The sequence below is a fragment of the Paraburkholderia phytofirmans genome (assembly GCF_046028095.1).
In the GTDB taxonomy this organism is placed as follows: domain Bacteria; phylum Pseudomonadota; class Gammaproteobacteria; order Burkholderiales; family Burkholderiaceae; genus Paraburkholderia; species Paraburkholderia phytofirmans_A.
Genome location: NZ_JAQQDJ010000003.1, coordinates 284,463 through 514,517, shown reverse-complemented (window position 1 = coordinate 514,517; position 230,055 = coordinate 284,463). Strand labels below are relative to the sequence as shown.

The 230,055-nt window shown below is 63.1% G+C and carries 204 protein-coding genes and 3 pseudogenes (2 of these 207 running past the window's edge); 94 read left to right on the top strand and 113 right to left on the bottom strand.

The features are described from left to right. From PQR54_RS11225 to PQR54_RS11215, 3 genes are all read left to right on the top strand, one after another. Positions 1-1,866, top strand: the 3' portion of a protein-coding gene (locus tag PQR54_RS11225; RefSeq protein ID WP_408245512.1) for a bifunctional sugar phosphate isomerase/epimerase/4-hydroxyphenylpyruvate dioxygenase family protein. 18 nt of this gene lie to the left of the window's left edge; 1,866 of the gene's 1,884 nt are visible here — the last part of the coding sequence; the start codon falls outside the window, past its left edge; it ends in the stop codon at positions 1,864-1,866. A 285-nt stretch (positions 1,867-2,151) separates the two neighbouring features. Further along, positions 2,152-2,484, top strand: a complete 333-nt coding sequence (locus PQR54_RS11220) for a YdgH/BhsA/McbA family protein (RefSeq protein ID WP_012426453.1) — start codon at positions 2,152-2,154, stop codon at positions 2,482-2,484. Between the two features lie 156 nt (positions 2,485-2,640). Beyond that, entirely contained in the window at positions 2,641-2,901 is a 261-nt protein-coding gene (locus tag PQR54_RS11215; RefSeq protein WP_408245510.1) for a hypothetical protein, read from the top strand. Positions 2,902-3,025: 124 nt separating this feature from the next. On the opposite strand, the gene PQR54_RS11210 is transcribed toward PQR54_RS11215, so the two are convergent. The 6 genes from PQR54_RS11210 to PQR54_RS11185 all read right to left on the bottom strand — a co-directional run bounded on the left by PQR54_RS11210 (position 3,026) and on the right by PQR54_RS11185 (position 8,148). Next, positions 3,026-3,355, bottom strand: a complete 330-nt coding sequence (locus tag PQR54_RS11210; protein ID WP_408245508.1) for a hypothetical protein — start codon at positions 3,353-3,355, stop codon at positions 3,026-3,028. A 10-nt stretch (positions 3,356-3,365) separates the two neighbouring features. Then, complete coding sequence (locus PQR54_RS11205; RefSeq protein WP_408245506.1) at positions 3,366-4,133, bottom strand: AraC family transcriptional regulator; 768 nt, start codon at positions 4,131-4,133, stop codon at positions 3,366-3,368. Between the two features lie 380 nt (positions 4,134-4,513). After that, on the bottom strand, positions 4,514-5,800 hold the full coding sequence (locus PQR54_RS11200; RefSeq protein WP_408245504.1) for an FAD-dependent oxidoreductase: 1,287 nt from the start codon (positions 5,798-5,800) through the stop codon (positions 4,514-4,516). Next, the gene (locus PQR54_RS11195; protein ID WP_408245502.1) at positions 5,797-6,075 is read right to left on the bottom strand and encodes a (2Fe-2S)-binding protein; all 279 of its coding nucleotides are present in this window, start codon (positions 6,073-6,075) and stop codon (positions 5,797-5,799) included. Before PQR54_RS11195 ends, PQR54_RS11200 begins: the two co-directional genes overlap by 4 nt. Next, positions 6,068-7,195 carry an NAD(P)/FAD-dependent oxidoreductase gene (locus tag PQR54_RS11190; protein ID WP_408246056.1) on the bottom strand — a complete coding sequence of 376 codons (1,128 nt, stop codon included), beginning with the start codon at positions 7,193-7,195 and terminating at the stop codon, positions 6,068-6,070. Before PQR54_RS11190 ends, PQR54_RS11195 begins: the two co-directional genes overlap by 8 nt. Continuing rightward, positions 7,192-8,148: a 4-hydroxyproline epimerase gene (locus tag PQR54_RS11185; protein ID WP_408245501.1), complete on the bottom strand. Its 957-nt coding sequence runs from the start codon at positions 8,146-8,148 to the stop codon at positions 7,192-7,194. Before PQR54_RS11185 ends, PQR54_RS11190 begins: the two co-directional genes overlap by 4 nt. 349 nt (positions 8,149-8,497) lie before the next feature. On the opposite strand from PQR54_RS11185, the gene PQR54_RS11180 reads away from it, so the two are divergent. Further along, positions 8,498-9,403, top strand: coding sequence for a dihydrodipicolinate synthase family protein (locus PQR54_RS11180; protein ID WP_132377684.1), 906 nt, complete (start codon positions 8,498-8,500; stop codon positions 9,401-9,403). A 22-nt stretch (positions 9,404-9,425) separates the two neighbouring features. Here PQR54_RS11180 and PQR54_RS11175 read toward each other — a convergent pair whose 3' ends face one another. After that, the gene (locus tag PQR54_RS11175) at positions 9,426-10,166 is read right to left on the bottom strand and encodes a response regulator transcription factor (RefSeq protein ID WP_408245499.1); all 741 of its coding nucleotides are present in this window, start codon (positions 10,164-10,166) and stop codon (positions 9,426-9,428) included. Positions 10,167-10,563: 397 nt separating this feature from the next. Between PQR54_RS11175 and PQR54_RS11170 the strand changes: the two genes are divergently transcribed. Together PQR54_RS11170 and PQR54_RS11165 are read left to right on the top strand one after the other, a co-directional pair. Next, the gene (locus PQR54_RS11170; RefSeq protein ID WP_408245497.1) at positions 10,564-11,865 is read left to right on the top strand and encodes an MFS transporter; all 1,302 of its coding nucleotides are present in this window, start codon (positions 10,564-10,566) and stop codon (positions 11,863-11,865) included. A gap of 144 nt (positions 11,866-12,009) precedes the next feature. Then, complete coding sequence (locus PQR54_RS11165; protein ID WP_408245495.1) at positions 12,010-13,497, top strand: MFS transporter; 1,488 nt, start codon at positions 12,010-12,012, stop codon at positions 13,495-13,497. 118 nt (positions 13,498-13,615) lie between these two features. Here the strand turns inward: PQR54_RS11165 and PQR54_RS11160 are convergent, their stop codons facing one another. From PQR54_RS11160 to PQR54_RS11135, 6 genes are all read right to left on the bottom strand, one after another. Beyond that, on the bottom strand, positions 13,616-13,888 hold the full coding sequence (locus PQR54_RS11160) for a hypothetical protein (protein WP_012426442.1): 273 nt from the start codon (positions 13,886-13,888) through the stop codon (positions 13,616-13,618). Between the two features lie 64 nt (positions 13,889-13,952). Next, positions 13,953-14,384, bottom strand: coding sequence for a DoxX family protein (locus tag PQR54_RS11155; RefSeq protein ID WP_012426441.1), 432 nt, complete (start codon positions 14,382-14,384; stop codon positions 13,953-13,955). Between the two features lie 213 nt (positions 14,385-14,597). Continuing rightward, positions 14,598-15,005 (bottom strand): VOC family protein, encoded by a 408-nt coding sequence (locus tag PQR54_RS11150; protein ID WP_408245492.1) that lies wholly within the window; start codon positions 15,003-15,005, stop codon positions 14,598-14,600. A gap of 155 nt (positions 15,006-15,160) precedes the next feature. Then, positions 15,161-15,625 carry an RbsD/FucU family protein gene (locus PQR54_RS11145; RefSeq protein ID WP_408174925.1) on the bottom strand — a complete coding sequence of 155 codons (465 nt, stop codon included), beginning with the start codon at positions 15,623-15,625 and terminating at the stop codon, positions 15,161-15,163. A gap of 78 nt (positions 15,626-15,703) precedes the next feature. Then, the gene (locus PQR54_RS11140) at positions 15,704-16,129 is read right to left on the bottom strand and encodes a hypothetical protein (RefSeq protein WP_408245489.1); all 426 of its coding nucleotides are present in this window, start codon (positions 16,127-16,129) and stop codon (positions 15,704-15,706) included. A 25-nt stretch (positions 16,130-16,154) separates the two neighbouring features. Continuing rightward, positions 16,155-16,523: a nuclear transport factor 2 family protein gene (locus PQR54_RS11135; protein ID WP_012426437.1), complete on the bottom strand. Its 369-nt coding sequence runs from the start codon at positions 16,521-16,523 to the stop codon at positions 16,155-16,157. A 275-nt stretch (positions 16,524-16,798) separates the two neighbouring features. On the opposite strand from PQR54_RS11135, the gene PQR54_RS11130 reads away from it, so the two are divergent. The 7 genes from PQR54_RS11130 (at position 16,799) to flhC (ending at position 21,944) form a co-directional block, all read left to right on the top strand. Further along, positions 16,799-17,170, top strand: a complete 372-nt coding sequence (locus PQR54_RS11130) for a type II toxin-antitoxin system RelE/ParE family toxin (protein ID WP_408245487.1) — start codon at positions 16,799-16,801, stop codon at positions 17,168-17,170. Next, the gene (locus PQR54_RS11125; RefSeq protein ID WP_012426435.1) at positions 17,167-17,469 is read left to right on the top strand and encodes an addiction module antidote protein; all 303 of its coding nucleotides are present in this window, start codon (positions 17,167-17,169) and stop codon (positions 17,467-17,469) included. Before PQR54_RS11130 ends, PQR54_RS11125 begins: the two co-directional genes overlap by 4 nt. Positions 17,470-17,635: 166 nt before the next feature. Beyond that, positions 17,636-18,502, top strand: a complete 867-nt coding sequence (locus PQR54_RS11120) for a helix-turn-helix domain-containing protein (protein WP_408245485.1) — start codon at positions 17,636-17,638, stop codon at positions 18,500-18,502. Between the two features lie 73 nt (positions 18,503-18,575). After that, positions 18,576-19,115 carry a GNAT family N-acetyltransferase gene (locus PQR54_RS11115; RefSeq protein WP_408245483.1) on the top strand — a complete coding sequence of 180 codons (540 nt, stop codon included), beginning with the start codon at positions 18,576-18,578 and terminating at the stop codon, positions 19,113-19,115. A 167-nt stretch (positions 19,116-19,282) separates the two neighbouring features. Next, positions 19,283-20,506: a YeeE/YedE family protein gene (locus tag PQR54_RS11110; protein ID WP_408245481.1), complete on the top strand. Its 1,224-nt coding sequence runs from the start codon at positions 19,283-19,285 to the stop codon at positions 20,504-20,506. Between the two features lie 533 nt (positions 20,507-21,039). Next, positions 21,040-21,360 (top strand): flagellar transcriptional regulator FlhD, encoded by a 321-nt coding sequence (gene flhD / locus PQR54_RS11105; RefSeq protein WP_007177882.1) that lies wholly within the window; start codon positions 21,040-21,042, stop codon positions 21,358-21,360. Between the two features lie 14 nt (positions 21,361-21,374). Beyond that, positions 21,375-21,944, top strand: a complete 570-nt coding sequence (flhC, locus tag PQR54_RS11100) for a flagellar transcriptional regulator FlhC (protein ID WP_007177883.1) — start codon at positions 21,375-21,377, stop codon at positions 21,942-21,944. A 152-nt stretch (positions 21,945-22,096) separates the two neighbouring features. On the opposite strand, the gene PQR54_RS11095 is transcribed toward flhC, so the two are convergent. The 10 genes from PQR54_RS11095 to PQR54_RS11050 all read right to left on the bottom strand — a co-directional run bounded on the left by PQR54_RS11095 (position 22,097) and on the right by PQR54_RS11050 (position 36,372). Beyond that, a complete protein-coding gene (locus tag PQR54_RS11095) occupies positions 22,097-23,425 on the bottom strand; it encodes an Nramp family divalent metal transporter (RefSeq protein WP_408245478.1) in 1,329 nt (442 codons plus the stop codon). A gap of 60 nt (positions 23,426-23,485) precedes the next feature. Then, positions 23,486-24,688 (bottom strand): acyl-CoA dehydrogenase family protein, encoded by a 1,203-nt coding sequence (locus tag PQR54_RS11090; RefSeq protein WP_408245476.1) that lies wholly within the window; start codon positions 24,686-24,688, stop codon positions 23,486-23,488. 155 nt (positions 24,689-24,843) lie between these two features. Continuing rightward, positions 24,844-25,500 (bottom strand): methionine ABC transporter permease, encoded by a 657-nt coding sequence (locus PQR54_RS11085; protein WP_116123354.1) that lies wholly within the window; start codon positions 25,498-25,500, stop codon positions 24,844-24,846. Beyond that, positions 25,493-26,653 carry a methionine ABC transporter ATP-binding protein gene (locus tag PQR54_RS11080; protein ID WP_408245473.1) on the bottom strand — a complete coding sequence of 387 codons (1,161 nt, stop codon included), beginning with the start codon at positions 26,651-26,653 and terminating at the stop codon, positions 25,493-25,495. Before PQR54_RS11080 ends, PQR54_RS11085 begins: the two co-directional genes overlap by 8 nt. A 15-nt stretch (positions 26,654-26,668) precedes the next feature. After that, positions 26,669-28,075: an LLM class flavin-dependent oxidoreductase gene (locus tag PQR54_RS11075; RefSeq protein ID WP_408245471.1), complete on the bottom strand. Its 1,407-nt coding sequence runs from the start codon at positions 28,073-28,075 to the stop codon at positions 26,669-26,671. 43 nt (positions 28,076-28,118) lie between these two features. Beyond that, complete coding sequence (locus PQR54_RS11070) at positions 28,119-28,958, bottom strand: MetQ/NlpA family ABC transporter substrate-binding protein (protein WP_408245469.1); 840 nt, start codon at positions 28,956-28,958, stop codon at positions 28,119-28,121. A gap of 376 nt (positions 28,959-29,334) precedes the next feature. After that, on the bottom strand, positions 29,335-30,942 hold the full coding sequence (locus tag PQR54_RS11065; RefSeq protein WP_408245467.1) for an efflux transporter outer membrane subunit: 1,608 nt from the start codon (positions 30,940-30,942) through the stop codon (positions 29,335-29,337). A 13-nt stretch (positions 30,943-30,955) separates the two neighbouring features. Further along, on the bottom strand, positions 30,956-34,141 hold the full coding sequence (locus tag PQR54_RS11060; RefSeq protein WP_408245465.1) for an efflux RND transporter permease subunit: 3,186 nt from the start codon (positions 34,139-34,141) through the stop codon (positions 30,956-30,958). A 56-nt stretch (positions 34,142-34,197) separates the two neighbouring features. Beyond that, positions 34,198-35,460 (bottom strand): efflux RND transporter periplasmic adaptor subunit, encoded by a 1,263-nt coding sequence (locus tag PQR54_RS11055; protein WP_408245463.1) that lies wholly within the window; start codon positions 35,458-35,460, stop codon positions 34,198-34,200. A 57-nt stretch (positions 35,461-35,517) separates the two neighbouring features. After that, positions 35,518-36,372: an alpha/beta hydrolase gene (locus PQR54_RS11050; RefSeq protein ID WP_408245461.1), complete on the bottom strand. Its 855-nt coding sequence runs from the start codon at positions 36,370-36,372 to the stop codon at positions 35,518-35,520. Positions 36,373-36,555: 183 nt separating this feature from the next. On the opposite strand from PQR54_RS11050, the gene PQR54_RS11045 reads away from it, so the two are divergent. After that, entirely contained in the window at positions 36,556-37,560 is a 1,005-nt protein-coding gene (locus PQR54_RS11045; protein WP_012426421.1) for a LysR family transcriptional regulator, read from the top strand. Between the two features lie 234 nt (positions 37,561-37,794). Further along, positions 37,795-38,103: a DUF4148 domain-containing protein gene (locus PQR54_RS11040; RefSeq protein ID WP_168789866.1), complete on the top strand. Its 309-nt coding sequence runs from the start codon at positions 37,795-37,797 to the stop codon at positions 38,101-38,103. Between the two features lie 222 nt (positions 38,104-38,325). Here the strand turns inward: PQR54_RS11040 and PQR54_RS11035 are convergent, their stop codons facing one another. Beyond that, on the bottom strand, positions 38,326-39,399 hold the full coding sequence (locus tag PQR54_RS11035; RefSeq protein WP_408245458.1) for a purine-nucleoside phosphorylase: 1,074 nt from the start codon (positions 39,397-39,399) through the stop codon (positions 38,326-38,328). A 232-nt stretch (positions 39,400-39,631) separates the two neighbouring features. On the opposite strand from PQR54_RS11035, the gene PQR54_RS11030 reads away from it, so the two are divergent. Then, a complete protein-coding gene (locus PQR54_RS11030; protein WP_408245456.1) occupies positions 39,632-40,612 on the top strand; it encodes an aldo/keto reductase in 981 nt (326 codons plus the stop codon). A gap of 16 nt (positions 40,613-40,628) precedes the next feature. Here the strand turns inward: PQR54_RS11030 and PQR54_RS11025 are convergent, their stop codons facing one another. The 4 genes from PQR54_RS11025 to PQR54_RS11010 all read right to left on the bottom strand — a co-directional run bounded on the left by PQR54_RS11025 (position 40,629) and on the right by PQR54_RS11010 (position 48,532). Further along, positions 40,629-41,534, bottom strand: a complete 906-nt coding sequence (locus PQR54_RS11025) for a cation diffusion facilitator family transporter (RefSeq protein WP_408245454.1) — start codon at positions 41,532-41,534, stop codon at positions 40,629-40,631. Positions 41,535-41,689: 155 nt separating this feature from the next. Then, entirely contained in the window at positions 41,690-46,531 is a 4,842-nt protein-coding gene (locus tag PQR54_RS11020; RefSeq protein WP_408245452.1) for an NAD-glutamate dehydrogenase, read from the bottom strand. A gap of 169 nt (positions 46,532-46,700) precedes the next feature. Then, a complete protein-coding gene (locus tag PQR54_RS11015; protein ID WP_408245450.1) occupies positions 46,701-47,501 on the bottom strand; it encodes an alpha/beta fold hydrolase in 801 nt (266 codons plus the stop codon). Next, the gene (locus PQR54_RS11010; protein WP_408245448.1) at positions 47,498-48,532 is read right to left on the bottom strand and encodes a M14 family zinc carboxypeptidase; all 1,035 of its coding nucleotides are present in this window, start codon (positions 48,530-48,532) and stop codon (positions 47,498-47,500) included. Before PQR54_RS11010 ends, PQR54_RS11015 begins: the two co-directional genes overlap by 4 nt. Positions 48,533-48,823: 291 nt before the next feature. Here PQR54_RS11010 and phnC point away from each other — a divergent pair, with 291 nt between their 5' ends. From phnC to PQR54_RS10990, 4 genes are all read left to right on the top strand, one after another. Continuing rightward, positions 48,824-49,729 carry a phosphonate ABC transporter ATP-binding protein gene (gene phnC, locus PQR54_RS11005; protein WP_408245446.1) on the top strand — a complete coding sequence of 302 codons (906 nt, stop codon included), beginning with the start codon at positions 48,824-48,826 and terminating at the stop codon, positions 49,727-49,729. A 41-nt stretch (positions 49,730-49,770) separates the two neighbouring features. Beyond that, the gene (gene phnD / locus PQR54_RS11000; RefSeq protein WP_408245444.1) at positions 49,771-50,748 is read left to right on the top strand and encodes a phosphonate ABC transporter substrate-binding protein; all 978 of its coding nucleotides are present in this window, start codon (positions 49,771-49,773) and stop codon (positions 50,746-50,748) included. Continuing rightward, the gene (phnE, locus tag PQR54_RS10995) at positions 50,745-51,587 is read left to right on the top strand and encodes a phosphonate ABC transporter, permease protein PhnE (RefSeq protein WP_408245442.1); all 843 of its coding nucleotides are present in this window, start codon (positions 50,745-50,747) and stop codon (positions 51,585-51,587) included. The genes phnD and phnE overlap by 4 nt, the downstream gene beginning before the upstream one ends. Positions 51,588-51,866: 279 nt before the next feature. Next, complete coding sequence (locus tag PQR54_RS10990) at positions 51,867-52,703, top strand: EamA family transporter (RefSeq protein ID WP_408245440.1); 837 nt, start codon at positions 51,867-51,869, stop codon at positions 52,701-52,703. 6 nt (positions 52,704-52,709) lie between these two features. Here the strand turns inward: PQR54_RS10990 and pdxR (PQR54_RS10985) are convergent, their stop codons facing one another. After that, positions 52,710-54,215: a MocR-like pyridoxine biosynthesis transcription factor PdxR gene (pdxR, locus tag PQR54_RS10985; protein WP_408245438.1), complete on the bottom strand. Its 1,506-nt coding sequence runs from the start codon at positions 54,213-54,215 to the stop codon at positions 52,710-52,712. A 123-nt stretch (positions 54,216-54,338) separates the two neighbouring features. Here pdxR (PQR54_RS10985) and PQR54_RS10980 point away from each other — a divergent pair, with 123 nt between their 5' ends. The 3 genes from PQR54_RS10980 to PQR54_RS10970 all read left to right on the top strand — a co-directional run bounded on the left by PQR54_RS10980 (position 54,339) and on the right by PQR54_RS10970 (position 58,729). After that, complete coding sequence (locus PQR54_RS10980; protein ID WP_116145712.1) at positions 54,339-55,622, top strand: 4-aminobutyrate--2-oxoglutarate transaminase; 1,284 nt, start codon at positions 54,339-54,341, stop codon at positions 55,620-55,622. Positions 55,623-55,632: 10 nt separating this feature from the next. Then, positions 55,633-57,093 (top strand): NADP-dependent succinate-semialdehyde dehydrogenase, encoded by a 1,461-nt coding sequence (gene gabD, locus PQR54_RS10975; protein WP_408245436.1) that lies wholly within the window; start codon positions 55,633-55,635, stop codon positions 57,091-57,093. A gap of 220 nt (positions 57,094-57,313) precedes the next feature. Further along, positions 57,314-58,729 carry an aminotransferase-like domain-containing protein gene (locus tag PQR54_RS10970; protein ID WP_408245434.1) on the top strand — a complete coding sequence of 472 codons (1,416 nt, stop codon included), beginning with the start codon at positions 57,314-57,316 and terminating at the stop codon, positions 58,727-58,729. 33 nt (positions 58,730-58,762) lie between these two features. Here PQR54_RS10970 and PQR54_RS10965 read toward each other — a convergent pair whose 3' ends face one another. Then, the gene (locus PQR54_RS10965; protein WP_408245432.1) at positions 58,763-58,951 is read right to left on the bottom strand and encodes a DUF2970 domain-containing protein; all 189 of its coding nucleotides are present in this window, start codon (positions 58,949-58,951) and stop codon (positions 58,763-58,765) included. 329 nt (positions 58,952-59,280) lie between these two features. Here PQR54_RS10965 and PQR54_RS10960 point away from each other — a divergent pair, with 329 nt between their 5' ends. Genes PQR54_RS10960 through PQR54_RS10950 form a run of 3 tightly spaced genes read left to right on the top strand, consistent with a single transcriptional unit; the run spans position 59,281 to position 61,956 of the window. Then, positions 59,281-61,071, top strand: coding sequence for a nitrite/sulfite reductase (locus PQR54_RS10960; protein WP_408245430.1), 1,791 nt, complete (start codon positions 59,281-59,283; stop codon positions 61,069-61,071). After that, positions 61,068-61,484: a DUF934 domain-containing protein gene (locus PQR54_RS10955; protein ID WP_408245428.1), complete on the top strand. Its 417-nt coding sequence runs from the start codon at positions 61,068-61,070 to the stop codon at positions 61,482-61,484. Before PQR54_RS10960 ends, PQR54_RS10955 begins: the two co-directional genes overlap by 4 nt. Beyond that, entirely contained in the window at positions 61,477-61,956 is a 480-nt protein-coding gene (locus tag PQR54_RS10950; RefSeq protein WP_408245426.1) for a winged helix-turn-helix transcriptional regulator, read from the top strand. Before PQR54_RS10955 ends, PQR54_RS10950 begins: the two co-directional genes overlap by 8 nt. A gap of 57 nt (positions 61,957-62,013) precedes the next feature. On the opposite strand, the gene PQR54_RS10945 is transcribed toward PQR54_RS10950, so the two are convergent. Both PQR54_RS10945 and PQR54_RS10940 read right to left on the bottom strand, forming a co-directional pair. Further along, positions 62,014-62,340, bottom strand: coding sequence for a DUF4148 domain-containing protein (locus PQR54_RS10945; protein ID WP_408245424.1), 327 nt, complete (start codon positions 62,338-62,340; stop codon positions 62,014-62,016). 109 nt (positions 62,341-62,449) lie between these two features. Then, positions 62,450-63,475, bottom strand: coding sequence for a GlxA family transcriptional regulator (locus PQR54_RS10940; RefSeq protein WP_408245422.1), 1,026 nt, complete (start codon positions 63,473-63,475; stop codon positions 62,450-62,452). A 349-nt stretch (positions 63,476-63,824) separates the two neighbouring features. On the opposite strand from PQR54_RS10940, the gene PQR54_RS10935 reads away from it, so the two are divergent. The 5 genes from PQR54_RS10935 to PQR54_RS10915 all read left to right on the top strand — a co-directional run bounded on the left by PQR54_RS10935 (position 63,825) and on the right by PQR54_RS10915 (position 68,472). Beyond that, positions 63,825-64,790, top strand: coding sequence for a choline ABC transporter substrate-binding protein (locus PQR54_RS10935; protein ID WP_408245420.1), 966 nt, complete (start codon positions 63,825-63,827; stop codon positions 64,788-64,790). A gap of 41 nt (positions 64,791-64,831) precedes the next feature. Further along, the gene (gene cdhC, locus PQR54_RS10930) at positions 64,832-65,761 is read left to right on the top strand and encodes a 3-dehydrocarnitine:acetyl-CoA trimethylamine transferase CdhC (RefSeq protein ID WP_408245418.1); all 930 of its coding nucleotides are present in this window, start codon (positions 64,832-64,834) and stop codon (positions 65,759-65,761) included. A 64-nt stretch (positions 65,762-65,825) separates the two neighbouring features. Beyond that, complete coding sequence (locus tag PQR54_RS10925) at positions 65,826-66,791, top strand: L-carnitine dehydrogenase (RefSeq protein ID WP_408245416.1); 966 nt, start codon at positions 65,826-65,828, stop codon at positions 66,789-66,791. Positions 66,792-67,004: 213 nt separating this feature from the next. Then, a complete protein-coding gene (locus PQR54_RS10920) occupies positions 67,005-67,514 on the top strand; it encodes a thioesterase family protein (protein ID WP_408245414.1) in 510 nt (169 codons plus the stop codon). Next, entirely contained in the window at positions 67,507-68,472 is a 966-nt protein-coding gene (locus tag PQR54_RS10915) for an alpha/beta hydrolase (protein ID WP_408245412.1), read from the top strand. The genes PQR54_RS10920 and PQR54_RS10915 overlap by 8 nt, the downstream gene beginning before the upstream one ends. A 61-nt stretch (positions 68,473-68,533) precedes the next feature. Here PQR54_RS10915 and PQR54_RS10910 read toward each other — a convergent pair whose 3' ends face one another. The 3 genes from PQR54_RS10910 to PQR54_RS10900 form a co-directional block, all read right to left on the bottom strand. After that, on the bottom strand, positions 68,534-69,973 hold the full coding sequence (locus PQR54_RS10910) for a sensor histidine kinase (RefSeq protein ID WP_408245410.1): 1,440 nt from the start codon (positions 69,971-69,973) through the stop codon (positions 68,534-68,536). Positions 69,974-69,996: 23 nt separating this feature from the next. Then, positions 69,997-70,959, bottom strand: a complete 963-nt coding sequence (locus PQR54_RS10905; protein ID WP_408246054.1) for a response regulator — start codon at positions 70,957-70,959, stop codon at positions 69,997-69,999. 368 nt (positions 70,960-71,327) lie between these two features. Further along, positions 71,328-72,002 (bottom strand): HAD family hydrolase, encoded by a 675-nt coding sequence (locus PQR54_RS10900; RefSeq protein WP_408245408.1) that lies wholly within the window; start codon positions 72,000-72,002, stop codon positions 71,328-71,330. Positions 72,003-72,252: 250 nt separating this feature from the next. Between PQR54_RS10900 and PQR54_RS10895 the strand changes: the two genes are divergently transcribed. Then, positions 72,253-73,044: a hypothetical protein gene (locus tag PQR54_RS10895; RefSeq protein ID WP_408245407.1), complete on the top strand. Its 792-nt coding sequence runs from the start codon at positions 72,253-72,255 to the stop codon at positions 73,042-73,044. A 217-nt stretch (positions 73,045-73,261) separates the two neighbouring features. On the opposite strand, the gene PQR54_RS10890 is transcribed toward PQR54_RS10895, so the two are convergent. Then, positions 73,262-75,031 carry a glycoside hydrolase family protein gene (locus PQR54_RS10890; protein WP_408245405.1) on the bottom strand — a complete coding sequence of 590 codons (1,770 nt, stop codon included), beginning with the start codon at positions 75,029-75,031 and terminating at the stop codon, positions 73,262-73,264. Between the two features lie 268 nt (positions 75,032-75,299). On the opposite strand from PQR54_RS10890, the gene PQR54_RS10885 reads away from it, so the two are divergent. After that, the gene (locus tag PQR54_RS10885; RefSeq protein ID WP_244322873.1) at positions 75,300-75,551 is read left to right on the top strand and encodes a hypothetical protein; all 252 of its coding nucleotides are present in this window, start codon (positions 75,300-75,302) and stop codon (positions 75,549-75,551) included. Positions 75,552-76,793: 1,242 nt separating this feature from the next. Here PQR54_RS10885 and PQR54_RS10880 read toward each other — a convergent pair. Beyond that, a complete protein-coding gene (locus PQR54_RS10880) occupies positions 76,794-77,228 on the bottom strand; it encodes an AraC family transcriptional regulator (RefSeq protein WP_408245403.1) in 435 nt (144 codons plus the stop codon). Between the two features lie 70 nt (positions 77,229-77,298). On the opposite strand from PQR54_RS10880, the pseudogene PQR54_RS10875 reads away from it, so the two are divergent. Beyond that, a pseudogene (locus PQR54_RS10875) lies at positions 77,299-77,670 on the top strand (cyclic peptide transporter); the annotation flags it as partial. A 64-nt stretch (positions 77,671-77,734) separates the two neighbouring features. On the opposite strand, the gene msrA reads toward PQR54_RS10875, so the two are convergent. Continuing rightward, positions 77,735-78,475: a peptide-methionine (S)-S-oxide reductase MsrA gene (msrA, locus tag PQR54_RS10870; RefSeq protein WP_408245401.1), complete on the bottom strand. Its 741-nt coding sequence runs from the start codon at positions 78,473-78,475 to the stop codon at positions 77,735-77,737. A gap of 49 nt (positions 78,476-78,524) precedes the next feature. Next, positions 78,525-80,414: a cytochrome c biogenesis protein DipZ gene (locus tag PQR54_RS10865; protein WP_408245399.1), complete on the bottom strand. Its 1,890-nt coding sequence runs from the start codon at positions 80,412-80,414 to the stop codon at positions 78,525-78,527. 262 nt (positions 80,415-80,676) lie between these two features. On the opposite strand from PQR54_RS10865, the gene PQR54_RS10860 reads away from it, so the two are divergent. Beyond that, on the top strand, positions 80,677-81,414 hold the full coding sequence (locus tag PQR54_RS10860; protein WP_408245397.1) for a response regulator transcription factor: 738 nt from the start codon (positions 80,677-80,679) through the stop codon (positions 81,412-81,414). Then, positions 81,411-82,907 (top strand): HAMP domain-containing sensor histidine kinase, encoded by a 1,497-nt coding sequence (locus PQR54_RS10855; RefSeq protein WP_408245395.1) that lies wholly within the window; start codon positions 81,411-81,413, stop codon positions 82,905-82,907. Before PQR54_RS10860 ends, PQR54_RS10855 begins: the two co-directional genes overlap by 4 nt. A 161-nt stretch (positions 82,908-83,068) precedes the next feature. Here the strand turns inward: PQR54_RS10855 and PQR54_RS10850 are convergent, their stop codons facing one another. Continuing rightward, complete coding sequence (locus tag PQR54_RS10850; RefSeq protein ID WP_408245393.1) at positions 83,069-83,848, bottom strand: hypothetical protein; 780 nt, start codon at positions 83,846-83,848, stop codon at positions 83,069-83,071. Between the two features lie 98 nt (positions 83,849-83,946). After that, on the bottom strand, positions 83,947-84,144 hold the full coding sequence (locus PQR54_RS10845) for a hypothetical protein (RefSeq protein ID WP_408245392.1): 198 nt from the start codon (positions 84,142-84,144) through the stop codon (positions 83,947-83,949). Positions 84,145-84,330: 186 nt separating this feature from the next. Here PQR54_RS10845 and PQR54_RS10840 point away from each other — a divergent pair, with 186 nt between their 5' ends. Then, positions 84,331-84,651 carry a DUF4148 domain-containing protein gene (locus PQR54_RS10840; RefSeq protein ID WP_408245390.1) on the top strand — a complete coding sequence of 107 codons (321 nt, stop codon included), beginning with the start codon at positions 84,331-84,333 and terminating at the stop codon, positions 84,649-84,651. 379 nt (positions 84,652-85,030) lie between these two features. After that, complete coding sequence (locus tag PQR54_RS10835) at positions 85,031-85,225, top strand: hypothetical protein (protein WP_408245388.1); 195 nt, start codon at positions 85,031-85,033, stop codon at positions 85,223-85,225. A gap of 82 nt (positions 85,226-85,307) precedes the next feature. Here PQR54_RS10835 and PQR54_RS10830 read toward each other — a convergent pair whose 3' ends face one another. Beyond that, positions 85,308-86,276: a hypothetical protein gene (locus PQR54_RS10830; protein WP_408245386.1), complete on the bottom strand. Its 969-nt coding sequence runs from the start codon at positions 86,274-86,276 to the stop codon at positions 85,308-85,310. Between the two features lie 193 nt (positions 86,277-86,469). Beyond that, positions 86,470-87,555 (bottom strand): alpha/beta fold hydrolase, encoded by a 1,086-nt coding sequence (locus PQR54_RS10825; protein WP_408245384.1) that lies wholly within the window; start codon positions 87,553-87,555, stop codon positions 86,470-86,472. Positions 87,556-87,885: 330 nt separating this feature from the next. On the opposite strand from PQR54_RS10825, the gene PQR54_RS10820 reads away from it, so the two are divergent. Next, a complete protein-coding gene (locus PQR54_RS10820) occupies positions 87,886-88,347 on the top strand; it encodes a TerB family tellurite resistance protein (RefSeq protein ID WP_408245382.1) in 462 nt (153 codons plus the stop codon). Here the strand turns inward: PQR54_RS10820 and PQR54_RS10815 are convergent. Continuing rightward, entirely contained in the window at positions 88,323-89,201 is an 879-nt protein-coding gene (locus PQR54_RS10815) for a LysR family transcriptional regulator (protein ID WP_408245381.1), read from the bottom strand. The genes PQR54_RS10820 and PQR54_RS10815 overlap by 25 nt on opposite strands. Positions 89,202-89,322: 121 nt before the next feature. On the opposite strand from PQR54_RS10815, the gene PQR54_RS10810 reads away from it, so the two are divergent. Next, the gene (locus PQR54_RS10810) at positions 89,323-90,075 is read left to right on the top strand and encodes a TerC family protein (protein ID WP_408245379.1); all 753 of its coding nucleotides are present in this window, start codon (positions 89,323-89,325) and stop codon (positions 90,073-90,075) included. Between the two features lie 92 nt (positions 90,076-90,167). After that, positions 90,168-90,470, top strand: a complete 303-nt coding sequence (locus PQR54_RS10805) for a TFIIB-type zinc ribbon-containing protein (protein WP_408245377.1) — start codon at positions 90,168-90,170, stop codon at positions 90,468-90,470. 53 nt (positions 90,471-90,523) lie between these two features. On the opposite strand, the gene PQR54_RS10800 is transcribed toward PQR54_RS10805, so the two are convergent. The 5 genes from PQR54_RS10800 to PQR54_RS10780 all read right to left on the bottom strand — a co-directional run bounded on the left by PQR54_RS10800 (position 90,524) and on the right by PQR54_RS10780 (position 96,285). Continuing rightward, positions 90,524-91,177, bottom strand: a complete 654-nt coding sequence (locus tag PQR54_RS10800; RefSeq protein WP_408245375.1) for a DUF2894 domain-containing protein — start codon at positions 91,175-91,177, stop codon at positions 90,524-90,526. Beyond that, on the bottom strand, positions 91,170-91,817 hold the full coding sequence (locus PQR54_RS10795; protein WP_408245373.1) for an OmpA family protein: 648 nt from the start codon (positions 91,815-91,817) through the stop codon (positions 91,170-91,172). Before PQR54_RS10795 ends, PQR54_RS10800 begins: the two co-directional genes overlap by 8 nt. Beyond that, positions 91,814-94,432, bottom strand: coding sequence for a DUF802 domain-containing protein (locus PQR54_RS10790; RefSeq protein WP_408245371.1), 2,619 nt, complete (start codon positions 94,430-94,432; stop codon positions 91,814-91,816). The genes PQR54_RS10795 and PQR54_RS10790 overlap by 4 nt, the downstream gene beginning before the upstream one ends. Positions 94,433-94,442: 10 nt before the next feature. Then, positions 94,443-95,234 carry a DUF3348 domain-containing protein gene (locus tag PQR54_RS10785; protein WP_408245369.1) on the bottom strand — a complete coding sequence of 264 codons (792 nt, stop codon included), beginning with the start codon at positions 95,232-95,234 and terminating at the stop codon, positions 94,443-94,445. A 106-nt stretch (positions 95,235-95,340) separates the two neighbouring features. Beyond that, on the bottom strand, positions 95,341-96,285 hold the full coding sequence (locus PQR54_RS10780) for an aromatic alcohol reductase (RefSeq protein ID WP_408245367.1): 945 nt from the start codon (positions 96,283-96,285) through the stop codon (positions 95,341-95,343). Positions 96,286-96,564: 279 nt separating this feature from the next. Between PQR54_RS10780 and PQR54_RS10775 the strand changes: the two genes are divergently transcribed. Together PQR54_RS10775 and PQR54_RS10770 are read left to right on the top strand one after the other, a co-directional pair. After that, complete coding sequence (locus tag PQR54_RS10775; protein ID WP_408245365.1) at positions 96,565-97,476, top strand: LysR family transcriptional regulator; 912 nt, start codon at positions 96,565-96,567, stop codon at positions 97,474-97,476. Positions 97,477-97,481: 5 nt separating this feature from the next. Then, entirely contained in the window at positions 97,482-98,726 is a 1,245-nt protein-coding gene (locus PQR54_RS10770; RefSeq protein ID WP_408245363.1) for an NAD(P)/FAD-dependent oxidoreductase, read from the top strand. A gap of 73 nt (positions 98,727-98,799) precedes the next feature. Here the strand turns inward: PQR54_RS10770 and mctP are convergent, their stop codons facing one another. Together mctP and PQR54_RS10760 are read right to left on the bottom strand one after the other, a co-directional pair. Next, the gene (gene mctP / locus PQR54_RS10765) at positions 98,800-100,281 is read right to left on the bottom strand and encodes a monocarboxylate uptake permease MctP (RefSeq protein ID WP_408245361.1); all 1,482 of its coding nucleotides are present in this window, start codon (positions 100,279-100,281) and stop codon (positions 98,800-98,802) included. Beyond that, positions 100,278-100,475, bottom strand: a complete 198-nt coding sequence (locus tag PQR54_RS10760) for a DUF3311 domain-containing protein (RefSeq protein ID WP_012426370.1) — start codon at positions 100,473-100,475, stop codon at positions 100,278-100,280. Before PQR54_RS10760 ends, mctP begins: the two co-directional genes overlap by 4 nt. 255 nt (positions 100,476-100,730) lie before the next feature. Between PQR54_RS10760 and PQR54_RS10755 the strand changes: the two genes are divergently transcribed. The 7 genes from PQR54_RS10755 (at position 100,731) to PQR54_RS10725 (ending at position 108,316) form a co-directional block, all read left to right on the top strand. Further along, a complete protein-coding gene (locus tag PQR54_RS10755) occupies positions 100,731-102,146 on the top strand; it encodes a cache domain-containing protein (RefSeq protein WP_408245359.1) in 1,416 nt (471 codons plus the stop codon). Further along, positions 102,143-102,790, top strand: coding sequence for a response regulator (locus tag PQR54_RS10750; RefSeq protein WP_408245357.1), 648 nt, complete (start codon positions 102,143-102,145; stop codon positions 102,788-102,790). The genes PQR54_RS10755 and PQR54_RS10750 overlap by 4 nt, the downstream gene beginning before the upstream one ends. Before the next feature lie 37 nt (positions 102,791-102,827). Beyond that, positions 102,828-103,376, top strand: coding sequence for a hypothetical protein (locus PQR54_RS10745; protein WP_408245355.1), 549 nt, complete (start codon positions 102,828-102,830; stop codon positions 103,374-103,376). Between the two features lie 159 nt (positions 103,377-103,535). Beyond that, the gene (locus PQR54_RS10740; protein ID WP_408245353.1) at positions 103,536-105,482 is read left to right on the top strand and encodes an arylsulfatase; all 1,947 of its coding nucleotides are present in this window, start codon (positions 103,536-103,538) and stop codon (positions 105,480-105,482) included. Between the two features lie 7 nt (positions 105,483-105,489). Then, positions 105,490-106,575 (top strand): formylglycine-generating enzyme family protein, encoded by a 1,086-nt coding sequence (locus PQR54_RS10735; RefSeq protein ID WP_408245351.1) that lies wholly within the window; start codon positions 105,490-105,492, stop codon positions 106,573-106,575. A 44-nt stretch (positions 106,576-106,619) separates the two neighbouring features. Further along, a complete protein-coding gene (locus tag PQR54_RS10730) occupies positions 106,620-107,366 on the top strand; it encodes a MetQ/NlpA family lipoprotein (protein ID WP_408246052.1) in 747 nt (248 codons plus the stop codon). Next, positions 107,360-108,316: a hypothetical protein gene (locus PQR54_RS10725; RefSeq protein WP_408245350.1), complete on the top strand. Its 957-nt coding sequence runs from the start codon at positions 107,360-107,362 to the stop codon at positions 108,314-108,316. The genes PQR54_RS10730 and PQR54_RS10725 overlap by 7 nt, the downstream gene beginning before the upstream one ends. Before the next feature lie 12 nt (positions 108,317-108,328). On the opposite strand, the gene cls is transcribed toward PQR54_RS10725, so the two are convergent. The 3 genes from cls to PQR54_RS10710 all read right to left on the bottom strand — a co-directional run bounded on the left by cls (position 108,329) and on the right by PQR54_RS10710 (position 111,097). After that, complete coding sequence (gene cls / locus PQR54_RS10720) at positions 108,329-109,591, bottom strand: cardiolipin synthase (protein ID WP_408245349.1); 1,263 nt, start codon at positions 109,589-109,591, stop codon at positions 108,329-108,331. Positions 109,592-109,737: 146 nt separating this feature from the next. Further along, positions 109,738-110,223, bottom strand: coding sequence for a hypothetical protein (locus tag PQR54_RS10715; protein ID WP_408245348.1), 486 nt, complete (start codon positions 110,221-110,223; stop codon positions 109,738-109,740). Positions 110,224-110,245: 22 nt separating this feature from the next. Further along, positions 110,246-111,097, bottom strand: a complete 852-nt coding sequence (locus PQR54_RS10710; protein ID WP_408246050.1) for an H-NS family nucleoid-associated regulatory protein — start codon at positions 111,095-111,097, stop codon at positions 110,246-110,248. A 97-nt stretch (positions 111,098-111,194) separates the two neighbouring features. On the opposite strand from PQR54_RS10710, the gene PQR54_RS10705 reads away from it, so the two are divergent. The 3 genes from PQR54_RS10705 to PQR54_RS10695 all read left to right on the top strand — a co-directional run bounded on the left by PQR54_RS10705 (position 111,195) and on the right by PQR54_RS10695 (position 112,286). Continuing rightward, positions 111,195-111,449, top strand: a complete 255-nt coding sequence (locus tag PQR54_RS10705) for a hypothetical protein (protein ID WP_408245347.1) — start codon at positions 111,195-111,197, stop codon at positions 111,447-111,449. Positions 111,450-111,701: 252 nt separating this feature from the next. Continuing rightward, the gene (locus PQR54_RS10700; protein WP_408245346.1) at positions 111,702-111,992 is read left to right on the top strand and encodes a hypothetical protein; all 291 of its coding nucleotides are present in this window, start codon (positions 111,702-111,704) and stop codon (positions 111,990-111,992) included. Positions 111,993-112,049: 57 nt separating this feature from the next. Beyond that, complete coding sequence (locus PQR54_RS10695) at positions 112,050-112,286, top strand: hypothetical protein (RefSeq protein WP_106300841.1); 237 nt, start codon at positions 112,050-112,052, stop codon at positions 112,284-112,286. 28 nt (positions 112,287-112,314) lie between these two features. On the opposite strand, the gene PQR54_RS10690 is transcribed toward PQR54_RS10695, so the two are convergent. Continuing rightward, entirely contained in the window at positions 112,315-113,388 is a 1,074-nt protein-coding gene (locus PQR54_RS10690; protein WP_408245345.1) for a DUF6765 family protein, read from the bottom strand. Between the two features lie 348 nt (positions 113,389-113,736). Here PQR54_RS10690 and PQR54_RS10685 point away from each other — a divergent pair, with 348 nt between their 5' ends. Then, positions 113,737-113,967, top strand: a complete 231-nt coding sequence (locus tag PQR54_RS10685) for a hypothetical protein (RefSeq protein ID WP_408245344.1) — start codon at positions 113,737-113,739, stop codon at positions 113,965-113,967. Between the two features lie 50 nt (positions 113,968-114,017). Here the strand turns inward: PQR54_RS10685 and PQR54_RS10680 are convergent, their stop codons facing one another. The 3 genes from PQR54_RS10680 to PQR54_RS10670 form a co-directional block, all read right to left on the bottom strand. Next, the gene (locus tag PQR54_RS10680; protein WP_408245343.1) at positions 114,018-114,479 is read right to left on the bottom strand and encodes a DUF488 domain-containing protein; all 462 of its coding nucleotides are present in this window, start codon (positions 114,477-114,479) and stop codon (positions 114,018-114,020) included. 100 nt (positions 114,480-114,579) lie between these two features. Continuing rightward, positions 114,580-114,981 carry an FKBP-type peptidyl-prolyl cis-trans isomerase gene (locus PQR54_RS10675; protein WP_041759096.1) on the bottom strand — a complete coding sequence of 134 codons (402 nt, stop codon included), beginning with the start codon at positions 114,979-114,981 and terminating at the stop codon, positions 114,580-114,582. Next, complete coding sequence (locus PQR54_RS10670) at positions 114,978-115,856, bottom strand: carbon-nitrogen hydrolase family protein (protein ID WP_408245342.1); 879 nt, start codon at positions 115,854-115,856, stop codon at positions 114,978-114,980. The genes PQR54_RS10675 and PQR54_RS10670 overlap by 4 nt, the downstream gene beginning before the upstream one ends. 218 nt (positions 115,857-116,074) lie before the next feature. Here PQR54_RS10670 and PQR54_RS10665 point away from each other — a divergent pair, with 218 nt between their 5' ends. The 8 genes from PQR54_RS10665 (at position 116,075) to PQR54_RS10630 (ending at position 128,171) form a co-directional block, all read left to right on the top strand. After that, a complete protein-coding gene (locus PQR54_RS10665) occupies positions 116,075-118,720 on the top strand; it encodes a ligase-associated DNA damage response DEXH box helicase (RefSeq protein WP_408245341.1) in 2,646 nt (881 codons plus the stop codon). Then, on the top strand, positions 118,717-119,376 hold the full coding sequence (gene pdeM, locus PQR54_RS10660; protein ID WP_408245340.1) for a ligase-associated DNA damage response endonuclease PdeM: 660 nt from the start codon (positions 118,717-118,719) through the stop codon (positions 119,374-119,376). Before PQR54_RS10665 ends, pdeM begins: the two co-directional genes overlap by 4 nt. A 317-nt stretch (positions 119,377-119,693) precedes the next feature. Continuing rightward, positions 119,694-121,784: a hypothetical protein gene (locus tag PQR54_RS10655; RefSeq protein ID WP_408245339.1), complete on the top strand. Its 2,091-nt coding sequence runs from the start codon at positions 119,694-119,696 to the stop codon at positions 121,782-121,784. Positions 121,785-122,504: 720 nt separating this feature from the next. Further along, positions 122,505-123,266, top strand: a complete 762-nt coding sequence (locus PQR54_RS10650; protein WP_408245338.1) for a 3-oxoacyl-ACP reductase — start codon at positions 122,505-122,507, stop codon at positions 123,264-123,266. A 350-nt stretch (positions 123,267-123,616) separates the two neighbouring features. Further along, the gene (locus PQR54_RS10645) at positions 123,617-125,005 is read left to right on the top strand and encodes an FAD-binding oxidoreductase (protein ID WP_408245337.1); all 1,389 of its coding nucleotides are present in this window, start codon (positions 123,617-123,619) and stop codon (positions 125,003-125,005) included. A gap of 213 nt (positions 125,006-125,218) precedes the next feature. Continuing rightward, positions 125,219-125,809, top strand: a complete 591-nt coding sequence (locus PQR54_RS10640; protein ID WP_408245336.1) for a BPSL1445 family SYLF domain-containing lipoprotein — start codon at positions 125,219-125,221, stop codon at positions 125,807-125,809. Positions 125,810-126,075: 266 nt separating this feature from the next. Next, positions 126,076-127,563: a SulP family inorganic anion transporter gene (locus PQR54_RS10635; RefSeq protein WP_408245335.1), complete on the top strand. Its 1,488-nt coding sequence runs from the start codon at positions 126,076-126,078 to the stop codon at positions 127,561-127,563. Between the two features lie 161 nt (positions 127,564-127,724). Next, entirely contained in the window at positions 127,725-128,171 is a 447-nt protein-coding gene (locus tag PQR54_RS10630; protein ID WP_408245334.1) for a histidine kinase, read from the top strand. 30 nt (positions 128,172-128,201) lie between these two features. Here PQR54_RS10630 and PQR54_RS10625 read toward each other — a convergent pair whose 3' ends face one another. Then, the gene (locus tag PQR54_RS10625) at positions 128,202-129,761 is read right to left on the bottom strand and encodes a methyl-accepting chemotaxis protein (RefSeq protein WP_408245333.1); all 1,560 of its coding nucleotides are present in this window, start codon (positions 129,759-129,761) and stop codon (positions 128,202-128,204) included. 322 nt (positions 129,762-130,083) lie between these two features. Next, the gene (locus PQR54_RS10620) at positions 130,084-130,623 is read right to left on the bottom strand and encodes a YbaK/EbsC family protein (protein WP_408246049.1); all 540 of its coding nucleotides are present in this window, start codon (positions 130,621-130,623) and stop codon (positions 130,084-130,086) included. A 244-nt stretch (positions 130,624-130,867) separates the two neighbouring features. On the opposite strand from PQR54_RS10620, the gene PQR54_RS10615 reads away from it, so the two are divergent. Both PQR54_RS10615 and PQR54_RS10610 read left to right on the top strand, forming a co-directional pair. Next, positions 130,868-132,199 (top strand): YihY/virulence factor BrkB family protein, encoded by a 1,332-nt coding sequence (locus PQR54_RS10615; protein ID WP_408245332.1) that lies wholly within the window; start codon positions 130,868-130,870, stop codon positions 132,197-132,199. Positions 132,200-132,618: 419 nt separating this feature from the next. Then, the gene (locus tag PQR54_RS10610; protein ID WP_408245331.1) at positions 132,619-133,800 is read left to right on the top strand and encodes a porin; all 1,182 of its coding nucleotides are present in this window, start codon (positions 132,619-132,621) and stop codon (positions 133,798-133,800) included. A 222-nt stretch (positions 133,801-134,022) separates the two neighbouring features. On the opposite strand, the gene PQR54_RS10605 is transcribed toward PQR54_RS10610, so the two are convergent. The 8 genes from PQR54_RS10605 to PQR54_RS10570 all read right to left on the bottom strand — a co-directional run bounded on the left by PQR54_RS10605 (position 134,023) and on the right by PQR54_RS10570 (position 143,008). Beyond that, positions 134,023-134,895: a proteasome-type protease gene (locus tag PQR54_RS10605; RefSeq protein WP_408245330.1), complete on the bottom strand. Its 873-nt coding sequence runs from the start codon at positions 134,893-134,895 to the stop codon at positions 134,023-134,025. Between the two features lie 178 nt (positions 134,896-135,073). Beyond that, positions 135,074-135,874 carry a transglutaminase family protein gene (locus tag PQR54_RS10600; protein WP_408245329.1) on the bottom strand — a complete coding sequence of 267 codons (801 nt, stop codon included), beginning with the start codon at positions 135,872-135,874 and terminating at the stop codon, positions 135,074-135,076. Between the two features lie 12 nt (positions 135,875-135,886). Then, entirely contained in the window at positions 135,887-136,837 is a 951-nt protein-coding gene (locus PQR54_RS10595) for an alpha-E domain-containing protein (RefSeq protein ID WP_408245328.1), read from the bottom strand. A 164-nt stretch (positions 136,838-137,001) separates the two neighbouring features. Continuing rightward, positions 137,002-138,411, bottom strand: coding sequence for a circularly permuted type 2 ATP-grasp protein (locus tag PQR54_RS10590; RefSeq protein WP_012426335.1), 1,410 nt, complete (start codon positions 138,409-138,411; stop codon positions 137,002-137,004). 405 nt (positions 138,412-138,816) lie between these two features. Then, on the bottom strand, positions 138,817-139,269 hold the full coding sequence (locus PQR54_RS10585; protein ID WP_007177969.1) for an HU family DNA-binding protein: 453 nt from the start codon (positions 139,267-139,269) through the stop codon (positions 138,817-138,819). Between the two features lie 81 nt (positions 139,270-139,350). Continuing rightward, the gene (locus PQR54_RS10580; RefSeq protein ID WP_408245327.1) at positions 139,351-139,743 is read right to left on the bottom strand and encodes a hypothetical protein; all 393 of its coding nucleotides are present in this window, start codon (positions 139,741-139,743) and stop codon (positions 139,351-139,353) included. A gap of 30 nt (positions 139,744-139,773) precedes the next feature. Continuing rightward, positions 139,774-141,246 carry a MocR-like pyridoxine biosynthesis transcription factor PdxR gene (pdxR, locus tag PQR54_RS10575; RefSeq protein ID WP_408245326.1) on the bottom strand — a complete coding sequence of 491 codons (1,473 nt, stop codon included), beginning with the start codon at positions 141,244-141,246 and terminating at the stop codon, positions 139,774-139,776. 220 nt (positions 141,247-141,466) lie between these two features. After that, complete coding sequence (locus PQR54_RS10570) at positions 141,467-143,008, bottom strand: peptide MFS transporter (protein WP_408246047.1); 1,542 nt, start codon at positions 143,006-143,008, stop codon at positions 141,467-141,469. Between the two features lie 924 nt (positions 143,009-143,932). On the opposite strand from PQR54_RS10570, the gene PQR54_RS10565 reads away from it, so the two are divergent. From PQR54_RS10565 to PQR54_RS10535, 7 genes are all read left to right on the top strand, one after another. Continuing rightward, entirely contained in the window at positions 143,933-144,505 is a 573-nt protein-coding gene (locus PQR54_RS10565; RefSeq protein ID WP_012426331.1) for a cupin domain-containing protein, read from the top strand. A 181-nt stretch (positions 144,506-144,686) separates the two neighbouring features. Then, positions 144,687-146,303 (top strand): peptide ABC transporter substrate-binding protein, encoded by a 1,617-nt coding sequence (locus tag PQR54_RS10560; protein ID WP_408245325.1) that lies wholly within the window; start codon positions 144,687-144,689, stop codon positions 146,301-146,303. 17 nt (positions 146,304-146,320) lie between these two features. Further along, positions 146,321-147,259: an ABC transporter permease subunit gene (locus PQR54_RS10555; protein WP_012426329.1), complete on the top strand. Its 939-nt coding sequence runs from the start codon at positions 146,321-146,323 to the stop codon at positions 147,257-147,259. 3 nt (positions 147,260-147,262) lie between these two features. Further along, the gene (locus tag PQR54_RS10550) at positions 147,263-148,177 is read left to right on the top strand and encodes an ABC transporter permease (protein ID WP_408245324.1); all 915 of its coding nucleotides are present in this window, start codon (positions 147,263-147,265) and stop codon (positions 148,175-148,177) included. Position 148,178: 1 nt separating this feature from the next. Continuing rightward, positions 148,179-149,177, top strand: coding sequence for an ABC transporter ATP-binding protein (locus PQR54_RS10545; protein WP_408245323.1), 999 nt, complete (start codon positions 148,179-148,181; stop codon positions 149,175-149,177). Continuing rightward, a complete protein-coding gene (locus PQR54_RS10540; RefSeq protein WP_408245322.1) occupies positions 149,174-150,199 on the top strand; it encodes an ABC transporter ATP-binding protein in 1,026 nt (341 codons plus the stop codon). Before PQR54_RS10545 ends, PQR54_RS10540 begins: the two co-directional genes overlap by 4 nt. A 177-nt stretch (positions 150,200-150,376) precedes the next feature. Next, positions 150,377-151,957 (top strand): OprD family outer membrane porin, encoded by a 1,581-nt coding sequence (locus PQR54_RS10535; protein WP_408245321.1) that lies wholly within the window; start codon positions 150,377-150,379, stop codon positions 151,955-151,957. Between the two features lie 62 nt (positions 151,958-152,019). Here PQR54_RS10535 and PQR54_RS10530 read toward each other — a convergent pair whose 3' ends face one another. Next, positions 152,020-152,898, bottom strand: a complete 879-nt coding sequence (locus tag PQR54_RS10530; RefSeq protein WP_408245320.1) for an IclR family transcriptional regulator — start codon at positions 152,896-152,898, stop codon at positions 152,020-152,022. A 303-nt stretch (positions 152,899-153,201) separates the two neighbouring features. On the opposite strand from PQR54_RS10530, the gene PQR54_RS10525 reads away from it, so the two are divergent. From PQR54_RS10525 to PQR54_RS10495, 7 genes are read left to right on the top strand one after another with little or no spacing between them, the layout of a single operon-like run. Then, the gene (locus PQR54_RS10525) at positions 153,202-154,293 is read left to right on the top strand and encodes an ABC transporter ATP-binding protein (RefSeq protein ID WP_408245319.1); all 1,092 of its coding nucleotides are present in this window, start codon (positions 153,202-153,204) and stop codon (positions 154,291-154,293) included. Continuing rightward, positions 154,286-155,200 (top strand): ABC transporter permease, encoded by a 915-nt coding sequence (locus PQR54_RS10520; protein WP_408245318.1) that lies wholly within the window; start codon positions 154,286-154,288, stop codon positions 155,198-155,200. Before PQR54_RS10525 ends, PQR54_RS10520 begins: the two co-directional genes overlap by 8 nt. Positions 155,201-155,239: 39 nt before the next feature. Beyond that, positions 155,240-156,034: an ABC transporter permease gene (locus PQR54_RS10515; protein ID WP_408245317.1), complete on the top strand. Its 795-nt coding sequence runs from the start codon at positions 155,240-155,242 to the stop codon at positions 156,032-156,034. Then, entirely contained in the window at positions 156,034-156,420 is a 387-nt protein-coding gene (locus PQR54_RS10510) for a (2Fe-2S)-binding protein (protein WP_408245316.1), read from the top strand. The genes PQR54_RS10515 and PQR54_RS10510 overlap by 1 nt, the downstream gene beginning before the upstream one ends. Beyond that, on the top strand, positions 156,417-157,850 hold the full coding sequence (locus PQR54_RS10505) for an FAD/NAD(P)-dependent oxidoreductase (protein WP_408245315.1): 1,434 nt from the start codon (positions 156,417-156,419) through the stop codon (positions 157,848-157,850). The genes PQR54_RS10510 and PQR54_RS10505 overlap by 4 nt, the downstream gene beginning before the upstream one ends. Then, a complete protein-coding gene (locus PQR54_RS10500; protein WP_408245314.1) occupies positions 157,843-158,970 on the top strand; it encodes an NAD(P)/FAD-dependent oxidoreductase in 1,128 nt (375 codons plus the stop codon). The genes PQR54_RS10505 and PQR54_RS10500 overlap by 8 nt, the downstream gene beginning before the upstream one ends. 32 nt (positions 158,971-159,002) lie before the next feature. After that, positions 159,003-160,049: an ABC transporter substrate-binding protein gene (locus tag PQR54_RS10495; RefSeq protein WP_408245313.1), complete on the top strand. Its 1,047-nt coding sequence runs from the start codon at positions 159,003-159,005 to the stop codon at positions 160,047-160,049. An 86-nt stretch (positions 160,050-160,135) separates the two neighbouring features. Here the strand turns inward: PQR54_RS10495 and PQR54_RS10490 are convergent, their stop codons facing one another. From PQR54_RS10490 to PQR54_RS10400, 19 genes are all read right to left on the bottom strand, one after another. Continuing rightward, positions 160,136-160,435 carry a hypothetical protein gene (locus tag PQR54_RS10490; protein WP_408245312.1) on the bottom strand — a complete coding sequence of 100 codons (300 nt, stop codon included), beginning with the start codon at positions 160,433-160,435 and terminating at the stop codon, positions 160,136-160,138. A 67-nt stretch (positions 160,436-160,502) separates the two neighbouring features. Beyond that, a complete protein-coding gene (gene panE / locus PQR54_RS10485) occupies positions 160,503-161,438 on the bottom strand; it encodes a 2-dehydropantoate 2-reductase (RefSeq protein ID WP_408245311.1) in 936 nt (311 codons plus the stop codon). A 209-nt stretch (positions 161,439-161,647) separates the two neighbouring features. Further along, a complete protein-coding gene (locus tag PQR54_RS10480) occupies positions 161,648-162,613 on the bottom strand; it encodes a nucleoside hydrolase (protein ID WP_408245310.1) in 966 nt (321 codons plus the stop codon). Next, positions 162,610-162,999, bottom strand: a complete 390-nt coding sequence (locus tag PQR54_RS10475) for a cytidine deaminase (protein ID WP_408245309.1) — start codon at positions 162,997-162,999, stop codon at positions 162,610-162,612. Before PQR54_RS10475 ends, PQR54_RS10480 begins: the two co-directional genes overlap by 4 nt. A gap of 15 nt (positions 163,000-163,014) precedes the next feature. Next, entirely contained in the window at positions 163,015-164,292 is a 1,278-nt protein-coding gene (locus tag PQR54_RS10470; protein ID WP_408245308.1) for a NupC/NupG family nucleoside CNT transporter, read from the bottom strand. A 195-nt stretch (positions 164,293-164,487) separates the two neighbouring features. After that, positions 164,488-165,675 carry a thiolase family protein gene (locus PQR54_RS10465; RefSeq protein ID WP_408246045.1) on the bottom strand — a complete coding sequence of 396 codons (1,188 nt, stop codon included), beginning with the start codon at positions 165,673-165,675 and terminating at the stop codon, positions 164,488-164,490. 71 nt (positions 165,676-165,746) lie between these two features. Then, on the bottom strand, positions 165,747-167,180 hold the full coding sequence (locus PQR54_RS10460) for an efflux transporter outer membrane subunit (RefSeq protein ID WP_408245307.1): 1,434 nt from the start codon (positions 167,178-167,180) through the stop codon (positions 165,747-165,749). Positions 167,181-167,190: 10 nt separating this feature from the next. Further along, positions 167,191-168,762, bottom strand: a complete 1,572-nt coding sequence (locus PQR54_RS10455) for a DHA2 family efflux MFS transporter permease subunit (protein WP_408245306.1) — start codon at positions 168,760-168,762, stop codon at positions 167,191-167,193. Between the two features lie 7 nt (positions 168,763-168,769). Next, entirely contained in the window at positions 168,770-169,870 is a 1,101-nt protein-coding gene (locus tag PQR54_RS10450; protein ID WP_408245305.1) for an HlyD family secretion protein, read from the bottom strand. 84 nt (positions 169,871-169,954) lie between these two features. Further along, positions 169,955-170,377: a MarR family winged helix-turn-helix transcriptional regulator gene (locus tag PQR54_RS10445; protein WP_408245304.1), complete on the bottom strand. Its 423-nt coding sequence runs from the start codon at positions 170,375-170,377 to the stop codon at positions 169,955-169,957. Positions 170,378-170,458: 81 nt separating this feature from the next. Further along, positions 170,459-170,881, bottom strand: coding sequence for a MarR family winged helix-turn-helix transcriptional regulator (locus PQR54_RS10440; protein WP_408245303.1), 423 nt, complete (start codon positions 170,879-170,881; stop codon positions 170,459-170,461). 172 nt (positions 170,882-171,053) lie between these two features. After that, entirely contained in the window at positions 171,054-172,358 is a 1,305-nt protein-coding gene (locus PQR54_RS10435) for a TolC family outer membrane protein (RefSeq protein ID WP_408245302.1), read from the bottom strand. After that, positions 172,351-174,459, bottom strand: a complete 2,109-nt coding sequence (locus tag PQR54_RS10430) for a peptidase domain-containing ABC transporter (RefSeq protein ID WP_408245301.1) — start codon at positions 174,457-174,459, stop codon at positions 172,351-172,353. The genes PQR54_RS10435 and PQR54_RS10430 overlap by 8 nt, the downstream gene beginning before the upstream one ends. Before the next feature lie 11 nt (positions 174,460-174,470). Next, positions 174,471-175,676 carry an HlyD family secretion protein gene (locus PQR54_RS10425; protein ID WP_408245300.1) on the bottom strand — a complete coding sequence of 402 codons (1,206 nt, stop codon included), beginning with the start codon at positions 175,674-175,676 and terminating at the stop codon, positions 174,471-174,473. A gap of 61 nt (positions 175,677-175,737) precedes the next feature. Then, on the bottom strand, positions 175,738-176,691 hold the full coding sequence (locus PQR54_RS10420) for a lysophospholipid acyltransferase family protein (protein WP_408245299.1): 954 nt from the start codon (positions 176,689-176,691) through the stop codon (positions 175,738-175,740). A gap of 447 nt (positions 176,692-177,138) precedes the next feature. Beyond that, positions 177,139-179,277: a fimbria/pilus outer membrane usher protein gene (locus tag PQR54_RS10415; protein WP_408245298.1), complete on the bottom strand. Its 2,139-nt coding sequence runs from the start codon at positions 179,275-179,277 to the stop codon at positions 177,139-177,141. 334 nt (positions 179,278-179,611) lie between these two features. Beyond that, positions 179,612-180,502 carry a transglutaminase family protein gene (locus PQR54_RS10410; RefSeq protein ID WP_408245297.1) on the bottom strand — a complete coding sequence of 297 codons (891 nt, stop codon included), beginning with the start codon at positions 180,500-180,502 and terminating at the stop codon, positions 179,612-179,614. Beyond that, complete coding sequence (locus PQR54_RS10405) at positions 180,499-183,141, bottom strand: circularly permuted type 2 ATP-grasp protein (protein ID WP_408245296.1); 2,643 nt, start codon at positions 183,139-183,141, stop codon at positions 180,499-180,501. Before PQR54_RS10405 ends, PQR54_RS10410 begins: the two co-directional genes overlap by 4 nt. 29 nt (positions 183,142-183,170) lie before the next feature. Next, entirely contained in the window at positions 183,171-186,644 is a 3,474-nt protein-coding gene (locus PQR54_RS10400; RefSeq protein ID WP_408245295.1) for a transglutaminase family protein, read from the bottom strand. A gap of 335 nt (positions 186,645-186,979) precedes the next feature. Here PQR54_RS10400 and PQR54_RS10395 point away from each other — a divergent pair. Then, positions 186,980-188,044 (top strand): annotated as a pseudogene (locus PQR54_RS10395) (zinc-binding metallopeptidase family protein); the annotation flags it as partial. 636 nt (positions 188,045-188,680) lie between these two features. Here PQR54_RS10395 and PQR54_RS10390 read toward each other — a convergent pair. From PQR54_RS10390 to phaP, 3 genes are all read right to left on the bottom strand, one after another. Beyond that, positions 188,681-189,958, bottom strand: a complete 1,278-nt coding sequence (locus PQR54_RS10390; RefSeq protein ID WP_408245294.1) for a DUF3443 domain-containing protein — start codon at positions 189,956-189,958, stop codon at positions 188,681-188,683. Between the two features lie 11 nt (positions 189,959-189,969). Beyond that, positions 189,970-190,419, bottom strand: coding sequence for a DUF2844 domain-containing protein (locus PQR54_RS10385; protein ID WP_408246043.1), 450 nt, complete (start codon positions 190,417-190,419; stop codon positions 189,970-189,972). A gap of 576 nt (positions 190,420-190,995) precedes the next feature. Then, the gene (gene phaP, locus PQR54_RS10380; protein WP_408205019.1) at positions 190,996-191,421 is read right to left on the bottom strand and encodes a TIGR01841 family phasin; all 426 of its coding nucleotides are present in this window, start codon (positions 191,419-191,421) and stop codon (positions 190,996-190,998) included. Between the two features lie 349 nt (positions 191,422-191,770). On the opposite strand from phaP, the gene PQR54_RS10375 reads away from it, so the two are divergent. Both PQR54_RS10375 and PQR54_RS10370 read left to right on the top strand, forming a co-directional pair. Next, positions 191,771-192,220, top strand: a complete 450-nt coding sequence (locus PQR54_RS10375; RefSeq protein ID WP_408245293.1) for a hypothetical protein — start codon at positions 191,771-191,773, stop codon at positions 192,218-192,220. Between the two features lie 799 nt (positions 192,221-193,019). Continuing rightward, the gene (locus tag PQR54_RS10370; protein ID WP_408245292.1) at positions 193,020-193,775 is read left to right on the top strand and encodes a DUF4410 domain-containing protein; all 756 of its coding nucleotides are present in this window, start codon (positions 193,020-193,022) and stop codon (positions 193,773-193,775) included. 100 nt (positions 193,776-193,875) lie between these two features. On the opposite strand, the gene PQR54_RS10365 is transcribed toward PQR54_RS10370, so the two are convergent. The 3 genes from PQR54_RS10365 to PQR54_RS10355 all read right to left on the bottom strand — a co-directional run bounded on the left by PQR54_RS10365 (position 193,876) and on the right by PQR54_RS10355 (position 196,353). Then, complete coding sequence (locus PQR54_RS10365; protein ID WP_408245291.1) at positions 193,876-194,553, bottom strand: dihydrofolate reductase family protein; 678 nt, start codon at positions 194,551-194,553, stop codon at positions 193,876-193,878. Between the two features lie 117 nt (positions 194,554-194,670). Next, the gene (locus tag PQR54_RS10360) at positions 194,671-195,294 is read right to left on the bottom strand and encodes an RNA polymerase sigma factor (RefSeq protein WP_408245290.1); all 624 of its coding nucleotides are present in this window, start codon (positions 195,292-195,294) and stop codon (positions 194,671-194,673) included. Positions 195,295-195,321: 27 nt separating this feature from the next. Beyond that, a complete protein-coding gene (locus PQR54_RS10355; protein ID WP_408245289.1) occupies positions 195,322-196,353 on the bottom strand; it encodes a MerR family transcriptional regulator in 1,032 nt (343 codons plus the stop codon). A gap of 238 nt (positions 196,354-196,591) precedes the next feature. On the opposite strand from PQR54_RS10355, the gene PQR54_RS10350 reads away from it, so the two are divergent. Beyond that, positions 196,592-197,599, top strand: coding sequence for an NAD(P)/FAD-dependent oxidoreductase (locus PQR54_RS10350; RefSeq protein ID WP_408245288.1), 1,008 nt, complete (start codon positions 196,592-196,594; stop codon positions 197,597-197,599). A gap of 273 nt (positions 197,600-197,872) precedes the next feature. Here PQR54_RS10350 and PQR54_RS10345 read toward each other — a convergent pair whose 3' ends face one another. Then, positions 197,873-198,970 (bottom strand): NADH:flavin oxidoreductase/NADH oxidase, encoded by a 1,098-nt coding sequence (locus PQR54_RS10345; protein ID WP_408245287.1) that lies wholly within the window; start codon positions 198,968-198,970, stop codon positions 197,873-197,875. A gap of 87 nt (positions 198,971-199,057) precedes the next feature. Between PQR54_RS10345 and PQR54_RS10340 the strand changes: the two genes are divergently transcribed. Beyond that, entirely contained in the window at positions 199,058-199,387 is a 330-nt protein-coding gene (locus PQR54_RS10340) for an ArsR/SmtB family transcription factor (protein WP_408245286.1), read from the top strand. 40 nt (positions 199,388-199,427) lie between these two features. Here PQR54_RS10340 and PQR54_RS10335 read toward each other — a convergent pair whose 3' ends face one another. Together PQR54_RS10335 and PQR54_RS10330 are read right to left on the bottom strand one after the other, a co-directional pair. Then, the gene (locus PQR54_RS10335) at positions 199,428-199,859 is read right to left on the bottom strand and encodes a response regulator (protein WP_012426285.1); all 432 of its coding nucleotides are present in this window, start codon (positions 199,857-199,859) and stop codon (positions 199,428-199,430) included. Positions 199,860-200,062: 203 nt separating this feature from the next. Continuing rightward, positions 200,063-200,371 (bottom strand): DUF4148 domain-containing protein, encoded by a 309-nt coding sequence (locus tag PQR54_RS10330; protein WP_408245285.1) that lies wholly within the window; start codon positions 200,369-200,371, stop codon positions 200,063-200,065. A 644-nt stretch (positions 200,372-201,015) separates the two neighbouring features. Between PQR54_RS10330 and PQR54_RS10325 the strand changes: the two genes are divergently transcribed. Further along, entirely contained in the window at positions 201,016-201,288 is a 273-nt protein-coding gene (locus tag PQR54_RS10325) for a DUF4148 domain-containing protein (protein ID WP_408246041.1), read from the top strand. 69 nt (positions 201,289-201,357) lie between these two features. On the opposite strand, the gene PQR54_RS10320 is transcribed toward PQR54_RS10325, so the two are convergent. The 5 genes from PQR54_RS10320 to PQR54_RS10300 form a co-directional block, all read right to left on the bottom strand. Further along, on the bottom strand, positions 201,358-202,803 hold the full coding sequence (locus PQR54_RS10320) for a heavy metal sensor histidine kinase (protein WP_408245284.1): 1,446 nt from the start codon (positions 202,801-202,803) through the stop codon (positions 201,358-201,360). Further along, on the bottom strand, positions 202,800-203,480 hold the full coding sequence (irlR, locus tag PQR54_RS10315; protein WP_408245283.1) for a heavy metal response regulator transcription factor IrlR: 681 nt from the start codon (positions 203,478-203,480) through the stop codon (positions 202,800-202,802). The genes PQR54_RS10320 and irlR overlap by 4 nt, the downstream gene beginning before the upstream one ends. A 5-nt stretch (positions 203,481-203,485) precedes the next feature. After that, positions 203,486-206,707, bottom strand: coding sequence for an efflux RND transporter permease subunit (locus PQR54_RS10310; protein ID WP_408245282.1), 3,222 nt, complete (start codon positions 206,705-206,707; stop codon positions 203,486-203,488). A 79-nt stretch (positions 206,708-206,786) separates the two neighbouring features. Further along, the gene (locus PQR54_RS10305) at positions 206,787-208,262 is read right to left on the bottom strand and encodes an efflux RND transporter periplasmic adaptor subunit (RefSeq protein ID WP_408245281.1); all 1,476 of its coding nucleotides are present in this window, start codon (positions 208,260-208,262) and stop codon (positions 206,787-206,789) included. A gap of 10 nt (positions 208,263-208,272) precedes the next feature. Beyond that, positions 208,273-209,580 carry a TolC family protein gene (locus PQR54_RS10300; RefSeq protein ID WP_408245280.1) on the bottom strand — a complete coding sequence of 436 codons (1,308 nt, stop codon included), beginning with the start codon at positions 209,578-209,580 and terminating at the stop codon, positions 208,273-208,275. 142 nt (positions 209,581-209,722) lie between these two features. On the opposite strand from PQR54_RS10300, the gene PQR54_RS10295 reads away from it, so the two are divergent. After that, positions 209,723-209,956: a hypothetical protein gene (locus PQR54_RS10295; RefSeq protein ID WP_408246083.1), complete on the top strand. Its 234-nt coding sequence runs from the start codon at positions 209,723-209,725 to the stop codon at positions 209,954-209,956. Positions 209,957-209,981: 25 nt separating this feature from the next. Here PQR54_RS10295 and PQR54_RS10290 read toward each other — a convergent pair. The 5 genes and pseudogenes from PQR54_RS10290 to gstA all read right to left on the bottom strand — a co-directional run. Next, positions 209,982-210,248, bottom strand: a pseudogene (locus PQR54_RS10290) (ESPR-type extended signal peptide-containing protein); the annotation flags it as partial. After that, a complete protein-coding gene (locus PQR54_RS10285) occupies positions 210,166-211,716 on the bottom strand; it encodes a SulP family inorganic anion transporter (protein WP_408245279.1) in 1,551 nt (516 codons plus the stop codon). The gene PQR54_RS10285 and the pseudogene PQR54_RS10290, both read right to left, overlap by 83 nt. Before the next feature lie 474 nt (positions 211,717-212,190). Further along, positions 212,191-212,529 (bottom strand): DUF4148 domain-containing protein, encoded by a 339-nt coding sequence (locus PQR54_RS10280; RefSeq protein ID WP_408245278.1) that lies wholly within the window; start codon positions 212,527-212,529, stop codon positions 212,191-212,193. Positions 212,530-212,617: 88 nt separating this feature from the next. Continuing rightward, entirely contained in the window at positions 212,618-212,950 is a 333-nt protein-coding gene (locus PQR54_RS10275; protein ID WP_408245277.1) for a DUF4148 domain-containing protein, read from the bottom strand. A gap of 413 nt (positions 212,951-213,363) precedes the next feature. After that, the gene (gstA, locus tag PQR54_RS10270; protein ID WP_408245276.1) at positions 213,364-213,969 is read right to left on the bottom strand and encodes a glutathione transferase GstA; all 606 of its coding nucleotides are present in this window, start codon (positions 213,967-213,969) and stop codon (positions 213,364-213,366) included. Between the two features lie 128 nt (positions 213,970-214,097). Between gstA and PQR54_RS10265 the strand changes: the two genes are divergently transcribed. After that, positions 214,098-214,445: a winged helix-turn-helix transcriptional regulator gene (locus tag PQR54_RS10265; protein ID WP_408245275.1), complete on the top strand. Its 348-nt coding sequence runs from the start codon at positions 214,098-214,100 to the stop codon at positions 214,443-214,445. Positions 214,446-214,573: 128 nt separating this feature from the next. On the opposite strand, the gene PQR54_RS10260 is transcribed toward PQR54_RS10265, so the two are convergent. The 3 genes from PQR54_RS10260 to sauS all read right to left on the bottom strand — a co-directional run bounded on the left by PQR54_RS10260 (position 214,574) and on the right by sauS (position 219,187). Further along, positions 214,574-215,956 carry an MFS transporter gene (locus PQR54_RS10260; protein WP_408245274.1) on the bottom strand — a complete coding sequence of 461 codons (1,383 nt, stop codon included), beginning with the start codon at positions 215,954-215,956 and terminating at the stop codon, positions 214,574-214,576. 133 nt (positions 215,957-216,089) lie between these two features. Further along, on the bottom strand, positions 216,090-217,745 hold the full coding sequence (locus tag PQR54_RS10255) for an AMP-binding protein (RefSeq protein ID WP_408245273.1): 1,656 nt from the start codon (positions 217,743-217,745) through the stop codon (positions 216,090-216,092). Next, positions 217,742-219,187, bottom strand: a complete 1,446-nt coding sequence (gene sauS / locus PQR54_RS10250) for an acylating sulfoacetaldehyde dehydrogenase (protein ID WP_408245272.1) — start codon at positions 219,185-219,187, stop codon at positions 217,742-217,744. The genes PQR54_RS10255 and sauS overlap by 4 nt, the downstream gene beginning before the upstream one ends. A 204-nt stretch (positions 219,188-219,391) precedes the next feature. Here sauS and PQR54_RS10245 point away from each other — a divergent pair, with 204 nt between their 5' ends. The 3 genes from PQR54_RS10245 to PQR54_RS10235 all read left to right on the top strand — a co-directional run bounded on the left by PQR54_RS10245 (position 219,392) and on the right by PQR54_RS10235 (position 220,900). Then, positions 219,392-220,156 carry an IclR family transcriptional regulator gene (locus tag PQR54_RS10245; RefSeq protein ID WP_408245271.1) on the top strand — a complete coding sequence of 255 codons (765 nt, stop codon included), beginning with the start codon at positions 219,392-219,394 and terminating at the stop codon, positions 220,154-220,156. 136 nt (positions 220,157-220,292) lie between these two features. After that, complete coding sequence (locus tag PQR54_RS10240) at positions 220,293-220,523, top strand: type II toxin-antitoxin system Phd/YefM family antitoxin (RefSeq protein WP_408245270.1); 231 nt, start codon at positions 220,293-220,295, stop codon at positions 220,521-220,523. Then, positions 220,523-220,900, top strand: coding sequence for a type II toxin-antitoxin system VapC family toxin (locus tag PQR54_RS10235; RefSeq protein ID WP_408245269.1), 378 nt, complete (start codon positions 220,523-220,525; stop codon positions 220,898-220,900). The genes PQR54_RS10240 and PQR54_RS10235 overlap by 1 nt, the downstream gene beginning before the upstream one ends. 119 nt (positions 220,901-221,019) lie before the next feature. On the opposite strand, the gene PQR54_RS10230 is transcribed toward PQR54_RS10235, so the two are convergent. After that, entirely contained in the window at positions 221,020-222,330 is a 1,311-nt protein-coding gene (locus PQR54_RS10230; protein ID WP_408245268.1) for an MFS transporter, read from the bottom strand. 203 nt (positions 222,331-222,533) lie between these two features. After that, complete coding sequence (locus PQR54_RS10225) at positions 222,534-224,189, bottom strand: GMC family oxidoreductase (RefSeq protein WP_408245267.1); 1,656 nt, start codon at positions 224,187-224,189, stop codon at positions 222,534-222,536. 206 nt (positions 224,190-224,395) lie between these two features. Between PQR54_RS10225 and PQR54_RS10220 the strand changes: the two genes are divergently transcribed. Further along, entirely contained in the window at positions 224,396-225,232 is an 837-nt protein-coding gene (locus PQR54_RS10220) for an IclR family transcriptional regulator (protein WP_408245266.1), read from the top strand. A 118-nt stretch (positions 225,233-225,350) separates the two neighbouring features. Next, entirely contained in the window at positions 225,351-226,103 is a 753-nt protein-coding gene (locus PQR54_RS10215) for an IclR family transcriptional regulator (RefSeq protein WP_408245265.1), read from the top strand. Positions 226,104-226,145: 42 nt separating this feature from the next. Here the strand turns inward: PQR54_RS10215 and pdxR (PQR54_RS10210) are convergent, their stop codons facing one another. Next, positions 226,146-227,675 (bottom strand): MocR-like pyridoxine biosynthesis transcription factor PdxR, encoded by a 1,530-nt coding sequence (gene pdxR, locus PQR54_RS10210; protein WP_408245264.1) that lies wholly within the window; start codon positions 227,673-227,675, stop codon positions 226,146-226,148. Between the two features lie 301 nt (positions 227,676-227,976). Between pdxR (PQR54_RS10210) and tauA the strand changes: the two genes are divergently transcribed. The 3 genes in view from tauA to PQR54_RS10195 are tightly spaced (at most 32 nt apart) and all read left to right on the top strand, a layout consistent with a single transcriptional unit that may run on beyond the window. After that, positions 227,977-229,035 (top strand): taurine ABC transporter substrate-binding protein, encoded by a 1,059-nt coding sequence (tauA, locus tag PQR54_RS10205; protein WP_408245263.1) that lies wholly within the window; start codon positions 227,977-227,979, stop codon positions 229,033-229,035. Positions 229,036-229,067: 32 nt separating this feature from the next. Continuing rightward, positions 229,068-229,883 (top strand): taurine ABC transporter ATP-binding protein, encoded by an 816-nt coding sequence (locus tag PQR54_RS10200; RefSeq protein ID WP_408245262.1) that lies wholly within the window; start codon positions 229,068-229,070, stop codon positions 229,881-229,883. Next, positions 229,876-230,055 carry the 5' end (the start) of an ABC transporter permease subunit gene (locus PQR54_RS10195; protein WP_408245261.1) on the top strand. It continues 741 nt past the right edge of the window, so 180 of the gene's 921 nt are visible here — the first part of the coding sequence; it begins with the start codon at positions 229,876-229,878; its stop codon lies beyond the right edge, outside the window. Before PQR54_RS10200 ends, PQR54_RS10195 begins: the two co-directional genes overlap by 8 nt.

Sequence of the window (230,055 nt, the reverse complement as noted above, 5' to 3'; positions counted from 1 at the left end):
ACCGTGTCGATCAGCGGAACCCTCGTCGAGAAGCTGACCGCGATCCAGGCGGCGGGCTTCGAAGGCGTCGAGATCTTCGAGAACGACTTGCTGTATTTCGACGGCTCGCCCGCCGACGTGCGGCGCATCGCCGAAGATCTCGGGCTGAAAATCATGCTGTTTCAGCCGTTTCGCGATTTCGACGGGGTCAGCCCGGAGCGCCTCGAGCGCAATCTCGACCGTGCGAAGCGCAAGTTCGACGTCATGCATGAACTGGGCACCGACCGCATTCTGGTGTGCAGCAACGTTTCGCCCGACACCATCGGCGACGACGCATTGATGACCGACCAGCTCGGCGCGCTGGCCCGCGCGGCGGAGGCGGCCGGCGTGATCGCGGGCTATGAAGCGCTCGCGTGGGGCAAGCACGTCAAGACCTACCGGCACGCGTGGAAGCTTGTGAACGCCGTGAATCATCCGAATCTCGGGCTCGTGCTCGACAGCTTCCACACGCTGTCGCTGAACGACACGCCGGACGCGATCGCCGACATTCCGGGCGAGCGCATCGCTTTCGTGCAGATCGCCGACGCGCCCAAGCTCGCCATGGACGTGCTCGAATGGAGCCGCCACTATCGCTGCTTCCCCGGTCAGGGCGATTTCGATCTGGCCAATTTCACGGCGCAGGTCGTGAAAACAGGCTACAGCGGGCCGCTTTCGCTGGAAATTTTCAACGACGGCTTTCGCGCCGCGCCGACCACCATCACGGCCGCGGACGGGCATCGCTCGCTGCTATTCCTGGAGGAACAGACCCGCGCGCTGCTCGAAAGCACGCAGCAGCCGGTCGGCGACCTGTATCGCTCGCCCGCGGCGCCGGCGCACGTCGGCTACCAGTTTCTGGAGTTCGCGGTCGACCACAGCACGCGGGCGCAACTCGTCGACTGGCTCGGCAAACTGCGCTTTCGCGAGGCGGGCCGGCATCGCTCGAAGGAAGTCACGCTGTATCAGCACGGCGCGGCCTCGATCGTGCTGAACGCCGAGCCGGATTCGTTCGCCAACGCGTTTTTCCAGCAGCACGGTTTGTCGCTGTGCGCGTCGGCATTTCGCGTGGACGACGCCAATCAGGCGTTCGAACGCGCCGCCGGCTTCGGCTACGCGCCGTTTTCCGGGCAGATCGGCCCGAACGAGCGCGTGCTGCCCGCCGTGCAGGCGCCGGACAGCAGCCTGAATTATTTCGTCGACGAAACGCCGGATCAGCCCACCTTGTTCGAGGCCGATTTCGTCCTCACTGACATGAACGGCCCGAGCGAAGTGGGACCGCTCAGCCGGATCGACCATGTGTGCCTGTCGGTGCCGGCGAATTCGCTGGACACGTGGGTGCTGTTTCTGCGCACTGCTTTGGGCTTCCAGGCAGAGCCCGGCGTGCTGGTGCCCGATCCGTACGGCCTCGTGCGCAGCCGCGCGTTGCGCAGCCACGACGGCTCGGTGCGTATCGTGCTGAACGCCTCCGTGGACCATCACACGGCGGTGGCCGAGGCGTTGCATACCTATCACGGCTCGGGCCTGAACCACGTCGCCTTCAGCACCAGCGACATTTTTAGCGCGATCCCCGAGTTCGTCGCCGACGGCTTGCCCGTGCTGCGCATCCCGCGCAATTACTACGAGGATCTGGCCGCCCGCTACGCGTTGCCGGACGAGACGCTGGACGCGCTGCGCGCCAATAACATCCTGTATGACCGCGACGAGCGCGGCGGCGAGTTTTTCCATGCTTACACGGAGCAGCTCGACCAGCGCTTCTTCATGGAGATCGTCGAGCGGCGCGGTGGTTACGACGGGTACGGCGCGGCCAATGCCGCCGTGAGGCTCGCCGCGCAGGCGCAGCGGCGCAAGTAGGGTTTGGCGTTGTGGCGCGTTGGCGCGTTGGCGCGTTGGCGCGTTGGCGCGTTGGCGGGTTGGCGGGTTGGCGGGTTGGCGGGTTGGCGGGTTGGCGGGTTGGCGGGTTGGCGGGCAAATTTTAGTCGGCGAGTCCGGCCAGGCGGGCACGGCGTGTGCGGCATCCGCGGGGGTAGCCGCGCCGCACCGATATAATGGCGCCTGATTTCACGGCCAATGCCGCCCGGTAGAGCCACAAGCAGGCGCCGCGCGCCACCGTCGGCCGAATGTAACGTCAGGAGAGATATGAAGAAGTTTGCCGTAGTCCTGTCAATTCCCCTGCTCCTCAGCGCTTGCGCGTACTTCCAGAAGAATCCGGATGCCGGCGAGCCCGTTACGGACACCACCACGCAGCGCTCCGTCAACGACGTGGTCTCGTGCCTCACGCAATTGGCCACCAGCCATGACGCCGCGTTCAAGTCCACGGCGATCCCACAAGGCCAGATGCTCGACTTCGGCGATTCGAATATCGTCAAGGTCCGCAGCGACAACGGCGCGACGACTTACCGTTTCTATGCGGGCAAGCGCCACGTGAGCAATCTGTGGATCGAGTCGGCGGGCAAAACCTGCGCCCCGTAAGGCTTCGCGGGGGAAAGAAAGCGTAAGTGTGACAATCGGTAACATGGTTCGATGCAATGTTCGTGTCATGGTGTTACAGGACAATGCCGTCTTAAGAATCGTTTAAGACTTCGTCCGCATCATCCACCCGATACCAAACCGCACAAGGTGCGAACCATGAACCAGCCCGATCAACACACGAACGACTCCCCGGCGCCGGCCAAGCGACCGACCATGCTGCGTCGCCTGCTGAGCCACCACGAGCTGGCGACGCTGCTGCTGTTGCTGCACGCGCCGATCGACGCGCTTGCCAAACCCGAGATTCCGCAGCTTCACGAAGCCGGATTGATCGAAACCGTGTCCGGCGACGCAGGCGCTTCGCATATCCGTCTGACGCCCGAGGGCAACGCCGTGCTGCGCGGCCTTGGCATAAAGTAACGCGCGCGGTCGGATTCGAGCTCGAAAGCGCACGAAGCACGGACGTATAGGTCTCAGGTCGTTTGACCTGGCAGAACGCCGGCCAAGACCCACGCCGACAAACGCGCGACCGGCTCAAGCGCAATCACGCCTGCCACACGCCGTACCCCGCTTCACGCAGTCCAATCGCCAATTCCACTTCCATGTCCTGTGCGCCGCGGTAAGGCATGGGATTGAATACCTCGTACAGTTCGGGCAAAAGGCGCAAGCCGTAATCGCGTACATAGCGATTGGCCTGAATGCCGGCCTTGTGCCGGTCGAAGCGCAGATCCGGGTCCAGTCCCGTCATTCCCACGTACACGCAAGGCTTGTCGAACCGGTAGTCCGGATTCGCGCGGCGAAAACGCGCCTCGTTCCAGACCTTGTCGTCCAGCGCGACGACGTAGACGTAGTAATGGTGCTTGCGACGAGCCATGTGCTGCGGTTCAACTCCGCGAAGTGCCGTGCAGCAGCATGCGGTATTCGGTCGGCGTGATGCCGACGGTCGCCTTGAATTGGCGCGTGAACGCGCTGTGGTCGGTGTAGCCGCACAGCGCGGCGACGTCGGTGACCTTGTCGTGCGACACCAGCAGCGCCGTGGCGGCGTCCAGGCGGGTTTTCAGCAACACCTGGCGCGGCGTCAGATGAAACACCTTGTGAAAGTAGCGCTCCAGTTGCGCGACCGACATATTCGCCATGGCCGCGAGTTGCTTCAGATTCAAAGGCTGAACGTAATTTTCCTGGATGGACTGCACGACCGCGGCGAGGCGGCTGTAGGCCGGATGGCTGCTTTCGTCCGCCTTCAGATCGCGGGAAATGCCGGCGAGGCCGACCACCTTGCCGGCGGGATCGCGCAGCGGCTGTTTGCAGGTCAGACACCAGCCCGGCTGGCGGCCGGGATACAGATGCAGTTCCAGTTGGTCGATCATCTGATTGCCGACGTTGATGATCGCCTTGTCCTGCGCCGTGTAGATGCGCCCGAAGCGGCGCGGGAACACGTCCTCGGCGGTCCGGCCGAGCAGCGCGGACTTTTCCTTGAAGCCGCAGCGCGACGCGAGCGTGCGGTTGACCAGCGCGTAGCGCGCCTCGGCGTCCTTGACGAAGAACACGACGTCCGGCATCGCGTCGAAGACAGGCTCGAGCAGCCTGAAGTGCGACAGCATGCCGGATAGCGTTGCTTCGTCCGGTTCGAGCGGATGAGCCAGCGTGTTCATCGTGCGGGTTCCGTTGGTCGGGGCGTTGGTTGGGGCGGTTGGGGGAGCGGTTGGGTTTTTGGTTTGGGCGCTTGTGGTGGCTGGTTGCTGGTTGCTGGTTGCTGGTTGCTGGTTGCTGGTTGCTGGTTGCTGGTTGCTCGGTTGCTCGGTTGCTCGGTTGCTCGGTTGCTCGGTTGCTCGGTTGCTCGGTTGCTCGGTTGCACGGTTGCTCGGTTGCTCGGTTGCACGATTGCACGGTTGCCGACCGACGCTCAGGACTCGGCGCTCGGCGCCTCGCCCCATGCGCCCGGCACATGCGCCCGGCACATGCGGTCGATTATAGGGCGGCGCCGCCACCGACAATATCCGCTGGACGCCTAGACGCGTGGACGCACCGCGGCTCATTCAACCGGCGGCGGCTCCGCATCCACCGCCATCAACGTACCGATTTGCGCCGGACTGAACGGCGGACGCGGCGCGGCGGCCTGCCACCCAAAGTACACGTCGGCCGCCGTGCCGCAGATTCTTCCCTGGCAGGCGCCCATGCCGCAACGCGTATGCAGCTTGGCCTCGCGCCAGTCGGCGAAGGCGCGCACCTCGCCGATGCTCACGTCCTCGCAGCGGCACAGCAGCGTGCTATCCGCGGGCGGCGTGCGCGCCGCGTCCCGCAATGCGAACGCCGTGTCGACGCGGCGCCCGAACCGGCGCCAGCGCGCACGTTGCGCGTCGAGGGCGGCATGGTCCGCGCCGGCGCCGCTTGCGGCGAGACCCGCGATCTCGCCTTCCACACCGGCCAGCTCCGCGCCGCCGACACCGGTGCATTCGCCCGCCGCGAACACGCTTTCGACCGACGTACGCTGCGCGCCGTCGACGACGATCTCGCCCGCTTCGCCGATCGCGCAGCCGAGCGCCTGGGCCAGCGTGATGTTCGGCACGAGTCCATAGCCGCAGGCGACGCGATCGCAATCCAGCGTCACTCGCCTGCCGTCGCGGCCACGCCTGACGGTGACGCGCTCGACGCGGCCCTCGCCCTGCGCCTCTTCGACGATGCTGCCGGTCCAATAGTGCAAGCCCGCGAAACCGCGCGTCATGCCGACGGCTTGCCGCAACCTGGCAGGCGCCGCCAACAAGGAAACGCCGAAGCGCGCGACGTCGAAAACCGAAGCCTGCTCGACCACCGCTACCACGCATGCTCCGGCGGCGCGCGCCGTGGCGAGCGCCGCAATCAACAAAGGACCGCTGCCGGCAATCACGATCCGCTCGCCACGCACCGGCATGCCACCCTTGATGAGCGCCTGCAACGCGCCCGCGCCGGTCACACCGGGCAAGGTCCAGCCGGCGAATGGCAGAAGCCGCTCACGTGCGCCGGTCGCGAGAATCAGGCGCTCGTAAGTGACGCACGCGCCGCCGGATTCCGTCGATTCAAGCAGCAGGCCGCGAGACCTCAACGGTGCAACGACACGTGTGGACGGCCAGTGTGTGATGGCGCTTTGCCCGCCGATCGCTGTCAGAAGACTGCGCAGTTGCGCCTGCGGCGCGTGGCCCGGACCTTGACGCCAGATCTGGCCGCCCGCGCGTGGATTGTCGTCGACGAGCGCAACCGTAGCGCCCGCGCGCGCGGCGACGGAGGCGGCGTTCAAACCAGCAGGACCAGCGCCGACGATGACAATATCGAAGTGCTGTTTCATCGGATGCCCGCCGCGTCCTGAGCACGAACGATCTGCCCTTCCCGACACAAAGTCTGACAAGCCAGCGCATGCGCCCGGCCGTCGATCGTCACGCGACATTCCTGGCACACGCCCATGCCGCATAGCGCGGCGCGCGGTTGGCCGCTCACCGACATCCGCGTGCTGCGAACGCCCGCTAACACGAGCGCCGCGGCCACGGTCGTGCCCGCATCAACGTCGATACGGTGGCCATTGATCGTCACGCTTACGCGCGTCGCTGCGCCCACGCTATTCATGAATCACCTTCTGGGCAAAACGAACCGGCAAATATGGCTCGAGAGGAATCGCCGTGCCACTCCGCACGATTTGTGCTGCAAGCAGCTTCGCGGTCGCAAGCGAGGTCGTCACGCCCAGCCCCTCGTGTCCAACGGCGAGCCACACGCCCGGCGCGAAATCGCCGGCGGCACCGATCAGCGGCAGGCCGTCCGGCGATGCCGCGCGAAACCCGGTCCACGCGCGAATGCCATGGAGCGTCGGCAGCACCGGCAGATAGCATGCGGCGCGTTGCAGCATCTGCGCGAGCACGGGCATGTCGACGGCGGAATCGGTGGTGTCGAACTGGCGCGACGAGCCGATCAGCAATTGTCCCGTGGGCCGCGGCTGTGCATTGAACGCCACCGAGGTGCCGGCCGCATGATGCGCGCTTTTGATGTAGCCAAGTTCGAGCAACTGATGCCGGATCAGGCCAGGATAGCGGTCCGTGATCAGCAGATGGCCTTTCTTCGGCTGCAATGGCACCGACGCCACCAATTGCTGCGCACCCAGCCCATTCGCGACGATCACGTGCGCCGCGCCGATGTGTTCGCCGCTCGTCAGCGTGACCCCGCTCGCGCTGACCGACGCCACCGCGGCACCCAAACGCAACTGGATATTCGGCGCGCCCGGCGATCGTGTCAGCAGCCACTCGGCGACGGTCGGCGCATACACGATGCTGTCATGCTCGATTCGCAAACCGCCCGCCATCGATGCCGCCAGCGCCGGCTCGCAAGCCCGCAGCGCGGGCGCGTCGAGCAATTGCGCGGCGATTCCCTGAGCCTCGAACGCGGCATGCATCGCGCGGGCGGCCTGCCACTCTTTTTCGTCGGCGGCGACCCAGAGCGTGCCGCAGCGCGCGAACGCGTCGCGCGGACGCAGTTGCGGCGCGAGCTCCAACCACAAGTCTCGTGAATAGCGGCTCAGCGCGAATTCCGCCGGCGAGTCGTTCATCACGACGATGTGCCCCATGCCCGCCGCCGTCGCGCCGCCACCGATGCCCCGCGCGTCGAGCACCTCGACCCGCATGCCGAGCGCCGCCAGTTCCGCCGCGCATGCCGCGCCGACAATGCCTGCCCCGACGATCAGCGCGTCCGCCGTCATGCGGTGGGGATGCCCCACGCGAACGGATCGCGTTCGTCGAAGCAAAGGCGCGCTTCCGCCGTGATGTACGCGTGACCGGTGATGGTGGGAATCACGTGGACGCCATCGCCGGCATGGCGATAGCTCGCCTCGAACACGCTGCCGATAATGCTCTCCTGCCGCCAGACCGCGCCTTCGGCCAGTTTGCCGTCGGCCGCGAGGCAAGCTACTTTGGCGCTCGTGCCGGTGCCGCATGGCGAGCGGTCGTACGCACTGCCGGGACAGAGCACGAAGCTACGGCTGTCGAGGCCGTCGCGCGAACCCGGTCCGAAGAGTTCGATGTGGTCGATCAACGCACCGTCCGCGCCGGTGATGCGCTGCGCGATCAGCGCGTCGCGAATCGCGTCACTGAACGTGGTCAGTTCGCCGATCCGCGACGCTTCCAACGCGCGCCCGTGGTCCGCGACAAGAAAGAACCAGTTGCCGCCCCAGCCGATGTCGCCGGTCAGCACGCCGTGACCCGGCACCTCCACTTGCACCGACTGGCGATACCGGTACGCGGGCACGTTGCGCACCGCGACGCTGCCGTCGTCGTTGAGCGTCGCTTCGACAATGCCGACCGGCGTCTCGATCCGATGCCGTCCCGGCCCGATCCGTCCGAGGTGCGCCAGCGAAACGACGAGGCCGATCGTGCCGTGCCCGCACATGCCGAGATAGCCGACGTTGTTGAAAAAGATCACGCCGGCCGCGCACGTCGGGTCGTCCGGCTCGCAGAGCAGCGCGCCCACCACTACGTCAGAGCCGCGCGGTTCGGTGACGATGCCCGCGCGCCAGTCGTCGAACTGCGTGCGGAACACGTCGAGCCGTTGCGCCAGCGTGCCGCCGCCGAGATCCGGGCCGCCCGACACCACGAGGCGGGTCGGTTCACCGCCGGTGTGCGAGTCGATGATGTCCAAGGTTTTCATGTTGCCCATGGTAGAAACGGCGGGCGTGGGAGTCTTGGTGTGCTTACGCGTGGATTGTGACGATTTCGGCATAGCCTTGCGATCACGCGACGGCCTCGCACGCTCACGCCGACCGCGGCCCGAGCCGGCGTGCAAGACGCCCGACGGGCGCGACCCGAAGCGCATGCCGTCCTGCCGCTCGCGCGCACTCGGCGCACCTCGCCCTTTATCATGAAATACGCTATCCACCTTGAGCCGACGACTCAGCCGGCAAAGCGGCTATGCTGAAATCGTCATTCGCCACGCGCGATTCACGCAAGACGGCAGGATTTTCCCTGCTTACACTGCGCTGAACACATCAACACTCAGGAGAGCAGTCGTGGCGCATATCTGGGAAGGCGTATTGCCCGCAGTCACCACCAAATTCAACGCGGATTTCAGCATAGATCGCGCGTGGACCGGCAAGAATATCGAGGCGCAGATCGACGCCGGTGTGGACGGCATCATCGTGTGCGGATCGCTGGGCGAAGCGTCGACGCTCTCGCTGGATGAAAAGCTGCAAGTGCTCGACATCGCCGTCGAGGCTTCGCGCGGCCGCGTGCCGGTCCTGCTGACGATCGCCGAAAACAGCACGCTCGACGCCTGCCGTCAGGCCGAGGCCGGCAGCCGTCATGGCGCGGCCGGTTACATGGTGCTGCCGGGGCTGCGTTACCTGTCGGACCGCCGCGAGACGCTGCATCATTTCCGCAGCGTCGCCGACGCGAGCGCGCTGCCGCTGATGATCTACAACAATCCGCTCGCCTACGGCGTCGACATGACACCCGACATGTTCGCTGAGATCGCCGACGAGAAAAAGATCGTCGCGATCAAGGAATCATGTGGCGACGTGCGGCGCGTGACCGACCTGATCAACGCGGTCGGCGATCGTTTTGCGATTCTCTGCGGCGTCGACAATCTCGCGATGGAAGCGATACTGATGGGCGCGCATGGCTGGGTGGCCGGTCTCGTATGCGCGTTTCCGCGCGAGACGGTGGTGATCTACAAGTTGCTGAAAGCGGGACGGCTAGAGGAGGCGCGGGCGATCTACCGCTGGTTCGCGCCGCTGCTCGCGCTCGACGTGTCGGCGAAGCTGGTGCAGAACATCAAGCTTGCCGAGGCGATCGTCGGACTCGGTACGGAGCCGGTTCGGCCGCCGCGTCTGCCGCTGGCCGGCGACGAACGCAAGGCCGTCGAAGCGTTGATTCGCAAGGCGCTCGAAACGCGACCCGCGCTGCCGCAGATTTGATCCGACACGGCTGCGGTTGGCGTCAGGCTGCCTGCTTCTGGACGCCGATCTCCGCATCGATAACGGTGGCTTCACTCTGACGTAGATGCAGCAGCCGGTAGCCGCTTTTATAAACCGGTTGCAGCCGGAATTCGTTTTGCGGCTCGATCTCGAGCAGGAGGCGCAGCCGCGAAACGTGACTGTCGATGGTGCGGGTGAATTCGCGGAATTCGCGACCCCATACCATCGCGAAGATGTGGTCGCGCGACAGCACGCGGCCAACGTTGGAGAAAAACAGCGACGCCAGCCGGTACTGCGTGCCGGACAGCTGAACCGGCTGACCGCGCAGCATGACGAGTTGACGGTGGGTGTCGAAGTGGTATGGACCGACATCGAAACTGGCGGAGCTGAACCGGTCCGGATACGCCCGCCGCAGCAGTGCAGCGACCCGCTCGCGAAACTCGGCTGCGCGCAGCGGCAGCGCGACATAGTCGTCCGCGCCGCCGACGAACGCGCGCACGATGTTTTCCTCCGCCGTATCCGCCGATGCGAACATGACCGGCAGACGGTCGCCGCCCACCGCGCGCGCCGCGCGCAAAACCTCGGCGCCCGAGAGGCGCAGGCCCTGCCAGTCGAGCACCAGCAGATCGACCGTGGAACGCGCGAGCGCTCTCGACATGCTCAGGCCGTCGTCGAAGGTCGAGCAGGAATGGCCGGTGCTCGTCAGGACCTTTTCGATCGACTGACGCATGACCAGGTCACGCTGAAGAATGGCAATTCGCATGGGATGGACTCGTAAGATAGCTCGGACGCGATTCTCAGAGGCGGGCCCATTCCATCCCATAGGAGCAATCCTAATTACATATGAATCCATCCGCGCGGACAACGCCGCTCCGCATTCCTACATTCGCTAACGACAAGTCCTGAGAGCACGGTCGTCGCGATTGCCGATGAAAAAGCACATTCCCGGGAACTTTTTCCAATCTAATTAAGCACTTCCCGAAGCAATCGGCTTTCATCCTGTAAAATCCCGCCTGGCCTCAATCGTCACCGCGCTTGCCCTACCCGGGCCGGCGCGCCGGTGTCCCGTGCTCTACCCAGCGCTTGCCACACTTCTCGCCCGACGACCGCCGTATTTCCACGCGCTACGTGTGGCTCCCAATTCAAGACAAGATCAGGCAATGCAAGCGACAAATCTGGGTGGAGCGCAGGCTGTCACCCCACGCCCTCTTGGGCGCAGCGATTACAAGACGCTCGGACTCGCCGCCCTCGGCGGGGCGCTGGAGTTCTACGACTTCATCATCTTCGTGTTTTTCGCGCCGGCGATCGGCCAGCTATTCTTCCCCGCCGCGATGCCGGACTGGCTGCGTCAGGTGCAAACCTTCGGCATCTTCGCCGCGGGCTATCTGGCGCGGCCGCTGGGCGGCATCATCATGGCGCATTTCGGCGACCTGTTCGGCCGCAAGCGCATGTTCACGCTGAGCGTGCTGCTCATGTCCGTGCCCACGCTGATGATGGGCCTGCTGCCCACTTACACCAGCATCGGCGTGCTGGCGCCGGTCCTGCTGCTGCTGTTTCGCGTGATGCAAGGCGCGGCGGTCGGCGGCGAAGTGCCGGGCGCCTGGGTGTTCGTCTCGGAGCACGTGCCGCAGCGGCACATCGGCTATGCGTGCGGCACGCTGACGGCCGGCCTCACGGCGGGCATCCTGCTCGGCTCGCTGATCGCCTCGGCGGTGAATCGCAACTTCGCGCCGGCGGAAATCTCCGCCTACGCGTGGCGCATTCCGTTCCTGGTCGGTGGCGTGTTCGGCATGTTTTCGGTGTATCTGCGCCGCTGGCTGCATGAAACACCGGTGTTCGCCGAACTCAAGCAGCGCAAGGCGATTGCCGCCGAAGTGCCGCTCAAGGCCGTGCTGCGCGACCACGGCCGCGCCGTGATCGTCTCGATGCTGCTCACGTGGATGCTCTCCGCCGCGATCGTCGTGGTGATCCTCATGACGCCCACGCTGCTGCAAAAGCAATTCCACATCGCGCCGGCCACGGCGCTGCTGGCGAACTGCGTGGCGACGCTGTGCCTGACGATCGGTTGCGTCATGGCGGGCTCGATCGCCGGCCGCATCGGCGCGGGGCGCACGATTTTCATCGGCGGCCTGGCGCTGGCGGTGACGTATTACGTGATGTTCCAGCAGCTCGCCGTCGACACCTCCGCGCTGGTGCCGCTGTACGCGGTGGCGGGTCTGTTCGTCGGTGTGATCGGCGCGATTCCGTTCGTGATGGTCAAGGCGTTCCCGCCGGTGGTGCGTTTCTCGGGCATCTCGTTCTCGTACAACGTGGCGTACGCCGTGTTCGGCGGCCTCACGCCGATCGCCGTGTCGCTGATGATGAAGTCGAACCCGATGGCCGCGCCGATGTACGTCGGCGCGATCTGTATTCTGGGGGCATTGACCACGCTGTTCATCAAGGACGCGCCGCAGAAGCACTGATCGGCTGCTTGTGCTTTGCAACGACGGCGTGCCGCAAACGGTGCGCCGTTTTTTTTTGCATCATCGGGCTCGACGCCTTGCGATTGCTGGTGACATTCACACTTCACGCCGCGCCGAAACATGGTGCGCTGCATCGAGCCTACGATGTATCGCATGAACTCCTCAAATCCCCCCCACTCGTCCGCACTCGGCCGTGTTCTCGCGACGGTCAGCGTCGGCTTCGTCGTCACGCAACTCGACGTGACTATCGTCAACATCGCGCTGCCGAAAATCGGCGCGGATCTGCATGCGAATGTCTCGGGCCTGCAATGGGTCGTCGACGCCTACACGCTCGCGTTCGCCGTGCTGATGCTGTCCGCTGGCGCGCTCGGCGACCGCTTCGGCGCACGGCGGCTGTACGCGGCCGGCATCGTGCTGTTCGCGCTCGCGTCGCTCGCCTGCGGCCTCGCGCTCGACTCGGCCATGCTGGTAGCGGCGCGCGCGGTGCAAGGCGTCGGCGCCGCAGCCATGCTGCCGAACTCGCTGGCGCTGCTCAATCAATCGTACGGACACGATCCCAAATTGCGCGCGCGTGCGGTCGGACTGTGGACCGCGGCGGGCGCGATTGCGATCGCGGCGGGGCCGGTGGTCGGCGGCCTGCTGATCGCGGCGTTCGGCTGGCGCAGCATCTTTCTCGTCAATCTGCCGATTTGCGCTGCCGGCTTCCTGGCGACCTTGCTGTGGGTGCCACGGCCCGAAGCCGCGACGTTTAGCGGACTGAAGCAATCGGCGGCGGCCGCCGCATCCGACAAGAAGCCGCGCGGCATTGACCTGGGCGGCCAGTGTCTTGCCATCGTCGCGCTGACCGCGTTCGTCGCCGCTGTGATCGAATGGCGGCCATTAGGTCTCGGCCACCCGCTCGTGGCCGGCGCCTTCGTGCTCGCGCTGATCGCGGCGAGCGCCTTTGTCCTGGTGGAAGCGCGCGTCGCGGCGCCGATGCTGCCGCTCTCGCTCTTCAGCAAGCGCTCCTTCAGCGTGGCGGTGCTGTTCGGCATCTGCGTGAATCTTACGTACTACGGCATGGTGTTCGTGCTGAGCCTGTATTTGCAGCGGGTGCGCGGCTATACGCCGTTGCAGGCGGGCCTCGCGTTCCTGCCGTTGACGGGCGGCTTTTTGCTGTCGAATGTCGCAAGCGGCTGGGTGGTCGGCCGCTTCGGCGTGCGGGTGCCGATGATCGCCGGCGCGATCACTGCCGGGCTGGGCTATGGCCTGCTGCATTTCGTCGATGCCGGCACGCCGCTCATCGGCCTGCTGCTGCCGTTCCTGCTGATTCCGTCGGGCATGGGCCTGGCGGTTCCGGCGATGACCACCGCCGTGCTCGCCTCGACGGACGCGCCACGTGCCGGCACCGCGTCCGCCGTGTTGAATACGGCGCGGCAGGCAGGCGGCGCGGTCGGCGTGGCAGCTTTCGGCGCGTTGGCGAGCGGCGCGACTGCTGCGCAGATCGTGGCGGGCATGCGGGCGTCGAGCGCCGTTTCGGTCGGCTTGCTGGTGATGGGCGGCGTGCTGAGCTGTTTCGTGCATCCGCAGCCGCAGTCATCGGACGCCGCGCGTCGTCATGCAGCTCGCGAACGGGTCGGCGAATCGCGTTGAGGGTGTCGCCTGTCAGGATCGTGTGCACAAAAAACGACCCCCGCGATGCTTGCGCATGGCGGGGGTCATTACCGTTGGTTCGACGGCATCTGGCTAGTTCGCCACGCCGCCTCCCGGCTTACAGCGACGCTTCCTGAATCGTGCCGGTGTCGATGGCGCGCTCGATCAGCCCTTCGTTTTGCGCTTTGGCGATGGCGTCGGCGATCAGTTTCTCCGGTTCCTCGATCTCGGCTTTGATCGTGCTGATGAACCCGGACGCATCCAGCACCACCAGCGTCTTCGCCGAATCGGCCAGGCTGATGATCACCCGATGCGGCGTGGGTCCCTCACCAAGACTCGCGCACAACTGCGTGGCCTTGCCGCCGATGATTTGCTCAAAACTTTGAATCATTATTTGCCCCCTTGGTTACGGCCAGAATCGAAAGCGACTCGCACAGACTACCTCAACTGCCGCATCAAAGCCCGAGCCCGCCACGCGGCGCTCGCGCACCGTCGATGCTGATGCGGCCCGCGCCCGTCACGAACAGCAGCAGGAAACCGCCGGCAATGCCGATGTTCTTCCAGAAATGGATCACCATGTCGCGTTGCAAGGCGGCGTCGGTGACATTCCAGAAATCGTGGCCCAGCACCGCGGTCGCCACCGTGTACACCGCCATGATCAGCGCGAGCGGGCGCACCTTGAAGCCGACGATCAGCAACAGGCCGCCGAGCGCCTCGACCGCCGTTGCGATCGGTGCGGCGATCTGCACGAACGGCACGCCCTTCGAATGCAGGTAGCCGACAAAACCCGCGTAGCCCAGCAGTTTCATCACACCGCCCCACAGGAACAACACCGCAAGGGCGATACGAGCGATGAGGATAACGCTGGAATCGACGGGACGCGACATGAGGCACTCCAGTAAATGAATAAGCAGCAGACCCGGCCAGCAGCCCGCAGTTCCCCACTTTGCACCGGACAATAGGGAGTTTGCCCGCCTTTTCCTAGCACGAACAAGGATAAGCAGCGCGGGACGCGCCGCACGCCGGGAATGGAAAAAGTATCCGGGCGGCCCGCCCGGTAGCGGCCACGGCGCACGCCGATGGCGCAACCGCCGCCGTGCTTATGTTCGAGGATACGTCGCGACTTCGATCAGATTACCGTCCGGGTCGCGGCAATACACCGAGGTCATCTTGCCGCGCGCGCCGTCGCGCTCCACCGGACCGGCCTCGATTTCGACGCCTTGCGCGAGCCAATGCGCCTTGACCTCGGCCGGACTCGTGGTCGTGACGAAGCACAGATCGGCGCTGCCGGGCGCCGGCTCGCGGCTGGTGAACCACGCGACGGTGTCGGCGGTCACGGGACGCAGATTGATCTTCTGATTGCCGTAGAACATCGCCACCCGCGTGCCGGTGCGCGACTCGAACTCGGTGCGCCGCATGCCGAGCATACGTGCGTACCACGCCGCGCTGACTTCCACGTCGGCGACGTTCAGAACGAGATGATCGAGAGTATCTATCGAGAAGCTCATGGTTTTCGTCACCGTGATGGAGGGCGAAGCGCCGCGGCGGATCGGCTCGATCCGCCGCCAGCGGCCAGACGAAAAATTAGCACGTGCGCGAGATCCGCGTGCGGCGACCGGCGCGTTGCGCTCGTGGCTTCGCGCCGCAATGGAGGTGGCAAAGGTTACGACTGAGGCGCGTCCGGCGCGAGCAGAACGCCCTTGGTGAAGACGAAGCAACCATAGCCGCGCTCTTCACCGGTCGCGATCACGCAATACGCTTTACGTGCCCGTTCATAAAACGCAAACCGTTCGATCGACGCGAACGGCACGTCGCGCCCTTCCGCGGCGTTGATCTCGACCTGCGCCTCGCGCTGCACGGCCGGAATGGTGTGCGGCTCGCCCACCACTTCCATGCGCGACGCGGGATGCTCGATGAACGTGTCCAGCGGCATCACCGACAGCACCGCGCGAATCGCGCGCGGCGCGCTCACGCCGTCGAGGCGGAGCACTTTTCCCAGCACGCTTTCGCGCGCAACCGAATCGCCGGGGAAATTGGCGTCGCAGATGACGAGTTCGTCGCCATGGCCCATCGCGCGCAGCGCATGCAGTATGTCGGCATTCAGCAGCGGGTCCAGATTCTTCAGCACGGTGTCTCCTTGTGGTCCGGTTGGCGGCTGACCGCCGAGGTTTGGACGTGGGTTATCAGGTTGCGCGAAGCGACCCGCTCACGCCCGCGTTCGAGTCGGGCTGAAGCAGCGGGCGCCCGGTTCGGCGCAGGCGTGTTCGCGCGACGAATCGCATTCCAGCGGACGATTGTAGCAAGCAACCTCGCGGGCATTCGCCGAGGGTGGCGCGAGGCGGCTGCAAGTCGCGCTGCTGGAACGGGTGGTCCGGCGAACGCGCTGCATGGCCGGCACAGTCACGGCTTCACGGCAGTGCCAGCGCAGCCAGCCGACCACCGCCAGCAGCACGAGACCCGCGCCGCCCAACACCGGCTCGCGCCAGCCCAGCAGCGCGATGAACATGAACGCGCGCGCTCCGGCGAGCAGCGCGAAGCCGGCCACCACGCTGGACAGCGAGTCGAGTGCGCCCGACAGGTGCGCCAACGTGATGGCCGATTGGGCAGCCGTGGCGGCAGCGAGCTCGTGCATGATCGTCTCCGTAAAAAAGTGGTGGTCAGACGCCGTCGGGCACCTGGTCGAGGAAGCCGGTGACGGCCTGCAAGCGTCCATGCGGATCGATCACACCGAAGTCGGATCCCTTCACGATCGCGTCGCCCGCTGGCGTGGTCAGCTCCCACGAGAAGCGCAGCCGGTCGGCGAAGCCGTCGACCTGGCCCGTACGGCGAAACGTGTGATGCGGGAAGCGCTCGTGCACCGCGCGGATCATCGCGTCGATGCCGGCGTGGCCCGCGCCCGCCAGCAGCGGGTCGCGATAGTCGGCGTCGGCGCTCCATGTCGCGGCGATCAACTCGCGACGGCGCGCGCCATCGGTTTCGTTCCATGCGTCGAAATAACGGTCGATCAGATCGGTATGCGCGTTCATCTCCAGACTCCTTGATTGGCAGGACTGAGCACTACGCTCGGCAGACTCGTTGTATGCGGCGGGCTCGGAGTGAAGATTGACGGCTCGGGCGCGGTGCGTCGATTACGTGGGAGGTAAGCATCCTTGCGCTTCGTTGTTCGTCGGATTGGCCATCCGGCCGAGTCGTCAGCCGCGGCGGCAGCGGCTAACCTCGTGCGGCGAATGGGGGCCGCGCGGCACAGACGCGCGGCATGTGGCGTATTCGACTAACACAGACACGGGGGCCCTTTTTCAATATGGTTTTCACACTTGCAAGACCGTATCCACAAGGATACACTGCTCAGCAGACCGGTTCACCACCTGTGTACGAGGTCAACCGCACCGAGGAATTCGACGCATGGCTTGCACGGCTCGCGGATTTACGAGCGAGGGCAAAAATACTCGTGCGCATCCGGCGTGCGGAACGCGGGCATTTCGGCGACGTGAAATTGCTGGAAGACGGTGTATCCGAGATGCGCATCGACTGCGGCCCGGGCTATCGGGTCTATTTCGCGCGTGAAGGGCGCATGGTGTATCTGCTTCTGTGTGGCGGCGTCAAGGTCACCCAGCCGGCTGATATCAAGCATGCCAAAACAATGTGGGCAGCAATCAGAAAGGAACTGTCATGAGCAAAATCAAAACCGCGCGGTTCGACGCGTCGGACTACCTCGATAGCGAGGAAGCGATTGCTGAGTATCTCAACGCAGCGCTTGAAGACGGCGACGCCGACGTGCTGCTTGCCGCCATCGCCGACATCGCTAAAGCGCGCGGCATCACCAAGGTTGCGGCCGATGCCGGACTCGGGCGCGAAAGCCTGTACAAAACACTCGCGCCCGGATCCAAACCGCGTATGGACACAGTGCTCAAACTGCTGCGCGCGCTCGGCGTCAAACTCAACGTGGTGCCGGAAGGCGTGGCGGCAGCCTGAGTCGCATTGCCGCTTGTGGCGACTTCACAGGACGGTCAGCATGTTGGATGAGCTGTGCGGTCAGGAATGTCTCCGGGGTTTCGTAGGCTTGGCCGGGCGAATTCCGGGGTATTCCATTACCTCTCAGGTAATGGATGGCTAGCGCGGTTTGGCTATCATCGGTGGCATGAACACACACTCTCTTGCGCAAACCGTCCCGTCGCATGCGTCGGCGGCCAGCCGCACGGTCGGCGACCTGCTGCGTGAATGGCGCCAGCGGCGAAGAATGAGCCAGTTGCTGCTCGCAGCTGAAGCCGATATTTCGACCCGGCATTTGAGCTTCGTCGAATCGGGTCGCGCGGTGCCGAGCCGGGAAATGGTCATGCACCTTGCCGAACGGCTCGACGTACCGCTGCGCGCGCGCAATGCACTGCTGGTCGCGGCCGGTTATGCGCCGCTATTCCGCGAGCGTCCGCTATCGGATCCGCAGTTGGCCGCCGCGCGCGAGGCCGTCGAGTTGGTGCTGAAGGGACACGAGCCCTACCCGGCGCTCGCCGTCGACCGGCACTGGACCATCGTTGCCGCGAACAACGCGCTCGCGCCTCTGTTGACCGGCGCCAGTCCGGAATTGCTGAAGCCGCCGGTCAATGCGCTGCGCCTGAGCTTGCATCCGGAGGGCATCGCGGCGTCGATCGTCAATTGGCATGCCTGGCGCGAGCACATTCTGGCCCGGCTGCAGCGGCAAATCGAGGTGAGCGGCGACAGCACGCTGAGCGCGCTGCGCGACGAACTGGCCGCCTATCCGGCGCCGCCGGACGCGGAAGCGGCCGGGCACGACAACGCCGCCGTCAATCAAATCGCGGTGCCGCTGCGGCTGCGTACGCCGATCGGCGTGCTGTCGTTTTTCAGCACGACCACGGTCTTCGGCACACCGATCGACGTGACGCTCTCGGAGCTCGCCATCGAAGCGTTCTTTCCGGCCGATCAGCAAACTGCGGCCGCACTGCGCGAATTCGGCGAGAGCCAGCGCGCCGAGGCGGCCCGCCAACCGTAGCCTGATGGTGGAAGACGAGGCACACTGCTGCGTTGAGCCCATGTCCTTTCACTCGCCAGATTGACGCGGAGAGATGCACTTGAACGACAGCCCCGTACTCGTACGCCAACTCGGTCTCGACGACCGCAACGACTATTTCCAGCTTCGCCTGCGCGGACTGAGGGCGCATCCGGATTCGTTCGGCCAGAGTTACGAAGAAGCGCTCGCCAAAGGTCCGTCACAACACGACGCGATGCTGAAGGGCTCGCATGCGGCGGAAGGCGATTTTTTGCTCGGCGCTTACGCATCGGCTGGAACGCCGTTGATCGGCGTGGTCGGCCTGATTCGCAATCCAAGCGACAAGCAGCGGCATAAAGCCGCCCTGATCGGCATGTACGTCGCGCCGGAAGCGGCCGGCCGCGGCGTCGGGCGCGCGCTGCTCAATGAATTGCTGGCGCGGGCCGCGCGCGTGGAGGGTTTGCGGCAAATCCAGTTGCACGTCGGCAGCCGTAACGAAGCGGCGCGAAAACTGTATGAGTCGCTCGGCTTTCGCAAATTTGGCTGCGAGGTCGGCGCGCTGAACGTCGGTGGCGTGTTTCATGACGCGGATCTAATGGCGCTGTTCATCCAATAGCTACTGGCGCCCGAACGTCGCGCCCGGTCACCCTCATTCGACCGCCCTGCCGCAGCACGCGATCCGTGCTACTTTTTTGACTGCCTTGTCGCCACACCGGCCCCGAAAACGGTTAGCCAACCGCCCTCGGGCTGCTCTCTACCCATCGCTTGTCAGTCAACTCACACATGTCCGACCTCTCCACTTCGCTTCCGCGCGTGCCGCGCCGTTTCGATATCAATCCGAAACCTCTTGGCGCCGCGCTCGTTCTGATCACGCTGGGCGCGGTTTATCTGGCGCAGACCGTCAGCGGCCGCCAGGCGGCGCTCTATCTCGTCGGCGCCCTGCTCGGCATGTCGTTGTATCACGCGGCGTTCGGCTTCACTTCGGCATGGCGGGTTTTTATCGCCGACGGCCGCGGCGCGGGCCTGCGCGCTCAGATGCTGATGCTCGCGCTAGGCGTGTTGCTCTTCTTCCCGGCGCTACAAGCCGGCACGCTGTTCGGCCATCCGGTGGTCGGACTTGTGGCGCCGGCGGGCACGTCGGTACTGGTTGGGGCCTTCATGTTCGGCATCGGCATGCAATTGGGCGGCGGCTGCGCGTCCGGCACGTTGTACACCGTGGGTGGCGGCAGCACCCGCATGATCGTTACGCTGGCGGCGTTCGTTATCGGCTCGGTCGTGGCGACCGCGCACATGCCGTTCTGGACCGCATTGCCGTCGCTCAAACCGCTCTCGATGGTCACCGCGCTCGGCGCGGGCTGGGCCATCGCGCTAAACCTGGTCGTGTTCGCCGCCATCGCGGCACTCACCGTTCTGATCGAACGGCGCCGTCACGGCCAACTGTTCAACGAGCCGCCGCGCCAGTCGCATACGTCGCCGTGGCTGCATGGACCGTGGCCGCTGTTCGTCGGCGCGATCGCGCTGGCACTGCTCAACTTCGCGACACTGGCACTCTCCGGGCGTCCGTGGGGCGTGACGTCCGCGTTCGCGCTCTGGGGCGCCAAGCTCTTTGCCGTGCTCGGCATCGATGTGGCCGATTGGCCGTATTGGGCCGCTCACGCCAACGCGGGCTCCCTCGCCGCCCCTGTTACACATGACGTCACCTCGGTGATGGATATCGGCATCGTCCTCGGCGCAATGGCAGCCGCGGCGCTGGCCGGACGTTACGCGCCGGTGTGGAAAGTGCCCGCGCGCTCGCTGATCGCGGCCATGGTCGGCGGCCTGATGCTGGGCTACGGAGCCCGCCTGGCCTACGGTTGTAACATCGGCGCCTACTTCAGCGGCATCGTGTCAGGCAGCTTGCACGGCTGGCTTTGGCTGGCGGCGGCGTTCGCTGGAAACATGCTGGGCACCCGTCTGCGGCCGGCCTTCGGTCTCGAAGTCGAACGCGTTCGATCCACCGGTTGCTAGATGTTACGTAGGACGTTACAAATGCGGCCTAGTTTGTAACCGGGGCCGCACCAGCCTGTTACACCTCTGTTGTGTCCCCACTGCAGCGCTTTATGGCGGTATTTATTACTCTATATTGTGCTCGCTTTCTGTTTCCTTTCTGAGTCGAGCGGGAATTACCGATTCGCAACCGGCCCGCTCGCTTTCCTCAGATAAATTAGCGAAACGCCCGTAATACAAGGGTTTCCATGGATCAGACAAACGTCTTCGATAGCGGAAAATCCACTTGGCATCGTCTATTACAGGGCCGTGAAAGAGTTACCGAAATTTGATGCATCTTTTTGAGATATTTTTTTGAGAAGGGATTGATTTCTTGTTTTACCCTTCATACAATTCGTCCCAAGCTGTTACGAAATGTAACGCGATGTATCAAAAGGTCGCCATCTGTATCAGGTGGTGACCCGTAGCCGGAGGACAACGTTTCCGGCGAGGCACAAAAGACATAACGGCAAAAAATGCCGACATAGTAATTCGGGGCTTCGGAAAAAACAGAAATGGACCGTAGCAGCGAGACGCTGGATTCAATCCGCGAGATTAACTTGTCTTACATCATGCTTGCGCAACGTATGTTGCGTGAGGACAAACCGGTTGGCATGTTCCGGCTGGGACTGTCGTCGGAACTGGCTGATTTGCTTGCCGGGCTGTCGCTCGCGCAGATCGTCAAGCTGGCCGCTTCCGATCAGCTTTTGTGCTTCTTCCGCTTCAACGACCACTCGATGTTGTCGGCGTTGACGCAAACGACGAAGCACACCGCAGTGGCACCGACTCACGCGGCGATCCTGCTTGCAGGCCAGCCGGCTGAACAGTTCGCTTAATCGAGGTGACTGCGATGCTCAAGCGTAGCCTGACGGAAGACGCACAGGAAGTATTCCGCGCCATTGCACTGATCGAACTGGGCGCACGCATGCAAGTGCTCGAGAGTGAATTGACGCTCTCACGCGACCGCATGATCCGCCTGTATCGCGAGGTGAAGGGCGTGTCGCCACCCAAGGGCATGCTGCCGTTTTCGGCGGACTGGTACATGACGTGGCTCGCGAACATCCACGCGTCGCTGTTCTACAACACGTACCTGTTTCTGAAGAACGAAGCGCGCTGCTCGCATCTGGACGCGCTGACCAAAGGGTATCGGCTGTATCTGGAACATTGCCAGCACAGCGAAACCGAACCCGTGCTGGACTTGACGCGTGCGTGGACGCTGGTGCGTTTCTTCGACGCCGACATTCTTCAATTGACCAAATGCTGCCGTTGCACCGGCAAGTTCGTGGCGCACAAACACGATCTGCAGCACAACGTGGTGTGTGGCGCTTGCCAGCCGCCGTCGCGTGCCGGCAAGACGAAGAAAGCCGCGGCTGCCCGCCAGGAAGCGCTCGAAGCAGCACAGATCGCGCAAGCCGCCTGAGCGAAAAGTGAAGCGCCGCTGATTCGGTGAGGGCAGGTCCAGCCCGATTCGAACCGAAGCCTTGATTAGAAAGTCCGCCTCCGAGCGGACTTTTTTTGTCCCATGCGCGCCGGCGGTCGGCGGTCGGCACAACGCACACGGCGAAAACCGGATCAGCCGGCCAGTCCCACCGTCTGCACCACCAGCCACAGGTTCGCCGCGCTGATCACCACGAACAGCGTCCACGAAACGAACCGCGTCAGCAGCGTGTTGGCGAATTCGCCCATCAACGCACGGTCGCTGGTCATGCGGATCAGCGGATAAAGCGCGAACGGCAATTGCAGGCTCAGCACGACCTGGCTTGCGACCAGCAGCTTGCCGACCGCACCGTTGCCCATCATCTGCACGCCGATCAGCGCGGGGATCAACGCGAGCGCCCGAGTGATGAAGCGCCGCTGCCAGCATGGAATCTTCAGCTTCAGGAAGCCTTCCATGATGACCTGCCCCGCCACGGTGCCGGTGAAGGTCGAGCTTTGTCCCGAGGCGAGCAGGGTCACCGCGAACAACACCGCCGCGAAGCCGGTGCCGACGATCGGCGCGAGCAGCTTGTAAGCGTCTTCGATTTCGGTGACCTGATTGTGGCCGGTGGCGTGGAACGCCGCGGCGGCAAGAATCAGGATCGCCATGTTGATCAATAGCGCGAACACCAGCGAGCCGATCGTGTCGATGCGCGACATGCCGATCGCCGAGCGGATGCTGGCGGGGTCGCGCTTCACCGCGCGCGTCTGCACGATCGACGAATGCAGATAGAGGTTATGCGGCATGACCGTCGCGCCCAGAATGCCGATCGCCAGATACATGGGTTCGCGCGAGCTCAAAGCCTGCCACGACGGAATCAGCCCCTGCGCGACCGACGGCCAATGCGGCTGCACGAGTGCGAGTTCGATGATGTACCCCACGCCGATGGTCGCGATCAAGCCGAGCATGATCGCTTCGAGATCGCGGAAATTCTTGCCCTTCAGGCCGAGCACGATCAGCGTATCGAACGCAGTCAGCAGGACGCCCGTAGTCAGCGAACATTTGAATAGCAGATGGAAGGCCAGCGCGCCGCCCAGCACTTCGGCCAGATCGCAGGCAACGATCGACAGTTCCGCGAGCAGCCATTGAAAGCGCGCCACTGCCGGAGAATAACGATCTCTCGACAACGCCGCGAGATCGCGTCCGGTCGCAATGCCGAGGCGCATGCTCAGGCATTGCAGCGCCATCGCCGCAAGACTCGAGAGCATGACGACGAACAGCAGGCTGTAGCCATAGCGCGATCCGGCTTCGATGTCGGTGGCCCAGTTGCCTGGGTCCATATAGCCGATCGAGATCAGCAGGCCGGGGCCCGCGAATTGCAGGATCTTCTTCCAGAAAGGCGCGCCCGGCGAGACGGCCACCGAGCCTTGCACTTCGGATGGGCAAAACGGCGCCGTTGCGGTGGTCGGTAGTTTGAACTGCAATCCGGGAGTCTCTTGAAGGGGATAAAACGCGGCGCCTCGTATCGGCCGCCGCGAACCGCCTCAAGTGTACAAAGAAACTTCCGGCAACGCGCCGGTGAGCGCGTATCGGCCGACGTCGCGCACGCGATAGTCGAGCGGATCATGCAGCGTATGCACGCGGGCATTGCGCCAGAAACGGTCGAGCGCGAGCGGCGCGTGCGTCGCGCGGGCGCCACAGGCGTCGAACAGTTTTTCGCTGACGTCGAGCGCGGCGCGATGCGCGACGATCTTCGCCTCCGACGTGGCGAGCGCAACCTGCGCGCGGGTTTCCGCGGAAAGCGACGGACCTTGTTGCCACGCGTCTTCCAGCAGCCAGGCCGCACGCGTCGCCAGCGCTTCGGCGCTCACCGCCTGCAGGCGCATTTCGCCGAAACGCTGGATCAGGTAGGGATCGTCGGTGGCTTTGTCGACGCCGGAATAGATCCACGCTTTGCCGTTCTGCGTGACGTAGGCGCGCGCTTCGTCGAGCGCGCCTTGCGCAATGCCCACGAACAGATTGGTCAGCACCTGTTGCGAGATCAGCGTGCGCAAACTTGCATGCGGCGTGTCGGGCCGCACCATCACTTCATGCGGTTCGACCTTGACCCGCGTGAAAGACACGCTGCCGCTGTCGGTCTGACGCTGGCCGATCGGGTTCCAGTCGTCGTGAACGGTGATGCCTTCACGCGTCGTCGGCACGACGCCAAACACTGGTTTGCCGGTGAGCGGATCGTGCGCGGAGACCGTCATCATCTGCGAGCCGCGTGTGCCGGAGCAAAAGCCCTTCTGGCCGTCGAGCAGGTAGCCGCCGTCATCGGTTGCACTTGCAACGAACCGCGTGTCGAGTGGATTGACGGCGTTGCCCCACCACCATCGTCCTTCGACGGTGCCGCTCAGATAGCGGGCACGTTGTTCCGGATTGCCCCATACATTGACGCTGACCACCTGCAGGCAGGTGAAACCCAGCAAATGCGCGAGCGCGCTGTCCACTTGCGCGATCTTGCGGATCGTCTCGTAGATGTCGGGCCAGCGCGCGCCGAGGCCGCCGAATTCGCGCGGCACCGCGAGCGTGAGCAGCCCCGCGTCGGCGATCCATTGTTTTTCCCGCGCGGCGTGGCCGCCGTCGATATCGCGCCGCGCGGCGCTGGCGCGCAACGCGTCGAGCAAACCCGCGAGATCGCGCACCTCGGACGCAGCGAATGCCTGACGCGTTTGCAACGCATCGGCATGACGAGGATCGTTCATGCAATTTCCACTTGAAGAATTGTTCGGCGAGCGGCGCTAGACGGAGCGCCTACGGCTGAGCTCGATGCCGTAGCTAGCATGATAGGCGGTGATGCGCGCGCGGCAAATGTGAGCGGCTATTCCTCATGCAAATAGCAGCCGCACGGTCAATACGATCACACCCGTTGCGCAAGCCGCCGCACGAACCGGTCGCCGACGAACTGCACCGCCGTGACGATCGCGATCAGCAGCACGATCACCGTCACCATCACAGTCGTGTCGAAACGCTGGTAGCCGTAACGTATCGCCAGATCGCCAAGGCCGCCGGCGCCGACCGCGCCCGCCATCGCCGATGAACCGATCATCGCCACCACGGTAATCGTGAAGCCGCCGAGAATGCCCGGCAGCGCCTCAGGCAAGAGCACATGCCAGATGATGTGGCGGCGTTGCGCGCCCATGGCCTGCGCGGCTTCGATCAAACCGCGGTCGACTTCGCGCAGGCTCACTTCGGCCACACGCGCAAAAAACGGAATCGCCGCGATACTGAGCGGCACGATCGCGGCCCATACGCCTATCGTCGTGCCGATCAGCAAACGCGTGAGCGGCAGCAACGCAACCAGCAGAATGATGAAGGGCGTGGAACGGAACGCGTTGACGAGCGCGCCGAGCGTGCTATTCACCGCGCGCTTCTCGAAGATGCCGCCACGTGTCGTCGTGACCAGCACAAGCGCCAGAGGAATGCCGACGAGCGCCGCGACGAATGCGGACACGCCGACCATGACGATGGTGTCGCGAATCGCATCGGCGAGTTCGGAAAGCCACAACTCAGACATAGCCCAATACCTCGACATGATTGGCATAGCGGCGAGCGCTGTCGAGCAGCGCCGCGATCTGCTTCTGCACCGTACTGCCATCGTCCGCGCGCACTTGCGCCGACACCACGAGGCGCCCTTGCGCGTGCCCCTGAATCCGGTCGATGCCGCCATGCACGAAACTCACGCGGCCGCCATCGACACTCAACGCCGACGCAAGACCACCGAGATCGGGCTCACGCGCATCGACGCCGGTGAAACGCACGTCCAGCAGAATCTGTGCGTCCGCTTGCGCGATGTCGTGCAGCGGCTTGATCCGTTGCGCGAGATCAATCGGCAAGTCATGCACCAACGTGCGCAACAACGCGCGCGTCGCATCATGTTGCGGATCGCCGAACACGCGCCACACGGGACCGCTCTCGACCACCTCGCCACGCTCGATCACCGCAACCGTATCGCAGACCTCGCGGATCACCTGCATTTCGTGCGTGATCAATACGATCGTCAGATTCAGACGCTGATTGATATCGCGCAGCAACGCGAGAATGGCTTGCGTCGTTTCAGGGTCCAATGCGGAGGTGGCCTCGTCGCAAAGCAGAATGTCCGGGTCGGTGACCAACGCACGCGCAATGCCGACGCGCTGTTTCTGGCCACCGGACAGGCTCGCCGGATACGCGTCGCGTTTAGCGGACAGACCCACTAATTCCAGCAGCGCATCGACCTTTTTATCGATCACCGCTCTCGGCACACCGGCGATTTTTAGCGGCAACGCAATGTTCTCGCGCACCGTCTTCGCCGAAAGCAGATTGAAGTGCTGAAACACCATGCCGATGCGCCGGCGCAATGCCACGAGTCCGCGCTCGTCGAGTTCACCGACACTCACGCCGTTCACCCGCACCGCGCCCGAACTCGGCTTTTCCAGACCGTTGACGAGCCGCAACAGCGTCGACTTGCCGGCTCCGCTGCGGCCGATAATGCCGAACACTTCACCACGCGCCACATTCAACGTGACGTTGGCGAGCGCCGCGGTCGACACGCCGCGGGCGTCGGCAAACACTTTGCCGACGTTGTCGAATATCACGGCGGGTTGCGTCGCCGTTGCATGCGAATCAGGATTGACGGCGAGAGACGGCGCGTCTTCGATGAATTGCGGCACGTCGAAAAGATTGGCCATGGTTTCACTCCTCTCCTACGCTTCCGCGGCGGCCGGCGCGGCGGTTTGCACGCGCCGACGATGCTGCGCGCCCGCATGCACGTCCGGCAGCCGGGCACGCCCTTCGCCGAACAGTTTCTCGCGCAGCGTCGGTGCAGGATCGTAATCTTCCTTATAAACGCCGCGATTCTGCAATTCCGGCACTACCAGATTCACAAAGTCTTCGAACGATTCCGGCATCACCGTGCGCGTCAGATTGAAGCCGTCGACGCCCGCTTCCTCGATCCACGACACCAGTTCGTCCGCGATCTGCTGCGGCGAGCCGACCACCGGCTTCGCACGGCCGCCGAGCGTCATCTGTTCGAGCACTTTGCGTTTGGTCCACACACCGCTCACGCTCTTCTTCGAAATCGCCTCGACGGCGGACTGCATCGACTCGGTCTTCACGTAGGAGATCGGTTCGTCCAATTCGTATTGCGAGAAGTCGATGCCGGTCGAACTGGAAAAATGCGCGATGCCGCCTTCGGCGCTCGCATATCGGCGGTATTCCTCGAATTTCTCCTGCGCGGCCCGTTCTGTTTCAGCGACTACAACGGTGATGCCCGCGAAGATCTTGATGTCGTCCGGCGCGCGGCCAAAGCTCACCGCGCGCGCACGGATGTCGTCGACAATCGAGCGCGTCAATTGCTTGTTCTGGCCGCCGACAAACACGCATTCCGCGTGACGTGCCGCGAAATCAACGCCACGGCTGGACGATCCCGCCTGATACAACACCGGCGTGCGTTGCGGCGACGGCTCGCTGAGATGGATCGCGTCGATCGAATAGTACGGACCGTCGTGCTTGACGCGATGCACCTTGTCCGGGTGCGAGAAGATGCGCGCCGCGCGGTCGCGCACCACCGCGTCGTCTTCCCAGCTCTGTTCCCACAGCTTGTAGACCACGTCCATGTAATCGTCGGCGCGGTCGTAGCGGTCGTCGTGGCTGATCTGCTGCGCGAGGCCCATGCCGCGCGCCGCGCTGTCCAGATAGCCCGTCACGATGTTCCAGCCCACGCGGCCCTTGGTCAGATGATCGAGCGTCGACATGCGGCGCGCGAACAGATACGGTGGCTCATAAGTCAGATTCGACGTGACGCCGAAGCCGATATGCTTGGTCACGTGCGCCATCGCGGGCACGATCAGCGACGGATCGTTGATCGGAATCTGCACCGATTCGCGCAGCGGCGTTTCCGGGCCGCCCTGATAAACGTCGTACACGCCGACGATATCCGCGAGAAAGATCCCATCGAACTTGCCGCGCTCCAGCGTTTGCGCAAGGCTCGTCCAATAGTCGAGGTCGGTGTAATGCGCCGAACGGTCGCGCGGATGCGTCCACAATCCGTGATTGATGTGGCCGACCGCATTCATGTTGAACGCGTTCAGAAGGATCTTTTTCTTCGCCATCGTGCAGCTCCTTTGGCTTTCCAGTTTCGGCTAAGCGCGCGGATTACCACGCGACGGCGTAGAGATTGCCGAAGGCTTTGTCGAGCGCGGCGCGCACTGCCGGCGAATGCTGATAGATCGCAATGAACTTGCGGATACGCGGATCGTTCGCGCTTTCCGGACGCACGACCCATTGAATCGCGTAGTTCTTGTTTTCCAGGCCGTCGAACAGCAGCGCGCTATTCGGATCGGTGGTGCCGGCGAGCTTGATGAAACTCGGGTAACCCTGTGCGAGATCGACGTCGTCGAGCGAACGCGCCAGTTGCGATGCTTCCAGCTGCACGATCTTCAGATGCCTGGGGTTGTCGGTGATGTCGAGCGTCGTCGCGCGATAGTCGATGCCCGGCTTCAGCTTGATGAGACCGGCGCGCTGCAGCAACAGCAAGCCGCGTCCGCCGTTGACCGGGTCGTTGGCGATCGCGACCGTGGCGCCGTCTTTCAATTCGTCGAAGCGTTTGATCTTCTTTGAGTACAAGCCGATCTTCATGATCGTGCCCGGCGCGATTGCGACGAAGTTATAGCCGCCTTGCTTCTTCGCATTCTCGAGAAACGGAATGTGCTGGAAGTAGTTGACGTCGATGTCCTTGTTGGCGAGCGCCGCGTTCGGCGTGTTCCAGTCCGTGAACTCGATGATCTTCACGTCGAGGCCCTGCTCTTTCGCTTCGCGCGCGGCGATTTTGAGCGCTTCGATTTGCGGGCTGGTTGCGGTGCCGATTTTCAGCGTGGGCGAGTCGACTGCTGAAGCGGGCGCGGCTTGCAACGCGAGCGCGAGACCGAACGCGCTGATGAGCGAGACAGCCGGCGTGTGGAAAAAGCGCTGCACGGTGGATAGAAAAATGCGCATGGTGAACTCGTCAGTTTCGGGCGTGGTTTGATTCGAGGCGAGCCGATCCCGCGGCATGCTTTGAGGCGTCTACAAAGCGTGAACTTTGAGACGCAATCAGGCGTGCCGGATAGATCGGGCAACGGAAATCCGCAACGCGCGGCTTAAACCGCGCGTGGCAGCGACAGGACGCGCAAGAGGATCAGCGCGGACAGCGGAAGGTCGGACAGGTCATCGCCTCTCTCCAGATGAGGTGCAACTCATCATAGTGGGCGACAAAGCGGCGGTCTACGAAGGGATTTTTGTAAGGAAAGCGGGAAAAATGATTTGGGCAAAAAAACGCCGGGCCGCGCTTTCGCGCGACCCGGCGTCTACCGCTAGCCGGTGATCCAACGAACTACTGCTTCGCCACCTGCTGCACGGGAGCGGCAGCGGCGGCCGCCATCGGCGCGGATGTCGGCGCAACCGCACCGACAGCCGTATCCGCCGCTTTCACATCACCCCAGCCACCGCCCAACGCGCGAATCAGATTGACGGTCGCTACCGCCTGCGTGCCCGACAGATGGCTCGCCTGCAGTTGCGAAGTCAGCACCTGCCGCTCGCCGTCGATCACGTCCAGGTAGCTGACCGCACCCTCCGTGTACTGCGTGCGCGACAGATGCGCCGCACGCTGCGAAGCCTGAACCGCGTCGTTCTGCTCGCGCATCTGATCGTCGAGCAAACGCAAATCGGACAGGTTGTCCTCCACCTCACGGAACGCCACCAGCACCTGCTGACGATACTGCGCCACGTCCTCGTCATACTTCGAACGGGCTTGCGCGAGGTTCGCCTTGCGGTGGCCACCGTCGAACAGAGGCAGCGTCAGCGCCGTGCCGGCAAACGGCCCGAGAATGAACGCACGGCTCGACCACTTGAACAGATCGCCGAGCGTCGCCGATTCGAAGCCGGCCCCGCCGGTGATATCGAGTTTCGGGAAGAACGCCGACTTCGCGAGGCCGATACGCGCATTCGCCGCCTGCATCGCGCGCTCCGCCGCCGAAATATCCGGCCGGCGTTCCAGCAAATCCGAAGGCAAGCCCGGCGGCACACGCACCGTCACCGGAGCCAGCGGCGCTTCCGCGAACGAGAAATCCGCCGGCGGCTTGCCGAGCAGAATCGCGAGGCTATGTTCCGATGCCGCGCGCTGACGCGCCACGCCCACGGCGTCCGCACGCGCACTCGCCAGTTCGTTGCGGGCCCGCGATACATCCAGCTCGCCGATATCGCCTTCCTTGAAGCGCCGTTCGACCAGTTTCAGTGTGTCCTCACGCAATGCCACGGTGCGACGGTACAGGTCCTGATCCGTATCGAGCTCGCGCAACTGGAAGTAGTTCTGCGCGACGTCTGCCTGCAAGGACAATTGCACCGAACGGAACAGCGCTTCGCTTTGCTGTTCGTCCGAACGCGACGCGTTGACGTTCGAGCCGACCCGCCCGAACAGATCCGCTTCGTACGATGCGGTGGTTTGCGCGCGCCAGATGGTGCCGGTCGTGCCGCCCACGCTATCCGGCTGAAATTGCGACGCCGCCGAAGCACGCTCGCGCGTCGGGCCGAAGCCCGCATCGAGCTTCGGGAACCAGTCCGACTTCGCTGCCTGCGTGACCGCACGCGCCTGTTGCACGCGCGCCGCAGCCGCCTTCAGGTCCTGATTCGCGGCGGAAGCCTGCTCCTCGAGTGCATTGAGTTGCGGGTCGCCGAAAATCGTCCACCATTCGCCGCGATGCGCGTCGTCGGCGGGCTGGGCCTGTTTCCACGTGCCGTTGTCCTGCGCCGAAACACCCGACGCAACCGAGGGCGCGGAAGCAGCCGTCGTAGCCGACCCCGCAGGCGCTTCCTTGAACGCAGCCGGCGCATCCACCTCCGGCCGCTTATACGTGGGCTCCAACGAGCAGGCGGCGAGCAACGCGACCAGCAAACCGCTGGCAGCCGCCCGGCCCCACCCGTTCAAAGATTCAAAGCGTTTCATTATTGTTTTCTCCTCAAGCGTCCGTCACCGGCGCGCCATAGTGCGGCGAATCTTTCTGCGCGACGTGAATCGTTCCGCCCGCCAGCGTACGCAGCACCACATAGAACACAGGGGTCAGCATCAGACCGAACAGCGTGACGCCGAGCATGCCGAAGAACACCGCGATACCCATCGCATGGCGCATCTCCGAACCGGCTCCGCTCGACAACACCAGCGGCACCACGCCCATGATGAACGCGATCGACGTCATCAGAATCGGCCGCAGACGCAGGCGGCTCGCCTCGATCGCCGCCGACAGCGGCGTATGTCCGTCATGCTCCAGTTCGCGAGCGAACTCGACGATCAGAATCGCGTTCTTCGCCGACAAGCCCACCAGCACCATCAAACCGATCTGCGTGAAGATGTTGTTGTCGCCACCCGTGAGCCACACGCCGGTCAGCGCGGACAGCACGCTCATCGGCACGATCAGGATCACCGCGAGCGGCAGCGTCAAGCTTTCATACAACGCGGCGAGCACGAGGAACACGAGCAGCACGCTGATCGGGAACACCCACAAGCCTGCGTTGCCGGCCAGAATCTGCTGATACGTCAGGTCGGTCCATTCGAGCTTCACACCGCGCGGCAAGACTTCCGCCGCCACGCGTTCGGCCGCGGCTTGCGCCTGACCCGACGAGAAGCCCGGCGCGGGTCCGCCGTTGATGTCGGCAGCCGTGTAGCCGTTGTAACGCACCACCATTTCCGGACCGTAGGTCGGCGTCACCGTCACCAGCGACGACAACGGCACCATGTCGCCCGCGGCATTGCGCGTCTTCAGTTGCAGGATGTCGTCGGCGCGTTGACGGAACGGCGCGTCCGCCTGCACCCGCACCTGATACACACGGCCAAAGCGGTTGAAGTCGTTCACATACAGCGAGCCGAGATAGATCTGCATCGTGTTGAACACGTCCGTGACCGGCACGCCGAGTTGCTTGGCCTTCACACGGTCGAGATCCACATTCAGTTGCGGCACGTTGATCTGATAGCTCGAGAAGGTCGGGCCGAGTTCAGGCGTCTGCGCGGCCTTCTTCACGAATGCTTCCGCTGCCTTGTTCAATTCCGCGTAACCGACCGCGCCGTGATCTTCCAATTGCATCTTGAAGCCGCCAAGCGTGCCGAGACCGAGCACCGGTGGTGGCGGAAACACCGCGACGAACGAATCCTTGATCGCACCGTATTGCTGGTTCAGCGCGCCAGCAATCGCACCGGCCGAGAGTTTCTTGTTGCCACGATCCTTGAACGGTTTGAGCGTGACGAACACGATGCCCGCGCTTGAGCTATTGGTGAAGCCGTTCACCGAGAGACCCGGAAACGCCACCGCGCTCTCCACGCCTGGCTGCTTCAGCGCGATCGAGCTCATGTCTCGGATCACTTTTTCCGTACGATCAAGCGATGCACCGTTCGGCAATTGCGCGAACGCAATCAGGTACTCCTTGTCCTGCGCCGGCACGAAGCCACCGGGAACCACGCGCGAGATCAGCACGGTCGCGCCGAGCAGAATCGCGTAGACCGCGAGCATCGCGCCCTTACGGCGCAACACGCCGGTCACGCCGCGACCATACGCGGTCGAACCGCGATGAAAGACCTTGTTGAAGCGTTTGAAGAAACCACCCAGCAGGCGATTCATCACGCGCGTCAGGAAGTCTTCTTTCGCGCCGTGGCTGCGCAACAGCAGTGCGGACAACGCAGGCGACAACGTCAGCGAGTTGAACGCCGAAATTACCGTCGAAATCGCGATGGTCATCGCAAACTGCTTGTAGAACTGGCCCGTCAACCCGGTCATGAACGCGAGCGGCACGAACACGGCGACGAGCGTCAGCGCGATGGCGATAATCGGCCCGCTCACTTCCTGCATCGCCTTATACGTTGCATCGCGCGCACTCAGCCCGTTTTCGATGTTCCGCTCGACGTTCTCCACCACCACGATCGCATCGTCCACCACGATCCCGATGGCGAGCACCATGCCGAACAATGACAACGCGTTGATCGAGAAGCCAAACGCGAGCAGCAACGAGAACGTCCCCACGATCGACACCGGCACCGCGATCAACGGAATGATCGACGCGCGCCATGTCTGCAGGAACACGATCACGACGATCACCACCAGTGCGATCGCTTCGAGCAGCGTGTGCACGACCGCCTCGATACTCGAGCGCACGAACTGCGTCGGGTCGTAGACGATCTTGTATTCGACGCCCGCCGGCATGTCTTCCGCGAGCTCCTTCATCGCGGTACGCACCTGATCGGAAATCGCGAGCGAGTTCGCACCCGGCGCCTGGTTGATGGCGAGCGCCACAGCCGGCTTGTTGTCGAGCAGCGAACGCAGGCCGTACTCGGAGGCCGCGAGTTCGATCCGCGCAATATCTTTCAGGTAGGTCACGCCACCGTCCGGCGTGGTCTTGACGATGATGTCGCCGAATTCGCCCTCGGTCTTCAGACGGCCACGCGCATTCACCGACAACTGCAATTGCGTGCCCGGCACCGAAGGCGATGCGCCGATCACACCGGCCGCCACCTGAATGTTCTGCTCACGGATCGCGTTGACCACTTCGGTCGCCGTCAGGCCGCGTTGCGACACTTTCTGCGGGTCGAGCCAGACGCGCATCGCGTAGTCGCCCGAACCCCACAACTGCACTTCGCCGACGCCCTGAATCCGCGCGAGCCGGTCCTTGACGTTCAGCAGCGCGTAATTGCGCAGATACGTCATGTCGTAGCGATTGTTCGGCGAGATCAAATGCACCACCATGGTCAGCGTGGGCGAGCTTTTGATCGTCGTGATGCCGAGGCGCTGTACGTCTTCCGGCAAACGCGGCAGCGCCTGATTCACGCGGTTCTGCACGAGTTGCGTCGCGAGGTCAGGATTGGTGCCGAGTTTGAAAGTCACCGTGAGCGTGAGATTGCCGTCGCTATTTGCTTGCGACTGCATGTACAGCATGTTCTCGACGCCGTTGATCTGCTCTTCGAGAGGCGCCGCGACCGCTTCGGCAATCACCTTCGGGTTCGCGCCCGGATATTGCGCGTGGACCACCACGGACGGCGGCACCACTTCCGGGTACTCCGAAATCGGCAGCTTGAAGAGCGCGATGATGCCGCCCAGCAGGATCAATACCGACAACACGCCGGCAAAGATCGGCCGATCGATGAAGAATTTGGATATGTTCATGGGAAGCTCTTAACGTTGGAGCAAGCGCCGCGCAGTCAGGCCGCGGCGCGCGAGGCTCACGAATTCTTGTCCGCTTTGGTGCGCGTCTGCGTTTGGGCCTGCGACTGCGTCGGCGATTGCGGTTGTGCGGGCGCCTGCTTCTGTGCGAGCGGTGCGCTGTTCGGATCGTCATCCGTCGTCATCGGCACCATATGTGCGCGCACCGCGTCGCCGGGACGCACGCGCTGAATGCCGTTCACGACGATCCGGTCATTCGGCTTCAGGCCGCCCTTTACCACGCGCAGATTGCCCTGCATGCCGCCCACGTCGATCGTGCGATATACGACGTGATTGCCTTGGTCGACCACCAGCACGAACTTCTTGTCCTGATCCGTGCCCACCGCGGCGTCGTCGATCAACAGCGCCGGATGCGGCTCGCTGCCGCCCACTTTCACGCGTGCATACAGACCTGGAATCAGCGCGCCGTCCGCGTTATCGAAACGCGCACGCACGCGGATCGTGCCCGACGACGTGTCGAGGCGGTTGTCCACGGATTCGATCACGCCGCTGCGCGAATAACCGCTTTCGTCCGCGAGACCGAGTTCCACCGGCACCTTGCTGCCGTCTTTCGCGCGGCTCAGGTATTGCAGATACGTTTGTTCGTCCGCGTCGAACGATGCGTAGATCGGCGACACCGACACCAGCGTGGTCAGCGGCGCTGCAGTCGCGCCCGCCGAGATCACGTTGCCCACCGTGATTTCCGCGCGCGACACGCGGCCCGACACCGGCGCGACAATCTTCGTGTAGCCGAGATTGATGCGGGCGGTTTCGACGGCGGCTTGCGCGGCCTTCAGGTTGGCGCTCGCCTCACGCGCGGCGTTCTGCTTCTCGTCGTAGTCACGCTTGGCGATCGCGTTATCGGCGATCAGACGTTGCGCGCGCTCCCAATCGCTTTGCGTGTAGCCCGTGCGCGCCTGCGCGGCGGCAAGTTGCGCTTCGGCGCGATCCACCTCGGCCGCATACGGACGCGGGTCGATCACGAACAGCGTGTCGCCTTTCTTCACGAGCGCGCCGTCCTTGAAGTTGACGGACACGATGGTGCCCGGCACCTGCGAACGCACGTCCACTTTCTCGACCGCTTCGAGACGGCCCGAATAGCTCTGCCAATCAGTGATCGTTTTCTGCACCACAGTGGCCACATCGACTTCCGGCACGATGGTCGGCGCGGCGGGCGAGCTCGCGTCCACGCGAATCGCGCCGAACGTGCCCAGCCCGGCCACGACGATGACGGCAAGTGCGGCAATCGCCACGCGGCGACGGGAAAGAGGAAGGATAGTCATGTGAAGCTCCCGAGATCGTTGATTAAAGTTCTGCTTATTTCTGTTTCAGCGCGTGTTTCAGCGATGCGCGCGTGCATCGAAGCGCCACTGAAAAAATCGCACCGCTTCCTGCAAGGCGGGCGGATGATCGGCCAACGCGGCATGCGAGACACTCGGATAGCGAACCACCTGGGTCAGCACACCGGCGTCGATCAAGCTGCTCGCGTATTTCTCCGCTTCCACATGCAGGACGTCGTTTTGCGCCGTCGCGATCAGCGTGGCCGGCAGGCCCGCGAGACGCGACGATTCGAGCGGCGCGGCGTACGGATGCATGCGCTGCGACGCTTGCGGCAGATACGCGCGATAACACGCCGCGCACTCTTTTGCCGTGATATCCGAGCCGAGGCGCTTTTCGTCGCCCAGGCGCGTGAGACTCGGGTCGAGCATCGGCCCGAACAGCGCCTGCGCTGAAATTCGCACGTCACCGCGATCCCGCGCGATGAACGCGAGGCAATTGGCCAATTGCCCGCCCGCGTCGTGGCCGGCTACGCCAACCTTCTTGCTGTTCCCGCCAAACGCGCGCGCCCGTGTCTGCACCCACAGCGCCGCGCGGTGCGCGTCTTCGGGCGCGGCCGGAAACGGAAACTGCGGCGCCAGCGAGTACCCGACCGACACGACCAGAGCCGGTAAGTGTTCTGCGAAATAACGCGACGCGTAGTCCGCCTGGTCGATCGAGCCCTTCGTGAATCCACCACCGTGGAAATAAAGCAGTACCGGCAGTGAGGTTTTCTTTTCCTGTCTGTACAGACGCAACGTGATGTCCTGCGCGTGCCCTTCGATCTGCACGTCAGTGACTTCGAGTGCCGTGCTGTCGGCCTCTGCCGGGCTGCTGCCGGCGGGCACAAAGGAGTACGGCGGTTTAAATGCTTCCATGTCGAGCCGCGCAATGCGCATAGAACTTCAATGGTGCGAATTGTGGGTTCGGCAGACTCGTAAATAAATGCCTATAATCCGGCAACACAATTCGGCGCCCCTGAACAATCGAATGCGATTGTCTGCGGATTCGCGGTGGAGTCCATTCCTGCTCAGTGCGCCAGCCCCTATTGGAGGTCTGCAATGGACCGGCTTCAGGCCATGCAAGTGTTCACTCGTGTCGTCGACACCAACAGCTTTACCCGTGCAGCGGAAACGCTCGACTTGCCGCGCGCATCGGTTACCACGATTATTCAGAACCTCGAAGCGTTCCTCGGCACGCGTTTGATGCATCGGACCACGCGCCGTTTGTCGCTCACGCCGGACGGCGCGGCGTACTACGAACGCTGCGTTCGCATCCTCGCGGACGTCGAAGAGACCGAGGCCAGTTTTCAAAGCGGCAATAAAAAGCCGCACGGCAAGCTGCGCATCGACATGCCGGGGTCGATCGGCCGCTTGCTGGTGATTCCTTCGCTGTGTGAATTCCACACGCGCTATCCGGACATCGACCTGCAACTCGGCCTGACGGACCGGCCCGTTGACCTGTTGCAGGAAGGCGTGGATTGCGTGGTGCGGGTCGGCGCGCTACAAGATTCCTCGCTGGTGGCGCGTCGGATCGGTTTGTTCGAGGGCGTGACCTGCGCGGCCCCCGACTATATCGAGCGCGCGGGCATGCCGACGTCGCTCGAAGACCTGGAGAATCACAAAGCAGTCAATTACTTTTCGAGCCGCACGGGTCGCACGCTCGATTGGGCCTTCCTGGTTGATGGCAAAGAAATCGAAGTGAAAATGAAGAGCATCGTCTCGGTGAACGACGCGGACGCCTACGTGACTTGCGGGTTGGAAGGCTTCGGCCTGATTCAGCCTGCGCTCTTCATGGTGCTGCCGCATCTGCGGTCGGGCCAACTGGTCGAAGTACTGCCGGAGCTGAAGCCTTTGCCGATGCCAATTTCGGCAGTCTATCCGCACAGCCGGCATCTGTCGCCTAAAGTCCGCGTTTTCGTAGACTGGATCGCGGAGCTGTTCGACCGTTGTCCGTTATTGAGCGGACGTGGCAGTCTGGACGCAACGTGCACGAAGCGCACTTTCGAAGAACGCGAGTCTGCTCCAATGCTCGACACGCCGGTGATAACTGAATGGGTCGCATAAGACGCGTGAATTGAAGTACAGAATCTGGAACAGTGAATTTCAACCGCGGCTCTAATGCCGCGGTTTTCTTTTGGGGCAACGCCGGCAAGGCGTTTCACGCAGTGTTAAAGCGATTGTTCTGGAATCGCGACAATTCATTTCGCGAAAGTGCGATTTATCCGCACTGCCTCAAAGTCTACATTTCACCCTGTCGCAGCGCCGCTCGTGCTGCAAACGAATGAACAGGAGTGAATCATGAAACGCAATCTCTTAGCAGGTCTGGCTCTTTCGCTGCTCGTGAGCGCCCCGGTGTTTGCACAAAGCAGCAGCGGCGGCATTGGCCGCGCCGGCTCGTACGACACGCAACCCGCGCCGACCACGACCGCGAAGTCGCGTGAAGAAGTGAAGGCCGAACTGGTCGCGGCGTATCGCGACGGCTCGCTGCCCGCGCTGAATCGCACGACGTATCCGAACAAAGGCCTGATCGGTCAAACCCAGGCCCAACGCATCGCGCTGCAGGAAGGCACGAGCGGCGACGTCACGCGTGTGGCCAACGGACAGTAAAACCAGCTTGCCGCAATGATTCGGTTTCCAAAAGAAATATTCATTGCGGCGCGATTCATGCACTCTTCAAAAAGGAGCTCATCATGACACCCTCGGAACTCGACAATTGGGACACCGACACCCCTGTGTGGACGCCGTATCGCGCGCCGCAACACTAAGTGTCGAAAGTAGCAGCGAGTGCCCGCGGATCTGGTCCGCGGGCACAGTCACATGTGCAGGGACCTAGCGCCTCGGCACGCCGTCACGCCACTCGCCCCAGTGCGTGGAGATATCCTGCACGAGCGGATTGCCCGAGAGGAACAGGTTCTGGATGGCGATCGTAAAGCCGCCTTGCGCGGCATAGTTCAGCAGGTTGTCCGCGCTCGTCTGCCCGTCGTAGGGCCGGTCGAAATCGGAGCCCGCCCGCAACACGGCGACGCGATTCAAATCCACCTTGTGTACCGATGCCGCGCGCTTGAGCGCCTCGTAGGTGGCGTTGTCCTCTTGCTGCGTCGTGCAGTAGACGCCCTTTCCATCGGTCAGAATCTTGGTCCAGTCGCGAGCTCGCTGGCCGAGGAGCGTGCCTGACCACCACGTATCGCCCGCGAGGGTATCGCATTGAATGACAGTCGGCGGGCGGTTCGCCGGCGCATACGAGTACTTGGCCCGCGCGGCCTGAGCCTGCGCGTTATCGGACAGCGTCACGTGGCGAGATAACGCGAACGCCGTGTTCGCGAGCCGCGTGTTCAACTGGAACACTTCAGTGCGGTAGTCGAGCGGCGGCTTGTCCGACGGACTCGTCGTGTTGATGCCAAGGTAGCCGGTATTCCAGTTGGGCGGAATCTCGCGCCCGTCGATCTCCCATTGAATCCCGAAGTCGACCAGATACTTCGCCCACGCGGCGGAGCCCACCGTGCCCTGCTGCGGATCGATCCCGGCAATGCCGGCCACCATGAAGTACGTATGCCGCAAATCGAAGCGCGGCGAGAACGTCAGCGCCATGATCGACGCAGCAGCGTTGGTGTGTCCCATGCCGGTGGTCATCACGCACACGTCCTGCCTGTTGCAATGGACGGTCGGGTAATCGGGCGACAAGCCATCCACCGTAATCTCTCGCCAGGGCTCCAGGTTATCGAGCCACACCTGGCCTTCCGGCCCGAACATCGAAATGATCATCACCTTGACGGGCTGCCCGTGCGAGCCGCCGTCGCCGCGCGAGAAACCGTCGTTGTCGTCCGCACTGGCCGGACCGGACGAAAAGGCCGCGCATGCCGCGAGGGTAATGGCGCAGACGGCGCCGAGTGAGCGAGTCAGCATCGTGATCTTCCTTTTGCTTTTGATGCAGGTTGGGAGAGAGTGCTGCTTTCAAGCCGAAAGAAGTATAGGTGCGAAGAAATTATTTTCCACTACGCGATGCGCTCCCAGTCAACGTTGCCGGGCCCCGCCGCAAAACCATGCGAATCGGCTCCGCACGCGTTCTTCGGCGTTTTCTTATAATCGATAGTCCGCAGCGCACCGGCTTTGTGCACTTCATAACAGGAGCACCACGATGGATTATGTGAAACTCGGCCGCACCGGCCTCGATGTATCGCGTCTTTGTCTCGGTTGCATGAGCTACGGGGTGCCGTCTCGCGGCACGCATCCGTGGTCGCTGGACGATGAAGCGGCGCGCCCCTTCATCAAGCAGGCGCTCGATCACGGCATCAATTTCTTCGACACCGCCAACGTCTATTCCGACGGCACCAGCGAGGAAATCGTCGGCCGCGCGTTGAAGGACTTTGCGAAGCGCGACGAGATCGTGCTGGCCACCAAGGTGAACAGCCGCATGCATCCGGGCCCGAACGGCGCCGGCCTGTCGCGCAAGGCGATCATGTCGGAGATCGACCACAGCCTGCGGCGCCTCGGCACGGACTACGTGGACCTGTATCAGATCCATCGCTGGGACTACGGCACACCAATCGAAGAAACCATGGAAGCGCTGCACGATGTCGTGAAAGCCGGCAAGGCGCGCTACATCGGCGCATCGTCCATGTACGCATGGCAGTTCGCCAAGGCGTTGCATGTGGCTGAGAAGAACGGCTGGACGCGCTTCGTGACGATGCAGAACTACGTCAATCTGCTGTACCGCGAGGAAGAGCGCGAAATGCTGCCGCTCTGCGAAAGCGAGGGGATCGGCGTGATTCCGTGGAGCCCGCTCGCGCGCGGCCGCCTGACGCGCGACTGGAACACCGAGAGCGCGCGCTCCGAGACCGATGAATTCGGCCAAACGCTGTACGCGCAGACCGAAGACGCGGATCGTCGAGTCGTCGAACGGGTCAGCCAGATCGCCAAGGAGCGCGGCGTGCCGCGTGCGCAGGTCGCGCTCGCTTGGGTGTTGCAGAAGAAGCCGATCACCGCGCCGATCGTCGGCGCGACCAAGCTGCATCATCTCGACGACGCGGTAGCCGCGCTTTCGCTCAACTTAAGCGCGGACGAAATCCGTCAGCTCGAAGAGTTGTATGTGCCGCACGCGGTGACAGGCTTCAAGTAAGCCGTAGACGTGCCGCTCAAACGCGCGGCACCTCCGGTTCGAAGAACACCCAGCGGACTTGCGGGAACGTGGCCTGCAAGTCCGCTTCGATCACGTTGATCGCATCGACCATCGCGCGGCCGCTCGCGTAGTCGATCATTTCCGCCTGCACGGCCACCACCACATGACGGCCCCATTGCAGGGTAATCATATTGATGATGCTGCGAATTTCAGTGCGCCCGCGCAGATGCGCCTCGATAGCGCGCCGCACTTCCGGGCTTGCCGATTCGCCGACGATCATCGACTTCACTTCACGCGCCACCAGCCACGCGATCACCATCAGCAACACGCCGACGCCGATGGAACCCAACGCGTCGTAGACAGGATTGCCGGTCATCATGGTGAGCAGCACGGCCACGAAGGCCATCGCCAGGCCCGCCAGCGCGGCAATATCCTCGCCCGCTACCACGAGCAGTTCGGATTCGCGCGTCTCCCGAAACCAGCGCCACATGCTTTTGTCAGGATGCGTCTTGCGGATTTCCTTGACAGCGCCCCACAAGGAAAGCGCCTCCAGCACCACCGACACGCCGAGCACCACCAGCGCCACATAGGCATACTGCAACGGCTCGTGCACGAACAGACGATGCACGCCCTCATACACCGAAAATGCGCCGCCGACAAAGAACAGCAGAAGCGCGACCAGCAGCGAATAGAAGTTGATTTCTCGCCCGCCGCCCATGGGATGCAGCGGGCTCGCCGGCTTGCGCGCTTCACGCAGACCGAACAGCAGCAGTAATTGATTGCCGCAATCGGCGGTGGAGTGGATGGCCTCGGCGAACATCGAGCCGGAACCGGTGAACGCGGCAGCGGCGAACTTGCAGATGGCAATGCCGAGGTTGGCGGCGAGCGCATAGAAAATGGCTTTCGGCGATTCTTCTTTCATCGTCTTGGAAGGCGTCCGTGAGTTTGCAAAGAGCTTTCGTTGGGCAACAGCCCGTATTATGGGCATGCCGGGCGGCATGCGTCCAACCCGGGTGTTGTTTGCAACGTGCTCCGCTTGCGCTCTGCCTCGTTCGCCTTCCTTCGCCTCAAGCCTTGTTATGCCCTTTCGAGGGCCGCCATTTCACGCACGATCACCAGCAGCATCGACAGGCTCGCACCGCCCGTGGCCCGCAGATCGGCCAGCAGGTGAGCATAGCGTTCCAGTTGCGCCGTGCGCTTTTCACGCCATGCCTCGACCAGCGCCTCGGGCGTGGAGGCATCGTCGGCGTCGGCCAATGCGCTCGTCGTCAACGCGCGTTTGAGCCGCGCGATGTCGGCCACCGCCGTGGCGCGCGCCAGCATGTCCCAGTGCGTGGGCGCCGGCAACGCGGCCGCGCGTTCGCTGATCCAGCTCGAATTGAGCAGCGTGCCGAGCGCGAAATAGACGCCCGCCACCAGTTCGAGACTGCGCCCGCTGGTCGACGACACTTCGGCGATATCGAGCAACGCGGCCGAGATCTCGCCGCCCGCGATCCGCACCGCCAGTTCGCTATCCACGCCGGCGTCCGCGAAGACGCGCTGCCGCTCGGAGAGCGCTTCGAGATCGGCGCTCGGCAACAGCGCGGGCCATTGCGGCGCAAGGCGTTGCGCCGCGTCGCGGCAACGCGCGAGCAGACCGGCCACGTCGCCGTCGCTGACCGCGCCCGATTGCAATTGCCGTAGGAACCACAGCGCGGAACGTTCGACCAGCCGCGCGACTTCGACGAACATGCGCGCCTGGATGTCGTCGGCGACGCGGTTGTCGAGCGCGTCGATGCTGCGCCAGACGTCGTCGAGATTGAACACGTCGCGCGCCATGATGATGGCCCGCACGATCTCGCCTGGCTGTGCGTCGGTTTCTTCCATCAGCCGGTGCACGAACTCGCAGCCCACGCGATTCACCAACGCATTGGTCAGATGCGTCGCAAGAATTTCCCGGCGCAGCGGGTGGCGTTGCATCGGCTCGCTGAAGCGCTGCCGCAACGGCTTCGGGAAATACTCGACCAGCATGTCGCTGACGAGCGGGTCTTCCGGCATCGACGATTCGAGCAGCGCGTCGTACAGCCACATCTTGCTGTAGGCGAGCAGTACCGCGCGCTCCGGCGTGGTGAGCCCTTGTTTGGCGGCCTGCCGTTCGGCGACTTCTTCATCTGTCGGCAGAAACTCGATCACGCGGTTCAGACGCCCCGCGCGTTCGAGGTAGCGCATCAGGCGCGCTTCGGCATCGAGCAATTCGACGCCATAGCGGCCCGCAATCGACAGCGCTTGCGTCTGGTAGTAGTTGTCCTGCAGCACGAGCAAGCCGACTTCGTCGGTCATTTCGGCGAGCAATGCGTTGCGCTGCTTCTCCGTCATTTCGCCGTCGGAGACGACGAGGCCCAGCAGAATCTTGATGTTGACCTCGTGGTCCGAACAGTCCACGCCCGCGGAGTTGTCGATCGCATCGGTATTGATGCGGCCGCCGCGCTGCGCGAATTCGATGCGCCCGAGTTGCGTGAGACCGAGGTTACCGCCTTCGGCCACGACCTTGCACTGCAGATCGGAACCGTTGACGCGGATCGCATCGTTGGCGCGATCGCCGACTTGCAGATGCGTTTCGCGACTCGCCTTCACATAGGTGCCAATACCGCCGTTGTACAGCAGATCGACGGGCGCCTGCAGAATCGCGCGCATCAATTCGGCGGGCGCGAGCGCCGGCGCGCTGATGCCGAGCACCGACTGCACGGCCGGCGAAAGCGGAATCGTCTTGGCGCTGCGCGGAAACACGCCACCGCCCGCCGAAATCAGCGAGGGGTCGTAGTCGGCCCAACTCGAACGGTCGAGAATGAACAGACGTCCGCGTTCGGCAAGACTGACCGCCGGATCGGGATTCGGATCGAGAAAAATATGCCGATGATCGAACGCGGCCACGAGCTTGATATGCGGCGACAGCAGCATGCCGTTGCCGAACACATCGCCCGACATATCGCCCACACCGACCACCGTGAAGTCCATGGTCTGCGTATCCACGCCCATTTCGCGGAAGTGCCGCTTGACCGACTCCCACGCGCCGCGCGCGGTGATGGCCATTTTCTTGTGGTCGTAACCGACCGAGCCGCCCGAGGCAAACGCGTCGTCGAGCCAGAAGCCGTATTCCTGCGAGATCGCGTTCGCGTAGTCGGAGAACGTGGCTGTGCCTTTGTCGGCGGCGACCACCAGATAGGGATCGTCGGGATCGTGACGCACCACGTCGGGCGGCGGCACGATGGTCGTGCCGGCGAGATTGTCCGTCACGTCGAGCAGGCCGCGCAGGAAGGTCTGATAACACGCAATGCCTTCGCGCATCCACGCGTCGCGTTCGGTTTGCGGCGGCGGATTCTTCACGACGAAGCCGCCTTTCGAACCGACCGGCACGATCACCACGTTCTTCACCATCTGCGCCTTCATCAGCCCGAGCACTTCCGTGCGGAAGTCCTCGCGCCGGTCCGACCAGCGCAGGCCGCCGCGCGCCACGCGGCCGCCGCGCAAATGCACGCCTTCCACGCGCGGCGAGTACACCCAGATTTCGAACATCGGTTTCGGTTCGGGCAAGCCGGGCACCTGCGCGGGATCGAACTTGAAAGAGAGATACGGCTTTGGATGTCCGTCGGCATCGAAGCGATAGTAGTTCGTGCGCTTGGTCGCTTTGATGACGCCGAGAAATTGCCGCAGTATGCGGTCTTCGTCGAGATTCGGCACCTGGTCGAGCGCGCTGTCGATCGTATGGAGCCAGCCGTCGACGCGCGCCTCGCGTGTCTCACCCAACACCGGGTTGAAGCGGGCCACGAACAGTTCGACCAGCATGCGCGCAATCGCCGGATTGCCGGTCACCGCGCGTTCGATATACGCGTCGCTGAAAGTCGAGCCCACCTGCCGCAAATACTTGGCGTACGCGCGCAGGATCGTCACCTCGCGCGCATTCAGTTGCGCGCGCAACACGAGGCGATTGAAGTCGTCGCTTTCAATCGCGCCGGTCCACACCTGTTCGAACGCTTCTTCGAAGAGATCTTTCACGCGCTCGATGTCGAACTCGGCGTCGTCCGCGAGTTCGAGGCCGAAGTCGTGAATCCATGCGGGCGTCGCGCCCAGCGCCTCGATCAGATAGGGCCGCTCTTCATCGACACGCACGCCGAGATGTTCGAGCATCGGCAAACTGCGCGACAAGGCGATCGGCAAACCCGCGCGATACACCTTGAAGCGAAACGCGCGCGAGCCCGATTCGATCGGGCGGTACAGGTTCATCGCGAGCCGTTCGCTGCCTTGCACGCGTTCGATCAGTTCGATATCGCGCACCGCCGTGCGGGCAGGATAGTCGTCGCGGTAGCCTGCCGGAAACGAGTCGCCGTAGTGTTGCAGCAGACGGTTGCCCTGCTCTTCGCCGAAGGCGTCGAGCAATGCATCGGCGAGATCGTCCTGCCAGCGGCGAGCGACCTGCACGAGCCGCGCTTCCAGCTCGCGCGTATCGACGTTGGGCATGCCGCCCGGCTTCGCGTGCACGACGAAATGAATGCGCGCCAGCGTCGACTCCGACAGTAACGGCGTGAACTCGACACTCTCGCCGTTGAATGCGTCGGCCAGCAAATTGGCAATGCGCTGACGCAAATCGGTGTTGTACTTGTCGCGCGGCACGAACACGAGACACGACACGAACCGGTCGAAACGGTCGCGCCGGATGAACAGCCGGGTGCGCTGATGCTCCTGCAAACGCAGCACGCCCAGCGCGATATCGTAGAGCTGATTCTCTTCGGCCTGAAAGAGCTCGTCGCGTGGATAGGTTTCGAGCACCGTGACCAGCGATTTCGCCAGATGACCTTTCGGCAGGAAACCCGCTCGTCTCACGATATTCGCGCATTTGCGCCGCACGATCGGAATCTCCGCGGCCGACACGAAATACGCCGTGGACGTATAGAGACCGATGAAACGCCGCTCGCCGGTCACCTTGCCGTCCGCGCTGGTCAGCTTGATGCCGACGTAGTCCAGATAACCCGGCCGGTGCACGGTGGCCCGCGAGTTGGCCTTGGTCAGAAAGATCGGCGACGAACCGGAAATGATTTCGGCCGCGGCCGGCGGCAAGGGCGTGATCTCGGCGGCGCCGCCGGGCCGCAAGGCATCGCGCAGAATGCCCAGACCCGAACCCGGCACCGCGCGCAGACCGTAGCCGATATCGTGCTGAACCAGTTCGTAATCGCGCTGGCCGAGAAAGGTGAAATGATCGGCCACCATCCATTCGAGAAACGCGCGGGCTTCCAGACCTTCCGGTCCGCCCTCGCCGGCTTTCATGCCTTTGATCGTGAGACGCGCGAGTTCGACGATTTTCGGCCAGTCCTCGACGGCCGCCCGCACGTCGCGCAGCACCTTGGCGATTTCATCACGCAGCGCGTCGAGTTTTGCGGCGTCGCCGCAACGGTCCACTTCAAAGTGGATGAACGAGGTCAGGTGTGAACGCGAGTCGGTGGCTTCTTCGGCGCCCTGGCTCGCTCGCGCGATGCTGCCGTCGGGCGCGCGCCAGATGCGAAACACGGGATGCACGACCGAATGCAGCGCGAGGCCTTGACGGTTGACCGCCATCGAAACGGAATCGACGAGAAACGGCATGTCGTCATTGACGATTTCGATCACCGTGTGATCGGAGTGCCAGCCGTGCTGTTCGAGAATCGGGTTATAGACGCGCAGCCGTTCGGCGCCGGGCGTGAAGCGCTGTGCCGTTTGCCAATGTGCGAGCGCCGCGCCGTAGAGATCGGCAATCGAGCGGCTTTGCAGGTCGTCGGCGTCGACGAAATCGTAGTAGTGCCGCAGAAAAGGTTCGACGACCTTGAAGGTTGGCTCGGGTAGTCGCCCGCGCGCAAATTCGACGACATCGTTCAGCAAGTGCGTGACGGCTTCTTCGTTCTTTGCTTGCATGATCAACTCCCCCGGCTGGGCGGCAATGGCGGGTATGGCTTGATACTCGCTTGATTCGCATGCATCGTCTGAATGGGAATTATGCACCTGACGACCGGCATGCGACGGACGACGGCACTTAGGTTATACCCGCTGCCGGTGAATGCGTCGTTACGGCGCGCCTAGCTGTTTAAAGCACGGCTCGGGGAACCGCGTGCTCCTGCGCGAGCCATGCGCGAACCTGTTCGCTGGTCCACGCCGGGTCGTCGTGCGGCAGGTCGTGGCCGGCCCACGGATGCTCGCAATGCAGGGCGCCCCAAGCCGCCGCAAGCTTGGTCGAGCACACAGGGTCGACCAGCTTGTCGACACGCGAAGAAAGAATCAGCAGCGGGCATTCCGGTCTTGCTTCGCCGGCGGTAAAACGTGCCGCGGCCCACAGTTGCCGTAACGCATTGCCCCGGCTGACAGGCGCGCTGCGGCGAATGCGGCTCCAGGCGTCGAGATCGTCGCCAAGCGTTTCCACGTTATTGCACGTCAGCCGATGAATGCCGTGTTCCGCGCGCGGCGCGTCGCGCCAGTGCGCGGCCACGCCCAGCAGACCGGACCATGCAGATGGACGCAAGCGCTCCTGCATCTGGCTGAACGGCCGCATGCTCGTATTGATCAGCACCAGCCGCGCGATCTCGTAGGGATGCCGTTGCGCCCAGTCCGTCGCCACCATGCCGCCGAGCGACATCGCCAGCACGCAATAGGGACCCGGCATGCCGCTTTGCAGAGCAGCATTGCGCACGAAGCCGACCATGTCGGCGACCGTCGACGGCGCGCGCAAATGCGCGAATTCGCCGTTGCCCGGCAGATCGAGCAGCAGCAGACGGCCGGGCGCGCCCAAGTGAAGAGCCGATTCATTCACGGCTGCACGCAGCAAACCGGGCAAGCGGCCCCAGTGGCGAACTTCACGCGTGAGGCCGCGTAGCAGGATCCACGTGCTCATACGCTTTCCGGTTTATACCAATGGTCGATCGCGCTTTGCAGCAATTGCTCGCGACGATTTCCTTGCGGCAGCCAGCGCTGCGACGAAAAGGCCGCGCGCGCCAGAAAGTCGAGCAGGTTCGCGTGACGCCGCAGCACGCGCGCCGTGCGATGCGCCTTCACCGGATTGAACATGCCCTGACGCGAAAACAGCTGGCGCGGATTCTTCTTGATCCACAACCAGGAGCCGAGTTCGAGGGTCATCGGCAGAAAGACGTTGGAGGCGGGCGCGCGGTCGTAAGCGAAGTCCCACAGATCGCCGTGCAATAGATATTGATGGCTCTGCGGTTCGAACGCGTAGCCATGATGAGGATGCGCGCGTTCGAACATGGTCTTCAGCACGTACATTTCCGGCAGATGCGGCATCACTTTGCGGGTGCGTGCGTATGGAAACCAGATGCTGTCGCTCCAGCCGTAGCCCGAGTGGCAATCGAGCGCGATGCTCAACGGCCGCGTGGCCAGTTCGGTTTCGACCACTCGCAGCAGCGCCGAAGCCTCGGGCTCCATTGGCGCTCCCTCGCGACCCCGGTACCACGGCAGCCACGCGCCCACGCGCTGGCCGCCGGCGAGCAGCGGCACACGTTCGTCGGCGTTCTGCGGCGCATTGCGCATCAGGTCGACGCCGTTGGGGTTGGCGCGTGTGGCCGCCCACATGCCGCCAGGATTGACGATCGGCATAAAGATCAGACGAATCGACTGCAATTGGCGCACCAGCAGTTCGTCCCATTCGAGCCGCGCAAGCAGCGCGCGCATATAGTCGAGCACGAGTTGCGAGCCGATCCGCTCGAGCCCGTGAATGCCGCCGAAAAAGCCGATTGCCGGCGCTTGCGGGTCGGTGGAGCCGATGCTCGCGGTCTGCACGGCGAATTGCCGGCCGCGCACCGTCGTCTCGCACACCGTGCGAATCGCGAAGCTCGCGCTGCCCTGCTCGAGGATCGTCCTGAGATCTTCGTACTCCGCAAAACTGTCGGGAAGGAAGCTCAGAGGCTGCATGACGATGTCGCAGGCAATTGCACGGTTAATGGGGACGGCACACCGATTGACGCAATATAGCCTGGCCGGCAGCGATCATGCTGAAGCCGCGCGGTCCGATGCAAATCCTGTCACATGCATGTCATTTTTCATTCGAACGGATGACTCCGATTTGCCTTGCCGGCGACGCAAAAAAGACATGAATAGATATAGTCGTCTAGACGTTGCGATGCCTTCACTCAACCGTCACAGACGCTTCCTAGAATGAGTCCCACTCATGCCGGCAGAGGCCGGATGCATCAAGGGGTACTCATGGAAGCAATTCGGGAAGCAATCCGTATCGAACGGTTGAGCAAGACGTTCAGCAACGGCCGCAAGGCTTTGGACGAAATCGATCTGCGCGTCGAACCGGGCGAAATGGTTGCGTTGATCGGCGCCTCGGGCTCGGGCAAGTCGACGCTGCTGCGTCATATCGCGGGCTTCACGGCTTCGGATGCGCAGCCGTCGCAGATCTCGATTCTGGGCCGGCCGATTCAGCAAAACGGCCGCATCGTGCGGGAAGTGCGCAGCATTCGCCGCGATATCGGCTTCGTGTTCCAGCAATTCAATCTGGTGAACCGGCTCTCCGTCGAAAGCAATGTGTTGATCGGCGCGCTTGCGCGGCTGCCGTTGTGGCGTCGACTCAGCGGTCGTTTTCCGCGCGCAGAGCGGGCGTTGTCGATGGCTGCGTTGAACGAAGTCGGCATCGGCGAACATGCGCGCGAACGCGCCGCCAATCTCTCCGGCGGGCAGCAGCAACGCGCCGCGCTCGCCCGTGCGCTGGTGCAGCGCGCGCGCATCGTGCTCGCGGACGAACCGATCGCCTCGCTCGACCCCGAGTCGTCACGCCGCGTGATGGAGATGCTGCGCACGCTGAATATCGAGCATCAACTCACGGTGCTGGTTTCGCTGCATCAGGTCGACATCGCGATGCAGTATTGTCCGCGCACGATCGCGCTGCGCCGCGGCAAGGTGGTGTACGACGGCCCTTCCGCCGCACTCACGCCGGTCTTGCTCAAGAAACTCTACGGCGACGACGCCCGCGAGTTGCTCGATGAAGCCGCCATAAGCGCGGACGATCTCGACACGAAAACCGCTAACGGCGGCACACCACCTCAGGACACCGCGCCCGCCTCCACGCGCTATGCGTTCGCACTCAATCCGGCGCACTCGAACTGAACGCGCCCCTTCATTCTGTCAACTCAACCGGATCTCAAACAATGAAATTCCTGCGTTCATTGATCACGCTGGCCGTCGGCGCCGCGACCCTTGCCACTGTCGCCACTGCACAAGCCGAGGACCTCAATCTCGGCATCATTTCGACCGACTCGTCCTCCGTGCTGAAACAGCGCTGGGAACCGCTGATTCAGGACATGAACAAGCAAACCGGCCTGAACGTGAAAGCGTTCTTCGCGACGGACTACGCCGGCATTATCGAAGGCATGCGTTTCAACAAGGTCCAGGTTGCGTATCTCGGCAATGCGTCGGCGATCGAAGCAGTAGATCGTTCGCAAGGCGAGGTGTTTGCCAAGACCGTGTACGCGAATGGCGACGCCGGATATAAGTCGGTGTTGATCACCAACGTGAACAGCCGCTTCAAGACGCTCGACGATGTATTCAAGAATACGAAGGACGTCACGCTCGGCTTCGGCGATCCTAACTCCACGTCGGGCACGCTGATTCCCGGCTACTACCTGTTCGCCCAGCACAACACGCCGGTCAATACGTCGTTCAAGACCGTGCTGCCGTCGAGCCATGAAGCGAATCTGCTGGCCGTCGTGAACAACAAGATCGATATCGCGACCAACAACACCGAAATGCTCGATTCGTTGAAGAAGCAGCATCCGGACAAGTTCGCGCAGGTGCGCGTGCTGTGGACCTCGCCGCTGATTCCGTCGGACCCGATCGTGTGGCGCAAGGATCTGCCGCAAGCCACCAAGGACAAGCTGCGTAACTTCTTCGTCAACTATGCGAAGACCGATGCACACGAAAAGGCCGTGATGGCTGGCATTTTCGGCTATGGCGGCTTCGCGGCATCGTCGGATGCGCAGTTGCTGCCGATCCGCCAGGTCGCACTGTTCCAGCAGAAACAGAAGATCGAGAGCGACGCGCATCTCTCCGACGACGACCGCAAGACCCAGTTGGCCGCACTCGACGCGAAGCTGAGCGCGCTGAATACCGCGCAATCGAAGCAATGAACACGGTCGATCTGATCACGTCGCCGGCGCGCGCGAGCGAAGCGCTCGACGCCCAGGCGGCGCGTCATTCCGCGCCGGCGGCCGGCAAGCGCAGCTGGCTGTCGCTCGTCGGCTGGATCGCGGTGCTCGCGGTGCTGGGCGGCGCATGGCACGGCGCCGACATGCGTCCGCTGGATCTGCTCAGCGACTCCGGCAACATGGGCCAGTTCGCCAAGGACTTCTTCCCGCCCGACTTCACCGAATGGCGCAGCTATCTGCACGAGATGTATGTGACGCTCTCGGTGGCGGTGTGGGGCACCGCTCTTTCGCTCGTGTGCGCGGTGCCGTGCGGACTGATGTCCGCTCACAACATGGCGCCGATGTGGATCGTGCAGCCCATGCGCCGCATGATGGACGCGTGCCGCGCGATCAATGAAATGGTCTTCGCGATGCTGTTCATCGTCGCGGTCGGGCTCGGTCCCTTTGCGGGTGTGCTGGCGCTGTGGGTGCACACCACCGGCGTGCTCGCCAAGCTGTTCGCCGAAGCGGTCGAGGCCATCGATCCGCGTCCCGCCGAAGGCGTGCGCGCCACCGGCGCGACCAGTCTCGACGAAATCATCTATGGCGTATTGCCGCAAGTGCTGCCGTTGTGGATCTCGTACGCGTTGTATCGGTTCGAATCGAACGTGCGCTCGGCGATGGTGGTCGGCATGGTCGGCGCGGGCGGCATCGGCGTGGTGTTGTACGAGGCGATCCGCTCGTTCAACTATGCGCAAACGGCCGCGGTGATGATCATGGTGATCGTGGTCGTGACGGTAATCGACCTCGTTTCCGCGTGGTTGCGCGAGCGTGTGACCTGAGTGACGGCCTGCTGCACGCGGGTACGGCGGCGGGAAGTCTGGCGAAGCGCCGGCTTCGTCAGCTTTCCGCCGCGTGTGCCTTTGCACACAGCGTCTCAGCCTGCATACGCGGGGTTTCACCCGCCTTTGCAGCGTCTTTTTGGCGCCACAAATCGCCTCAATTATCCAAATAAAACCCCTTCGATCGAGTCGTCCACTCCTCTATTCCGGCGTTCTGCTGGAATAATCACGGGCTCATGGCCCGCACGCCGGCCTTCGCTTCTCCTCTCCCAGTCTTCGATGGAAACCTTGATCGTTTTGCTCCTGCTGCTCTCCGCGCTGCTTCACGCTACGTGGAACGCGTTTTTGCATCTTTCCGAAGATCGCATCTGGCTGCTCGGCATGATGGCGATGCCGTATATCGCCGTCAGCGCGGTCGGCGTGATCGTGCTGCCCATGCCGGCGCCGGCGGCGTGGCCGTATATCTTTGCATCGGTGGTGCTGGAATTCGGCTATCTGCTGGCGCTGATCCGCGCCTACAAAAGCGGCGACTTCGGGCAGATCTATCCGATTGCGCGCGGCCTTTCGCCGATGCTCGTATTCGTCGGCGCACTGGTCTTCGCGCATGAGGCGCTCAAGCCGCTCGCGGCGATCGGTGCGGCGCTGGTGTCGCTCGGCATCGTCTCGCTGGCGTTCCGGCGCGGCATGCGCTTTTCGGGCGAAAGCGTGCCCTTCGCGCTTCTCACCGGTTTCTTCATCGCGACATACTCGGTGGTCGACGGCATCGGCGCGCGCCTGGCGGGCAATGGCCTGAGCTACATTATGTGGGTCTATCTGATCTGGAACATTCCGCAGTTTCTGCTTGCCTGGCATTGGCGCGGCGGCGCCAAGGGACTGTTTATCGGGCGCGCAGTGGTGCTCAAGGGCATCGCGGCGGGCCTGCTCGCGTTGAGCGCCTATTGCCTGATCATCGAGGCTTACCGCTATCTGCCGATTGCAATGGTTTCCGCGCTGCGCGAGATGAGCTCGATCTTCGCGGTGCTGATCGGCTGGCTGTTCATGCGGGAGAAACTGACCGCGCAGAGGATCGTTGCGTGCGCGTTGGTGACGTTGGGGGCGGTGTTGATACGGGTTTGAGTCGCCTCACACAAACTCCGGCAACGTCGCATCGATCGCATCAGCCAGCGTGTTGAAAGCCGGCGCGATTTCCTCATCCGGCACGCACGCGTAGCCGATCAGCAAACCCGACGGCGCCAGCGCCGGCTGCGCGTAGTACCCCGACAACGGCCGCACGACGATATTGCGCTCCAGCGCCGCAGCCGCCACCAACAGGTCGTCGGTGCCATCAGGCAACTGCATCACGAGATGCAAACCGGCGTCGCCGCCCACTGCGGGCAACGCGTCGCCATAACGTTGCGCGGCGGCATCCAGCAGCGTCTGCCGGCGCTGCCCGTACAGCGTGCGCATCTTGCGAATATGCGATGTGAAATGCCCTTCGGCGATGAACTCCGCGAGCATCGCCTGCTGCAGCAGTTGTCCCTCGCGATACAACTCGGCGCTCGCAGTGGCAAAACTCTCCGCCAGCGCTTCAGGCACGACGAGGTAGCCGATGCGCAACCCCGGAAACAGCGTCTTGCCGAAGCTGCCCACGTAAATCACCTGCCCCGACGTATCCAGACCTTGCAGCGAAGCCAACGGCCGGCTGCCATAACGGTATTCGCTGTCGTAGTCGTCCTCGATGATCCAGCACTGGTTCTGCCGCGCGTATTCGAGCAGCATGCGGCGTCGCGCGAGACTCATCACCATGCCGAGCGGATATTGGTGCGACGGCGTGACGAGCATCAGCTTCGGCGGCTGCGCGAGGTCGTCGGCGGAGGGATTGATGCCTTCCTCATCGACGGGGATCGGCCGCGATTCCAGACCGGACACGTGCAGTACGCTGCGCACGCCCCAATAACACGGGTCTTCGGTCCAGATCACGTCGCCGGGATCGGATAGCAGGCGCACGGCCAGATCGACCGACTGGTGAATCCCGGTCGTGATGATGATCTGCTCCGGCGTGCAGCGCACTGAGCGCGAAGTGCGCAGATAGTCCGCCAGCGCATGCCGCAGCGAAGCCAGGCCGCCGCCCGGCGCATACGTCAGCAGGTCCGGGCGCAGCCGCCGCCAATATTTATTGTGCAGGCGGCTCCACACGCGCGCCGGAAACTTCGTGACGTCCGGCACGCCAGGCATGAACGCGCCCCACTGCCGCTTGGACACACCCGCGCCCGCGATCAGCCGCGCGCCGCGCGTGGACAGCGCGCGCCGCGCCTGCTGCGGCGCCGGCTCGGAACGCGCAACGGGTGCCTCGGCGTCGGGCACACCGACAATCTCGTCGGGCGCACTATCGGCGACAAACGTACCGCGCCCGGTCGCTGAACTGACATAACCTTCGAGTACGAGCTGCTCATACACCTGCGTGACGGTGTTGCGCCCAATGCCCAACTCCTGCGCCAGCAACCGCGACGACGGCACCTTGCTGCCCGGCGGCAATTCGCGCGACAGAATCGCCTGCTGCAGCAGCCGGTGCAACTGGCGATAGATCGGCTGGCCGTTGCCCCGGTCGAGGCGCTGGGCCAGCCAGTCGGACAAAACGCTCGCGCGCATGATTGGCTCCTACATTTTTATTGAAATGGCTCTGAAGTTAAGAGCCAAATCTCATTATAGTCGCTGCATGTGCTGCGCTGAGCGCGCGGCGTCCGCAAAAACCGAGGAGCGAAGGAGATGACTATGAAGAACGCAGAACTGAAAAGCCGGAAAGACGCCGCCACGCCGCGCGGCGTCGGGGTGATGTGCGATTTTTACGCCGAGCGCGCTGAAAACGCGGAACTGTGGGACGTCGAAGGCCGCCGATTCATCGACTTCGCCGCCGGCATCGCCGTGTGCAACACGGGCCACCGCCATCCGAAGATCCTCGCCGCGATCCGCGATCAGCTCGATCATTTCACCCACACGGCATATCAGATCGTGCCGTACGCGTCGTATGTCGAACTGGCCGAGAAACTCAACGAGCGCGCGCCGGGCGACCATCCGAAGAAAACCGCGTTCTTCACGACCGGCGCCGAAGCCGTCGAAAACGCCATCAAGATCGCCCGCGCCGCCACCGGCCGTCCGGGCGTGATCGCCTTCACCGGCGGTTTCCATGGCCGCACGCTGATGGGCATGGCGCTGACCGGCAAGGTCGCGCCGTACAAGATCGGCTTTGGTCCGTTCCCGTCGGACGTGTTCCATGCGCCGTTCCCGAATCCGCTGCACGGCGTGACCACGGCCGATTCGCTGAAGGCCATCGAATTCCTGTTCAAGGCCGACATCGATCCGAAGCGCGTGGCCGCGATCATCTTCGAACCGGTTCAGGGCGAAGGCGGTTTCTATCCGGCACCGGCCGAATTCGTGCGCGCGCTGCGCAAGCTGTGCAACGAGCACGGCATCCTGCTGATCGCCGACGAAGTGCAAACGGGTTTCGCGCGCACCGGCAAGCTGTTCGCCATGCATCACTACGACGTGGTGCCCGATCTGATGACGGTCGCCAAGAGCCTCGCCGGCGGCATGCCGCTGTCGGGCGTGATCGGCCGTGCTGACGTGATGGACGCCGCAGCGCCTGGCGGTCTCGGTGGCACATATGCGGGCAATCCTCTGGCGGTCGCCGCCGCGCATGCGGTGCTCGATATCATCGACGAAGAGAAGCTCTGCGAGCGCGCCACGGCGCTGGGTGACCGCGTCAAGGCCAAGCTGATCGCGCTGCAAAGCGACGTGCCGCAAATCGCCGATGTGCGCGGCCCCGGCGGCATGGTCGCCGTCGAATTCTGCAAGGCAGGCGGCACGGAGCCGGATGCGGAGTTCACCAAGCGCGTGCAGACGCGCGCGCTCGAACGCGGCTTGCTGCTGCTGGTGTGCGGCGTCTATTCGAACGTGGTGCGCTTCCTGTTCCCGCTGACGATTCAGGACGCGGTCTTCGACGAAGCCATGGCGATTCTCGAAGACGTGATCAAGGACAGCGTCACCGTCGCGGCATAAGGAAACCTACATGACCACGTTGAGCTTGAAAGACCCGTCGCTGCTGAAAAGCCACGCGTACATCGCGGGCGAATGGCAAGGCGCCGACGACGGCACGACCTTCGAAGTAAAGAACCCGGCCACGGGCGAAACGATCGCGACGGTGCCGCGTATGGGCACGGCGGAAACCCGTCGCGCCATCGACACGGCCAACGCCGCGTGGCCCGCATGGCGCGCCACGACCGCGAAGCAGCGCGCCGTGATCCTGCGCAAATGGCACGACCTGATGATGGAGAACGCCGACGATCTGGCGAAGATCCTCACCACGGAACAGGGCAAACCGCTCGCCGAAGCCAAGGGCGAAATCCAGTACGCCGCGTCGTTCCTCGAATGGTTCGCCGAAGAAGGCAAGCGCGTGAACGGCGACACGATCCCGACGCCGGCCAACGACAAACGCATCGTCGTGACGAAAGAGCCGATCGGCGTTTGCGCGGCTATCACACCGTGGAATTTCCCGGCCGCGATGATCACGCGCAAGGTCGGTCCGGCGCTCGCGGCGGGCTGCCCGATCATCGTCAAACCGGCTGAAGCCACGCCGCTCTCCGCGCTCGCGCTCGCGGTTCTGGCCGAACGCGCCGGCGTGCCGCGCGGCGTGTTCAACGTCGTGACCGGCGAGCCGAAAGCCATCGGCGCGGAAATGACGGGCAATCCGATCGTGCGCAAGCTGTCGTTCACCGGCTCGACGCCGGTCGGCCGTTTGCTCATGGCGCAGTGCGCGCCGACGGTCAAGAAGGTGTCGCTCGAACTCGGCGGCAATGCGCCGTTCATCGTATTCGACGACGCGGATCTGGACGCCGCGGTGGCCGGCGCGATTGCATCGAAGTATCGCAATAGCGGCCAGACCTGCGTGTGCACGAACCGTTTCTATGTGCATGACAAGGTCTACGATGCGTTCGCCGAGAAACTGCGCGTCGCCGTCGAACAACTCAAGGTTGGCCGCGGTACTGAGGACGGTGTCACGCAAGGTCCGCTGATCAACGAAGCGGCCGTGCTCAAGGTCGAGTCGCATATCGAAGACGCGCTTGCCAAAGGCGCCCGCATCGTTACCGGCGGCAAGCGTCATGCACTCGGCCATGGTTTCTTCGAGCCGACCGTGCTTGCGGATGTCACGCCGGCCATGAAGGTGGCGCGCGACGAAACCTTCGGGCCGCTCGCGCCGCTGTTCCGTTTCTCGTCGGATGAAGAAGTGATCCGCCTCGCTAACGACACCGAGTTCGGCCTCGCGTCGTACTTCTATAGCCGCGATATCGGCCGTGTCTGGCGTGTCGCGGAAGCGCTCGAATACGGCATGGTCGGCATCAACACGGGCCTCATCTCGAACGAAGTCGCGCCGTTCGGCGGCGTCAAGCAATCGGGCCTGGGCCGCGAAGGTTCGCATTACGGCATCGACGACTACGTGGTGATCAAGTACATGTGCGTCGGCGGAATCTGAACGCGAAGCTTGAAGTGAGAAAGTGAGAAGCGGCCACGTCGACATGTCTGACGTGGCCGTTTTTCGTTGGCCCAGTGGAAACAGGCCTGCTGTGTGGTGACAACGCCCGCTCTTGCGTTGCGAACGAAAACGGATCCCTACTCCGCCAGGTCTGTCGTTAAACTGCTGGCACAATTGCGGCACTTGACCGCGGTGCGCGCAGCCGAATAACGACCGTTAAATGAAACGCTTCGAAATACTGGCCAACACCATGGCCGATGAAATTCGCTCGGGCAGCCGTCCGGTCGGCTCCCGCATGCCGTCTTTGCGGCACCTCACCACGCAGCACGGCGTCAGCCAGTCCACCGTGTTTCGCGCCTATTACCTGCTTGAAGAGTGGGGCTTGATTCGAGCACGTGAACGCTCGGGCTACTACGTCGCGCCTGGAGCCGCGCTCGAACAGCAACCAGCGCCTCAACCGCAAACCGCTCTGGAGTCCGCCAAGGTCGAAATCAGCGACCTAGTATTCTCCGTGCTCGAAGCCGCGAAGCATCCCAATGTGGTGCCGTTCGGTTCGGCCTTTCCATCTCCGCAACTGTTTCCGCTTCAGCGTCTTGCCAGGTCGCTTGGGCATTCGAGCCGTTTGATCAGTCCGTGGAGCACCGTCGTCGATCTTCCGCCGGGCAATGAGCCATTGCGTCGCCAGATATCGTTGCGTTACATGGGGATGGGCGTTGCTCAGCCGATGGAGCAACTCGTCGTCACCAATGGCGCGCTGGAAGCATTGAACCTGTGTTTGATGGCCGTGACGCGCCCAGGCGACGTGGTCGCGATCGAGTCGCCCGGCTTCTATGCGGCGCTGCAGGCCATCGAGCGCCTCGATCTGCGGGCGGTCGAGATTCCGGTCGATCCTGTTTCGGGCATTGATTTGCAAGCGCTCTCGGATGCGCTCGACAAGCACCCTATCCGCGCATGCTGGTTCATGACCAACTATCAGAATCCGACCGGCGCGGCGATGTCGCAGGAGAAAAAGAAAGCGCTGGTCGAACTTCTCGCCCAGCGTGACGTGCCGCTTATCGAAGATGACGTGTACGGCGAACTGCATCATGCGGCGACCTACCCGCTGCCCGCCATCGCCTTCGACACGAAGGGGCTCGTGATGCACTGCAGTTCGTTTTCGAAGACGCTCGCACCGGGATACCGCATTGGTTGGGTCGCCGCGGGGCGCTTCGCCGAGAAAGTGCAGCGTCTGAAGTTGATGACCACGTTATCGGCCAGCATTCCCGCCCAAGCCGCGATAGCGGACTATCTTCAGCACGGCGGGTACGACAAGCATCTGCGGAAACTACGCGGCGCGTTCCGCAATCAACTCGCCTCGATGGACACCGCGCTGCGCCGCTGCATGCCGGAGGATTCGCATTGGACGCTGCCCTCCGGCGGCTATTTTCTGTGGCTGCGGCTGCCGTCGCACGTCGACGCGATGCAGTTGCACCGCCTTGCAATAGAGAACGGCATCAGCATCGCGCCGGGTCCGATTTTCTCCGCGCGGCACGAATTCCGGAATCATATCCGCTTGAACTTCGGTCATCCGTGGAGCGACAGTACGGAGAGCGCTGTCCAAACGCTGGGCTCGCTGCTCGAGCAGGCGAGCCGCTGAACCACGCGCTTTCCTGCACAAGCGCCGCCACCGTCAATGTGCGACGTTGACCGCAAGCCGGGCGAGCGCAAACAGCGTCGCGCCGAATCCACCGGCGAGCGCCACCGCGACGAGCGGCAACAGCGGCAGCTTGACGCCAGCCATGTCGGCCTGATGCGAGGCGCCGCGGCGGATGCCGAAAAAACTCCACAATACGATTCGCGTCATCTTCAAGAGGTTCATCGCGTCACCTTCAAGGCAAGGTTGTTGTATCTCACGCGATAGTCTGAACCCGTCAGGTCACCCAAAACAGTAGCAGTTGCGATCAATTCCAGCGCAGCAGTCTTGCGCTTCTGTCCGGTCGCCGCCCCGCCGGTTCGCTAACCAACTGCTAGCGTGTTTTCAGCGGCATCTGCTGCTTTTCAGCGGCTGCCATTGCCTCTATCGTTCGCCAGAAGCCCTTGGATCCGGCGCGGCACGTCATGTGTCGATGCCGACGGAACCACGGCTCCTTCCAACGAACCCGACGCACAGCCAGACTGCGCCATGTAGGGCGGCAGTCGCACCGGACCATGTACCAATACACCGAGTTTGACCAGTCATTCGTGCGCAGCCGGGCTGCCCAGTTTCGCGACCAGCTCGAACGCTGGCAGTCCGGCAAGCTGAGCGAGGACGATTTTCGTCCGTTGCGTCTTCAGAACGGATGGTATGTGCAACGGCATGCGCCGATGTTGCGCGTGGCGATCCCCTACGGAGAGTTGTCGAGCAGGCAATTGCGCATGCTAGCCCGGATTGCGCGCGAATACGACGAGCCGGAGGCCGAGGTCTACCGCCTTGCCAGCGAAGCGCAGCGCAAGCTCGGCACTGTCCGCCTGCCCACCAACTATGCGCATTTCACGACGCGCACCAACGTGCAATTCAACTGGATTCCGCTCTCGAAAGCCGCGGACGTGATGGACTTGCTCGCCAGCGTCGACATGCACGGCATTCAGACGAGCGGCAACTGCATCCGCAACATTTCCTGCGACGAACGCGCGGGCGTCGCGCCTGACGAAATCGCCGACCCGCGTCCGTTCGCCGAAATCATGCGGCAGTGGACAACCCTCCACCCCGAGTTCGCGTTCCTGCCGCGCAAGTTCAAGATCGCCATTACCGGTGCGAGCGAAGACCGCGCCGCGACGGACTGGCATGACGTCGGCCTTCGTCTGCTGCGTAACGAGGCGGGCGAACTGGGATTTCGCGTCACGGTGGGTGGCGGCATGGGCCGCACTCCCGTAATCGGCACCGTGCTGCGCGAGTTTTTGCCGTGGCAGCACATCATGAATTACATCGAAGCGGTGGTGCGCGTGTACAACCAGTACGGACGCCGCGACAACAAGTACAAGGCGCGGATCAAGATACTGGTGAAGGCGGAAGGCCAACGTTATATCGACGGCGTCGAGGAAGAGTTCCGCCAGATCGTCGAGCACGACGGCGGTCCGCATACGATTCCGCTGGCGGAACTCGAACGCGTCAGCGCGTGCTTCGCTCTACCCTGCAAGCCTTCCGTGGAGGCGCCGATCGACCTTGAAGCGATCGCAGCCTCGAACGCTGTGGCGTTGGACACGCCGCAATTCGAACGCTGGCTCCAGCGCAATGTCTCGCCGCACAGGAACCAGCGCTTGCGGATCGTCACTCTCTCGTTCAAACGCCTTCTGCAAGCGCCCGGCGATGCATCGGCGGAACAGCTCGATCGCGTGGCCGACTTGGCCGAGCGGTTCTCGGCGGGCGAAGCGCGTGTCACCCACACGCAGAATGTCGTGCTGCCGTGGGTACATGTCAACGACCTCCTGCCGCTTTGGCAAGCCGCGCGGGAAGCAGGACTCGCGAGCGCCAACGTGAATCTGCTGACCGACATGATCGCCTGCCCGGGCGGCGATTTCTGTGCGCTCGCCAATGCCCGTTCCATTCCGGTTGCCGAGGCGATTACCGAGCGCTATCAGGATCTGGACGAACTCAACGACATCGGCGATATCGACCTGCATATCAGCGGCTGCATCAATTCGTGCGGCCATCATCATAGTGGGCACATCGGCATCCTCGGAGTGGATAAGGATGGCAAGGAATGGTACCAGGTGACTTTGGGCGGCTCGGACGGTTCGCGCGCCAGTGGCCGCGCGCAAGCGGGCAAGGTCATCGGCCCGTCGTTTTCCGCCGCTGAAGTGCCCGAGGTCATCGACGCGCTGCTGTCCGCCTATCTCGACATTCGGGCGACCGTTGGCGAGAAGCGCGAGTCGTTCATCGAAACGGTTCGACGGGCAGGCATCGAACCGTTCAGGACGGCCGCGGATCGCGTACGCACGCTGATGGAGAAAACGGCATGAACGGATCGACACGTATCAGGCTGCTCACTCCGCCCGAGCACGCATCGGACACATCCGGGCAGGTTGTTTCTCTCGCAAACGACGCAGACCCGGCCGAGCAAAAGGAGCTGATCGCGACTGCTGCGCGCGTGGAGTTGCACTTCCCCACTTTCACCGATGGACGGGCCTACAGTCAGGCGTATCTCCTGCGCCGCCGCCTCGGCTTCAAAGGCGATTTGCGGGCAACCGGCGACGTGCTTGTCGATCAGTTGGTTCAGATGGAGCGCACCGGGTTTTCGAGTGCGGTACTGAAAGACGGTATCGATCCAGAGGACGCGCAACGCCAACTCGATCGCATCCCTTCGTTTTATCAGGGCGACGTTATTCACGACGCGCCCTTTGTGCGATCAGATGTCGAGAATGACGATGAGTGACGGCGCGAGAGACATGCGGATGGTGTCCGCAACTGCTCCGAGATCCGCGGACTACAGCGTAGAGCAGGTTATGCCGCCACATAGCGGATCGTCGCCAGATGCATTTTCGGGAGTGTGTCCGTCCCGACTCGCCCTCGCACGCCTCGGTCAGAAGTGGACCGTCCTGGCGATGATCGCGTTGCGAGAAAAGCATTTGCGCTTTGCCGAGATCAGGCGTCGTCTGGACGGCGTCTCCGACAAAATGCTTTCTCAGACATTGAGATCGATGGAAAGAGACGGGCTTGTCGAGCGATGCGTCGACGACCGGCATCCGGCGCGTATCGAGTACGGCTTAACCGTACTCGCTCGCACCGTGCTGCCAATCGTCACGGAATTGAAGCAATGGGCCGAACGTTCTATCGACTCCATTGAGGCCAGTAACCACGCGTATGACCACAAGATCGAACGGTCCACGTGTCAGGCCGTTTCATAGGCGCTGGAATCTCACGATCCAGCGCCATGCTGCATCTACTACACACTACGCGATCGATTAACGACCGTAGTTCACAACCGGGGCCGAGTACGAGCTATTCGTCGTTTCCGAACGGCTGCCTGCCTGCGACGAACCATTGGTGGCCGAACCATAACCGCTCGTCTGAGCAGCGCTCTTTTGCGCCGCGACGCGCGCTTCGGCAGCCTGAATGTTGGACGGATAGTCTTCGTCGTTCGCGGTGCCCGGGTTGTAGCCGGCTTTTTCCAGCTGGATCAGTTCGGCGCGCACTTGAGCGCGCGTAACGGGCTGATTCGATTGAGCAAAGGCGGCAAGCGGAGCGGTAATGAGAGCGGCGATAACAACAGCTTCGATCAGGGATTTCATGATGACTACCTCCAGAGATTGTTTTTTGCGATGCTGCGAACCTGTGTCTGCAGCGTGTTGATACAGTCTAGGAGGCAATGTATATAGGGTAAACCCCAAATCGACGAATTCACTGTTGCGATAAACGGGATAACTGGGGCGCGGACACAAGGTTTTGCCCCGTCGACGGCGCCAGTTCACCGGCATTTCGGCCGACCGTTCCTTGCCGGTCGCTTCTCGGACTTGCGCCGAAACGCGCGCGATAGGTCCGCGAAAAATGCGAAGGCGACTCGAATCCGCATGCTACGCAAATCGACGTAATCGACATGTCGGTCTGTTGCAGCAATTCACGCGCACGCGTGAGGCGCAACTGCTGATAGAAATGCGTCGGCGTGTCCTTCAGCGACGCGCAGAACAGCCGCTCCAGTTGCCGCCGGGTCACGCCGATTTCCTGCGCGAGCCGGTCCGGCGTGAGCGGCTCCTCCATATGCTGCTCCATCACGCCGATCACCTGAATCAGCTTGCGGTTGTGCACGCCGTAGCGCGCCGCGATCTCCATGCGCTGATGGTCCGAGCGCTGCCGGATACGGCTCACCACGAATTGCTCCGAGACGGCCGAGGCCAACGCGGCGCCATGCTCACGGCCGATCAGGTCGAGCATCATGTCGATCGACGCCGTGCCGCCCGCGCACGTAATTCGCCGCGCGCCGATTTCGAACAGCTCCTGGCTCGCATCGAGCGACGGATAGCGTTCGCGGAATGCCGACAGCGCTTCCCAGTGCACGGTCACACTATCCGCGCCGCCGAGCAGCCCAGCTTCCGCGAGCACGAAGCTGCCGGTGTCGATGCCACCGAGCGTCGCGCCCGCGCGCGCGAGGCGCTTCAGACAATCGCCCAGCTCGCGCGTGTAACACGCGAGCGGCTCGAAGCCCGCGACGACGAAGAGCGTCCGCGCCGCGTCGACGTCGCCGATGGCCGCATCCGCGTTGATTGAAATGCCGTTGCTGGCGGCCACCGGCGCGCCGTCGAGACTCAGAATGCGCCAGCGGTACAAATCGCCGCGAAAGCGGTTCGCCACGCGCAACGGCTCCACCGCCGACATGAAACCGATCGCCGAAAAGCCCGGCAGCAACAGGAACGACATATCTTCGGGCATCGTGCTCGGACTCGATCGGGAGACAAAAACCGCAGGCGGACGCGGGTTCCCGGCGAGCGTAGCAAGCAGCGGCCAAGCCGGCAAGGCACACCAAAATTCGCGGTTGACTCGATGTTGCGTCGCAATGCGAACGGCACAGGTTTTCCCTCATTGTCGCGTGGGAGCAAGAACGGGTCGCTGGCGGTCGCTTTGGCTGGAATATGGGGCATTAACGTTACGTCATTCGTGCAGTTCAGGCATCACATAAGCCGTATCGCATGTCCGGGGGCCGCCTCGCCCCATGTCGTTTGCTCAGGCGAAGCGGCCCGGTTCGAAACACGTTGTCATTCGAGTCAGAAAAGGGAACGTCATGAAGTTGCGCATCAAAGCCCTGCTTGCCCATCTTGCGTGTCTCGCGGCGGCCGTCGGCGCCGCTGTCACCGCGCTGCCCGCCTTCGCCCAGGACCCCGCGGCCTGCCGCGCGGTGCACTTCGCCGATATTGGCTGGACCGACATCACCTCGACCACCGCGCTCGCATCGACCGTGTTCGAGGGACTCGGCTATCAGCCGGTGACGACGGTCGCCTCCGTGCCCATCTCGTTCGCGGGTCTGAAGAGCAAACAGCTCGACGTGTCGCTCGGCTATTGGTGGCCGGTGCAGGAAAAGGCGATCGCACCGTTCGTCGACTCGAAATCTATCCAGGTGCTGCAGCCGCCTAACCTGACCGGCGCCAAGGCGACCTTCGCCGTGCCGAGCTACGAATACGACGCGGGCCTGAAGACTTTCGCCGACATCGCCAAACACCGCGATCAGCTCGACGGCAAGATCTACGGCATCGAGCCCGGCAGCAGCGCGAACGCGGCGATCCTGAAGATGATCGCCAACAATCAGTTCGGCCTCGGCGGCTTCAAGCTGATCGAATCGAGTGAAGCGGGCATGCTGGTCTCGGTCGACCGCGCGATCCGCGAGAAGAAATGGGTGGTCTTTCTCGGCTGGGAGCCGCATCCGATGAACATCCAGATCGACATGAAATACCTCACCGGCAGCGACGGCGTATTCGGTCCGAACGACGGCGAAGCACGCGTTTATACGCTGACGTCCCCCGACTTTCTGACGCGGTGCCCGAACGCGGGCAAGCTCGTGAGCAATCTGCGCTTTTCGACGCAGCTCGAAAACGTGGTGATGCAATCGGTGATGAACAAGGAAAAGCCCGCCGACGCCGCCAAGGCCTATCTGAAGAAGAACCCGCAGGTACTGGACGCCTGGCTTGCCGGCGTGAAGACCTACGACGGCAAGGACGGCTTGCCCGCGGTCAAGGCTTATCTCGGTCTCTGATCACGTCAGTTGCGCAAATCAACCCACAGGAACCAGCTCGCATGAATCATGAAGTCATCGTGACCTGCGCGGTCACCGGCGCAGGCGATACCGTCGGCAAGCACCCGGCCATTCCCGTCACGCCGAAGCAGATTGCCGAGGCCGCCATCGAAGCCGCTAAAGCCGGCGCGACCGTTGCGCATTGCCACGTGCGCGATCCGAAAACCGGACGCGGCAGCCGCGATCCGCAACTGTATCGCGAGGTGGTCGATCGTATTCGCTCGTCGGGCACGGACGTGATCATCAATTTGACGGCCGGCATGGGCGGCGATCTGGAGATCGGTCCAGGCGAAGATCCGATGCGCTTCGGCGCGAACACGGATCTGGTCGGCAGCCTCACGCGCCTCGCGCATGTGGAGGAATTGCTGCCGGAAATCTGCACGCTCGATTGCGGCACACTCAATTTCGGCGACGGCGACTACATCTATGTGTCGACGCCCGCGCAGTTACGGGCCGGCGCACGGCGCATCCAGGAACTCGGCGTCAAGCCCGAACTGGAGATCTTCGATACCGGGCATTTGTGGTTCGCGAAGCAATTGCTCAAGGAAGGCCTGCTCGACGCGCCGCCGCTGTTCCAGATATGCCTCGGCATTCCGTGGGGCGCGCCCGCCGACACCACCACCATGAAAGCAATGGCAGATAACCTGCCGCCCGGCGCGCAATGGGCCGGCTTCGGCATCGGGCGCATGCAGATGCCGATGGTCGCGCAGGCGATGCTGCTCGGCGGCCACGTGCGCGTCGGCCTCGAAGACAACATCTGGCTCGACAAAGGCGTGCCCGCAACGAACGGCACGCTGGTGCAACGTGCGGTGGAAATCATCGAACGGCTCGGCGCACGCGCGCTGACGCCAGCCGAGGGGCGCCGCAAGCTCGGTCTGCCCGCGCGTGGCGAGCGTCAGTTGGAGCGACGCGCGGTGGGACAGTACGCTTGATTCACCCCGCTCGATGCGACTCGCTTCGAAACCGGACAACACACAGGCAAAGGAAACATCAGCAATGGCAGTGATCGTCGATATCAAAACATTCGCGGCAATCGGCGTGGGCGTGATCGGCAGCGGCTGGGTGGCGCGCGCGCTCGCGCACGGACTCGACGTGATTGCGTGGGATCCGGCGCCGGGCGCCGAGAAGCAGTTGCGCGAGAACGTCGCGAACGCGTGGCCGGCGCTGCAGCGCGTAGGGCTGGCCGCGGGTGCGTCGCCTGAGCGATTGCGCTTCGTCGATACGATCGAAGCCTGCGTCGGGCAGGCGGATTTCATTCAGGAAAGCGCGCCTGAGCGTGAGGAATTGAAGCTCTCGCTACACGAACAGATCAGCCGCGCGGCGAAGCCCGATGCGATCATCGCTTCGTCGACGTCGGGCCTTTTGCCGAGCGATTTCTATGCACGGGCGGTGAATCCGCAGCGTTGCATCGTCGGGCATCCGTTCAATCCGGTGTACCTGTTGCCGCTCGTCGAAGTGTTGGGCGGCGAAAGCACCGCGCCAGAAACCATCGACGCCGCGCTGCAGGTGTATCGTGCGCTGTCGATGCGGCCTCTGCGGGTTCGCAAGGAAGTGCCGGGCTTCATCGCCGACCGCCTGCTCGAAGCGCTGTGGCGCGAAGCTTTGCATCTGGTCAACGAAGGAGTGGCGACCACGGGCGAAATCGACGACGCGATCCGCTTCGGCGCGGGCATCCGCTGGTCGTTCATGGGCACGTTCCTGACCTACACGCTGGCGGGCGGCGACGCGGGCATGCGCCACTTCATGCAGCAATTCGGACCCGCGCTGGAGCTGCCCTGGACTAAACTGGTAGCGCCGAAGCTCACAGATGAGCTGATTGACCGCGTTGTTGACGGCACCGCCGAACAGGTCGGGCCGCGCTCGATCAAACAGCTCGAACGTTACCGGGACGATTGCATTACGAGCGTGCTGACGGCGATTGCGGAGGCGAAGGCGCGGCATGGAATGCAGGCGGCTGACTGAGGGCGAGCACGTGGAGGCGCGGAAGAGCCAGAGGCCGCTGAAGGCGCAGATGGCGCGCCATCCGGGCCAAGCTCCGGCTGCGCGCCGTTTTACTTATTAGCCGTACCGCGTCTATCTCGCGAATCCGATGCCGATGCAATGAATCTCTCGCGGCCGCACTCTCGGAACGCCACGGTCGCCGCCTTTGATACGAACAACGGAGACAACTTGCCGATGTCGCAACCCGCTGCCCTACCTTGCTATCGCGACACGGTGCGCGCCGAATGGGTCGATTACAACGGCCATCTGCGCGACGCGTTCTATATGCTGATTTTCAGCTTCGCGACCGACGCCCTGATCGACCTGATCGGCTTACCGGACGCCGTGCGCAAAGAACGCCGGCGCTCGATCTACACGCTCGAAGCGCATATCAACTATCTGCACGAAATCAAGGAAGGTGCGCAGGTGCGCGTCGACATGCGCGTGCTCGCGCACGATGCGAAGCGGCTGCATCTGTACCTCGAGATGTTCGCCGACGATGGCTGCGAACCAGTGGCAGCAGGCGAGCAAATGTTGCTGCACGTGGATACCGGCGGCCCACGCGCCGCCGCGTTCGATCCGGATATCGCGGCGCATGTGCGGGCATTGGCCGACGCGCATGCCGCACTGCCGCCCGCCGCGTTTGCCGGCCGAGTGATCGGCTTGCCCGCGAAGACGAAGCCGAGTGGGAGTGGACATGCTTGAGCCAGAGATGGCCGCGTTCATCGAACGAGCCGCCGCGTTTTTTCCGGGGCATTCGACTTCATTGACGCCGGCTGAGCAGCGCAAAATTTACGACCAGTACGCGGCGGCGGTCACACCCGCGTTGCCCGATGAAGTCGTGACTCAAGACGCCGAGTTCCCCACCGGCGCGGGCCATTCGATCGCGCTGCGGCTGTACCGCAACCGTGCTAGGCATCATGAAGCGGCGCGTGGCGCCGTGCTGTATTTTCACGGCGGCGGCTTCGTGCTCGGCTCGTTGGACAGCCATCAGCTCGTGACCGCACGGCTCGCCGCGGACACCGGTCTCGACGTGATCGCGGTCGACTACCGGCTGGCTCCCGAACATCCCGCGCCGGCCGCGCATGACGATTGCTTGGAGGTCACGCTCGCCGCCTTGGCTGGGCGCTTGCCGTTCGAACTGCGTGCCGGCGCGCCGCTGCAACTGGCGGGCGACAGCGCCGGCGCCACGCTGGCGGCCAGCGTAGCGATGCGGCTGCGCGACGACGCGGTTCAAGGCATAAGCGGCCTCGTGCTGGTTTATCCGATGCTCGGCACCGAGCCGCAGTTGCCCGCGCGCGAGAGCGAAGCACACGCGCCGATGCTCAAGCTAACCGACGTCCATGCGTTCCGCGATCTGTATTGGGGCACCCAGCCGCCCTACCCCGCATGGACGATTCCGCTCGATGCGACGCGCTACGACGGCCTGCCGCCGACGCTCGCGATCGGCGTCGAACACGATCCGCTGAGGGACGACGCGCGCGTGTTCGCCGAGCGTATCAACGCGGCCGGCGGTGAGGCGAAGCTCCAGATCGGCGCCGGACTCGTGCATGGATGCTGGCGCGCCATCGATTCGAGCCCCGGCGTACAGACGCTACACGAGGATGTGTGCCGTTTTCTGTCTGCCCATGCGACGCCGACGTCGTCCGCAGCCGGTCGTTAGCACGGGTTCAGGCCGCCGGATAGTCAGTGGCGACGGCCACCGCTTTCAACCTGTGGGCCTTTCATTGGCCCTGACTCCAGCGAGGCGAACGCACCGGCGTCTTGCGCAGTGCGCGATCAGCGGGCGTATCCGGCGCCGGCAACCGCACGGTGAAGGTCGTGTGCACGCCGCGTATCGAACTGCACTCGATACTCCCGCCCAGCAGCTCCGTCGCGCGACGGCAGAACGCGAGCCCCATGCCCGCACCGCTGCCGTGCCGCTTGGTTGTGAAGAACGCGTCGAAGATATACGGCAGGACGTCGGGCGCGATGCCCGGCCCGGTGTCGCGGAATTGCAGCACGCAGAAGTCCTGATCCTGAACGGCACTGATCGTGATCTCGCCGTCGCCGCCCACGCGAATGGCATGCAACGCGTTTTTCAGCAGATTGAACAGCACGAAAACCACCACCGTATCCGAGCCCGAAAAAGACATGGCGAGGTCGATGGGCTGTACCGTGACAAGCTCGCGCTCGCGGCCGCTGAACGGATACCGCTCCAGCGCCGACATTACGCACTGATGCACCGAATGCCGGCTGAAGTCGCCGCGGTCCAGACGATCGAGCGTGAAAGACGCGAGCGCCATTTCCACCATCGCGCTGGTGCCGGAAACTTCGCGCCGGATCGCCGTCGCCAGCTGACCGATGCGTTCGGACTGTCCGGCCTCGTCGTGATCGTCACACAGCCCGTGCGTGACTGCTGTCCGGTACCCTTTGAACACATGTCCCCACACGCTGGCGATTTCGTCGGCGTGCATGCCGATGGTGGCGAGCGGCGTCGAAATTTCGTGCGCAATGGTCGCCGCCACGGCGTACGGGTGAATCAGGTGATAGCGCACGATGGTGATCGCCAGCAGCCCGAGGCTCAGGCCGATGAACAGGACGCCCGGCGGATAGAACCCGAAGCCGTAGTTGACCGCGTAGTCCATCGCGGCAAACGAATACAAACACAGGCTCGCCAGACACAGATCGAGGCGCCGCCGCGCGTCGCCCTCCGCCTTCTGGCGCGCGGCGAGCAGAAGCTGCGCGCTGCGGCCGGCCAGCAGCACGGTCTGCACCACGTGCAACAGATGCAGCGGCCCGGCGACCGGATAGTAGCCGAAGAAGAAATGCTGATAGCCCGCCACCACTTCGTTGCCCGGCAGCAGGATCGCGAGGACGAAACACAGACCGTACGACGCAAGCAATATCGGCCGCTCGCGGCGCTGCGCCGCCACCTCCGTCACGAAGTGGTAGAACGTTGTCGGCAGAAAAAGAATGAACAGATAGCCGCCCCTGACCAGCAGGTCCGCGGTGTGCGGGTTGTCCGTCTGAAACAGCAGCGTCCATGCGCCTTGCCAGGCGAAGGTCGAGACGCACATCAGGATGAACGGCGTGAACAGACGCGTCGCGCCTTGCGTAATCAGTACGTATAGGCCGAACACCACGAACATCGCGGACACGCAGGCAGTCGGAATGGCGTACATGTGGCTTGACGTCCCGGCAGACTTTAGCGAGTCCGTTCCTTCCGCCATTGCGCGAACGTCATCAGGTCCATGCCCACGTCGGCCCTGTCGATCGGGGTCCAGCAATAAAACACGTCATCCCAGCCCGGAATGGTGCGCGGGGTCAGCGTTCTGACGGTCATGCCGGAGCGATAGGCCAGGTTCGGCCAGAAGATCGGCATCACCTCGCGGACCGCCATTTGCTTCAGAAGATCGGCCGGGCCGTCCTCGTCCGCGACGATTTCGCCCTGCGAGATCCAGTCGTTCTCGGCCCACGCGACGAAAACGCTCGGGTTGCCGGCGCGATCGAACATCAGAATGGCGTCCTGTTCCGGGCGCCAGTAATACTCGACGATACCGTTCGCGGCCACCACCTCGTCGATCACTTTACGCGTTCGCGGGTCGCAATACGTCAGGCCGTTCTCGCCCAACGCGAGCCACCCGCCTTCCGAACAGTGCCTCGCCTTGGCATCCTTCAGGAAATGGGCCAGCCGGTTGGCGGAGTCGGTATCCGTTTTTCTCAGGTATAAATCGACGATTCCCGCATTGAAGGCTTTGACCGCGACGGTTTCGTCCGCGACCCCGGTCAGCAGCACTTTCGCGCAGCGCAGATTGGAGATGGACGAGAGGAATTCCACGCCGTTCATGCCCGGCATGTCGAAATCCACGACCACCGCCGCGACTTCCGCGAAACGGGAGCCGCGGGCCAGAATATCCCGTTCCGCCGCGGTTTCCATGTAGCGCTCAAATCCCGTCTCGCTCACACATGCCGACGCCGGCGCGAACTCCAGCGAATTCTTGCGAGCGTGCTGACGAATGAAGGCGAGCGCGGTTTGAGGCCGCGTAAAAAACAGATTGGTCGCGCTATCCGGAAAGAAACGCCGCAGTGCGTCGAGATAGCTGTCGTTGTCATCCACGAAGACTACCGTCGACGGATGGAGAACAGGTGGTCGAATAAAATTGTTCATATTTTCACGTGGTTCATCACGCCCCCGCTGGAGGACAACCGCGGCAGACCGCCAGCCGTGGGTCACAGCAACCCGCACGACACGATGCAGCGCGGCGGCTCCCCGAGCCTGTGGGAAGCCGCTGCCTCGGCCATCGGCCGCATGGCAGCGCCATATTTCTGCCGCTTCCGGTTCCCGCATGTTCGCCTATGGAACATTCCGGCGCGCCTCGCACCTGCTTACAGGCAGGATTCTCTCACGCCGGTCGCCAAGGCGGTTTTCCGCTGAACAATATAGTACAGGGCCTTGGCATCGATCGCGCGAAGTCGCCGCGGCGATCAACGGCGGCGCTTATGCGTTCTGGGCAATCCGCGATGAAGGGACGCCTTTTACGGCCGCGACGCCACCTCGTCCAGATGCGCCAGCAAATCCGCCGGATCGTCGTAGACCCGCAACGCGCCGGCGCGCTCGAGTTCCTCCGTGCCGTATCCGCCCGACAGCAAACCCACACCCAGCGCCCGGCAGCGCCGCGCCGCGAGCATGTCCCAGATGCTGTCGCCGACCACCACCGTATGTTCGACCGGTACGCCGAGCCGCCCAGCGGCGGCGATGAACAGATCGGGATCCGGCTTTGCATATTTGACGTCGTCGCGCGTCACGACCACGGCCTTCGCGGGATCGACACCGAGCGCCTCCAGATTGAGCGCCGCCGTCTCCATGCGACCGCTCGTCGCCACTGCCCAAGGCGTCCCGGCTTGCGTCAGCGCGTCGAGCAGCGCCCGCGCGCCCGGCAGCGGACACACCTGCGCGCGCAACCGCTGATAGGCCGCGGCGTGCGCCTGACGAAGACGCTCGACCCGGTCGGCGCTGATTTCGCCGTGCGTTTCCCGCAGAAGCTGATTGGTGAAGAGCCCGCCGCTCATGCCGATCTTGCGGTGAATTCGCCAGACCGACAAGGGAATGCCTTCGCTGTCGAGCGCTTCTTTCCAGGCCAGCACGTGCTGGTAGACGCTGTCGACCAGCGTCCCGTCGAGATCGAAGAGGAAAGAGGTCTGGATTCGCATGGTGTGCTCCTGTTGATGACTGGCTTCGCCAATATGCCATGTCCGGAGTTTGCGGGTCGCGCGATTCCGGCCTCGATTTTCGTCGCCCCTCACGTAGCGTTGGAGTTGATGGCCGGCAGATGGGTCGATGAAACGTCACTGGCGTTCATCCGCGAACGTAGCGCAGCTACTTTAATGCGGCGTGCCCGGACGCGATTTTCGAGCCGCGCTGTTCATGCTAGCCTCTTCGCTTCCAGAAACAGGATGTCGCATGAACACACCTCGATTGCGCCTTCATGGCCTGACCCGGCGACGCACGATCGCGATGCTTGCCTCGGTATTTGCATTCTCGACGGGCGTGAATCACGCTGCCTTCGCGCAGTCTGAGAACACGAGCAGCGTGGAGTATTCCGGTACGGTTGGTGAAGCGAAGGTCGGCATGACGCTCGTTCTGCACGGGAATGCGATAGGCAAAGCGCATTACTTCTACTACCGCTACCTCAAGGACATTGCACTGACCGGTCGACAATCCGGCAGCGATCTGACGCTGCAGGAAGCAAATGGCACTTTCAATCTGCACTTCGTCGGCAATGGATCGAACGGCGACCAACCACTCGATTTTTCCAACAGCGTTGGACTTGCAGGCAATTGGATCGGCGGCGGGAAGACTTTGCCGGTTAAGCTCACTCTCGAAGGCATGTCGTTCGCGGACGCGAATACGGCACACCGCTACGGGATGATCACCGACGAAACGGATGACGTATTCGAAGCACGCGCTCAAGGCTTCTATTTCGCCGCACTGAAGGGCGACTCAAAGCAGGCAGCGCGCTTTGTTCACTTCCCATTGCGGGTGAACTGGAGCGCGACGCATCACGAAATGATAGATTCGGCGAGTCAGCTTGCCGCCAACTGGAATCGCATCTTCACGCCCAAGTATCTTGCGGCGCTACGCGATGTCGTTCCGCATGATATGCCGGTGATCAAGAGCCAATACGCGATGCTCGGTGCCGGGCTCGCGTTCTTTACGGATAAGGGTGTCGAGGTTTTGAACGCGCAACAGTAGGCGTTGCGCACGGTAGAGGACGTCACGGCGCGGGCCACTCTCCCCGTCTTTACGCGCCGCGAGTGCGGGCGGACTTCATGCATACGATCAACTTCGGCGCCCAATGCCCACAGCGTACCGTCACCGCAGTGACCATGAATGCGTAATCGACGCGCCCCCTTCATATCGGTGGCGCGTCGATCTTTTTTAGCGGTGTTGAGCCGCTTATTGAGCTAAGTTACTGGCCCGTGTAACCGAGCGGAACAGTCGCATTGGCCTTGGCAACAGTAGCATTGTTCGACACGATGTACTGCGGCACTTCAGTGAGCGTCAGCGCGACCTGACCGTTGGTGTAGGCCACCGTGCTCACATTGCCGTAACCGTCGATCTTCGTCACATTGCCCGACGTGCCAGCGTTGTCGACCTGAAGCGAGTAGCTAGTGGAATAGGTCTGGCTATACGTGCCGTTGCTCGCCGGCCACTGCGCATTGCTGTGCGTCCACGCGGCGGTCACGACCTTGCCGTTACCCAGCTGCTGGAACCCATACGCAAAGACTCCGGCGGGCGCGCTCTTGATCCGGCCCAGCGTATTCGTGCCGTCGAGAACCCGCGTCATCGTTGCGAAGGCCATCGCTTCAGGCTTCGGCGAAAGGTTCGATGCACCGAATGCGCCTTGTGCGTCGTTCAGGTCGAAGAACGAGCCGTATCCCACTTCGCCCGGATAGTCCGGACCGTAGAACAGCGTCGTGACCTGGGCACCGCCGCCAAGCACGATGATGTGTGCCCGCACGCCGACTGCCGCATGCGCGAACAACTGGTTCTGCGACGGCACATTCGGACCGTAGTTGAGGCCCGGGTCGTAGCTCACGCCGGCTTCCGTGAAGAACAGCTTCATGTTCGGCTTGCCGGCCTGCATGACCGAACGCAGTTGCGCCATCTGGTTGTCGAGCGCGTTGGCCTGGTTCGCCGTGCTCGGATCGGAATCCTGCAGTTCAGGCGGATGAGCCGGGTATGTGCCCGCATTCCAGTAACCGTGCGTTGCGACCGCATCGATGTAATTCCACAGGCCGAGTGCGCCGAACTTCTGCAGATAGCCCGTCGTACAGGTATCGCAATTGGAAGCGAACGGATTGCCGGTGCCCATCACGACCGCGTTCGGATCGGTCGAGTGAATGCCTTCGTAAGCAGCCTTGTACATGGCGACGAAATTCGCGTCGCTATCCGCCCAGCCGAGGCTCGGTTCCCACGTTACCTGATAGTAGTTCTTCTGCTGATTCGGGTAGTTGGCAGCGCGGATCAGGCTCGTATCGGTGCCGACCTTGCTCATGAAGGTCTGGAACTCAGGCATGTTCGACGGCGCGTAATAGCTGTCGTTGAACTGGCCGGTCTTCGAGTCCCACGCCGGCAGTCCGTCCAGACGCACGATACGCATCTGATCAGGATTGGCCTTGTAGAACGGATCGAGGTCGTTCACGTTCGGCGTGTACGTATTGGGGCCGTTGGGTTCCATGGCCGATACCTGACGGTCGTCGATCGTCCACGAGATACCCAGCGCGTGCAAAGCGGCGATGTTGCCGTTGAAGCCCTGCATGCCGAAGCGGTGCTGATCCTGGTGCGCATACGTCACGGTGCCCAGTACCGAACTGAGGCTCGGCAACACACCGAACGTCGCGATGCCGACCGGACGCGTGCCGCTTCTCGGCAACGTGCCGCCGTTCGAACGCAGAGTGGCGGTGAGTGCACCATAGCCGGACCACGTCGACGTACACGGAATCGTGCTGGTTTGTACGCCGGCCTTGACTGCAAAACTGCCTTGCGTCTTGATCGCGCCATTGGAATCCGCGACGGACCAGACGACCGTGTCCGCGCTCGGCGCGTTCGTCGTAATGGCCAGTTTGAACGGGGCGTTGTTCTGGAACACGCGCAGGCCGTCGGTGGTCGGCGTGTCGGCGCTGATCACGCCGTTCGCGGTTCCGCCGGCCGTTTGCGTCGGCGTGCTGCACGACATGGTCGAGCTGCCCGGCGTCGGGGACGGAGTCGGCGCGGGAGTCGGAGTTGGCGTCGGAGTTGGCGTCGGGGTCGGGGTCGGGGTCGGGGTCGGAGTCGGAGTCGGTGTGGGGGTCGGGGTCGGTGTCGGTGTGGGGGTCGGTGTCGGTGTGGGCGTCGGGGTAGGAGCCGGAGTCGGCGTTGCCGCAACCGCCTTAACCCAACAAGACTTGCCATACCCGTACGCGGGGTCCGACTGCGAAACTGCGCCGACATAACAGCCGACGCCGTTGCTGAACGTACGCGGCGCGGTCAACATCACAGACGGCGACGTGGGCGGAACCGCACCGAACACCACCGAGCCCGTTCCGAGGAATGAGCACTTGCCATTCTCCTGCGCGCACAACTTGTATTGCTGTCCTGAGACCGTGATGGTGCTTGCCTGGGCCTGCGCGCTTTCCGCGGCAAACGATGCCAACACTGTTGCTGATGCAACGCCCAATAGTTTCAAGTATCTCGTCATTGTCCGTATGTTTCGCTAAAAGCAGGTTGTCCCCGAGAATTCAGCGAGATCGATCAGTCGTCCCGCCTTGACGTTATTGAGTCCAGAGAGAGGTGAACCTGAGAACGCGCTGACCGCGTTCATTGCTGATGAAGCTTTGATGTGCCGCTATCCGGTGTCGGACGCGCTGCCTTCCGCTCGCATTCCGACTTCACCGACCAGCGGTGTAGGCGAAATGTTTTCCCGGCGTCGGGCCAACATTCTATTTATTACGTCATCCTTACTATTTCATTGCGCTGCGATCATTCGACAATCGCAAACAATGACTACATCGATATCTTCAACAGCGGATATCGAGCGCAACGCGCCCGATGCGTGAAAGATTCGGTCGACGCCGGCAAGAAGAATCCCGCCGATCGCATGACCGGGAGAACGTCACAAGGAGTTAATGCATGCCGCTGACGCGATTCGAACATCTGGCGAGGCTCACACTGACAGGCCAGTGCACCTCAGTTTGATAAACAAATTTCGCACCAATATGCGCGACTTAAAAAATTCAGGATGACGAAAAATTAATCCGGTTTTTTTCGTTCACCGTTGACAGCCAGTTATTGATGTGAACCCGTCGGCTCGACAGTGATCGAGGTCGCCCTCGCCGCGCGAGTCGGGTTCGGAACCCAAAAAACCGCTTGATTCGCCAATTCGCTTCGCTCATGCAAAGCCGCTACCGCAGCGCAGCAACCGTGGGTGTAACTGTTACAGACCCGTCGGCACCCGATCCATGTCGCCGGTATTAGTTACAGAAGCTTTTGGCAGACGAATTATAAACGTTTCATCCGCGTAACGTGCCTAGTTGAAGGGCGATAGGTGATAATTACGAAATATTTCCATAACATCTGCCCAAAGCTTTTCCAAACGGCGCGAAATGGAAAAACCCTGCCTCGTGGAGCACGATAAAACGTAATTCTTTGATTTGTCAGTAGATTATCTAAATTTGTACAGTCCGATTCGCCGATCTCGCAATTTTTATATTGATAATACAAATGCATTCATAATTCTGTCGCCCACCTAATCGCGACGATACGAACAATTCAAATGTAATGTTAAAATAGTGTCGCATCATTTTTACAAGAAATCCAACTCGCTTGAGCAAACAGACGGGCCTCAAAAGTTGAACCTTCGATATCTCTCGTTTACTTCGCATCACGAATTACATTGTCGTTTCGCAACGGCCACCGTCTCTCCCAGCTAACGAAACCGCTGACGAAATTGCTAGGGTTTACTACAAAAAATCTCGGCGGAACATCACTGTAAAAGTGCTCACGTCCGCGTAACCCAGATCATGGGCAACCTGAGCTGCTGGATGGCCGACCGAGAGTTTCGACATGGCTTCGGCGAGACGCAGCTGCTTGTGCCACTGTCCGAAACTCATGCCCGTCTCCTGACGGAAGAGCCGCGCGACAGTGCGTGAACTGGCGCCGATCCGCTCGGCCCAACGCTCGAGCGTGTCGCTATTCGCCGGCTCGGCGATCAGGCTTTCGCAAATACTGCGCAAGCGCGCATGACCCGGTAGCGGCAAGCGCGCCAGATGGGCGACTTCGTCGGCGTCTTCCAGCAGCCGCACGATCAAGGCGGCGCGGCCCTCGCAGGCGTTGTCGGCTTGCGCGTCGAACATGCCGAGGATCGACGCGCGCAGCAGATCGCCAACCGCGATCACGCGGCACTCCTGCTTCTGCGACGCGAGGGAACCAGGTCCGATATACAGCGTGCGCATCGAGACAGCACAAGCGCAAGGCTATCTCGAACGCCTCGACATCGCGCACAAAGTGTCGGTTCGCGACGGCGCGTTCACCACGACCGATCTGTCTACCGGTCAGCGCAAACGGCTCGCGCTGGTGCACGCCTATCTGGAGCGACGTCCAGTGAAGGTGCTCGAAGAGTGGGCCGCGGACCAGGACCCAACTTTCCGCCGGATTTTCTATAGCGAGATCCTGCCGGACCTGAAGCGCCAGGGCAAAACGCTGATCGTGATTTCGCACGACGACCGCTATATCAGCGCAGCCGACCGTTATATCCGGCTGGAAGACGGCCGCATCGTCGAAGAAGTGCGGCCCGTGCGCGTGTCGGGTCACACACCGCCGCGGTCCAATGCGTCATGATGCACCGCGTGCGGCCACGGCTGCGGTCGCAGTCGCGATGGCAGCGGCGCATCAGCCCCACGTCCTACCGCGACGCCGTCGTAAACAACACCGGATCGTTGCGATACAGATCCGGGAACATCCGCTTCAGATCGGTCACTTTCGGCAGATCGTTAATCGCAATGTACGGATAGTCCGGATGCAGCGCTAGGAAGTTCTGGTGATAACTCTCCGCCGGATAAAAGCCCTTGAAGTCCTCGACGCGAGTCACGACTTTCGCTGAGAACACATGGGCGCCATCGAGTTGCGCAATGTAAGACTGCGCGATGCCGCGCTGCGCCGCATTCACCGGAAAAATCGCGGAGCGATATTGCGTACCGTGATCGGGGCCCTGATAGTCCAACTCAGTCGGATTGTGCGCGACCGAGAAGAATATCTGCAGCAAGCGGCCATACGTGATCTGCGTCGGATGGTACGTGATCTGCACCGACTCCGCGTGTCCCGTATCGCCCTCGCTGACGGTTTCGTATTGCGCCGTGGATGCCGCGCCGCCGGTGTAACCCGAGGCAACCTGCTTCACGCCGCGCACATGTTCGAACACGCCTTGCACGCCCCAGAAGCAGCCGCCGGCGAACACCGCCGTTTCGCTATGCGTCGCGGCGGCTTTTTCGTCCTGTACGGGCGCGGGAACCTTGGTGGCGGCTTCGGCGGAATGCGCGACGTGCTGCGCGGCCACGACGCCCAGAGCAACGACGACGAGGCCCATGATTCGTGTGACGGAGAAACGCTTCCGCAGCGACGCTGTGCTGGTGGATATCGTGCGCATAATCAGTCCTTCAGATCAGTAAGAGTTGAGTCGAGCCACTTGCGTCGGCTCAGCCGAACGTGAAAGCAAATGCCTGCACGCCCGGGTCCAGAAACTCGATCGAGAACGTGTGATCCCCGACTTCGCCCGTTTGCCGCACCAGTTGATAGAGACGCTGTCCGGTCACGGTACCGCTGCCATCGGCGGCAACATCGGTGCCGTGCGACGCGCCGGGCGCGGCACCGTCGACGCTCACGCGAAACCGCACCGGCTTGCCGTCCTTGCCCGGACCGAGCACCAGATGCAGGTCGCGTGCATGAAAGCGATATACGATGCGTCCCGCCGGTGCGACAAGCGTGGCGTGCTCCGCGCCCACGTTCCATGCACCGGCGAGGCCCCAGTCGTTGACGCCGGGTTGCGACGGCGCTGCATACGTGTGCGTCTTGTCCGCCACTTCCCCGCCCGGCGACACGAAGTTCTCCGCCCGCTGATAACCGACGTAGGTTTCCGGCGATTGCATATCGGCGTTGTCCGCCGCGGCCTGCACGCCCTGGGCGCCGCCGTTTGCAATACCGATCGCGACCTTCGACGCATTCGCGTGACCCGCTTCGGTCAGCAGTTGCTGGATCACCTTTTCGGATTCCGCGTAATCGCCTTCGCCGAAGTGGTGATAACGGATCTGCCCTTTCGCATCGACGAAATAGTGCGCGGGCCAGTACTGGTTATTCAGCGCGCGCCAGATTGCATAGTTGTTGTCGATCGCGACGGGATAGTCGACACCGAGGTCGTGCGTAGCCTTCTTGACGTTGTCGATATTGCGTTCGAAGGCGAACTCCGGCGCATGCACGCCGATCACGACGAGCCCCTGATCCTTGTACTTCTGCGCCCACGCTTTGACATACGGCAGCGAACGCAGGCAGTTGATGCATGAATAAGTCCAGAAGTCGACCAGCACGACTTTGCCGCGCAAGTCCTGCGTGGTGAGCGGCGGCGAATTCAGCCATTGAACCGCGCCGTTCAGCGGGGGCAGCACGCCTTCCACCGGCAGCGGCGCTGCATCGGCGGCGGCGGCTGCGGCGGCGGCGGCGGCGGCGGCGCGCATCATCGCGCCGCCCTGCGCCGGATTGGCCACGGTGGAATCCGCATCGGCGCCTGCCGCCGATTGCGACGCCGGGTTGGCGCTCACCACCGCGCCGCCGGACGCATCGGCCGGATTGCCGGCGACCGGCGCTTTGTTCGGCGACAGCTTGTCGACGAGCTTCTGCTCGAGTCCGCCAGTCGCAACCGTCGAGACGCGAGCAAGCACGCCGGTGTCGAAACCGAGCGCGATCGCCGCCACGCCGCACAACATCAATGCGCCGATGCCGCGGCGGATCCATTCGCCCGCGCCCAGCGAGCGCTTCATCGCCGTGAACACCTTGCCGCCGATCAGCAGCGCCACCGCCAGCGAAGTCGCCGCGCCGGCCGCGTAGGCCACCAGCAGGAACGTCGTGCCGACGCTCGCACCGCGCAACGCCGCGCCCGTCAGCACAAGACCGAGAATCGGACCGGCGCACGGCGCCCACAACAGGCCGGTGGCAATGCCGAGCAGAAACGATGAACCGGCGCGGACCTGCTGACCATCGGCCTGTGCGAAGTTCGACAGACGATTGCCGACGCTGACGAGCGGCCCCATCAGATGATCGGCGAAACGCGGGAACAGCAGCGTCAGCCCGAAGATCGTCAGCAGTGCGATAGCCACCCAGCGGCCGTACTGGTTAGCCTGCGTGACCCAGCCGCCGCCCACCGCGGCAAGCGTGGCGACGAGAGCGAAGGTCAGCGCCATGCCCGCCAGCAAGGGCAAGCCGCTGCGCACGAAAGGCTGGTCGGCGCGCGCGAAAACGAAGGGCAGCACCGGCAGGATGCACGGGCTGAGAATCGTAAGTGCGCCGCCGAGATAGGCGAGAACGATGAGTAACATGTCAGTTCCGAACGTTCGTATAGGTCGGTTAAAGTGGGCACGCTGGCTCGAGCGGCAGCCGGCGTACAGTTCATTCAAAACCTGATACTGCAGAAAGTGCCCACATCCTAGAGCGCCGCCGGTGTCGAAGTCCTCACGAAAAGTTAAATTAAATGTGATAACTCGCTGCCCGGAAATTTTGCACAATGGCGTCATGGCCGCTTTCCCGGCGGCCGCGCCCGGCCCTTCTCAACCACGCCCCGAACCGCGGCTCAAGCCCACCATGGACAATCCGAAGCGCATCCTGATCGTCGAAGACGACGTCGACATCGCCAACGTGCTGAGCCTGCATTTGCGCGACGAGCGCTATGAAGTCGTGCACAGCGCGGACGGCAATGAAGGGCTGCGCCTGCTGGAGCAAGGCGGCTGGGACGCGCTGATTCTCGATCTGATGCTGCCCGGCGTCGACGGACTGGAAATCTGCCGGCGCGCCCGCGCGATGACGCGCTATACGCCGATCATCATCACCAGCGCGCGGTCGAGCGAAGTACACCGGATTCTCGGCCTCGAACTCGGCGCGGACGACTATCTCGCCAAGCCGTTCTCCGTGCTCGAACTCGTGGCGCGTGTGAAAGCGCTGCTGCGGCGCGTCGACGCGCTGGCGAAAGACTCGAAAATCGAAGCCGGCAGTCTGCGCATCGCCGGATTGTCGATCGATCCGTTGACACGCGAGGCCGCCGTCGACGGCAAGCCGATCGAACTCACGCCGCGCGAATTCGATTTGCTCTATTACTTCGCGCAGCATCCCGGCAAAGTGTTCTCGCGCATGGACCTGCTCAATGCGGTGTGGGGCTATCAGCACGAAGGCTACGAGCACACTGTCAACACTCATATCAACCGGCTGCGCGCGAAGATCGAGGCCGATCCGGCTCAACCCGAGCGCATCCTGACCGTTTGGGGACGCGGCTACAAGCTCGCCGTGCCCGGCGAGCCAGCCGGCGCACCGAAGGACCCATCGTGAATCTGACGCTGACCCAGCGGCTCTCGCTCGTTTTCTCCGTGCTGCTGCTGGCATGCTGCGGCGCGTCGGCCCTCCTGCAGATCCGTTCGAGCGATCTGCACGAGAAGGAAGTCATACAGAGCCTGTCGCGCAATCTCGCCGACCATATCGCTCATGGCAACTCGTTGATGGATGCCAACGGCTTGCGGCCCGATGCGGTCCGGCAACTATTCGGCCAACTGATGAGAGTGAACCCGAGCGTCGAGGTGTACCTGCTCGACAATCAAGGGCACATTAAAGGCGACGACGCGCCCGCGGGACACGTCAAGCGCGAACAGGTGAATCTTGCGCCGATCCGGCAATTCTTTGCGGGAGATGCGTTGCCGATTCTCGGCGACGATCCGCGCAGCGTCGACGGTAAAAAGGTGTTCAGCGCAGCACCGCTGCAGTTGAGCGGACAGCCGCCGTCCGGCTATATCTACGTGGTCCTGCTCGGTGAGGAACACGACGCGCTCGCCGCGCGCGTGGCGGCCAGTTCCGTGCTGCGCACTACCTTGTGGTCGATGGCGCTGGTCGCGCTGCTGGGATTGCTGGCCGGCTTGACCGCATTCGGCCTGATCACGCGGCCGCTGCGGCGCCTGACCGACGCCATGCGCCGCTTCGATGCCGAGGGCGAGCCCGACACCCAGCCGAGCGTGCCGCGTTCGTCACCGGTCGGGCGCCGCGACGAAATCGCCGTGCTCGAAGCGACGTTCGCGCAGATGGCGAACCGCATCGGCGAACAATGGCGCGCGCTGACGCGCCAGGACCAGCAGCGCCGCGAGCTGATCGCCAATATTTCGCACGACCTGCGCACGCCGCTGACCTCGCTGCACGGCTACCTCGAAACGCTTTCACTGAAGTCCGACACGCTCGGCGAAACGGAACGCAAACGCTATCTGGCGATCGCGCTCGCGCAAAGCGTCAAGGTGGGCCGGCTCGCGCAGGCCCTGTTCGAATTGGCCAGACTCGAACACGGCAACGTGCAACCGGCGCTCGAACAGTTCTCGCTGGTCGATCTGGTGCAGGACGTCTTTCAGAAATTCGAATTGCCGGCCGAGGCGCGGCATATTCAGTTGCGCGCGAATATTCCGCAGCGCCTACCGAACGTCAGTGCCGATCTCGGCATGATCGAGCGCGTGCTGACGAATCTGCTCGACAACGCGATCCGCCACACGCCCGCTGAAGGATCGATCGAAGTCGATCTCGCGCATAAGGAAGGCAAAGTGTCGGTCATGGTCAGCGACACAGGTCCGGGCATTCCGCCCGAGCAGCGCGAAGGTCTGTTCGAGCGCCCGTTCAGTTCAGGCGGCGCGCATCGTGGCGGCGGACTGGGGTTGCTGATCGTCCAGCGCATGCTGCAATTGAACCAGAGCCAGATACGTTTGCTCGACACGGCGGGAACGGGCACGACCTTCTGCTTCGAGTTGCCGACGGCCGTCGCCCGGTCGAGCGCCGCCGGCGTCCTCATGTGACGGGCAGCGCCTGCCTCCGCTGCGGGTTGCCGGACTCAGCGGGTCCAGGCTCAGACCAGCAAGTCCTCGTAGAACGCGCCGGCGAAGCTGTGAGATAGACGGCTGCGTGAAGTCCATCGCGGCGGCGATCACATCGAACTTGCGCACTGAACGGTGGCGGATCAGATGATCATCGTCGCCTTCCGAAGCCGCCGGCGTTCCCGCCAGTTGCGTAACTGACCCGCGACAAAGGCACCGATCAATAACGCCAGATACAGCATCAGAATGTTGTGGCGCCATGTATCGAGAGAAAGTTGATGCGCGACCAGCTTCGGGTCGGACTGCAATGGCCCAACGCAGAGTGCGAGGACCGCCTGCTTCATTCGAACAAAACCCACGGCGGACAGCACGGGCAGTCCAACGAGCAGCCCAATCAGATAAGGTTTCGCGCGCCACGCCCCTTCGCGATGACGCATACGCAGCCACAGTCCCAGACAACCATGCACCCAGCCCGGCGCAAGCAGCGCAAGCTGCAAACCTTGCGTGCCGCTGGTGATGAGCGATATCACGATGCGCTCGTAGTTGGGCTCGAAACCGTACAGCGACGAGGCAAGCCGGGTAGATACCACATGACGGATTAGCAGCAGCGGCAGACTCAATCCCGCCCAAAGCCGCACCCACTCAGTGAGTGGCATTTTCCAGTGACGGCGCCCGTAGATCGTTCGCAGCGCCAGCGAAAAATGCAATAGCGACGCGCCGTAAAGAAGCACCGTTCCCGGCGCGCTGCGCCACACCCGCAATGCCAGTGTAAGACCGCGACCCGCAAGATCCAGCGACCAGATTCCGAGCGCGTGATTGATCAGATGCAGGGACAAATAGACCAGCAGCACCACACCGGACACCAGCTGACAGCGGCGCAGCAAAGTATGGACAGCCGATTCCCTCGCAACGCGGCCAGCCATACTTAGCGACCGTCGAAAAGGCACGAGTGGCGCGCGACCCGCCGCTCGCAGCATGTCGGCCGGATATAGCGGCTTCCAAATCGCAATGCGCGTTCGATTCATTTCAGGCCTCGCGTGAGAGGCCGTACCCGCCGCTCGATACCCGTTTTGTGATTCACCGGCGTCCGGCGGATAGCGTCGGCAAATTTCTCTAGTGCCGACAGCGAACCGCACACGCTGTGGTATTCCTCCCGGCCGATCCGGGCGTCGAGGATAACGGCCATTCCCGATTCACGGGCCATATCGATGATGTTCATTTTGCTCACCCCAATTCGTGTCTTCACGCACTGCAAGACGTCGAATCCGACGTGATTATTCCCGCGCTTTTTTCAACGCGCTACCGGGAATAAGACATCCACTCCCCTGGTTTAACCGTTCAGAGCGTGCTGATGCCGGCTCACGTCGAGTTCGAACATTGCGCTCGCATATCGAGGAGTATTGACATGAAACTGACCTCTCTGAACCGTCTCATGGTCCGCGCCGCAGCCGGCGCACTCGTTGCAAGCGCAGCCCTTCTGGCAACGGCAAGCGGCGCCTATGCGCAAACGTCGGCCACGCCCGGCACGCATCAACTCACGCGCGCCGAAGTGCGCCATGAACTCGAGGAGTTGGAAGCCGCCGGATACGATCCGTCTCGCGGCGACGAAAGCGACTATCCCGCCGACATTCAGGAAGCGGAAAGAAAAGTAGCCGCCATGCACGCAGCCCAGCAGAGCGCGCTAAACAACAACCAGCCAGCCATGCAAGACATGCCCATGCATTGATGGCGGTCCGGTGTGTGTGAACCTGTGGACAGCGGGTTCTCCTTTTGAGCGTCGGTCTTTTTCGGATCGACGCTCCTTTTTTTTGCCGCGTTCAACTCAACGCGCGGGGGCTCCTTACACCAAAATCCGTCGGGCCATGATCGTTTGAAATAGAACCTCGCCAGTGTAGAGCCTGTTGTCGTTCAACAGACAGCAGGTTGTTGGACTGTTGGGCTTCTCGCACCACTCAAAGCTTCTCCGCACGCTCCTCAAGCCGGCATGTCCTTTGTTTTCAGCAGGTTGAGCATTTTCAAAGAGGCATGGCACATCATGTGCAGTGTGAGTGTGCGAGCACACAAAAGTGCTCGCACACCCAGGTAATTTTCTCAAGGAGAACGTCATGAAAGACCTGAAGATCCGCGAGTTGCATCGCAACGAAGAAATGACCTCTGCCGACATGGCGCGCGTAGTCGGAGGAAAAGATAAAGAACCGGTCGGCAAGCCGACCCATATCGACGCGATGAATGGCGTCCTCACGTTCGGCGACGGCTCGAAGTGGTCGATGGACCTCAACGGCAAGCTTCATCCGCTTTAAATCGACAAAGCTTGCCTGGTTCTCCGATGAAGCGCCTCGAAGCCGGGCGCTTCACCGGTGACCGGCCGATCAACTCAAGCCATCACATCCGAGTCGAGAGCGAAGTACTCAACGTGCGCCGCACGATCGGCGCGAGCGACGCACCCAACCGCTCGCCCTGACGTTCGTCGATCAGGCTCGTGAGAAGTTTGGAGAAACGCGGCTCTTCGACACCCGACACGATGTACTGCCAGCGATACGCGTCCAGCACCCCGGCCTTCACGCGCGCCTGTTCGTGATCGGCAAACGTGCGCCCAGCATTGGCGAGAAAGTACGCCGCATCCGCCTCGGCTTGCAATTGCAGCAAACCGTCCACCGCACCGATCAATTCGGTCAGGTCGCCAATCGCGGCATCGCGCGCTATCGCATCGAGCTTCGCATCGTCGCGCACCCATTCGAGTTCGTCGATGATCGCGTGCTGCGACTCTTCTTTCCAGTGAAACAGGAACACGTCCTTGAAGAGCGGCGACAGGCTGTCGTCGGTTTCCATGCTCTGGCGATAATGCACTTGCGTCACGATCTCGATGCAGCACGTCAAAGCGAGAATAGCCCACGTCGATTTGCCGAGAACGAAGTTCGCGACGTCATCGGTCGGCGGCATGAAGCGATAACCGGCCGGCATGTCTTCACCGGCCAGCAACTCCAGACGGCGGAATAGTTCCTGATGCTTCAATTCTTCTTCGGTGAAGCGCATTACCGCTTCGAGCGCGATCTGGTCGCCCAGCGCATGATCGCGGCCGACCTCGAGCATCTTCGCGCCGACAAAACGCTCGACCAGCCGGAACATGTTCGCGTAAGTACGGCCCTGCACCTGCGACATCAAACGGCGCTCGTCCGCGTTCAGGAACGGCAGCCGGTCGACTTCCGTGAGACCGTCCGGCAGGAACTTGTGCGCGAGATCGAAACGGCGTCCGCGAATCACGTCGCGGTCGATATCCCAACGGATACGTCGGGACACTTCAATACATCTGGCGTAACGCTGCGACGGCAACTCGGCCTGGGTGGCGTTCATGGCTTTACTCCTCGATGGAAAAGAGATTCGAGCGGCGCAGCGAGAGTTCGCATGGGTCACCGTCTGAATCGAATTTTCCGTATCGAGGTCGTAGCGCGCATGAGGCGGCAGTCCCGGCGGAGAGCCGAATAGCGTGGAGTCGTGCGGTGCGAGGGGGACCTGTGTCCCGGATGGCCAGCCGGGCTAGATAACGTCAGGCCGCGGGCGAATCGAAGCCCGCCTTGCGAGCGAGCACGATGGCCTGCGAACGGTTTTCCACTTCGAGCTTCGCAAAGATGCTCGTGATGTGATTGCGTACCGTCTTTTCGCTGAGCGCGAGCCGCGCGGCAATCTGCGCGTTATCGCGTCCACCCGCAATCAGTTCGACGATGTCGCGCTCACGCGGCGTCAGCGTGGCGAACACGGGATCGATGGCGACGTCGGCCGACAGGAAGTTTCTGATTTCTTCGCGCCAGCGCAGCCACGCCGGCTCCGTATCCAGCAGCAGATGATTCTCGCTTTCGAGCGGCACGAAGCGTGCATCCGGAATCTGTCCCGCGAGCAGGCGGCTTTCTTCGAAGGGCACGCGGGCATCGCCGCTTGCATGCAACACGAGCGTCGGGCACGTGACCTGTTCGAGCAGATCGACGACATCGATCTCATTGAAGACCCGCATGATTCGCGCGGCGTTGCGCGGCGTGGTGGTCATGCGTTCGAGTTCGTTGAACCAGCGGTGCTGCTCGGGCGTGCCGCCGGGGATGAACTGCGTCGTGAAAAATTGCCGGAAGGCCGGGTTCTGTTGACCCCAGCCGAGTTCGGCGAGTTTGACGAGCGTTTCGGCCTCGTCGCGCATTGAGTCGCCGCCGTGCCGCTTGAGCCGGCCGCGCGCATAGCCGCCGTAAAGTATCAGACGCTTCACGCGCTCCGGATGTGCAACCGCATAAGCGACGGAAATCGACGCGCCCTGCGATATCCCGACCAGTGCGAAGCGTTCGACGCCACTCGCGTCGATCACGGCCTCGAGGTCGCGCATCCAGGCTTCGAAAGAAATATCCGCGACGTCGCGATCGGACAGCCCGCAGCCGCGCTGGTCGTAACGCACGAGCGTGTGCTTGCGGCTCAGTTCCTCGATCAGATGACTCCACACAGGACTCTTAAGATCGAGTTCGAGATGGCTCAGCCAGTTTGCAGCCTTGACGATCACCGGACCGGTGCCCGAACTCGCATAGGCGATGCGCACGCCGTCGCTGCTGGTACAGAAACGTATCTGCTGCCGGAGGCTGGGCGGACTAGCGGACATAACGCGCGCAATGGGGTTGTCGGCTCGAAAGGCCGTGAATTGTCGGAGGAAAGAAGAAAGAAAACTCCCGCAATTCGCGCGGGCTGATGTTATGAGCAGCTTTCAACATAGAAAGCCGCCACGATGTAATCAAACACTGCAAACGCCGGACGTCAACGCGAGACGTGCAACGACAGCCACGCAGGCAACCAATACACATGCGCCACTACCACGCCAAGTTTCGTCTTTTCCGAACCTTCGCTTCGCAATTAGCAGGTTTATCCGATCCCAAACCTACCGCAGACTAAAGCTCATCTTCACAACGGACATCGTCCACGTAAGGAAAAAATCATGCGAACCTACCCGCGTAACAGCCCGCAAGCCGCAGCACGCATCGTCGCGCTGGCACTCACTTCTGACGGCCACGTGTGCAGTTCGGAAGAGCGCGTGCTGCAGAGATTGAATATCGCCGGCGAACTCGGTCTCGCGCCCGCGCAATTCGAGCAGATCGTGCAGACGCTGTGCGAAGACCACTCGGTCGCGCATCTGTCGTTCGCGCCGCCGGTGGGCCGTCTCGACCCGGCCATGCTCACGACCTTGATCGACGAGATCGACGATCCTACGTTGCGCCGCAAGGTGATTCGCCTGTGTGTCGCCGTGGCGGTCGCGGACGACTATCTGGCAGACGGCGAAATCGCCCTGCTCGCCGCCATGTTGAATGCGTGGGGGCCCGACCTGATGCCGGCCGCGAGCCGTCACGGTCTGCCGTCGCGCGTCATGCGCGGTTATCAGCGCGCGCCGGCCACCACCTGAGAAGCGAGCCCGTGATGTTGCCCGCGACGCGAACGGATGGCGTGAATCTCCTCGATCACGCCATCGGCGCGGCCGAGCCAGCGCAGGCCTCGCAGCAGCGACAGATCTTCCGCGCCGAGTTCCGCGAGCGGAAACACGCCGAGGCCGCGCGCGGCGAATACGGCCATCAGCGCGCTGTCCTCGAATTCACCGACAATGCGCGGCCGGATGCCCTGCGCGTCGAACCAACGGTCGAGCCGTGCGCGCAAAGCGGCATGCCGGGTCGGCAGAAGCACGGGCACCTCCGCGAGACACTGCGGAAAGCCCGCGCGCGCGGATTTGCGGACGATCTCAGTCGGACCGTACCAGTCGACCGGCGAACCGGCCAGGCGCTGGCTCAGCACGCGCAGGTCGGCATTGTGCGGCGCCGGCTGGCACGCGAGCACCAGATCGAGCCGATGCAGCGCGAGTTCGGACATCAGTTCCGCGTGCTCGCCCTCGTGACATAAAAGCCTGAGCGACGGCGTGCCGAGCACCGGCGCCAGCAGCGCATGCGCCGCGAGCTTCGAAATGCCGTCGGAAAGACCGACGGCGAGCCGCGCCACACCTTCCCCACCGGCCTCGCGCATCTCGTCGAGAAGCGCCTCGCCAAGCTGAAAAATCTGCTCCGCGCGATGGAACGCCGTCTCCCCGGCTTCGGTCATCGTGACGCCGCGCCCCGCTGGCTTCAGCAATTGCCGCCCGATCGATTTCTCCAGCTCCCGCACCTGCGCGCTGATGGTCTGCACCGCCATATCGAGACGTTCGGCCGCACGCGCGAAGCCGCCCTCTTTCACTACTATCCAGAAGTAATACAGATGCCGGTAATTGAGCATGGCGTGACACTTCGAAAAAAACGATATATCGCTCAGAGTATCACTGATTTATCCGAAGCCAGAAGATGGCGATGATGATCGCTAATCCAACGTCACCCGCATTCATTCGCTCACGGACACCATGGACACTCTGCTCACACTCGTTGCCGACCCCGCCGCATGGGCCGCGCTCCTCACGCTGGTCGTGATGGAGATCGTGCTCGGCATCGACAACCTGATCTTCATCTCGATCCTCAGCAACAAGCTGCCGGAAGCGCAACGCGCGCGCACGCAGCGCATCGGCATCATGCTCGCGCTCGTGATGCGGCTCGGCCTGCTCGGCACCGTCGCGTGGATCGCGCAGTTGACCGCGCCGGCTATCACGCTGTTCGGCCACGCGTTTTCGTGGCGCGATCTGATCCTGCTCGGCGGCGGCCTGTTCCTCGTCTGGAAGGCGACGCGCGAGATTCACCACCACGTGACGCATGCCGAAGAGGAACGCAGCAAAGCGGGCAGCACCGTCCAGTTGACCGTGGCGGCCGCGATCGGCCAGATCCTGGTGCTCGATATGGTGTTCTCGGTCGACAGCATCATCACCGCTGTCGGCATGACCGAACACATGCCGATCATGTTCGTCGCGGTGATCAGCGCGGTTCTCGCCATGCTATTCGCCGCACGCCCGCTGTCACGCTTTATCGATCGCAATCCGACCATCGTCACGCTTGCGCTCAGTTTTCTGCTCGTGATCGGTATGACGCTGATTGCGGAAGGTTTCGGTTCGCATGTGCCGAAGGCCTACATCTACGTGGCGATGGCGTTCTCCGCGTTCGTGGAAGCGATGAACATGCTGGTGCGCCGCGCGAAATCGAAGCGCGTGCTCAGCAGCGGGCAATAAGCGAAAAGCGTGTGATGGTTTTTCCCGGATCGGGCAGTCTGCATTCGCCCGGTCCAGCATTCGATGTCTTTCTACTCTTGAGGAGCGATGCCATGAAATGCCCGGTTTGCAAAACCACCGACCTGCTGATGACCGAGCGCCGCTCGATCGAAGTCGATTACTGTCCCGACTGCCGGGGCGTGTGGCTCGATCGCGGCGAACTCGACAAGCTGATCGCGCAGGACACGGCGAATTCAGACGCGCCGCCTGCTCCGCGCTCAAGCTACGATAGCCACGAAGGCCATCGGCAGCGGGATCATTCGTACGACAGCCACCGCGGTTACGACGAGCATCGATCGGGTTATCGGACGCAAAAGAAAAAGCGCTCGCTTTTCGACGTGTTCGATTTCGACTGAGCGCCGTCAGCCATGAGAGAAGACGCGCCGGGAACGTTCCGGCGCATATCGCACTAACGTGCTTTGCCGCGAGCGCTCTTGCCGGTGCTGCCGGCGCGAGGCGCATCTTTACCGGCGGGCGCGGCGCCGCCGTTTATCTGCTCCATCCACGACAAGGCATCGACGTAGGACAGAAACTGCTTGAGGTAGCCCGGCGAAACTTCGCGCATGAGCGAGAGCGCCCGATGCACGAGGCTGCTCGAGTTGAGCGGACCGGCGTTGCCCGGCACCTGTTCCAGCGACTGCCGCATCTGCTTTTCCGTGCGGACTTTCGACCAGACTTCCCTGAAGTAATCGAGCGCGGGCAGTTCGGGATATGAAGCCGCGCGCGGCAAACCGATCGCCGCGGGCACATGATCCTGACTCGCGATGTAGTCGACGAGGCTCTTCAGCGTTGCGTGCTTGGGCTCGTCGGCGCTGTGAGCGGCAGCGTGATCAGCCGGAGATGCCGCGCGTTGTTCGATACGCTTCGCATATGTATCCAGCAGACCGGATAGCCGTTCGTCCAGAATCCTCCGCGCTTCGCCGCTGTGACCGGCCGCGCGTCGTTCGAACGCGTCGATGAAATGGAAGCGGACAGGATCGAGCCGATCGTCGCCGCGCTCGCGCCACGCGTCTAGCGTCGCTCGGGCTCCGCTTGCCAGAGTGTTTTCGCCGTCGTTACTCACGAGGCTTCACCGTTGCAGTCGATGGCCGCGGGACCGGCGCTATTTCCACGCGCCGATTTTTCGCGCGTCCTTGCTCGTCGGTATTTGCACTCACAGGTTGTCCGGAGCCGAACGCAGCCGCAAACAGCGAGGACGCGGGCACGCCATCGTCGATCAGCGCGCGCGTCACCGTCAACGCGCGCTGCGCCGACAATTCCCAGTTGTCGGCGAAACGGCGGTTGCCTTCGCGCAGACGCTGGTCGTCGGTGAAGCCGCTCACCATCAGGATTTCGTCATTGGCGCCGAGATACGCGGACAGCGGCCCGGCCAGACTCTTCAGCAAGTCCCGGCCTTGCGGCTGCAACTGATCGGAGTTCAGCGCGAACAGCACATTGCCGCTGATGCCGATGCGCCCGTTCACGAGCGTCACGCGCCCAGCCGCGAGCGGACCCGCGAGCGCCTGCTCCAGCGTCTTGCGGCGCTGCGTTTCCAGTTGACGCTGCTTGACCTCCTGCTCCAGCTTGCTCGACAGCTCCAGCTGAACGCCGATCACGCCCACGAGGATCAGCACGAAAGCGCCCAGGAGCACCGACATCAGGTCGCCGAAAACCGGCCAGATCGGCGCGACCTGCTCCACGCCGCCGTCGATGTCCTCGCTCATGCCGCTTCAGCTCCCGCCGACGCGCGGCGGCCGGCAAGCTGCTGCAGGTCTTCGACGATCTGCTTCTGCGACATCACGCTCAGATCGATGACTTCCCGCGCCTGCGCCACGTAGTACGCAAGCTGTTCGTCGCTGCGCGCGAGGGATTTGTCGAGCGCGGTTTCGATGCGTTGCAGGTGCGTCACCAGCTTGTCGTTCGACTCGCCGAACACTTGCACGGCAGTGCCGAACGCTTCGCCGAGACTTGCCACTTCGACGGCGCTGCCGGTGACTTGCGCGGCCACCGAGCCCAGCTTGCCGGTTTCGAGTTCGATCTTGTCGGTGAAGCGCGTGCCCACGCGCTCCAGCAAATCCGCCGACGTGGCGACGAGCGCGTCGACCGCCGTGCGCTGCTCGGTGGATGCGTGATTGACGGCGTCGAGCAGGGTTTCCAGCGTTTCCAGCAAGCGGCTGCGCTCCTGCAGCATCGCGGTATCGCGGACCATGCTGTCGGAGAGTTTCTGACGCAGTTCGGCGACGACTTCGGCGGCGGCCTTCGGCGCTTCCGAAGCGGCTTGCACGAGCTGGCCGATCTCGGCGATCGTCTCGCTGGCGTGGGCCTGTGTCTGGGCGGAGATGTCACGCGCGGTTTGCGCCAGCGTCTCGCAAATTTCCTGCTGACGGCTCGCGGTACGTGCGCCCGCTCGTTCCCATTCCGCGCTCAAGGTCTTGGCCATTGCGCCGAGCGCTTCGGTCCAGGCGGCCAGACGCTGCTGATCGCGCGAGGCCAGTTCGGCTTGCAGATTTGCCGCGGCCTTCGGCGCTTCCGCCGCGGCCTGTACGAGCCGGTCGATTTCGGCAATCGTATTGCTGGCGTGCGCCTGCGTTTGGGCCGAAATATCGCGTGCGGTTTGCGCCAGCGCTTCGCAGATTTCCTGCTGACGGCTCGCGGTTTGCGCGCCCGACTGCGCCCATTCCTTGCTCAACGTGGCAGCCATCGCGCCGAGCGTCTCGGTCCATGCCGCCAGACGCTGCTGGTCCCGCGAGGCCAATTCAGCTTGCAGGTTTGCCGCCGCTTTGGGCGCTTCGGCTGCGGCCTCGACGAGCCTGTCGATCTCCGCGATCGTGTTGCTGGCGTGCGCTTGCGTTTGCGCCGAAATATCGCGTGCGGTTTGCGCCAGCGTCTCGCAGATTTCCTGCTGACGGCTCGCGGTTTGCGCGCCCGACTGCTCCCACGCCTTGCTCAGCGTCGCCGACATCGCACCCAGCGCCTCGGTCCAGGCCGCGAGCCGTTGCTCATCCTTCGAAGCCAATTCGGTCTGCAAGTCCGCGTGCGACTGACCCACTCCACGCAGCAGCGACGCCGCGTGCTGCTCGAAAGTCGCGGCGGCCGCCGCCAATGCCTGCTGGTTGTTCGCCGCGAGCTTTTCGCCGGCGCTCTCCTGACGCGCCAGCGCCTCGTTCCAGGCCCGCGAGACGTTGCCCGCCGTGCTTTCCAGCCGCGCTGAAACGCCGTCCAGCAGACCGGCCGAGCGTTGCTCGAACGTGTCGGTGAAGCGATCGAGCGAGGCGCGCAGATGCTGCGCCAGTTCCTCGCTCGAACGCTGATGTCCCGCCAATGCCTTGTTCCAGATATCCGCGACGGTCGTGGTGGTCGTCTCGAAGCCGCTCGCCAGCCCGTCCAGTTGCCGCTGCACGGCGTGCGTGACGGTGTCGTGCAACGCGCTCGTCTCGCGCGCGAGGCCGGCCATCGTGGCTTCCATGACCGGTTGCAGCGCCGCGCCCGCGGCGCGCGTGCTGTCCGCCACGCTCTCCTTCAACGACTGCTCGACCGAACTCGCGAGGCGCGTATAAGCGGCCTCGGCCCTGCCGTGGAAAGCCTCCTGGCTGGCGATCTGCCGCTCGTTCAAGGCGAGGCTCTGTTGCTCGATGGCCGACATCATCGTCTGCAGACGGTCGACCAGCGTGGGCATCACCTCGGACTGACGCTGCAGGAGCCTGAAGGCCTCTTCACGCTGATGACTCTGCGAGTAGATGCGCAGGGTCGTCGCGATCTTCACGTCGAGCATCTGCGCGGCTTGCAGGCGCTCACGCCGGCACAACGCGGACAGCAGCCCAAGCATCGCGGAGCTCGCCACGCCCGCAATCGAGGTGCCGAACGCAAAGCCCAAACCCTTGACAGGCGCGGCGAGCGAAGCGCGGATCGCCTGCAGGTCGGTCGCGCTTTCCAGCGCCATGCCGGTGCCGCGCAAGGTCACCACCATGCCGAGCAACGTGCCGAGCATGCCCAGCAGCACCAGCAAGCCGACCAGGTAAGGCGTGAGTGCCGGACCCGGCAAGGCCACCCGTTCGCCCTCGACGCGCAGGCGCGCCGCGTGGCGCAGGCTCGGATGCAGGGGCTCGAGCCATGTGCCGAGGCTCGGCGGCGGCCCGCTCAGGCCGGCGACCGCCTGCGTCAGCGTGGCGGTGGCCTGGTTGTAGCGGTGCAATTCGAGCGAACCCGCCAGATAGCACACGCCGATCAATAGGGTGACGGCCAGTGCCAGCGGGTTCGAACCGAGGTAGCCGGCAGCGATCCAGCACACAGCGGCCAGACCTGCCAAAAACACAACGAGATCAATACGATATCTGGACATAGTGTCCCAGTTAGCTGGCGCGAAGGGCGGCGAGCAACCCTTCGACCGGTTGTAAACGAATATCCAGTTCGGCAAGCAACACGCTCTGCATGTCCTTGCGGAACACATTCAGCCATGCGCCGGCTGTGAGCGCCGCTGCGTTGCTGGCGACGTTGCTGTCGGCGTCTCCTGCTGTTTCGTCCGACGCTTCGGCGGCAGCAAGCGCCGCCTGCTCGGCCGCGCGCAAGCGCTCGAAGTGCCCGGCCAGCAGCGCGGGTATGGAGGCCAGCAGGTTGCGCTCGCGCTCGCTCAGGGCGCGCTCCATCACCGCGTCAACCACGGCGAGCCGCGCCATGGCGGGTGTTCGGGTGGCCAGCATGCCCCGCAGGCGGCCGCGCAGATTGCCGATCGCCATTTCCATCGACTGCTGGATGGAGAGATAGCGTTGACGGAAAACCGCGTAATCGGCCGCCGGCTCCGCGGGCGCACTCTGCAAAGGCGCATGCGCGGACGCGCGCGCGGGGCCGCGCCGCCTGTCGGCCGCGAACACGCTATCGCCCGTGATGGTCTTCGCCAGCGAACTGCGCGCGCGGACGTACTCCGACTCTTCGGCGCTGCCGAACACGCGGGTGCCGGCGGAAACCGCGGGCGGCTTGCCGTTCAGTACCGAGGACAGCGCAATGGCGTCGGTCCAGCCGAGCCATTGGCTGAGACGGTCCGAGAGCGATTGCCTGGATTCGGGAACATCGACATCCGCGAGGCGTGCCAGTAAGCGAATGAGCGCCGGGCCGCTGAGGGCGGTGCGCGGGGGGGCTTGCAACATACCACCGGAGGCAAAAAAGTCGCCAGTTTACACGCTGTCAGCGCCTGGGCGGCTGCAAGTCGATTTGCGGGCCGTGCGCGAGGCGCATTTTACTTGAGCGGCTCGCTTACAAAAGCGACACACCCTCGCGTGCCAGAAGGTTTTCGCGCATCCACTGCTCCATGCTGCAAACCGCCATGCCGTGCTGCCCGTTGAACGTGCGCTCCTTGTCCCACGACACGCCCGCGCCTTGCGCGAACACCACGCGATACTTCCCCACCGCGCTGTCCGGTTCGCCCGCCAATTCGTCTTGCAACCGCGGCACGCCCCATTCGACGCGGCGTACCTGACGCCCGAGCACCGCATCGATCGTATCCGCCAGTTGCCGGTAAGTCACCGTGTCGCCGGCGACGAACACGACCTCGTCCGCGATACGCGGTTCGGCGAACACGATCTCGACGGTGAGCCTGCCGATGTCGTCGGCCGTGGTGAGCGTGACCGCGTTGTCCCAATTGCCGAGCGCGTGAACCGTGTTCCGCTCCAGGTCCACCACGCCGAAGGAAGGCTCGAACAGAAAGCTCGTGAACATGCCGGTCGACACGATCACCCATTCGGTTCGATCTTGCGCGCGCAACAGATCGCGAACGTCGAGCTGTTCGTCGAACAGATCCTGCGCGCTGCCCCGGCCGATAACGTCGTAGTCCACCCCGAACTGCCACGGGAAATAACGCCCGACGCCGGCCTCGAGCACGGCACGCGCGATCTTCAGCTGCACGCCTTTTCCGCCGACAAACCCCGTGCAGGAGATAACCGTGTCGAAGCGCCGGAACAGCGCGGCGAGCGAGGTCTCGGACTGCCCGGCCAGATCGCCCGGCACGAGTTCGATGGAAAGCGAACGCAGTTCGACGAGGTCCTTCTGTTTGGCGGTATCGCTCGATTGCAGGGTCGACGGCCGCAGCAGCACCGCGACCGAGACGCCAGGCGACGAAGCGGCTCGGCTTGCGAGACTCCGCAACACGGCCATGCCGAGTTCACCGGCGCCGAGAACGAGAATGGATTGAGTGTGCGACATGGTGTGACCTTTACGAAGTTCGGGAAATAGATTCGGTTTTGCGATCCGCTGTCACCGGCAACACGCTGCTGCGTAGTGGTTTCGGACAGACGTCAACCGGACGATCCGGAGTCTAGGCGCGTAAGCCGCTGCCATTGTTCGCTCTCACGGAATTGAGAAAGCAGCCGCCTCGAACCAGCCGGCCCAGGTCGGATAAAGCGAACGACTCCATGTAAGATGAACGCCCGCTTCAACGCGCCTGTGGACGGCGCCGCGCGAACCCGGACAGGTGCCCCGCTCATGGACAAACTTCAAGCGATGACGACCTTCGTGCGCATCGTCGAGGCTCAGAGCTTCAGCAAGGCCGCGGAGACGCTTTCGCTGCCGCGTTCGTCGGTCACTACGATGATCAAGAATCTGGAGCAGGAGCTAGGCGCCGCCCTGCTCCGGCGCAGCACCCGCACGCTCAGCCTGACCGATGCAGGCGAGCGTTACTACGCGTCCTGCCGGGCGATTCTCGCGGAGATCACGCGCGTGGAAAGCGAGTTATCCGCCGATGCAGCGACCCCGCGTGGACGTGTCCGCGCGGACATGCCGGGCGTCATCGGGCGCGCGATGGTGTTGCCGCGGCTGCGCGAATTCGAGCAGCGTTTTCCCGGCATCGAACTCGTGCTCGGTCTGAGCGACCGGCCCGCGGACCTGATATACGACGGCATCGATTGCCTGATCCGCACCGGCGAACTGGCGGATTCGAGCCTGATCGCGCGACGGCTCGGAGAACTGAGCTGGATCACGTGCGCAGCGCCGCGATATTTGAAAGAATATGGCGAGCCCGAAAGCGTGAGCGCGCTCAACGAACACCGTGCGATCAATTACATTTCGAACGCGACCGGCAGGCCGCTCGACTGGCGCTTTCATGTGCAAGGCGAAGATCTCACCATGACCATGACAAGCCGCTTTGCGGTGAATGAAACAGAGGCCTATCTGCAATGCGGCCTCGAAGGATTGGGATTGATTCAGCTATCGGAGTTCGTCGCGCTGCCGTATCTGAAATCAGGGCGTCTAAAAGAAGTGCTCGCCGCTGCGCGATCGTCGGCTGTGCCTGTTTCAATTGTCTATCCGCACGGCCGGAATGCGAGCGGCGCGACCCGAACGTTTGTCGACTGGATCGCGGAACTCTTCGAACAAAGCGACTTCAAGCGAGGCCTATAAGCAGAATGAAATTCGATACCGTTGTGCTCGGGGCGGGCATTGTCGGCGTGTGCATTGCCGTGCATCTGCAGAAACGCGGCCGCCAGGTCGCGCTGGTCGATCGCAAGCTGCCCGGCAACGAGACCTCGTTCGGCAACGCCGGGCTGATCCAGCGCGAAGGCGTCTATCCTTACGCGTTTCCTCGCGGGCTCGGGACGTTGCTGCGCTATGCGCGCAACCAGTCACCCGACGTTCGTTACCATGCCGACGCGATCCTCAAGACTGCGCCATTTCTCTGGCAGTACTGGCGCAACTCTCATCCAGCGCGGCACGCCGCCATTGCGAAGTCGTACGCGACGCTGATCGAGCATTGCGTGAACGAGCACCGCGCGCTCGCCGCCGAGGCTGGCGCGAGCGCGCTGTTACGCCCGATCGGCTGGATGAAAGTGTTTCGCACCGCAGCGGCTCGCGATGCGGAAACCCGGCTCGCCGAACGGTGGCATCGCGAATATGAAGTCGAATTCGAAGCGCTCGACGCCGCCCGCCTGCAACAGCTGGAGCCCGATCTCGACAAGACCTTGCTGGGCGGCCTGCGCTATCCGGAATCCGATTCGGTGAGCGACCCGAACGCGCTCGTCACCGCCTACGCCAGATATTTCGAAGCACTCGGCGGACGCTTTTTTATCGGCGACGCGGATACGCTGCGCGATGGCTGGCAAGTCGACACGGAAGCGGGAACGGTCTCCGCTTCATCCGCGGTCGTGGCGTTGGGGCCGTGGTCGGAGCGAGCGAGTGCGCGCATGGGTTACCGCTTGCCGCTTGCCGTCAAGCGCGGCTATCACATGCACTACGCGCCGCAGGGCAACGCACGCCTGAATCATCCGGTGCTCGACGCAGAGGGCGGCTACCTGCTGGCGCCGATGGCGCGTGGCATCCGCTTGACGACGGGCGCGGAAATCGCGGACCTCGAAGCACCCAAAACACCGACGCAACTCGCGGCGGTCGAACCGGTTGCGCGCACGCTGTTCCCCTTGGGCAAGCGTCTCGACGACGAACCCTGGATGGGCCGGCGTCCCTGTACAGCGGACATGCTGCCGATCATCGGCCCCGCGAAAAAACATGCGGGCTTATGGTTCGCGTTCGGCCACGCGCATCACGGACTGACGCTGGGTCCGGTAACCGGCCGTCTGCTCGCCGAAATGATGACGGGGGAAGCAACGCTCGTAGACCCGCGGCCGTTCAGCGTGGAGCGGTTCGCACGGCACGGTTAGCGCTTCGGGCCGCAATAAAAAACGCCGCGGACAATAACGTCCGCGGCGTTCCTTTTATAGCGACATCAATCGTTCAGGCCGTGACCGCCACTCTACGCGGCGACAGAACCGATACGACGAAACTCACCACGATATTCACCGTCAGCGCGATCAGGCCGATATACACGGGATAGACCGCATCGCCGAGATGCAGCGCGAACACCGGCTTGAGGCCTTGCGAAATCGCCAGCCCGGTTCCGAGCACGATCCCGGCCAGCCAGCCGAGGAACAGGCCCGGCGTGTTCAGACGACGCGTGTACAACGAGAACACGATTGCCGGGAAGATCTGCAGAATCCACACGCCGCCCAGCAATTGCAGGTCGATAGCGTACTGCGTCGGCAGGAACACGATGAACAGCAGCGCGCCGAACTTCACGACCAGCGAGACGATCTTCGCCGTGGAAGCCTCGCCTTCCGGCGAGATATTCGGCGAAACGAGCGGACGCCACAGATTGCGCGTGAACAGATTGGCCGCACCGATCGACATGATCGCCGCGGGCACCAGCGCGCTGATCGCAATCGCCGCCGCCGCGAAGCCGACGAACCACGACGGGAACAGCGTGTTGAACAGCGCCGGCACCATGTCCGAGGCCGACTTCACATGCACGCCGGCCGCAATCGCCATATAGCCGAGCAACGCGATCAGGCCCAGCAGCAGCGTGTACGCCGGCAGGAAGATCGCATTCTTGCGCACCGTATTCGCCGACGATGACGACAGCACCGCCGTCATGGTATGCGGATACATGAACGCCGCCAGCGCCGAGCCCAAAGCCAGCGATGCATACGCGGTGAATTGCGTCGGCTTCAGAATGATGCCGGTTGCGCCACCCTTCGCCTTGAAATACGTATCGGCTGCGTCGAACACATGCGCGTAACCGCCGAGCTTGGCCGGAATCAGCCACACCGCCGCGATCACGACGATGTAGATCATGATGTCCTTGACGAACGCGATCATCGCCGGCGCGCGCAGGCCGCTGGCATACGTATACAGCGCGAGAATCACGAAGGCGACGATCAGCGGCATTTCGCCGGTCACGCCGAGCCCCTTGATCACGACCTGCATGCCCACCAGCTGCAGCGCGATGTATGGCATGGTCGCAACAATGCCGGTGATCGCGATGGCCGCCGGGAACCACTTGCCGCCGTATTCGCCCTGCACGTAGTCCGCCGCCGTGATGTGGTTTTTCGCGTGAGCGATCTTCCACAGTTTCGGCATCACGGCGAACACGAACGGATAGACAATGATCGTATACGGCAAGGCAAAGAAGCCATATGCACCGACCGAATAGACCAGCGCGGGCACGGCGATCACCGTATAGGCGGTATAGAAGTCGCCGCCCACGAGGAACCATGAAATGACCGTGCCGAACTGGCGGCCGCCGAGGCCCCACTCGTGCAATTGGGTCAGGTCGCCCCGTTTCCAGCGCGCGGCAAAGAAGCCGATCACGGTGACGAGGGCGAAGAATGCGATAAAGACGGTCATCGCAACCGGATTCACGGGATTGACGTCGCTCATTTGACACCTCGGTACACGGCGTAAATCAGTAGCGAGGTCAACGGCACCCACAAGAACTGATACCAGTAAAAGAAAGGAAAGCCCGCAAACGACGGACGCGTGTCGTTATAGAACGGCAGCCAGAGCAATGCGATGTACGGGAGCAGCAGGATCAGCCATAGCCATGAACGGCCGGCAGGTTGGGATGTCTCCACAATCATCTCCTAAGTCTATTATTGACACCACGCGCCACGACTCGTGGTCCGGCACGCGGAAACCGGCAGCGGTATAAGTCGGCAAACCGGGGTGCTTATTACGCCGTGCTACGCGCGCGACGGCGGGCGCAGCCGCCTGCAAGGCGCACTGTGCCGTGGGGATGTAGTATTCGCCTTCGTGAGCGTCCTCACAAGCGCGCAACTACGTAAGCGGGCTACGTAGTACTACGTAGCCGGTTAGCGGTTTTTTCAACGATGAAACTCAAAGCCAAGATTGTCCTGCTGGCGATCGTGCCCTTTCTGGCCGCCATCGCGAGCATCGAAGTCGGTGTGCAACGGCAGGCCACTGCGCTCGCCGAGACGCAACACGCGACCACGCAGGCTGCTTATATGGCCAGCAAGGAGATCGAGCTCAAGCATTACGTCGAGCTCGCCACCACCGCGATCGCGCCGCTCTATGACGCCGGCCGGGACAATGCGCGCGACGACGCGACGCTGCGCGCACGCGCGCTCGACGTGCTGCAGAAAATGGACTTCGGCAAGGACGGCTACTTCTTCGTCTACGACATGCACGGCCGTTCGTTGATGCATCCGCGCGAGCCGGACCTCGTCGGGCGCGACCTGTGGGAACTGCGCGACCCGCAAGGCACGCTCACCATTCAGCAACTGCTCGCCGCGGCCTCGCGCGGCGGCGGTTATGTGCGCTACCTGTGGCATCGTCCGTCGACGGGCAAGGTGGCGTCGAAACTCGGCTACGTGGTGCCGCTGGAGCGCTGGGGCTGGATGATCGGCACCGGCATCTATCTCGACGACGTGGACGACACGCTCGCGCATATCGACGAACGCGCGGCCGCCAACATCGATCGTACGATGAAATGGATCGACGCGATCGCCGTGGCCGGACTCGCCGTGATCGCGCTGTGCGCGCTCGTGCTTAACGTCACCGAATATCGCAGCGCGGACGCCAAGCTGAAGCGGCTCGCGCAGCAGGTGGTGGAGTCGCAGGAAAACGAACGGGCGCGCTTGTCGCGTGAACTGCACGACGGCATCAGCCAGATGATGGTCTCCGTGAAGCTGCTGCTCGAATCCGCGCTGGCGCGCTTCGAGCGCAGCGAAGTGCGCGTGCCCGCGGCAGAGGCCGCGCTCACCACCAGTCTCACGCGGCTTGGCGATACGTTGCGCGAAGTGCGGCGCATTTCTCACGCGCTGCGTCCGTCGATGCTGGACGATCTCGGCGTGGCGGCCGCACTGGAACAACTCTCGCGCGAACTCAGCGAGCAGTCGGGCATCGAAATCGGCTTCACGCAGATCGCGCACACTCACGCCGCGGCTTTGCCGGATGCGGTCAACACCGTGCTGTTCCGGATTGCCCAGGAAGCGCTGACGAATATCGTGCGCCATGCGCAAGCGACGAACGCGGCGCTCGCGCTGGAAATTTCGAACGACGCCGTCACGCTGAACATCGCGGACAACGGGCGCGGTTTCGACGTGACGCATGTGTTCGTCGGGCGGCGCTCGGGCGTGGGTCTGCGCAATATGCGCGAACGGCTCGAAGCGCTGGGCGGCACACTGTCGCTCAGTTCACAAGCCGGCCATACGCTCGTCACCGCGCGCGTGCCGCTGGGATCGACCGAGCCGACATTGCCGGCCTTGCAGGAAACCTCATCATGAACGACGCCTCACCCGCTATCGCCCGTCTGATTCTCGTCGACGACCATCCGCTCGTGCGTGACGGTTTGCGCGCGCGGCTCGAAGCGGTGCGCAACCTCGAAGTGGTCGGCGAAGCCGGCAATGCGCAGGAAGCACTCGCCCTCGCCGCGAGCGCGGAACCGCACCTCGTGCTAATGGATGTCGGCATGAACGGAATGAACGGCATCGCGCTGGCCGGCATGTTTCACGAGCGCTTCCCGGCGATTCGCGTGCTCATGCTGTCGATGCACGACAATCTCGAGTACGTGACCCAGGCGGTGCGCGCGGGCGCGAGCGGCTACGTGCTGAAGGACTCGCCTTCCACCGAAATCATCCAGGCAATTGGCGCGGTACTCGAAGGCAAACAGTTTTTCAGCGCGGGACTCGGCGCGCGTCTGATTCAGGCTTCGGCAATGCAGTCACCCGTCGAACGGCTCACGCCGCGCGAGCGCGACATTCTCGACGCGCTTGCGGAAGGTTTATCGAGTAAGCAGATCGCTCAGCGCAACGATCTCTCCGTGCGTACGGTGGAAACGCATCGGTTGAATCTGAAACGCAAGCTCGATATTGAAGGTCAGGCCGAGTTGATCAAGTTCGCAGTGGAGAACCGGCGCACGAAACGGTGAAGACCTACTCAACGCCCAACACCTGGAGCTGACGAGGATGAAACGCACGATCCCTTTGCGGCTAGCGAGTCTGCTGATCTGTTTCGCCGCCACTGCTATTCACGCCTATGCCGAACCGGCGCGCGTCAATCGCGGTCACGACCCGTTCTTTCAGATTTCCAAAGCGATCGGCGATTGTCCGGTTCCATTGGGGCCGCTCGAAACCGAGAAAGAATGGCTCGACGACAGCCATTACCGGATCGAACGGGGCAATAGTTGCTGGGTGGAAGGCCGCTGCCGTTTATCGAACGCCTATCTGTACGACGTGGAAATCGCCGAGGCCGTGCAGCGTCGCCTCACCAACATCAATTTCGCCACGCACTGGCGCGAACAATCGACGCTCTGGCTGACGCTGCAACGCCGTTTCATCTACGTGGAAGGCTGCGTCGCGCCGGGCTTCGACAAGCAGAGCTTCCTCACCGAGCTCGCGAAAACCGCGGACGTCGAGCGGGTGATCGACGATACCGTTACCAATCCGCACGCCGCACAACTTCCCTACAAAACGCTTGCGAATCCGGACAAGCCAGTGCTCGATCCGGGCAACTAGCCACATAAGCCGACGAGCGACAGCAGCGCGCGCGTGATACCCGGTATCACGCTGCAACGCCTATATCGGCAATCGGACATAGCAACGCAGAAATCGAACTTTGGGCGTTCCGGCGTCATTGCTACCATCGGCGACCCGACATATCCGGTCCGCACAACAATGACAACACAACGATCGCAGCGCCCTTCTCTTCGTCTTGGCATGATCGGCGCCGCCGTCGCCAGTCTCGTCGCTCTCGCCTCCTGCGGCGACGACAATCTGCCCGGCCCGACGCCCACACCCGTAGTCGCCCAGAAACGCCCGAACATTCTGTACATCATGGCCGACGACCTCGGCTATTCCGACATTCACGCGTTCGGCGGCGAAATCAACACGCCCAACCTCGACGCGCTGGTGCAATCGGGCCGCATCCTGACGAATCACCATACGGGCACGGTCTGCGCGATCACGCGTTCCATGCTGATTTCCGGCACCGACCACCATCTGGTCGGCGAAGGCACCATGGGTGTGCCGACCGACGAGCGCAAAGGACTGCCGGGTTATGAAGGCTATCTGAACGACCGCGCGCTCTCCGTGGCGCAACTGTTGAAGGACGGCGGTTATCACACGTATATGGCCGGCAAGTGGCATATCGGCTCGGGCATTGTCGGCAGCACGACGGGCGGCGGACAGACGCCGGACCAATGGGGCTTCGAACACAGCTATGCACTGCTCGGCGGCGCCGCGACCAACCACTTCGCGCACGAGCCCGCGAACTCGCAGAACTACACCGAGGACGGCAAATACGTGCAGCCCGGTCAGCCGGGACAACCTGGCGGCGCGGGCGGCAGCCCTGCAGTGTTCTATTCGACCGACTTTTATACGCAGCGCCTGATCTCGTACATCGATTCGAACAAGGGCGACGGCAAACCGTTCTTCGCCTACGCGGCCTACACGTCGCCGCATTGGCCGCTGCAAGTACCCGAACCATATCTGCACAACTACGCCGGCAAATACGACGCCGGTTACGACGCGATCCGCAACGCGCGCATTGCGCGACAAAAAGCGCTCGGCATTATTCCGAACGACTTCGTGCCGTACGGCGGCGCATCGGAAACGCTTGTCGCTACCGCGGCCACCGCGAACAACGGCACGGTGAACGCGAAGTACGTGAGCGCCGTGCATAGCGCGGCGCAAGGCTATACCGACTACGGCCCGGGCACGGTGAACAAGACATGGGCGAGCCTCTCGCCCGCCGAGAAGAAAGCCCAGGCGCGTTATATGGAAATCTACGCGGGCATGGTCGAGAATCTCGATCACAACATCGGCCTGCTGATTCAGCATCTGAAGGATATCGGCGAGTACGACAATACCTTCATCATGTTCCAGTCGGACAACGGCGCGGAAGGCTGGCCGATCGACTCCGGCGCCGATCCGACCGCGACCGACACCGCCAATGCCGCCGATCCGGTTTACTCGGCACTCGGCACCGACAACGGCAAGCAGAACGCGCAACGTCTGCAATACGGCTTGCGCTGGGCCGAAGTGAGCGCCACGCCGTTCGGTCTGACCAAGGGCTATTCGGGCGAAGGCGGCGTATCCACGCCGTTGATCGTTCATCTGCCGGGTGAGACCACGCAAAAGCCGACACTGCGCGACTTCACGCACGTGACCGACAACACCGCGACGTTCCTCGCCGTCGCACAGATCTCGCCGCCCACTCAGGCCGCGCCGCCGCTCATCAATTCGCTGACCGGCGTCGATCAGAACAAGGGCAAGGTGGTCTATAACAACCGCTACGTGTACCCGATCACCGGGCAGTCGCTGCTGCCGCTGTTGAACGATCAGGCGACGAGCGCGGTGCACACCGCATCGTTCGGTGACGAAGCCTATGGCCGCGGCTATCTGCGCAGCGCCGACGGCCGCTGGAAAGCGTTGTGGACGGAACCGCCGCTCGGCCCCGTGGACGGTCACTGGCAACTGTTCGACATGAGCGCCGACCGCGGCGAAACGCAGGACGTGTCGACGCAGAATCCTTCGGTGATCGACGGCCTCGTGCAGCAGTGGAACAACTATATGAGCAGCGTCGGCGGCGTCGAACCGTTGCGTCCGCGCGGTTACTACTGAGCACGCAATGACCGTCAGATTCAAATTGAAGAGCAAGGCGGCGCCGTACGGTGCTTACGCGGCGGTCGCCACAGTTGCGTTCGCCGCCGCTTTTACCGCCGCGACTGCCGCTTCGGCGGTCTTTAGCGGCGGTGCTAAACAAGATGCGTTCGACGCGCTCAACACGTCGCGCCCGTTGGCCGCACTCGGCTCCGAGCAGCAATGCGGGCGCTACGCCGGCTTACCCTCGCGCTGGCGCGACGATCCGAAGGCCGGCATGGTGCATCTGCATGGCGGCGACTTCGTATTCGGCAGCAAGCTCGGTTACGAAGACGAGCGTCCCGCCGGCGACGGCAAGACGCGCGTCGCCGGTTTCTGGATCGATCAGACGGATGTGACGAATGCGCAGTTCGCGGCGTTCGTGAAGGCGACGGGCTACGTCAGCGATTCGGAGCGCCAGGGTGGCGCCGTGGTGTTTCACACACCGACGCGCGACGAGATGAACGCGCGCGATCTCGCGTGGTGGACATGGGTGAAAGGCGCCGCGTGGAATCATCCGACCGGACCCGGCAGCACGCTCGAAGGCCGCCTGAACCAGCCGGTGACGATGGTCACGCAAGCCGACGCGCTTGCCTACGCGCGCTGGCTCGGCCGCGATCTGCCCACCGAGGCCGAGTGGGAATACGCGGGCAAAGCAGGCCGCGAAGGCGCGGACCTCGACACCGCGCCGCGCGACGGACACGGCAAGCCGAGCGCGAATTACTGGCAAGGCGTGTTCCCCGTGCTCAACACGAATGAAGATGGTCACGTCGGTCTCGCGCCCGTCGGCTGCTATGCCGCCAACGACTTCAAGCTGTACGACATGATCGGCAATGCATGGGAATGGACCAAGGATGCCTACACGGGTCCGCACCAGTCGCACACCAACGGCGACACCGCGGCGGTCGCGCCGCTCAGCCGCAAACACGATACGCCTATGGTCATCAAAGGCGGTTCGTTTCTGTGCTCGCGCGACTATTGCGTGCGCTATCGGGCGGCGTCGCGCGAACAGCAGGAAGCGGATTTGCCGGCGTCGCACATCGGTTTTCGCACGGTGTTGAGGGACGCGTCATGAAAGCTCGGCGATTCGCGACGACGGCGCTGCTGGTTGCTGCTTCGATGGTTCAGCACGTGCAAGCCGCCGCGCCGCAAGTCATCAAAGTGGGGGTGAGTGCGGGCGCGCATGCCGAGATCATGGACGAAGTGCGCCGCGTCGCGGCCAGTCGCGGACTCACGCTCGATGTGGTCGTATTCGATCAGCCCCAACGTATCGACGCCGCGCTCGCCGCGAAGCAGATCGATGCGGCGAGTTTCGAAGACGAGCCACGCTTCGACGCACAGCGCAAACAGCGCGGCTTTGCATTGACGAGCGTCGCCACCACCGTGACGTTTCCCATCGCCTTGTACTCGCGCAAACTGACGAATCTCGGCCAGTTGCAACGCGGCGCGACGATTGCGATCCCCAACGACGCTGAAGGCACCGCACGCGCCCTGATCCTGCTGCAGAACTTCACGCTGTTGACCTTCAGGGACACGACCGGCCTTCACGCGACGCTCGCAGACATCACGAGCAACCGGTTGAATCTGCAGATCCGCCAGGTGCCGCGCGCACGTCTGTTCGACACGTTGAACAGCGTGGCCTTCGCCGTGATCGATAGCGACGATGCGGCGCGCGCGGGTCTTTACCCGGCGCGCGACAGCCTCGGCCTCGAAGACGCGCGCTCGCCCTACGCCAACGTGTTGACGGTGCGAAATGCCGACCGCACTCAGCCTTGGGTTGCGCAACTGGTGGCCGCTTATCATTCGGACGACGTCGCGCATTTCATTCTGACGCGCTATCAGGACTCGGTGCGCCGGCCGTGGTGAACGCTTTCTCGTTCGCGTGCACGGCGTGCGGCAAATGCTGCAATAGTCCGCCGGCCATGGCTCTACCGGAGTTGTTTCGGCATCGCGACCGGTTCATCGGTTGTATTGCAATCGGCCGCGTGCCGCGCAGGCGTTTGGGTGAGCGAGTGCGCGTCGGCCGGCATGAAGCCGTGCTTGACGAGGCCGATATCGCCGCCTTCGATTCGCTCGCGGACACGTTGCTCTATCGAGCCAACGACACTTTCAGCATCATGACGCAGGGCTACGATTACCCTTCGCTGGCACGCTGCCCCGCCCTCGCTGACGACGGACGCTGCGCCATTCATCTGAACGGCAAGCCGGTCACGTGCGAAGTGGTGCCGCTCGATCCGCTCGTGCCGGATGCGCTGCAACATCTGGTTCTCGCCGGTCGAAATCAGAGCGCCTCGTACCTCGGCGCCGATTGCATTCAGGAAGGTGAACGCCCGGACGCCGCACTAATGACCGCGGAAGGCGAGATAAGAGACGCGAATGCGAGGGACGCTTTGGCGCGTCGCCGCAGCGCGCTCGAAAGAGAACGGGAAGTGTGGGGCCGTGCCGTATTCGAATCGCTGCGCAAAGACCTGTTCGACTCGCCCGCCGCGTTGGCGCGCATTCCGGCCGGCGGCTTTCTGACGATCTCGATCGTGCCGGCGCTATTGGCCGTGGCGAGTACTTCCGCAGGTTGCCGACAGTTATGCCTCGACTATATCGACAGTCAACTCGCGCTGATCGACCGCAGTATCGAGCAAGCGCTTTTGCGACGCCGCCTGGATGATCGTCCAGTGACACAGGAATTGCGCGGGTTCGCACAGGCGTATCAACGTGCAAAAGCAATTCTCGGCACACCGCTTCCTGCTATGGAAGTGGAGAGCAGCGCGCCCTCTTCTCTATCACCTATCGAAGCCTATCTCTCTGGCGCACATCGATAATCAGAAGATTCGTCAGAGCTGCGTATCCAGCAGCGGGACAAACTTTTCGATCAGCTTTTCCGTAAACGGCCGATGCATCCATGCTTCGAGCGTGATCTGTTGCGACTTCTTTATATCGTCGGCGAAAACAGCGGTTTGCTGCCTGGCGAAGTCACGGTCGTAGATGTTCAGATTCGCTTCGTCGTTGAGCTTGAACGAACGGTTATCGAAATTGGTCGAGCCGACTGACACCAGGTATTCGTCCACTACCAGCAATTTGCAGTGAAACATGGTCGGCTGATACTCGTACATTTCCACCCCGGCTTTGAGCAGATCGCCCCAGCACGCGCGCGATGCTTCCCGCACGGTATGCGTGTCGATCCGTTTTCCAGGCATGATGATCTGCACTTTCACGCCGCGTTTCGCCGCCTCGACGATTGCGTTGATGGTCAGCTTGTCGGGAACGAAATAGGCACTCGCCAGATGAATGGAATGCGTGGCCGCCGTGATCGCCATCAAATACATTAGCTGCATGTCGTCGCTGCCGCCAGAGGGCGAACTGCTGAACATATGCGCGAGACCGTCGCCCATTGGCTCGACATCGGGAAAATAATCGGGACCGTGCAGCACATTGCCGGTTGCCTTGACCCAGTTGTCCATGAATACGGCCTGCATATGTCCGACCACCGGGCCCTCCACGCGGAAATGCGTATCGCGCCAATGCTTTTCATTCTGCGCGTGGCCCGTCCACTCCGGCGCGATACCCACACCGCCCGTAAAACCGATACGCCCGTCGATCACCAACAGCTTGCGGTGCGTGCGATCGTTCATGCGGCCCAGACCCGTCCAATGGGGCTTGTGATACTGAATCACTTCCGCCCCGGCATCGCGAAGCAGATTCAAATAGCGCTTGTCCATTTTCGACGAGCCGACCCAGTCGAGCAGCACGTGCACCGCAATGCCCTCGCGCGCTTTATCCGCGAGTGCCTGCGCGATCTGTTCGCCAATCTCGCCAGACCAATAGATAAAGGTTTCAAATGTGATCGTTCGACGTGCGGAACGGATGCCTTCCAGCATCGAAGGAAAAATGTGGTCGCCGTTCAGCAGCATCTCGAAGCGATTGCCCGCAATAACCGGCGGCCCGAGCAGCAAACCCATTGAGCGAAGGAATTGCGGATCGTCGCTCGCGTAAAGGCGATCGATCTTATGCTCGATCTTCTTCTCGCCGCTCGACAAATTGGAAATCACCAGGATGATGACGAGCGTGACGAAAGCGGTAATCGGAATCGTCAGCATGCGTAGCCTCGATGCTAATAGGCGGGACGCGTTGCATGCGCGTCCTGCGGTTGACGAACACTCCGGACCTCGGCCCGGCTTTTACGACTAACGCAGGACGCACGGCGCGTGCCCATTGCAGGCCCGCACCTTGCTACTCAATGTCTTTACCTGACCAGCGAGAACGCTTCCCGGCTGGCTATTTCACCCGCGCCATAGACACCGACCACCGTATAGTCCGACGCCACGCATTCGAAAGTGGATGCCTGAAACGTGATGACGAAATGGCGCAGCGCGGGTCCCGTCGATGCCACCGCCGCAAGCTCGCTGGCCAGCGACGAATTCATGACTTCATGAACCGAATAGCCGGTGAGACCTTGCGACGCGAGCGGGTGAATCTCGAGATCGCTGTCGCCGGGCGGACCCAGACGATGAAATACGGTGTCCGGAAATAGCACCGCGCAAAATGGATCGTCGTCGGGATCGAATGGTCCGAACCTTTCAAAGTCGGACTCCGCAATCGGATAAGAGAGAATGACCCGGCGGTCACTCGCGACGATAAAGGGTTCGGCGGCATCTTCTGCCGGATGAGGAACGGAGTCCAGCAGGACGACCTGGTCTTCCTGCTGGGTTGAATCAGGCGTACGGGTCATCTACTTTACGACTCGGTTGCGCTCATGCGGCGGCTGACGCCGGCGCGGCTGGCGACGTGGCCGGGGCACTCGTCGCGACAGCTTTTTTGGCTGCGGCCTTTCGAACCGGAGCTTTCCTGGCTGCCTTGGCCACGGCACTCTTCTTAGCCGCCGGCTTTGCGGCGCCTTTCTTTGCCGCTACTTTTCTGGTTGCCGCGGTGGCTTTCTTTGCAACCGTCTTTTTCGCCGCGCCTGCTTTCTTTGCCACGACTTTTTTTGCTGCGGCTTTCTTGCTCACCACACCGCCAGTTGCCGCCGACTTCACTTTTCCGGCCTTCTTCGCGGCTTTGTGACCCGCATCCGCCACGGTTGCCGAGGCGCTATCGATCAGGAATCTGGTACGGTCCTTGACGGTGGCAAGCCATGCCGGCGCCGGGCCGCGGCCGCTCCACGTCGCGCCTGTTTTCGGATTGATGTACTTGGGCGGTTGCGCGCCTTTCGGCTGACCTTTGCCGCCTTTCGCATGGGTGACAGCTGCCTTTGCCGCCGACTTCAGTTCGCTCGCGCCTTCGATCAGGAACTGTGTGCGGTCTTTCACGCTGGCAATCCAACCCGGTGCGCGGCCGTGGCCCGTCCAGGTCGCGCCGGTTTTATGGTCGCGGTACTTTGCCACTGCCTTACCGGAACTCACGGCTTTCGCCTTGCCGCCGCCATTCAAGCCTCTCGCGGCGCGCCGGGCTTTTGCCTTGGCTTCGATATCCGCGGTAGTCAGGCCATGCTTGAGCATCAGGTCACGAATCTGGTCGACCGCGACTTGCGCTTTCCTGGCCAGAAGAACATCAGCTTGCGCCTGAAGCTTTTTAAGCTTTGCTTGGATTTGCTCTAACGTGGGCATTTGATTGCTCCTTATGTGGTAATCGATCGAACTATGCCACGAATGACGCGAGAAAGGCAGATTGGCGTGGCTATAAAAACACGACTCCGAGTCGATCATGCATCCGGTGGAGTACGAACTTTTTGGGTTCTTTACTACGTCGCCACACTTTTCTGGCTTTTTTCTTTGCCACTCTCCCTTTCCTTTTACTGTCTTTCCAATTCCTGGGCCGGCCTTGCAATTCCCCGTCGGCGGCTGCGACAGCATTCCGTCGCACTGGAAGGCGGCCGCCGTACATTGCGGCATGAGCCGCTTCTACTATAGGCAAGCATTAGAAGATTCAAAGGCCAGTAGTACATTTTTTATTGCCTGAGTACGTTTGCGCGTCTACTAGCTCTGATAAAAACACTTTTTCAGCTCCAAGATCCTGGCTTTCCAGAGACGCAATGCGCCAGCCGGCATCTTCGTAACCCCGCGTTACCAATCTCGCAGCGCTGTTTCACCTGTGTCCGGACCGCCCTTCTACACTCCAAACCGCAACTCGATGCAAAGCTCTGGAAAACCCGCAAGGGTGAAAGCTGAGGCAATCGGATGCATCGCACTTCGATATGCAAGGAGAAGGCAAATGAACAAGAAGATCATCGGCGCGGTATTCGGTCTGGCAGTGCTGGCGGTATCGTCGGCAGCTTCGGCACACGTGGATGTGGCTGTCGGTGTCGGCATTCCAGTCGGCGTGGTTGCACCGCCGCCTGTTTATGTCGCGCGGAGTCCGGCTCCGGTGCCGGTTGTTTACGGCGGCTACGACGACTGGCGCGCACGCGAATGGCGCGAACGCCGTGAATGGCGGGAACGCGAATGGCGCCGTGAGCATTGGCGCGAACATGAATGGCGGGAACGCCACTGGAATGGCTATTGAAATGACGCCGTATAGCGCCATGTCAGAACCCCTTTCCAATTGCACGGTACATTTCAGATGAAAGCTGGTTACATCAGAGCCGCCCTCGCGGCGGTGGCGCTCACTTCAGCAGCGGTCGGCACGGCAAACGCGGCCGGCTGCATGAAGGGAGCAGTTGTAGGCGGAGTGGCGGGACACTATGCCGGCCATCACGCGGTGGTCGGCGCGGTCGGCGGCTGTCTGGTCGGGCGGCATATGGCCAGAAAGCATGCGGAAGAACAGGCTGCGCAACGCCAGCAAGCCAGAGTGGAATAACCCAGGTTCGGGGGCGCACGCGCCCCGTTCAGGCGATTCGCAATCCGTGCGTCGGCAGAATCTCCTGGGTGGTCACGAAGCGGTGCTGTTTGACCGCGTCGTGAAACAGACGGTAATCGCTTTTCTCAAAAGCGTCCGTCCATTCGGGCTTGTCGCCGGTATCGTCGTCGAACTTCAAACCGGTGGCCTGGTACTTCCAGGAGCCGGGACCTTTTGGCACATAGTCCGGAATCGACTCTTTCAAACCCGGAATACCGCCCGCCTTCACGACGCGGCAAATGTGCCGCAAGCGATCGTTGTCGTCCTCCAGCCGGTTCGTATTGAGCAGGTTCGTGAGCACGTCTGTCACATCGCCCGGCAAGCCGGGCAGGTTCTCGAAGTCTTGCCGCCCCGCCAGATAGGCGCGCACCGCGCGGCACGCCATCTCGGCCGCTTGCACGAATTCCGGCAGGTTGTGTCGTTGGACAAACTCGTTTCTACCGTCGATGTAATGCCATTTCGCCCACGGCTGGTCAGGATAGTGCAAGGCAGCGCCGTGACCGACGGGCAGCGCAACGGTCAGCACATCCTCCTCGATATGTTCGATCAGATGTTCGCTGGCGAGTCTGAGTTTGGCGAACCAGCCTTTGCGGGTGCAGTCCTGAGCCTCCAGTAGATGAACCCGATTCCACGGACTTTCGATCCCGGCGAACCCCTGATGCGCCCATGTATCGACATACGTGTGAAGCGTCACGCCCAGCCGATGCAGTCCCGTTTCGGTGTTCCGGCGCAGGATCGCGCGCCGCACCACCTCGCGCGCGACCGCGCTATCCGGCCGGCACACGGCCTTTTCGTGCAACGTCGAGCCCTCGGCCGCCGGCAGAAAATGAAAGGGCGTCCACACCAGACGGTTCTTGTCGTCCTCGGTGGTGGCGTAATCGAACAACTTGTGCGCGGTGGCGAAACGTTCGAATGTCTCGCCGCCCTTGAAGCGCAATATGCCCGCGGTCGTCGCATCGTCCACATATTGGCAGGCGTGCGCCACGGTGATCGCGTCGCCGGCCGGCATCCCGGCCACGCGGGCTGCGATATAGACGACACCATAATGAAAGTCGATATTCATGGCTGGCGCTCCTGAAGCGCGACGAATGACGACGGGGGATTCTGGACTGAGCGGCGAGGTGGATGCCGCGTCGGCGCGTGAGTAGATAGTAGACGACCGAACGCGCCGGGACTTTAAAAAACTCACCGCCCTGTTTCAAGCTTCAAGCCGAGTCCGGTACGCGCGCGCGCCGCGCTGCTAAATAGACTTGCGACAATCTTTCCGCTTTTATTATTTGCACTGTCCGGCGGCTCAGCTATGCTGTGTGCCATTGGAAACCATTCGTAATGCGAAAAAGCATAACCGGGCCGCACGACTCTCCAGTCCAAACCTTCGGGCAGTACAGGCTAACGCAAAAGGATAATTGCCGTGAAACTAGACAATTGGAAAGAAGGCGCCAGTCCGGAACGGCGCAAGCTGATACGTAGCAAGCTTCACGTCTTGCTGGCCACGATCGGCACGCTGGCGTCCGTGGTGGGGATCTGCGTGGCCATTAATGGTGGACTGGAATTCAATCGCACCAAAGTTTTCATCGGAGTCGGCATTACCGTCGTCTCCACCATCGTTTATATCTCGATGCTTTTCGCGCCGGCAGAGTGAGATCCGGTGTTCTGCGCGCTTGCGCATAGGCACCGCCATCGAACGGGTCGTTAAGATAGGTGGGTAATTTTCAGGCGGCTATTCCAACGCGAGTTCAGATACTCGAGCGCGAGCCGCCGGTGGCAATGGTGTGGTAAATGTTCACTGCAAAGCAGGCAAGCCGAGCGGAATAGATCGACATCCAGATTGCTTTCCACCCGGCGACGGGCAATCAACTCGACGTAAGCCGCCGAGTACTCGTCCCACGTCAGTTCGTTCGCTTTGTAGCGCTTGAACGAGTCGGGCTCCGGAGCCAGCTCGGGCATTTGCTGGTAAGCAGCGCCGCACAATTTGTCGAGAAAGAACGGCAGATCCTGTTTCTTCGCGAAGCCGGCCAGTTGCGACGTGTTGCTCAGGCGAACGTCGAGCACCGTCCGCACCTGGGCGTTTTTCAGCAGATCGAAAAATTCCTGAGCCGTCTTGCCGGTAAATCCGATGCTGGCGACCTGCACGGCATTGTTTTCGCGTTTCATTGCGGGGGTACCTGGCAGTGGGCAGACGCAGTGCCCGGAAAAAGAAAAGCCCCGCTGCGAAATTCGGAGCGGGGCTCAGTCTCAGTTCACGTCGCGCTGTTTACTTGACGATGCCGACCAGTTCGACCTCGAAGGTCAGGTCGCTATTCGGCGGAATCACGCCGACACCGCGATCGCCGTAAGCGGTCGCTGCCGGGCAGGTCAGTTTGGCCTTGCCGCCCACCTTCATCTTCTGCACGCCTTGCGTCCAGCACGGAATCACGCGATTCAGCGGAAACGTGGCCGGGCCGCCGTGTTTCGCCGAGCTATCGAACTCGGTACCGTTGGCGAGCGTGCCGCGGTAGTTGACCTTCACGACATCTTCAGCGGCCGGTTGGGCGCCTGTGCCTTGCGTCAGATGTTCGACCACGACGCCGGAAGGCAGTTTTTCGGTGGTGGGCGCGGCGGCCATTGCCGTCGAAGACAGAAGAGCTGCTGCGACCAATGCAACGATAGATTTCAAAGCGAGTCTCCAGATGGGTAGTGCGCCTCATTGTAACGGATCGTATGGGTCGCCTCGCCACGCGCGCGGAAGTCCGCGAGCATCGTCTCGCGTTCGCGGACGTCGGCCAGCACGGCCGGATCGAGTAGCGCGGTAATCACTTCTTCGCGCTCGCGGCTCGCTTGCGCCATGACATCGCCAGACGGACTCCAGATCGCGCTCGCGCCGCACGTGGCCCAGCCGCCGGTTGTGCCGACGTGATTCGACAACAATGCATACATCGTGTTGTCGAAGGCGCGCGCGGGAAACCAGATGCGCGACTGGTGGTAGCCGGTCTTCACGCTGAAGAGTGCGCTCACCAGATATGCGTGTGCGCCGTTGAGCGCCGCATGCCGCGCATGCTCCGCAAAACCCGAGTCGTAGCACACGCCGAGTGCGAGGCGCCATCCGTCGAGTTCAAGCATGCGGCCTTGCGTGCCCGAGCGATAGATCTTTGTCTCGCTGTTGTACAGGTATTGCTTGTGATACGAATCGAGTTGCGCGCCGGAACGGCTGAATACGAGCGAAGAGATATGCAGGCCGCGCTCGCCGCGCGTCGCCGCACCGACGATGACGGCGATTTCACGCTGCCGGCAGATGTCCCGAATCGGTTCGAGCCGCGCGTCGTGTGCATCGAAAGCGTATTTCGCGGGATCGCCGGCGATCAGGTCGGGTTCGTAACCGGTCAGGAATTTCTCGGGAAAAACCACCAGTTTTGCACCGGCGTCGGCGGCCAGAGCGGTCAATTCGACCGTTCTGGCGATGTTGGCCGTGACATCGCCGCACACCGGTTGAGCTTGCGCAGCCGCGATTCGCAGTGAGGATTGCGGCAGCAATGACTGTGTGTGATTCAACATGCGCTCCGTGATGCAAGGACTGTTGCAATGTAGTCGCGCGCTTTCAACCCTTGAGTTGAGAGGCAAGCGAAGCCCCGGCATTTAAACACGAGCGGCACGCGGCACGTAAGTGCGAAGATGCGTGGTGAACCACCTTGGCGGTTTAGCGGTCCACATAAGTAATCCCCTCCTTTGAGTTGTTCGCCGACACGCGAATCCAATGCTAACGAGCGCTTTCGATGACCGAGCCGGCTGACTCCGACGAGACTACAGTCCCTGCCCCTTCTGCTGTGCCGGAGCGACGCCGCGCACCCAGGCCGCGCCGGATTCCGCGCAGCCGCGAGCAGCAGGCGCGGCTCGACGCGCGCGAACCGGCCTTCGAGCCGCTGCCGTTTTCCATCGACGAAACCGCTGCACAGCGCCCGTTTGCCGAGAAACTCGGCGAGTGGTTCGCGGCGCGCCGTTGGCAGCCATTCGAATTTCAACGCGAGGTCTGGCAGGAAATCGGCCGCGGCGCGAGCGGTTTGCTGCACGCGACGACCGGCGCCGGTAAGACATGGGCCGTCTGGTTCGGCGCACTGGCCGCTTTCGCAACCACGCAAGGTGCACGAAAACGCAGCACGCCCCGTACGCAGCCCGAGCCGCTCACCGTGCTATGGATCACGCCGATGCGCGCGCTCGCCGCGGACACCGCGCGCGCATTGCAAAGCTCGGCGGCGGAACTGGCCGTGCCGTGGAGCGTGGGATTGCGCACTGGCGACACGTCATCGGCCGAGCGCGCGCGGCAGAACCGGCGCATGCCGTCTGCACTGGTCACGACACCGGAAAGTCTCTCGCTCATCCTCACTCGCCCCGATGCACACGATGTGCTTGCACACGTGCGGCTCGTGATCGTCGACGAATGGCATGAGCTGCTCGGCAACAAGCGCGGCACGCAGACGCAACTCGCGCTCGCTCGTCTCGCGCACTGGCGGCCCGAATTGCAGGTATGGGGCTTGTCGGCGACGCTCGGCAACCTGTCCTTCGCCGGCGATGTGTTGCTCGCGCCCGTGAAGACGCCACGCGTGAGCGTGCATGGCGCGCTGCCGAAAGCACTGATCGTCGATACGGTGATTCCTGAAACTATCGAACGGTTTCCGTGGGGCGGCCATGTGGGCATGCGCCAGGTCGGCGCCGTGGCCGAGGCGATCGGCGAGGCTCAGACCTCGCTCGTGTTTACCAATACACGCTCGCAATGCGAAGTCTGGTATCAGGCGCTGCTCGAAGCGCGGCCCGAATGGGCCGGCCTGATCGCGCTGCATCACGGCTCGCTCGATCAGGAAGTGCGCGAATGGGTCGAACGTGGCCTCAAGAGCGGCTTGCTGAAAGTGGTGGTGTGCACATCGAGCCTCGATCTGGGCGTCGACTTTCTGCCGGTGGAGCGCGTGTTTCAGATCGGCTCGCCCAAGGGCGTCGCGCGTTTGATGCAGCGCGCGGGGCGTTCGGGTCATGCGCCGGGGCGGCCGTCGCGTGTCACGATCGTGCCCACGCATGCGCTCGAACTGGTCGAAGCCGCCGCTGCGCGCGAGGCCGTCGAGAAGCGTCAGATAGAAGGCCGCGAAACGCCTGAGAAACCGTTCGACGTGCTGGTGCAGCATCTCGTCACCGTGGCGATCGGCGGCGGTTTCGACGCGCGCGAACTATATGGCGAAATTCGCAGCACCTATGCCTACCGGCAACTGAAGCAGGAGGAGTTCGACTGGGCGCTCGGCTTTGTCGAAGGCGGCGGCACGTCGTTGCGCGCGTATCCCGACTACCATCGCGTGGTACGTGAAAGCGACGGCCTGTACCGCGTGCCGCGCGAGGACCTGGTGCGAAGGCATCGCAACAATATCGGCACGATCGTCGCGAACGGTACATTGAATGTTGCTTATCTCTCGGGCGGCCGGATCGGCGCGATCGAGGAATCGTTTATTTCGCGGCTGAAACCGGGCGATATTTTTACTTTCGGCGGACGTGCACTTGAATTGATCCGCGTGCAGGATATGACCGCGTGGGTGCGGCGCGCGACATCGTCGCGCGGAGCCATGCCGCAATGGGCGGGCAGCCGTATGCCGCTTTCGTCCGAACTCGCCGACGCCACGCTGACGATGCTCGCACGCGCCGCCGCCGGCATCTACGACGAGCCCGAAATGCGCGCCGTACGGCCGCTGCTCGAATTGCAGCAGAAGTGGTCGGCCTTGCCCGAGCCGGGCGTGCTGGTGGTGGAATTAGTGAAATCGCGCGAAGGCCATCATTTCTTTTGCTATCCGTTTGCCGGGCGCACCGCGCATATCGGTTTGGGCGCACTGCTCGCGTGGCGCGTCGCGCGCGAAAAACCGGGCACCTTTTCTATTTCGATGAACGACTACGGCTTCGAGCTGTTGTCCGCGCAACCATTCGATTGGGCGGCGCAACTCGAAAGCGGATTGCTCTCGCCCAAAGAACTGGATCACGACATTCTCGCGAGCCTCAATTCGTCGGAACTCTCGATGCGGCGTTTTCGCGAGATTGCGCGCGTGTCGGGGCTCGTGTTCCAGGGGCATCCGGGGCAGCAGAAGAGCGCGCGGCAATTGCAGGCGTCGAGTGGTCTCTTCTACGAGATCTTTCGCAATCACGATCGCGGCAATCTGTTGCTCAACCAGGCCGACGATGAAGTCCTGCTGCAGGAACTCGACGCCCGCCGCATTCGTATTGCGCTCGAACGCATGAACGCGAGCCGGGTGGTCGTCACGCGGCCGAAAAAGCCGACGCCGTTTGCATTTCCGCTGATCGTCGGACGCCTGCGGGAGAAGGTCAGCACGGAGAAGCTCGCGGATCGCGTCGAGCGGATGCTGGCCGAACTCGAAAAGGCGGCTCGCGTATGAAGCCGGCTTCGCTGCCGGTGGAGATCGCCGGGCATCCTCTCGTACTGTCGAGCCTGCGCGCGATGTTCGATCCGGCGCTGCGTTGTCTCTTCGTCGCCGATGCGCATTTCGGCAAGGACGCCGTGTTTCGCGCGCGCGGCATTCCGGTGCCGATCGGTTCGACCGCCGACAACCTGATGCGTCTGGATATTCTGATCGCGGAGTTCGAACCGGCCATGCTGGTGTTTCTCGGCGATCTGCTGCATGCGCGCGAAGCGCACGCCAGCGAGACGCTCGACGCATTGCATGTCTGGCGCGCGCGTCATGCGCGGCTTCGGGTCGTGCTGGTCGAAGGCAATCACGACCGGCACGCGGGCGCGCTGCCGGCGACGCTCGACATCGAGTATGTGCAGGAGCCTTGGCGAGTGGGACCATGGGCGCTGTGTCATTACCCGCAGAAAGTGGAAGGTGCGTATGCGCTCGCGGGGCATGTGCATCCGGTGTATCGGATTGCGACGCGCAACGATTCGGTACGGGTTCCGTGTTTCCGGTTCGGGACGGCGTGCGGCGTGTTGCCTGCGTTTGGGAGCTTTACTGGAGGAACACGTGAGGACGGTCGTGTCGCTGGGGAGAAGGTTTTTCTGGTGGTGCAGGAGAGGGTAATCGAAGTGGTGTGACGGGGGATTTCGTACTGGTTATTGAGCGACCAGTTTGTGGAGGTTGAAGATGGGAGCGAGCGGACGATGGTCGTTCACTCGCTCCGTTTGGCATCATCGGTAGGGAGGCCGGTCTCCCGGCCTCCGTGCGATGAAGGAGCGTCACTCCGTTAGTGGTTGCCGCCGCCGTGGCCTCCGCCGCCACCGCCGTAGCCGCCACCGTGGCCGCCGAAGCCGCCGCCATGACCTGAGCCAAAGCCGCCGCCGAAGCCGCCACCATGGCCTTGGCCTCCGTTGCCTGAGCCAGGGCCATTTCCGCCCTTGCCGCCGTCGCCGCCGTGACCGTGGCCACCTGCGCCGGGGCCACCGTTGCCGGGACCGCCTGCGCCAGGGCCGCCTGCGCCAGGGCCGCCGTTGCCGCCGTTGCCGGGACCGCCTGCGCCGGGACCACTGCCGCCCTTGCCGCCGTTGCCGGGGCCACCGTTGCCACCATTGCCCGGGCCGCCTGCGCCTGCACCAGGGCCTCCGTTGCCCGGACCGCCTGCGCCAGGACCGCCGTTGCCCGAGCCACCTGCGCCAGGACCGCCGCCACCCTTGCCGCCGTTGCCGGAGCCGCCGTTGCCGCCGTTCCCGCCGTTGCCCGGGCCGCCTGCGCCAGGACCGCCGTTGCCCGAGCCACCTGCGCCAGTACCGCCGCCACCCTTGCCGCCGTTGCCGGAGCCGCCGTTGCCGCCGTTCCCGCCGTTCCCGCCGTTGCCCGGACCGCCTGCGCCAGCACCACCGTTGCCCGAGCCACCTGCGCCAGGACCGCCACCACCCTTGCCGCCGTTTCCGGAGCCGCCGTTGCCGCCGTTACCCGCGCCGCCTGCGCCAGCACCACCGTTGCCCGGGCCACCTGCGCCAGCACCGCCACCACCCTTGCCGCCGTTGCCGCCGTTACCCGCGCCGCCTGCGCCAGCACCACCGTTGCCCGAGCCACCTGCGCCAGCACCGCCGTTGCCCGAACCGCCTGCGCCAGGACCGCCGCCACCCTTGCCGCCGTTGCCGGAACCGCCGTTGCCGCCGTTACCCGGGCCGCCTGCGCCAGGACCGCCGTTGCCCGAACCACCTACGCCGGCACCGCTTCCGCCCTTGCCGCCGTCGCCGTGGCCACCGTTGCCGGGACCGCCCGCGCCAGGACCGTTTCCACCATTGCCGCCGTCGCCGTGGCCGCCTTCGCCGTGGCCACCGTTGCCCGAGCTGCCTGCGCCGGGACCGTTTCCGCCCTTGCCGCCGTCGCCCTTGCCGCCGTCGCCATGACCACCGTCGCCCTTGCCACCGTCACCATGGGCACCGTCGCCGTGACCACCGTCGCCGTGAGCGCCGTCTCCATGGCCACCATCGCCATGACCGCCATCGCCGTGGCCACCATCGCCCTTGCCGCCGTCGCCGTGACCACCGTCGCCCTTGCCGCCGTCGCCGTGACCACCGTCGCCCTTGCCACCGTCGCCATGACCACCTTCGCCGTGACCGCCATCACCATGGCCACCTTCGCCATGACCGCCGTCACCGTGGCCACCATCGCCATGACCGCCATCGCCGTGGCCACCATCGCCCTTGCCACCGTCGCCATGACCACCTTCGCCGTGACCACCATCACCATGGCCACCTTCGCCAGGACCGCCGTCACCGTGGCCACCATCGCCATGACCGCCGTCTCCGTGGCCACCATCTCCGTGACCACCATCGCCGTGACCATGACCACCATCGCCGTGACCACCGTCTCCGTGACCGCCATCTCCATGACCATGGCCGCCGTCGCCGTGACCACCCTCACCATGACCGTCACCGCCATGGCCGTGGCCATGACCGCCGTCACCGTGATGACCGCCATCGCCGTGGTCACCATGATGACCGTGGTGCCCATGATGACCATGACCATGACCGCCGCCGTCGCCACCGTCACCTCCATCGCCGCCGTCACCTCCATCCCCACCGGTCCCGCCACCATCACCACCTGTGCCGGTTCCGCCGTTACCACCGCCGCTACCCGTACTCCCAGAACCGAGTCCCGACGAGCCCGAGCCATTTCCGCCGCTATTGCCCGCGGTCGCCGTCCCTGTCGACGATGTCCCGTTGCCGCTTTGCGTGCCCCCAGCCGCTACCGCCCCCACCCCACCCGCGGCGAATCCACTTCCGCCAGGCATCACGAGGCTTCTGCTTTGCCGAATGCAACCGGGCGAGTCCGGACAATCACCCGGCAACGCTTGCGCCAACATCATCACGTTCGAACTGGCAGACGGCGCGGCCGACGCTGCCGGATTCGTTTGCGCACCCGCCATCGCCGCATACAGACTCACAGCAACTGCGAATACCGCCCGGCGCGTCCCCAGCGCCAGCGCGTCCCCGTTTTGCTTTTTCATTTCATTCTCCTAACTATATGCTTTTAGCGACCGGCCCTGGTAACAAGCGAATCTCTGTTCACTGTTAAAAATGAAACCTCAACGCCCAGTCGTCATTGCCTCGCGTCACGCTAAACCACATGACTTTCGGCATCTCTCGCGCGGAAAACCCCGGTCCGATTCAACGTGATTCGAGAGAAGACAACGGGCTGTGCGCGAACCCCGGTTTTGAAAACGCACAGCTGGGCCTGATGGACGTTGAAGTTATGCGCAGTGCCATTCAGGGACCGTGCGCTACCCCACGCAATGCGATATCGCCGCGGTTTTTACGACGAATTGCGCGTCTGAACTGTCAGAGATCGTCAACTACCGGCCTTATCAATAGGATGAAATTACTTCTTTTAGATACGCACTCCAAACTATTATTCTTTTACATCCTCCTTAATCAACTCGATCGGATGAATCAAGCGATCAGGTTCAAATGCTTCACATACGTGCGTATCCGAACACAAAAGATAAATTGCGCATGCACCAATGCGCGCAATCACACAGACGGCGCAACCCGGACTATCTGCCCTGCGCCGTAATCACCCGCCACTTCAGCAACGCACAAAACCGTCGAGTGAATAAAAGCATTCCGCCATCGGATCGGCCGCCACTCCCTTTCTGAATTCGTTCGCGCTATATGCGCCATCGCACGGACCGGGTGCGAATTCTGATTCGGGCGACAATACGAGCATCGCAACTCCACCGACAACGGGAAAACAGATGCTTCTATCCGAACAATGGGTGCTGGTCACCGGCGGCGCTCGCGGACTCGGCGCGGCGATTACGCGCGCGCTGGTGCGCGAAGGCGCGAGCGTAGTCGTCAACTACCGCAACAGCGAAACAGCGGCGCTCGCACTGAAAGACGAACTCGGCGATCGGGTGTTGCCACTTCGAGCGGACGTCACGGACGCGGCCGCCGTCGCGCGCCTGTTTGAAAAAGCGCAGATGCGAACCGGCCAACCCATCGTATCGGTGGTCAATAACGCGCTGGCCGACTTCCAGTTCGACGGTGACGCTCGCCCGAAAATCGACTCCATCGCCTGGTCGCGTTTCCAGCAGCAACTGGACGGCTCGCTCAAAGGCGCGCTCAATACGATCCAGGCAGCCGTTACCGGCATGCGTTCGCGTGGGTTCGGCCGCATCGTCAACGTGGGCACCAATCTGTTTCAGAACCCCGTCGTTCCCTACCACGACTACACGGCGGCCAAAGCAGCGCTGCTGTCGCTCACGCGCACCGCTGCCCACGATCTCGGTCCGGACGGCATCACGGTGAACATGGTGTCGGGCGGACTGCTGCGCACCACCGACGCGAGCGCGGCCACGCCGGAATTCGTCTTCGACCTGATCGCGAGCTCCACGCCAGTGCGCCGCGTCACGACACCTGAGGAATTCGCGGATGCCGTCCTGTTCTTCCTGTCGCCGTGGTCACGCGCGGTGACCGGCCAGAACCTGATCGTCGACGGCGGCCTCGTGAAGGGCTAAGCGTACGTTCACCACTCGTGCGCTTCCCACGCATGGGCGAGCCGCACCGGGAAGTGTCGCTGCGCACCCACCACGCGGCGGCGCAACCAACACTTTCCTGCAGTATCTTTTTCCGAAGCATTTCCACCATCCGTGGCGCCGGACGGGTTATCGTCACCGTTAAGGCCCGCGCAAGCTTGTCGCGCCAGCTCTCGCGCGCAATCGGTAAAAAACGCGGGTTTACCTCTGTTTGACTTCAGCAGGCAGGCTCGTTTACTGGACGCAAAACAAGCCTTCAGGACACTTCCAATTTGCTTTGGTCAGCTGAATAGTGTTCTGCGAGCTCTTCCACTATCTCAGGAGATCGAGCCATGGTTAATGTGTCCAGCAGCGCCGTCGACGAATTGAAAACCGCCATACGCGGCCAGGTTCTATTGCCCGGCGACGCGACCTTCGACGAAGCACGCAGTATCTGGAACGCGATGATCGACCGGCATCCGGCGATCATCCTGCGCTGCGCGGGCGTAGCCGACGTACGCCAGGGTGTGGCCTTCGCGCGCGATAACGGCCTGCCGCTCGCGATTCGCGGCGGCGGCCACAACATCGGCGGCAGCGCACTGTGCAACGACGGCGTCGTGCTCGACCTGTCGCAGATGAAATCGGTGCAGATCGATCCCACGGCACGTCGCGCGTATGTCGAACCAGGCGCGACGCTGCACGATTTCGATCATGAAGCACAGGCCTTCGGGCTCGCCACGCCGCTCGGCATCAACTCGACCACCGGCGTCGCGGGCCTGACGCTCGGCGGCGGCTTCGGCTGGCTGAGCCGCAGATATGGCATGACAGTGGACAATCTCGTGTCGGCCGATGTCGTCACCGCCGAAGGCGAACTGGTCCACGCAAGCGCCGATTCGCACGAAGACCTGTTCTGGGCGATTCGCGGCGGCGGCGGCAATTTCGGCGTCGTCACGCGCTTCGAGTTCGCCATGCATCCGGTCGGACCGCTGGTGTATGGCGGCCTCGTGGTCCTGCCGATCGAGCAGGCAAGAGACGCCCTGCTCAAATACCGCGCGGCGAACACCGCCATGCCGAAGGAACTGAGCGTGTGGGCCGTGCTGCGGCTCGCGCCGCCGTTGCCGTTCCTGCCGCCCGAAGTCCACGGCAAGCCGGTGATCGTCTTCGCAATGTGCTATACCGGCGCCGTCGAAAGCGGTCCGTCCACGGTGGAATTCGTACGCGCCTTCGGAACGCCGCTCGGCGAACATCTCGGCCCGATGCCGTATGCCATATGGCAACAGGCGTTCGACCCGCTGCTCACGCCGGGCGCACGCAACTACTGGAAATCGCACAACCTCATCGACATCCCGGACGGCCTCATCGACGCGCTGCTCAACGCGATCGACAACCTGCCGTCGCCGCAATGCGAAATTTTCTTCGGGCAGATCGGCGAGCAGACCCAAAGCGTTCCCGTCGAAGCCACTGCTTATTCGAGCCGCGACACGGTGTACGCGATGAACGTGCACGGCCGCTGGGACGATGCGAGCGACGACGAACGCTGCGTCGGCTGGGCCCGCGCATTTTTCGATGCCGCGGCGCCGTTCGCGCTGGGCAGCGTCTACGTCAACTTCATGACGGAAGAAGAAGGCGGGCGCGTCGCCGATGCGTACGGGCCGAACTACGAACGCCTCGTCGCTGTAAAAACCCGCTACGATCCACGCAACCTGTTCCGCCACAACCAGAACATCCGGCCGTCGGCGTAGTCGTAGATTGCGAGGCAACGGGCGCCGGTAATTAGCGCGTTGTCTCGCCAACGGGCGCAGGGCCCGCCGTGAAAACGCGCACGGCGGGATCGGGCACGCAATGTGCTGGTTAGCAATCAACGTACGGGCTTGTCGGCGTCACGCCCTTACCGCCTGAATGGAAACGAACCACGCCACTTTCAAAACGCCAATAAACGCAAAAGGAAAACAATCATGCGCAGACGACAATTCATCATGACCACCAGCGCCGCGCTCGCCACTGCGGGGCTCGGCCTTGCCGGCTGCACGACGACGTCGCCGTCCTCGAGCGCATCGCCTTCGGCCAACGCCGGCAAGCGGGACAGCATCAACGCCGGGGTCGATTCCACGCTGTCGCGTCTCTACGAAAACGTTACCGGCTCGCGTGAACTGGTCGCCAAGGCACGCGGCGTTCTGGTGTTCCCGAACGTCATTTCGGCGGGCTTCTGGGTCGGCGGCCAATACGGCGAAGGCGCACTGCGCGTGGGTGGCCGCTCGGCGGGGTACTACAGCACGGTCGCGGGTTCGTTCGGCTTGCAGATCGGAGCGCAGTCCAAGGCCCTCATCTTCCTGTTCATGACGCAAGAAGCACTCGACAAATTCACGAGCAGCCAGGGCTGGGCAGCCGGCGCGGACGCCACCGTTGCTTTGCTGAAGGTCGGCGCGAACGGCGCAGTCGACACATCTACCGCCACCAGCCCGGTCGAAGCGTTTGTGCTGACGAACGGCGGCCTGATGGCCGGCGTATCGCTCGAGGGCACCAAGGTTTCGCGTCTGATGATCTGAATTTAAGCGTACACGCGCATTGCCAGACAGCCGCCTCGCCGGCTGTCTGGCATCTTTAACTCGCTTAACTGGTGCGGCGCGGAAGCTGCCGCGGCGTTACCCGCCTCCCGGTCGTCCGGACCGCACTGCTGTAAAATCCACGCTTTTTGCAATCTTGCCCGGCCATCGCTGCGCCCAGGCCGGGACACTCATCTGTCCGCAGACGCGTCTCGCTTGCATGCACGCACGATGCACGCCGTCAGCCCGGACTTCCCTCCTCGCTGAAGATGAACACCGCTCGTCCCCCTCACGGCTGGCTCGCCATGCTGCCCGGCATCAAAAGCAATGTCCTCGCAGGACTCACTTCTTCCTTCGCGCTGGTGCCGGAATGCATCGCCTTCGCGCTGGTCGCCCATCTCAATCCGCTGATGGGCCTCTACGGCGCCTTCTTCAACTGCACCATCACGGCGTTGTTCGGCGGACGGCCCGGCATGATTTCCGGAGCCGCCGGTTCGATGGCGGTGGTCATCGTCGCGCTCGTCGTGCAACACGGTGCGCAATATCTGCTCGCCACGGTGATCCTCAGCGGCATCCTGATGGCGCTGTTCGGCGCGCTTCGGCTCGGCAAACTGATCCGCATGGTCCCGCATCCGGTGATGCTCGGCTTCGTCAACGGACTGGCGATCATCATCGCGATGGCGCAGCTCGCGCACTTCAGGCAGAGCACGCCGCAAGGCGAACAATGGCTGCACGGCAGCGCGCTGCTGATGATGTGCGGACTCGTCGCGCTGACCATGGCAATCGTGTATCTGCTGCCGCGGCTCACGCGCGCGGCGCCGCCCGCGCTGGTGGCGATTGTCGGCGTGGGTCTCTTCACGCAGTGGCTGCATGTGCCGACCCGCACGCTCGGCGACATGGCGCACATTGCAGGCGGTCTGCCGAGTCTGCATATGCCGGGCGTCCCGCTGAATCTGGACACGCTGCACGTCGTGCTGCCCTACGCGGTGCTGATGGCGATCGTCGGTCTGCTGGAAACGCTGCTCACCTTCAATCTGACCGATGAAATCACCGAGACGCGCGGCCAGCCGAATCGTGAATGTCTCGCGCTCGGCGCCGCGAATATCGTCTCGGGTCTGTTCGGCGGCATGGGCGGTTGCGCGATGATCGGCCAGACCATGATCAATCTGAATTCAGGCGGCCGCTCGCGCCTGTCGGGTATCGTCAGCGGCGTGATGATCCTGATGTACATCCTGTTCCTGTCGCCGCTGATCGAACGCATTCCGCTGGCGGCGCTGGTCGGCGTGATGTTCGTAGTGGCGCAACAGACTTTCGCGTGGGGCTCGCTGCGGGTGCTGGGCAAAGTGCCGCGCAACGACGCGCTGGTGATCGTGGCGGTCACCATCATCACCGTGTTTTCCGATCTGGCGATCGCCGTGTTGTGCGGTATCGTGATCGCCGCGCTCAATTTTGCGTGGCAGCACGCCCGTGAGATTCACGCACACGTCGAAGATCGTGCCGGCGACAAGATCTACGCGCCGCGCGGCACGCTGTTTTTCGCTTCGACCACGCGTTTTCACGAGCTTTTCGATCCGGTAAAAGATCCCGCGCGCGTCACGGTCGACTGCCGCGATCTGCTGCTGGCCGATCATTCCGCGCTTGCGGCATTGCAAGGTCTGGTCGAGCGTTATCGAAAGGCCGGCAAGGAATTACGTATGAAGAATCTGTCCGAACGCAACCAGCGCTTGCTGAGCCGCGCTGGAATTGCGCTGACTTGACAGCCTGGCGGACACACGCCCGAAACGATGCGCGCGCAACCTGACGGATTCCCAACGGCAACTGGCGCCTGGTGCAAACACTGATCGAAGGTAATATTTCCCGAGACCACTGTTTTTTCGTACTACAGTAGACGTTCTGCGTGCAGTCTTCGGAGGCCACCGTGACACGGCGCGTATCGCTCGACGACGAAACCGAGTTTGCCATCTGGAAACGCAGAAGCAGCGCGGATAGCGGGCAGTCGCATCGCATCCTGATAGGACATCGCGACAAGGCGATTGGTGAATCGCTGGTGCTGTCGCTTTCGCAGAAGGGCTACGAAGCGATCTACGCCGCCGACCTGATCAAGGTGCAAAGTTTTCTGAAGTGGTGGAAGCCGCACGCGGTTTTACTCGACACGCGGCTCGACTCAGTTTCCAGCTACAAATTCGCGCGCGCCGCGCGCGCGGAACGATCCAACGCCGACGTCCTGATTCTGGCCATGAGCAACGTCTGGCCGCTCGACCCGGTCAGCCTGCTGAAAGACGCCGGTTTCGACGGTCATTGCCGGCGCCCCTGTTCGCTATGGCGCGTGGCGGATATCCTCGAACACCACTTCGCCCGGCACTGAGCGGCCGCTCAATGGGCGCTCAATGGCTGGTCAGCGACCTTCCGGCAGCGTGAACACGGCGATCGCCGCGCTGAGCTGTCCGGTCTGCGCCTTCAGCACATCCGCCGACGCGCTCGCTTCTTCCACCAGCGCTGCGTTCTGCTGGGTCGTCTGATCCATGCTCGCCACCGCGATGTTGACCTGCTCGATGCCCGAGCTTTGCTCCACCGAAGCCGCGCTGATCTCGCCCATGATGTCCGTCACGCGGCGCACCGCCTGCACGACTTCCTGCATGGTCTCGCCGGCGCGGCTCACATATTGCGAGCCGCCTTCGATCTGCGCCGCGGACTCTTCGATCAGCGTCTTGATCTCTTTCGCGGCAGCCGCGCTGCGCTGCGCGAGGCTGCGCACTTCGCCCGCCACCACCGCGAAGCCGCGCCCTTCCTCGCCGGCGCGCGCTGCTTCGACCGCCGCGTTCAAAGCAAGAATATTGGTCTGAAACGCGATCCCCTCGATCACGCCGATGATGTCGCCGATCCGATGCGACGACTGCGAAATGCCGCGCATCGTCTCGACCACCTGGCCGACCACTTCGCCGCCGCGTGCCGCCGTCTCCGATGCGTTATGCGCCAGTTGACTCGCCTGCTTCGCGTTGTCGGCGTTCTGCTTCACGGTCGCGGTGATCTGCTCCATGCTCGACGCGGTTTCGCCGAGCGCGGTGGCCTGCTGCTCGGTGCGGCGCGACAGGTCCGCATTGCCGGCGGCGATTTCGTTGGACACTGTCGAAATCAGCGTCGCGCCGCCGCGAATCTGTGCGATCGCGTGTGCGAGGCGCTGCTGCATGCGCTGCATCGCCGCGAGCAGGCTGGTTTCGTCACCGGCCTTCGTCTCCACGATCACGTCGAGCTCACCGTCGGCGATGCGCGCGGCGATCTGCGCCGCGTATGCCGGCTCGCCGCCGAGTTGCCGCAAGATGCTGCGCAGGATCACGCCGATCACGAGCGACACCACCAGGCACAGCAGCAACGCGGCGCCCACGTACTGGATGAGCGTGGTGTAGAACGCGGCGTCGATATCGTCGGTGAAAACGCCGGTGACGATCGTCCAGTCCCACGGCTTGTACAGCCGCACGTAATTGATCTTCGGCGCCATTTCGTTGGAGCCCGGCTTCAGGAACTGCAAGTGGATGAAGCCTTCGCCTTCGCGCTGGGCGAGATCGGAGCCGTCCTTGAATACATGGCGCCCTTGCGGGTCGGTGAAGCCGCTCATGTCCTTGCCTTCGAGGTCGGCCCGCACGCCGTGCATCAGCACGTGGGCGTGCGCGTCCTCGATCACGAGATAGCCGCCGGCGCCGTCGTAGCGCATCGCGCGCAGATCGGCCATTGCCGTGCGTTGCGCGTCGGCGAGCGGCATCGAACCCGCGGCGACCAGGCCGTTATAGCGATCGAGCACGCTGTACGCGACGCTGACCACGCTCTTCAGTTCGGCCTGACGATCGGCGATCATCGTGTCGCGTGTTTTGAAAGCGCCCCACAGGCCGATTGCCAGAATACCCATGCACATGACTGCCAGCGCGAGCCAAAGCCGCACCTTCAGGCGAAACCGTTCCATCTCCGTATCCCTTGTACTTTGTTGTCGATGCGCCGCTCGCGGCGGACGCCGCGGCGGTTCATGTCACTCTTTGGATTAACGGCGGAACGGGAGAAAACTTCAGGCTTTGCCGGTCGGCTTCGAGCGCCGGGCCAAGGCGGGTGCGCGGCAGGCCCTGACCGGAGCGCTGACCAGGCTGACTCCGCTTTTTGGCTGAGCGCGCTGGTTCCGCTTACGAGAAGACGCGGCTCGCGCCGCTCACTATCAGCGGGATCGTGAATAGACACGCGTGCGCCAGCGCCTTTCGCTCAAATCGGAGTCGTGCTTGCGGATCGAACCGGCCTCACTCCGCCGGCAGCGTCAGCGCGGCAACTTCGCAGCGCGGCCACTGCCGCAAGACGTCAGGCGCCAGCAACAGCTTGGCCGCGCGCACGCCCGCGCCCATGACGATCTGGGTCCGCTCCATGACGGCGGCATCGACGAGAATGCGCCAGCCGTCCGGCAGGCCGAAGGCCGTAATACCGCCGAACTCCATGCCGCTGTGCTCGACCGCCGCCTCGCGCTTGGCGAAAGAAAGCCGCTGCGCGCCCAGCGCCGCCTTCACCGCACCGTTGATGTCGAGCCGCAGCGACCCCAGCGAGACCACCGCCGCGTAATGCTCGGCGCCCTCTTTCTTGTAGCGGATCACGATCGTGTTCGCGCAGTCTTCCAGGCCAAAGCCGTAGCGCTCGCTGAATGCGGCGGTATCCGACGCGTCGTCGGTGACGGAGAAAACCGTGATGCCTTGCGCCGGCAATTGCTCGACCACATGCGCAGGCAAATGCGCGCCCAATTGTTCTGCTGCAATGACGTCCAGCCGCTGTACGAGTTCGTGCGAGTGCATAGTGAGCAAAGTGTATGAGGATCCCTCCGCATTCTAACGGCACACCTCGCCCGAGGTGTGCCGGCCGCGCCGGCACGCGGGCGGCGCGCGCCGGCCGCGCTTGTTATAGTGACAGGCACAAGGTTTGCGAAAGCTTAGACGCGAAGACTGCGGCGAAGCTGCCTGATCTGTCCGCACACACCCGTTCCGCATCCGCCACCTCGTATTGCCCGCGCGGCGCCAGTACCCATTGGGAAACACGACCATGGACATCGACACGCTTTCCGCCGAGAACCTCCAACAGGTGGCCCGCAAGCAGGCCAACTGGGCGATCGGCGCCTTCAAACAGTTTGCCGAAGACCGCTGCGCGGCAATGGCCGCCAGCATCGCTTTCTATGCGGCGTTCTCACTCGCGCCCACGCTGGTGATGGTGATCGCGGTGGCCGGCTGGTTCTTCGGCGCCGAAGCCGCGCGCGGCGAGTTGTTCAATCACATCCACGGATTGCTCGGCGACCAGGCCGCCGCGGGCGTCCAGACGATCGTCGAGAACGCGCATCACAGCGGCAGCGCCGGTGGCATCGCGGCGGTCATTTCGCTCGTGACGCTGGTAATCGGCGCCTCTGCGACCTTTTCGTCGCTCAATAGCGCACTGAATATAGTCTGGCCGAATACCGGGCCGCGTTCGTCGAGCGTGATCGCGCTGGTGCGCGTGCGTCTGATTTCATTCGGGCTGGTGCTGGGCGTCGCGTTTCTGCTGATCGTGTCGCTGGTGCTCGATACGGTCATCACCTTCGTCGGTAAATGGCTGTGGGGCGACTCGCCGTATATCGTGATCGGCAATCTTCTCCAACTCGGCGTTGGCTTGCTCGTGCTGGCGTTCGCCTTCGCCGGCTTGCTCAAGTTTCTGCCGGATGCCCGCGTGCGCTGGCGGGATGCGTTCGTCGGCGGGATAGTCGCGGCCGTGCTGTTTTCGGCGGGCAAGAAGCTGTTCGCGCTGTATCTCGCGCACGCCGGCATGGCCACCTCGTTCGGCGCGGCCGGTTCGCTCGCCGTGCTGCTGATGTGGCTGTACTTCTCCGCCGCCGTGCTGCTGCTAGGCGCGGAATTTTCGGCGGCGCGCGGGCGCATGCACGATCCGCGCGGAGGCTGGGGCATGCAGACCGACACGCCGCCCGGCAGCCGCGCCAAGCTTGCCTCGGTGCTGGCGGCATCGACTGTTGCTGCGGATGCGGTGCCGCACGCCGATGCGCAAGCGAACGGACGCGCCGCGTTCGACGACGCCGCGCTCACTCCCGCCATGCGCGCCGCGACAGCGGGCGCGCTTGACGGCGCGGCGCCGCCGGCGACGTTCCCGGCTCAAGCCAGAACCAGGCCGTCGGCGCGGGCAACAGCGCTCAAGGTCGGCCGTACGGTCGTGCTGGCCGAAGCGCGAGCGACGCGCATCGCCGCCGTCACGCTGATCGAAGCGAGCCGCAAAGCCGTTGCGGCCGACCGCTACGTAAGGCGCCATCCGTGGACCTCGGTGCTCTTCGCGGCGACCGCCGGGCTGGCTGCAGCAATGGTCGCGCGCCGCAACACCGACAACAGCGAACGCTGAAGGCCTCGGGTCGCAACCAGCCAGGCTTTGCGGGATGCACCTGCAGGCGTGACGGGTTGCGCCCGCTCACAACGACGAAAACCTGTCTAGCGACTCCGTCAAGCTAGATCTGGCTCGATTTTTATAGAAACGCTACAAACCGAGCCGGAAAATTAGACGACTACATTACATTTCACATACAAATCAGTGTCGAAAGTACACGTATTGGAGCACTCACTGTCAACAAAACAACAATAATGCCGAGTCAACGAATAAATGTTGCTGAAACAGAAATAATCGTTAACGCGCTTTAAATACAAGGCTTTGCGTGGTTTGTCAGTTTTTGGAGACACTCTTTTTTTTCCAGTTCTTGCCGATTGACCCGGTGAGCTATTCTCCTTTCCGCAACAAAGAAACTAATCATCTGCGTGGAGAAATGGATGAAACGAATCGCACTGTCTACCCTCTCGCTGGCGCTCCTGAGCGCCACTGGCGTGGCACATGCTCAAAGCAGCGTGACACTGTACGGTTTGATCGATGAATCGATCCAGTACGCTCACAACACCGTCGACGCGAACGGCAACAACGCGAATCAAGTTGGCCTGGTCGCCGGCAACCTGCAAGGTTCCCGTTTCGGCTTGAAGGGCACGGAAGACCTCGGCGGTGGCCTGAAGGCAATCTTCCAGTTGGAAAACGGTTTTGACGTGAACACCGGTAAGCTGGGTCAAGGCGGCCGTATGTTCGGTCGTCAAGCCTACGTCGGCCTGACGGGTGATCAGTGGGGTACGTTCACGCTGGGTCGTCAATACGACCCGCTGGTCGACCTGGTTCAGCCGCTGACGGCTGACAACTACTTCGGCTCCACCTTCACCACGCCGGGCGACGTCGACAACAACGACAACTCCTCGCGCACGAACAGCGCCATCAAGTACACCTCGCCGGTGTGGGGCGGCTTCCAGTTCGAAGGCATGTACGCTCTGGGCGGCGTGGCTGGCGCAACGGGTTCGGGTCAATCGTGGTCGGGCGCTGCAACGTACGCAACGGGCCCGTTCAGCGTGGCTGCAGGCTACTTCCGCCTGGACAACGGCAACACGCTGGCTAGCCGCACGTCGGCAGGCGCGGTGGGCTGGAACGGCAGCACGTCGGACGGCACGTTCGACAACCAGGTCAACGGCGCATACGCCGCGGCCAAGTCGATCGGCATCGCTTCGGTCGCTGTGCAATACGTCGCAGGCCCGTTCACGGCCAACCTGCGTTACAGCAACGCACAGTACAAGCCGGATGCGAACTCGGGCTTCGGTTCGACCGAGAAGTACAACATCGGCGGCGCATACCTGGGTTACCAGGCAACGCCGGCAATGCTGGTTGGCGTGGGCTACATCTACACCAAGGCTAGCGGCGATTCGAGCGCAACGTATCACCAGGTTTCCCTGGGCGGCGACTACAACCTGTCGAAGCGCACGGACATCTACCTGGTTGGCGCATATCAGCACGCAAGCGGCCAGCAACGTACCTCGGCCGGCACGCTGGTCGACGCAGGCGCAGCAATCGGTTCGTATGGCTACAACTCGGCTTCCAGCTCGCAAGAACTGGTCAGCCTGGGCATCCGCCACAAGTTCTAATCGAACTTGACGGACTGCTGAAGCAACACGCAGTTGAAAACCAGCCACGGGTGAAAGCCCGTGGCTGGTTTTTTTTCGTCCCAAGCTCTTCGATTCTTCTGGACGATCCAATGAAAAAGGCCGTCACAAAGCCCGATTCAGGCTCCTGACGACCTTTGGTGTACTGGCTTCCGCCGGAAGCCACCTCACGCAGCCCCGATGCAAGCGACGGCGTCTTCCGGCTTATTTCCGCTGCGCCTTGCCTCTCTCCGCCTGCGCCAACGTCTGCGCGGGCTTCGCGTCGAGTTCATGCTCGATGCCATCGGCGCCCACCGGCGCGCGATGCAGCACCAGCGCCCGCTCCCGCTGCAGCAACGGCACATTCGGCGATTCCTGCCAGTCCGGATCGGGGATCTCGCCGAACACCTGGCGCAGCCGCTCGCCCCACGTCCGGTGAATCATCTCGAAGTACGCGTTGTCGTGATCGATCGAGACGAAGCGCGTAACGCGCAGCGTGTCCTTCTGGTAGACGAGCAGATCGAGCGGCAAGCCGACCGACAGATTCGAGCGCAGCGTCGAGTCCATGGAAATCAGCGCGCATTTGGCGGCTTCGTCGAGCGGGGTGGACGGCGTCAACACGCGGTCGATGATCGGCTTGCCGTACTTGGCCTCGCCGATCTGAAAATACGGATTCACCGCCGACGCCTCGATGAAATTGCCCGCCGCGTAGATCATGAACAGGCGCGGACGGTTGCCCGCGATCTGCCCGCCGAGAATGAAGCTGCAATTGAAGTCGACGCCGAATTCCTGCAAGGCCTCCGCCTCGCGCTGATGCACGGACCGCACCGCGCGGCCGATCACACGGGCCGCGTCGGCCATGGTCGGCGCGCTCCAGAGCGTGGGCAGGGAAGGATCCGTGGGCTCGGACAGTTCGTGCAACACCGCTTGGGTCAGCGACAGATTGCCGGCGCCCAGCAGCGTGAGCATGCGCTCGCCCGGTTGCTCGAACACCGACATCTTGCGTGCGGTGCTGATGTGATCGACGCCCGCATTGGTGCGCGTGTCCGAGAGGAACACGAGACCGTCGTCGACGGACATCGCGACACAGTAAGTCATAAGAAAAGTTACCCGCAAAAAACAACTGAACGGCGCTATTGTAATGCGGCGCGCATGCGCCTCTATTCCGTTATATCCCGTTTATCGGCCGTTGCGGGCCTATTCTGAATGGCGATATGAGGGCTGGCGCTCACTGGCCGCTCCAGAGCCCTCTCCGTAAGCCGCCCTCGTTGCGCCTTTACTGCGACTGTTGCCCGCTAACCGTAACGGACACTTTGAGCTGTTCTTCCAGCCCGCCGATGCGCCGGCCACGCACCGGCGCCGCCGCTTCATAGTCGCGCGCGACGGCGAGGCGGCAGTAGAGTTCGCTGGCAAACGCCGCATGTGTGACGTCGATGGAAATCCAGCCCTTGCCTTCCACCCATACGTCGACCCATGCATGGCTCGCGCCGTGCGTCACCTCGCCGGGTTCGATGTAGCCGCTCACGTAGCGCGCCGGGATGCCGCGCGCGCGGCAGCACGCGAGCATCAGATGCGCGTGATCCTGGCACACACCGTTGCCGAGCTCGAGCGCCTGGGCGGCCGTGCTGGTGACTTCGGTAATGCCCGTGTTGTACTTCACACGCTGCACGATCTGTTCGGCTAGCACGATCAGATTCGCCGAGCTGGTCAAGCTCGGCACCGATTCGGCCAGTTCACGGACCGCCGCATCGGCCTCGGTCAGCCGCGTCGAGCAGGTGAAATGCTCGAGCGGAATCGGGCCGACGGCGTCGGGCAAATGGCCGTCGATCAGCGGAATCGTGTCCACTTCACCCGCCACGTGCAGACGAATCTCGCTATGCGGCTTGTTGATCACCAGCGTGTGCAGCACGTTGCCGTAAGCGTCGAAGGTTGCGTCGAGCTTGCCCGGCGCGTCGATGCTCCAGCGCCGCACGACCTGCGAGGCGCCGCTCGCCGGCGTCAGACGCAGTTGCTGGATCGAATAATGGACAGTCGCTTCGTAGCGATAGGACGTGTCGTGGCGGATCGTCAGGTACATAAAGAAACTCCGTCAGGCGACTGGCAACATCAGATAGGTACGCGCAACCAGATTGCCCAGCTCGAACACGCGAGCGAGGAACTGTGTCAGATAGGCGTGCAGGCCGGCTTCGAAAATCTGCCGGATGTCGGAGTACACGAGTTCGGCGCGCAGCTTGCCGGCGAACCGTTCGCACTGGTTCGAGCCCGACGTGCGCAGCATAGCCAGATTCACGCAGACGCCTTCGAGCGACGCCAGCAGCGAACGCGGCATCTGCTGATTCAGGATCATCAGTTCGACCACGCGCGCCGGCGTGACGACATCGCGATACACCTTGCGATAGATCTCCAGCGCCGACACCGAGCTCAGGATCGAAGTCCAGTAATAGAAGTCTTCGAGCTGGCGCGCGGCGTCGCGTGAATTCGGTTCGACGTCGGCAAAGCGCACGTCGAGAATCCGCGCGGTGTTGTCGGCGCGTTCGAGGAAAGTGCCGAGCTGCGTGAAGAAGAACGCGTCGTCCTGCAGCGCGGTGCCGATCGTCACGCCGCGCGACAGATGCGAGCGGAACTTGACCCATTCGAACAGTGCGCCCGGATTGCTCGCGGCCTGCCCCGCCGAGGCGCGCTCGTTGAATTCGAGCCACGTATCGTTGATGGTTTCCCACCACTCGGTCGTCAACGTGCCGCGCACGGCGCGGGCGTTTTCGCGCGCGGCCTGCAGACACGAATGGATACTCGACGGATTGGTCGCGTCGGCCACCATGAAATCGAGCACGTTTTCGCGAGTCGGTTCGTCGTAGCGCTGCGCAAAGGCAGTTTCGAGTTCGGAGATGCGCAGCACCGAGCGTTGCGCGCGCGCCTCCTGGTCGGGCGTCTGCGGCAACAGCAACGCCTTCAGGTTGATATCGAGCATGCGGGCGGTGTTCTCCGCGCGCTCCATGTAGCGGGCCATCCAGAAAAGGTGATCGGCGGTTCGGCTTAGCATGACGGCGTTCCGTATCTGATGACGCGAGGCCTCGTCGAGGTAAAAGGCCCGCGCTGGTTATCCGTGTGCGCCGGCGGCGCGCGTGTTGGGTATCACGTGCTGCCCGGCGCGTTGGGTTGCAGGCGCGGTTGCGTGAAGCTTGTGCGACCGCATCGGCAACCGCGTCAGTCGACCATCCACGTATCTTTGGTCCCGCCTCCCTGCGACGAATTGACGACGAGCGAGCCCTCCTGCAACGCCACGCGCGTGAGTCCGCCGGCGACCATCGTGACGGTCTTGCCGGACAGCACGAACGGACGCAAGTCGATATGGCGCGGCGCGATGCCGGCTTCGACGAAGGTCGGACATGCGGAGAGCGCGAGCGTGGGCTGCGCGATGTACCCCGCCGGACGCGCGATCAGACGCTCACGGAACGACTCGATTTCGGCTTTCGTCGAAGCCGGGCCGACGAGCATGCCGTAGCCACCCGCACCGTGCACTTCCTTGACGACCAGTTCCGGCAGATGCGCGAGCGTGTAGGCCAGATCGTCCGGCTTGCGGCACTGGAACGTGGGCACGTTATTGAGGATCGGCTTCTCGCCGAGGTAAAACTCGATCATTTCCGGCACGTACGGGTAGATCGATTTGTCGTCGGCGATGCCGGTGCCCATCGCGTTCGCGAGCGCCACGCGGCCCGCGCGATACGCGGTCAGGAGACCCGGCACGCCGAGCGCCGAGTCGTTACGGAAGGCGAGCGGGTCGAGAAAGTCGTCGTCGACGCGGCGGTAGATCACGTCGACGCGCTTCGGCCCTTGCGTGGTGCGCATGAACACATAGTTGTCGTCGACGAACAGGTCCTTGCCTTCCACCAGTTCCACGCCCATCTGCTGCGCAAGGAACGTATGCTCGAAATACGCGGAGTTGTACATGCCCGGCGTGAGCACCACCACGACCGGATCGTCGACGCCTTCGGGCGCGACCGAGCGCAGCGTATCGAGCAACAGATCGGGATAATGCGCGACCGGCGCAATGCGGTTCTGCACGAACAGCTCGGGGAAAAGCCGCATCATCATCTTGCGGTTTTCGAGCATGTAGGAGACGCCCGAGGGCACCCGCAGGTTGTCTTCGAGCACGTAGAACTCGCCCTCGTCGCCCGCTCGCACCACGTCGACGCCGGCGATATGCGCGTAAACACCGAGCGGCACATTCACGCCTTGCATCTCAGGCCGGTATTGCGCGTTGGTGTAGACCTGCTCGGCCGGCACGATGCCGGCGCGCACGATATTGCGGTCGTGATAGACGTCGTGGATGAACAGATTGAGTGCCTGCACGCGCTGGCGCAAACCGGCCTCCAGGGTCTGCCATTCACCGCGCGGGATGATGCGCGGAATCAGGTCGAATGGGATCAACCGCTCGGTGCCGGACAGGTCGCCGTTCACCGCGAAGGTGATGCCGACCCGGCGAAACAGCAGGTCGGCTTCCGCACGCTTGCGTGCGATCGCCTCGTTGCCCTGCTTCACCAGCCACCGCTCAAAGCGCGCGTAGTGTGGCCGCACGGCATCGTCATGATGACGCATCTCGTCATAGCATCGCATGTCACGCCCCGCTCTTGTTGTCGGATAGAAGGCGAATGCGCTGCGCATTCGGTGTTCGACAATCGATCAAGCAAGCGCTATGCCATTGAGCTTTCCACGTACTAAACCGCTTGCATGCACGCGAATAGCGCATCCCGGCCGGCATGGCTTCGCTGCCATCGTACTGCGGCGGCCCATGATGCGCTAGTACAGTGCATGCGCGGCACCGCGGTGCATCGGCAGATGCAGGCCATACGAGGCGCCCGGCCAAATCGCACTACGCTACGAACGCGCATAAAAAATCCCCGTGGATTTGCACCCACGGGGATTCAGACAACGTGTACTGCGGATCGTCCCAAGGGAATGCCCCTCGGGTCGTCTCACGCGTCAACCATTGTTAAAACAGCGGCGACGCGTGAAGCGCGATCAGCCTGCAGCAGCGTCTTTCAGCTTCTTCAGCGGACGTGCCTTGATGCGCACGCTAGCCGGCTTGGCCGGGAACCAACGCTCTTCGCCCGAGAACGGGTCTTTGCCGAAGCGCTTCTTCTTCGCCGGGACAGCTTGCACGACGATCTTCAGAAGACCCGACAGCGTGAATTCGCCAGCGCCCTTCTTGTGCACGGCGCCGAGGATCGTGTCTTCGAGCGCGGCCAGAACAGCCTTGGCGGTCTTCGGTTCCACAGCAGCGCGTTCAGCGACGTGTGCAGCCAGCGAGGCCTTCGTGAAGGTGTCCTTGATCGGCGACGGAGCGCTGGACGCCTTCACGGCGACCTTCTTAGCTGCGACGGCCTTCTTCGCAGGAACTTTCTTTGCAGCAACCTTCTTGGTCGGTACCGGGGCAGCAGCCTTCTTGGCCACCTTTTTTGCGGAAGTCGGCATGTTTCTCCTACCTGTTGTGGTCAGTGAATTGCACGAAGCGCACACCGTATGTGCACGCTTCAACGCCGGATTCTACAAGCGCTAATGCGATTTGCGCGACTCTTTTATGTATAACAGCGAAGGTTTGTTGCGCGGCGCAGACTGCTCAACACATTTTGATGCTTGTTTTAGCGGGTAAACGTGCGTTGAGGGGTCTGGCAACACGAACACGTAACGTACGTTACAAGTCATTTCGATGCATGAATAACGGCACTTTCTGAGCCTGGCGATCGCCGGCGGATCACTCGGTGATCGCAAAGAACACTTCATGGCTCGCTCGCCATGCACTTTCACGCGGCGGAAAAAACACGCCCCCTGCAGCGAAAAACGCTGCAGGGGGATGCCAATCTCGCCCTGCGACAGAAAATCGCGGGCGGCACTCAAAACACTTTTACTGCCGGCTGACGTGTTGGAGATCGTGTCGCGTTGCTTCACGCGAGTCCGATACTCGTTCTCGTCGCGGGCCTATTGCGTGAGCCGCGGCAGAATGCCGGCGAGCTTGGTGAGCGCGGCATCGATGTGCTCGACCGCAATATTGCCGTAGCCGAACATCAGGCCCGGCTGCGGCTTCGCGCGCACATAAAACGGCGCGAGTCCATACAAGCCGATCGATGCTTCACGCGCCGCGCTCACCACCGCTTCTTCCGTCAGCGGCGCTTTGAGACGCGCCGCCATGTGAATGCCGGCCGTCGGCACGATCGGTTCGAACCAGGGCGCGAGACCGCCATGAAGATGATCGAGCAGCATCGCGCGGCGCGCCGCGTAGGTCTTGTGCATGCGCCGCAGATGCTTGGCGAATTCGCCGTTGAGCATGAACGACGCGAGCGCCGTTTGCGTGAGCGTGCAGCCGTGCCAGTCGCCGATCTGGCGCGCCTTGATGAGCGGACTGTAGAGCGAAGCCGGCGGCACTACATAGCCGACGCGCAGTTCCGGAAAGATCGTCTTCGAAAACGTGCCGACGTAGGCAACGAGTCCGGCGCGGTCGAGACTCTTCAGCGGCTCCATCGGCCGTCCTTCGAAACGGTACTCGCAGTCGTAGTCGTCCTCGATGATCACCGCACCGCGCTTCTGCGCCCATTCGAGCAACTCGACGCGGCGCTCGAGGCTCATCGGCATGCCGAGCGGAAACTGATGCGAAGGCGTCACGTAGACGAGCCGCGCCTTGTCCGGCAGCTTGCTGACGATCAGGCCTTCCGCATCCACCGGCACCGGCACCACGCGCGCGCCGGTCGCCTTCAGGCACGCATGCGCCGGTATATAAGCGGGGTCCTCGATCGCCGCGACTTCGCCGGCGCGCAAGGTGATACGCGCCAGCAGATCGAGCGCGTGCTGCGCGCCTTGCGTGACGATCACGTCTTCCCAGTTGCTCGCCACCGCGCGATTGAAGGCCAGGTAGCGCGAGATCGCGAGGCGCAGCTCCTGCTCGCCAGGCGTGTCGCGATAGATGCCGGGACCGCGCGCCTGCGCACGCAACGCGTGGTTCACGCAGCGGCGCCAGACGTCGAAGGGGAACAGCGTCTTGTCGGTCGCGCCGCCGACGAAGTCTTGCGGCGACGCCACCGAAGGCTTCGGCAGGGGCAAGCTCTCGGGCATCTCGTCCCACAGCGGCTGCGCGCGCGCCGCAGCTTTCGCCTTGGCCCGCTCGCGCGACGACTCCGCGGCCCGCGCATGCGCGGAGCGCTCCACCGGCAGACGCTCCAGACCGTCGGCGACGAAGGTGCCCGAGCCGCCGCGCGCGCTCAGATAGCCTTCGGAGAGCAGCCGCTCGAACACGTCGAGCGTGGTCTTGCGCGACACGCCCAGTTGCGTGGCGAGGTCGCGCGTGGACGGCAGACGCGTGCCGCCCGCGAGGCGTCCTTCGAGAATGCCCGCGCGCAACTGGCGATAGATCTGGCCAGATAGATCGTGATGACCTTCGACCGCGATATGGATTTCCATCCGGGTGGCTACCTTGAGTGTCTGGGAAACGGTTCGCTGGAAAGACCAACGGCAACCGTTAGCTTACCTCCGGCGGTTCTATCCGATGGACACTTTGGACACTTGAGCCGGCGCGGCGCTTGCAGATGCAAAAATGGCGCGCCTTGCGTTGCGAGGCGCGCCATTACTTTTCTACCGGCGCACTTCATGGCGTGCGCCGCATTCGTCAACCAGAGCGTGATTACTCCACCACCGCCCCATTCAACGCTGCCGTTTGCCGCGCGCTCTCACGCGCCTCGTCGCTGCAACGCTGATGTTCGCGCGAGAGCTTGCGCATCAACGGCAGCAACAGAACCGCCACCAGCGCGCCCACCGCCGCGAGCCAGCCGAGGCCGGTAAACAACTTGGTATACAGCGGCAACGATTCCAGCGGATCCATATCGCCCGCCGGCATCTGTGCAAAATTCGCCACCACGCTGCCCAGATATTGCGACACGCCGGTCGCCACGAAGTAAGCGCCCATCATGAAACCGCTCATGCGCGCCGGCACGTAGCGCGCGATCATCGCGAGCCCCAGGCCGCTCACCAGCAATTCGCCGAGTGAATACAGACCGTAGCCGCCCACCATGAACCACGACGACACGCGTCCGTTCACCGCGTAGCTGCCGCTCGCCGCATAGACGAAGAAGCCGGCCGCAACCACCGCGAAGCCGAACGCATACTTGACCGCCACAGGCACGTCTTTGCCGCTCTTCGCGAGCTTCGTATACAGCAGCGCGAGCAGCGGGCTCAGCAACATGATCCAGATCGGGTTGAGCGCCTGGAACTGCGCGGCGCTCCAGGTGAACCACGTCTGACCGAACAGAATGAAACGCGGATCGACGTTGCGCAGCGCGAACAGCGTGAGCGACGTCGACATCTGCACGTAGAACACGAAGAACAGGATCACCTGCGCGGTCAGGATCAGCGCGGCGACCAGCCCGGAGCGCTCCGAGCGTTCGCACTTCATCAGCATGTAGCCGAAGATCGCGAGAATCGCGACGCCCGCCGTGTACACGCAGGCCACCGCGATCGCCTTGTGCTGGAGCACGAACATGGTCGCCGCGCCGAGCGCGAGGCCGCCCAGCGCCACCGCGCCGACGCGCTTCCAGCGCACCGGTTCGGCGTCCGGCGCGGAGCCGATATGCGCGAGCGTGCGGAACATGATGAAGTAGTTCAGCACCGACAACAGCATCCCCGCGCAGCAGACTGCAAAAGCCGTATGCCAGCCCCAATGGTCCTTGATCCACGGCGTGGCGAGCATCGACACCGTCGAGCCGATGTTGACCGCCATGTAGTAGATCGTAAACGCGCTGTCGATACGCGCGTCGTCGCCTTCATAGATACGGCGCACGAGATTCGCGGCGTTGGCCTTGAACAGACCGTTGCCGACCACGATCACGCCGAGCGACGCATACATATAGGCGAGCTGGTCATTGGGCAGCGCCAGCATGAAATAGCCCACGGACAGCACGCCGGCGCCGAAGATCATCGTGCGCCGCGCGCCGAGAATCTTGTCGCCGATCCAGCCGCCGATCGACGGCGACGCGTACACCAGCGCCGTGAATGCGCCCCACGTGAGCGTGGCGTGGCTGTCGGTGAACTGCAGCTTGTCGATCATGAACAGCACGAGCAGCGCGGCCATGCCGTAATAGCCGAAGCGTTCCCACATCTCGATCAGAAAGACCGTCGAAAACGAACGGGTCTGCGAGACGCGTGCGCCCGCCGGATTGGATGAATTCATCATGTACCTCTTGTTCAAACGGTTGCGGCATCGCGCGAACTGGCCGCGCGGCGCGTGAAACGGAATCTGGAAAGACAGTCGGCGAAGCGTGCGCCCTCACGCGGATGCAACAGCCGCACAGACGCAGCGCGTGGGCGCGCTCATCCGCGCGCTAGAGCGCCAAACCAGCAGATAAACCAGGGGATGGGATCGAGGACCGCCTCGCGAAACGCTCCGCAGCGAGTCCCCTTGGGGGACGCTGCGCCACACCGGGCTCGGACTCCGGCATGCGGAGCGGGCTCAATGATAAAGCATCGTGACGAACGGGGATTTCGAGGGCGGCACAGAGCGGCGTTGCCACGCGGCGGCAGGCGGCAAGCCCGCGGCGGAGAAAATCGGCAGTGATGGTCATGTCCTTGCGCCGGCTGCCGTTCGGTTGGAACGTGCCGGACAGTGCTCCGCCGCGCAGGATCGCTGCGGGCGAATTGATAAACAGCGGCCGGATGCGCGCGTGGTGGTGTCCACATACGCGCCCGTCCGCAAGCGGGCCTGATTCTGCAAACAGAAAGATCCCAAGTCACTCAGGGAATCCACTGAGTCCGCGGCGATTACATGCCATTACACCCATGTGTTTTCGCCGAATCGGCGCGTGTCGTCGGAAATAGTCTTTGGTGTCATACGCTTAATCGTCCGGATACTCATATTGCATAACCGCGCGTATCAGCATGCATACTGCAGTCGTTACTCCGATTGTTCGTCGTTTCGGGAAATAAACGGCCGTTTTGGCCGGGGTTAGTTTCGATTCTGGCAACATAGAGTGCTGTCTCGAAATGTGGTCACTCGCAACCACCTGGGGCTGAAAAGACCTGCAGTCCCGCCCAGGACCGCAATCAAACCATATTTACTTATATCAAACAAATTTTGACGGGCTAATTTCCTCCTGCTATGGTCACGACAATTCAAAAAAGCAATCCGGCACTAGAAATCGGCAGCAAGATCCGCGCTCTGCGCCAACGGCTCAAGCGCACGCTGGATGACACGGCAACCGCGGCGGGTATTTCCAAGCCGTTTTTGTCGCAAGTCGAGCGCGGGCTGGCGTCACCGTCCATCACATCGTTGGCCGGAATCGCCCACGCACTCGGGGTCACGGTGCAGTATTTCGTCGACACACCCAGCGAGGAACGCTGTGTGAGCCGGGGCGATCAGTTGAAGTTTTTCGGTTTTGCGGACTCGGCCAATCTGTTTGCGCGGCTGACCAACCTGACGGGCGGCCGTCAGCTCGAGGCGATCCTGGTGAGGATGCCGCCCGGGCAGAAACGCTCCGAAGTCACCACGCATGCCGGGGAAGAGTTTGTTTATGTGATCGACGGCGAAGTGTCGTTGACGCTGGAAGGCAAGACGTTCGTGTTGCACGCGGGAGACAGCGCGCATTACGAATCGACGGTGCCGCACAGCTGGGTGAACACCGCGCGCATCGAGTCGGTGGTCGTCTGGGTGGGCACACCGAGACTGTTCTAAAGAGCAGGCACCTTATCCGGTTGAGCCGGCGAGGGATTGCCTGCATTACGCAATGTAAGGAATCCTGCATGTCGCGCTACCATCACGAGCAACAAGGGCCGCCCTGGCCCGGGCAACGCAGCTAAACCGGCGCCCCGGCGCCAGCGCGTTTCTCTCTCGACCTTTCCTGCGATCTCAACCGATGAAAACCCCGTTCGTCTACACGACGGCGCTGGCCGCGCTCGTCCTCACGTTTGCCCCTTCCGCTTTCGCCGTCACGGTGCCGCCCGGCGTCACGCTCGCCGCCAGCCAGGAGATGACCCGCCAGGTGCCGGGCGAAACCGAATCGCTCGACCCCGCGCATATCGAATCGTGGACCGGCAACACGATCGGGCTCGACCTGTTCGAAGGCCTGACGCGCATGGACGCGAGCGGCGCGATCGTGCCGGGCGTTGCCGAGTCGTGGTCGCGTAGCGGACCGACTACGTGGGTTTTCAAGCTGCGCCACGACGCGCGCTGGAGCAACGGCCAGCCGGTCACGGCCGCCGACTTCGTCTACTCGTGGCAACGCGTGCTCGATCCGAAGACGGGTTCGAAATACACCGTGCTGGTCGAATTCGTGAAGAACGCCAAGGCGATTCTCGCCGGCAAGGCGCCGCTTTCGAGCCTCGGCGTGCGCGCCGTCGATCCGTACACGCTCGAAGTCACGACCGAAGTGCCCGCCACGTTCTTCCCGCAGCTCACGGCCATGGCGACGATGACGCCGGTCAACCGCGCGGTCGTGACGAAGTTCGGCGGCGACTGGACCCGTCCGGGCAACTTTGTGGGCAACGGTCCGTATGCGCTGACCGACTGGCAGCCGAGCAACCGTCTCGTGGCCACGAAAAGCCCGACCTACTGGAACAACAGCAAAGTCGTGATCACGAAAGTGACCTACCTGCCGATCGAAAACGACGAAACGGCCATGCGCATGTACCAGGCCGGCCAGTTCGACTACACGTATTCGATTCCGTCAGGCGTCTACGCACAGGTGAGCAAGCAGTTCGGCCCCGAGCTGAAAACCGGGCTGCAGATCGCCACGTACTACTACAGCCTGAATAACGACGACCCGGCCTTCAAGGACAAGCGCGTACGCCAGGCCCTCGCGATGGTGCTCGACCGCGACCTGCTGACCAAACGTTTGACAGCCGACGGCGAAGTGCCGATGTACGGCCTGATCGCCAAGGGCACCGAAGGTTCGGGCGTCTTCACGCCGGAGTGGGCGAACTGGCCGATGCCTAAACGCATCGACTACGCGCGCAACCTGCTGAAGACCGCGGGCTATTCGGACGCCAAGCCGCTGACGTTCACGCTCACCTACAACACCAACGACCTGCATAAGAAAGTCGCGCTGTTCGCCACCTCGGAATGGCGCACCAAGCTCGGCGTCACGGCAAAGCTCGAAAACGTCGAATACAAGGTGCTGCTCAAGCAACGCCACGACGGCAAGGTGCAGGCCTCGCGCGACGGCTGGTTCGTCGACTACAACGATGCCAACTCGTTCTTCGATCTGATCCGCTGCAACAGCGTGCAGAACGACCAGCACTACTGCAACCCGCAAGTGGACAAGCTGATCGATGAAGGCAACCAGCAGCTCGACGACGCGAAGCGCACCGCGCTGTTCACGCAGGCGCACGATCTGGCCATGGACGACTACCCGTTGGTATCGCTCTTCCAGTATTCGGCCGACCGGCTGGTCAAGTCGTACGTAGGCGGCTACAAGCCGACCAACTACCTCGACATGCGCGCCACGCAAGACATGTATCTGACCAAGCACTAAACGCGGGGAGCACCGTCATGCTGGCCTATACGCTGCGCCGCACGCTCTGGGCGATCCCGACGATTCTCGCCGTGATCACCGCGTGCTATCTGCTGCTGCATCTCACTCCGGGCGGCCCGTTCGACACCGAGAAGCAACTCTCGGCGGCCGTGCTGGCGAACCTGAACGCCAAGTATCACCTCGACGAACCGTTGTGGCTGCAGTACCTCCACTACCTCGGCTCGTTGCTGCACGGCGACCTCGGGCCGTCGTTCCGCTATGCCGACTGGTCGGTCAACGACCTGGTGTGGAAGGCGCTGCCGGTCAGTCTCGGCGTGGGCGGCGTGTCGGTGCCGATCGCGCTCGTGATCGGCGTCGCGCTCGGGACGGTGGCCGCGGTGCGGCGCGACCGCTTCGTCGATCACTTCGTGATGGTGCTCGGCAATCTCGGCAACGTGGTGCCGCCCTTCGTGCTGGGCCCGGTGCTGGTGTGGATCTTCGCGATCCTGCTGAAAACCTCCGAGGGACACGGCTGGCTGCCGGCCGGCGGCTGGGGCGAAGGCGAATGGCGCTATCGCGTGCTGCCCATCGTGCTGCTCACCATCATCAACGTCGCCGCCATTGCCCGCGTGATGCGCGGCAGCATGATCGAAGTGCTGTCGGGCAACTTCATCCGCACGGCGCGCGCCAAGGGTTTGCCGGGCCGCACGATCGTCTTGCGCCACGCAATGAAGCCCGCGCTGATGCCGGTGGTCTCGCTGCTCGGCTCGATCTGCATTTCGTCGATCACCGCGGCGGTGGTCACCGAATCGGTGTTTGCGCTGCCGGGCCTCGGCCAATTAGTGGTCAACGGTGCGATCAATCGCGACTACACCCTCGTGCTCGGCCTCGTCGTGCTGACGACCGCGGTCGCCGTGCTGTTCAATCTGCTGGTCGACCTCGCGTATGCGTGGCTCGATCCGCGCATCCGGTACTGATCCATGCCCCGCTCAATTCAACCGACCGTCGCGGCGCTCGATCCGCTCGCGGCCATCGCCAGGGCGCCGCGTTCACGCGGCCCGCTCGCCACCGCCGCGTGGCGCTTCGTGCGCAACCGCGCCGCATTCGCCGGCTTCGTTGTGCTGATGCTGATCGTGATCGCCTGCGTGGCCGGTCCGTGGTTCCTGCCGAACAATCCGATCGATAGCGACTGGAGCGCGATCAGCCTGCCGCCCACGCTGCAAAACATGCACTGGTTCGGCACCGACGAACTCGGCCGCGATCTGCTCGCGCGCACGCTGCAGGGCGGGCGCGTGTCGCTCGAAGTCGGTCTGCTCGGCACGCTGGTGTCGGGGCTGATCGGTGTCGCGTACGGCGCGACAGCGGGATATCTGGGCGGACGCGTCGACGCGGTGATGATGCGCATCGTCGACATGATGTACGCGATTCCCTACATGCTGATCGCCATCCTGATGATGACCATGTTCGGCCGCGCCTTCTATCTGGTCGTGCTCACCATCAGCGCGTTTTCATGGCTCGACATGGCGCGCGTGGTGCGCGGCCAGACGCTGTCGCTGCGCTCGCGCGAATTCATCGACGCCGCGAAGGCGATCGGCGTGAGTTCGCGTTCGATCATCGCGCGTCACATCGTGCCGAATCTGTTCGGCGTGGTCGTCGTGTATGCGAGCGTGACGGTGCCGAACATCGTGCTGACGGAATCGGTGCTGTCGTTTCTCGGCCTCGGCGTGCAGGAGCCGATGACGAGCTGGGGCGTACTGATTCAGGACGGCGCGCAAAAGCTCGAATCGATGCCCTGGCTGCTGCTGTGCCCGGCCGTGATGCTATGCGTTACGCTGTATTGCGTGAATTTCGTCGGCGATGGTTTGCGCGACGCATTCGATCCGAAGGACCGCTGACATGCCGCTACTCGAAGTCAAAGACCTCAGCGTGCGCTTTACGCGCCGCGAAGGCGCACCCGTCGACGCGGTGCAAGGCGTGTCGTTTTCGCTGGAACCGGGCCGCACGCTCGGCATTGTCGGCGAATCGGGCTCCGGCAAGAGTCAGACCGTGATGGCTTTGCTGGGCCTTCTGGCCGGCAACGGCAAGGTGTCCGGCAGCGCGAGCTATCGCGGCGAAAACCTGCTGACCATGAACGAAGCGGCGCTGAACAAAATTCGCGGCGACCGCATCGGCATGATCTTCCAGGACCCGATGACCTCGCTCAACCCGTTCCTGACGATCGAACGGCAGATGACCGAGACGCTGCAACTGCATCGCAAGATGTCGCGTCGCGAAGCGCGCCGCCGCGCGATCGAAACGCTGGAATCGGTGCGCATTCCCGATGCCGCGCGCCGCATCGGCATGTATCCGCACGAGTTTTCCGGCGGCATGCGCCAGCGCGTGATGATCGCGATGGCGCTGCTCTCCGAGCCCGAAATCCTGATCGCCGACGAACCCACCACCGCGCTCGACGTGACCGTGCAGGCGCAGATCATCGAGCTGCTGCGCGAACTGAATCGCGAACGCGGCACGGCGATCATTCTGATCACGCACGACATGGGCGTCGTGGCCGGTCTGTGCGACGACGTGATGGTGATGTACGCCGGCCAGACCGTCGAGCAGGCGAGCGCCGCCGCGCTGTTCGCCGCGCCGACGCATCCGTACACGCTCGGCCTGCTGAACGCGCTGCCGCGTCTCACCGACGATGACGACGACCGTCCATTGCAAACCATTCCGGGCAATCCACCGCTGCCCGGCGAAGTCGGCGCGGGCTGCGCATTCGCGCCACGCTGCGGCTATTGCACCGATCGTTGCCGTGAATCGCGGCCACCGCTTGCCGCCTCCGCTGATCACGTCGACGCGCTGCGCGCGTGCCATCGCCCGGTGGGTGAAATTCTCGAGGCACAACACGTATGAACACCACTCCGCTTGCAAATCAGGACGCGACAACGTTGTTGCGCGTCGACAATCTCAAGGTGCAATTCGGCGTACCGCGCGGCGGCTTTCCGTGGTCCGGCAAGGCGACGCTGCGCGCGGTGGACGGCGTGTCGTTCAACGTGCGGCGTGGCGAAACCGTGGGGCTCGTCGGTGAATCGGGTTGCGGCAAGTCGACGCTTGCGCGCGCGATCATCGGACTCGCGCCGGTGGCGAGCGGCAGTGTGCGCTGGCTCGGCGACGAAACCGTGCTGCCGGGCGCGCGCCGCGATACCTCGCGTTTGCGCCGCGACGTGCAGATGATTTTCCAGGACCCGCTCGCCTCACTCGATCCGCGCATGACGATCGAACAGATCGTTGCCGAACCGTTGATGACGCACGGCCAGGATATCGCCCGTGCCGATGTACAGCGGCGCGTGCTGACCATGCTCGAACGTGTCGGCCTCAACGCGCAGCATCTGCGCCGTTATCCGCACGAGTTTTCCGGCGGCCAGTGTCAGCGCGTCGGCATTGCGCGCGCGCTGATCGGCGAGCCGCAACTGGTGATCTGCGACGAGCCGGTGTCCGCGCTCGACGTGTCGATCCAGGCGCAGATCGTCAACCTGCTGCGCGATCTGCAACGCGAACTGTCGCTCTCGCTGCTGTTCGTCGCGCACGATCTGGCCGTCGTCAAAGCGATCAGCCACCGCGTGCTGGTGATGTATCTGGGTCGTGTGATGGAATTCGGCGACAAGCGCGAGGTGTACGGCACGCCGCGCCATCCGTACACGCGGGCGTTGCTCTTGGCCGTGCCGGTGCCCGATCCGGTGGTGGAGCGCGCGCGCCGTCATCTGCTGTTGCGCGGCGAGATTGCCTCGCCGCTCAATCCTCCTTCCGGCTGCGCATTTCGCACGCGCTGCCCGGATGCAATCGACGCCTGTGCCCGGGAGATTCCGCAACCCGTCACGCACGGCGCGAGGGCGACACGGGTCGCGTGTATTCGCGTGGAAGACACCGTGAGCTAAGTGCCGCTGGCGCACCGCCGGCACACAGAAGAACCTGAGAAATTAGAACCGTATTCCCGGCGCGGCGGGCCGTCGCGCCGTTGGATTCGTTCGTCCTGCCAACCGCGGGACGAGCGATCAGCATGGACTGGCTAACCGCCAGCCAAAGATTCACCACAATAATCAGAGACGTACTCAATGAAAGATACCCGATCAAAAAACCGGTCAAAAAAAACCGGAGCAGCAACGTTCTTTTACTGCGCATTCACGCTTCCCGCACTGACACTAGCCGCAAACGCGTATGCCGACGACGGCGTCACGGAGCCCACCTCCGAGGCGTCTGAAACTCAAACGGCCGCGCAAACGTTGTCGTCCCCCGCGCAACTCGCGCAAACCGCGCCGACGCAGCAAAACAACTCGTCCGGCAAGCGCCGCGCTGAGCAAGGCGGCCACGTGCGTAACGACCAGCCCGACACCACCAACGCGCTCGTCAACGCCGAGGCCAGTCAGACAGTCACGCCGCCCGCGCCGCTGTCGAGCCAGGCGGCAAGCAAGGGTTTCATCGCCGACAGCCATCTGAATCTGCAGTTTCGCAACTACTCCGACTACTTCCAGGCGCCCAACACGATCTACCGTCATGCGTGGGTCCAGGGCGCGCAGGCCAACTTTGAATCCGGCTACACGCAAGGGCTGGTCGGCTTCGGCGTCGATGCATCGCTGTTCGGCGCGCTCAAGCTCGACGGCGGCAACGGCGCGGCCAACATGGTGCACGTGGGCAAGGACGGCGGCGGTTCGCAACAGCTCGCGTGGGCGTATCCCGGCATGTACGACATCAAGGGACGCATTTCGGAAACGGTCGTGAAGTACGGTTTGCAGGACGTAACCAACCCGTTCCTCGAACCGCACGACAACCGCGCGTTGCCGCCGACCTTCCTCGGCGTCTCGATGGTCAGCAACGATCTCGCGCACACTGAGCTTCAAGCCGGCAGCTTCACCAAAGTCGACGCGCGCGGCCACACCAATCTGACCAATCTCGCCACCTCGTACGGCGGCACGCGGATCGATCGCCTGACTTACGTGGGCGGCACGTGGCACTACGCGAAGAACGGCGAGATGGCGCTGTACGTCGATCAGGCCGACGATGTCTGGCGTCAGTACTATGGTTCTGTCGCTCAGTCGTTCGGCGATCCGACCACCATCAAGTGGAGCGGTCTTGCCAACATCTACTCGACGCACGACACCGGCGCGTCGCGTCAGGGGCACATCAACAGCAATGCGTACAGCGTGTCGGTCTCCGCGCAGCACGGCCCGCATGCGCTGCTGCTCGGCTACCAGCAGGTGCTCGGCGACCAGTTCTTCGACTACGTCAACGAGACCAACGGCATCTACCTGACCAACTCGATGGACGTGGACTACAACGCGCCGCACGAGCAGTCGCTGCAATTGCGCTATACGTTCGACGGCAAATACGCCGGCGTGCCGGGCCTCAAGGCGATGTTCTGGGGGCAATACGGCTGGGGCGCGGATGCGTCGGCGGGTGCGGCGGAGAATGCCTCGCCTTCGGCGCCGCTGCATGATCTGTACTGGAAGAACGGCGAGCCGGTTCATGGCCATCATCACGAGTTCGGTTTCATTCCGAGCTACACGCTGCAAAGCGGGCGCTTCAAGGATACGAAGGTCACGTTCATTGCGATGTGGCACAACAGCCAGTATCACTACTCGGATGGCAACAACATGGAATACCGGCTGGTCGTGAATGTGCCGGTGAAGGTGTTCTAAGCGCTCCCAGGCGATTCGACAGGCGGCGCGGCTTGCGCGCTGCCTCGTCATCGCGCATGCGCTCAGCCGGTGATCCGTTCAGTGGTCATCGCGCGAGACAAGCCGTGCATCGGGCGGCGCAACGCGACATCGAACGGATTGGTTTGCGGGCCGATCGCATCGGCCTGCCGGCGCAGCAATTCGACCACCATCGGCAGACGATCGTCGCCGAGACGCGCGGCCAGCGTGCCGACGCTCAACGCCGCCACCGCCACTCCCGCGCGGTCCAGAATCGGCACCGCCACGCCCGCCATGCCGTCGAGCACGCCGCTATTGCGCCCCGCATACCCCAACTGGCGCACGCGTTCGATCTCGGTGCGCAAATACACTTCGTCGAGCACGCCGTAGCCGCGAATGCGCGGCACGTTGAAGCGGATGATCTCCTCGCGCTCCGCCTCGGGCAGAAACGCCAGAATCGCCAGACTGCCCTGCCCGACTCCCAAAGCGACACGCCCGCCGATATCGCCGGTGAACGAGCGGATCGGGAACGGCCCTTCGCAGATGTCGAGGCACACCGCGTCGAAACTGCTTTTGACGAGCAGAAAGATCGTGTCGCCGAGACTCGCGCACAGACGCAATAACGCGGGGCGGCACAGCGTGCGCATGCCGCTCGGATTGCCCGCCTGCGCCGCGAGCGCGAAGAAATCCACACTCAGCCGGTACAGCTTGGAGCTTTCGTCCTGTTCGACGATGCCCTCCGCGATCAACGCATGCAGGATGCGATGCACGGTGCCCTGCGTGAGCCCGACCGCTTTCGCGAGACGCGTGACGCGTCCGCCGTCCGGCTGCGCTTCTGACAATGCGCGGATTACCGCGAACGCGCGCTCCAGCATGCCGGGGCCGGGGGCGCTGCCTGTCTCTGCGATGTCGGCGTCGGTATCTCGTTTGGCGGCAGGTTTCATTTCAATGGCTTCAAATTATTTCACTGGTCGGAACACTATAAAGCGTTTTATCCGCTAGCGGAATCTCCGCGACTTTCCGGCGCGGCAGCGTTGCGCCGATGATTCATAGGGATTTTCCGGAGAGCATGCAGCGGAACACCTACCAGCACTTCAGGCAAATATATTCCGATCATCGGAATTTTTTAAAATCTTATATCGTTAAACGGAATTTGAAATTGACTGACGGTAATTTGGCTAGCTAGAGTCGGCGTCATCGAGGCAGTAGTCGATTGAACCGGTGTCGAACCATCCAAAGGCCAGATCATGTCGTTCCTCACACTCACGGACGTAACGAAGTCGTTCGGCGATCTGCAGGCAGTCGCCGACGTGGACCTGTCGGTGGAAAAAGGCGAGTTCGTTTCGTTGCTCGGGCCGTCCGGCTGCGGCAAGACCACTACGTTGCAGATGATCGCGGGCTTCGTCGAGACGACGCGCGGACGCATCACGCTCGACGGCCGCGACATCACGCACATGAAACCGAACAGGCGCGGCCTCGGCATCGTGTTCCAGAGCTACGCGCTGTTTCCGCACATGAGCGTCGCCGACAACGTCGGCTTCGGGCTGGAGATGCGCAATATCGACAAGGCCGAGCGCAAGGAGCGTATTCGCGAAGCGCTCGCGCTGGTGCGACTCGATGCGCTCGCGCATCGCTTTCCGCGTGAACTCTCCGGCGGTCAGCGTCAGCGGGTGGCGATTGCCCGCGCCATCGTGATCGCGCCGCCGGTGCTGCTGCTCGACGAACCGATGTCCAATCTCGACGCCAAGCTGCGCGAAGACATGCAGTTCGAACTGCGCGGCATTCAACGCAAGATCGGCACGACCACCATCATGGTGACGCACGATCAATCCGAAGCGCTGTCGATCAGCGATCGCGTGGTGGTGATGGAAGCGGGCCGCATCACGCAGATCGACACGCCGTACGAAGCGTACGAGCGCCCGGAAAATCGCTTCGTCTCGCAGTTCATCGGCAAGGCCAATATGCTGCCGGGCACCGTGGTGGCGCGCGACGGCGACGCGATCCGCATCGACCTGGGTCACGATCTCGCCGAGACAGGACACACGGCGCAGTTGCCGGCGCGCGAGCGCGTGGTCGGTGTCGGCGACGCAGTGACCTTGTGCATCCGTCCGGAAAAACTGCGCCTGTGCGCACCGAACGCGGGACGTGTGCCGGCCACCGTGACGAGCCGCTTCTTCCTCGGCAGTCAGTGGCTTTATCGGCTGGACAGCCGGCTCGGCGAAGTGCTGGTGTGCTGCCAGAACGAAGGCACGGAACCGCTGCCCGAAGGCGCGACGGTCGGCGTCGACTGGAACAGCGAGGCGATCCGCTTCATTCAACGGGACGCGCATCATGGCTAGTACGCTGCCCGCCACCGACAATCCCGACATGAAATCCGGTAACGCCCGCCGCGCACCCTGGCATGCGTTTTTGCCGCTCTGGCTGATGTGCGCGCCGGCCTTTCTGTTGTTCGTAGCGCTCGTGCTGGTGCCGCTTCTAATGACACTGGTGCTGACCTTCTATCGCTTCGATCCCGCCAGCGGGCCGATCGCCGCGTTCCAGTTCGGCAATTACGCGGAAGTGCTGAGCTCGTCGTATTACCACACCATCTTTCTGCGCACCTTCGGCATTGCGTTTCTGGTGACGCTGCTGTGCATCGTGATCGGCACGCCTGAAGCGTACGTGCTGTCGCGCATGCGCGATCCGTATCGCTCGATGTTCCTGCTGGTGATTCTCGCGCCGCTGCTCGTTTCAGTGGTAGTGAGGGCGTTTGGCTGGAGCATGCTGCTCAACACCAACGGACTCGTGAACCAGGCATTCGGGCTGTTCGGACTCGGGCCGTACAAGCTCGAGTACACCACCTTCGCGATCGTCATCGCACTCGTGCACGTGATGCTGCCGTTCATGGTGATTCCGGTGTGGACCGCGTTGCAGAAGCTCGACCCGCAAACGGAAAACGCCGCGCTTTCGCTGATGGCGTCGCCCGCCACCACGCTGCGCCGCATCGTCCTGCCGCAACTGACGCCGGGCATTCTGTCGGGCAGCCTGATGGTGTTCGGTCTGTCGGCGAGCGCCTTTGCGATTCCCGGCCTGCTCGGCGGACGACGCCTGAAAGTTGCGGCCACCGCCGTCTACGACGAATTCCTCGGCTCGCTGAACTGGCCGCTCGGCGCGACCATCGCGCTTCTGCTGCTGGTCGCGAATCTGATCGTGATGCTCACGTACTACCGTGTTCTGGAACGCAAGTACACCAGAAGCCTCGGTTAATTCATCGGCCCTCTCATCGGCACATTCAGTGAAAACATCATGAGAAAAAACGGCCCCATCGCGCTGATCTTCCACACGCTCGTGATCGCGTTCGTGCTCGCGCCGCTCGTGATCGTCGTGCTGGTCGCCTTCACGCCCGACGAAACGCTCACGTTGCCCACGCACGGCGTCTCGCTGCGCTGGTTCCGCGCGATCCTCAATTACCCGGATTTCATCGGCGCGTTTTTCAATAGCCTGAAACTGGCGTTCGCTTCGGCGACGCTGTCGCTGATCGTGGCGCTGCCCGCCGCGCTCGCCATCGGCCGCGCGCGCTTTCCCGGCCGCAGCTTTCTCAATGGCCTGTTGCTGTCGCCGCTCGTGATTCCCGGCCTCGTACTCGGCATCGCGCTGCTGCGCTTCTTCGCGCTGATCGGCGCGACCGGTTCGTTCGCGTGGCTCACGCTCGCGCACATGATCATCATCACGCCGTTCGTGATGCGGCTCGTGCTGGCTTCGGTGAGCGGCCTGGACCGCAGCATCGAGCATGCCGCGCACTCGCTCGGCGCCGACCCATGGACCACGTTTCGCCGCATCACCTTCCCGATGATTTTGCCGGGCATTACCGGCGGCTGGCTGCTGGCCTTCATCAACAGCTTCGACGAACTGACCATGTCGATCTTCGTCACCTCGCCGCAAACCGTCACGCTGCCTGTGCGCATGTACATGTACGCGACCGAATCGATCGATCCGATGATGGCGTCCGTCTCCGCGCTAGTGATCTTCATTACCGGCGGCGCGATGCTGCTGCTCGACCGCGTGTATGGTCTGAACCGCATTCTGATCGGCCAGCACTGATGTCTTCTTCCGACCACGCTCTCATGCCGTCCACTTTGCAGTCCACTCAAGCTGCCGCATCGCAGTTCATCCGTTTGGCGGAAACGCGGCGCGAACCGTTGCACTTCTTTATCGACGGCCGGCAAGTCGCCGCACTGCAAGGCGATACGCTGCTGACCGCTGTGCTCATGCAACAACGCCGCGTGCGCGAAAGCGAATTCAGCGGCGCGCCGCGCGCGGGCTTCTGTCTGATCGGCGCATGCCAGGACTGCTGGATGCGCACCGAAGACGGCAAACGTGTGCGCGCATGCTCGACGCTCGTGACCGAAGGCATGCGCGTGCTCACTCGGCTCGTTGCTGTGGAAAGCAGTGCTGGCGCTGCGGGTGAAACCGGAGACGCCCGATGAGCGACGAACGCCGCATCGTAATCGTCGGCGCCGGGCCCGCGGGCGTACGCGCTGCCGAGACGCTGGCAGCGGCTGGCGTGAAGCCGATCGTGATCGATGAAAACGCGCGCTGGGGCGGTCAGATTTATCGGCAACCGCCGGCGAACGGCGGCTTCGAGCGCTCGAAGAAAACGCTCTACGGTTTTGAAGCGCATAAGGCCGAAGCCTTGCATTCGACAATGGCCGCGCTTCTGCCTCATCTCGACTATCGCCCCGACTCGCTCGCGTGGGCCTGCGAAGCGGGCCGCCTCGATACCTTGCACGCGGGACGCGAGCTGCGCGTGCCGTTCTCGCATCTGATCATCGCCAGCGGCGCGACTGACCGCGTGCTGCCGGTGCCCGGCTGGACCTTGCCTGGCGTCTACACGCTCGGCGCGGCCCAGGTCGCGCTGAAGGCGCAAGGCTGCGCGATCGGCCGACGCGTCGTGCTGGCCGGCACCGGACCGCTGCTATATCTCGTGGCGTATCAGTACGTGAAAGCCGGCGCGCAAGTCATGGCCGTGCTCGACACGAGTCCGTTCTCGCGGCAGATCGCCGCGGCGCCGAAACTCGCGCGTCTGCCGTCCACTTTCGCCAAAGGTCTGTACTACGTCGGCTGGCTGAAAGCGCATGGCGTGCGGATCGAGCGTGATGTGACGCTGGTGGGGATTCGCGGCGTGGATGGAGTGCAAGCGCTCGAATGGCGCGCGTCGCGTGAAGGCTCGCCGACCGAAACCATTGCATGCGACGCGGTCGGCGTGAGCTTCGGCCTCAAACCCGAAACGCAGCTCGCCGATCTCGCGGGCTGCCGCTTCCGTTTCGACGCGACCAACCGATGCTGGCTGCCTGAAGTGGACGCAGCAGGCCGCAGTTCCGTGCGCGGCCTTTATCTCGCAGGCGACGGCGCGGGCATCGCCGGTGCGGACGCCGCCGAACTGGCCGGCCGCCGCGCCGCGCTCGCCTTGCTCGACGATCTCGGCATCGCGCATCCGCGTAGCCCGGGCATGTCCGACGCGGCATCGATCGAGCGCAGTCTGAAACGTATCGCTGTGTTTCGCGAGGGCATCGAAACAGCCTTCGCGCCGCCGGCCAGATGCGCGGCGCAATGGCCCGACGACATGACCGTGTGCCGCTGCGAAGAAATCGACGCGGGTACGTTGCGACGCTGCATCCGCGGCGGCGAAGCGAATGAGATCAACCGGCTGAAGGCGCTCACGCGCGTCGGCATGGGCCGCTGCCAGGGGCGCATGTGCGGCGAAGCCGCGCTGACCCTGCTCGCCGAGGAAACCGGCAAGCCGCTCGACGCAGTGGGCCGCTTGCGCAGCCAGCCGCCCGTCAAACCCATTCCGCTCGCGCCGGAAATGTACGCCGACGACCTCGCCGAAATTCCCGCGGAGGCGCGCGATGAGTAACACGCTGCATTACGACGTCGCGATTGCGGGCGGCGGCCTGGTCGGTTCATCGGCCGCATTGGCGCTCGCGAAGCGCGGCTTGCGCGTCGGCCTTTTCGAGCGGCGCTATTGCGGCGCGCAGGCGAGCGGCGTGAATTACGGCGGCGTGCGCTGCCAGGGCCGGCCGGTCGAACAGATGCCGCTCGCCGTCCGCGCACGGCGTATCTGGGACCGCTTGCCGGAGTTGATCGGCATCGACGGCGAGTTCACGATGTCGGGACATTTGCGCCTCGCTCGCAGCGAAAGCGATCTCGCCGCGCTGCAAATGTGGGCCGACATGGCGCGCGACTATGGACTGCACGCGCAACTGGTCAGCGGCGCGGCCTTCCGCCAGCGCTACCCGTGGCTCGGACCGGCGGCCGTGGGCGGCTCGCTGTGCGCGACGGACGGTCATGCGAACCCGCGGCTGGTGTCGCCCGCCTTCGCGCGCGCCGCGCGAGCTGCTGGTGCGGATGTGCGCGAACAAACCGAACTCAGCGACATTCATCACGACAGCACGCGCTTTCAACTGCGCGCCGGCGACACGCGCATCAGCGCCGACTGGCTCATCAATTCGGCGGGCGCGTGGGCGAATACGGTGGCGGGTTACTTCGGCGAGACCGCGCCGATGAAACCGATCTACCCGAACATGTGGGTCACCGAACCGCTGCCGCTTTTCATCACGCACAACCTGGGCGTGTATGGCGGCGGCATCTACGCGCGGCAAGTGGCGCGCGGCAATTGTGTGATCGGCGGCGGACGCGGACATGGCGACGGCGAATATGGCCAGCCGTCGACGGACACCACGCGCGCCGTGATGCGCGACGCGTGCGCGCTGCTGCCGGCCTTGCGCGAGGCGCTGCTGATCCGCACGTGGAGCGGCGTGGAAGGCGAGACGCCCGACAGCAATCCGATCATCGGTGCGAGCCGTAGCGTGCCGCGTCTGTTGCATGCATTCGGTTTTTCAGGCGGCGGCTTCCTGCTCGCGCCGGGCGTCGGCGAAGTGCTCGCCGATCTCGTCGTCGACGGCGCCACCGCCACGCCACTCGACGCTTTTTCGATTGGCCGTTTTGCTGCTGTCGCGACCTCGCCGGTCGTTTAAGTTTTCGTTTAGTGAACCTCAGGAGCCCCTCAATGAAACTGTTCAAGACGCTCGCGGCGCTGGCCGCAATGTGCGCATTCGGCGCGGCCGCGCCCGCCTGGTCGCAGACCAAGACGATCTACATCGGCATGAACGGCGGCCCGATGGAGAAGGCCTATACGAGCCAGGTGTTGCCCGACTTCGAGAAAGCAAACAATGTGAAGGTGGTCGTGGTGCCGGGCACGTCGTCGGACATTCTCGCCAAGCTGCTCGCCAACAAGGCCAGCCCGCAGATTCACGTGGTATTTCTCGACGACGGCGTAATGGCACGCGCGGTCAGCATGGGCGTGTGCAAGAAGCTCGACGACGCGCCCGTGCTCAAGGAACTCTATCCGTTCGCGCGCATGAAGGACGACATGGGCGCGGGCGTGCAACTCGGCATGACCGGCATCGCGTACAACAAGAAGCTGTTCGCTGAAAAAGGCTGGGCGCCGCCGACCTCATGGATGGATTTCGCCGATCCGAAATACAAGGGCAAAGTGGTGTTCCAGTCGGCGTCGAGCAGCACCTTCGGCCTGCACGGCTTTCTCGCCATCAACCGCTTGATGGGCGGCAGCGAGCAGAACGTGGAGCCGGGCTTCACGAAATGGGCGAGCACGGTGGGGCCGAACGTGGTCGAGTACGTGCCGAATTCGGCGAAGATTTCCGAAATGGTCCAGACCGGCGAAGCGGGCCTGTTCCCGTTGACGCCGACCGCCGTGGGCGATCTGGCGGACAAGGGCATTCCGGTCGGCTATGTGAATCCGAAGGAAGGTCCGGTGCTGCTGCTGGTCGACCTGTGCGTGGTCAACAACAACCCCGATCCGCAACTGGCGCAGAAGCTCGCGCAATTCCTGCTGTCCGCGCCGGCGCAGACCAAAGCCGCAGAAGCCGGCCGCCAGATTCCCACCAACCGTCTCGCGAAGATGACGCCGCCGATGCAGCAGAGCCTCGGCAACGTCGACGATCTGGTGCGCAAGGTGACAGTAGTGGATTGGGATACGATCAACGCGCACCGCGCGCAGTGGGACACACGCTGGAACCGGCAAATCGAGCGCTAAGCGCTGACTGGTTGTGCTTTAACGAAAACGCGCGCCTTGCAACTCTGCAAGGCGCGCGTTTTTTATGCGTGAGCGTGGGTGTCGTTCTAGAAAATCACCGATATCGCCACCGCAAGCCAAATCCCTGCCACACCGGCGAGAAACAGATGCCGCGCGACGCGAATCCGAGCGTCGCTCGATTCAGGTTCGACAGGACTCGTCGCGACCCACGGCACCAGCCCGAGGCAACCAAAGGCGATCAGTGCGAACCCGAACACGAAGACATCGGCAACGTGCCACTGGGTCGGCTCATGCATACCCCAATAGCCGAGAAAGACTATGCCGATCGAGAAGATCGTTGCCGAAGCGGAACTGAGCGCGGGCACTGATCCGACTGGACTCGGCATGCTTCACCTCCGATCGTTAGGCTGTTACGGCATGCGTGCATGCGTCCGGACCGTGCCGTGGCATCGTTCAGGACGTGCGGGTCTGCCTCGCTTCATACGTCTTCAGATGACTATAGGCGATCCGCAGCAACGACAAGCCGTGCTCGCCCTTTTGCGCGTCGCCGCCGCGCGAAATCAGATCGCCGAGAATATGATCCGCCTCGGTATGCGAGTGGTTTTCCACATCCCGCAACATGGAAGCGGTGAGCGGCGAAGGCGTGAAGAGCGTTTGCGTGGCGCGTGCGTCGAAGTCCGGGCCCATGGTGAAGCCGTTGTGCTCGGCCACCGCGCGGCACTCGCCCAGCAGATTCTCGATCACGCGCTTGCCGTCCGGCGCCGCCAGAATATCGCCGACCGAACCGCGCATCAAGCAGGTGCCGGCCGCCAATGTGGCCAGGAACACCCACTTCTCCCACATGCGCAGCAAGATGTTGTCGCTGATCACAGCGTCGAAATTCGCGCCGCTCATGGCTTCGGCAATTGCCTGTACACGTTCCGACGCGCCGCCGGACTGTTCGCCGAAAGTGATTGCGTGCGTGTCGTTCAGATGCACGATATGCTGCTCGGCGTTGAGCGTGGCGGCGATCACGCATTGGCCGCCCAGCACGCGCGCCGCGCCGAACTTTTCGTTGAGCACCTCGATATGGCGCATGCCGTTGAGCATCGGCAGAATCAGCGTCGACTCGCCGACGAGCGGCGCGAAGGAATCGATTGCGTCGTCGAGACTGTAGGCTTTGCAGCTCAGCAGCACCAGATCGAACGGCTCGGCGCTGACGCCGGCGAGAATCGTTTGCGGATCGGGCAGCTTGAGATCGCCGCGCACGCTGCTGATGACGAGCCCGTCACGCTTGAGTTTTTCCGCCCGGCCGGGACGCACGAGGAAGGTCACGTCCTGGCCCGCCGCTGCGAGACGCCCGCCGAAATAGCCGCCTACGGCGCCCGCCCCTACTACTAGAATTCGCATCTTTGGCCTCTTGATAGATTTCGATCACGCGCTTGCGTCCACGAGCCGGGATTTCAGGGGGCGCGAATGCAGTGCGTGTGCAGAATGTAGCAAAGATTGAAGATCGGCACCGGCCAGGATTGTCGTGAACCGGCGTGTGTTGCATTGCACAGCGGCTTACCTCAGATCAAATCAGGCAATGCCGCCAGTGCGTCAGGTAAGCGCCTCGTTCACAGCGTGCCGCAAATGGTGCGTTCGTAAAGCGCCAGCATACCCGGCACATCCACCCCGATACACACCTTGCAGTCGGGCCGGCTATCCCAGGCCGGCGCGGGCACGGGCATGGTCGATGGCTTCTGGATGGTCTGGCCCACCGCGATGCCGTCCGTCAATACACGCACAGGGCCGCGGCGCGTCGTATAGAGATGCGGCGCCAGCACATAGGCCACCGCCGACGAATCGTGCACATAGATGCCCGTCAGCTGCGCGCTTTGCTCGTGAAACGCCTCGTAGTGCCGCGACACTTCCCATACGAACTGACCGGCCGCGCCGCCGCGCTCGCGCAGCGACGCCAGATACTCGCGGCTCATGATGGTGGGCTGCGTGACGTCCAGCCCGACGATCGCGACCGGCCACGCCGCGCCGAGCACGATGTCGGCGGCATCAGGGTCGGCCAGGATATTGGCTTCCGCCGCGGGCGTGACGTTGCCGAGCACGCCGTCCGTGCCGAACGCGCCGCCCATGATCACCACCTGTTTGACGAGCGGGGCGATCTGCGGATCGTCGGCGAGCGCGAGTGCGAGGTTCGTGAGCGGGCCCACGCCGAGCAGCGTCACTTCGCCGGGATGCGCGCGCACGGTGTCGATGATGAAGCGGTGCGCGGGACGCGCATCGAGCGGGGCCTCGTCCGTTGTATCCAGCGAGATATTGCCGAGCCCATTGTCGCCGTGAATCCATGCGAGCGGCTCGGGAGCGCTGCGCTTGAGCGGCGCTGCCGCGCCCTGCGCGACCGGCACGCCGGCGGCAAACCGTCCGGCGAGAAAGCGCGCGTTGCGCGTGGTCGTTTCGATCGTGGCGTTGCCGAATACGCTCGTCAGACCGAGCAGTTCGATATCCGGATGCAGCGCCTGAAATACGAGCGCCATGGCATCGTCCACGCCCGGGTCGGTGTCGTAGATGACCTTGTGCTTGCTCATAGATAGAACGCGTCCGGCAATTGTTCGCGCGCGGTGGTGTCGCGCGTGGCGCCATGCAGGTTGCCGAGGCGAATCGGCAGTTCAGGGCCGCCCAGTTCGATGATCACCTGGCGGCATGCGCCGCACGGCGCGATCGGGCCGTCCGTATCGCCGATCACCGCGAGCGCGGCGAACTGGTCACGCTGATAACCCGCCGCAATGGCGCTGAAAAACGCGGTACGTTCCGCGCAATTGCACAAACCGTACGAGGCGTTCTCGACGTTGCAGCCGTCGAACACCTGGCCGTCTTTGGTCAGCAACGCCGCGCCGACCTTGAATTTCGAATAAGGCGCATAGGCCTTTTCTCGCGCGAGCCCCGCGCGTTCCAACAGTTGTTCCATATTCATCCAGCAATCCTCGATTCAATTCAGCGTAATGAACATGCCCGCAATCGTGGCGCTCATCAGGTTCGAGAGCGTCGCGGCGAGCACGACACGCAGGCCGTAACGCGCGACTTCGGCACGGCGTCCCGGCGCGACGGCGCTAAAGCCGCCCGTCAGCACCGCGATCGACGAGAAGTTCGCGAAGCCGCACAACGCAAACGACAGGATAGCAATGGTACGCGGATCGAGCGCAGTTAGACCGGCCGCAGTCACGCTCGCGGCGTCTTTCAGATACGGCGACAGCGATGCATAGGCGACGAACTCGTTGAGAATGACTTTCTGGCCGAGAAAATTGCCGGCAATCGTGGCCTCGTTCCAGGGCACACCGATCAGATAGGCGAGCGGCGCGAATATCACGCCGAGCACCGATTGCATCGACAGTTGCGGATGACCGAACCAGCCGCCCACGCCGCCGACAATTCCGTTGAGCAACGCAATCAGCCCGACGAACGCGATCAGCATCGCGCCGACCATTACCGCGATTTTCAGGCCCACGGTCGCGCCGGAACTCGCGGCTTCGATGATATTGGCGGGACGCTTCTCGTCGAAGTTGAGGTTATCCAGATGCACACGGCTCGGTTCGGTGGAAGGGTGAATGATCTTCGCGAACAGCAAGCCGCCCGGCACCGCCATGAACGACGCCGCCAGCAGATACTCGATGCGTACACCGAGGCCCGCATAACCCGCCAGCACCGAACCGGCGACGGCCGCCATGCCGCTCGACATCACCGCGAACAATTCAGCGCCAGTCATGTCGGCCGTGAACGGTTTGACCACGGCGGGCATTTCACTCTGGCCGAGAAAAATCGTGGTGACCGCGGAAAACGATTCGATCTTCGACACGCCGAGCAGCTTCTGAAATACCGTGCCGAGCACGATCACGATCCAGCGCATCACGCCGAGGTAGTACAGAACGGAGATCAACGCCGTGACGAAGATGATGGCCGGCAGCACGCGCACGGCGAATACGAAACCGCCGTCGCCGAAGACCTGGAACATCTTCGCTTGTACGAGTCCGCCGAACAGGAACTCGATGCCCGCGTTGCCGTAGCCGAGCACGTGATTGACAGCGGACGCCGCGCCCGAAAGGATCGACTTGCCGAAGGGCACAAACAGAATGAATGCGCCGATTCCGACTTGCACAAGCAATGCGCTGATTACAGTCCGTAAGCGGATAGCGCGCCGATTGGTGGAAAAGATAAAAGCGATGAGCAGCAGTACCGCAATGCCGAGGATGTTTCTAACGATCAGTGCCATGTCTCGTGGTGTTCTTGTGAAAGTGGCAGTGATGCTAAACGAAACCGATGCCGGAATAAAACCTTTAAATATGGGCCGGCCCTCTAGTGCCCACGAATGCGCCACGGTTGATGCGCCGCGCATTTCAGGAATCGCGGCGAGGTGCATCGACATGTATTTCGCACGCCGACGCACGCTGCCGCTATCGGTTCAAACTCACAGCATTTCCAATGCCAACGCGATGCCTTGACCGCCGCCAATGCACAACGTCACGATGCCGCGTTTGAGTCCATCGCGCTGCATCGAATGAAGCAGGCGCGTGGTCAGCACGGCGCCCGTCGCGCCGATCGGATGACCGTGCGCAATCGCGCCGCCTTGCACGTTGATCAACTCGTCCGCAATGCCGAGTTTGCGCGCGACCGCGATCGGCACGGCGGCAAACGCTTCGTTGATTTCGAAGCGCTCGACATCGTGCAGTTGCCAACCGGCTCGCGCCAATGCCATCTGCACCGCCGGAACGGGACCGAGGCCGAACATGCCGGGCTCGACCGCGGCGACGCCATAAGACACGAGACGTGCGAGCGGCGCGATGCCGCGTGCTTCCGCGAAACCCCGCTCGGCCACTAGCATCGCGGCTGCGCCACTGTTCAATCCGGGCGCGTTGCCCGCGGTGATCGTGCCGTCGGGGCGAAATGCCGGACGCAGTTTGGCGAGCGTCTCCACCGTGGTGTTGGGACGCGGCTGTTCATCGCGCGTGAAATGCTGCGGGCCTTTGCGCCCGGCTATTTCCACGGCAACCAGTTCGGCGTCGAAATCGCCGCGCGCCTGGGCTTCGCTGAAGCGCTGTTGCGAACGCGCGGCCCAACGGTCCTGAGTTTCGCGCGTGATATCGAATTGCGCGACGAGGTCTTCCGTATGCCAGCCGGAATGCTCGCCGGAAAACGCGTCGTTCAGGCCGTCGCGCAGCAGGCTGTCGTGGATTTGCGCGTTGCCCATGCGGTAGCCCCAGCGGCCGCCGTCGAGCAGATATGGCGCGCGGTCCATGTTTTCCATACCGCCGGCCACGGCGGCATCACCGAGCCTCAGCAGAATTTCCTGGGCCGCCGATGCGATCGCCTGCGCGCCCGAGCCGCACACACGATTGACCGTCAATGCCGGCACGGCCACCGGCACGCCGCCGCCGATCGACGCCTGGCGCGCCGGATTCATCTTGTTGCCGGCCTGAATCACATTGCCCATCACGACCGATGCCAACGCGGCCGCGTCGAGCCCGCTGCGGCGCAACGTCTCGCGCACGGCGACCGCGCCGATCTCGGTTGCGGGCACGTCCTTCAACGATCCGCCGAATGCGCCGATCGGCGTTCTCACCGGATTGCAGATCACTACTTCACGCTGATTCGCCATCATTTCTCTCCAGTTGGTTCAACACCTCATTGGCCACGCCCGTGCAATCAGTCGATCGCTAGTTCAAGTGTTCAGTTGTTCGACGACACCGCCGTGACCGCGTCAGGCACATCCCAGCCGCCGCCAAGCGACCCGTACAACGCGACCGCCGAGAGCGCATGCTCGCGCTTGGCCTGGTTCAAGGACTCCGCGTCACGCAGATACGCCTCCTGCGCGGTGAGCACATCGAGAAAATCCGCCGCGCCGCCCTTGTACAGTTCGCTCGACAAATGCAGCGCCTGGTTCGACGCATCGAGCGCGCCGCCAAGACGTTGCACCTGCACCGCGCCGCTCACCAGATCGCTGCGGTTGTCCTCGATTTCCTTCAGCGCTTGCAGCATGGTTTGCTGCAACCCGAGTTGCGATTCGCGCATGCGGCTTTCGCTCGCGTCGATATTCGCGGTGATGCGGCCCGCGTTGAAGATCGGGCTCGTCGCGTTCAAGGCGGCGCTGAAGAGGTTGTCGGTCAGCGTCGGCAAGCCGAGGTACGACGAGGCCAGCAAACCGTCGGCGAGATTGAGCCGGAATTGCGGATAGCGCTGCGCTTTCGACACGCCTACTTCCGCCGCGCGCTGTTCGACCGTCGCGTAGGCGGTGCGCACGTCGGGACGCTGCAGAAGCGCTTCCGAGGGCAGCATTTGCGGCACGCTTTGCGCGGGCACTGGAATATCGCGTGCGTTGGCGAGCAACAAACTGTCGACGCTCTCCGGCGTGCGCCCCGAATACACCGCGATCAGACTCAATTGATGCTGCACTGCCGATTGCACGCGCGGAATCTGCGCCTGCAAATCCTGGAGCTGGTTCTGCGCTCGGGCCACGTCGAGTTGCGTCGACAGCCCATAGTGCAGACGCTGCTGCGTGAGCTTCAGCGCGCGCGCGCGGATCTGCTCGTTGTCGCTCAGAATCTGCAACTGCGATTGCGCCCAGCGCAGATCGATATACGCTGCCGCGGTATTCGCCGCGAGCGCGAGGCGCACCTCGTTCAATGCCGACTGGCGTCCCGACACCTGCGCCTGCGCCGCCAGCACGGCAAGACGTTCGCCGCCGAATACATCGGGCGTCCAGCTCGCCGTCAAGCCGACGCCGGCCTGGCGCACATAACCGAGCGGCGGCGGCGTGTTCTGACGCGAGTCGGACGCGGTCGCGCTCGCGTTCAACTCAGGCAGCAGAGCCGCGCGATTCTGCTTCGCCAGATCCTGCGCCTGCCTGACGCGCTCCACCGCTGCCTGCACATCGAGATTGCCGGTCAACACGGATTCGACCAGTTGATGCATGACTGGGTCGCCGAATTGGTCCCACCACGCTTTGGCGCTCACGCTGTCTTGCGGCGCGTCGACATTCCACGCGGCAGGCGCGACGGTTTTCACGGTTTGCGGCAAATCGGCGTGCGTTTCCGGTTGCACCGCGCACGCCGCGAGCGTCAGCAAGGCGGCGCTCGCCAGTACTTTGACAAGGATCGGTTTCATGTTGAATTCCTCAATGGGCGTCGGGCGGCGGTGCGGTGTTGCCGAACGGGCGCGAGAACAGCACGCTCAGCAGGCCGACCAGGAAACACAGGGACAAGGCGAAGAAGGTGTCGGAGAACGTGAGCACGAGAGCCTCACGCATCAGCAACGCATGCAGTTCACCGAGTCCGGCGTTGGCCGCGTTCAACGCGTTGCCGCCCACCGCCGCGAAGTGCGCGCTTTGCTGCTGCAAGATCGACTCGACCACCGGACGGCCTACGTTCAGATGTTCATCGAGCCGCTCGTAGTGCAGGTTCAGGCGGTCGTTGAGCATCGTGCTGCTCACCGCAATGCCGATCGCGCCGCCGAGGTTACGCATCAGATTGAACAGGCCGCTGGCGGAACGAAGCCTCGACATCGGCAACGAACCCAGCGCCATCGTCACGATGGGCGGAATGCAGAACTGCTGGCCGATGCCGCGCAACGCTTGCGGAATCAGTAACTCCTGCCAGCCCCATTGATTGGTTAGCGGCACATACAGATAACAGCCGACGCCGAACAGCACGAGGCCGAACACCAGCAGGATCCGCATGTCGATAAAGCGCGCGACCACCGAATACACCGCCATCGCGACCAACTGAAAACAGCCGACCGACAGCAACGCCACGCCGATCTGCAGCGAATCGAAGCCACGCACACGAGACAGGAACACCGGCGTCAGAAACACCGCGCAGAAAATCCCGATCCCGGTGATAAACGACAGCAGACTGCCGATGCCGAAGTTGCGGATCGCCAAGGCGCGCAAATCCACGATCGGTTCTTTCGCCGTGAACGCATGCACGAGGAACAGAAACCCGCAGATCGCGGTGATCCACGCGCACGTCAGAATCACGTGATCGCCGAACCAGTTCTTGCGCGGCCCTTCCTCCAGCACGTATTCGAGGCAACCTAGAAAACCGGACATGAGAAGGATGCCCAGGTAATCGCCTTTCTTCAGCAGCGACAGATCGACGTTGTCGAAGTGCACGTACTTCGGCACCAACAGCGTGACGGCGACACCCGGCACCAGGTTCAGATAGAACAGCCAGTGCCACGACCATTGCGACGTGATCCAGCCGCCGATCACCGGCCCAATGGTCGGCGCGAGCGTGGCGAGCGCGCTGATGGTGGTGGAGGCGATCAGGCGCTGCTTGCCGGGGAACAGCACGAACGCCGTGGTGAACACCGTCGGGATCATCGCGGCGCCGAGCGCGCCCTGCAAACCGCGGAACAGGATCATCGAGTTGATGTCCCATGCGAGACCGCACAGCATGCTGGTGACCGTGAAGCCGAGCGCGGAAAACGCGAACACCCAGCGCGTGGAGAACACTCGGGTGAGCCAGCCGGACATCGGGATCACCAGAATTTCAGCGATCAGATACGAGGTCTGCACCCACGAGAGTTCGTCCTGGCTCGCGGACAAGCCACCGCCGATGTCCTTGAGCGACGACGCCACGATCTGGATATCGAGCGTCGCCATGAAAAACCCGACGCACATCAACGTGAACGCCAGGACCTTGATTCGCGTCGGCAGGTCGGCGGGGTTGGCGAGAACTTGAGTCATGATCGGCTTATCCGCGCGCCGGCGTGTTGCCGCTATCGAGATGCACTTTCACCGTGGCCGACAGGCCAGGGCGCAGCACGCCTTGCATGGACTTCGGCACATCCAGCCGCACACGCACCGGCACGCGCTGCACGATCTTCGTGAAGTTGCCTGTGGCGTTCTCGGCGGGCAGCACGCTGAATGTCGCGCCTGTGGCCGGCGCCAGACTTTCCACCACGCCGTGAATGGGCGTGCTCGATGCGTCGAGATCCACATCGACACTGTCGCCGACGCGCATCTTCTTCAACTGGTCTTCCTTGAAGTTGGCGTCGATCCACAATCCGCTCGACGGCACCACGGTCAGCAGCGATACGCCAGTGTTCGCCAGCAGTCCGACACGCGCCGTGCGATTGCCGACATAGCCGTCGATCGGCGAGCGAATCGTCGTGTACTCCACGTTCAGCGCCGCGACGCGCTGGGCGGCCTGCGCCGTCGCGATGCGCGCCTCGGCGTCGCCGATCTGCGCGTCGAGCACGGCGATCTGGCGTTGCGCCGCGATCAGCGCCGCGCTGCTGCGATCGACCGCCGCGTGCGCTTTGGTCAGATCGGCATCCGCGCGTTCGACCACCTGATTCGATACCGCGTCGTCCTTCACCAGTTCGCGGTAGCGCGTCTGGTCCGCGGCGCTGCGCGTCAATTCGGCGCCGGACGCGCGGACCTCGGCGGCCTGCTCGTTGATGGTGGCGAGCTGCAAGGACTTCTTCGCCTGCAGTTCGGTCACCGAGGCTTGCGCGCTCTGCACTTCCGCCGTGGCCTGCGCGAGCCGCGCGTCGTAGTCGCGCGCATCCAGTCGGATCAGCACGTCGTTCGCGTGGACGAACTGGTTGTCGTGCACCAGCACGTCCGTGACGAAGCCGTTCACCTTCGGCGCCATCACGGTGACATCGCCGCCCACGTAGGCATCGTCAGTCGTTTCGACGAAGCGGCCGACGAAGAACCAGTACGACGCCGCAAGCGCCAGCACGGCAAGGACCGTGATGACCGCGAGCAGCATCCACGGAATGCGACGTGCCGGTTTGGCGGTCTGCGCCGCGCTCGGCGGGGCGATAGTCGATGGAGTAGTGGACATGATGTCGATATGTGCGTATGCACTCTTTGCGTTGAAAAAAAAGCGCGTGGACCGCGCCGGCCGTGCGTCGCCGTAGCCGCGACTTCAGATTGAATCCCGTGTGATGGCGAACAATTCGCCTCGCAAAGCCGCCGCGCGCCGTTCGCCGAAACGATGCTCGAATTCGGCTTGCGCGGCATGCCAATGTTCACCGCCTGCCTTGAGACGCTCTTCGCCTGCCAGCGTGAGCGTGATCGTCAGCGCGCGCGCGTCGGCGCCGAGCGCCTCGCTCGACACCAAGCCATTGCGGCGCAGCGGCTGGATCGTGCGGACCAGCGTGGTGCGTTCCATGCGCATGGCCTCAGCCAGTTGCTTCATCGTCATGGGGCCGGTGCGTCTCAGGCGTCCCAGCAGCGAAAACTGCGTGATGGTCAGCCCAACATTCGCCAGGTGCCGGTCGTATATCTGCGAGACATAACGCGCGGCCTGGCGGATGGCAAAGCAGTCGTCGTCGAAGAATCCTTCCATTGCTGCACTTCCTCGTTTGTGAGTGCGTATGCACATAAGCAGGCGGACCAGTGCTCGCCGTAACGAGCGGGTACGCCTCAACTAGCCGGTGATGCTGAAGAGTTCGGCGCGCAGCGTTTTGGCGCGCGCATGGCCGAACTTCTTTTCGAACTCGTCCTGCGCGGCGCGCCAGGCGATGGCGGCCTGATCGAACGTGGCTTCGCCCTTCTCCGTCAGGCTGAACAGGAATGTGCGGCCGTCATGCTCCGCCGCTTCGGCCACCACGAGCCCGTCGCGCTGCAAAGGTTTCATCGCGCGGACCAGCGTGGTGCGTTCCATCACCATCGCGTCCGCCAGATCCACCATGGGCAGATTCGGCATGCGCGCGAGCTTGGCGAGAATCGTGAACTGCGCGGCCGTCAGGCCTACCTCGCCGAGGTGGCGTTCGTAGATTTGCGTGACGTGCCGGGCCGCCTGGCGCAGCGCGAAGCAGTTGCATTCGTCGTAAGAGATGGGACGGTTCATGAGGTGCAGTCTATATGTGCATACGCACAGCGTCAAGTTTAGCTGGTTTGAACACAGTGTTGCTGGATATGGTCAACGGCCTCATCGATGCTGCTTCCCGATATATGGGTTGTCCGCGCGAAGTGTATTTCTAGCACGTATGCCATATCGACGGGGCCTAATCAATATCGCTTCAATGCACCAGCACATTGTTGATCTGGACCACGTCGTCAATGCTCAGGGCGGCTGTGTCGCCCTTGAGTTGCATCAACGCGACGATGGCGTCATAACGGGCCGCCAGCAAATCGCGTTGCGAAGAATAGAGCGCGTCGATCGCTCTGAGCACATCGCTAGCCGTGCGGCTACCCACGCGAAAACCAACTCGACTGGCCGCCAGCACTTCTTGCGAAGACGCCACCAGATGGGCAAGCAAGTCGATTCGCGTGCGCCCGTACTGATAGCGGCTGTAATCATCGCGGGCGGCGGCTTCGGCGTTTCGCGTCGCGCCTGTGAAGCCTTCTTGCGCCTTGTCTTCCAGAGCCGATGACGCCGTCACCTTTGCCTGTGTCTCACCGCCGGAAAAAATCGGTATCGAGACCGCCAGCATGCCCGTTGTCGTGGTTGTGGGTCGCGAGTAACCGGAGGCCGCGCCGGCCGGCGTATAGCTTCCGGTTAGGTAAACCGAGGGCAAGTGCGCCGACTGCGCCTTGCTCACTTCCGTCCGGGCGATCTCCCAGTCCAGCTGTTTCAGTTGTACGTCGAACGCGTGATTCTTCGCCTGCGCGGCCCATTCATCGATGTCCTCAGGTTGCAGGCGCGGCATGGGCAACGACTCTGGCAATCGCGCGAGCGTCTCGAACTGCACGCCTGTGGCCTGCTCGAACGCGCGGCGCTTGGCAAGCAACGTGTTTTCAGCATCCATCCGCTCGATCGCGACCTTCTCACGCGCGGTCTGGGCGTCGCGCAAATCGATCAGCGTTGCTTCACCCGCCGCTTTGCCCCGATTGATCAACTGCAGGTGCTGATCGACCGCGGCCGCGTATTCGCTCACGCGCCTCAGTTCATCCTCGGCGACAAGCGCTTCGAAATAGATACGCACGGCGCGCAGAATCGCCGCCTGTTGCGCGGCATTCAGTTCGACAGCGCCGCGCGCTTCGACAAAATCCGCCTGCTTGTAGTTGCTCCATTTCGACCAGTCGAACAACGGCTGCGCGATATTGACGGTCCAGCCCGATTGCCAGTAAGTCGTGGTCGGAAAACCATCTGTCGCGAGGCGATTGTAGGTGCGCCCCCAGCCGGCGGAAATCTGCGGCAATAATCCTGCACGCGCCATGGGAACGGCCTGCTGCGCGGCCGCGTAGCCCGCACGTGCCTGCGCAAGGCTGGAGTCGCGGCCGAGCGTCTGCTGCGTGACGGTGAGGAGGTCGGCCGCAAATGCGGGACTCGCCATGGCGCAAAACAGGTGCACCGCAACGCGCGCGATGCGAAACTTAAACATGGATCGGCTCCGGCAGAGGATGTAAGTGCTCGGGCACCAGCGCACCGTCTACAAGGCGATATCGAACGTCGAACGCGGCTGCGAATGACCTGTCGTGGGTGATCACGACGACCGTGCAGTTCAGCCGGCGCAGCAAGGCAGCCACGTGTTGCACTGAAGCCGGATCCAGATTGGACGTAGGCTCGTCGAGCAGCAGCAGACTTCGGCCCTGATAGAGCGCACGCGCCAACAGCAGGCGTTGCCGTTGGCCAGCGGAGATGTTCGCAATCGTGTCGCTAATCACGGTTCGGGTGCGCATCGGCAGACGCATGACGTCCTGCATCAATCCAACGTCTTCGAGTAGCGCATGGACACGGTCTTCGTCGATACTGGCTGCAAATAGCGTGATGTTTTCGGCAATCGAGCCGTGCAGAATCAGGTCGCCCTGACGCATATGGGCCGCATGCCGCCGGATCTCGTCGATAGTCAGATTGGGCCATGCAATGCCGTTGAGCATGATCTGACCTTCCTGAAGCGGCTCGGCAGCCGACAGCAGTTTGAATAGCGTCGATTTCCCCGCACCTGACGGCCCCGTAATGGCGATCTTGTCGCCGTGCCGGATATCGATGCTCACGTCTCGCAGAACCGGCTGGTCGGACACGCCGTAGCGAAACGTGACGTTGCGCACCTCGATACGCTCGAACATCCGTATCTCCGTCACGCGGTTACGCTCGGCAAGCGGCGTATACCGCTCTTCCTCGCACTCGACGATGTCCGCCACGCGCGCGGTCGGCACGCTCAGCATGAAGTACGCGAACGCGCCATTGACGGCATGGGCAAAGCGCTCGGACATCAACGACTTGTAGATCAGAAACGAATAGAACACACCCACGGAAACGCTGCCGACCAGCATCAGCCGCGCGGCGAACCAGGTGATCGCAATCGTGTCCGCGTACTGAACCAGTTTGAGGATCGCGTCGCGCGCGCTGTTCAACCGGTTACTCGCCAGCAGCGCGCCCACATATTCCTTGTACTTGATCATGTAGAGCGCCGTGCGGCGCGTCTCGCCCTGCGCGAGCTTGATCAGGCTCGCCGCCCGGATCGTTTCGATCAATGCGTCGTCACAGCGCGCCGACGTTTCCAGCACAAGCGCGTGGTTGTCCCGCATGCGCGCGAACATGCCGAGCGCGACGGCAAGATAGAGGATGAACATGGCCACGGCGACGGCCGTCAGCATCCGGCTTTGCACCAGCATCAGACCCAGCGCCAGAGATCCCACCGCGATGTCGATGCACATCGACGTGACGGTTCGCGTTGCATAGACGCTGATCTCGTCCTGCGCCTTGACGCGTGCGAAAACGTCGCCGACATGGCGCTTTTCGAACCACGACATCGGATTACGCAGGAGATGGCCGAGCAATCCCTCGGTCATGTTGATCTGCGTAAGCTGATGCAGCAGTTCGACAAGGCGCGACTCCACATACTGGCTCAGCGCCCCGACCGCGAAAATGCCGGCAAATGTCAGCACTAGCACGCTCAGCAAATTCAGGTTGTCCGCGGAGACCACGTAGTCGAGCACGAGGTTGCCGAGATAAGGCATGGCCAGAATCGCGAACTGGCTTCCCAGTGCGACGAACATGACTTTCGCCAGTTGTCTGCGCAGTGCGGGATTCAATGCTCGCACGCGTGCCAGCGCGCCGGGCACCGGCGATTTCGCGCGAATACGCGGCATGGAAGGGGTTGCCGAACATTCCAGCAGATAACCGGAGACGCTCGCCATAAACGTATTCATCGAGACCCGCCGCCGCCCGCTGGCCGGATCGAGGACTTGAACGTAGCCGTGCCCGCACTTCTCGAACACCACGAAATGCGCGCCGCCGAAGTGAAGAATCGAGCCTCGCTTGACCGAATGAAGATCCGCCATGTCGAACCGGTAGGCCTGTACGGCCAGGCCGAAGTCGGTCGCCACGTCGTAGAGATCCATCAAAGTCAGACCATTCGCCGATATTGGCCTGTACGCGGACAATTCGCGCACTTCAGTCGCGCGGCCGAGATATGAAAGCACCATTGCCAGGCAGGCATAGCCGCATTCCGCGACTTCGTTCTGATAGATTGTTCGCACCGGGTCTCCTGTTAGCCTCTGATCATGCGGAAAAGCGGCGCCAGCACCCATTCGGCGATCGTCCTGCGCTCGACGACGATGCTCGCCGTTGCCCGCATCCCCGGCAAGATGTCGAAATGTTGCTTGCCGTAGTCGAACGTCTTGCCCCGCAGCGTTGCCCACGCCAGATAGTCGCCGTCTCCACTGCCTTGCGCGGCCAGCGAGGCGGGTGCACCAGGAGGCACTGCTGACGCTTGCATCGTCGTGTCGGAAATAGCGTCGATGCGGGCTTCGTAGCTGCCGAATTTTGCGTACGGAAACGCATCGAATTTAAGCCGCACGGTTTGGCCTTTTTCGACGAACCCGCGACGCCGCGACGGAATGCGCAGCGCCGCTCGCAACGCGCCCTTCTCGTCCGTCGCAATGACGAGCGCGACGTCGGATGCGTCCAGCGTGTGCCCCGGCACGAGCTTCGAAAACGTAACGACTCCCGCCCGCGGGGCCGAGATCGTTGCGTCGAGGCGCGACTGCTCGAAGCGCATCTGGATTTCCTGAATGCTTTGTTCGTGCCGGGCGTCGTTCTCTTTCAGTTGCGCATCGAGGTCGATCAGCGTGCCGCTTAACGTCGATATCTCGCCGCGCAACTGCTCGCGGCGCGCCCTGCCCTGAGCAATGGAGACCTTGACCTGATGCTCGTCCGCGCTGGCCTGCTCGATACGATCGGCTGTCACGTAATCCGACACCGACTTGAGGCGCGCGAGCTTCTGCTGCGATTCGTCCGCAAGCTGGCGGTTCTGGGTGATCTGTTCATCCAGCGCGCTGAGTTCCGCTCTCCGGCTCACGCCGGTCAGCGATGAAGCATCTCGCTGCGCGGTGAGTTGCGCCTTGCGTTGCGTGTACTGCTCGTCTGCGACACGAATCTGCTCGTCGCGCATTTGCGAGTCGAACACATTGCGCTGGCGGCCGTCGATCGATAACGATAGATCGCGCTGCAGTGTGAACAAGGGCGCACCCGACGCCACACGTTCCGAGGGGTGCACGTACACCGACGTCACGAGTCCGCTCAAACCCCGCACCTTCACTTCAGACGGCGAGACGATTTCGCACTGCACATCCTGCTTGAGCTCGACTTCGTGCAGGAAGCCGAAGCCAATTGCGACCATCACGATTGCCGACGCGACATAGGCGATCCATCGCCAGGAAATGTCCTTGAACTGCGGGATACTGGTTGGTTCCATTACTGTCCTGCCGCCTCTCTTCCGGAGACGAGATGTGTCTTTCTAACGCCGGTTGCGTGGGTTATCTGGCGGGCGCAAACGCGTACATTGAAGGATGTCCGGCGGCCAGCGAGCGCGCATAGTTGTCTCTCAGCGCTTTCTCGATGCAGTCGGCGACACGTTGAGGTGCGTCGCTTTGCGCGAGCTCGATCGGCTCCAGCACGACGGCACTGAAACGCCCGCGCTCGAAGCGCAGATAGAACGGCAGCAGCAGCGCGTCGAGCGGCGCGCCCATGCGGAATACGCCGTTATGAATACGCGCCGAGCGGCCGAAGATGGACACCCCGACCGTCTCCATCGGATAGCCGCTCAACGTGAACGGCGGCGCATCGGAAAACAGCACGACGACACCGTTGCGTCTGAGCGAGCGCGCCGCGCGCAAACCCAATCCGCCGCGGTTCGTTTCGCTATAGGTGTGGAGGATGTCGATGTGCGGAATCATCGCCTCATCGCTTCCGTAGATGTCTTGCGGCACGCCGGATACGACACCGATGGATGCGAGACCGAGTTGCTTGCGCAGTTCGTCGATCAGATAAATATTTGCGTATTGCGAAAGGTAGTGAAACGGCGAAACGATGACCGCCCGCTCCGGCGTCGCTGTTTTCACTTTCCTGATGATCTGCGCGAGGACGCCGGCCGCGCGTTGCAAATCCGGCCAGGTTTCGGCGCGATTGCGCTGGCGGCCGAAATGAAGCCGCTGATCGATCAATTTCTCGAGTACCCTGCCCGACAGCACGCGATGGTCATCAATACGTTCGAGCTTTAACACGTCGCGCCCGACATCCCGCCGCTCGATGCCGCTCCAGCGGAGCCGAGCGTTGAAACGACTCCCCACATACCATGCGGAAATGGCAAGCGGCTCGATCGCACGCAGTGGAATGCGCGCGAGACAGGCGCCTTGCACCCAGGCGCGGCTCCGCCTTGCAGCGCGTCTGAAGGCAACGGGCAACGCGCGGAACGCTTTTAACAACTCCATGCTGGTTCCTTCTCACGGTGACATAGCCGTCCCGCAGGAACGCCATCATTCGTTATCCGAACGCGAAACCCAGTCGTGAACGACTGGGTTTCGCGAGAAGGCGGGCCGACGATCAGCTCGCCATTGCACCCTTACTGCACGCTGCTTAGCTACGCGTCGCAGCCTTTGCTACCGGCGCCGGAGCAGCCTTTGCCGGCGCGCAGCAGGACTTGCAGCAGCCACCGGCGATTTTCGATTGAGCCAGCGCGTTACGATCGATCTTTTGCATTTTCTTGCCTTTTTTAGTGAAGTAAAGTTAGTACAGCTATAACTACAGACTACGACCTACAAAACATGGCTTTGCCTCCAGTGAGGCTCGGCCAATTCTCGAATCTTTGGCTATGTTGGGCCACGCGGGTTCACTGACAGCCCGAGTCAGGACATCGCTCGTGAGCGTCCCATGCCATATCAGTGGTGCCCGTTCCCGCGCTCGACGTCCGACCACAAAACAACCGAGTTACGTGCATACACTTTCATCGGCATGATGTTCGTGAACAGCATCAGACGCTCGGCGCCTTCCGTCTGGTCCGCAGTAGCGACATTCGCAGCGACGCTGTCGCCCACCGACTCCTGCTTGATGACCCATGCATTCCATCGCGACGCGGTCTCCGGATCCGTCGGCTCGGCGCTGCCGTTGGCCAAATCGCGCCGGACGCCGATGTCAATCGGCTCCGTACCGGCCGGCCCCAGATGCGGCACGGGCACATAACCGGGACTGCTCGCGTTCGGGCCAACAGAGTTTGGCGTGCTGACACTTATGCTGTTCTTCGGCAAAACAATGTCAGCTGCGACTCCAGGTTCGTTGCCCAGCGCAATGCCCCGCCGGCGAACAAACACCGAACCGCGAATATTCGCCGACGCCTGCGAGTAGCCGGAACCGCCGCTCGCGCTCCCACCGAAAGTCGCGTAGGCGCTCTGGTACTGCGCGTTGCCACCACCTGTGGTCGACCGTTCCGAATGCGTTCCGTACATGCCGTAACGCAGTTCATCCGCGCTGCCGGCGGAGCCCGCGAGCATGGCCTGCTCGGACCAGCCGGCACGACTGTCATGCATCAGGCCCGCCGACAGCGACGAAGCGCGCTCCACCTTGCCGAGCGGCACCGAGACGCTTGCGAACACCTGATTGCTCATTGGCCCTGCCAACCCGTTTCGCTGACGGGAAACCGATACGGTGTAGTTCAGATTCGCTCCGGCCACACGTAATGCGCCGGTGTAGCCGATCTGAAACTGCGTATCGGAGCCCGAACGGTTCCAGGCATTCGATGTCGAGCCGACCACATAAAGCGAACCGTCACCGGCGCCGACGCGCTGGTTCAGGGTGATCTGCAACTGGTTGCGCCGGCGTCCGATGCCGTCTGCGCCAAAATCCGCTTGCACGGCGTCCCGCCCCAGCATCGCGTCGCGCAGCGTGAAGAAGCCACCGGACGAATAACCGTACGCCGCGACGGACACGTTCGTATCCGTCTGCTCGATGAACTTGCTATAGCCGATACGCAGACTTGTGCCACGCGTTCTTCGTGCATTCGACACATCGGCCTGAGCCTCCGAGACATCGGCCGACAGCGCGCCGATCGGCGTACGGAGCGCCGCGCCGATCAGTCCGGACAGATAGCCGTCCGCGACGATCGCCCCGCCATAGCCCGTCATCACGCTGTTGATACCGTGCTGAACCGCGCCTTGCAGCAAAGCACCGTGATGCCTGATCTGTGCATCACGCGTCACGCCACCGACAATGCTGAAGCGCGTCGAGCCTGGCCGCACTAGCCGTACGGCAGATATATACGGCACGGTGAAACTGTGCCGACTTCCGTCCGCCTCCGTTACGGTAACAAGCAGATTGCCGCCATACCCTGTTGCTGCAACGTCATCAATCTCAAACGGCCCAGGCGCGACTGTCGCTTCGTATAAACGGTTGCCGTTCTGCGTAACGGTGACCAGCGCATTCGACATCGCCACGCCGCGCACCACAGGCGCGTAACCGGGCAGCAACTCGGACACCGCGCTATCGACACTCTCCATCTTTACGCCACGCACGCCGACGCTGTCGAACACAGCGCCGTCCGTGAACTGGTCCCCGAGCACGAGCTGGCTCTTCAACGAGGGGATGTCATGCTGCAGGTAAGCCGCGACATTCTGGTATGACGTGCCGCGGCCCGTATTGGACTGCAACACACCCCGTTCGCGCACTCGCCAGTTGCCGATATTGACGCCGGCAGTAAAGCCAAGATAACTCTGTGTACCCGCTGCTCCTTCTCCGGACGTATGGAACGTATTGAACGCGTAGCCGAGCGACGCCGACGGACTCTCCGCGTACGGATTCACGACAGGTTCGCTTGTGGGCGCCGGCACTTCCGGCACTATTGGCGAAGCATCGACGCGATCGCCGTTGCGCTGGCCGCTGAATACGCTGCTAGCGCCGGCAAGCACCTGCGTGTGCCCGCACGCCGGCACGCAAGCGCCGAGCGCGCCGAACATCAGCGCATGGGTATGCCTGAACGCACGCCTATTCAGTCCCCGCGAGAATTCGGACTGTCTTTTCCCCGCCATTTCAACCGTCAGTGTTCGTTATGCGTGTAGCGATGTGCACGTGGCTCTGCGTGGCCGCGTTTCGAACGAAAGTATCGGCGCTGGCGCTCGCGCCAGCTAGACGATTTCACTGAGAGAAGGCCGGAACTTTCCCAATGGGCCGCAGGTTTTACGCGCGGCCTAAGCATTAGGCGGCCTTGCTGCATTGCCGAGTACAGTCGTGCGCCAGAGAGAGATTTGCGAATGCGAGAGAGAAGCGCAGCGGTGAGCGTGGCAGCCGCGACACATGGGTCGCGGTCTGAAGCTTATTCAAGCCGGGGATAACTATGTGAAATAGAGCGGGAAGGCGCGGCTGCTACAGCGCAAGCACCGTCACCCCCACTTCCACCCGATGCGCGCCACCACCCAGAATCATCCCGCGCAGCAACGACACATCGCTGTAATCGCGGCCAATGGCGAGCGTCACATGATCCATATCGGCAAGCACGTCATTGGTCGGATCGAGATCGATCCAGCCGCTGCCCGGGCAATACACCGAGACCCACGCGTGCGACGCATCGGCACCGATCAACCGCGGCTGTCCCGGCGGCGGATCGTTGCGCAGATAGCCGCTCACATAACGCGCCGGCAAACCCAGCGAGCGCAAGCAGCCGATCATCACCTGCGCGAAGTCCTGACACACGCCGCTCTTCAATTCAAAGGCGCGCTCGGCCGGCGTATCGAACATCGTCGCGGAAGGCTTGTAGGCGAAGTCTTCGTGAATGCGGTGCATCAGATCGATCGCGCCCGCGGCGACTGGCATGCCGGGCGGAAAACTCGGCAACGCATAGTCGCGCAGCGACGGCCGCGGCACGATATTCGGCGACGCGAAACAGAACTCCGCCTCGGGCCGGAACTGGCCGCCGACACGAAAGCGCAGCGCATCGGCCACCTCGTCCCATTCGGGCGTCGCCTCGGGATCGAGATCGGTCCAGCGCGGCATGAGCGCCACCGTGGTTTCGCTGACGAGTTGCAAGCGCTCATGCGGCGCATCCAGCGCGAAATACAGCACGTCGTTGCCGAATGCGTCGATCCGGCTATTCATATACGACGGTTCGGGTTCGATCTTTTCGCTGTGCGAGACGACACGCTGCCACGAACAGGCAATCGGCCGGATAGTCGCGAGATGCTGCGCGGTCTCTACATACGTGGAGTAGCGATAGGTGGTGCGATGCGAGACGGACAGCACGGTCGGCGTGTGCTTCATGACCACACCTGCGAGGCAACCGTGCTGGCGTGACTGAAATAGCGCGCGCTGATCTCATGCCCGGCCGCGCCGACGAATCCGGCGATCTGATCGCATACCGCAATCAGATTGGCGTACGTGCCGTTTTCGTCCACCTCGCACAGCGATTCCAACGTCGGCAACACATCGGTGGGCGCCATCAATTCGGCGAACGGACGATGCCGCGTGCTGCCCGCCGCCACGGCGATCTCATCGAGCTTCTTACGCAGACGCTCATACACGCCGTAAATGCCGCGCGGATTGGTCGGCTCGATGACCAGCAGGTCGAGCAAGGCCGGCACTTCGAAGCGACCTGGATAGAGTGAGCGATACGTCAGTGTGCTGTCGAACAACTGCAGCAGCAGATCGAAACCCGCGGGCGTAGAAAGCTGGCCTTTGTCGGCGACCACACGCAGGAACGAGGTCATCGCCGACACGCGTTCGATGTGGCGGCCCACGAACAGCAGACGCCATGCTTCGTCGCGCGTCATGCGATCGCCCTGCGCGCCGCTGATCGCCGACAACTGCACCGACAGGTGTTCAAGCGCGCTCATCAGCGTGACGCGGTCGTAGCGCTCGTAGCGTTCGCCACGGCCGTTACCGTTACCGTTAGCTTGTGAGGAAGATGAACCACCACCGTTAGCCGGCGCCGGCATCAACATCTGCAACGCGTCGCGGAAGTCGTTGCGCGCCGCGAGAATCGTGCGCCAGTGATCGTTCGACAGACGCCCGCGCACTTCGCCATTGGATCGCGCCTGCGAAGTCAGGTTCTGGCCGATGCTCGCGGCGCCGGTGCTCTCGATCAGGTTAGCGACCAGCGCGCGCTCGAAAGCTTGCGGCGAATGCGGCGCGAACATGTCGCCGGACTGCACGAGCCCGCAATGCAACGCGAGCTCGACCAGGGTCGGAAACATCGCGTCGGCATCGTTGCCTTCCAGCGAACCGAGAATCAGGCGCAACAGCCGCACATTGTTCTCGGCGCGTTCGCCGTAACGTCCGGCCCAGAACAGGTTTTCCGCCGCGCGGCTCGACACGGTGCGATGCTTGCGCGCAAGGTCGGCGGGCTGCATCGGCGAAGGCAGCAGCGTGAAGGTCGACGTCGGCTGGCTCGACAGCACCCATGTATCGACGCTGCTGCCGCCGTACTGCATGGACACCGTGGCCTGGCGTTCGGCGGCCATGCGGGTGAAGCCGCCAGGCATCACGTGCCAGCCGCCGTTGACGTCCGCGATCGCATAAAGGCGCAGCACCGACGGACGGCGGCCGACGGTGCCGTCTTCGTAACGCGGCGTGCAGGAAAAGCGCTGCGCCTGCTGGATCGTATAGGTGTCGGGCATGGCTTCGATCCGCTCGCGCCACGTCGACAAACGCTGCCGGCCTTGCTCCACGCCGGGCGGCGCGTCGCGCCCGGTGACTGGCCACGTCGGCACGATGAACGCTTCATCGAGCCGACGGAATGCGTGCTCGCGCGCCGCCTCCTCGCCGCACCACCATGTCGCCACGCTCGGCAACACGAGGTCTTCATCGAGCAGCACTTCGGCGATGCCGGGCAGAAAACCGTGCAACGCCGGCGATTCGACAAAGCCCGAACCCGGCACGTTCGAGACGATCACATTGCCCGCGCGCATGACCTGCAACAAGCCGGGCACGCCGATGCTCGAATCGGCGCGCAGTTCGACCGGGTCGCAGAACGCATCGTCCAGACGCCGCAGCACCACGTGCACGCGTTCGAGACCGGCGAGCGTCTTCAGATACAGCTTGTCGTCGCGCACGGTCAGGTCTTTGCCTTCGACCAGCGTCACGCCGAGGTAGCGCGCCAGAAACACGTGCTCGAAATAGGTCTCGCTGAACGGTCCCGGCGTGAGCAAGGCAATATGCGGCGAATGGTCGGCGCCGTCGCTCTCGTGACGCATGGTGGCCTGCGCCGCCTGCACGAGCGTCGCGATCAGCTGCGAGTAGGTCGGCGCGAGCCGGCTCACGCGCAGCGCGCGGAACGGATCGGCGAACAGCGTCGAGACGATCAGGCGGTTTTCCAGCGCGTAGCCGAGACCGGACGGCGCCTCGGTGCGATGCGCCATCACGGTCCAGTCGCCGTCGGGCGTGCGCGCCAGGTCCACCGCGACCACTTGCAGAAACTGGCCGCCCGGCGGCGCGTAGCCCTTCACCGAGCGCAGATAGCCGGGGTGGCCGAACACCAGTGCGGGCGGCAATTGCCCGCGCTCCAGCAAGGTTTGCGGCCCATAAATATCGGCGACGATCGCATTGAGCAAATGCGCGCGCTGCGTCACGCCGCGCTCGATATGCGCCCACTCTTCCTCGCTGATCAGGAACGGCAGCAGGTCGAGCGCCCAGGGCCTCGGCTCGCCGTTGTCCGCGTAGACGTTGTAGCTGATGTCGTTGTCGCGGATCTGCTGCGCGACCGAGGCGAGGTGATCGTCGAGCCGCGCGATGCCGTCTTCGCCGAGCCGCTCGAAGAATTGCCGCCACGGTTCACGCAGCGCGCCCGAGGCGTCGCGCAACTCGTCCCAATGTCCCTCGTGGGCCGGCAGCAGGCGCAGCAGGGACGAAGCGTCCGCGCGCGCCGCGGACGTCTCGAAGGGAAAAGTCGATTGAAAGGCCAAGGTCGTGTCGTTTTAAGAGTGTGCTGGTTTCACCAGTACCGCAGATCCAGTGTGAACGGAAACTCCAGACTGCGGTGCGGTGCATCGACCGTGAGCGGCCCCGGCGTATGACCCGACGCGAAGAAGCGCGCGCGCCGCCGGCTTTCCGCCTCATAGGCGTTCACCGGGAAGGTCTGGTAATTGCGCCCGCCCGGATGAGCGACATGATACTGGCATCCGCCCACCGAGCGGCCGGCCCATGTGTCGACCAGATCGAAAGTGAGCGGCGCGTCCACGCCGATGGTCGGATGCAGCGCCGACGGCTGCGACCACGCGCGAAAGCGCACGCCGGCCACATATTCGCTGACGCGGCCGGTCGGTTGCAACGGGACCGGCACGCCGTTGACGGTCAGCACATGGCGGTTGTCGTTCAAACCGAGCACGCGCACCTCCAGCCGCTCCACCGACGAATCCACGTAACGCACCGTGCCGCCCGGCGAGCCCTCCTCGCCCATCACGTGCCACGGTTCGAGCGCATTGCGGATGGTCAGCGAGACGCCGTTCACCGTCGTTTCGCCGACCAGCGGGAAGCGGAACTCGAAGTGCGGCGCGAACCAGCTGCTGTCGAACGCGTAGCCGGCGCGATTCAGTTCGCCGAGCACGTCGTCGAAATCCATCTTCACGAAGGTGCCGAGCAGGAAACGGTCGTGCAGTTCGGTGCCCCAGCGCGTGAGCCGCTGCGTGTACGGCGTGTGCCAGAAACGCGCCACCAATGCGCGCAGCAGCAGTTGCTGCACCAGACTCATGCGCGCGTGCGGCGGCATTTCGAAGCCGCGCAACTCGAGCAGGCCGAGGCGGCCGGTCGGGCCATCGGGCGAATAGAGTTTGTCGATGCAGAACTCGGCGCGGTGCGTGTTGCCCGTCACGTCGATCAGTATGTTACGCAGCGAGCGGTCGATCATCCACGCCGGCAGATTCGCGCTGTCGCGGCCGCCGAGCATGTCGATCTGCCGCTGCAACTCGCGGAACGCTACTTCGAGCTCGTAGACCTGATCGTTGCGCGCTTCGTCGATGCGCGGCGCCTGGCTGGTCGGTCCGATGAACAGGCCGGAGAACAGATACGACAGCGACGGATGGTTATGCCAGTAGGCGATCAGGCTCGCGAGCAGATCGGGACGGCGCAGGAACGGACTGTCGGCGGGCGTCGCGCCGCCGAGCACGAAGTGGTTGCCGCCGCCGGTGCCCGTGTGCCGGCCGTCGGTCATGAACTTCTCACTGCTGAGATAGCTTTCCGCCGCCGACTGATACAGATACTCCGTGTGATCGACCAGCTGATCCCAGTTCGCCGCGGGATGAATGTTGACTTCGATCACACCGGGATCCGGCGTGACCTGCAGGATTTTCAGGCGCGCATCGCGCGGCGGCGGATAGCCTTCGAGCACCACCTGCATGCGCAACTCGGCTGCGGTCGCCTCGACGGCGGCGAGCAGATCAAGATAGTCGTCCAGTTCGGTGAGCGGCGGCATGAACACATGCAGCAGCGTGCGGCCGCTGCCGAACGCTTCGGTTTCGGCCTTCGGACCGGCCGCGCGTTTCGGGTCGCGCGCTTCGACGCAAATCGCCGTGCGAATCGTTTCCTTCGACGACTGCCCGCGTTTGGGCGGCGCCTCTTCGCCCGGTTGGCGTGCATACGCCAGCACACCGCTACCGGGCATGCCGCTCAGCAACTCCGCCGCCGAGGACGACAACGCCGCCGCGCGCCGCGCATCGGCGGGGCTCATGCTGCGCTGCTCGCCGTCGTATTGCATGCGCAACTGCGCGGCCGGACGCAACGGCACGGGCGGTGCGAACGGATCATGCGCGTGCTGGTACGGATAGTCGGTCTTCGACACCCACGGCAGCGAATCGAGCGGCAAGCGGTACCCCATCGGCGAATCGCCGGGGATCAGGAACATGCGCTCGTCGCGGAAAAACCAGCGGCCGCTGACCCATTGCGGCGGCTCATTAGGGACATCGCGTTCGCGCGCGAGCGGCAGCACGAAACCGGTCGCGCCGCCAAGGCCCGCGTCGAATACGCGGCGCAGGCGCACGCGCTCGAGTTCGTCGTCCAGCCGCGCGTCGAGCGGATCGACGTTGACCGGCAGACGGCGCTCGCGCCACAGGTAGTACCAGACATCTTCGAAACCGGGCTGGATGCAGTCCGTGTCCAGCGAGAGCTTGTTCGCGAGATGCGCGAGGAAGCGTTGCGCGTCGGCTGCCGTGTAGGTGCCGGGCTCGCGTTCGTCCGCGAACAGCGACGGATCGTGCCAGCAAGGCTCGCCGTCGGCGCGCCAGTACAGCGACATCGCCCAGCGCGGCAATTGCTCGCCTGGATACCACTTGCCCTGGCCTATATGCAGGAACCCGTTCGCGCCGTAGCGCGAGCGCAGCTTGTCCATCAGCGCGACGGCGTAGCCGCGTTTGGTTGGGCCGAGCGCGTCGGTGTTCCATTCCGCGGCATCGCGGTCGCGCACCGAGACGAAAGTCGGCTCGCCGCCCATCGTCAGGCGCACGTCCATGTCTTGCAGTTGCTGGTCGACCTGCGCGCCCATGTTCAGCACGTCGGCCCACACCGCTTCGCTGAACGGCTTGGTGACGCGCGGCGTCTCCAGAACCCGTTCGATCGACATCGTGTGTTCGAACTCGACCTCGGATTCGTCGACGGCGCCGGAGATCGGCGCCGCGCTGCCCGGTTCGGGCGTGCAGGCGACGGGGATATGCCCTTCGCCCGCCAGCAGCCCGGAGGTCGGATCGAGACCGATCCAGCCCGCGCCCGGCAAGTAGACCTCGCACCACGCGTGCAGGTCGGTGAAGTCGACTTCGGTGCCGCTGGGGCCGTCGATCGATTTGACGTCAGGCGCGAGTTGCAGCAGATAGCCGGACACGAAGCGCGCCGCCAGCCCTAGCTGCCGCAAGGTCTCGACCAGCAGCCAGCCGGAGTCGCGGCACGAACCCGCGGCGCTCACGAGCGTTTCCTCGGGCGTCTGTACGCCGGGCTCCATGCGGATCAGGTAGCGGATCTCGCGTTGCAGGCGTTGATTCAGGCCGACGAGGAAATCGGCGGTGGCGGCCGGCGTGCGGTCGATACTCGCCACGAACTCGGCGAAGCGCGGCGTCATCGGCCGCTTGACGCGGTAGGGCGCGAGCTCCAGCGCAAGGCCAGGCGAATACTCGAAGGGAAACTGCTCGGCCGAAGGTTCGAGAAAGAAGTCGAACGGGTTGTAGACGGCCATTTCGGCGACCAGATCGACGGTCACCTTGAATTCGCGCGTCTTCTCGGGGAACACGAGCCGGGCCTGGTAGTTGGCGAACGCGTCCTGCTGCCAGTTGATGAAGTGTTCGGCCGGCTCGACCCGCATCGAATACGACAGGATCGGGGTCCGGCAATGCGGCGCAGGCCTGAGACGCACGACCTGGGGCGACAGTGAAACCAGCCTGTCGTAACGGTAATGTGTGACATGATGCAACGCGACGCGTATGGACACACCGGACTCCTGGACGAAGGATGGCAGCCCGCCAAAAAGCAAGCTTCATGCCGTTTGTTGAACGCTTGTTGAACAAGTGCGAAAAACCGCTCGAATTGCCTGTACTGCCCGGATCATCGCCTGCTGTGAAGTTTGCCGCGCTCGGCCGACCGTCCGGTCGATCGAACCAGGCGCCCTTTCACTACCGTTTTCAAGGCCGCGCACCAAAGCGGCGCAGCGCCGATGCACGATCATGCACGTAATGTGCGTTAAACCAGTGACGTCTGGCAAATGCGGCATAAAGATTGCGACGTAGCGTCTTCTACGACTGCCCTCTCACCTCCCAGACTCCACCGATGAAAACCTTCCACTGCAACCATTGCTCGCACCTCGTCTTCTATGAAAACGTTCGCTGCGAACGTTGCGAGTCGTTGCTCGGCTATGTGCCCGAAGTGGCGGAAATCAGTGCGTTCGAAGATGCCGGCGAAGGCCGCTGGCGCAGCCTGCATCCGGACGCCGAAGGCGCGCTGTTCCGCCAGTGCCACAACTACGCCGTCGAAAACGTCTGCAACTGGATGATCCCCGCCGACTCGCCGGACCAGCTATGCCGCGCCTGCCAGCTGACTCTCACCATTCCGAATCTGAGCGCGCCCGACAACCGGCTCTACTGGTATCGGCTGGAAATGGCCAAACGCCGTCTGCTCTACACGCTGGCCGAACTCGGCCTCGACGTGAAGTCGCGCCAGGCCGACCCCGAGCACGGCCTCGCGTTCGAATTCCTCGAGGACGGCGGCGACGGTTCGCGCGTCATGACGGGCCATGATAACGGGCTCATCACGCTGAACATCGCCGAAGCCGACGACGCCTACCGCGAGAAAGTGCGTACCGCGATGGGCGAGCCCTACCGGACCTTGCTCGGTCATTTCCGGCACGAGACCGGGCACTACTACTTCAGCCAACTGGTGGAGAACAATCCGCGCTGGCTCGAGCCGTTCCGCAAACTGTTCGGCGACGAAAGCGTCGACTACGGCGAGGCGCTGAACGCCTACTATCGCGACGGCGCTCCGGCCGAGTGGCAGGCGTCGTTTATCAGCGCGTATGCCACCATGCATCCTTGGGAAGATTGGGCCGAGACGTGGGCGCATTACATGCTGATCGTCGACGTGCTGGATACGTCGACTTCGTACGGCGTGGCGCTCCTGCCCGACGACCCGAGCGAGCCGACGCTGACGGACCGCACGCCGGTGGAAGACGCGAGCTTCGAGAATCTGATGAAGCGCTGGTTTCCGCTCACCTATGCGTTGAACAGCCTGAATCGCAGCCTCGGCATGCCCGACGGGTATCCGTTCACGCTGGCCGCGCCGGTGGTGGAGAAGCTGCGCTTCGTGCATCGGGTGATCCAGGGGGCCGGCGATAAGTCGCAGCCGAGAGAAGCGGCGACGCCGCCGGGTCAGGCGGCGGTGGTGCCGGTGCAGGTGCCAGAGGCGCAGGCTGAGGTGGCGCAACCGGTGGAGGCGGCGAATGCGGCGCCGGGCGATGCGACTGGAGCGCCGGCTGCGCAGGCTGAGCCGACTGCAGTTGAAGTCGCAACGTCGGCGACAGCGCCTGCGACTCAGGACGGGGAGCAGGCGCCCGCGCCGATCGAGGCTCCGCCTCCGCCACTGCAACCGCTGGACGCAGCGGCTCCGCCGCAGCAACCCGTGACGTCCGAGCCACCGTTGCAAACCGCGCCTGTCGCTGTTCAGCCGGCCCCGGCCAGGCGGGCCGCAAGACGACGCTAACCGGTGGTTCGAAAGCAAAGCCGCATGGCGGCGAAATCGACTGCTAGAACCGCGTCACTCAACCTCCCTCGCGCGAAGCGCTGCGCCAACGTCTGATCGACGGGAAAGCGGTTGAGCGTATTTTCGAGGAACGCCCCGAAGCGTTCGGTGAAGGCGTGCTGAAGTTGCTGAACGGTCTCGGCAAAAAGTAAGCGAATCGACCGCATCAAACGGACGGGCCGCGACGGAAGATATTCCGTCGCGGCCCGTTTTCACATCCGTCGGCTGCCGCCTTGCTCAATACGCGACGTAAGGTCCCACTCCGCCGGGCGTCGGCTGCTGCTCGACCGCGGCGTACACATTGCGGCCGTAAAAGAACGGCAAGCCCCAATCGAAGATCGAGGACGTGACGAACGCCGGTCCCGCCAGAAGCGGCAGCGCCGAATCGCCGCTGTACGTCTGCGCAATCGTCGTCGCATTGCCGACGCTGAAATTCACCGCGCTCGTGGTGCCGTTCACGCCCTGGATCATCGCGCTCAATTGCTGGGTCGATACCGGGCAGTAGTACGAATTGTTGGGACTTGCGCAGACCGGCAGTGCACCGGTCTGGAAGAATAGGCCGGTCGAGCCGCTATCCAGAATACTGCGCGAATACGTGATGCCGTTCTGCACGGTCGTGAAGGTGCCGTTCGACGGACTGACGCCGATTACCTGCGCGCCTCCCAGCGTATTGTTGGTCTGCGTGCCGATGCCGAATATCAGCTGCCCGCTGACCGATTGCGCGCCGCCCGATACCGTCGGCAGGCTCAGCAGCGAACCGTTGTTGTCGGTGGCGAAGTACGGAACCGGATTGGCCACTTGCAGTTCTTCAGCGAGCGGAATCGACGTGCATGACGCACCATTGCAGCCATAGTACGTGCCGGCCAACGCCTGCTGCACGCAGTTCGCGCCGCAATCGTGCTTGAACACGCCGATGCCGAGAATACCGTTGGCCTGCAACGTGGCCGGCGTGTTGCGCGATGCGCCGAAGTTCGCGCAATCGGCGGGCAGCGTTGCGTAGTTCGGGTCGATCACCTGGATCGGCAGCGACGCGGCTTTTTCGCCGGCAATCTGCAAGTCGGCCAGCTTGACCGGGCCCCACGTGTAGCCGTCGAAAAACTGCATGCACTCGGCGACCAGATGGCCCGATGCGTCCTTCTGTTGCGGCAGCGTCATCGAAGCAGGCAACTGGGACGCGAACAGGCGCACGCCCCACGACCCGGTATCGACCAGCACATGATCGATGGTTTGACATTGCGTCGTGCCCGGCGCGCAGATGGTGAGGCTGACGAACGGCATGTTCGGCACATCGCTTACGCCGGAATCGACCGTTACGCGCACAGCGTTCGCAGCCAGCGCTTGCGACAACGGCGCGGTGTTGGCCACTGACGGACCGGACGAGGCACTGGTCGAACCGTTGGTGCCGGCCGCACTGCCCGAGCCGCTGGAGCCGCCGCCCCCGCCGCCGCACGCACCGACGAGCAACGCGAGCAGCGCCGCGCACAGCAAAGTTTTGAACGAAGACATAAGGCGCATGGTCCGCTCCGTTATTGAATGACGCCGGCATCGACGCCCGCGGGCACCGCTTGCGGCAGATAGGCATGACCGGAGAACGCCCGCAGATGCCCGCCGGAGTACACGACCAGGTCGCTGTTGGAGACCGCGAGCGGCGTACCGCGGCGCGTCGTGGTGGCGGCCACGTACGCGTCGAACGAAGTCCCGAGCATGGATTTCAGATCCGGCAGCGTCGGCCCTTCCCACGCGACACCGAACACGATGCCGTTGCGCGCGACGTACTCGCGCACCAGCGTGCCGGACGGCAGCGTCAACAGGTGCACCGAATACGCGCTTTGCGTAGTGGCCGTGTGAGCCACCGCGCGCAAGCGGGACTGATCGCCGTCGACGGTGCTGACGTTCTGGCCGAGTGTCGCGTGCGCGGCAAACGACAGCGCGCAGCTTGCCCCGAGCATTGCGCGAGCAATGCGGGAATAGAGCATCGGTCTCAAGTGAGTTCCTTCGAGGTGAAACGCTCGTGACCTGGCATCGAGCCGCTCACGAACGGGAAACTAGGGGCGCACGCCGCCGGTGGTGCCGTGCTGCATTCACACTGGTTGGGCTGCGTGAATGCGTCTACGGAGTGGCGGCGCGAAACTTTAGGCATCGCGGCAAAGCGCGCCAATTGTTTGCGGAGGGATTTAAACCTTTGCGCCGCGCGGCGTCGTTCGGGTCTGTTTGATATTTCAGGACCAGATCACCAAGGGGCGGCGCTTGAGCGCGCGTTTTTGCTTCGGAGCTCGTTTAAAGCGAACAGTGAAACGCAATGCCGATGATCGACGCAGAAAAAATTCATGCACCGAGCATTGCCGCGACGAATGTAAGCAAACGCTGAAAAGATCAAACAAAATGCCGCTTTTTGTCCGACAATACAAGATCCTAAAAGGCCTTTTGTATGACCAGATAATCGATGCGTTAATCGTGATTTCAAAATAAAAATGCCGCGGATAACTCGAAGGTTATCTGCGGCATCGGTGGTTCGAACGTAACGCGTCAGCGATTCGACGCATCAACGCCCGTTACTTTTTCTGCTGCTGCAAAAGCGATTTAAGCTCCTGCACATTTTCTTCTACGCGTTTTGCGATCACCGCATACGACTCAGCTTGCGTCTGATACGCCGCTTGCGCCAGTTGCTGCATATCGGCAAGCGACTTGTGCAGACTCTGCTGGATCAACTCGGCAGCTTTGCCCGAAGGCGCGGCACCGCCGGCCGACAACTGGCCCGTCAGCGACTGCAATTCGCTCAAGGTCGAGCGCAGCATGTCGGCCTGTTTCTGCGCGAGCGACTGCATCCCCTGGAAGGCAGTCTGATTCGCCTGAACCAGTGCTTCCATGTCCTTGCGTCGCGCTTCCATGATGGCGGGTACGTCGAAGCCGGGGAGCTTGAACTGCTCCAGCATTTTGGTGAGATCGCCAAACGGATTGGCGGCGTCAGGTCGGTCCATGCGAAATCCTCCTTAACGGTTGAATACTCGCCGGCGGTGCATCGCCGCGTTATGTCTGCGTGACGCATGCACTGGCGGCGCAGCGTGCGCCGTGCGTCCGCAGGAACGGACGGGTTCTGGGGTCGGACGGCACATCGTCCAATCATGCGCCATCCGGAAACAATGCGCCAGCGGGCACACCCTGGCTCCGGCGATGCCGTCGGCGGAACTTGCCGGACCGGCCGCGCGTCGTGAAAGGCGGGGTAAGTTACAGGGCGGCTTCAGTAACCCTACGAATCGGCAGGTCGACTATCGTTGCTCATGTGCCGGCGCACCGTAGCGCCGGACCTGTCTCGATGGGAGCGAGTTCATGAAAAAATCGATCTTGAGCGCGGTGCTGAGCGCCGTTCTGACTCTGGCCGCGACGACCGCGTTTGCCCAGGAAGCGCCGCCGCCCGCGGCCCCTTTCTCGCACGGCGAGCCGCAGCACGGCGACGGACCGCCGCCGCATGGCGGGATGGGTCCGATGGGCCCCGGCTTCGCAGTGATCAACGATCTGGAACAGTTGCGCCGCCTTTATGCCATGAGCGGACATCAAGGTGAAATCATCGCCGTGTATCACGATGTGCTGAACAAGACGCAGGATCCGATGCTGCGTCACTACGTGTACGACTCGCTGGCTCGCGAGCAGTTGAAGCCCGCCAATCCCGACCAGGCGATCGCGACGCTGCGCACCAGTCTGTCGGAAGACCTCGCCGCCGCGAACAAGGCGCCGCACGGCGGGCCGGGCGGGATGCCGCCGCCGGCTCAGGCGCAGTAATTCTCGCGACGGCGTCGCGGCGCAAGTCTCGGCGCGACGCCGTGCATGAAAGACGTGATGGGTCTATGCGGTGCTTCAGCGCCGCGTGGCTCGCTAGCTGAGTGACAAACCGACACGCACGCAGGCGCACTTCGCGCACGGGCGTTTTTGCCGCCAAACCAACATATGCGCGGCAACTTGTACGTAGGCGCTTCCGCTTGGAAGCGCTCCCGCCTGCGCGCCGTCTAACCATTCAGCATGCTGCGTTAGCTTTCCCACATTGCCGCTTCACTGACCACTTCTCATCTTCCGTCAGGTGATTAGGATATGAGCACTGCAACACTGGTGCTCTGGTGAAGAATGCGCTACCCGCTGAATCTGGCCGTCGCCGCCGTTTTACTGGTTTTTGTCCTCGGCTGCATCATCAAGCTTGCCTTGAACTGATGGCCGATACGTACGGCGTCACCCGCACCGTTGCACGACCGCGCGCCGCTTGCCGGCGAGGTCGATTCCCATCCGCACGTCCTCCTTTTTCCCGCCACGTCCGCTGACTCTCGCGACACGCGAAAGCCCCGCGCGACAACGCATCGCGCCATGACATAGGACGAAATAATTGTTGAATGGAGTTCGGGAAGTCACACGCCCATACTTCGTTTCGCTGCCGGTGCGTACGAAACAAAACGCATGAGATCAAGGGTGCTTCACGTGCGAGACGTTCGCCGATGATCAACGATCCTACGGTTGCCCGATCATCGAGAGAACCGTTCGAACATTCCGGCACCGCGTGCCGACGACAGGATCAACAATGTTGCCTACTTCAATGAAATCCCTCAGAAAAAATGCCGCCCGTCTGGCGTGCGTGACGATGGTCTTTTGCAGTGCGCTGCTGACCGGCTGCGCCGGCAGCAGCATCAAGGATGCGAGCGCGGCGAGCACGCCCGTCCAGGTGCGCCCGGACAACATCTATGTCTGCACCTTCGACGCCAATCCGGATCAGGTCAAACTGGACGGCGGCATGATGCAGAAAGTGAAGACGCAGCTCGAAGGTTCGTCCGCAGCGCAAAAGCAGGCCGCCGATGCCGCCGAAGTCCGCGAGCAGGTCGCCAACGAAATCGTGCATCAATTGCAGTCGATGGGTCTGCGTGCGATCCGCTCGGATATCCCCGCCCCCGCTGATCAGAATGTGCTGCTCGTACAAGGCAGCTTCGATACGATCGACTCGGGCAATCGCCGTCGCCGCATGTTGATCGGCCTCGGTGCGGGCAAGAGCCAGGTCAGCAGCTCGGTGCAGATTCTGTATAAGCCCGCGGGCGGCACGCCGCGTCTGGTGCAAACCTTCACCGCCAACGCCGACAGCGGCAAGGCGCCGGGGATGGTCGAGACTGCCGGTGTGGGCGCGGCGGCCGGCAGTATCGCGACATCGGCGGCGGTGGGTGGCGGTCTGCACGCTGCATCCGAAACGAAACGCGCCGGTGTATCAGCGGACGCGAAGCGCCTCGCCGATGCGGTGGCCAAGCAGATTGGCGAAATCGGTGTGAATGGCGGATGGCTCTCGACGGAACACATCAAAGGTTGATAACGCATTATCCGGCGTGTTGAACCGGAAGAATCATGAACAGCGCGCGGCAGAGTTGGAATTCGATCCGACTCTGCCGTTCGCTTTTCAGGCCTTCGTTTCAGGCCTTCTCATAACGCAGCCACACTGCGCCGTGTTCCTTTTGCTCAACGGACGTGAGCTTCAGATACGCGGGCGCTTGCCACTTCTCCATTGCCACTTCGAACGACGAAGGATGTTCGCTGCGGCCATCCACAAGCGGCAAAATCAACACGCTCACTTCGTCGACGAGACCGGCGTTCACGAACGCGCCGCTCACATGCGAACCGCCCTCCACGATCAGCTTCTTCACACCGAGTTCACGCGCCAGTGTTTGCACGACCTTGCCGAGATCGAGTTCGGTCTTGCCGCCGAACACGTATGACACGCCGATCGATTGCAGGTAAGCGAGGTAGTCGTCGGCAACCTTTTCGGTCAGCACTTCGATCACGTGCGACTTGAGCGCGGTGTTACTCTTCCACGCCACGCGGCCCTGCGGGTCGATAGAGATCGCATACTGATCCGCTTTGCGTTCGACGAAGTGATCCGTGCGCGGCACGGCGCCCTTGGCGAGCCCTTTCGGATAATCCGTGCCGTGCGCAATTTCTTGCATGGTGACGCGTCCGCAGACCCAGCCGTCGGCTTCGAAAGTGGCGGCCGTGTTTTCGTACAGGTCCGAGGCGTAGTCGAGGTGCCAGCCGTCCGTCAGGCTGCGGCCGTCGAGCGAGGACATCATGTGAGCGACGATATAAGGGTTCATGCGTCAAGCCTCCGTGTCAGGTCAATGAGAAGACCTTGCAGCAAGGGCCGTTCCGCAACCGCGTTGATTGCTTGCTGACAATGCACATGAAATCCGTCGCGCCGCGCGACCAGCGGATCAGTAAAGGCCGCCGTGATGCGGCGCAGGTCGCGCATCGGCCATCGCACGTAGCGACTCCAGTCCACGGCTGATCCAGCTTTTGACCGTGCCGATGGGTGCATCGAGCGTATGCGCGATCTCCGATTGCGACTGCCCCCGGAAATAGGCGAGCGCGATCGCCTGACGCTGAACCGGAGCCAAGCGGCCGAGATAGGAGGACAGACGCTCGGCGTCCAGCGCGAACTCCTGCCAGAAGTTCACGTCGGCGTCGCTCGCGGCGATGCGCTCGTCCAGCTCGTCGACATACACGCCGGAGTACGGATTGCGCCGCAAATAATCGAGCGCCTGATTTTTTACGATGGTCGACATCCACGTGGAGGGCGAAGCCTTGCCCGGGTCGTACGAACCGGCAAAGCGCCAGATTTTGATGAAGCCGTCCTGCACCACTTCTTCGGCCGATTCGCTGGTGCGGGTGACGCGCACCGCGAGGCCGAACAGCGACGGCGCCGACGCCCGGTACAGCGCCTCGAACGCGCCGGCTTCGTGCCTTGAAACGCGCTCGAGCAGCGCCGCGAGATACGCGCTCTTCTGATCCAGTGCGGACGCGCTGACGGTCGCGTCGGTCGAAGCATCATGTGACATTGCACATCCTCCGGGACGGTGCGCGCGCTATTCCTGACCGGCCTGCGGCGACTGCGATCCTGCAAACCAGCCCTCTTCCCGCGCGACACGTTCGAGCGCCGCCTCGACCATCGCGCAAGCCCGGTTGCTGACGTCGCCCAGATAGCGGTGCAGCGCGGCGTCCTGCGCCGAGCGCGACGTGCACGCGTCGCTGTAGCGCTCGAACGCCGAGAGCTTCATGACCAGTTCCGCCAGGTGACGCGGACATTCGCACGCGATCGTCGAAGAACGGCCGGCAATCATTTCCAGCTCGCGGTCGTCGTAGCGACGGCGCACGCGCGACCACACGGCGTCGTCGCCGATGCGTTCCTGAATGCGCACGCGTTCGCACAGGTCGCCGAGCATCTGACGGAATTCGGTCCGGCTGTCGGGCTCGCGATAAAGACGCACGCCCGCCACGCGCAGAATCTCCGCCGCCGGGCCAGTGCCGAAGCTGTAGACGACCGCGATGGCTTTCGCGCGGACCGCGTCGCCGAGCGCGATGATCTGCGACGCGATGTCTTCCTGGAGTGAGTCGACGCTGACCAGCAAGGCGTCGATCGGCGCGCCGCGCTCTGCGCTCGTGCCGCCACCTGCCGCGGCGATGGAGAGATCGGCAAACGTGATCAGCTCGTTCACGCCATAGGGCCGCAAATCGACGCCCGACGCCCGAAAACGCTGCGCAAGACTGCCGCCCACGAGGGCGAGCCGGAGATCGACGGACTCGACCAGCGGGAGGTCAGTCGCGCTGCCGCTCTCGCGTCCGCTGCGCGCAGCGAGAAATTGCAATTGCTCGCGATCGAGCCGTGCGATCGCGCCGATCGCGTGGCCGCGGCTTACCAGCAGTTTGATCAAACTGAGTCGCCTGACGTCGTCTTCTGTGTAGAGACGCTGGCCTGACGCGGTTTTGGCCGGCCCGACCACGCCGTAACGACGCTCCCAGATCCGCAAGGTCGTAACCGGCATCTTGGCGAGGCGCGCTGCCTCGCCGCTTCTGTAGCCCTGTTGAGCCGGTTGTTGCTCGTCAGACGAAGTCATCATGAAACCCTAAGTGATTCAATTATCGATTCAAGCATACTTCATTTCGGGTCAAACGAAACGATTTAGCGACTCAGAATCAATTATTGAAACGGTATTTTTGATGCACTATGATGTCTTGACATCACTCCCGCAGTTCATTTCCTCGGCCCGACGACTACTCAAGACGCCCGTGTGGCGCGGCCAGCGGCCGCGCCGGCCAGCGTCGCACAGCGATTCAAGCCATCCAGGTCAATGCATCGTGAAGACTTCTGACTCCCGCCCCCATATCGCGGTCGTCGGCGCAGGCATTGCCGGTCTGTCATGCGCCACGACTCTGCGCGCGGCAGGCTGCCGGCTGCGCCTGTTCGACCGCAGCCGCGGCCCGGCCGGCCGCATGAGCGCACGGCGCGACGGAGACTGGCAGTGCGATCACGGCGCGCAATACTTCACCGCCCGCGACCGCGCGTTTCGGGCCGAAGTCGCGCGCTGGCAGAAAGCCGGCGCGGCGGCGGCGTGGCCCGCGCGCCTCGCCGTGCTGGGCGCACCGGGTTCGGCGGCGCACACCACGCGTATCGAGCGCTTCGTCGGCACGCCGCGTATGAGCGCGCCGGCGCGGCTCCTCGCCGAGACGCTGCCGCTCACCACTCAGTGCACCATCGAGAAAGTGCTGTGCGAGCCGCAAGGCTGGCGGCTCTGGTCGGCCGAGCACGGCGTGATCGACGACGAATTCGACGCGGTCGTGCTCGCCATGCCGGCGCCGCAAGTCGCGCCGCTGCTGCACGCGCCGGCGCCCGAACTCGCGATGATGGCGCGCGCGACGGTGATGCGCGCGTGCTGGGCGCTGATGCTGCGCTTCGACGGCCGCGTGCCGCTGGCGTTCGACGCCGCCTTCGTCAATCACGGGCCGCTTCGCTGGATGGCGCGCGACAGCAGCAAGCCCGGGCGCGGCGGTCCGGAAACCTGGCTGCTGCACGCCACCGCGGAGTGGAGCGAAGCGCACCTCGACACGCCGGCCGAGCAGGTGGCGGCCGCCATGCTGGAAGCCTTCCAGCGATGCGGCGGACCGAGGCCGGCGGCGTGGACCGCGCACCGCTGGCGTCACGCGGATGTCGCGCCCGACGGCGACCCCGCGCCGGGTTACGTATGGCGCGACGTGGATGGCTTGGGTCTGTGTGGCGACTGGCTGAACGGCGGCCGAGTGGAAGGCGCGTGGTTGAGCGGCAGAGCGCTCGGGCATGAGATGCTGCGGGCGCTGCAGTCGGTTTAGCGATTGGAAGCGCGACACAAAGCGGCTGAGCATTCCGCGCGGAATGCCGCGAGCTCCGTAATCGGTCTAAAGGTTGTAATGCGGCGTCGGGGAGCAGAGCACTCAGTGCGAAATATCGCGCGCGCTGCAGTCGGTCGAGTGCGTGCCGCAGGACGCGGAACCACACGCTCCACCTAGAAGCGCGAATGAAACGCGCCGCCTACCCCGACGCATAAAGCGGCGGAGCCAGGCGGCGCAATTGGCACACCAAACTCGACGCGAAAACTCAGCCGCTTACGCGACCTTATACCGCTCCAGCCAATGCGCGTAAGGCGCCGGCAACGTCCACGACGGACGCTCGATACCAAGCTTTTTCGCCGCATGATACGGCCAGTGCGGGTCAGCCAGATGCGCACGGCCGACCATCACCAGATCCAGTTGCCCGTCCTTCACCGAACGATCCGCCAGTTCCGGCGTGTCGATACCCCACGCCGACGAGACCGGAATCCCAGCCTCGCGGCGCACACGCTCGGCGATCGGCGCGAGAAACGCCGGTGCCCACGGAATCGCCGCTGTCGGCGTCGAGAAGCCGACGCTGACGCTCAGCATGTCGAGGCCTTCGCGCTTGAAATTCTTCGCCAGTTCGATCGATTCGACGAGGGTTTCCTCGTCGCGGCCGTCGTACTCGATCACGCCGAAACGCGCCGTCAACGGCAGATGCTCCGGCCACACCTTGCGCACCGCCGCCAGCGTTTCGAGCAGGAAGCGGCTGCGGTTCTCCAGGCTGCCGCCGTAAGCGTCGTCGCGCTGGTTGGAGTGCGTCGAGAAGAAGCTCTGGCCGAGATAGCCGTGGGCGAAATGCAGTTCGAGCCATTCAAAGCCCGCGTCACGCGCACGTTTCGCGGCGGCGACGAAATCTTCGCGAACGCGCGCGATGTCGTCGAGCGTCATGGCTTTCGGCACCTTCGGCAGATTGCCGCCGAACGCGATCGCCGACGGCGCGATGGTTTGCCAGCCGCGGCTGTCGTCGTCGGCGATGTGGTCGTCGCCTTCCCACGGACGGTTGGCGCTGGCTTTGCGGCCCGCGTGGCCGATCTGGATGCCCGGCACCGAGCCGGCCGCCTTGATCGACGCCACGACCGGCGCGAAAGCCTGCGCCTGCTCGTCCGTCCAGATGCCCGCGCAGCCCGGGGTGATGCGGCCTTCAGGCGACACAGCCGTCGCCTCGACGATCACCAGACCCGCGCCGCCGCGCGCCAGACCAGCCAGGTGGATGCGGTGCCAGTCGTTGATCACGCCGTCTTCGGCGGTGTATTGGCACATCGGCGGAATGGCGATCCGGTTGCGCAGGGAAACGTCTTTGAGCTTGTAGGGCTGGAACAGTGCGGACATCAGGCTAAACTCCTCTGGACTTGCTTGTACGGTAGTTCGATAAACATCGAATAACGAAGTATCGCAGAAACCTTTATCATTTGCAGGATGCGCACTTATAACCACCCCGCCGCCGAGGATTTCGCGCTCGGGCGGCTCTTTCATGCCCTCAGCGACCCGGTCCGCCTCGAGATCGTGCGGCGCCTCGCGTCGGTCGACGAGGCCACCTGCGGCGAACTCGACGGCGGACGCCCGAAGTCGAGCGTGTCCCATCATTTCCGGATCCTGCGCGAGGCGGGTCTCGTGCGCACGCGCGTGGCCGGCACGGTGCATCAGAATTCGCTGCGGCGCGCGGAGCTGGACGCCCGGTTTCCGGGCTTGATGGAGGCGATTCTCAAGCAGATCGTCGCGGAACCCGCGCAGAGCGAGCCGGCTTGACGTCAGGGTCCGGCGTCGCGCACGCGACGATTTGCCGCTTCTATTCGCGCCAAAGCTTGCGCATCAGCGCGAGCAGCGCCGTCGGGGCCGTGCCTTTTTGACAATAACCGTCGAAATTGTGACGTGCCTTGCCGGTTTCCTTCACGTGATCCTCATCGAGCGATGTGAACGCGACAATGCCCAGACTCTGCGTCGGCAGATAGCTGCGTAGCGCGCTCGCGGTTTCATAGCCGTCGCGCTCCGGCATCATGATGTCGAGCACCACCACGTCGGGCACCCAGTCCCGCACGCAGCGCAGCGCCTGCTCGCAGCCGTCGGCGGCGCGAGCTTCGACGCCTTCATAGGAGAGATACGTGGCGAGCGCTTCGGCGGCGCCGACGTTGTCGTCGACAACCAGCACGCGCGGCAATTCGTGCAATACCCGGATCTCACGGGCGCTCCACCTTTGGCAAGTAGCGGGGGTTCGAGGCATAGGCGTGACAGCTTGCGATAAAAACATCAGCTGACAGCAAACGGCGTACCAACGGGCGGGGAATGGGTGTCACGATATCGGACGCCGCTCCTGACCGATGGCGTCACCCGGAATCACTGGCGACAACTGCCGGAACGGACGTCCGCCTTATCAACCGCATGCCACATCCGCGACGCCGCGAAACGCATGCGCCGCACCGTCCATCACGGATGGTTGTACATCGCATTCCAATCCGAACTGGAGACAGGCGCGCGTCCCGCCTCCGACGAACCGCTCGCGGTGCCGCCAAAACCCGTTGCTGCATGCCGCGCCGCGACCCGTGCTTCGGCGGCCTGAATATCGGCCGGATAGGTCGGGTCTTCACCGCGGCCCGGGTTATAGCCGGCCTGTTCGAGTTCGATCAACTCGGCACGCACTTGCGCACGAGTGACAGGCGAGTTCGTTTGGGCAAACACCGCAACCGGCGCTGCAAGCACAGCGGCAACCACAACGGCTTGAATAAGGGACTTCATGATGACGACCTCCAGACTTCGCTTTGTTCTGCTGCGAACAGCCCTGTTCGCAATTCAGTGACGACAGTCTAAAAAGGTCGGCGCTTGAGAATAAGGGCCGTGCGTGGAGAGGATTGTTCTCGAATGTGGATAAAGCGCGGTTGGGCCTCTTTATCTCGAAGCGAAGATCGGCACGCAGGCAACGCTATCGGCGTGGAAAAAGACACAGATGCGTCTTCACATGGAGATTTGCATTTCCGCACCGATGGCCGGCATAGTCGATCTGCTCGCCAGGTGCGAGGTCCACCGGCGACTTGTGCGTGGACGTCGATGGTTTAACAGCATCCGCCGGCTTGCCACTGCTGCCTGCACACGCCGCGAGGCTTGCGGCAAGGATCGCCGTCAAGGCAGATTTTTGCAGTAACGCGCGCATGTCGCGGCCTCATCATTCGCGGGAAAAGATAGCCATCCTGCTCCGCGAAGGTCGCTGCCAGCATCACGCCAATATGACAAAAATCTCATGCGGGCGGCCGCCCGATTGCCGTTTCGTCGCTACCGTATGTCCTGACATTTTTCTCATGTTCCGGTCACGATTGCACACCACCGGCGATTCACACTGGGCTCACGAATCGCCAAACGGCGGTCGTCACCCAGGAGATTTCAACATGAATGCTGCAAGACTCTTCTCTCTGTCAGTCGCCGCGCTGACGATCTTCGGCGCGGCCTCGCAGGTTGCGCAGGCACAAGGCAAGTCTCGAGCGGAGGTGAAACAGGAACTGGTTCAAGCGCAACACACCGGCGTGATTCCCTCCAGCAAGACACAATACCCGCCAGACGCCAATACGATTGCCCGCAACAAGCAGACACACGCCATTGCGTGGCATGGCGGTGAAAAGGCGCCTTCGTTGGACCAACATGACAAGCTTGCCGCGAAGTAACGACACATGCCGCCGGGACCAACATGCCCGGCGGCATGTGCGCGCCTGTCGCCGATGAACGGGGCGCCTTCACGCGTTGCGAACGGCGTCGCGTCTCGGGCGCGCCGCCATGCCGCGACTTGAGCAACCATGGTTGGGAAAGCGCAGCCAGAAACAGGTGCGCACATGTGGCCGGCTTTCGCAGCCGCACTGCCCTCCGTGGCTCGTCATGATCGACTTCACGATGGCAAGGCCCAGCCCCGTGCCCGATGCCGAACCGTGCCGCGAAGGGTCCACACGATAGAACCGCTCGAATACCCGTTCGAGATGGCGAGCTTCGATTCCCGCTCCCGAGTCCGACACGCTCACCGTGGTCGAGTCCTCCTCTTCCTTGCAGTGGATGGTAATGGTCGTCCCTTGCGGCGCCTGCACGAGCGCGTTCGAGAGCAGGTTGCTGAGCGCGCGTTGAAAGAGCAGCAGATCGGCCCACACCGTGCCCCCGCCCGTCACCTCGATCTCGACCTGCGCGTCTTCGGCCACGGTCTCGTAGTAGCCGGCGACGCGCTCAGCCTCCGCGACCGCGTCGAGTGAACGTATGGACAGCAGCGCATCAGCCTGATCGGAGCGCGCGAGGAACAGCATGTCTTCGATCATGCGCGACAGCCGCCGATACTCGTCCACACTGGATTCGATGACGTCCCGGTAGTCCTCCGCGCTGCGACGCTGTGACAACGCCACCTGAGCAGCGGCCAGCAGATTGGTGAGCGGCGTGCGCATATCATGCGCGAGATTGGATGAAAATTGACTCAGCCGGGTGAACGATTCGTCGAGCCGCGCGAGCATGCCGTTAAAGGCCTGCTCCAGTTCCTTCAACTCGCCCGACGCATGAAATTCCGGCAGCGGTTGCGCGAGACCGCTCGAAGACATCGCCTCTGCCCGGGCCACCAACCTGCGCAGCGGGAGCAGCCCCACCAGGGCGATGCCGTATGCGAACACGGCGGCTAAAAGCACACCCAATACTTCGATGGCCACCGTGGTGTAAGCGTACACGCGCAACAGCGCTTCATCGCCGGTGCCATCGTATTGAACGGCGACGAGCACCGGCGGTCCGATCCCGCCATTGAGCAACACGCTCTGCAGCAGGTATCGAAGATTCGAACCGGCGCGCGTGAGCGCCACGGGCGCACCCTTCAGTACGATTGCCGCAATCGGCGCATAGGGCTTGAACCCTGCCGTGCTCAACAGGCGTTGCCCCACCGTGTCGTAAATGCCGAGCGCCATGTGCGGATGCCCATGCAGATGGTCGATCACCGTCTGCGCATTGCCGGCAATGGCATGCACGGTCGGAATCCCCGACAGATGCGTGCGTAACGCCGCCATCGTGCTGGACATCTGCTCGATCGAACTCGACTCGAGGTGGCTGCGCAGCGCCTGATATAGCGCAAGCCCGCTCAGCGCGAGGATCGCCGACGTAGACAGGATGATGAGAGCCGTAAGCCTTGCACGCAGCGTACGTGGCACCACGCGCCTGATCAATTGCCGCCGCCGCGGTTTTCCAGCACATACCCCATGCCTCTGACGGTGTGAATGAGCTTGGGTTCGTAGGCGTCGTCGATCTTGGAGCGCAGTCGCCTGATTGCCGAATCGACCACGTTCGTATCGCTGTTGAAGTTCATGTCCCACACTTGCGACGCGATCGTTGCGCGCGGCAGGATTTCCCCTTCCTTGCGCATGAGCAACCACAGCAGCGTGAATTCCTTGGCGGTGAGCAGGATCACGTCGCTCTGCCGGGTCGCCTTACGCCGCGTCAGATCCAGTTCGAGATCGGCGACCTTCAGCAACGCGGATTCGCGTGGCTTGCCGCGCCGCAGGATCGACCTCACGCGCGCGATCAGTTCGACGAAGTCGAACGGCTTCGCAAGGTAGTCGTCGGCGCCGAGTTCCAGTCCTTTGACGCGATCTCCCACGTCGTCGCGCGCGGTGAGAAACAGCACCGGCGTGCACCGTTTGCGGCGCAGGTTTTGCAGCAGCGTCCAACCGTCCTGTCCCGGCAACATCACGTCGAGGATCAGCAGATCGTAGTCTTCCGTCTCCGCCTGATGCTGGCCCGTTACACCGTCTTGCGCCCAATCGACAACGTATCCCGCCTCAGACAAGCCCTTTCGCAAATAGGCGCCGGTCTTCGGCTCATCTTCCACCAGCAGAATCCGCATTGCCACTACCTCGAAAAAATGCCCAACCGGCGCAGCCACTGAGCGGGCGACGTTTTCGCCAGCCAGTTCGATGCAACAGCGCGCCACGACGACGAATGAGCGGCCCGGTACAGCACGGGCAAGACCAGCAATGTCAAGACCGTGGACGACAGGATCCCGCCGATGACCACCGTTGCCAACGGACGCTGTACTTCGGAGCCCGTACCGGTTGCGAACGCCATCGGCAAAAAGCCGAGCGACGCGACGAGTGCCGTCATCAGCACGGGCCGCAGCCGGGTCAAGGCGCCCTCGCGGACGGCCGCGTCCAGCGCCGTGCCTTCATCGCGCAGATTCCGGATGAACGAAATCATGACGAGTCCGTTGAGCACCGCGACACCCGACAGCGCGATGAACCCGACCGCCGCCGTGATGGACAGCGGAATGCCCCTCAACCAGAGTGACAGCACGCCGCCGCTCAATGCGAATGGAATACCCGTGAAAACTAGCAAGCCATCCTTAGCATTATTAAACATAATGAACAGCAGGACAAACACCATGAAGAGCGAAAGCGGCACGACCAGCTTCAGGCGCTCGCTCGCGCTTTGCAACTGCTCGAACTGTCCGCCCCACGACAACCAGTAACCGGACGGCACCTGGACGTCCTGACGGATCTGCTCGCGCGCGTCGGCTACGAACGATCCGACATCGCGCCCACGGACATTCGCGCTCACCACCACACGCCGCTTGCCGTCTTCGCGGCTGATCTGGTTGGGACCAGGCGCGACATCGACCGTGGCCAGTTCGGCGAGCGGCACGTAAGGCGCCTGCGCGAGCGGCACGCTGCCGCCCACCGCCGCGGCAAACGGCAATGCGATCGGCAAGCGCCTGATTGCTTCGATGTCCGAGCGAAGTTCGTCCGGCAAGCGCACGACGATATCGAAACGCCGGTCGCCCTGGAACAGCGTGCCGGTTTTCTGGCCGCCGACCGCGGCAGCGACCGTGTCCTGAATGTCGCCTACCGTGACGCCATAGCGCGCCAGTTTGTCGCGGTCCACGTTAATGGTGAGAACCGGCAAGCCGCTGGTTTGTTCGACCTTGACCTCAGCAGCGCCCGGCACTTTCTGCAAGGCCGCCGCGATCTTTTCGCCCGTGTCGCTGAGCACCGTCATGTCGTCGCCGAAGAGTTTTACCGCGACATCGCTGCGCACGCCAGAGATCAACTCGTTGAAACGGAGTTGAATCGGTTGGGAAAATTCGTAATTGTTTCCCGGCAATTCCGCAAGCACGGCTTCGATTTGCGCAACGAGTGTGTCGCGCGACTTGTTCGGGTCCGGCCATTTGTCCGTCGGCTTGAGCATGATGTAGCCGTCGGACAGGTTGGGGGGCATCGGATCCGCGGCAATTTCCGCTGTGCCCGTACGGGCAAAAACGCGCTCGATTTCCGGAAACCGTTGCTTCAACGTTTTCTCAATAGATTTCTGCATGTCGACCGATTGCGACAGACTCGTACCCGGAATGCGCAATGCGGCGACGGCCAGGTCGCCCTCGTTCAGACTCGGGACGAACTCGCTGCCCAGGCGCGCCGCGAGGCCGATACTTAGCATGACGATCAGCGCCGCGCCGGCGAACACGCGCTTCGGGCGCGCCACGCAAGCGGTGAGCAGCGGTTCATAGACGCGCCTCGCCCAACCCATCAAACGGTTTTCCTTTTCTTCGACGCGCTTGCCGATAAACAGCGCCACCGCAGCGGGGATGAAAGTAACCGTCAACAGCATCGCGGCAGCCAGCGCCATCACGACCGTCACCGCCATCGGGTGAAACATCTTTGCCTCGACACCGGTGAGCGCGAAGATCGGCAGATAGACCACCATGATGATCAGCTGACCGAATATCAGCGCGCGCCGCGCTTCCTGCGACGCGCCGAAGACTTCGGCGAAACGCTCCTCGCGGTTCAGCGGCCGGCCGGCAAGCGTCTGTGCGTGAGCTAGGCGCCGCACGCAGTTTTCGACAATCACGACCGCGCCGTCGACAATGATCCCGAAGTCGAGTGCGCCCAGACTCATGAGGTTCGCACTCACCTTCATATTGACCATGCCGGTGAAGGTCATCAGCATCGACAGCGGAATCACGAGCGCCGTGATCAGCGCCGCGCGCAGGTTGCCGAGAAAGAGGAACAGCACGACGATCACGAGCACCGCGCCTTCGAACAGGTTCTTCTTCACTGTCTGCACGGCTTTTTCAACCAGCACGGTGCGGTCGTACACGGGAATCGCGCGCACGCCTCGCGGCAAGGTTCGGTTGACGTCCTCCATCTTGACGGAGACCGCCTTGGCGACCGTGCGACTGTTCTCGCCGATCAGCATGAACACGGTGCCGAGCACGACCTCTTCGCCGTTCGAGGTCGCGGCGCCCGTGCGCAATTCACGGCCGATATCCACCTCTCCAACATCCTTGATGCGAACCGGCACGCCGCCCACGTTGGTGAGCACGACATTGGCGATGTCTTCGACCGAGCGAGCCTGACCGGGCACCCGCACGAGATACTGCTCGCCGCGTTTTTCGATATAGCCCGCGCCCACGTTGGCATTGTTACGGTCGATCGCGCGCACCACATCCGCGAGCGTCAAGCCGTGCGACATGAGCTTGGCGGGATTCGGCGCGACCCGGAACTCCTTGACGTAGCCGCCTATGGAGTTCACCTCGGTGACGCCCGGAACATTGCGCAGCTGAGGCTTGACGACCCAGTCCTGAAGCTCGCGCAAATCCACGGGTGTGTAGCGGGTTCCGTCCGGCTTGACGGCCGACGCGTCGGCTTCTACCGTCCACAGATAAATCTCGCCGAGACCCGTGGAGGTCGGTCCCATCGCCGGCGTCGCGCCGGGCGGCAGCTTGTCCCTGGCTTCCTGAATCCGCTCGTTGACGAGCTGACGCGCGAAGTAGATGTCGGTGCCGTCCTTGAAGATCACCGTGACCTGAGACAGGCCGTAGCGGGAGATGGAACGCGTCTGCGCCAGATTGGGCAGACCGGCCATCGCGGTCTCCACCGGGTACGTGATGCGTTGCTCGGCTTCGAGCGGCGAATAGCCCGGCGCCGAGGTGTTGATCTGCACCTGAACGTTGGTAATGTCGGGCACGGCGTCGATGGGCAGCTTCTGATAGCTGTACACGCCCCATCCCGCGATGGCGGCAATGGCCAGCATGACGAGCCAGCGGTGCGCGATGGCGAAGCGAATCAGTCGTTCGAACATGCGAAGGATCCTTGGAAACCGGGGCTAGGGAAAGCGGTCTGCTAAGGGCAGATCACCGCAGCTTCACGGCGACGGGGCGTCAATCTTCCTCGGCACTGCCTTTCCCGAGTTCGGCCTTGAGGACGAAGCTGTTCGCGGCGGCATACTTCTGACCCGGCCGAAGTCCTTTCACCACTTCGACGACCTTGTCGTCACGCCGTCCCGTCTCGACGGGCTGCGCGACAAAACCTCTCGGCGACTGCACGAAGATCGCGGGCGCGCCGTCGATCTCCTGCAGCGCGTCGCTCGCCACCGCGAGCGGCACGCTTTGTTTGCCGGCATCCACCGACACATTGACGAACATGCCCGGCCGCCACGCGCCGTCCGGATTCGGCAGCACCACGCGCGCCGGCGCGGTACGGGTCTGCTCGCCGAGCAGCGCGCCGACATAGCTGATCGAACCGCTCGACTTCGAGTCGAACGCGGTGGCGCTGACCGTCGCTTCGCGGCCGACACGCACATCGTTCAGGCGCTGCGCGGGCACCGCCATTTCGGCCCACACGGACGAGAGGTCGGAGAGGACGAATACCTTGGCATCCGCCGCGATCGCCTCGCCGGGCGTCACGTGCTTCTCGACCAGCGTTCCGGCAAAAGGCGCGCGCAATTCATAGCGATTCAAGGCGCCGCCCGATGGCGGCGCATTCAGCGCGGCCAGCTTCGCGCGGGCGTTCTGCGTGGCGATCTCGGCTTCACGCAACACGACCTGCGCCTGGAGATAGTCCTGCTCGGCCGAGATACGCTCCTGCCACAACGTCTTTTCGCGTTGATACGAGACTCGCGCAGCGGCGAGCCGGCGCTCCGCGCTCAGCAACTCGCTTCGGCGATCCGCAAGATCGGTGCTGGCGATGACCGCGAGCACTTGCCCCTGCGCGACCTTCTCGCCAACCGAGACATTCACTCGTTCGACGATTCCCGCCACGCGCGGCACGACGTGAGCTGTCCGATCCTCATTGAACCTGATCTCACCGGGAAGCTGGAATGTCGTGAGAATCTGCGCGGGACCGGCGCGGTCGAGACGGATTCGCGCCGCGTCGATTTGCGCCGCGCTGAGCGCGATTGCTCCATCGGCCCGCGAAAACACGAACGATGCGGATTGCCCACGCCAGTTAAGCTCAATGGTTGCGTCGAAGACATGTGGCTTCGCGATCGGTTCTGCGGACGTCAGCGTCTGACCCGCCGACGCGAATCGCAACGGCTGTATCGAACCGTCGTAGCGCTTGAGCGAACCCGACACGGCCAGGTCCTTGTCCGCGGGTTTGCCATCGATAAACGGATAGACGACGAGCCGCGCGTCGCCCGGCTTCTCGGACAGGACTACTTCGACGGCGAGCGCGCCGTGTCGGTAAACGTTGCCGCCATGCTGGCCGGGCGCAGCCGAAGGGCTTGCCGATGTTTCGATGGCGCTCGACGCGCCCGCGGTTGTCGACGGCACCCGCGTCAACGCGAACACGGCGAGCGCGACGCTCACGCCGCTGAGGGCCAACACCGTGGCGATAATGAGTTTTCTGCTCAGCATGAGAAATCCTTCAAGGTAGACGGGGTGCGCTGCCGGGCAGCGGAACGCCGACAAGCCGGCCGATTTCGGCGTAGGCCAGGTGCGCATCGGTCAGTGCCTGCACGTATTGCGACTGGACCTGAAACAGCGTGCGCTGCGCGTCCAGGACGTCGAGGAAGCTGAACTTGCCGAGCTCGTAGCCGCGCGACATCGCGTCGAGCGCCTCGCGGGCGGCCGGCAGGACATCGGTTTTCAAACGCCTTGCCTCCAGGCTCGAGCGCTCGTAGTTGGCGTATGCCTGAGTCAGATCGAGTTGCAGGCGCGCCTTTTCACTATCGAAGTCGGCACTCGCCTTCTCGGCTTTGTGTACCGATTCGAGCAGCGCACCCTGGTTGCTGTCGAACAGCGGAAGCGGAATGGAAACACCGACCACCGCCTGGTTGCCGGGCACCCCGCCGGTGACGACCCGCTTCATGCCCGCACTGAACGTGATATCGGGAATACGTTTCGCGCGCTCGACGGCGATCGCGGCGTTGCTGCGCAGCGTCTCGGCCTGCGCGGCGCGCGCGAGCGGCGCGTCGGACAGTTGGGGCAACAGTTCGGCGAGCGGTTCGAGCGCCGGCACGTTTTCGATGTCGCCTGCCACAGGGCGTCCACGCACGAGAGGACTGCCCGTCACGTTCGAGAGCTTTTCCGCGGCAATGGTCAGCCGCGACGCCGCGTTGGCCTGTTCGATCTGAACGCCGGTCGCCGCGACTCGCGCTTTGGTCGCCTCAACCGGCGACACCTTGCCCGCCCGCGCGCGTTTGTCCGCTAGCTCCGCCGATCTCGTCGCGATATCGGCCGACTCACGCGCCACTTGCAACTGGCGCTGCGCCGCGAGCAATCCGTAAAACGCGGCGATGACGTCCGAGCGCAGGGCCGCGCCGCGCGCATCGAGCGAGGCGAGCGCCACTTCGCGTCCATACGAGGCGACGTCGAGGCGCGCCTGACGCTTGCCGCCGAGTTCGACGGTCTGATTGACGAGCGCCGTCGACGTGCGCTCCATGCTACCGAACCCTTCCTGCAGCAGCGAAAGTTGCGGATTGGGGCGGGCGCCTGCTTGCATGAACGTGCCGCGCGACGCATCGGCATCGGCGCGCGCGCCGCGCAGCAGCGGATTGTTCTCGGCGGCGATACCGAGCGCCTCATCGAGCGACAAGGCGGCGCCCTCGGGCGGCGCAGCTTGTGTGGTTAGTGGTGAAGGTCGATTGTCTTGCGCCAGCGGCGCAGCGGATTGCGCGAAGGCCGGATTCACCGCGGCGATCGCTAGTGCGGCAGCCAGGTTGCGGGTAAGCATGGTGACGTGACATGTTGACGAGGTGCGACCGATGCTACGGTCCCGCCGCCATGCCAACATGGTGGAAGAATGAGATTTCCGTCATCTTCGGCGGCAGCGTGGATGAGGTCGGCGGCGCAACGTGGCCTGACCGCTAAGAAATATGGCCGCCGCGTTGTCACCCGTTGCCGCCGCGCCGCCGAGTGCTATCGCAGTGTCGCTCGTCACCGTTGCGTTCGTGCCCACGGCAACACTCCAGGTCGCACCGACTCCCGATGTGCCGTCGTTGCCGTCGATGATATTGACGATGGAGGTGTTGAGCGCGCCCAGCGCGGTGTCCACCTTGCCGAACGCGCTGCCCACGTCGGCGGCTGCGCCGGTCGAGCCGCCCTACTGAAAAAAAGAGACGATTGGCCAGAAATGCTGCTCTTCCCACCGCCCCTGGCTAACTCCGAAGTCACGACCGAGCGGCCCGTCACCGCGCTCATAACAATGCGATAGATAGTATTCGCAAATAAAATATCCAGTCGAACCAACGTCAGCCAGCTGAAGGCCTGCAGCACGAGCGTCGCCAGCGCCGGCCGATCCCGCCCGTACTGCCGTGGCTCATTGCCTGCGAAGGAACATCCAGAAACGCTGATAATTCGCGCGCTCCTCGACAGCCGACCCCAGCTGCCGGCACTCGACATGAATGCCTCGTGCGGGAGCGTTTTTCACGAATTCATCGATCATTTCGCGCACGTCGGGGTCGATGAAATCCGCGCGGCTGCCGTCGAGTATCACCGTGGCGTGATCGGGAATCGCCTTCAGATGTTCCTTGAGGCTGACCTTCGCGAGAAACGACACGTCCTTGCGCAAGGACAGCAGGAAGTGGTCGTCATGCTGCGCCATGGTGATTGGCCGCCGCATGTGCGCATGAATAGCGAACGCGACGCTGCACACGATCCCGAGCACGATGCCCATCAACAGGTCGGTCAGCAGCACGCCGGCGATCGTCACGATGAAGGGTGCGAAACGCGCGAAGCCTTGTCTCGCGGCATTCGCGAACATCGACGGTTTGGCGAGTTTCAGCCCCGTGAAGATCAGAATGGCGGCGAGACTCGCGAGTGGAATCAGATTGATCACCGCTGTCAGCGCGAACACGCTCACGAGCAGCAACACGCCATGCACGACGGCCGACCAGCGGCTTTGCGCACCCGCTTCGACGTTCGCGGAACTGCGGACGATCACGGACGTGATCGGCAGGCCGCCGATCGCACCGGCCACGATGTTGCCGATACCCTGCGCCTTGAGTTCGCGATCCGGCTGCACAGGGCGTTTCTTCGGATCGATTTGCTCGACGGCTTCGAGACTGAGCAGCGTTTCCAGACTCGCGACGATCGCGATCGTCACTGCCAGGCGCCAAACGTCCGGGTTCAGCAAGTGCGTCAATTCAGGCCAGTTGAACACCTTGTCCAATGCCGCAAACGAGGCCAGCGACGGCAGCGACACGCGATGCTCGAGCGGCGGCGCGAACGCCGGAGCAACGAAGTCCAGCAACAGCGTGACCGCAATACCGAACAATACGACTGCCAGCGGCGCGGGCACATGGCGCACGAAAGCGAAGCGTCGCGCGGACCTGGTTTCCCAACTGGCGAGGATAGCCAGCGATACGAGCGCAATCGCGCATGCGGCCACGGACATCGCGCCGAACGGCGTGACGACCGTGCCGCTCGTGACGCTCGCGCTGCCATTGGCGAGACCTGCCGCGAGCGGTGCCTGTTTGATGATGAGCAACAGGCCGATCGCCGCCAACATGCCTTTGATGACGGAAGACGGCACATAGGCGGCAAAGCGGCCCGCCTTGAGCAGGCCGAATCCGAACTGCATGGCGCCCGCGAGCAGAACCGCAATCAGGAACGAGGAAAAACTGCCGAGCCTCGTCATCCCGTCGACGACGATCACCACCAGCCCGGCCGCCGGACCGCTGACGCTCAGATGCGACCCGCTCAGCAAAGCGACGACTATACCGCCGATGATGCCGGAAAGCAGGCCGGCGAACGGATCGACGCCGGATGCATTGGCAATGCCGAGACATAACGGAAGTGCGACGAGAAAGACGACAGTGCCGGCAAACATGTCGCGGGGAAACGATGCAAACTGTTCGCGTAGATTCATGATGATTGTGTATCCAGACGTTTCGTACGAGCCCACGATCAACGGGACTTTCGGGAGACAGGCACTTGAAACAGCGCAAGTCGGTTACCTGAATTTAATGGCAACAAGGTGCGTGTGCATGACTAACAAATGAGAAGTCCGTCACGTATGCGTGATGCTCAATGAGCTTGATGAAACAGATCTATGAGCGAGCAGTTGCGCGACGCAGCGAACGGGACGCTCTGTCGGATGTGGGTGTCGTTGATGCTGAACAGGCCGCTGAGATGACGACCCGGAACATGCCTTCAAGTCGTTCTATCGTGTCGATTCGACCGCGCCATGAGTGGGCATCGGTACGCGTTCGGCCCCGCGATGGCCCACTCGCTCATGGACCAGCACAGCGGCGAATTCGGTGCGACGGGGGCTTTTGCTGTGAGCATGGAGTAGCAGGTTCGCTTGCCACGTCAGCCGCGCCGCCGTGCTCGAGGGCTGGCATCACGAACCTGAATAGATGTTGCAGAAACTCACTGGCCCAACGCAGTGCGGATTGCCGTCAGGCATCGGCAGTCCGTGCGGCACGCTGCCGGATTCATGCGATCCTGCCGGCACGCCGCCTTCGTCGCTCTGCGCCGGTTGTGTCGCGGCCTTGGCCTTCACGTTGTTGGCGAAACTCGGATGCACCTCTGGATAGGATGACTCGGTTACGTAGTGCAAGCCATTCGCCTGCGCTTCGATGAGTTGCTGCTTCACCTCGGCACGCGTCAAGCCCTGAGCCTGAACAGCAGAAGCAACAAGTACGGCCGAAGCCAGGGCAAGACTGATGATCGATTTCATATGCGACTCCGTGGGTGTCGAACGATGCCGCGCATGCGCGCGGGTTGTTGCGAGAGACAACGGCGAGACGAACACGCACGTTTTCCGGCTACTCGACGTAGCGTTCGGATTCGGCGAACAGTGCCTTATTGCGCTCGATAGTCCGTCTGCTCGGCGGATAGTCGGCCTCGGTCGTCGGTATGAGACCGTCTTTATAGGCCTGAAGCAGTTCCTGGCGAACTTCAGCGCGTGTCTTTCCCTGACGCGCCGGTTTGACCACCGATGCCGCACTCGACGACAGAGTGGTTTGCGGTACGCCGCCGTAACTCCCAGTTTCCTTGACGGGCGCATGGCCGGAAGACGCCTGCCCCACGTCTGCAAAAGCCAGCGGGGATAAAAGAGCGCCTAGCAGGCCAGTAGCTAGTACTTTCCGCAACTTCATCTGAACCTCCTTTCAAAGTGGTGTCGTTATTGACTCGACTCCAGTTTGGCGAGCGGAAGAAACGTCAGGATGATTGCAAGATGATGTTTTTGTCAGGAGGCCGCGCAGTCATACACGCGTCACACATTGCTGCTCGTGTTGGCAATGAATGATGCGTCAGCATGCTTTCACCAATGCAAAGGTTGATGCGCGAGATGTGCGCAGCGATGGGACAGAGAGAAGTGGAGCACTCTCTAGCCTGCCTAAGTGGAGTGCGCGAAGCATCTGGCGCCGAACACCCGTAGAGTCGAGATTTTCAAATGGAAGATGCGTCAGATGAGCAACTCAGGGTGTTCAGCGCTTACGAGGTGAGGGGCAGGGACGCGGGGACGCCGCTTCGTTCTAGTCATCGGTAGCGGTGTTTGCGCGACCGCTCACTGAACTTCTGACTCCGTCTCCGCAGCGAGGGCCGCCTGAACCGAAGGACGTTCGCCAAAGCGATGCATGAATTGACTCAGCCGTGGCCAGCGATGCAAGTCGATACTCAGGTGCTCAGTCCAGCGAACGACCACAAAAAGATACATGTCCGCCACCGACGCTTTGCTGCCAAGCAGGTAATCCCTGTTATCCGCGAATAGCGACTCGACGAATTCGAGCCGCGCAAACACCCTGGCCCTTGCGCTGGTTTCTCCCTCGGGAGTCTCGGGATGGAACAGCGAACCAAACGCCTGATGCAGTTCAGCCGCGATATAGATCAGCACCTCGTGCAGGCGCGCGCGCTCCATCGTTCCCAGCGGCGGCACGAGATCGGTGCCCTCGCCCAGGTACAGCGCGATTGCCGCGCCTTCAGTCAACACCTCGCCGTTGTCTAGCTTCAGGGCGGCTACGTACCCCTTGGGATTGATCGCAAGAAAATCTTCTCCGTGCTCAGTGAGTTTGGTCGCAAGATCGACCCGCTCCAGTTCGAACTTCACACCCAGTTCGCGCAAGATGATGTGGGGAGAAAGAGAACATGTTCCGGCCGCAAAGTACAGTTTCATCAGGCATCCTTGTCATTGAAAAGTGCAATGAAACGATGCCACATTCGACTCGGTGATAAAACCCTCTTTCTTCCGGTTAGCAGCAATCTGTGGTATCCATTTGGTAACCTTGAATCGCCAAATGGAGCATGAACTTGTCTCTGAAACTCAGAAAAAACCGCTCACCAGCGCCTGAAAACATCTGCCCGCTCAGCAAGTGTATGGCCCTGCTCGGCGGCGCCTGGACTCCTGAAATCATCTGGTGTCTAAGTGCCGCACCACGCCGATTCAGTGAACTGCGCGTGGACATTCCCGCGATCTCGGCCAAGGTGCTGACAACACGTTTGCGGGATCTGGAAGCAAAAGGAATTGCCAGCCGCCAGGTGATGCCGACATCTCCGCCATCGGTGGAATACAGCCTCACCGCTTTGGGCGCCGAATTCCTGCCTGCCATCGCAGCCATAGCCAAGGTAGGTGACAGGCTGAAATTCCGTTAGAAGCTGCGCATGCGGGCCAACCGCCAAATAAAAGCGACGGGCGCCGCTCATGCGCCCGCCCTGCGTGAATTACGTGGATCGGGTGAATTACGCAACTCACGCCACTCCCGTCACCAACGCCACTCGTATCACTTGCGCCAACGCAACGGCCGGCGCAAGTGATGGCGCTCCAGCCTCACACCCGCGCCCGCATGCAGGAAAGACGGCATGCCGCCCAACTCGACGCCCGCGGCGCGCTCGCGCTCCTCATCGGCTTCGACTGTCTTGCTCGTGTCGATAAAAAGCGCCGCCAGGATGCCGACCGCGAGCAGGCCCGCGGAGATATTGAACGGCACGTTGTAGCTGCCGGTCTTCTCGATCAGATAGCCGAACACCACCGGCGACACCATCCCCGCGACACCGAAGCCCGTGTTCATCATGCCGCCGGCCGTGCCTGCATACTTGCCGGCGATGTCGAGCGGCAGCGTCCACAAAACCGGGTTGGTGATTTCGAGGAAGAAGAACGAAGCCGACAGGAACCACACGGCCGTGAGCGGATCGGTGGCGGACACCATCGGCAGCAGAAACACCAGCGAACCGCCCATGCCCACTACCAGCACCGTACAGCGCGCAAAGCGCAAGCGGCCCGTGATCTTGTACAGCTTGTCCGACACGACGCCGCCGAGCGTGTCGCCGATCACGCCGGCCAGCAGCGGCAGTGCGGTGAAGAGCGCCAGTTGCTTGAGATCGAATCCACGCGACTCGCGCAGATAGGACGGCAGCCACGTCAGATAAACCCACAGCAGCCAGCCATAGCAGAAGTCGACGAACGTCACGAGCCACATGCGGCGCACCAGCTTGCGCCACGGCGTGGCCGCATGTTTGGCACGGTCGCAATCGCCGGCGCGGTAACCGATTTCCGCGGTTTCCTCGGGCGTGATGCGCCGGTTCTGTTCCGGCGAATTGGTGAACACGAACAGATAGAGCACGGTCCACGCGAGGCTCGCGATGCCCAGCAGGATGAACGCGTCGCGCCAGCCGCCGGTCGCCACCACGGCCAGCACCAGCGGCGGCGTGATCGCGCCGCCCAGCCGCGCGAAACTGTGCGTGATGCCTTGCGCGAAACCGCGCTCGGCCACCGGCATCCAGTAGGTGAAGGCACGCGTCGCGGTCGGAAACGCGCCGCCTTCGCCGATGCCGAGCGCGAAGCGCATCAAGACCAGCATGGTGACGCTGCCCGCGAAACCCGTGGCGAGCGTGGCGACGCCCCAGATCAGCGACAGCACGGTGAGCACCAGTTTCGGCCCGTACTTGTCGGCGAGCCAGCCGCCGATGATCTGCATCGCCGCATACGGATAAGCGAAGGCCGAGAACACCAGTCCGAGTTGAACGGTCGTCAGACCCATTTCGTGACGAATCAATGGACCGGCGACCGCGATGTTCACGCGATCGATGTACGAGATAAAGTACATCAGGCACATGACCGCCAGGATGATATGGCGTGTCTTGACACGCCGGATACGCGTTTCCATGCTGTCTCCTTTCTATTGTATGTATCGATCTCTACTGCGCATCGACGATGGCCCTGAGAGGCCACCCGATCTACCGCACTGCGACTAAGATGCGTCTCCGCCCGCGCCCTGCCCGCTCGCGAGCGGCGCCGCGTCAGGTGGGCACCAGCTTGAGCCGCTGCACCTTGCCGGAAGGCCCGCGCGGCAGTTCATCGACGAAGCGAAACTCTTTCGGTGTCTTGTAGCGTCCGAGTTCGCGCACGCAGTGCGCGCGCAGATCCGCCGGATCGGGCGCGGCGCGGCCGTCGCTCGTGCGCGCCACCACGAAGGCGACGATCTCCTGGCCGTAGGCCGGATCGGGCACACCGACCGCCGCCGCGTCCAGCACATCGGGATGGCGCAACAACGCTTCGTCGATTTCGCGCGGCGCAATGTTTTCGCCGCCTTTGATGATCAGTTCCTTCGCGCGGCCGTTGATGTAGAAGTAGCCGTCCGCGTCGCGATAACCGAGGTCGCCGGTGCGCAGCCAGCCGTCCGGCGTAAAGGCAGCAGCTGTCTCTTCGGGCCGCTTGTAATAGCCGCTCATCACCTGCTCGCCGCGCAACACCAGCTCGCCGCATTCGTTGGCGGCACACTCGCGCCCTTCGCGATCGATCACCTTCGCCTCGCCGCCCGAAGGCACGCCGATGCTCCCCACGCGCCGCCGCTCCATTTCATACGGATTACTGAAAACCGGTGCGGCGGTTTCCGTCATGCCCATGGTTTCGATCACGCCGATCCCGAAGCGCGCCTCGAACGCGCGATGATGATCGGCGGGCAATGCGGCGGACGCGCTGCGGCAAAACTTCAGCGCCGACAGATCGTAGGTGCAGGCTTCGTCGGCGTTGAGCAGATACGCGACGATCGTCGGCACCACATTGATCCACGTGCAGGCGTGCAGCGCGACGTCTCGCCAGAACGTGCGGGCGGAGAAGCGCGACGTCATGACCGCCGAGCCGCCATGAAACAGCGGCGCAAGCAGCGTCACGACCAGACCGTTGATGTGATAAAGCGGCAATGACGCGAGCACGCGATCGTCCGACGTCAGCCGGTGTTCGGCGCTGATGTTGCGTGCGTTCGCCACCAGATTGCGATGCGTCAGCAGCACGCCTTTGGGCGTGCCCGTGGTGCCCGAGGTGTACATCAGCAACGCGACGTCGTCGGCTGATGGTTCGTGGGCCGTTGCGCGGTCCGTCATATGCCGCGGCGCGCCGCCGCGCTTGACGAGCGCCGGCGCTGCGGCAGCGCTTGCGCCATGTGCCGCGGCTTCGACTAACGCAGGTTCATGCTTCGCCAGCGAAGGCGGTTCCGCATCCTCAGGTTCGGTCTGGATCAGCGCAATTTCGCGCGTCAGCCCGGCAGCGCGCAATTCGGCGACTGCCGTGCTGATCACAGCATGCGTGTCATTCGCGGCGAAGATCATCCGCGTATCCGAGTGATCGACGATATAGCGCACCTGCGAGGGCTGGCACAGCAGATTGAGCGGATTGGCGACGAGTCCGCTGTACATGGCAGCGAGCAGCAGACGAGCCGTCTGAATGCCGTTGCCCATGAACACGGAAATGACTTCGCCCGGTTGCAGACCCGCTTCCCTGAAGCGTGCCTCCAGCGCACGGCAGTCGTCGCGCAATTCGCGAAACGTCAGGACGGTCGCGCGCCGATCGGGCACCGGTGTTTCATCGTCGTCGAGCGCGGCGAGCAGGAAGGGCTTGTCCGGATGCTGCGCGGCGCGCTCGTCGATCAACGCGCGAAGGGTGGCGGGCGTGTTCATCGGCCGTACCTCGCGAAGAAGTCGCCGAGCAATTCGTCCGTTTCCGGCACGCGCTCTTCGATCGGATAAGCGACCCGCGTCGTGTTCAGATAGTGGCGGAAACCCAGATTGCCCGAGAAGTTATTGCGGCCCCACGTGCCACAGCCCATCGACAGCGAAAACGGCAAGCCGTTATCGAAGTTGCCGCCGGTGGCAAGGCAGTGCGCCTGATTCACGATCACGCGCGCGACGGGCAACGTCACGCCGAGCTGGACCGCTTGCGCGGCATCGCTCGAATGCAATCCGACCGAATGGCCCGCGCCCATGTATGCGTAGATGCTGCGTACGACTTCTGCCGCGGCATCGAAGTCGGCGGCGCGATACACGGCGAGGACCGGCGCGAGTTTTTCTCCGGAGAACGGATAGTCGCTGCCCGCGCCGCTTTCTTCCACCATCAGGAACGCGGGGTGACGCGCGGCGACTTCCTCCAGACCCGCCACGCGCGCGATCACTTCGGCGGATTTAGCGGTGCATTGTTCGGAGAGCTTGCCGTTGACCCACATCGCAGCCTGCAAGCGGGCCTTCTGCGCGGCGTCGAGGAGCACGCCGCCGCACGCGGTCAGTTCGGCCAGCATCGGCTGACGGATGGCGTCTTCGAGCACGATGCTGTTTTCGGACGAACAGCTCGTCGCGTTGTCGAAGGTCTTCGAGCGCAGGATCTTGCGCGCCGCATCATGCAAATCCGCGGACGCCGTGACGATCGAAGCCACGTTGCCCGCGCCCACGCCGAACGCAGGCGTGCCGCTCGCGTACGCCATGCGCACGTTCGCCTGAGAACCGGTGGCGACGACCAGATCGCACTGCCGCATCAGCGCAGCGGTCGCCGCCTTGCTGATCGGCGTGGGCAACATCTGCACGAGGTCCGGATCGATGCCGGCCTTTGCGAATTGTGCGTGAATGAACTCGATCAACAGCGCGCAAGACGAGTAACCTTTGGGGGACGGCGCGACGATTACTGCATTGCCGCATTTGAGCGCGTTGATGATCTTGTTGGCCGGCGTCGCCGCCGGATTGGTCGACGGCGTGATCGCCGCCACCACGCCGACCGCGCGCGCGATCTCGACGAGGCCGCTTGCTTTGTCTTCCGCGATCACGCCGGTGGTCTTTTGCCCGTGCAAATCACGCAGCAGGCCGAGCGTCTTGCGATAGTTCTTGCGGAACTTGTCGTCGGCATTGCCGAGGCCCGTGTCGTGCACCGCGCGTTCCGCCAGTTGCCGGTTGCGCTCGGGCTCCATGATGGCCCACGCGGCGGCGTCGGCGGCGGTATCGAGCGCCTGTTGTCCTGCATGCTCGAAAGCGCGCTGCGCCGCGCGCGCTTTCGCAACGAGCGTGGCGACGATGCGTTCGGCTTCGTCGTCCGCATGGTGGCCCGCGATTTCCGCTCCTGTGGCCCTGACGTTCATATGGGTTCGCTCCGCGTGAATAGATTGATTGCAGTGCTATCAATCTAGCCAGCCGCGCTTATGGCGAAGTCCCGTTTTTCGAGCTATCCATTGCAGTGGGTTCGCCAGCATCGGAAAACGCAAAATTCGGTACTTTCCATAGTCCCGAAAAGCAATCAAGTCGATGCAAAATCAACGCTGTGAATACGCTGGCGAGGGAGTGGGATGTCGACGTCAAACCAGTCGAATGCAGCTGCAGTGCGCGCATTTCGCGTACTCGAAACGCTTGCCGAAGCGGGCAGCCCGCTCTCGATGACGGAGCTCGTCAATGCGCTCGGTCTGCCCAAGCAGACCGTTCACCGCATCCTCGTGCAATTGATGGATGCGTGGCTCGTCACGCGCGGCGCGGGCGATCGTCTTTACGAATGTTCGCCGCGCGTGCGCATGCTCGCGGTCAATGTGTTGATGCATGCGGGACCGGCCGCCGCGCGTCACGTGCTGTTAGAACAGCTGGTGGCGAAAATCGGCGAGACCTGCAATCTGACCATGCTGTCAGGCAACGATGTGATCTACGTGGATCGTGTCGAAACCGAATGGCCGCTGCGCATGCATTTGCAGCCGGGTTCCCATGTGCCGCTGCACTGCTCGGCAAGCGGCAAGCTGCTGCTGAGCTTTTTGCCGAAGGACCGGCGCGAACGCGTGATCGAGACGCTGCCTCTGCGTGGTTATTCGGAACGGACGATCACCGATCGCGAAGCATTGCGCAAGGAATTGACCGCCACGCGGCGGCGCTTGCTCGCGATCAACAACCAGGAACATCTGCAAGGGCTGATTGCGATTGCGGTGCCGGTGATGCTGGATCGCAATCGCGCCTGCGCGGCGATTGCCGTGCAAGCGCCGGTGGGTAGGGTGACGCTCAATGACCTGCTCGCCTTTGTGCCCGATCTGCGCCACGCGGCGGAAGAGACGGCGAAGACGTTTCAAGAATGACGCCGCTGAAGACTGCGATAACGTACATACGCGTAGGTAGCACGGCTTTCTCAAGCGACGCGCGTCGCACGTGTCCTTAACGGTTGACTAGGGCACGCAGGTGGACTAACATGGACTTAGTCCACTAGGAGCCATCATGTTGACAGTCAATATTCACGAAGCAAAGACCAATTTTTCGCGGTTGGTCGATGCCGCGGCTGGCGGCGAGGAAATCCTGATCGCAAAAGCCGGCAAGCCGGCGGCGCGGCTGGTCTCGATCACAAAGCCTGCCCGGCGCTTTGGCGCCCTTAAGGGCGCGGTACGCATCGCGGATGACTTTGACGCGCCTTTACCTGATGACGTGATCGCAGCATTCCAGGGCAATTGATGCGCGTACTTCTCGACACGCATATCTACCTATGGGCGGTCACGGACGATCCGAAGTTGAGCGCGGCCGCGCGCAAGATCATTCTCGATGCTGACGAAGTGTTCGTCAGCGCCGCGAGCATCTGGGAGGCATCGATCAAGGTGGGGCTCGGCAAACTCGATGCGGACATCGATCAGCTCGTTGCCGAAATCGAGGCGAGCGGGTTTTCTGAACTGCCTGTTAGGGCGGTGCATGCGGCGATGGTTCGCAATCTGCCAGACATCCATCGTGATCCTTTTGACCGGATTCTCGTTGCGCAGGCTATGGCAGAACCGTTGCGGCTTATCAGTGCGGACGGCCATCTGTCGAAATACAGCGAACTCGTTTTACCCGTCTAGCTTCAACCGGCGAGCGACCGAGATGCAGCTTCGGGTCCACAGCAATGGTCTCGATCGCTCGCCCACCCGTCACACATCCTGGAGAGTGATCGCCGTCGGTCGGCGATCACCATGCGAGATCACGACCGCGCATGCACCACCGCATCGAACGCACCAGAACGCCTTCTCTCTATCGCCCGCACAGACAGCGCCGATATCAACGCAGAGAACAGCACATACGCGCACACAGTCCACGGCTTACCGCCATTCAACCGCATCAGGATCGTCGCGATGATCGGCGTGAGCCCGCTCGCGAAGATACCCGAGAACTGATACACGAACGAGATGCCCGTATAGCGCACTTCGGCGTCGAACAGTTCGGCAAACAATGCCGCCTCCGGGCCGTACACCATCGCGTAGAAAATGCCGAACGGCACCACGATGGCCGCCCAGATCAACAGCGTGTTGGCCGGCTGCATTTCGATAAGCCAGAAAGCCGGAAACACCGACACGCCGCAAATCAGCGAGCCCCAGAAATACACCCGCGCGCGGCCGAGTTTATCGGACATGCTGCCGAACACCGGGATGAAAAAGCACATCACGATGGCCGCGATCATCACGCCGAGCAAGGCGTCGGTGCGGCTCATCGACACGTGCTGCGTGAGATAGCCGATCGAGAACACGGCGAAGATATTGAAGAACACACCGTCGATATAACGCGCGCCCATGCCGAGCACCACGGCGCCGCGATAGCGCGTGATCATGTCGACGAACGGAATCTTCGCTTCGCGCCGGTTGCGTTTGAGCGCGAGGAATTCGGGCGTCTCCATCACCTTGGCGCGAATGTACAAGCCGATCAGAACGAGACCGAGCGATGCGCCGAACGCGATCCGCCAGCCCCACGACAGGAACGCCGTTTCGGGCAATAAGCGTGAAAGCGCGGCGACCATCCCCGATGCAAGACAGAGTCCGATCGACAAACCGATCTGCGGCAGGCTCGCGTACAGGCCGCGCTTTTCAGGTGGCGCATATTCATACGCCATCAACACTGCGCCGCCCCACTCGCCGCCGAGCCCGATGCCCTGCAACACGCGCAACGACAACAACAGAATCGGCGCCCAGATGCCGATCTGCGCGTAGGTCGGAACGAACGCGACGCCCGCCGTCGAGATCCCCATGATGATGAGCGTCAGAATCAACGCCGACTTACGCCCGATCCGATCGCCGAAGTGTCCGAATATCACGCCGCCCAAAGGCCGCGTCACGAAGCCCACCGCAAAGGTCGAATAGGCGAGCAGCGTCGATACGAGCGGATCGCTGGCGGGGAAATAGAGCTTGTTGAATACGATGCCGGCGACCACGCCGTAAAGAAAAAAGTCATACCATTCGACGGTTGCGCCGATCACACTGGCGAACGCAACGCGCCGGATAGCGCGGGGATCGATTGCCATAGCAGCAGCTCCTCAATGGACAGCCATTGCCGCGCGTATCGACACGCGTGCCTGGCCGATACCCCCAGTTGTCTCCTCCGGGGCGGTTTATGTGCAGATCGCGCAACGTCCATCTGCCGGACGACCCGCGACTGCGTATTGCGGCGGACATCGCCCGCCGTCGTTTTGCACCTGCTACGTCACCTGCCACTTCATTTGCCGGATCAAGCGGCCACTTTCGCCGCGGGCGTCGTCGCCACACCTCGATCGACGTTGCTTGCGTCGTGCAGAATCATGTCCGACGCTTTTTCCGCCACCATCACAATCGGCACATTCGTATTGCCCGACACGAGCGTCGGCATGATCGAGCAATCGACCACGCGCAGCCCTTGCGTGCCGTACACGCGCAAACGTTCATCGACTACCGCGAGCGGATCGCCCGCCGGTCCCATCTTCGCTGTACCAGAGGGATGGAAAATTGTCTGTCCGTACTCCCGGCAGAAATCGAGCAGTTCGTCGTCGGTCTGCGCGTCCGCACCGGGCCGCACCTCGCGCTTCATCAGTCCGGCCATTGGCTGCGCCGCCGCGACGCGGCGCGCGAAACGCACGCCGGCGATGGTCGTGCGCCGGTCCAGATCGGTGTCCAGATAGTTGGGCTGAATGGACGGCGCCTCACGCGGATCAGCGCTGCGGATGCGCACCGCGCCCCGCGATTCCGGTCGCAACTGACAGATCGAGTACGTACAGCCGGGAAAATCGTGGACGTTGCCGCCCGCGGAATCCGCCGACAAGGTCGAGAAATGGAACTGGATATCCGGTGTTGCCGATTCTTCAGGCAGCGCGCGACAGAACATGCCGCCCTGGTTGATGCCGACCGCGAGCGGGCCGCTGCGCATCAGCGCCCATTGCAGACCCATCTTGGCGCGGCCCGTCCATGAACGCAGTTGATCGTTGGTCGTGATCGGCTTCGTCACTTCATAGATCAGACGGATTTGCAAATGGTCCTGCAAGTTCTCGCCGACGCCCGCGCGATTCGCGACCACCGGAATGCCGAATTCGCGCAGCAGCGCGGCCGGTCCCACGCCGGACAGTTGCAGCAATTGCGGCGATTGCAGCGCGCCGGCGGTCAGGATCACTTCGCGATTGGCGCGCACTTCGCGCAACTCGCCGTGCTGCCGGTACTGCACGCCACAGGCGCGGGTGCCTTCGAAAAGAATCTTCGAAGCCATCGCGTCGGTTTCCACATGCAGGTTCTGGCGCTGCCGCGCGGGTTTGAGATAAGCAACAGCCGTCGAGCAGCGAAACCCGCGGCGCGTGGTCAGCTGATAGTAGCCGACGCCTTCCTGATCGCCCGTATTGAAGTCGTCGATGCTTGCCACGCCTAACGAGTTCGAGGCCGCGATAAATGCGTCGACCAGTTCGTGGCGCTGCTTGATCGTCGAGGCCCACAGCGGTCCGTCGACACCGCGCGTCGGACCTTCGCCCAGTTCGTTGTGTTCCAGCCGTTTGAAATACGGCAGGCAGTCTTTCCAGCCCCAGCCGCGATTGCCGAGCCGCGCCCAGTTGTCGTAATCGTCCCGTTGTCCGCGCACATAGATCAGACCGTTGATCGAGCTGCTGCCGCCCAGCGTGCGGCCACGCGGCCAATAGAGCCGGCGATTGTGCATGTTGGGATCGGGATCGGTATAGAAGCCCCAGTTGTAGACCGGGTGAAACATCGTCTTGCCATAGCCGATGGGGATGTGAATCCACATGAAGCGGTCGGCGGGGCCGGCTTCGAGTAGACACACCGAGTAGCGGCCGCCTTCGGAAAGCCGGTTCGCCAGCACGCAACCCGCGGATCCCGCGCCGACGACGACGAAGTCGAATCGGTCTGCCATGTGACCTGTCTCCTGCATGTTTTATAAAAAACGGTATGTTTCGTTGAAATTTATGTTCAGCCCGTTTCCTGATCAAGAAATTCCCGCTACTATCGGTTCATCTGAAACAGAAACAGCGTTTTTTGTTTCACTTTTAGAAATGACCGGCCGGCCCGTGCAACGTACGCGGACGCTGGACAGCCACTGATCGACAAGCAAGGAAGCGTATGCAAGCACTCTGCTCGTCTCCAGGCAGTGAACCGTTCGCCGAGGAGTCCCGGGCGCTGCGCGCGTTGGCCGTGCTCGAGCAACTCGCGGCCGCGGGACAGCCGTTTTCGCTTTCGCAACTCTCGCTGCGCCTGCACATTCCCAAGGCCACGCTGATGCGGCTAATCGAATCGCTCGAAGCGCAGGGCTACGTGACGCATCTGCCCGATTCGCGCGGCACGGATCGTGGCATCACGCTGGGTCCGAAAGCGGCGCAGCTTGCGCTCACCACGCTATCCAACAACACGTTCGGGCGCGCCTGCCGTTCACTGCTGCGCTCGCTGGTGGATGCGCTCGGCGAAACCTGCAATCTCACCGCGCTGGACCGCGACACCGTCCTCTATCTCGAACGCGTGGAGACCACTGAACCGCTGCGCCTGCATCTGCAGCCCGGCACGCGCGTGCCGTTGCACTGCACCGCGAGCGGCAAGCTGTTCCTCTCGCAGATGCCGCCGGCCGAGCGTCGTCCCGTACTCGCACGGCTTACGCTGGAGCGCAGAACGCAAGGCACGCTGACGGAACTGAATCTGCTCGAAGCGGAACTCGACCGGCTCGCCGTGCGCGGAATCGGCATCGACAACGAGGAACTGGTGCGCGGCATGGTGGCGGTTGCGGTGCCGGTGCGCGATGCCACCGCCGGGCATGTGCTGGCCGCGCTGGCGATTCACGCGCCGACCGCGCGCGCGAGTCTGAACGACCTGCTCAAGGCCGTGCCGAAACTCAAGGACGCGGCGTTGAAGCTCGCCCCGCTGTTATCCGCCGGCCCTTCCACCGAGCATCCGTACCATGAGCGCTGAGGCCTTTCCCATGAGCGAACCGTTAGACACGGCAGAGTCCCCGGCCCGCAGCGCCAAGGCCGGGCAGCCTGAAGCCGGGTTGTACAATGACGCCGATCCATTTTCCGGAACGGCAGGCATGACCAAAGCGGATACTCCGACGCTGCGCGCGTTTGCGTTGCTCGAACACCTCGTCAACTCGGACGGCCCGGTTTCGCTTGCCGACATCGCGCAGGACGTCGCGTTGCCCAAGGCGTCGCTGCATCGCATGCTGGCTTCGCTTGAGGCGGGCGGGCTCGTGATCCGCGAGCCCGGCCAGAAGAACGCGTATGTGATCGGACCGCGGCTCGCGCAGCTTGCGTTGGGTGTGGTGATGCATTCCGGCGCGCGGCGCCTGCGTCATGCGATTCTCGCGCGTCTGGTGGCCGATCTCGGCGAGACCTGCAATCTCACCATGCTGCACGAAACCGAGGTGCTGTATCTCGACCGCATGGAAGCGCCGTGGCCGTTGCGCCTCGATCTCAAGCCCGGTTCGCACGTGCCTGCGTATTGCAGCGCGAGCGGCAAACTGCTGCTCTCAATGCTGCCGCGCGAACAGCGCTCGGCGCTCGTGCGCGCGCTGAAGCTCGAACGCTTCACGCAGAACACCATTACCGATCCGGAATTGCTGGAGGCGGAACTCGACCGCACCGCGCACAAGCGTATTGCGATCGATAACGAGGAGTTTCTGGCCGGCATCGTGTGCGTGGCGGCGCCCGTCGTCGATGCGAACGGCACCTGTATCGCGGCAATCGCCGTGCATGCGCCGGTCTCGCGCGCGCCTCTCTCGCGCGCGCTCGAATTCGTGCCGCGTCTTCAGGAAGCCGCCAGGGAACTCGCGGCAACCTTCTGACCCGTTGGCGCTTTTAACGCACGTCTTTGACTGCGGACGCGGTCAAAGCGCGGGCTTCTGCTTGCGCACGAGTTCGGCCAGCAGGCGCACGCCGGCGTCGATCTTGTCGAGCTTGATCGCCGAAAAGCCCATCCGGAAGCAGTTCTTCTGCTCCAGCCCGTCCATGAAGAACACGCCGCCCAGTTCGATCAGAATGCCGTGCTGTTCGGCGTCGTCAGCAAGACGCACGGCGTCGAGCCAGGGCGGGCCTTCCACCCAGCACGACGCTCCACCTGTAATCGGGATGTGACGCGCTTCGGGCAGGTACTTGTCGAGCGCCGCCATCAGCGCCAGCGCGCGCTCGCGATAAGCGTGGGCCAGCCGGCGCAGCAGCGCGTCGTGATGACCGAGCGAGAGAAACGTCGCGAACGCACGCTGAATGTAGGCCGCCGGATGCCGCACCATGAGCCGGCGCAACGCGCGCAATTCCTGCACCAGTTCGCGCGGACCGACGATATAGCCGAGCCGCAGGCCGGGCGCGAACGTCTTCGACAGACTGCCGATGTAGATCACGCGGTCTGCCTTGTCCAGACTCTTGAGCGCCGGATGCGGCAGGCCCGAGAAATTGTTTTCGCTTTCGTAGTCGTCTTCGATCAGCACGAAGTCGTGCTTCTGCGCGAGTTCGAGCAATGCATGCCGGCGCTCTATCGGCATGGTCGCCGTGGTCGGGCATTGGTGGCTCGGTGTCACGTAGACGTAGTCGCATTGGGCGAACAGGTGCGCGTCTTCGACAGGGCGCACGCCGCCCTCGTCGACCGGCAGCGGGATCAGTTGCGCGTTGCGGTTCTCGAAGATGTTGCGCGCGTCCGGATAGCCCGGATTTTCGAAACCCACCGTGGTGCGCTCGCGCGCGAGCAGATCGGCGATCAGATATAACGCCTGCTGACAGCCGATCGTGATGACGATCTCATCAGGCATCGCAAACACGCCGCGCCGCGGCAGCACGCGCGTGCGGATCTGCTGGATCAGCGTGTCGTCGTCGCGGCCGATCAGGTCGGGCGCCCAGTTGCGAATCTCCATCACCGACAGCGCTTTCATACAGCATTCGCGCCAGTCGTTAGTCGGAAAGAGCGATTGGTCGAATTGCCCATAGATAAAGGGAAATTCGTAATCCTGCCAGTTGCCCGGCTTGACGATATTGCGCTGCGCGGACGGCCGCCGCTGTACACGCTGAGCCCAATCGGGGGGCGCGGGCGCGTGGTCCTGCTCGCTGCCGGGCGCCGTCTGCGCGGGCGCCTTGAAGCCGTGGCGGCCTTCCAGCATGGCCGGATTGACGAAGTGCCCGCTGCGCTCGCGTGAAATCAGATAGCCCTCCTCCACGAGTTGCTGGTACGCCAGCACGACCGTATTTCTCGCGACGCTCAGTTGATCGGCCAGTTCCCGGCTGGACGGCAACGCGGTCTGCGGCGGCAGTTGGCCGTCCAGAATCGCGGCCACCAGCATCTGGCGGATCTGCCCTTGCAGGCTCATGTTCGAGTCGCTGGGACGCTGGAACCGCTGCGTCCAAAGGGCCGTCGCTGTACGGCTAGACATGCTTCCTCCTGAAAGTGAAAGAGCCGCGCCAGTCACGCCAACGCTGCACGTGACGGCCTTCTGCCGCGTGAGCGGCGACGGCGCGGGCCGGCCAGAGCATTCGGCGCGCCGATGTGGACTCAACGATCGGCGTCGTCTGGCACTAACTTGCTCTATTTTTTACTGACGATACTCGACTCACCCCGTCCAAGGCGATTGGGACAAGCACCCGTCGTGGTCATACGAGTTCCATGCTCCACCGGCAGCCGCTGTTGAAACCCGCTGTTCATACCCGCTGTTCATACCTATTGTGAGACCTATTATGAAACGCCATAAAAACTCGACATTGCGGCCGTGGTTCCACCGGACGGCACGTTGCATCCTGTCGCTGTTTTGCGCCGCCACGGCGTGTTTCGCAACGACGCCCGCCCACGCCGAAGACAAGGAAATCACCATCGCCTATCAACAGATCGTCGACCCGTGGGTGGTCGGCATCGCGAACGGGTCGATCGAAAAGGCCACCGGCTACAAGATCAACTGGCGGCAATTCGAGTCCGGCGCGAAGGTCGCAACCGCGCTCGCATCCGGCGACGTCAAGGTCGGCGTGATCGGTTCCAGCCCGCTCGCCGCCGCCGTGAGCCAGGGCCTCGATCTGCAACTCTTCTGGATTCTCGACAACATCAACCAGGCCGAAGCGATGGTGGTGCGCAACGGCTCCGGCATCACGAAGCCCGCGGACCTGAAGGGCAAGACCATCGGCGTGCCGTTCGTGTCGACGACCCACTATCACACCATGTTCGCGCTGCAGCACTGGGGCATCAATCCGTCCGACCTGAAGATTCTCAACATGCAGCCCAATCAGATCGTGGCGGCCTGGTCGCGCGGCGACATCGACGCCGCCTATGTATGGGACCCCGCGCTCGCCGAGCTGAAGAAAAGCGGCAAGGTGCTGATCACGTCCGGCGACCTCTCGAAACTCGGCAAGCCGACCTTCGACGGCATTGCGGTCGATCGCAAATGGGGCGAGGAACACAAGGACTTCATGGCGAAACTCGTCAAGGCGATCGCCGACGCCGACCAGCAATACCGCAGCAATCCTTCGCAATGGAACGCGACTTCGCCGCAAGCGGCGGCCATCGCGAAGATGATCGGCGGCACGCCGGCAGATGTGCCGGCGTCGCTGTCGCTCTATGCGTTCCCCACGGTCAGCGAACAGGCATCCGCGCAATGGCTGGGCGGCGGTACGACGAGCCGCGCCGCGCTTGCACTGAAGGACACGTCGGAGTTCCTGAAGAGCCAGAAGCAGATCGGCACCGTGTTGCCGGACTACGCGAAATTCGTGACACCGGCTTATGCCGAAGCCGCCGCGCAACTCAAATGACGTAACCGTGATCCGTGGGATCGGGAGGCAACATGGAAAAGATGACAGTCAGAAACGTGAGCGTGGTGTTTCCGGGGCGGCGCCCCGGCCAGACCGTGCAGGCGCTCGACGATATCAACCTGACCATCCGCTCGGGTGACTTCGTGGTGGCACTGGGTGCGTCGGGCTGCGGCAAGACCACGCTGTTATCGCTGATGGCCGGTTTCATCGCGCCGAGCCGCGGTGAGTTGCTGCTCGGCGGCGAACCCATTGCGGGGCCGGGGGCGGACCGCGGCGTGGTGTTCCAGAAGCACGCGCTATTGCCGTGGCTCAACGTGATCGACAACGCGGAATTCGGCCTCAAGCTGCAAGGCGTGCCGCGCGCGCAGCGGCGCGAAATTGCCGTGCGCAATCTCGCGCTGGTCGGCTTGCAGGACTTCCACAAGCACATGATCTATCAGCTCTCCGGCGGCATGCAGCAGCGCGTCGGCATTGCCCGCGCGCTCACCTGCGATCCGGCGATGCTGCTGATGGACGAGCCGATGGCCGCGCTCGACGCGCTCACTCGCGAGACCATTCAGGAGCTTCTGCTCGACGTCTGGAAGAAGACCAACAAGATGTTCTTCTTCATCACGCACAGCGTCGAGGAAGCACTGTTCCTTGCGAGCCGGCTGATCGTGATGTCGCCGCGTCCCGGCCGTATCACGCATACCTACGAACTGGACTTCAACCGCCGTTTTCTCGAAACGCGCGATGCACGAGCGATCAAATCGAGTCCCGATTTCATCGCGATGCGCGAGCAGGTTCTCAACATCATCTACGGCGACGAGAAGATGCATGCCGCCGAGGCCGGAGTCGCTCATGTTTAGTTCTAAATCCGCTCATGCCGTGTTGCACGGCGAGGCCGCGCAAATGGAGACGAACACGCCGATCCGGCCGCCCCGCAGACCGGGCCGCGGACCTCGTATGCTCGCGAAGAAACCCGCCCGGCCCGGCGACACGTTCGGCGTGCCGGGACAAGGCAGCAGCGTCGCCACAAGC

Excerpts from the sequence above, each read along its gene's own strand:
- PQR54_RS10955 (WP_408245428.1), top strand. The coding sequence starts at position 61,068 with ATGAACGGATCGACACGTATCAGGCTGCTCACTCCGCCCGAGCACGCA.
- PQR54_RS10785 (WP_408245369.1), bottom strand. The coding sequence starts at position 95,234 with ATGTTGCAAGCCCCCCCGCGCACCGCCCTCAGCGGCCCGGCGCTCATT.
- PQR54_RS10225 (WP_408245267.1), bottom strand. The coding sequence starts at position 224,189 with ATGGCAGACCGATTCGACTTCGTCGTCGTCGGCGCGGGATCCGCGGGT.
- cls (WP_408245349.1), bottom strand. The coding sequence starts at position 109,591 with ATGCTGACGATTCCGATTACCGCTTTCGTCACGCTCGTCATCATCCTG.
- PQR54_RS11155 (WP_012426441.1), bottom strand. The coding sequence starts at position 14,384 with ATGTCGCGTCCCGTCGATTCCAGCGTTATCCTCATCGCTCGTATCGCC.
- PQR54_RS10625 (WP_408245333.1), bottom strand. The coding sequence starts at position 129,761 with ATGGAACGGTTTCGCCTGAAGGTGCGGCTTTGGCTCGCGCTGGCAGTC.
- PQR54_RS10460 (WP_408245307.1), bottom strand. The coding sequence starts at position 167,180 with ATGAAACCGATCCTTGTCAAAGTACTGGCGAGCGCCGCCTTGCTGACG.
- PQR54_RS11160 (WP_012426442.1), bottom strand. The coding sequence starts at position 13,888 with ATGATTCAAAGTTTTGAGCAAATCATCGGCGGCAAGGCCACGCAGTTG.
- mctP (WP_408245361.1), bottom strand. The coding sequence starts at position 100,281 with ATGAGCGACGTCAATCCCGTGAATCCGGTTGCGATGACCGTCTTTATC.
- PQR54_RS10590 (WP_012426335.1), bottom strand. The coding sequence starts at position 138,411 with ATGCGATGCTATGACGAGATGCGTCATCATGACGATGCCGTGCGGCCA.
- PQR54_RS11065 (WP_408245467.1), bottom strand. The coding sequence starts at position 30,942 with ATGAAACGCTTTGAATCTTTGAACGGGTGGGGCCGGGCGGCTGCCAGC.
- PQR54_RS10310 (WP_408245282.1), bottom strand. The coding sequence starts at position 206,707 with ATGTTCGAACGACTGATTCGCTTCGCCATCGCGCACCGCTGGCTCGTC.
- PQR54_RS10255 (WP_408245273.1), bottom strand. The coding sequence starts at position 217,745 with ATGAACACGCCCGCCACCCTTCGCGCGTTGATCGACGAGCGCGCCGCG.
- PQR54_RS10925 (WP_408245416.1), top strand. The coding sequence starts at position 65,826 with ATGGCAGTGATCGTCGATATCAAAACATTCGCGGCAATCGGCGTGGGC.
- PQR54_RS10295 (WP_408246083.1), top strand. The coding sequence starts at position 209,723 with ATGGCCGCCGCGTTGTCACCCGTTGCCGCCGCGCCGCCGAGTGCTATC.
- PQR54_RS10710 (WP_408246050.1), bottom strand. The coding sequence starts at position 111,097 with ATGCCCACGTTAGAGCAAATCCAAGCAAAGCTTAAAAAGCTTCAGGCG.
- PQR54_RS10905 (WP_408246054.1), bottom strand. The coding sequence starts at position 70,959 with ATGAACAATTTTATTCGACCACCTGTTCTCCATCCGTCGACGGTAGTC.
- PQR54_RS10790 (WP_408245371.1), bottom strand. The coding sequence starts at position 94,432 with ATGTCCAGATATCGTATTGATCTCGTTGTGTTTTTGGCAGGTCTGGCC.
- PQR54_RS10335 (WP_012426285.1), bottom strand. The coding sequence starts at position 199,859 with ATGCCTCGAACCCCCGCTACTTGCCAAAGGTGGAGCGCCCGTGAGATC.
- PQR54_RS11085 (WP_116123354.1), bottom strand. The coding sequence starts at position 25,500 with ATGTCTGAGTTGTGGCTTTCCGAACTCGCCGATGCGATTCGCGACACC.
- PQR54_RS11045 (WP_012426421.1), top strand. The coding sequence starts at position 36,556 with ATGGACCGGCTTCAGGCCATGCAAGTGTTCACTCGTGTCGTCGACACC.
- PQR54_RS10545 (WP_408245323.1), top strand. The coding sequence starts at position 148,179 with ATGCCGCTACTCGAAGTCAAAGACCTCAGCGTGCGCTTTACGCGCCGC.
- PQR54_RS10750 (WP_408245357.1), top strand. The coding sequence starts at position 102,143 with ATGAACGACGCCTCACCCGCTATCGCCCGTCTGATTCTCGTCGACGAC.
- PQR54_RS10600 (WP_408245329.1), bottom strand. The coding sequence starts at position 135,874 with ATGTACCTGACGATCCGCCACGACACGTCCTATCGCTACGAAGCGACT.
- gstA (WP_408245276.1), bottom strand. The coding sequence starts at position 213,969 with ATGAAACTGTACTTTGCGGCCGGAACATGTTCTCTTTCTCCCCACATC.
- PQR54_RS10690 (WP_408245345.1), bottom strand. The coding sequence starts at position 113,388 with ATGAATATCGACTTTCATTATGGTGTCGTCTATATCGCAGCCCGCGTG.
- pdxR (WP_408245264.1), bottom strand. The coding sequence starts at position 227,675 with ATGTCTAGCCGTACAGCGACGGCCCTTTGGACGCAGCGGTTCCAGCGT.
- PQR54_RS10700 (WP_408245346.1), top strand. The coding sequence starts at position 111,702 with ATGAACAAGAAGATCATCGGCGCGGTATTCGGTCTGGCAGTGCTGGCG.
- PQR54_RS11060 (WP_408245465.1), bottom strand. The coding sequence starts at position 34,141 with ATGAACATATCCAAATTCTTCATCGATCGGCCGATCTTTGCCGGCGTG.
- PQR54_RS10825 (WP_408245384.1), bottom strand. The coding sequence starts at position 87,555 with ATGTCCGCTAGTCCGCCCAGCCTCCGGCAGCAGATACGTTTCTGTACC.
- PQR54_RS10835 (WP_408245388.1), top strand. The coding sequence starts at position 85,031 with ATGAAAGACCTGAAGATCCGCGAGTTGCATCGCAACGAAGAAATGACC.
- PQR54_RS10550 (WP_408245324.1), top strand. The coding sequence starts at position 147,263 with ATGCCCCGCTCAATTCAACCGACCGTCGCGGCGCTCGATCCGCTCGCG.
- PQR54_RS10705 (WP_408245347.1), top strand. The coding sequence starts at position 111,195 with ATGCATCCGGTGGAGTACGAACTTTTTGGGTTCTTTACTACGTCGCCA.
- PQR54_RS10960 (WP_408245430.1), top strand. The coding sequence starts at position 59,281 with ATGTACCAATACACCGAGTTTGACCAGTCATTCGTGCGCAGCCGGGCT.
- phnE (WP_408245442.1), top strand. The coding sequence starts at position 50,745 with ATGAACACGGTCGATCTGATCACGTCGCCGGCGCGCGCGAGCGAAGCG.
- gabD (WP_408245436.1), top strand. The coding sequence starts at position 55,633 with ATGACCACGTTGAGCTTGAAAGACCCGTCGCTGCTGAAAAGCCACGCG.
- PQR54_RS11040 (WP_168789866.1), top strand. The coding sequence starts at position 37,795 with ATGAAACGCAATCTCTTAGCAGGTCTGGCTCTTTCGCTGCTCGTGAGC.
- PQR54_RS10300 (WP_408245280.1), bottom strand. The coding sequence starts at position 209,580 with ATGCTTACCCGCAACCTGGCTGCCGCACTAGCGATCGCCGCGGTGAAT.
- PQR54_RS10945 (WP_408245424.1), bottom strand. The coding sequence starts at position 62,340 with ATGAAATCCCTGATCGAAGCTGTTGTTATCGCCGCTCTCATTACCGCT.
- PQR54_RS10450 (WP_408245305.1), bottom strand. The coding sequence starts at position 169,870 with ATGTCCACTACTCCATCGACTATCGCCCCGCCGAGCGCGGCGCAGACC.
- PQR54_RS10355 (WP_408245289.1), bottom strand. The coding sequence starts at position 196,353 with ATGATGACTTCGTCTGACGAGCAACAACCGGCTCAACAGGGCTACAGA.
- PQR54_RS11175 (WP_408245499.1), bottom strand. The coding sequence starts at position 10,166 with ATGCGAATTGCCATTCTTCAGCGTGACCTGGTCATGCGTCAGTCGATC.
- PQR54_RS10370 (WP_408245292.1), top strand. The coding sequence starts at position 193,020 with ATGAAATCCCTCAGAAAAAATGCCGCCCGTCTGGCGTGCGTGACGATG.
- PQR54_RS10650 (WP_408245338.1), top strand. The coding sequence starts at position 122,505 with ATGCTTCTATCCGAACAATGGGTGCTGGTCACCGGCGGCGCTCGCGGA.
- PQR54_RS10860 (WP_408245397.1), top strand. The coding sequence starts at position 80,677 with ATGGACAATCCGAAGCGCATCCTGATCGTCGAAGACGACGTCGACATC.
- PQR54_RS10490 (WP_408245312.1), bottom strand. The coding sequence starts at position 160,435 with ATGCCGAGTCCAGTCGGATCAGTGCCCGCGCTCAGTTCCGCTTCGGCA.
- PQR54_RS11215 (WP_408245510.1), top strand. The coding sequence starts at position 2,641 with ATGAACCAGCCCGATCAACACACGAACGACTCCCCGGCGCCGGCCAAG.
- PQR54_RS11020 (WP_408245452.1), bottom strand. The coding sequence starts at position 46,531 with ATGCAAGCAAAGAACGAAGAAGCCGTCACGCACTTGCTGAACGATGTC.
- PQR54_RS10535 (WP_408245321.1), top strand. The coding sequence starts at position 150,377 with ATGAAAGATACCCGATCAAAAAACCGGTCAAAAAAAACCGGAGCAGCA.
- PQR54_RS10390 (WP_408245294.1), bottom strand. The coding sequence starts at position 189,958 with ATGCGCCTTATGTCTTCGTTCAAAACTTTGCTGTGCGCGGCGCTGCTC.
- PQR54_RS10525 (WP_408245319.1), top strand. The coding sequence starts at position 153,202 with ATGTCGTTCCTCACACTCACGGACGTAACGAAGTCGTTCGGCGATCTG.
- PQR54_RS10325 (WP_408246041.1), top strand. The coding sequence starts at position 201,016 with ATGAATGCTGCAAGACTCTTCTCTCTGTCAGTCGCCGCGCTGACGATC.
- PQR54_RS10455 (WP_408245306.1), bottom strand. The coding sequence starts at position 168,762 with ATGACTCAAGTTCTCGCCAACCCCGCCGACCTGCCGACGCGAATCAAG.
- PQR54_RS10805 (WP_408245377.1), top strand. The coding sequence starts at position 90,168 with ATGAAATGCCCGGTTTGCAAAACCACCGACCTGCTGATGACCGAGCGC.
- PQR54_RS10305 (WP_408245281.1), bottom strand. The coding sequence starts at position 208,262 with ATGCTGAGCAGAAAACTCATTATCGCCACGGTGTTGGCCCTCAGCGGC.
- PQR54_RS11030 (WP_408245456.1), top strand. The coding sequence starts at position 39,632 with ATGGATTATGTGAAACTCGGCCGCACCGGCCTCGATGTATCGCGTCTT.
- PQR54_RS11220 (WP_012426453.1), top strand. The coding sequence starts at position 2,152 with ATGAAGAAGTTTGCCGTAGTCCTGTCAATTCCCCTGCTCCTCAGCGCT.
- PQR54_RS10865 (WP_408245399.1), bottom strand. The coding sequence starts at position 80,414 with ATGTTACTCATCGTTCTCGCCTATCTCGGCGGCGCACTTACGATTCTC.
- PQR54_RS10620 (WP_408246049.1), bottom strand. The coding sequence starts at position 130,623 with ATGCACTCGCACGAACTCGTACAGCGGCTGGACGTCATTGCAGCAGAA.
- tauA (WP_408245263.1), top strand. The coding sequence starts at position 227,977 with ATGAAACGCCATAAAAACTCGACATTGCGGCCGTGGTTCCACCGGACG.
- PQR54_RS11115 (WP_408245483.1), top strand. The coding sequence starts at position 18,576 with ATGCACTTGAACGACAGCCCCGTACTCGTACGCCAACTCGGTCTCGAC.
- PQR54_RS10845 (WP_408245392.1), bottom strand. The coding sequence starts at position 84,144 with ATGAACATCATCGATATGGCCCGTGAATCGGGAATGGCCGTTATCCTC.
- PQR54_RS10605 (WP_408245330.1), bottom strand. The coding sequence starts at position 134,895 with ATGACTTACTGTGTCGCGATGTCCGTCGACGACGGTCTCGTGTTCCTC.
- PQR54_RS11015 (WP_408245450.1), bottom strand. The coding sequence starts at position 47,501 with ATGAGCACGTGGATCCTGCTACGCGGCCTCACGCGTGAAGTTCGCCAC.
- PQR54_RS10755 (WP_408245359.1), top strand. The coding sequence starts at position 100,731 with ATGAAACTCAAAGCCAAGATTGTCCTGCTGGCGATCGTGCCCTTTCTG.
- PQR54_RS10665 (WP_408245341.1), top strand. The coding sequence starts at position 116,075 with ATGACCGAGCCGGCTGACTCCGACGAGACTACAGTCCCTGCCCCTTCT.
- pdxR (WP_408245438.1), bottom strand. The coding sequence starts at position 54,215 with ATGCGCGCGAGCGTTTTGTCCGACTGGCTGGCCCAGCGCCTCGACCGG.
- PQR54_RS10970 (WP_408245434.1), top strand. The coding sequence starts at position 57,314 with ATGAAACGCTTCGAAATACTGGCCAACACCATGGCCGATGAAATTCGC.
- PQR54_RS10795 (WP_408245373.1), bottom strand. The coding sequence starts at position 91,817 with ATGAGCGAGGACATCGACGGCGGCGTGGAGCAGGTCGCGCCGATCTGG.
- PQR54_RS11090 (WP_408245476.1), bottom strand. The coding sequence starts at position 24,688 with ATGAACGATCCTCGTCATGCCGATGCGTTGCAAACGCGTCAGGCATTC.
- PQR54_RS10280 (WP_408245278.1), bottom strand. The coding sequence starts at position 212,529 with ATGAAATCGATCATCAGTCTTGCCCTGGCTTCGGCCGTACTTGTTGCT.
- PQR54_RS10900 (WP_408245408.1), bottom strand. The coding sequence starts at position 72,002 with ATGCGAATCCAGACCTCTTTCCTCTTCGATCTCGACGGGACGCTGGTC.
- PQR54_RS11195 (WP_408245502.1), bottom strand. The coding sequence starts at position 6,075 with ATGAATAGCGTGGGCGCAGCGACGCGCGTAAGCGTGACGATCAATGGC.
- PQR54_RS10980 (WP_116145712.1), top strand. The coding sequence starts at position 54,339 with ATGAAGAACGCAGAACTGAAAAGCCGGAAAGACGCCGCCACGCCGCGC.
- PQR54_RS11035 (WP_408245458.1), bottom strand. The coding sequence starts at position 39,399 with ATGCTGACTCGCTCACTCGGCGCCGTCTGCGCCATTACCCTCGCGGCA.
- phaP (WP_408205019.1), bottom strand. The coding sequence starts at position 191,421 with ATGGACCGACCTGACGCCGCCAATCCGTTTGGCGATCTCACCAAAATG.
- PQR54_RS10935 (WP_408245420.1), top strand. The coding sequence starts at position 63,825 with ATGAAGTTGCGCATCAAAGCCCTGCTTGCCCATCTTGCGTGTCTCGCG.
- PQR54_RS10240 (WP_408245270.1), top strand. The coding sequence starts at position 220,293 with ATGTTGACAGTCAATATTCACGAAGCAAAGACCAATTTTTCGCGGTTG.
- PQR54_RS10730 (WP_408246052.1), top strand. The coding sequence starts at position 106,620 with ATGGTTCAGCACGTGCAAGCCGCCGCGCCGCAAGTCATCAAAGTGGGG.
- PQR54_RS11165 (WP_408245495.1), top strand. The coding sequence starts at position 12,010 with ATGTATCGCATGAACTCCTCAAATCCCCCCCACTCGTCCGCACTCGGC.
- sauS (WP_408245272.1), bottom strand. The coding sequence starts at position 219,187 with ATGAACGTCAGGGCCACAGGAGCGGAAATCGCGGGCCACCATGCGGAC.
- PQR54_RS11050 (WP_408245461.1), bottom strand. The coding sequence starts at position 36,372 with ATGGAAGCATTTAAACCGCCGTACTCCTTTGTGCCCGCCGGCAGCAGC.
- PQR54_RS10445 (WP_408245304.1), bottom strand. The coding sequence starts at position 170,377 with ATGGAAGGATTCTTCGACGACGACTGCTTTGCCATCCGCCAGGCCGCG.
- flhD (WP_007177882.1), top strand. The coding sequence starts at position 21,040 with ATGGACCGTAGCAGCGAGACGCTGGATTCAATCCGCGAGATTAACTTG.
- PQR54_RS10515 (WP_408245317.1), top strand. The coding sequence starts at position 155,240 with ATGAGAAAAAACGGCCCCATCGCGCTGATCTTCCACACGCTCGTGATC.
- PQR54_RS11075 (WP_408245471.1), bottom strand. The coding sequence starts at position 28,075 with ATGGCGAAGAAAAAGATCCTTCTGAACGCGTTCAACATGAATGCGGTC.
- PQR54_RS10940 (WP_408245422.1), bottom strand. The coding sequence starts at position 63,475 with ATGCCCGAAGATATGTCGTTCCTGTTGCTGCCGGGCTTTTCGGCGATC.
- PQR54_RS10615 (WP_408245332.1), top strand. The coding sequence starts at position 130,868 with ATGGACATCGACACGCTTTCCGCCGAGAACCTCCAACAGGTGGCCCGC.
- PQR54_RS10635 (WP_408245335.1), top strand. The coding sequence starts at position 126,076 with ATGAACACCGCTCGTCCCCCTCACGGCTGGCTCGCCATGCTGCCCGGC.
- PQR54_RS10345 (WP_408245287.1), bottom strand. The coding sequence starts at position 198,970 with ATGTCCGCACTGTTCCAGCCCTACAAGCTCAAAGACGTTTCCCTGCGC.
- msrA (WP_408245401.1), bottom strand. The coding sequence starts at position 78,475 with ATGCGCACGATATCCACCAGCACAGCGTCGCTGCGGAAGCGTTTCTCC.
- PQR54_RS10260 (WP_408245274.1), bottom strand. The coding sequence starts at position 215,956 with ATGGAAACGCGTATCCGGCGTGTCAAGACACGCCATATCATCCTGGCG.
- PQR54_RS10965 (WP_408245432.1), bottom strand. The coding sequence starts at position 58,951 with ATGAACCTCTTGAAGATGACGCGAATCGTATTGTGGAGTTTTTTCGGC.
- PQR54_RS10375 (WP_408245293.1), top strand. The coding sequence starts at position 191,771 with ATGAAAAAATCGATCTTGAGCGCGGTGCTGAGCGCCGTTCTGACTCTG.
- PQR54_RS10915 (WP_408245412.1), top strand. The coding sequence starts at position 67,507 with ATGCTTGAGCCAGAGATGGCCGCGTTCATCGAACGAGCCGCCGCGTTT.
- PQR54_RS10510 (WP_408245316.1), top strand. The coding sequence starts at position 156,034 with ATGTCTTCTTCCGACCACGCTCTCATGCCGTCCACTTTGCAGTCCACT.
- PQR54_RS11170 (WP_408245497.1), top strand. The coding sequence starts at position 10,564 with ATGCAAGCGACAAATCTGGGTGGAGCGCAGGCTGTCACCCCACGCCCT.
- flhC (WP_007177883.1), top strand. The coding sequence starts at position 21,375 with ATGCTCAAGCGTAGCCTGACGGAAGACGCACAGGAAGTATTCCGCGCC.
- PQR54_RS10330 (WP_408245285.1), bottom strand. The coding sequence starts at position 200,371 with ATGAAGTCCCTTATTCAAGCCGTTGTGGTTGCCGCTGTGCTTGCAGCG.
- PQR54_RS10735 (WP_408245351.1), top strand. The coding sequence starts at position 105,490 with ATGACCGTCAGATTCAAATTGAAGAGCAAGGCGGCGCCGTACGGTGCT.
- PQR54_RS11125 (WP_012426435.1), top strand. The coding sequence starts at position 17,167 with ATGAGCAAAATCAAAACCGCGCGGTTCGACGCGTCGGACTACCTCGAT.
- PQR54_RS10245 (WP_408245271.1), top strand. The coding sequence starts at position 219,392 with ATGTCGACGTCAAACCAGTCGAATGCAGCTGCAGTGCGCGCATTTCGC.
- PQR54_RS10410 (WP_408245297.1), bottom strand. The coding sequence starts at position 180,502 with ATGAAGCACACGCCGACCGTGCTGTCCGTCTCGCATCGCACCACCTAT.
- PQR54_RS10215 (WP_408245265.1), top strand. The coding sequence starts at position 225,351 with ATGACCAAAGCGGATACTCCGACGCTGCGCGCGTTTGCGTTGCTCGAA.
- PQR54_RS11120 (WP_408245485.1), top strand. The coding sequence starts at position 17,636 with ATGAACACACACTCTCTTGCGCAAACCGTCCCGTCGCATGCGTCGGCG.
- PQR54_RS10715 (WP_408245348.1), bottom strand. The coding sequence starts at position 110,223 with ATGACCCGTACGCCTGATTCAACCCAGCAGGAAGACCAGGTCGTCCTG.
- PQR54_RS10895 (WP_408245407.1), top strand. The coding sequence starts at position 72,253 with ATGAACACACCTCGATTGCGCCTTCATGGCCTGACCCGGCGACGCACG.
- panE (WP_408245311.1), bottom strand. The coding sequence starts at position 161,438 with ATGCGAATTCTAGTAGTAGGGGCGGGCGCCGTAGGCGGCTATTTCGGC.
- PQR54_RS10640 (WP_408245336.1), top strand. The coding sequence starts at position 125,219 with ATGCGCAGACGACAATTCATCATGACCACCAGCGCCGCGCTCGCCACT.
- PQR54_RS11110 (WP_408245481.1), top strand. The coding sequence starts at position 19,283 with ATGTCCGACCTCTCCACTTCGCTTCCGCGCGTGCCGCGCCGTTTCGAT.
- phnC (WP_408245446.1), top strand. The coding sequence starts at position 48,824 with ATGGAAGCAATTCGGGAAGCAATCCGTATCGAACGGTTGAGCAAGACG.
- PQR54_RS10810 (WP_408245379.1), top strand. The coding sequence starts at position 89,323 with ATGGACACTCTGCTCACACTCGTTGCCGACCCCGCCGCATGGGCCGCG.
- PQR54_RS10595 (WP_408245328.1), bottom strand. The coding sequence starts at position 136,837 with ATGCTAAGCCGAACCGCCGATCACCTTTTCTGGATGGCCCGCTACATG.
- PQR54_RS10470 (WP_408245308.1), bottom strand. The coding sequence starts at position 164,292 with ATGGCACTGATCGTTAGAAACATCCTCGGCATTGCGGTACTGCTGCTC.
- PQR54_RS10425 (WP_408245300.1), bottom strand. The coding sequence starts at position 175,676 with ATGGAACCAACCAGTATCCCGCAGTTCAAGGACATTTCCTGGCGATGG.
- PQR54_RS10910 (WP_408245410.1), bottom strand. The coding sequence starts at position 69,973 with ATGTACGCCATTCCGACTGCCTGCGTGTCCGCGATGTTCGTGGTGTTC.
- PQR54_RS10565 (WP_012426331.1), top strand. The coding sequence starts at position 143,933 with ATGGTCACGACAATTCAAAAAAGCAATCCGGCACTAGAAATCGGCAGC.
- PQR54_RS11200 (WP_408245504.1), bottom strand. The coding sequence starts at position 5,800 with ATGAAACAGCACTTCGATATTGTCATCGTCGGCGCTGGTCCTGCTGGT.
- PQR54_RS11210 (WP_408245508.1), bottom strand. The coding sequence starts at position 3,355 with ATGGCTCGTCGCAAGCACCATTACTACGTCTACGTCGTCGCGCTGGAC.
- PQR54_RS11205 (WP_408245506.1), bottom strand. The coding sequence starts at position 4,133 with ATGAACACGCTGGCTCATCCGCTCGAACCGGACGAAGCAACGCTATCC.
- PQR54_RS10740 (WP_408245353.1), top strand. The coding sequence starts at position 103,536 with ATGACAACACAACGATCGCAGCGCCCTTCTCTTCGTCTTGGCATGATC.
- PQR54_RS11190 (WP_408246056.1), bottom strand. The coding sequence starts at position 7,195 with ATGACGGCGGACGCGCTGATCGTCGGGGCAGGCATTGTCGGCGCGGCA.
- PQR54_RS10420 (WP_408245299.1), bottom strand. The coding sequence starts at position 176,691 with ATGGAGTTGTTAAAAGCGTTCCGCGCGTTGCCCGTTGCCTTCAGACGC.
- PQR54_RS11135 (WP_012426437.1), bottom strand. The coding sequence starts at position 16,523 with ATGAACGCGCATACCGATCTGATCGACCGTTATTTCGACGCATGGAAC.
- PQR54_RS10680 (WP_408245343.1), bottom strand. The coding sequence starts at position 114,479 with ATGAAACGCGAAAACAATGCCGTGCAGGTCGCCAGCATCGGATTTACC.
- PQR54_RS10530 (WP_408245320.1), bottom strand. The coding sequence starts at position 152,898 with ATGAAACCTGCCGCCAAACGAGATACCGACGCCGACATCGCAGAGACA.
- pdeM (WP_408245340.1), top strand. The coding sequence starts at position 118,717 with ATGAAGCCGGCTTCGCTGCCGGTGGAGATCGCCGGGCATCCTCTCGTA.
- PQR54_RS10540 (WP_408245322.1), top strand. The coding sequence starts at position 149,174 with ATGAACACCACTCCGCTTGCAAATCAGGACGCGACAACGTTGTTGCGC.
- PQR54_RS10265 (WP_408245275.1), top strand. The coding sequence starts at position 214,098 with ATGAACTTGTCTCTGAAACTCAGAAAAAACCGCTCACCAGCGCCTGAA.
- PQR54_RS10505 (WP_408245315.1), top strand. The coding sequence starts at position 156,417 with ATGAGCGACGAACGCCGCATCGTAATCGTCGGCGCCGGGCCCGCGGGC.
- PQR54_RS10415 (WP_408245298.1), bottom strand. The coding sequence starts at position 179,277 with ATGGCGGGGAAAAGACAGTCCGAATTCTCGCGGGGACTGAATAGGCGT.
- PQR54_RS10920 (WP_408245414.1), top strand. The coding sequence starts at position 67,005 with ATGTCGCAACCCGCTGCCCTACCTTGCTATCGCGACACGGTGCGCGCC.
- PQR54_RS11055 (WP_408245463.1), bottom strand. The coding sequence starts at position 35,460 with ATGACTATCCTTCCTCTTTCCCGTCGCCGCGTGGCGATTGCCGCACTT.
- pdxR (WP_408245326.1), bottom strand. The coding sequence starts at position 141,246 with ATGGAAATCCATATCGCGGTCGAAGGTCATCACGATCTATCTGGCCAG.
- PQR54_RS10695 (WP_106300841.1), top strand. The coding sequence starts at position 112,050 with ATGAAAGCTGGTTACATCAGAGCCGCCCTCGCGGCGGTGGCGCTCACT.
- PQR54_RS10850 (WP_408245393.1), bottom strand. The coding sequence starts at position 83,848 with ATGGCTGGCCGCGTTGCGAGGGAATCGGCTGTCCATACTTTGCTGCGC.
- PQR54_RS10820 (WP_408245382.1), top strand. The coding sequence starts at position 87,886 with ATGCGAACCTACCCGCGTAACAGCCCGCAAGCCGCAGCACGCATCGTC.
- PQR54_RS10780 (WP_408245367.1), bottom strand. The coding sequence starts at position 96,285 with ATGTCGCACACTCAATCCATTCTCGTTCTCGGCGCCGGTGAACTCGGC.
- PQR54_RS10770 (WP_408245363.1), top strand. The coding sequence starts at position 97,482 with ATGAAATTCGATACCGTTGTGCTCGGGGCGGGCATTGTCGGCGTGTGC.
- cdhC (WP_408245418.1), top strand. The coding sequence starts at position 64,832 with ATGAATCATGAAGTCATCGTGACCTGCGCGGTCACCGGCGCAGGCGAT.
- PQR54_RS11010 (WP_408245448.1), bottom strand. The coding sequence starts at position 48,532 with ATGCAGCCTCTGAGCTTCCTTCCCGACAGTTTTGCGGAGTACGAAGAT.
- PQR54_RS10830 (WP_408245386.1), bottom strand. The coding sequence starts at position 86,276 with ATGAACGCCACCCAGGCCGAGTTGCCGTCGCAGCGTTACGCCAGATGT.
- PQR54_RS10745 (WP_408245355.1), top strand. The coding sequence starts at position 102,828 with ATGAAACGCACGATCCCTTTGCGGCTAGCGAGTCTGCTGATCTGTTTC.
- PQR54_RS11150 (WP_408245492.1), bottom strand. The coding sequence starts at position 15,005 with ATGAGCTTCTCGATAGATACTCTCGATCATCTCGTTCTGAACGTCGCC.
- phnD (WP_408245444.1), top strand. The coding sequence starts at position 49,771 with ATGAAATTCCTGCGTTCATTGATCACGCTGGCCGTCGGCGCCGCGACC.
- PQR54_RS10990 (WP_408245440.1), top strand. The coding sequence starts at position 51,867 with ATGGAAACCTTGATCGTTTTGCTCCTGCTGCTCTCCGCGCTGCTTCAC.
- PQR54_RS10275 (WP_408245277.1), bottom strand. The coding sequence starts at position 212,950 with ATGAAGTTGCGGAAAGTACTAGCTACTGGCCTGCTAGGCGCTCTTTTA.
- PQR54_RS11130 (WP_408245487.1), top strand. The coding sequence starts at position 16,799 with ATGGTTTTCACACTTGCAAGACCGTATCCACAAGGATACACTGCTCAG.
- PQR54_RS11140 (WP_408245489.1), bottom strand. The coding sequence starts at position 16,129 with ATGCACGAGCTCGCTGCCGCCACGGCTGCCCAATCGGCCATCACGTTG.
- PQR54_RS10775 (WP_408245365.1), top strand. The coding sequence starts at position 96,565 with ATGGACAAACTTCAAGCGATGACGACCTTCGTGCGCATCGTCGAGGCT.
- PQR54_RS10365 (WP_408245291.1), bottom strand. The coding sequence starts at position 194,553 with ATGAACCCTTATATCGTCGCTCACATGATGTCCTCGCTCGACGGCCGC.
- PQR54_RS10480 (WP_408245310.1), bottom strand. The coding sequence starts at position 162,613 with ATGAGCAAGCACAAGGTCATCTACGACACCGACCCGGGCGTGGACGAT.
- PQR54_RS10500 (WP_408245314.1), top strand. The coding sequence starts at position 157,843 with ATGAGTAACACGCTGCATTACGACGTCGCGATTGCGGGCGGCGGCCTG.
- PQR54_RS10610 (WP_408245331.1), top strand. The coding sequence starts at position 132,619 with ATGAAACGAATCGCACTGTCTACCCTCTCGCTGGCGCTCCTGAGCGCC.
- PQR54_RS10585 (WP_007177969.1), bottom strand. The coding sequence starts at position 139,269 with ATGCCGACTTCCGCAAAAAAGGTGGCCAAGAAGGCTGCTGCCCCGGTA.
- PQR54_RS10200 (WP_408245262.1), top strand. The coding sequence starts at position 229,068 with ATGGAAAAGATGACAGTCAGAAACGTGAGCGTGGTGTTTCCGGGGCGG.
- PQR54_RS10340 (WP_408245286.1), top strand. The coding sequence starts at position 199,058 with ATGCGCACTTATAACCACCCCGCCGCCGAGGATTTCGCGCTCGGGCGG.
- PQR54_RS10950 (WP_408245426.1), top strand. The coding sequence starts at position 61,477 with ATGAGTGACGGCGCGAGAGACATGCGGATGGTGTCCGCAACTGCTCCG.
- PQR54_RS10360 (WP_408245290.1), bottom strand. The coding sequence starts at position 195,294 with ATGTCACATGATGCTTCGACCGACGCGACCGTCAGCGCGTCCGCACTG.
- irlR (WP_408245283.1), bottom strand. The coding sequence starts at position 203,480 with ATGCGGATTCTGCTGGTGGAAGATGAGCCGAAGACCGGCGCCTATTTG.
- PQR54_RS10520 (WP_408245318.1), top strand. The coding sequence starts at position 154,286 with ATGGCTAGTACGCTGCCCGCCACCGACAATCCCGACATGAAATCCGGT.
- PQR54_RS10815 (WP_408245381.1), bottom strand. The coding sequence starts at position 89,201 with ATGCTCAATTACCGGCATCTGTATTACTTCTGGATAGTAGTGAAAGAG.
- PQR54_RS10890 (WP_408245405.1), bottom strand. The coding sequence starts at position 75,031 with ATGTCGTGCAGCACGCCGACGCAAACGGCCGGCGGAACCGCGAACGGC.
- PQR54_RS10385 (WP_408246043.1), bottom strand. The coding sequence starts at position 190,419 with ATGCTCTATTCCCGCATTGCTCGCGCAATGCTCGGGGCAAGCTGCGCG.
- PQR54_RS10235 (WP_408245269.1), top strand. The coding sequence starts at position 220,523 with ATGCGCGTACTTCTCGACACGCATATCTACCTATGGGCGGTCACGGAC.
- PQR54_RS10475 (WP_408245309.1), bottom strand. The coding sequence starts at position 162,999 with ATGAATATGGAACAACTGTTGGAACGCGCGGGGCTCGCGCGAGAAAAG.
- PQR54_RS10670 (WP_408245342.1), bottom strand. The coding sequence starts at position 115,856 with ATGTTGAATCACACACAGTCATTGCTGCCGCAATCCTCACTGCGAATC.
- PQR54_RS11080 (WP_408245473.1), bottom strand. The coding sequence starts at position 26,653 with ATGGCCAATCTTTTCGACGTGCCGCAATTCATCGAAGACGCGCCGTCT.
- PQR54_RS11025 (WP_408245454.1), bottom strand. The coding sequence starts at position 41,534 with ATGAAAGAAGAATCGCCGAAAGCCATTTTCTATGCGCTCGCCGCCAAC.
- PQR54_RS10495 (WP_408245313.1), top strand. The coding sequence starts at position 159,003 with ATGAAACTGTTCAAGACGCTCGCGGCGCTGGCCGCAATGTGCGCATTC.
- PQR54_RS10285 (WP_408245279.1), bottom strand. The coding sequence starts at position 211,716 with ATGAATCTACGCGAACAGTTTGCATCGTTTCCCCGCGACATGTTTGCC.
- PQR54_RS10570 (WP_408246047.1), bottom strand. The coding sequence starts at position 143,008 with ATGAATTCATCCAATCCGGCGGGCGCACGCGTCTCGCAGACCCGTTCG.
- PQR54_RS11185 (WP_408245501.1), bottom strand. The coding sequence starts at position 8,148 with ATGGGCAACATGAAAACCTTGGACATCATCGACTCGCACACCGGCGGT.
- PQR54_RS10440 (WP_408245303.1), bottom strand. The coding sequence starts at position 170,881 with ATGAACCGTCCCATCTCTTACGACGAATGCAACTGCTTCGCGCTGCGC.
- PQR54_RS10465 (WP_408246045.1), bottom strand. The coding sequence starts at position 165,675 with ATGGCGAATCAGCGTGAAGTAGTGATCTGCAATCCGGTGAGAACGCCG.
- PQR54_RS10840 (WP_408245390.1), top strand. The coding sequence starts at position 84,331 with ATGAAACTGACCTCTCTGAACCGTCTCATGGTCCGCGCCGCAGCCGGC.
- PQR54_RS10560 (WP_408245325.1), top strand. The coding sequence starts at position 144,687 with ATGAAAACCCCGTTCGTCTACACGACGGCGCTGGCCGCGCTCGTCCTC.
- PQR54_RS10220 (WP_408245266.1), top strand. The coding sequence starts at position 224,396 with ATGCAAGCACTCTGCTCGTCTCCAGGCAGTGAACCGTTCGCCGAGGAG.
- PQR54_RS10435 (WP_408245302.1), bottom strand. The coding sequence starts at position 172,358 with ATGTTTAAGTTTCGCATCGCGCGCGTTGCGGTGCACCTGTTTTGCGCC.
- PQR54_RS10230 (WP_408245268.1), bottom strand. The coding sequence starts at position 222,330 with ATGGCAATCGATCCCCGCGCTATCCGGCGCGTTGCGTTCGCCAGTGTG.
- PQR54_RS11070 (WP_408245469.1), bottom strand. The coding sequence starts at position 28,958 with ATGCGCATTTTTCTATCCACCGTGCAGCGCTTTTTCCACACGCCGGCT.
- PQR54_RS10645 (WP_408245337.1), top strand. The coding sequence starts at position 123,617 with ATGGTTAATGTGTCCAGCAGCGCCGTCGACGAATTGAAAACCGCCATA.
- PQR54_RS10555 (WP_012426329.1), top strand. The coding sequence starts at position 146,321 with ATGCTGGCCTATACGCTGCGCCGCACGCTCTGGGCGATCCCGACGATT.